This window comes from Agrobacterium sp. SORGH_AS_0745, from assembly GCF_030818995.1.
In the GTDB taxonomy this organism is placed as follows: Bacteria; Pseudomonadota; Alphaproteobacteria; order Rhizobiales; family Rhizobiaceae; genus Agrobacterium; species Agrobacterium tumefaciens.
Map to the genome: position 1 here is coordinate 772501 of NZ_JAUTBI010000003.1, position 228532 is coordinate 1001032.

At 58.4% G+C, this 228532-nt stretch carries 215 protein-coding genes, 3 tRNA genes, 2 rRNA genes, 1 other RNA gene, 8 pseudogenes and 1 riboswitch (1 of these 230 cut by a window edge); of the genes and pseudogenes, 103 read left to right on the top strand and 126 right to left on the bottom strand.

The features are described 5' to 3' along the window. Positions 1-31: 31 nt before the first annotated feature. The 4 genes from QE432_RS13460 (at position 32) to recQ (ending at position 5548) form a co-directional block, all read left to right on the top strand. A 23S ribosomal RNA gene (locus QE432_RS13460) occupies positions 32-2838 on the top strand. Positions 2839-3064: 226 nt separating this feature from the next. Then, a 5S ribosomal RNA gene (gene rrf / locus QE432_RS13465) occupies positions 3065-3179 on the top strand. 288 nt (positions 3180-3467) lie between these two features. Next, positions 3468-3544 (top strand) — tRNA-Met (locus QE432_RS13470). 195 nt (positions 3545-3739) lie between these two features. Beyond that, complete coding sequence (recQ, locus tag QE432_RS13475; RefSeq protein WP_306624589.1) at positions 3740-5548, top strand: DNA helicase RecQ; 1809 nt, start codon at positions 3740-3742, stop codon at positions 5546-5548. A gap of 54 nt (positions 5549-5602) precedes the next feature. Here recQ and QE432_RS13480 read toward each other — a convergent pair whose 3' ends face one another. Continuing rightward, entirely contained in the window at positions 5603-6835 is a 1233-nt protein-coding gene (locus QE432_RS13480; RefSeq protein ID WP_065661530.1) for an ROK family transcriptional regulator, read from the bottom strand. A 266-nt stretch (positions 6836-7101) separates the two neighbouring features. Here QE432_RS13480 and QE432_RS13485 point away from each other — a divergent pair, with 266 nt between their 5' ends. The 8 genes from QE432_RS13485 (at position 7102) to nrdF (ending at position 15250) form a co-directional block, all read left to right on the top strand. Continuing rightward, on the top strand, positions 7102-8124 hold the full coding sequence (locus tag QE432_RS13485) for a sugar ABC transporter substrate-binding protein (RefSeq protein WP_003514241.1): 1023 nt from the start codon (positions 7102-7104) through the stop codon (positions 8122-8124). A gap of 223 nt (positions 8125-8347) precedes the next feature. Further along, positions 8348-9430, top strand: a complete 1083-nt coding sequence (locus QE432_RS13490; protein ID WP_038489298.1) for an ABC transporter permease — start codon at positions 8348-8350, stop codon at positions 9428-9430. Beyond that, a complete protein-coding gene (locus tag QE432_RS13495) occupies positions 9430-10212 on the top strand; it encodes an ATP-binding cassette domain-containing protein (RefSeq protein WP_013635211.1) in 783 nt (260 codons plus the stop codon). The genes QE432_RS13490 and QE432_RS13495 overlap by 1 nt, the downstream gene beginning before the upstream one ends. Beyond that, entirely contained in the window at positions 10209-10838 is a 630-nt protein-coding gene (locus QE432_RS13500) for a nucleoside triphosphate hydrolase (protein WP_065659734.1), read from the top strand. Before QE432_RS13495 ends, QE432_RS13500 begins: the two co-directional genes overlap by 4 nt. A gap of 131 nt (positions 10839-10969) precedes the next feature. Then, positions 10970-11193: riboswitch (cobalamin riboswitch) on the top strand. Positions 11194-11449: 256 nt separating this feature from the next. Continuing rightward, positions 11450-11671 carry a glutaredoxin-like protein NrdH gene (gene nrdH / locus QE432_RS13505; RefSeq protein ID WP_013635213.1) on the top strand — a complete coding sequence of 74 codons (222 nt, stop codon included), beginning with the start codon at positions 11450-11452 and terminating at the stop codon, positions 11669-11671. Between the two features lie 12 nt (positions 11672-11683). Then, on the top strand, positions 11684-12082 hold the full coding sequence (gene nrdI / locus QE432_RS13510; RefSeq protein ID WP_003514252.1) for a class Ib ribonucleoside-diphosphate reductase assembly flavoprotein NrdI: 399 nt from the start codon (positions 11684-11686) through the stop codon (positions 12080-12082). Further along, positions 12070-14259 (top strand): class 1b ribonucleoside-diphosphate reductase subunit alpha, encoded by a 2190-nt coding sequence (gene nrdE, locus QE432_RS13515; RefSeq protein WP_075807520.1) that lies wholly within the window; start codon positions 12070-12072, stop codon positions 14257-14259. Before nrdI ends, nrdE begins: the two co-directional genes overlap by 13 nt. Before the next feature lie 16 nt (positions 14260-14275). Beyond that, positions 14276-15250 carry a class 1b ribonucleoside-diphosphate reductase subunit beta gene (gene nrdF / locus QE432_RS13520; RefSeq protein ID WP_003514262.1) on the top strand — a complete coding sequence of 325 codons (975 nt, stop codon included), beginning with the start codon at positions 14276-14278 and terminating at the stop codon, positions 15248-15250. 28 nt (positions 15251-15278) lie between these two features. On the opposite strand, the gene QE432_RS13525 is transcribed toward nrdF, so the two are convergent. Next, positions 15279-16391 (bottom strand): alpha/beta hydrolase, encoded by a 1113-nt coding sequence (locus tag QE432_RS13525; RefSeq protein ID WP_065661527.1) that lies wholly within the window; start codon positions 16389-16391, stop codon positions 15279-15281. A gap of 160 nt (positions 16392-16551) precedes the next feature. Between QE432_RS13525 and recF the strand changes: the two genes are divergently transcribed. The 3 genes from recF to QE432_RS13540 are packed head-to-tail and all read left to right on the top strand — an operon-like array spanning position 16552 to position 18942. Next, positions 16552-17679, top strand: a complete 1128-nt coding sequence (gene recF / locus QE432_RS13530; RefSeq protein ID WP_111782922.1) for a DNA replication/repair protein RecF — start codon at positions 16552-16554, stop codon at positions 17677-17679. A gap of 22 nt (positions 17680-17701) precedes the next feature. Next, entirely contained in the window at positions 17702-18469 is a 768-nt protein-coding gene (locus tag QE432_RS13535; RefSeq protein ID WP_038489312.1) for a molybdopterin-synthase adenylyltransferase MoeB, read from the top strand. Beyond that, entirely contained in the window at positions 18466-18942 is a 477-nt protein-coding gene (locus tag QE432_RS13540) for a GNAT family N-acetyltransferase (protein ID WP_306624599.1), read from the top strand. The genes QE432_RS13535 and QE432_RS13540 overlap by 4 nt, the downstream gene beginning before the upstream one ends. 79 nt (positions 18943-19021) lie before the next feature. Here the strand turns inward: QE432_RS13540 and QE432_RS13545 are convergent, their stop codons facing one another. Further along, positions 19022-20026 (bottom strand): 2-hydroxyacid dehydrogenase, encoded by a 1005-nt coding sequence (locus QE432_RS13545; protein ID WP_111804229.1) that lies wholly within the window; start codon positions 20024-20026, stop codon positions 19022-19024. Positions 20027-20206: 180 nt separating this feature from the next. Here QE432_RS13545 and QE432_RS13550 point away from each other — a divergent pair, with 180 nt between their 5' ends. Further along, positions 20207-20740 carry an SH3 domain-containing protein gene (locus QE432_RS13550; RefSeq protein ID WP_306625943.1) on the top strand — a complete coding sequence of 178 codons (534 nt, stop codon included), beginning with the start codon at positions 20207-20209 and terminating at the stop codon, positions 20738-20740. Here the strand turns inward: QE432_RS13550 and QE432_RS13555 are convergent. Continuing rightward, entirely contained in the window at positions 20733-21725 is a 993-nt protein-coding gene (locus QE432_RS13555) for an adenosine kinase (protein WP_003514270.1), read from the bottom strand. The genes QE432_RS13550 and QE432_RS13555 overlap by 8 nt on opposite strands. 536 nt (positions 21726-22261) lie before the next feature. Between QE432_RS13555 and QE432_RS13560 the strand changes: the two genes are divergently transcribed. Further along, positions 22262-23206 carry an AEC family transporter gene (locus tag QE432_RS13560; RefSeq protein ID WP_013635221.1) on the top strand — a complete coding sequence of 315 codons (945 nt, stop codon included), beginning with the start codon at positions 22262-22264 and terminating at the stop codon, positions 23204-23206. Between the two features lie 15 nt (positions 23207-23221). On the opposite strand, the gene QE432_RS13565 is transcribed toward QE432_RS13560, so the two are convergent. The 9 genes from QE432_RS13565 to rimP form a co-directional block, all read right to left on the bottom strand. After that, positions 23222-24238: a class I SAM-dependent methyltransferase gene (locus QE432_RS13565; RefSeq protein ID WP_003514275.1), complete on the bottom strand. Its 1017-nt coding sequence runs from the start codon at positions 24236-24238 to the stop codon at positions 23222-23224. A 75-nt stretch (positions 24239-24313) separates the two neighbouring features. Continuing rightward, positions 24314-26461: a polyribonucleotide nucleotidyltransferase gene (gene pnp, locus QE432_RS13570; protein ID WP_003514278.1), complete on the bottom strand. Its 2148-nt coding sequence runs from the start codon at positions 26459-26461 to the stop codon at positions 24314-24316. Between the two features lie 270 nt (positions 26462-26731). Continuing rightward, a complete protein-coding gene (gene rpsO / locus QE432_RS13575; RefSeq protein ID WP_003514294.1) occupies positions 26732-27001 on the bottom strand; it encodes a 30S ribosomal protein S15 in 270 nt (89 codons plus the stop codon). 163 nt (positions 27002-27164) lie between these two features. Continuing rightward, positions 27165-28112 carry a tRNA pseudouridine(55) synthase TruB gene (truB, locus tag QE432_RS13580; protein WP_003514295.1) on the bottom strand — a complete coding sequence of 316 codons (948 nt, stop codon included), beginning with the start codon at positions 28110-28112 and terminating at the stop codon, positions 27165-27167. Between the two features lie 3 nt (positions 28113-28115). After that, positions 28116-28532 (bottom strand): 30S ribosome-binding factor RbfA, encoded by a 417-nt coding sequence (gene rbfA, locus QE432_RS13585; RefSeq protein ID WP_003507167.1) that lies wholly within the window; start codon positions 28530-28532, stop codon positions 28116-28118. 75 nt (positions 28533-28607) lie between these two features. After that, entirely contained in the window at positions 28608-31355 is a 2748-nt protein-coding gene (gene infB / locus QE432_RS13590) for a translation initiation factor IF-2 (protein ID WP_013635224.1), read from the bottom strand. A gap of 102 nt (positions 31356-31457) precedes the next feature. Then, the gene (locus QE432_RS13595; protein ID WP_003514297.1) at positions 31458-32159 is read right to left on the bottom strand and encodes an RNA-binding protein; all 702 of its coding nucleotides are present in this window, start codon (positions 32157-32159) and stop codon (positions 31458-31460) included. Continuing rightward, positions 32156-33772: a transcription termination factor NusA gene (nusA, locus tag QE432_RS13600; protein WP_003514298.1), complete on the bottom strand. Its 1617-nt coding sequence runs from the start codon at positions 33770-33772 to the stop codon at positions 32156-32158. The genes QE432_RS13595 and nusA overlap by 4 nt, the downstream gene beginning before the upstream one ends. A 64-nt stretch (positions 33773-33836) precedes the next feature. Beyond that, positions 33837-34433 (bottom strand): ribosome maturation factor RimP, encoded by a 597-nt coding sequence (gene rimP, locus QE432_RS13605; RefSeq protein ID WP_003514299.1) that lies wholly within the window; start codon positions 34431-34433, stop codon positions 33837-33839. A 287-nt stretch (positions 34434-34720) separates the two neighbouring features. On the opposite strand from rimP, the gene QE432_RS13610 reads away from it, so the two are divergent. Further along, complete coding sequence (locus tag QE432_RS13610; RefSeq protein WP_076843882.1) at positions 34721-36349, top strand: MFS transporter; 1629 nt, start codon at positions 34721-34723, stop codon at positions 36347-36349. Between the two features lie 91 nt (positions 36350-36440). Here the strand turns inward: QE432_RS13610 and QE432_RS13615 are convergent, their stop codons facing one another. Then, entirely contained in the window at positions 36441-37679 is a 1239-nt protein-coding gene (locus QE432_RS13615) for a lytic murein transglycosylase (RefSeq protein WP_373465230.1), read from the bottom strand. Positions 37680-37802: 123 nt separating this feature from the next. Beyond that, complete coding sequence (gene recR / locus QE432_RS13620) at positions 37803-38408, bottom strand: recombination mediator RecR (RefSeq protein ID WP_003514308.1); 606 nt, start codon at positions 38406-38408, stop codon at positions 37803-37805. A 37-nt stretch (positions 38409-38445) separates the two neighbouring features. On the opposite strand from recR, the gene QE432_RS13625 reads away from it, so the two are divergent. Then, on the top strand, positions 38446-39081 hold the full coding sequence (locus tag QE432_RS13625; RefSeq protein ID WP_162690600.1) for an MOSC domain-containing protein: 636 nt from the start codon (positions 38446-38448) through the stop codon (positions 39079-39081). 13 nt (positions 39082-39094) lie between these two features. Here QE432_RS13625 and QE432_RS13630 read toward each other — a convergent pair whose 3' ends face one another. The 3 genes from QE432_RS13630 to ffs all read right to left on the bottom strand — a co-directional run bounded on the left by QE432_RS13630 (position 39095) and on the right by ffs (position 41582). After that, complete coding sequence (locus QE432_RS13630; RefSeq protein WP_003514318.1) at positions 39095-39418, bottom strand: YbaB/EbfC family nucleoid-associated protein; 324 nt, start codon at positions 39416-39418, stop codon at positions 39095-39097. Positions 39419-39445: 27 nt separating this feature from the next. Next, the gene (locus QE432_RS13635; protein ID WP_111795096.1) at positions 39446-41323 is read right to left on the bottom strand and encodes a DNA polymerase III subunit gamma/tau; all 1878 of its coding nucleotides are present in this window, start codon (positions 41321-41323) and stop codon (positions 39446-39448) included. A gap of 162 nt (positions 41324-41485) precedes the next feature. Next, positions 41486-41582, bottom strand: an RNA gene (gene ffs / locus QE432_RS13640) — signal recognition particle sRNA small type. A 65-nt stretch (positions 41583-41647) separates the two neighbouring features. Between ffs and QE432_RS13645 the strand changes: the two genes are divergently transcribed. Both QE432_RS13645 and nudC read left to right on the top strand, forming a co-directional pair. Beyond that, on the top strand, positions 41648-42076 hold the full coding sequence (locus QE432_RS13645) for an HIT domain-containing protein (protein WP_161986907.1): 429 nt from the start codon (positions 41648-41650) through the stop codon (positions 42074-42076). Continuing rightward, entirely contained in the window at positions 42076-43038 is a 963-nt protein-coding gene (gene nudC / locus QE432_RS13650) for an NAD(+) diphosphatase (protein ID WP_003514323.1), read from the top strand. The genes QE432_RS13645 and nudC overlap by 1 nt, the downstream gene beginning before the upstream one ends. A gap of 15 nt (positions 43039-43053) precedes the next feature. Here nudC and QE432_RS13655 read toward each other — a convergent pair whose 3' ends face one another. Both QE432_RS13655 and QE432_RS13660 read right to left on the bottom strand, forming a co-directional pair. Next, positions 43054-43929 carry a prephenate dehydratase gene (locus tag QE432_RS13655; RefSeq protein ID WP_113157596.1) on the bottom strand — a complete coding sequence of 292 codons (876 nt, stop codon included), beginning with the start codon at positions 43927-43929 and terminating at the stop codon, positions 43054-43056. An 11-nt stretch (positions 43930-43940) separates the two neighbouring features. After that, positions 43941-44696 carry a 3-deoxy-manno-octulosonate cytidylyltransferase gene (locus QE432_RS13660; RefSeq protein ID WP_003514327.1) on the bottom strand — a complete coding sequence of 252 codons (756 nt, stop codon included), beginning with the start codon at positions 44694-44696 and terminating at the stop codon, positions 43941-43943. A 150-nt stretch (positions 44697-44846) separates the two neighbouring features. Between QE432_RS13660 and QE432_RS13665 the strand changes: the two genes are divergently transcribed. Then, positions 44847-45419: a c-type cytochrome gene (locus QE432_RS13665; protein ID WP_003514328.1), complete on the top strand. Its 573-nt coding sequence runs from the start codon at positions 44847-44849 to the stop codon at positions 45417-45419. 78 nt (positions 45420-45497) lie between these two features. Here QE432_RS13665 and QE432_RS13670 read toward each other — a convergent pair whose 3' ends face one another. From QE432_RS13670 to QE432_RS13680, 3 genes are all read right to left on the bottom strand, one after another. Then, a complete protein-coding gene (locus QE432_RS13670; RefSeq protein ID WP_003514330.1) occupies positions 45498-46226 on the bottom strand; it encodes a sugar transferase in 729 nt (242 codons plus the stop codon). Between the two features lie 302 nt (positions 46227-46528). After that, positions 46529-48832, bottom strand: a complete 2304-nt coding sequence (locus QE432_RS13675; protein ID WP_113157582.1) for a transglycosylase domain-containing protein — start codon at positions 48830-48832, stop codon at positions 46529-46531. Between the two features lie 138 nt (positions 48833-48970). Then, positions 48971-49429 carry a YbaK/EbsC family protein gene (locus QE432_RS13680; RefSeq protein ID WP_019564557.1) on the bottom strand — a complete coding sequence of 153 codons (459 nt, stop codon included), beginning with the start codon at positions 49427-49429 and terminating at the stop codon, positions 48971-48973. 481 nt (positions 49430-49910) lie between these two features. On the opposite strand from QE432_RS13680, the gene QE432_RS13685 reads away from it, so the two are divergent. After that, complete coding sequence (locus QE432_RS13685) at positions 49911-50120, top strand: cold-shock protein (protein WP_003514335.1); 210 nt, start codon at positions 49911-49913, stop codon at positions 50118-50120. Positions 50121-50536: 416 nt separating this feature from the next. Here the strand turns inward: QE432_RS13685 and QE432_RS13690 are convergent, their stop codons facing one another. After that, a complete protein-coding gene (locus tag QE432_RS13690) occupies positions 50537-51928 on the bottom strand; it encodes a dipeptidase (RefSeq protein ID WP_003514337.1) in 1392 nt (463 codons plus the stop codon). A gap of 240 nt (positions 51929-52168) precedes the next feature. Beyond that, positions 52169-52603, bottom strand: coding sequence for a MarR family winged helix-turn-helix transcriptional regulator (locus QE432_RS13695; protein ID WP_111804233.1), 435 nt, complete (start codon positions 52601-52603; stop codon positions 52169-52171). Positions 52604-53017: 414 nt separating this feature from the next. Here QE432_RS13695 and polA point away from each other — a divergent pair, with 414 nt between their 5' ends. The 10 genes from polA (at position 53018) to QE432_RS13745 (ending at position 64711) form a co-directional block, all read left to right on the top strand. Next, the gene (gene polA, locus QE432_RS13700) at positions 53018-56005 is read left to right on the top strand and encodes a DNA polymerase I (protein WP_306624610.1); all 2988 of its coding nucleotides are present in this window, start codon (positions 53018-53020) and stop codon (positions 56003-56005) included. An 87-nt stretch (positions 56006-56092) separates the two neighbouring features. Further along, a complete protein-coding gene (locus QE432_RS13705) occupies positions 56093-56812 on the top strand; it encodes a DUF1868 domain-containing protein (protein ID WP_306624612.1) in 720 nt (239 codons plus the stop codon). Between the two features lie 193 nt (positions 56813-57005). Beyond that, a complete protein-coding gene (gene rpmF / locus QE432_RS13710; protein WP_003514347.1) occupies positions 57006-57191 on the top strand; it encodes a 50S ribosomal protein L32 in 186 nt (61 codons plus the stop codon). 161 nt (positions 57192-57352) lie between these two features. Continuing rightward, positions 57353-59179 (top strand): sensor histidine kinase, encoded by a 1827-nt coding sequence (locus QE432_RS13715; RefSeq protein WP_003514349.1) that lies wholly within the window; start codon positions 57353-57355, stop codon positions 59177-59179. Next, positions 59176-60522: a sigma-54-dependent transcriptional regulator gene (locus QE432_RS13720; protein WP_019564551.1), complete on the top strand. Its 1347-nt coding sequence runs from the start codon at positions 59176-59178 to the stop codon at positions 60520-60522. The genes QE432_RS13715 and QE432_RS13720 overlap by 4 nt, the downstream gene beginning before the upstream one ends. 197 nt (positions 60523-60719) lie before the next feature. Next, the gene (locus QE432_RS13725) at positions 60720-61703 is read left to right on the top strand and encodes a tripartite tricarboxylate transporter substrate-binding protein (protein WP_026330668.1); all 984 of its coding nucleotides are present in this window, start codon (positions 60720-60722) and stop codon (positions 61701-61703) included. 100 nt (positions 61704-61803) lie between these two features. Beyond that, complete coding sequence (locus QE432_RS13730) at positions 61804-62265, top strand: tripartite tricarboxylate transporter TctB family protein (RefSeq protein WP_003514354.1); 462 nt, start codon at positions 61804-61806, stop codon at positions 62263-62265. Between the two features lie 9 nt (positions 62266-62274). Continuing rightward, positions 62275-63780, top strand: a complete 1506-nt coding sequence (locus tag QE432_RS13735; protein ID WP_013635241.1) for a tripartite tricarboxylate transporter permease — start codon at positions 62275-62277, stop codon at positions 63778-63780. 153 nt (positions 63781-63933) lie between these two features. Next, on the top strand, positions 63934-64146 hold the full coding sequence (locus QE432_RS13740) for a SlyX family protein (RefSeq protein WP_013635242.1): 213 nt from the start codon (positions 63934-63936) through the stop codon (positions 64144-64146). A gap of 13 nt (positions 64147-64159) precedes the next feature. Then, positions 64160-64711 (top strand): DUF924 family protein, encoded by a 552-nt coding sequence (locus QE432_RS13745; RefSeq protein WP_306624621.1) that lies wholly within the window; start codon positions 64160-64162, stop codon positions 64709-64711. A 67-nt stretch (positions 64712-64778) separates the two neighbouring features. On the opposite strand, the gene dnaJ is transcribed toward QE432_RS13745, so the two are convergent. From dnaJ to QE432_RS13760, 3 genes are all read right to left on the bottom strand, one after another. Next, a complete protein-coding gene (dnaJ, locus tag QE432_RS13750; protein ID WP_003514371.1) occupies positions 64779-65912 on the bottom strand; it encodes a molecular chaperone DnaJ in 1134 nt (377 codons plus the stop codon). A gap of 90 nt (positions 65913-66002) precedes the next feature. Further along, complete coding sequence (dnaK, locus tag QE432_RS13755) at positions 66003-67904, bottom strand: molecular chaperone DnaK (protein WP_003514373.1); 1902 nt, start codon at positions 67902-67904, stop codon at positions 66003-66005. A gap of 287 nt (positions 67905-68191) precedes the next feature. After that, positions 68192-68281: transfer RNA gene (locus QE432_RS13760), tRNA-Ser, on the bottom strand. A gap of 220 nt (positions 68282-68501) precedes the next feature. Here QE432_RS13760 and QE432_RS13765 point away from each other — a divergent pair. From QE432_RS13765 to deoA, 10 genes and pseudogenes are all read left to right on the top strand, one after another. Then, a complete protein-coding gene (locus QE432_RS13765) occupies positions 68502-68819 on the top strand; it encodes a hypothetical protein (RefSeq protein ID WP_013635245.1) in 318 nt (105 codons plus the stop codon). Between the two features lie 77 nt (positions 68820-68896). Continuing rightward, the gene (gene msrA / locus QE432_RS13770; RefSeq protein ID WP_065659749.1) at positions 68897-69547 is read left to right on the top strand and encodes a peptide-methionine (S)-S-oxide reductase MsrA; all 651 of its coding nucleotides are present in this window, start codon (positions 68897-68899) and stop codon (positions 69545-69547) included. Between the two features lie 214 nt (positions 69548-69761). Further along, positions 69762-70754 (top strand): BMP family lipoprotein, encoded by a 993-nt coding sequence (locus QE432_RS13775; RefSeq protein WP_003514392.1) that lies wholly within the window; start codon positions 69762-69764, stop codon positions 70752-70754. 83 nt (positions 70755-70837) lie between these two features. Further along, positions 70838-72344: pseudogene (locus tag QE432_RS13780) on the top strand (ABC transporter ATP-binding protein). 7 nt (positions 72345-72351) lie between these two features. Continuing rightward, complete coding sequence (locus QE432_RS13785) at positions 72352-73455, top strand: ABC transporter permease (protein WP_003514397.1); 1104 nt, start codon at positions 72352-72354, stop codon at positions 73453-73455. A 6-nt stretch (positions 73456-73461) separates the two neighbouring features. Further along, positions 73462-74433, top strand: a complete 972-nt coding sequence (locus tag QE432_RS13790; RefSeq protein WP_306624626.1) for an ABC transporter permease — start codon at positions 73462-73464, stop codon at positions 74431-74433. 19 nt (positions 74434-74452) lie between these two features. Continuing rightward, on the top strand, positions 74453-74842 hold the full coding sequence (locus QE432_RS13795) for a cytidine deaminase (RefSeq protein WP_019564546.1): 390 nt from the start codon (positions 74453-74455) through the stop codon (positions 74840-74842). Continuing rightward, positions 74842-75642 (top strand): purine-nucleoside phosphorylase, encoded by an 801-nt coding sequence (locus QE432_RS13800; RefSeq protein WP_013635248.1) that lies wholly within the window; start codon positions 74842-74844, stop codon positions 75640-75642. Before QE432_RS13795 ends, QE432_RS13800 begins: the two co-directional genes overlap by 1 nt. 2 nt (positions 75643-75644) lie before the next feature. Beyond that, positions 75645-76418, top strand: coding sequence for a deoxyribose-phosphate aldolase (deoC, locus tag QE432_RS13805; protein WP_003514408.1), 774 nt, complete (start codon positions 75645-75647; stop codon positions 76416-76418). Continuing rightward, complete coding sequence (deoA, locus tag QE432_RS13810; protein WP_306624628.1) at positions 76415-77731, top strand: thymidine phosphorylase; 1317 nt, start codon at positions 76415-76417, stop codon at positions 77729-77731. The genes deoC and deoA overlap by 4 nt, the downstream gene beginning before the upstream one ends. On the opposite strand, the gene QE432_RS13815 is transcribed toward deoA, so the two are convergent. From QE432_RS13815 to QE432_RS13835, 5 genes are all read right to left on the bottom strand, one after another. Further along, positions 77724-78245 (bottom strand): TIGR02281 family clan AA aspartic protease, encoded by a 522-nt coding sequence (locus QE432_RS13815; RefSeq protein ID WP_111804238.1) that lies wholly within the window; start codon positions 78243-78245, stop codon positions 77724-77726. The two genes, deoA and QE432_RS13815, sit on opposite strands and share 8 nt — an antisense overlap. Before the next feature lie 135 nt (positions 78246-78380). Beyond that, positions 78381-79010 (bottom strand): uracil phosphoribosyltransferase, encoded by a 630-nt coding sequence (gene upp / locus QE432_RS13820; RefSeq protein ID WP_003493096.1) that lies wholly within the window; start codon positions 79008-79010, stop codon positions 78381-78383. Positions 79011-79106: 96 nt separating this feature from the next. Beyond that, complete coding sequence (locus tag QE432_RS13825) at positions 79107-80084, bottom strand: adenosine deaminase (RefSeq protein ID WP_306624632.1); 978 nt, start codon at positions 80082-80084, stop codon at positions 79107-79109. Further along, a complete protein-coding gene (locus QE432_RS13830) occupies positions 80081-81301 on the bottom strand; it encodes a phosphopentomutase (RefSeq protein ID WP_306624634.1) in 1221 nt (406 codons plus the stop codon). Before QE432_RS13830 ends, QE432_RS13825 begins: the two co-directional genes overlap by 4 nt. 114 nt (positions 81302-81415) lie before the next feature. After that, on the bottom strand, positions 81416-82186 hold the full coding sequence (locus QE432_RS13835; RefSeq protein ID WP_306624636.1) for an SURF1 family protein: 771 nt from the start codon (positions 82184-82186) through the stop codon (positions 81416-81418). 90 nt (positions 82187-82276) lie between these two features. Between QE432_RS13835 and QE432_RS26660 the strand changes: the two are divergent. Next, positions 82277-82363: pseudogene (locus tag QE432_RS26660) on the top strand (twin-arginine translocation signal domain-containing protein); the annotation flags it as partial. Positions 82364-82374: 11 nt separating this feature from the next. On the opposite strand, the gene cyoD reads toward QE432_RS26660, so the two are convergent. The 4 genes from cyoD to cyoA form a co-directional block, all read right to left on the bottom strand. Beyond that, positions 82375-82770, bottom strand: a complete 396-nt coding sequence (gene cyoD, locus QE432_RS13840; RefSeq protein WP_003514416.1) for a cytochrome o ubiquinol oxidase subunit IV — start codon at positions 82768-82770, stop codon at positions 82375-82377. Further along, on the bottom strand, positions 82770-83396 hold the full coding sequence (cyoC, locus tag QE432_RS13845) for a cytochrome o ubiquinol oxidase subunit III (protein WP_003514417.1): 627 nt from the start codon (positions 83394-83396) through the stop codon (positions 82770-82772). The genes cyoD and cyoC overlap by 1 nt, the downstream gene beginning before the upstream one ends. Before the next feature lie 5 nt (positions 83397-83401). After that, positions 83402-85405 carry a cytochrome o ubiquinol oxidase subunit I gene (gene cyoB / locus QE432_RS13850; protein WP_003514419.1) on the bottom strand — a complete coding sequence of 668 codons (2004 nt, stop codon included), beginning with the start codon at positions 85403-85405 and terminating at the stop codon, positions 83402-83404. 76 nt (positions 85406-85481) lie between these two features. Next, entirely contained in the window at positions 85482-86555 is a 1074-nt protein-coding gene (gene cyoA / locus QE432_RS13855) for a ubiquinol oxidase subunit II (protein ID WP_003514421.1), read from the bottom strand. 306 nt (positions 86556-86861) lie between these two features. Between cyoA and QE432_RS13860 the strand changes: the two genes are divergently transcribed. The 3 genes from QE432_RS13860 to QE432_RS13870 all read left to right on the top strand — a co-directional run bounded on the left by QE432_RS13860 (position 86862) and on the right by QE432_RS13870 (position 95865). Further along, entirely contained in the window at positions 86862-88190 is a 1329-nt protein-coding gene (locus QE432_RS13860; protein WP_003514422.1) for an MFS transporter, read from the top strand. Between the two features lie 407 nt (positions 88191-88597). Beyond that, positions 88598-94102: a glutamate synthase-related protein gene (locus QE432_RS13865; RefSeq protein ID WP_306624645.1), complete on the top strand. Its 5505-nt coding sequence runs from the start codon at positions 88598-88600 to the stop codon at positions 94100-94102. Beyond that, positions 94099-95865 carry a sulfite reductase subunit alpha gene (locus tag QE432_RS13870; protein WP_306624647.1) on the top strand — a complete coding sequence of 589 codons (1767 nt, stop codon included), beginning with the start codon at positions 94099-94101 and terminating at the stop codon, positions 95863-95865. The genes QE432_RS13865 and QE432_RS13870 overlap by 4 nt, the downstream gene beginning before the upstream one ends. 19 nt (positions 95866-95884) lie before the next feature. Here the strand turns inward: QE432_RS13870 and QE432_RS13875 are convergent, their stop codons facing one another. The 5 genes from QE432_RS13875 to fabA all read right to left on the bottom strand — a co-directional run bounded on the left by QE432_RS13875 (position 95885) and on the right by fabA (position 99884). Then, the gene (locus QE432_RS13875; protein ID WP_003514432.1) at positions 95885-96478 is read right to left on the bottom strand and encodes a TadE/TadG family type IV pilus assembly protein; all 594 of its coding nucleotides are present in this window, start codon (positions 96476-96478) and stop codon (positions 95885-95887) included. Then, positions 96475-97068: a TadE/TadG family type IV pilus assembly protein gene (locus tag QE432_RS13880; protein ID WP_025592078.1), complete on the bottom strand. Its 594-nt coding sequence runs from the start codon at positions 97066-97068 to the stop codon at positions 96475-96477. The genes QE432_RS13875 and QE432_RS13880 overlap by 4 nt, the downstream gene beginning before the upstream one ends. Before the next feature lie 189 nt (positions 97069-97257). Beyond that, entirely contained in the window at positions 97258-98064 is an 807-nt protein-coding gene (gene fabI / locus QE432_RS13885) for an enoyl-ACP reductase FabI (protein ID WP_003514436.1), read from the bottom strand. A 5-nt stretch (positions 98065-98069) separates the two neighbouring features. Next, positions 98070-99293: a beta-ketoacyl-ACP synthase I gene (gene fabB, locus QE432_RS13890; protein ID WP_003514438.1), complete on the bottom strand. Its 1224-nt coding sequence runs from the start codon at positions 99291-99293 to the stop codon at positions 98070-98072. A gap of 75 nt (positions 99294-99368) precedes the next feature. Next, positions 99369-99884, bottom strand: coding sequence for a 3-hydroxyacyl-[acyl-carrier-protein] dehydratase FabA (gene fabA, locus QE432_RS13895; RefSeq protein WP_003514441.1), 516 nt, complete (start codon positions 99882-99884; stop codon positions 99369-99371). Between the two features lie 195 nt (positions 99885-100079). Between fabA and QE432_RS13900 the strand changes: the two genes are divergently transcribed. Together QE432_RS13900 and irrA are read left to right on the top strand one after the other, a co-directional pair. Continuing rightward, positions 100080-100211 carry a hypothetical protein gene (locus QE432_RS13900; RefSeq protein WP_003514443.1) on the top strand — a complete coding sequence of 44 codons (132 nt, stop codon included), beginning with the start codon at positions 100080-100082 and terminating at the stop codon, positions 100209-100211. After that, positions 100201-100620, top strand: a complete 420-nt coding sequence (gene irrA, locus QE432_RS13905; protein WP_003507276.1) for an iron response transcriptional regulator IrrA — start codon at positions 100201-100203, stop codon at positions 100618-100620. The genes QE432_RS13900 and irrA overlap by 11 nt, the downstream gene beginning before the upstream one ends. A 72-nt stretch (positions 100621-100692) precedes the next feature. Here the strand turns inward: irrA and QE432_RS13910 are convergent, their stop codons facing one another. Then, positions 100693-101331 (bottom strand): trimeric intracellular cation channel family protein, encoded by a 639-nt coding sequence (locus QE432_RS13910; RefSeq protein WP_003514444.1) that lies wholly within the window; start codon positions 101329-101331, stop codon positions 100693-100695. Positions 101332-101408: 77 nt separating this feature from the next. Here QE432_RS13910 and QE432_RS13915 point away from each other — a divergent pair, with 77 nt between their 5' ends. Beyond that, positions 101409-101927: a hypothetical protein gene (locus QE432_RS13915; protein ID WP_019564536.1), complete on the top strand. Its 519-nt coding sequence runs from the start codon at positions 101409-101411 to the stop codon at positions 101925-101927. 12 nt (positions 101928-101939) lie between these two features. Here QE432_RS13915 and QE432_RS13920 read toward each other — a convergent pair. Continuing rightward, positions 101940-102627, bottom strand: a pseudogene (locus QE432_RS13920) (YoaK family protein). Between QE432_RS13920 and QE432_RS13925 the strand changes: the two are divergent. From QE432_RS13925 to QE432_RS13965, 9 genes are all read left to right on the top strand, one after another. Further along, positions 102578-102712, top strand: a complete 135-nt coding sequence (locus QE432_RS13925; protein ID WP_306627121.1) for a hypothetical protein — start codon at positions 102578-102580, stop codon at positions 102710-102712. The pseudogene QE432_RS13920 and the gene QE432_RS13925 sit on opposite strands and share 50 nt — an antisense overlap. Before the next feature lie 144 nt (positions 102713-102856). Then, positions 102857-103798, top strand: a complete 942-nt coding sequence (locus QE432_RS13930) for an ABC transporter substrate-binding protein (RefSeq protein WP_111790076.1) — start codon at positions 102857-102859, stop codon at positions 103796-103798. A gap of 141 nt (positions 103799-103939) precedes the next feature. Further along, entirely contained in the window at positions 103940-104713 is a 774-nt protein-coding gene (locus tag QE432_RS13935; protein WP_003514452.1) for an ABC transporter permease, read from the top strand. Then, positions 104713-105498, top strand: a complete 786-nt coding sequence (locus QE432_RS13940; RefSeq protein WP_111782901.1) for an ABC transporter ATP-binding protein — start codon at positions 104713-104715, stop codon at positions 105496-105498. The genes QE432_RS13935 and QE432_RS13940 overlap by 1 nt, the downstream gene beginning before the upstream one ends. A 35-nt stretch (positions 105499-105533) precedes the next feature. Further along, complete coding sequence (gene hutC / locus QE432_RS13945; RefSeq protein ID WP_080799834.1) at positions 105534-106271, top strand: histidine utilization repressor; 738 nt, start codon at positions 105534-105536, stop codon at positions 106269-106271. 193 nt (positions 106272-106464) lie between these two features. Further along, positions 106465-107625, top strand: a complete 1161-nt coding sequence (gene exbB, locus QE432_RS13950) for a tonB-system energizer ExbB (protein WP_065703610.1) — start codon at positions 106465-106467, stop codon at positions 107623-107625. 6 nt (positions 107626-107631) lie between these two features. Beyond that, complete coding sequence (exbD, locus tag QE432_RS13955) at positions 107632-108117, top strand: TonB system transport protein ExbD (RefSeq protein ID WP_013635265.1); 486 nt, start codon at positions 107632-107634, stop codon at positions 108115-108117. Continuing rightward, positions 108114-109040 (top strand): TonB family protein, encoded by a 927-nt coding sequence (locus tag QE432_RS13960; RefSeq protein ID WP_306624655.1) that lies wholly within the window; start codon positions 108114-108116, stop codon positions 109038-109040. The genes exbD and QE432_RS13960 overlap by 4 nt, the downstream gene beginning before the upstream one ends. 186 nt (positions 109041-109226) lie before the next feature. Beyond that, positions 109227-110216, top strand: a complete 990-nt coding sequence (locus tag QE432_RS13965) for an Ldh family oxidoreductase (RefSeq protein ID WP_019564530.1) — start codon at positions 109227-109229, stop codon at positions 110214-110216. Between the two features lie 223 nt (positions 110217-110439). Here the strand turns inward: QE432_RS13965 and QE432_RS13970 are convergent, their stop codons facing one another. The 16 genes from QE432_RS13970 to phnG form a co-directional block, all read right to left on the bottom strand. Further along, the gene (locus tag QE432_RS13970; protein ID WP_003514469.1) at positions 110440-110685 is read right to left on the bottom strand and encodes a LuxR C-terminal-related transcriptional regulator; all 246 of its coding nucleotides are present in this window, start codon (positions 110683-110685) and stop codon (positions 110440-110442) included. A gap of 383 nt (positions 110686-111068) precedes the next feature. Then, positions 111069-112109 carry an AraC family transcriptional regulator gene (locus QE432_RS13975; protein ID WP_013635267.1) on the bottom strand — a complete coding sequence of 347 codons (1041 nt, stop codon included), beginning with the start codon at positions 112107-112109 and terminating at the stop codon, positions 111069-111071. An 87-nt stretch (positions 112110-112196) separates the two neighbouring features. Further along, complete coding sequence (gene phnN, locus QE432_RS13980; RefSeq protein ID WP_306624657.1) at positions 112197-112811, bottom strand: phosphonate metabolism protein/1,5-bisphosphokinase (PRPP-forming) PhnN; 615 nt, start codon at positions 112809-112811, stop codon at positions 112197-112199. Beyond that, positions 112808-113944, bottom strand: a complete 1137-nt coding sequence (locus QE432_RS13985; RefSeq protein ID WP_306624659.1) for an alpha-D-ribose 1-methylphosphonate 5-triphosphate diphosphatase — start codon at positions 113942-113944, stop codon at positions 112808-112810. The genes phnN and QE432_RS13985 overlap by 4 nt, the downstream gene beginning before the upstream one ends. Further along, a complete protein-coding gene (locus QE432_RS13990) occupies positions 113941-114639 on the bottom strand; it encodes a DUF1045 domain-containing protein (protein ID WP_019564525.1) in 699 nt (232 codons plus the stop codon). The genes QE432_RS13985 and QE432_RS13990 overlap by 4 nt, the downstream gene beginning before the upstream one ends. A gap of 266 nt (positions 114640-114905) precedes the next feature. Beyond that, positions 114906-116255: a phosphonate ABC transporter, permease protein PhnE gene (gene phnE, locus QE432_RS13995; RefSeq protein WP_038489427.1), complete on the bottom strand. Its 1350-nt coding sequence runs from the start codon at positions 116253-116255 to the stop codon at positions 114906-114908. After that, complete coding sequence (phnE, locus tag QE432_RS14000; RefSeq protein WP_013635271.1) at positions 116255-117241, bottom strand: phosphonate ABC transporter, permease protein PhnE; 987 nt, start codon at positions 117239-117241, stop codon at positions 116255-116257. Before phnE (QE432_RS14000) ends, phnE (QE432_RS13995) begins: the two co-directional genes overlap by 1 nt. Positions 117242-117310: 69 nt before the next feature. Next, positions 117311-118216, bottom strand: coding sequence for a phosphonate ABC transporter substrate-binding protein (gene phnD, locus QE432_RS14005; RefSeq protein ID WP_003514479.1), 906 nt, complete (start codon positions 118214-118216; stop codon positions 117311-117313). 85 nt (positions 118217-118301) lie between these two features. Beyond that, positions 118302-119162, bottom strand: coding sequence for a phosphonate ABC transporter ATP-binding protein (gene phnC / locus QE432_RS14010; RefSeq protein WP_003514481.1), 861 nt, complete (start codon positions 119160-119162; stop codon positions 118302-118304). 237 nt (positions 119163-119399) lie between these two features. Further along, a complete protein-coding gene (locus QE432_RS14015) occupies positions 119400-120017 on the bottom strand; it encodes a transferase hexapeptide repeat family protein (protein ID WP_038489430.1) in 618 nt (205 codons plus the stop codon). Further along, entirely contained in the window at positions 120014-120721 is a 708-nt protein-coding gene (phnL, locus tag QE432_RS14020) for a phosphonate C-P lyase system protein PhnL (protein WP_003514486.1), read from the bottom strand. The genes QE432_RS14015 and phnL overlap by 4 nt, the downstream gene beginning before the upstream one ends. A 4-nt stretch (positions 120722-120725) precedes the next feature. After that, positions 120726-121502 carry a phosphonate C-P lyase system protein PhnK gene (gene phnK / locus QE432_RS14025; protein ID WP_003514488.1) on the bottom strand — a complete coding sequence of 259 codons (777 nt, stop codon included), beginning with the start codon at positions 121500-121502 and terminating at the stop codon, positions 120726-120728. Beyond that, on the bottom strand, positions 121499-122401 hold the full coding sequence (locus QE432_RS14030; protein ID WP_003514490.1) for an alpha-D-ribose 1-methylphosphonate 5-phosphate C-P-lyase PhnJ: 903 nt from the start codon (positions 122399-122401) through the stop codon (positions 121499-121501). The genes phnK and QE432_RS14030 overlap by 4 nt, the downstream gene beginning before the upstream one ends. Before the next feature lie 133 nt (positions 122402-122534). Beyond that, positions 122535-123644, bottom strand: a complete 1110-nt coding sequence (locus tag QE432_RS14035; RefSeq protein ID WP_065661500.1) for a carbon-phosphorus lyase complex subunit PhnI — start codon at positions 123642-123644, stop codon at positions 122535-122537. Between the two features lies 1 nt (position 123645). Then, complete coding sequence (phnH, locus tag QE432_RS14040) at positions 123646-124254, bottom strand: phosphonate C-P lyase system protein PhnH (protein ID WP_306624663.1); 609 nt, start codon at positions 124252-124254, stop codon at positions 123646-123648. Further along, positions 124254-124715 carry a phosphonate C-P lyase system protein PhnG gene (gene phnG, locus QE432_RS14045; protein ID WP_003514497.1) on the bottom strand — a complete coding sequence of 154 codons (462 nt, stop codon included), beginning with the start codon at positions 124713-124715 and terminating at the stop codon, positions 124254-124256. Before phnG ends, phnH begins: the two co-directional genes overlap by 1 nt. Positions 124716-124797: 82 nt before the next feature. Here phnG and phnF point away from each other — a divergent pair, with 82 nt between their 5' ends. Beyond that, complete coding sequence (gene phnF, locus QE432_RS14050; protein WP_003514498.1) at positions 124798-125535, top strand: phosphonate metabolism transcriptional regulator PhnF; 738 nt, start codon at positions 124798-124800, stop codon at positions 125533-125535. Positions 125536-125557: 22 nt separating this feature from the next. On the opposite strand, the gene dapB is transcribed toward phnF, so the two are convergent. The 4 genes from dapB to mepA form a co-directional block, all read right to left on the bottom strand. Further along, on the bottom strand, positions 125558-126385 hold the full coding sequence (dapB, locus tag QE432_RS14055) for a 4-hydroxy-tetrahydrodipicolinate reductase (RefSeq protein WP_306624665.1): 828 nt from the start codon (positions 126383-126385) through the stop codon (positions 125558-125560). A 115-nt stretch (positions 126386-126500) separates the two neighbouring features. Further along, on the bottom strand, positions 126501-127523 hold the full coding sequence (locus tag QE432_RS14060) for a glucokinase (protein WP_065703630.1): 1023 nt from the start codon (positions 127521-127523) through the stop codon (positions 126501-126503). A 21-nt stretch (positions 127524-127544) separates the two neighbouring features. Continuing rightward, positions 127545-127928 carry a methylglyoxal synthase gene (locus QE432_RS14065; RefSeq protein WP_065703632.1) on the bottom strand — a complete coding sequence of 128 codons (384 nt, stop codon included), beginning with the start codon at positions 127926-127928 and terminating at the stop codon, positions 127545-127547. A gap of 101 nt (positions 127929-128029) precedes the next feature. Continuing rightward, complete coding sequence (gene mepA / locus QE432_RS14070; protein WP_306624668.1) at positions 128030-129079, bottom strand: penicillin-insensitive murein endopeptidase; 1050 nt, start codon at positions 129077-129079, stop codon at positions 128030-128032. A 206-nt stretch (positions 129080-129285) separates the two neighbouring features. On the opposite strand from mepA, the gene QE432_RS14075 reads away from it, so the two are divergent. From QE432_RS14075 to QE432_RS14105, 7 genes and pseudogenes are all read left to right on the top strand, one after another. Next, the gene (locus QE432_RS14075) at positions 129286-131130 is read left to right on the top strand and encodes an extracellular solute-binding protein (RefSeq protein ID WP_306624670.1); all 1845 of its coding nucleotides are present in this window, start codon (positions 129286-129288) and stop codon (positions 131128-131130) included. 142 nt (positions 131131-131272) lie between these two features. Beyond that, a complete protein-coding gene (locus QE432_RS14080) occupies positions 131273-132367 on the top strand; it encodes a microcin C ABC transporter permease YejB (protein ID WP_111795078.1) in 1095 nt (364 codons plus the stop codon). Beyond that, entirely contained in the window at positions 132367-133512 is a 1146-nt protein-coding gene (locus QE432_RS14085) for an ABC transporter permease (protein WP_003514514.1), read from the top strand. The genes QE432_RS14080 and QE432_RS14085 overlap by 1 nt, the downstream gene beginning before the upstream one ends. Positions 133513-133517: 5 nt before the next feature. Next, a pseudogene (locus QE432_RS14090) lies at positions 133518-135159 on the top strand (ABC transporter ATP-binding protein). Between the two features lie 102 nt (positions 135160-135261). After that, on the top strand, positions 135262-136509 hold the full coding sequence (locus tag QE432_RS14095) for an NAD(P)/FAD-dependent oxidoreductase (protein WP_306624674.1): 1248 nt from the start codon (positions 135262-135264) through the stop codon (positions 136507-136509). 235 nt (positions 136510-136744) lie between these two features. Then, the gene (locus tag QE432_RS14100; RefSeq protein ID WP_306624677.1) at positions 136745-138106 is read left to right on the top strand and encodes a glutamine synthetase family protein; all 1362 of its coding nucleotides are present in this window, start codon (positions 136745-136747) and stop codon (positions 138104-138106) included. A 1-nt stretch (position 138107) separates the two neighbouring features. Next, positions 138108-139409, top strand: coding sequence for an NAD(P)/FAD-dependent oxidoreductase (locus tag QE432_RS14105; protein WP_019564508.1), 1302 nt, complete (start codon positions 138108-138110; stop codon positions 139407-139409). On the opposite strand, the gene QE432_RS14110 is transcribed toward QE432_RS14105, so the two are convergent. From QE432_RS14110 to rirA, 7 genes are all read right to left on the bottom strand, one after another. Then, positions 139406-139894 carry a gluconokinase gene (locus tag QE432_RS14110; RefSeq protein WP_003514519.1) on the bottom strand — a complete coding sequence of 163 codons (489 nt, stop codon included), beginning with the start codon at positions 139892-139894 and terminating at the stop codon, positions 139406-139408. The genes QE432_RS14105 and QE432_RS14110 overlap by 4 nt on opposite strands. A gap of 108 nt (positions 139895-140002) precedes the next feature. Then, positions 140003-140743 carry an ABC transporter permease gene (locus QE432_RS14115; protein ID WP_019564507.1) on the bottom strand — a complete coding sequence of 247 codons (741 nt, stop codon included), beginning with the start codon at positions 140741-140743 and terminating at the stop codon, positions 140003-140005. Beyond that, positions 140740-141678, bottom strand: a complete 939-nt coding sequence (locus QE432_RS14120) for an ABC transporter ATP-binding protein (protein WP_003514521.1) — start codon at positions 141676-141678, stop codon at positions 140740-140742. Before QE432_RS14120 ends, QE432_RS14115 begins: the two co-directional genes overlap by 4 nt. After that, the gene (locus QE432_RS14125) at positions 141675-142841 is read right to left on the bottom strand and encodes an ABC transporter permease (protein WP_306624681.1); all 1167 of its coding nucleotides are present in this window, start codon (positions 142839-142841) and stop codon (positions 141675-141677) included. The genes QE432_RS14120 and QE432_RS14125 overlap by 4 nt, the downstream gene beginning before the upstream one ends. 87 nt (positions 142842-142928) lie before the next feature. Then, complete coding sequence (gene osmF, locus QE432_RS14130; RefSeq protein ID WP_013635286.1) at positions 142929-143840, bottom strand: glycine betaine ABC transporter substrate-binding protein OsmF; 912 nt, start codon at positions 143838-143840, stop codon at positions 142929-142931. Positions 143841-143981: 141 nt separating this feature from the next. Continuing rightward, positions 143982-145028 (bottom strand): AbrB family transcriptional regulator, encoded by a 1047-nt coding sequence (locus tag QE432_RS14135; RefSeq protein ID WP_003514529.1) that lies wholly within the window; start codon positions 145026-145028, stop codon positions 143982-143984. Between the two features lie 170 nt (positions 145029-145198). Then, positions 145199-145669, bottom strand: coding sequence for an iron-responsive transcriptional regulator RirA (rirA, locus tag QE432_RS14140; RefSeq protein WP_003514531.1), 471 nt, complete (start codon positions 145667-145669; stop codon positions 145199-145201). A gap of 173 nt (positions 145670-145842) precedes the next feature. Between rirA and QE432_RS14145 the strand changes: the two genes are divergently transcribed. Continuing rightward, entirely contained in the window at positions 145843-146892 is a 1050-nt protein-coding gene (locus QE432_RS14145; RefSeq protein WP_306624684.1) for a Fe(3+) ABC transporter substrate-binding protein, read from the top strand. A gap of 78 nt (positions 146893-146970) precedes the next feature. Here QE432_RS14145 and QE432_RS14150 read toward each other — a convergent pair whose 3' ends face one another. Then, entirely contained in the window at positions 146971-148467 is a 1497-nt protein-coding gene (locus QE432_RS14150) for a CoA-acylating methylmalonate-semialdehyde dehydrogenase (RefSeq protein ID WP_003514535.1), read from the bottom strand. A 175-nt stretch (positions 148468-148642) separates the two neighbouring features. Between QE432_RS14150 and QE432_RS14155 the strand changes: the two genes are divergently transcribed. From QE432_RS14155 to pncB, 8 genes are all read left to right on the top strand, one after another. After that, a complete protein-coding gene (locus QE432_RS14155) occupies positions 148643-148957 on the top strand; it encodes a putative quinol monooxygenase (protein WP_013635289.1) in 315 nt (104 codons plus the stop codon). Continuing rightward, positions 148954-149835 carry a LysR family transcriptional regulator gene (locus QE432_RS14160; RefSeq protein WP_003514539.1) on the top strand — a complete coding sequence of 294 codons (882 nt, stop codon included), beginning with the start codon at positions 148954-148956 and terminating at the stop codon, positions 149833-149835. Before QE432_RS14155 ends, QE432_RS14160 begins: the two co-directional genes overlap by 4 nt. 116 nt (positions 149836-149951) lie before the next feature. Beyond that, positions 149952-150872: a DMT family transporter gene (locus QE432_RS14165; RefSeq protein ID WP_111795074.1), complete on the top strand. Its 921-nt coding sequence runs from the start codon at positions 149952-149954 to the stop codon at positions 150870-150872. A gap of 307 nt (positions 150873-151179) precedes the next feature. Then, complete coding sequence (locus QE432_RS14170; RefSeq protein WP_306624687.1) at positions 151180-152286, top strand: DUF475 domain-containing protein; 1107 nt, start codon at positions 151180-151182, stop codon at positions 152284-152286. 368 nt (positions 152287-152654) lie between these two features. Then, positions 152655-152999 (top strand): MarR family winged helix-turn-helix transcriptional regulator, encoded by a 345-nt coding sequence (locus tag QE432_RS14175; RefSeq protein WP_003514544.1) that lies wholly within the window; start codon positions 152655-152657, stop codon positions 152997-152999. 17 nt (positions 153000-153016) lie between these two features. Continuing rightward, positions 153017-153868, top strand: a complete 852-nt coding sequence (locus tag QE432_RS14180) for a C40 family peptidase (RefSeq protein ID WP_003514546.1) — start codon at positions 153017-153019, stop codon at positions 153866-153868. 94 nt (positions 153869-153962) lie between these two features. Beyond that, positions 153963-154322: a hypothetical protein gene (locus QE432_RS14185; protein WP_035251992.1), complete on the top strand. Its 360-nt coding sequence runs from the start codon at positions 153963-153965 to the stop codon at positions 154320-154322. Between the two features lie 158 nt (positions 154323-154480). Further along, positions 154481-155785, top strand: a complete 1305-nt coding sequence (gene pncB / locus QE432_RS14190; protein WP_003514549.1) for a nicotinate phosphoribosyltransferase — start codon at positions 154481-154483, stop codon at positions 155783-155785. 64 nt (positions 155786-155849) lie between these two features. Here the strand turns inward: pncB and QE432_RS14195 are convergent, their stop codons facing one another. Beyond that, positions 155850-157244 carry a leucyl aminopeptidase gene (locus QE432_RS14195; protein ID WP_013635292.1) on the bottom strand — a complete coding sequence of 465 codons (1395 nt, stop codon included), beginning with the start codon at positions 157242-157244 and terminating at the stop codon, positions 155850-155852. Positions 157245-157386: 142 nt separating this feature from the next. Here QE432_RS14195 and QE432_RS14200 point away from each other — a divergent pair, with 142 nt between their 5' ends. Then, on the top strand, positions 157387-158211 hold the full coding sequence (locus QE432_RS14200; RefSeq protein WP_306624689.1) for a tetratricopeptide repeat protein: 825 nt from the start codon (positions 157387-157389) through the stop codon (positions 158209-158211). A gap of 99 nt (positions 158212-158310) precedes the next feature. On the opposite strand, the gene QE432_RS14205 is transcribed toward QE432_RS14200, so the two are convergent. From QE432_RS14205 to QE432_RS14245, 9 genes are all read right to left on the bottom strand, one after another. Continuing rightward, positions 158311-159297 carry a type II secretion system F family protein gene (locus QE432_RS14205; RefSeq protein WP_013635294.1) on the bottom strand — a complete coding sequence of 329 codons (987 nt, stop codon included), beginning with the start codon at positions 159295-159297 and terminating at the stop codon, positions 158311-158313. A gap of 10 nt (positions 159298-159307) precedes the next feature. After that, positions 159308-160312, bottom strand: coding sequence for a type II secretion system F family protein (locus tag QE432_RS14210; RefSeq protein WP_013635295.1), 1005 nt, complete (start codon positions 160310-160312; stop codon positions 159308-159310). 118 nt (positions 160313-160430) lie between these two features. Further along, a complete protein-coding gene (locus QE432_RS14215; RefSeq protein WP_003514561.1) occupies positions 160431-161903 on the bottom strand; it encodes a CpaF family protein in 1473 nt (490 codons plus the stop codon). A 33-nt stretch (positions 161904-161936) separates the two neighbouring features. Continuing rightward, entirely contained in the window at positions 161937-163223 is a 1287-nt protein-coding gene (locus QE432_RS14220) for an AAA family ATPase (protein WP_113157189.1), read from the bottom strand. Positions 163224-163257: 34 nt separating this feature from the next. Continuing rightward, a complete protein-coding gene (locus QE432_RS14225) occupies positions 163258-163956 on the bottom strand; it encodes a CpaD family pilus assembly protein (RefSeq protein WP_041694292.1) in 699 nt (232 codons plus the stop codon). 56 nt (positions 163957-164012) lie between these two features. Further along, a complete protein-coding gene (locus QE432_RS14230; RefSeq protein ID WP_013635298.1) occupies positions 164013-165596 on the bottom strand; it encodes a type II and III secretion system protein family protein in 1584 nt (527 codons plus the stop codon). After that, the gene (cpaB, locus tag QE432_RS14235) at positions 165593-166399 is read right to left on the bottom strand and encodes a Flp pilus assembly protein CpaB (protein ID WP_003514566.1); all 807 of its coding nucleotides are present in this window, start codon (positions 166397-166399) and stop codon (positions 165593-165595) included. Before cpaB ends, QE432_RS14230 begins: the two co-directional genes overlap by 4 nt. A 127-nt stretch (positions 166400-166526) precedes the next feature. Further along, positions 166527-167039: an A24 family peptidase gene (locus tag QE432_RS14240; RefSeq protein WP_113157190.1), complete on the bottom strand. Its 513-nt coding sequence runs from the start codon at positions 167037-167039 to the stop codon at positions 166527-166529. 132 nt (positions 167040-167171) lie between these two features. Beyond that, entirely contained in the window at positions 167172-167360 is a 189-nt protein-coding gene (locus QE432_RS14245; RefSeq protein WP_013635300.1) for a Flp family type IVb pilin, read from the bottom strand. A gap of 443 nt (positions 167361-167803) precedes the next feature. Here QE432_RS14245 and QE432_RS14250 point away from each other — a divergent pair, with 443 nt between their 5' ends. Then, positions 167804-168187 (top strand): pilus assembly protein N-terminal domain-containing protein, encoded by a 384-nt coding sequence (locus tag QE432_RS14250; RefSeq protein ID WP_046205577.1) that lies wholly within the window; start codon positions 167804-167806, stop codon positions 168185-168187. Between the two features lie 240 nt (positions 168188-168427). Here QE432_RS14250 and QE432_RS14255 read toward each other — a convergent pair. Together QE432_RS14255 and QE432_RS14260 are read right to left on the bottom strand one after the other, a co-directional pair. Beyond that, positions 168428-168514 (bottom strand) — tRNA-Leu (locus QE432_RS14255). A gap of 120 nt (positions 168515-168634) precedes the next feature. Next, a complete protein-coding gene (locus QE432_RS14260) occupies positions 168635-168940 on the bottom strand; it encodes a SelT/SelW/SelH family protein (RefSeq protein WP_174049118.1) in 306 nt (101 codons plus the stop codon). A 145-nt stretch (positions 168941-169085) separates the two neighbouring features. On the opposite strand from QE432_RS14260, the gene QE432_RS14265 reads away from it, so the two are divergent. From QE432_RS14265 to QE432_RS14280, 4 genes are all read left to right on the top strand, one after another. Continuing rightward, entirely contained in the window at positions 169086-169535 is a 450-nt protein-coding gene (locus tag QE432_RS14265; RefSeq protein ID WP_003514571.1) for a DoxX family protein, read from the top strand. 138 nt (positions 169536-169673) lie between these two features. Next, entirely contained in the window at positions 169674-170372 is a 699-nt protein-coding gene (locus QE432_RS14270; RefSeq protein ID WP_306624697.1) for a type 1 glutamine amidotransferase, read from the top strand. Positions 170373-170458: 86 nt separating this feature from the next. Continuing rightward, positions 170459-170647 carry a YegP family protein gene (locus QE432_RS14275; protein ID WP_003514584.1) on the top strand — a complete coding sequence of 63 codons (189 nt, stop codon included), beginning with the start codon at positions 170459-170461 and terminating at the stop codon, positions 170645-170647. A 177-nt stretch (positions 170648-170824) separates the two neighbouring features. Then, positions 170825-171922 (top strand): glycoside hydrolase family 25 protein, encoded by a 1098-nt coding sequence (locus QE432_RS14280; RefSeq protein ID WP_306624699.1) that lies wholly within the window; start codon positions 170825-170827, stop codon positions 171920-171922. 11 nt (positions 171923-171933) lie between these two features. Here QE432_RS14280 and QE432_RS14285 read toward each other — a convergent pair whose 3' ends face one another. Beyond that, positions 171934-172809: a DMT family transporter gene (locus QE432_RS14285; protein WP_003514586.1), complete on the bottom strand. Its 876-nt coding sequence runs from the start codon at positions 172807-172809 to the stop codon at positions 171934-171936. A 116-nt stretch (positions 172810-172925) separates the two neighbouring features. Here QE432_RS14285 and QE432_RS14290 point away from each other — a divergent pair, with 116 nt between their 5' ends. Continuing rightward, a complete protein-coding gene (locus QE432_RS14290; protein ID WP_019564491.1) occupies positions 172926-174323 on the top strand; it encodes an aminotransferase-like domain-containing protein in 1398 nt (465 codons plus the stop codon). 88 nt (positions 174324-174411) lie between these two features. Further along, complete coding sequence (locus tag QE432_RS14295) at positions 174412-174729, top strand: hypothetical protein (RefSeq protein ID WP_003514590.1); 318 nt, start codon at positions 174412-174414, stop codon at positions 174727-174729. Positions 174730-174798: 69 nt separating this feature from the next. On the opposite strand, the gene QE432_RS14300 is transcribed toward QE432_RS14295, so the two are convergent. Next, entirely contained in the window at positions 174799-175257 is a 459-nt protein-coding gene (locus QE432_RS14300) for an Rrf2 family transcriptional regulator (protein ID WP_306624702.1), read from the bottom strand. Between the two features lie 150 nt (positions 175258-175407). Between QE432_RS14300 and QE432_RS14305 the strand changes: the two genes are divergently transcribed. After that, on the top strand, positions 175408-176295 hold the full coding sequence (locus QE432_RS14305) for an NAD(P)/FAD-dependent oxidoreductase (protein ID WP_111782888.1): 888 nt from the start codon (positions 175408-175410) through the stop codon (positions 176293-176295). Here the strand turns inward: QE432_RS14305 and QE432_RS14310 are convergent, their stop codons facing one another. Continuing rightward, complete coding sequence (locus QE432_RS14310) at positions 176296-177078, bottom strand: AraC family transcriptional regulator (RefSeq protein ID WP_162686726.1); 783 nt, start codon at positions 177076-177078, stop codon at positions 176296-176298. Between the two features lie 94 nt (positions 177079-177172). Between QE432_RS14310 and QE432_RS14315 the strand changes: the two genes are divergently transcribed. After that, positions 177173-177580, top strand: a complete 408-nt coding sequence (locus QE432_RS14315; RefSeq protein WP_003514594.1) for a DUF2000 family protein — start codon at positions 177173-177175, stop codon at positions 177578-177580. Positions 177581-177651: 71 nt separating this feature from the next. On the opposite strand, the gene lepA is transcribed toward QE432_RS14315, so the two are convergent. From lepA to QE432_RS14330, 3 genes are all read right to left on the bottom strand, one after another. Then, on the bottom strand, positions 177652-179490 hold the full coding sequence (lepA, locus tag QE432_RS14320) for a translation elongation factor 4 (protein WP_025592156.1): 1839 nt from the start codon (positions 179488-179490) through the stop codon (positions 177652-177654). 61 nt (positions 179491-179551) lie between these two features. Further along, complete coding sequence (locus QE432_RS14325; protein ID WP_003514598.1) at positions 179552-180421, bottom strand: carbon-nitrogen hydrolase family protein; 870 nt, start codon at positions 180419-180421, stop codon at positions 179552-179554. Then, positions 180418-181026 (bottom strand): N-acetyltransferase, encoded by a 609-nt coding sequence (locus tag QE432_RS14330; protein ID WP_035197703.1) that lies wholly within the window; start codon positions 181024-181026, stop codon positions 180418-180420. The genes QE432_RS14325 and QE432_RS14330 overlap by 4 nt, the downstream gene beginning before the upstream one ends. Positions 181027-181099: 73 nt before the next feature. On the opposite strand from QE432_RS14330, the gene QE432_RS14335 reads away from it, so the two are divergent. From QE432_RS14335 to QE432_RS14345, 3 genes are all read left to right on the top strand, one after another. Continuing rightward, positions 181100-181501 carry a ketosteroid isomerase-related protein gene (locus QE432_RS14335; RefSeq protein WP_112958897.1) on the top strand — a complete coding sequence of 134 codons (402 nt, stop codon included), beginning with the start codon at positions 181100-181102 and terminating at the stop codon, positions 181499-181501. Positions 181502-181596: 95 nt separating this feature from the next. Next, positions 181597-182178, top strand: coding sequence for a helix-turn-helix domain-containing protein (locus QE432_RS14340; RefSeq protein ID WP_003514603.1), 582 nt, complete (start codon positions 181597-181599; stop codon positions 182176-182178). 22 nt (positions 182179-182200) lie between these two features. Then, the gene (locus tag QE432_RS14345) at positions 182201-182719 is read left to right on the top strand and encodes a GNAT family N-acetyltransferase (protein WP_306624705.1); all 519 of its coding nucleotides are present in this window, start codon (positions 182201-182203) and stop codon (positions 182717-182719) included. A gap of 10 nt (positions 182720-182729) precedes the next feature. Here QE432_RS14345 and QE432_RS14350 read toward each other — a convergent pair whose 3' ends face one another. Next, positions 182730-183806 (bottom strand): alpha/beta hydrolase family protein, encoded by a 1077-nt coding sequence (locus QE432_RS14350; RefSeq protein WP_111782886.1) that lies wholly within the window; start codon positions 183804-183806, stop codon positions 182730-182732. Between the two features lie 143 nt (positions 183807-183949). Here QE432_RS14350 and QE432_RS14355 point away from each other — a divergent pair. Beyond that, positions 183950-185039, top strand: a pseudogene (locus tag QE432_RS14355) (helix-turn-helix transcriptional regulator). A 3-nt stretch (positions 185040-185042) separates the two neighbouring features. On the opposite strand, the gene QE432_RS14360 reads toward QE432_RS14355, so the two are convergent. Both QE432_RS14360 and QE432_RS14365 read right to left on the bottom strand, forming a co-directional pair. Then, positions 185043-186146: a TRAP transporter substrate-binding protein gene (locus QE432_RS14360; protein WP_003514611.1), complete on the bottom strand. Its 1104-nt coding sequence runs from the start codon at positions 186144-186146 to the stop codon at positions 185043-185045. 138 nt (positions 186147-186284) lie between these two features. Next, entirely contained in the window at positions 186285-186758 is a 474-nt protein-coding gene (locus QE432_RS14365) for a group III truncated hemoglobin (RefSeq protein ID WP_111782885.1), read from the bottom strand. 140 nt (positions 186759-186898) lie between these two features. Here QE432_RS14365 and mbfA point away from each other — a divergent pair, with 140 nt between their 5' ends. Further along, on the top strand, positions 186899-187882 hold the full coding sequence (gene mbfA, locus QE432_RS14370) for an iron exporter MbfA (protein WP_003514615.1): 984 nt from the start codon (positions 186899-186901) through the stop codon (positions 187880-187882). 63 nt (positions 187883-187945) lie between these two features. Here mbfA and QE432_RS14375 read toward each other — a convergent pair whose 3' ends face one another. Then, positions 187946-188560: a transglutaminase-like cysteine peptidase gene (locus tag QE432_RS14375; protein WP_003514617.1), complete on the bottom strand. Its 615-nt coding sequence runs from the start codon at positions 188558-188560 to the stop codon at positions 187946-187948. A 118-nt stretch (positions 188561-188678) separates the two neighbouring features. Then, entirely contained in the window at positions 188679-189467 is a 789-nt protein-coding gene (locus QE432_RS14380; RefSeq protein WP_111782884.1) for an alpha/beta hydrolase, read from the bottom strand. A gap of 187 nt (positions 189468-189654) precedes the next feature. On the opposite strand from QE432_RS14380, the gene infC reads away from it, so the two are divergent. The 6 genes from infC to pheT all read left to right on the top strand — a co-directional run bounded on the left by infC (position 189655) and on the right by pheT (position 195601). Then, positions 189655-190191 carry a translation initiation factor IF-3 gene (gene infC, locus QE432_RS14385; RefSeq protein ID WP_060641871.1) on the top strand — a complete coding sequence of 179 codons (537 nt, stop codon included), beginning with the start codon at positions 189655-189657 and terminating at the stop codon, positions 190189-190191. A 194-nt stretch (positions 190192-190385) separates the two neighbouring features. After that, positions 190386-190589: a 50S ribosomal protein L35 gene (gene rpmI / locus QE432_RS14390; RefSeq protein WP_003493355.1), complete on the top strand. Its 204-nt coding sequence runs from the start codon at positions 190386-190388 to the stop codon at positions 190587-190589. 40 nt (positions 190590-190629) lie between these two features. After that, entirely contained in the window at positions 190630-191034 is a 405-nt protein-coding gene (gene rplT, locus QE432_RS14395) for a 50S ribosomal protein L20 (RefSeq protein WP_003514622.1), read from the top strand. A gap of 165 nt (positions 191035-191199) precedes the next feature. Continuing rightward, positions 191200-192078 (top strand): lipopolysaccharide kinase InaA family protein, encoded by an 879-nt coding sequence (locus QE432_RS14400; RefSeq protein WP_111782883.1) that lies wholly within the window; start codon positions 191200-191202, stop codon positions 192076-192078. Then, positions 192071-193153 (top strand): phenylalanine--tRNA ligase subunit alpha, encoded by a 1083-nt coding sequence (gene pheS / locus QE432_RS14405; protein ID WP_003514626.1) that lies wholly within the window; start codon positions 192071-192073, stop codon positions 193151-193153. Before QE432_RS14400 ends, pheS begins: the two co-directional genes overlap by 8 nt. Positions 193154-193177: 24 nt before the next feature. After that, a complete protein-coding gene (gene pheT / locus QE432_RS14410; protein WP_111804267.1) occupies positions 193178-195601 on the top strand; it encodes a phenylalanine--tRNA ligase subunit beta in 2424 nt (807 codons plus the stop codon). Between the two features lie 55 nt (positions 195602-195656). Here the strand turns inward: pheT and QE432_RS14415 are convergent, their stop codons facing one another. Next, positions 195657-196658 (bottom strand): aldo/keto reductase, encoded by a 1002-nt coding sequence (locus QE432_RS14415; RefSeq protein ID WP_113555597.1) that lies wholly within the window; start codon positions 196656-196658, stop codon positions 195657-195659. Between the two features lie 117 nt (positions 196659-196775). Here QE432_RS14415 and QE432_RS14420 point away from each other — a divergent pair, with 117 nt between their 5' ends. After that, positions 196776-197666: a LysR family transcriptional regulator gene (locus QE432_RS14420; RefSeq protein WP_113555596.1), complete on the top strand. Its 891-nt coding sequence runs from the start codon at positions 196776-196778 to the stop codon at positions 197664-197666. Here QE432_RS14420 and QE432_RS14425 read toward each other — a convergent pair whose 3' ends face one another. From QE432_RS14425 to QE432_RS14440, 4 genes are all read right to left on the bottom strand, one after another. Further along, a complete protein-coding gene (locus tag QE432_RS14425) occupies positions 197667-198110 on the bottom strand; it encodes a GNAT family N-acetyltransferase (protein WP_003514632.1) in 444 nt (147 codons plus the stop codon). A gap of 1 nt (position 198111) precedes the next feature. Beyond that, positions 198112-199062: an aldo/keto reductase gene (locus QE432_RS14430; protein WP_038492642.1), complete on the bottom strand. Its 951-nt coding sequence runs from the start codon at positions 199060-199062 to the stop codon at positions 198112-198114. Between the two features lie 111 nt (positions 199063-199173). Continuing rightward, positions 199174-200157, bottom strand: coding sequence for a GlxA family transcriptional regulator (locus QE432_RS14435; RefSeq protein ID WP_113555595.1), 984 nt, complete (start codon positions 200155-200157; stop codon positions 199174-199176). Then, positions 200157-200717, bottom strand: coding sequence for an isochorismatase family protein (locus QE432_RS14440; protein WP_113555594.1), 561 nt, complete (start codon positions 200715-200717; stop codon positions 200157-200159). The genes QE432_RS14435 and QE432_RS14440 overlap by 1 nt, the downstream gene beginning before the upstream one ends. 180 nt (positions 200718-200897) lie before the next feature. On the opposite strand from QE432_RS14440, the gene QE432_RS14445 reads away from it, so the two are divergent. Next, positions 200898-201881 (top strand): Gfo/Idh/MocA family protein, encoded by a 984-nt coding sequence (locus tag QE432_RS14445; RefSeq protein ID WP_306624724.1) that lies wholly within the window; start codon positions 200898-200900, stop codon positions 201879-201881. Here QE432_RS14445 and QE432_RS14450 read toward each other — a convergent pair. Together QE432_RS14450 and QE432_RS14455 are read right to left on the bottom strand one after the other, a co-directional pair. Continuing rightward, a pseudogene (locus QE432_RS14450) lies at positions 201878-202250 on the bottom strand (hypothetical protein). The gene QE432_RS14445 and the pseudogene QE432_RS14450 sit on opposite strands and share 4 nt — an antisense overlap. Positions 202251-202261: 11 nt before the next feature. After that, positions 202262-202504 carry a hypothetical protein gene (locus QE432_RS14455; RefSeq protein ID WP_038489554.1) on the bottom strand — a complete coding sequence of 81 codons (243 nt, stop codon included), beginning with the start codon at positions 202502-202504 and terminating at the stop codon, positions 202262-202264. A 190-nt stretch (positions 202505-202694) separates the two neighbouring features. On the opposite strand from QE432_RS14455, the gene xseA reads away from it, so the two are divergent. Continuing rightward, positions 202695-204299: an exodeoxyribonuclease VII large subunit gene (gene xseA, locus QE432_RS14460; RefSeq protein WP_025592194.1), complete on the top strand. Its 1605-nt coding sequence runs from the start codon at positions 202695-202697 to the stop codon at positions 204297-204299. On the opposite strand, the gene QE432_RS14465 is transcribed toward xseA, so the two are convergent. The 3 genes from QE432_RS14465 to QE432_RS14475 all read right to left on the bottom strand — a co-directional run bounded on the left by QE432_RS14465 (position 204300) and on the right by QE432_RS14475 (position 206878). Further along, positions 204300-205502, bottom strand: a complete 1203-nt coding sequence (locus tag QE432_RS14465; protein WP_003514648.1) for a mandelate racemase/muconate lactonizing enzyme family protein — start codon at positions 205500-205502, stop codon at positions 204300-204302. It abuts the gene before it with no gap. 54 nt (positions 205503-205556) lie between these two features. Next, the gene (locus QE432_RS14470) at positions 205557-206264 is read right to left on the bottom strand and encodes a FadR/GntR family transcriptional regulator (protein ID WP_019564469.1); all 708 of its coding nucleotides are present in this window, start codon (positions 206262-206264) and stop codon (positions 205557-205559) included. Between the two features lie 113 nt (positions 206265-206377). After that, a complete protein-coding gene (locus tag QE432_RS14475; RefSeq protein ID WP_306624729.1) occupies positions 206378-206878 on the bottom strand; it encodes a MarR family winged helix-turn-helix transcriptional regulator in 501 nt (166 codons plus the stop codon). Positions 206879-206959: 81 nt separating this feature from the next. Between QE432_RS14475 and pecM the strand changes: the two genes are divergently transcribed. Then, positions 206960-207826 carry a 4-hydroxybenzaldehyde efflux transporter PecM gene (pecM, locus tag QE432_RS14480; protein ID WP_038489565.1) on the top strand — a complete coding sequence of 289 codons (867 nt, stop codon included), beginning with the start codon at positions 206960-206962 and terminating at the stop codon, positions 207824-207826. Position 207827: 1 nt separating this feature from the next. On the opposite strand, the gene QE432_RS14485 is transcribed toward pecM, so the two are convergent. The 3 genes from QE432_RS14485 to QE432_RS14495 all read right to left on the bottom strand — a co-directional run bounded on the left by QE432_RS14485 (position 207828) and on the right by QE432_RS14495 (position 209990). Continuing rightward, positions 207828-209066, bottom strand: a complete 1239-nt coding sequence (locus tag QE432_RS14485; RefSeq protein ID WP_003514657.1) for an aminopeptidase — start codon at positions 209064-209066, stop codon at positions 207828-207830. 87 nt (positions 209067-209153) lie between these two features. Further along, a complete protein-coding gene (gene ybaK, locus QE432_RS14490) occupies positions 209154-209630 on the bottom strand; it encodes a Cys-tRNA(Pro) deacylase (RefSeq protein ID WP_306624732.1) in 477 nt (158 codons plus the stop codon). Between the two features lie 12 nt (positions 209631-209642). Next, positions 209643-209990 carry an ArsC family reductase gene (locus tag QE432_RS14495; protein WP_026330659.1) on the bottom strand — a complete coding sequence of 116 codons (348 nt, stop codon included), beginning with the start codon at positions 209988-209990 and terminating at the stop codon, positions 209643-209645. Positions 209991-210201: 211 nt separating this feature from the next. Here QE432_RS14495 and QE432_RS14500 point away from each other — a divergent pair, with 211 nt between their 5' ends. Then, positions 210202-210369, top strand: a complete 168-nt coding sequence (locus QE432_RS14500; protein ID WP_003503889.1) for a hypothetical protein — start codon at positions 210202-210204, stop codon at positions 210367-210369. Between the two features lie 60 nt (positions 210370-210429). Here the strand turns inward: QE432_RS14500 and QE432_RS14505 are convergent, their stop codons facing one another. From QE432_RS14505 to QE432_RS14570, 14 genes and pseudogenes are all read right to left on the bottom strand, one after another. After that, positions 210430-211146 carry a 2'-5' RNA ligase family protein gene (locus QE432_RS14505; protein WP_065703704.1) on the bottom strand — a complete coding sequence of 239 codons (717 nt, stop codon included), beginning with the start codon at positions 211144-211146 and terminating at the stop codon, positions 210430-210432. 104 nt (positions 211147-211250) lie between these two features. After that, a pseudogene (guaA, locus tag QE432_RS14510) lies at positions 211251-212829 on the bottom strand (glutamine-hydrolyzing GMP synthase). A gap of 81 nt (positions 212830-212910) precedes the next feature. Further along, complete coding sequence (locus QE432_RS14515; protein ID WP_013635336.1) at positions 212911-213549, bottom strand: 5'-methylthioadenosine/S-adenosylhomocysteine nucleosidase; 639 nt, start codon at positions 213547-213549, stop codon at positions 212911-212913. Then, on the bottom strand, positions 213546-213995 hold the full coding sequence (locus QE432_RS14520) for a PaaI family thioesterase (RefSeq protein WP_003514669.1): 450 nt from the start codon (positions 213993-213995) through the stop codon (positions 213546-213548). The genes QE432_RS14515 and QE432_RS14520 overlap by 4 nt, the downstream gene beginning before the upstream one ends. A gap of 80 nt (positions 213996-214075) precedes the next feature. Further along, positions 214076-214528 (bottom strand): TspO/MBR family protein, encoded by a 453-nt coding sequence (locus tag QE432_RS14525; RefSeq protein ID WP_013635337.1) that lies wholly within the window; start codon positions 214526-214528, stop codon positions 214076-214078. 51 nt (positions 214529-214579) lie between these two features. Further along, positions 214580-215674 (bottom strand): DUF1513 domain-containing protein, encoded by a 1095-nt coding sequence (locus QE432_RS14530; protein WP_306624736.1) that lies wholly within the window; start codon positions 215672-215674, stop codon positions 214580-214582. Positions 215675-215678: 4 nt separating this feature from the next. Then, on the bottom strand, positions 215679-216800 hold the full coding sequence (locus tag QE432_RS14535; RefSeq protein WP_306624738.1) for an imelysin family protein: 1122 nt from the start codon (positions 216798-216800) through the stop codon (positions 215679-215681). Beyond that, entirely contained in the window at positions 216800-218332 is a 1533-nt protein-coding gene (locus tag QE432_RS14540; RefSeq protein ID WP_306624740.1) for a di-heme oxidoreductase family protein, read from the bottom strand. Before QE432_RS14540 ends, QE432_RS14535 begins: the two co-directional genes overlap by 1 nt. Positions 218333-218373: 41 nt before the next feature. Further along, a complete protein-coding gene (locus QE432_RS14545; protein WP_003514680.1) occupies positions 218374-219651 on the bottom strand; it encodes an imelysin family protein in 1278 nt (425 codons plus the stop codon). Positions 219652-219806: 155 nt separating this feature from the next. Continuing rightward, the gene (locus tag QE432_RS14550; RefSeq protein ID WP_306624742.1) at positions 219807-221096 is read right to left on the bottom strand and encodes an RsmB/NOP family class I SAM-dependent RNA methyltransferase; all 1290 of its coding nucleotides are present in this window, start codon (positions 221094-221096) and stop codon (positions 219807-219809) included. A 61-nt stretch (positions 221097-221157) separates the two neighbouring features. Next, complete coding sequence (locus tag QE432_RS14555) at positions 221158-221526, bottom strand: septal ring lytic transglycosylase RlpA family protein (protein ID WP_013635343.1); 369 nt, start codon at positions 221524-221526, stop codon at positions 221158-221160. 412 nt (positions 221527-221938) lie between these two features. Then, on the bottom strand, positions 221939-222826 hold the full coding sequence (locus QE432_RS14560) for an SDR family oxidoreductase (RefSeq protein ID WP_306624744.1): 888 nt from the start codon (positions 222824-222826) through the stop codon (positions 221939-221941). 3 nt (positions 222827-222829) lie between these two features. Next, complete coding sequence (queG, locus tag QE432_RS14565; protein WP_112752236.1) at positions 222830-223981, bottom strand: tRNA epoxyqueuosine(34) reductase QueG; 1152 nt, start codon at positions 223979-223981, stop codon at positions 222830-222832. Positions 223982-224060: 79 nt separating this feature from the next. Then, a complete protein-coding gene (locus QE432_RS14570; protein ID WP_003514689.1) occupies positions 224061-224753 on the bottom strand; it encodes a glutathione S-transferase family protein in 693 nt (230 codons plus the stop codon). A gap of 157 nt (positions 224754-224910) precedes the next feature. On the opposite strand from QE432_RS14570, the gene QE432_RS14575 reads away from it, so the two are divergent. Continuing rightward, on the top strand, positions 224911-225717 hold the full coding sequence (locus QE432_RS14575; RefSeq protein ID WP_306624746.1) for an undecaprenyl-diphosphate phosphatase: 807 nt from the start codon (positions 224911-224913) through the stop codon (positions 225715-225717). 608 nt (positions 225718-226325) lie between these two features. On the opposite strand, the gene QE432_RS14580 is transcribed toward QE432_RS14575, so the two are convergent. The 4 genes and pseudogenes from QE432_RS14580 to QE432_RS14595 all read right to left on the bottom strand — a co-directional run. After that, entirely contained in the window at positions 226326-227306 is a 981-nt protein-coding gene (locus tag QE432_RS14580; protein ID WP_003514695.1) for a complex I NDUFA9 subunit family protein, read from the bottom strand. A 121-nt stretch (positions 227307-227427) separates the two neighbouring features. Then, the gene (locus QE432_RS14585) at positions 227428-227715 is read right to left on the bottom strand and encodes a DUF1330 domain-containing protein (RefSeq protein ID WP_003514697.1); all 288 of its coding nucleotides are present in this window, start codon (positions 227713-227715) and stop codon (positions 227428-227430) included. 20 nt (positions 227716-227735) lie between these two features. After that, a complete protein-coding gene (gene pyrF / locus QE432_RS14590; protein WP_306624748.1) occupies positions 227736-228443 on the bottom strand; it encodes an orotidine-5'-phosphate decarboxylase in 708 nt (235 codons plus the stop codon). 4 nt (positions 228444-228447) lie between these two features. Then, positions 228448-228532: pseudogene (locus QE432_RS14595) on the bottom strand (histidine phosphatase family protein); it runs 513 nt beyond the window's last position.

Below are 228532 nucleotides of genomic sequence, written 5' to 3' on the forward strand. Positions count from 1 at the left end.
GCAAATATGGATGAGCATAGACAATGAGAACGAAGAAGTGAATTAAGGGCATTTGGTGGATGCCTTGGCATGCACAGGCGAAGAAGGACGTGATACGCTGCGAAAAGCCGTGGGGAGCTGCGAATAAGCTTTGATCCATGGATCTCCGAATGGGGCAACCCACCTTAAATGCTTGGAAAATCCAGTCTGTTTTATGAACGGCCTGGGTTTCCAAGCATTGTTATAAGGTATCTTACTTTCGAATACATAGGGGTAAGAAGCGAACGCAGGGAACTGAAACATCTAAGTACCTGCAGGAAAGGACATCAACCGAGACTCCGTAAGTAGTGGCGAGCGAACGCGGACCAGGCCAGTGGCAATGATGAATAAAGCGGAACGATTTGGAAAAGTCGGCCATAGAGGGTGATAGCCCCTTACGCGTAGAACAGTCATTGTCCTTGAGTAGGGCGGGGCACGTGAAATCCTGTCTGAACATGGGGAGACCACTCTCCAAGCCTAAGTACTCGTGCATGACCGATAGCGAACAAGTACCGTGAGGGAAAGGTGAAAAGCACCCCGACGAGGGGAGTGAAATAGAACCTGAAACCGGATGCCTACAAACAGTCGGAGCCCGCAAGGGTGACGGCGTACCTTTTGTATAATGGGTCAACGACTTAGTGTAACTAGCAAGCTTAAGCCGGTAGGTGTAGGCGCAGCGAAAGCGAGTCTGAATAGGGCGATTGAGTTAGTTGCATTAGACCCGAAACCGAGTGATCTAGCCATGAGCAGGCTGAAGGTTGGGTAACACCAACTGGAGGGCCGAACCCGTATCTGTTGCAATAGATTGGGATGACTTGTGGCTAGGGGTGAAAGGCCAATCAAACTCGGAAATAGCTGGTTCTCCGCGAAATCTATTTAGGTAGAGCGTCGACCGAATACCCTCGGGGGTAGAGCACTGGATGGGCTATGGGGACTCACCGTCTTACTGATCCTAACCAAACTCCGAATACCGAGGAGTACTAGTCGGCAGACACACGGCGGGTGCTAACGTCCGTCGTGAAAAGGGCAACAACCCTGACCTCCAGCTAAGGTCCCCAAGTCATGGCTAAGTGGGAAAGGATGTGAGGATCCCAAAACAACCAGGATGTTGGCTTAGAAGCAGCCATCATTTAAAGAAAGCGTAACAGCTCACTGGTCTAAATAAGGGTCTTTGCGCCGAAAATGTAACGGGGCTAAAGCCATGCACCGAAGCTGAGGATGTGACAGTTGTAGTGACTGTTGCGTGGTAGCGGAGCGTTCCGTAAGTCTGTGAAGGCGGACCCGTGAGGGCTGCTGGAGATATCGGAAGTGCGAATGTTGACATGAGTAACGATAAAGGGAGTGAGAGACTCCCTCGCCGAAAGACCAAGGGTTCCTGCTTAAAGTTAATCTGAGCAGGGTTAGCCGGCCCCTAAGACGAGGCGGACACGCGTAGTCGATGGGAACCACGTTAATATTCGTGGGCCTGGTGGTAGTGACGGATCTCGTGTGTTGTACATTCTTACTGGATTGAATGTGCGGCGAAGAGGTTCCAGGAAATAGCTCCACCGTATAGACCGTACCCGAAACCGACACAGGTGGTCAGGTAGAGTATACCAAGGCGCTTGAGAGAACTATGTTGAAGGAACTCGGCAAATTGCACGCGTAACTTCGGAAGAAGCGTGACCCCATTTTACGCAAGTATGATGGGGTGGCACAGACCAGGGGGTAGCGACTGTTTATCAAAAACACAGGGCTCTGCGAAGTAGCAATACGACGTATAGGGTCTGACGCCTGCCCGGTGCTGGAAGGTTAAAGGGAGGGGTGCAAGCTCTGAACTGAAGCCCCAGTAAACGGCGGCCGTAACTATAACGGTCCTAAGGTAGCGAAATTCCTTGTCGGGTAAGTTCCGACCTGCACGAATGGCGTAACGACTTCCCCGCTGTCTCCAACATAGACTCAGTGAAATTGAATTCCCCGTGAAGATGCGGGGTTCCTGCGGTCAGACGGAAAGACCCCGTGCACCTTTACTATAGCTTTACACTGGCATTCGCCAAGGCATGTGTAGGATAGGTGGTAGGCTTTGAAGCAGGGACGCCAGTTCTTGTGGAGCCATCCTTGAAATACCACCCTTATCTTCGTGGATGTCTAACCGCGGTCCGTTATCCGGATCCGGGACAGTGTATGGTGGGTAGTTTGACTGGGGCGGTCGCCTCCGAAAGAGTAACGGAGGCGCGCGATGGTGGGCTCAGACCGGTCGGAAATCGGTCGTCGAGTGCAATGGCATAAGCCCGCCTGACTGCGAGACTGACAAGTCGAGCAGAGACGAAAGTCGGTCATAGTGATCCGGTGGTCCCGTGTGGAAGGGCCATCGCTCAACGGATAAAAGGTACGCCGGGGATAACAGGCTGATGACCCCCAAGAGTCCATATCGACGGGGTTGTTTGGCACCTCGATGTCGACTCATCGCATCCTGGGGCTGGAGCAGGTCCCAAGGGTATGGCTGTTCGCCATTTAAAGCGGTACGTGAGTTGGGTTCAGAACGTCGTGAGACAGTTCGGTCCCTATCTGCCGTGGGTGTAGGAATATTGACAGGATCTGTCCCTAGTACGAGAGGACCGGGATGGACGTATCTCTGGTGGATCTGTTGTCCTGCCAAGGGCATAGCAGAGTAGCTATATACGGAATGGATAACCGCTGAAGGCATCTAAGCGGGAAACCAACCTGAAAACGAGTGTTCCCTATCAGAGCCGTGGAAGACGACCACGTTGATAGGACGGGTGTGGAAGCATGGCAACATGTGAAGCTTACCGTTACTAATAGCTCGATCGACTTCTTCGTTCCCATTGTTCATGCTCATCAAAGATGAACATCATCTGTTCTGTTCTGTCCTGACGCGCATAGCGCTCCGGACGGGCCGCGCCACAGGGCGCGACGACCTCTGGTCTGTATGGCAAACATACGGGAAAGGTCGCAGAAAGACGTGTTAAATTAAATGAAGCGCAAGCTTCCCAGCTTCTCGAAACAACACTCATGTGAAAACATGAACTGTGTTGCGTTTTGCCGACCTGGTGGTTATCGCGGGGCGGCTGCACCCGTTCCCATTCCGAACACGGCCGTGAAACGCCCCAGCGCCAATGGTACTCCGTCTCAAGACGCGGGAGAGTAGGTCGCTGCCAGGTCTGCAAAACGCAACAAATATCTTCTCAAGCAAACTCTTCGGCCCAGCCGATACAAAGGGCCGCTCAAAGCGGCCTTTTTGCATTGCGTAACATGAAAACATAAGGAAAACGCAACGTGCGTCCCTTAAAGGAGACAAATCGCCTTCGGCAATTTGCTCCGGAACTATACATCACAGCGTCCCTGTGATGCAGTCGCGATAAATCCAATACGGATTTACGCTGGTCGCGATAAATCCCATAGGGATTTACGCTGGTCGCGATAAATCCAATAGGGATTTACGCTGGTAACGCGGGGTGGAGCAGCCCGGTAGCTCGTCAGGCTCATAACCTGAAGGCCGCAGGTTCAAATCCTGCCCCCGCAACCATCTTCTCAAAAACCCCGTAGCTTAAGCTGCGGGGTTTTCTTTTGCGAAATACCTCAAATAACATCCAAACCTATATAAGTTCGCATCGTCCACAATTGGCGCTCTTTTCTCTGCGACTGATTCAGCTTTTCTGCGTTGCGATAGCCCCTGATTTTGCCATGATGCGTAAACCGTCCAGCTCATAAGAAAGCCAACGTGACCACCGATCCCTTGCAGATTCTCAAGACCGTCTATGGCTACGATACGTTTCGTGGACAGCAGGCCGAAATCATCCGGCATGTGATGGCAGGCAACAATGCTTTTGTATTGATGCCAACAGGGGGCGGGAAGTCGCTTTGTTACCAGATTCCGGCGCTCGCCCGTAAGGGAATGGGGCTGGTTGTTTCGCCCCTGATCGCGCTGATGGTTGATCAGGTCGCCGCCTTGCGTCAGGCAGGTGTGCGGGCAAAAGCTCTCAACTCCGATCTTTCTCCAGAAGAGCGGCGGATACTCTGGCAGGATATGTGGGCTGGCAAGGTTGATATTCTCTATGCCGCGCCGGAGACCCTTCTCAAGCCGGATGTTCTGGATGCGCTTCAACCTATCAGCCTGTCGCTGATCGCGATCGACGAAGCTCATTGTCTATCGCAGTGGGGGCACGATTTCCGTCCCCCTTACCGCCAGCTAGACACGTTGATCGAGCGCTTTCCGGATACGCCACGCATGGCGCTCACGGCGACTGCGGACGAGCCAACCCGCGCCGAAATTCTGGGTCATCTCGGGATCAACGGAAGCGACGCCTTCATAGCCGGATTCGATCGGCCAAATATCCGCTATGCGATCATGGAAAAGGATAATCCACGTACGCAGCTGAAGCGCTTCCTGACGGGTCGCGAAGACGAAAGCGGCATCGTCTATTGCCTTTCCAAACGGAAGGTCGATGAGACGGCAGCCTGGCTGCGTGAGGAGGGGCGCGATGCGCTGCCCTATCACGCCGGCATGGACAAGGGCGCCCGCGAGGCGAACCAGACCCACTTCCAGCATGGTGAAGCGGTCATCATGGTTGCAACCGTGGCTTTCGGCATGGGCATCGACAAACCGGATGTGCGCTTCGTCGTGCATATCGATCTGCCCAGCAGCATCGAAGCCTATTATCAGGAAACCGGCCGTGCTGGCCGTGATGGTCTGCCGTCCGACGTGCTTATGCTTTACGGTTATGAAGACATCGCATTGCGCAACCGCTTTATCGAAGAGTCGGATGCGGGCGACCAGCGCAAAAACATGGAGGGCCGGAAGCTCGATGCGTTGCTTGGTCTCGCGGAAACAGCCGGTTGCCGTCGGCGGGTGCTTTTGTCTTATTTTGGCGACCATTGCGAGCCCTGCGGCAATTGCGACACCTGTGCGGAACCGCCGGACCTGTTTGATGGTGCCATTGCCGCGCAAAAGTTGCTGTCCTGCATTTACCGCACGGGAGAACGTTTCGGCCAGGCCTATGTCATCCGCGTATTGCTGGGCATGGAAGATGAACGGATATCGAGCTTTGGTCACGATCGGATCACGACCTACGGCATCGGCAAAGAGCACGACAATCGCACCTGGCGGGCCATCCTGCGCCAGATGGTTGCGCTGCGGCTGATCGAGGTTGATCTGGCCGGTCACGGGGGATTGTCCATTTCCGAAGAAGGGAGGCGGTTCCTGCGCGAAAAGCCGTCCCTGATGTTGAGGATACCGTCCGCTCCCCGTTCGGCGCGACAACAGACGAATCGCAAGCCCACCGCCATTGTTCTACCGGATGCCGATCGCAGTCTCTTTGAGGCGCTGCGTGCGAAGCGCATGGAAATTGCCCGCGCGCAGAACGTTCCGCCCTATGTGATTTTCCACGACAAGACACTCATTGAGCTTGCGGCAGCAAGACCGGCCTCTGTGGGAGAAATGGCGCAGATACCTGGAGTGGGAGACACAAAGCTGGAACGATACGGCCCTGCTTTTCTGGCAGCGATCGTGGAACATGCCGCCAGCGAGTGACCATTTGAATCCGGCAAAGAGTCCCACCAGGAAATTTCGGCAGGGCCTGAAACCTCAGCCTGTGGTGTCCTTGAACAGAACATTCTGGTCGATGAGATAACGGGAAAACAGGGGCAGGCTCGCTCCCCCGATAGCCCGGGCCTGGCTGCCGACCGCTCCCTCGATGATCTCCGGCAGCGTAACACCCTGAAGATCGTGATGTTTGAGGGCAAGGCGGGTGGCGGAGACTATTCTTGCTCTGACCCAATCCGGAAAACCGCCATCGATGATGACGCTGGAAAAATCGATGATGGAGGCTGCAGCGATGACGGCTTGCGCAAGGGCCGCGGCCGTTTTTCCGATCCAGCTTTCCAGCGGCTCGCCGAAATCGATCCATTCATCCGGCGAGAACCACAGGGGACGTGGATCGATGCCGCGTTCGCGCAACATGTTTTCCAGAACGAAGATGGAGGCGATTTTCAGAAGCTGGACCGTGTTGCCGTCCTGCCCCTGAACCGGAAGGGGGCCGATTGCACCGGCGGTGCCCGTCTTTCCGGAAAACAGTGCGGAATTTAAAACGACACCGCCACCGATGAAGGATCCGATGAAGATATAGAGAAAATCGGGGTAGTTCTGGCCTGCACCAAAAACCAGTTCTGCACCGCAGGCACTGGTCGCATCGTTCTGCAGGAAAACCGGATAGCTGACGCCATCCGCAATTTCGGAACGGATATCGACGTCGCGCCAGCGCTCCATCTCATTCTGCGGGGCGCCCACCTCCTGCGCCCAGTTCCACAATTCGAACGGCGCGGCAATGCCGACACCGGCAATTTTTTGCCGTTCGGCCGGAGAGAGCTTGGATTCGAGTTCCGTGATACCCTCGATGACGAATGGCAAAATCCATTCCGGCATAGGATAGGGGTAAGTTCTGCGGAGCTTCAGCTTGATCCGGCCGACGAAATCCATCAGCACCAGATCGACGCTGCGACGGCCGATTTTCACGCCAAACGAGAAGACGGCATCGGGATTGAGGCGCATCGGCGTTGAAGGCTGCCCGACCTTGCCGCGCAGTCTTTCGCCACGAATAAGAAGACCGTCACTTTCGAGCGAGCGCATGATGACCGAGACGGTCTGCGCCGAGAGACCGCAAAGCCTGGATATTTCGGCTTTCGACAAGCCGCCGTGGCGGCGAACCAGCGACAGCACAAGCCGCTCGTTATAGGCACGCACCCCGATCTGGTTGGCGCCGCCGCTCATATCCATGTTGGTGGACGGCGCGGGCGGCGCCGTCTCGACAGATTGTCTCATAGTTTCATCCTCCCGCCCGCCATATCCGCCGCGACCGATACATGCAGGCTTTATGGCAATCTTGCTATCGCAACGTTAAACGACGCGGCGATATTCCTCCCTGCCGCTTGTTAGAATGCCATACGGAATTAATAATTCAATCGGATTTATTTATTGACAGCCGTTTCCTTTGGTGGTTCCATCTGTGTCAACGGTCGCTGTTCTCGGAGGAGACGAGATCGTCGGGTAACCGTCACGGTACTCAAACATTCAATGGGAGGATTACAATGAAGACGACTGTTTCCGCTCTTCTGGGCGCGCTTGCGCTCGGCGTTTCTTTCGCGTCCGTCGCGTCCGCCGCCGATACTTCGGTTTGCCTGATTACCAAAACCGACACCAATCCCTTTTTCGTCAAGATGAAGGAAGGCGCAACCGCCAAGGCTAAAGAACTTGGCGTGACGCTGAAGTCCTATGCCGGCAAGATCGATGGCGATTCCGAAAGCCAGGTTGCCGCGATCGAGACATGCATTGCCGATGGCTCCAAGGGTATCCTGATTACCGCATCTGACACCAAGGGCATCGTTCCGGCCGTGCAGAAGGCGCGCGATGCCGGTCTTCTTGTCATCGCCCTCGATACGCCTCTCGAACCCGTTGATGCCGCTGACTCCACTTTCGCTACCGACAATCTTCTGGCCGGCGAGCTGATCGGCAAATGGGCTGCTGGCACCCTCGGCGACAAGGCCAAGGATGCGAAAATCGCCTTCCTCAACCTCACGCCTTCCCAGCCAACCGTTGATGTTTTGCGCAACCAGGGCTTCATGAAGGGCTTCGGCATCGACGTGAAGGACATCAACAAGATTGGTGATGAAGACGACAAGCGTATCGTTGGTCATGATGTTACCAACGGTAACGAAGAAGGCGGCCGCTCTGCGATGGAAAATCTGCTGCAGAAGGATCCGACCATCAACGTCGTTCACACCATCAACGAACCTGCAGCTGCCGGTGCTTACGAAGCGCTGAAAGCCGTCGGCCGCGAAAAGGATGTTCTGATCGTTTCAGTCGATGGCGGTTGCCCTGGTGTCAAGAACGTTGCGGAAGGCGTGATCGGCGCAACGTCTCAGCAATACCCGCTGCTGATGGCGGCACTCGGCGTGGAAGCCGTCAAGAAGTTTGCCGACACCGGTGAAAAGCCGAAGCCGACGGCAGGCAAGAACTTCTTCGACACCGGCGTAACGCTGGTAACCGACAAGCCGGTCAAGGGTCTCGATTCGATCGACACCAAGGAAGGCCTGAAGAAGTGCTGGGGCTGATACTTCACCGTTGAAATCGGCGGGGGGCAATTTGCCCCCGCCCTTGAACCGGAATGGTTAAAAAGAACGATCTGGGTGATCGGACAGGAACAAACGAGCGCGCCCGGCGTCCGTGGACGCAACTGAGGCACGCTTCTCAACAGTTTGAATCTACGCATTGTCCCCTCTGGAAAATAATCCCGGGTTCGGGGCTGATGCGATGGAGCGATCGGGAGGAAAATCCATGAGCGATCAGCCAGTGCGGGCTCAACCGCATAATGAATTTGAAAAAGTGCTGTCGGGAAGTTCGACCCAGGTCGCTGCTTTCGATACGCACAACAAGAGTTTGCTTGAAAAATTCCAGCATTTTCTGCATTCCAGCCCGGCGGCCGTACCGCTGATCGTTCTGGTGTTGTCGCTGGCTGTCTTCGGCATGACCCTGGGCGGCAAGTTTTTCTCGGCCTTTTCGCTGACCCTTATCCTTCAGCAGGTGGCAATCGTCGGCATCGTCGGCGCGGCACAGTCGCTGGTCATTCTGACTGCGGGTATCGATCTTTCGGTCGGTGCGATCATGGTCCTGTCCTCCGTCGTCATGGGACAGTTTACGTTCCGCTATGGTTTGCCTGCCGAACTCTCGATTATCTGCGGTCTCGCAGTTGGCGCATTTTGTGGCTTTATCAATGGCGTGCTGGTTTCGCGCATGCGGCTGCCGCCCTTCATCGTTACACTGGGCATGTGGCAGATCGTGTTGGCCACCAATTTCCTCTATTCGGCCAACGAAACGATCCGCTCACAGGATATCGTCCAACAGGCGCCCATTCTCCAGTTTTTCGGCAACAATATCCGCATCGGCAGCGCCGTCTTCACCTATGGCGTCATTGCGATGGTTCTGCTGGTTGCCCTGCTCTGGTATGTGCTGAACCGCACCGCCTGGGGTCGACATCTCTATGCAGTGGGTGATGATCCCGACGCAGCCGAACTTGCCGGCGTTAACGTCAAGCGCATGCTGACGACCGTCTACACACTTTCCGGGCTTATCTGCGCCTTCGCGGGCTGGGCTCTCATCGGCCGCATCGGCTCGGTATCGCCGACCGCCGGTCAGTTTGCCAACATCGAATCCATCACCGCAGTGGTCATCGGCGGCATATCGCTGTTTGGCGGACGCGGCTCGATCATGGGCATGATCTTCGGCGCGCTGATCGTCGGTGTCTTCTCTCTCGGCTTGCGACTTATCGGAACAGACCCACAATGGACCTATCTGTTGATCGGCGTCCTTATCATCTTGGCTGTCGCAATCGACCAGTGGATCAGAAAGGTAGCAGGCTGATGGCAAAAGAACCTATCCTCACAGCACGCAATCTCGTTAAACGCTACGGTCGTGTGACTGCGCTCGACAATGCCGATTTTGACCTTTATCCGGGCGAAATCCTCGCCGTCATTGGTGATAACGGTGCTGGAAAATCCTCTCTCATCAAGGCGATTTCCGGTGCGGTGACACCCGATGAAGGGGAGATCAGGCTTGAAGGCAAGCCGGTACAGTTCCGCTCGCCGATCGAGGCACGCAAGGCTGGTATCGAAACCGTTTATCAGAACCTTGCCCTGTCTCCCGCATTGTCCATAGCCGACAATATGTTTCTCGGCCGTGAAATCCGCAAACCCGGTATTCAGGGAAGCCTGTTTAGGGCACTGGACCGTCCGGCGATGGAAAAGTTTGCCCGTGAGAAACTCTCTGAACTCGGCCTGATGACGATCCAGAACATCAATCAGGCGGTGGAAACCCTCTCCGGCGGCCAGCGCCAGGGTGTTGCGGTGGCGCGTGCAGCCGCCTTCGGCTCCAAGGTCGTCATCCTTGACGAACCGACAGCGGCGCTCGGCGTCAAGGAAAGCCGCCGCGTTCTCGAGCTTATTCTGGATGTGCGCGCGCGAGGGCTACCGATCGTTCTCATCTCGCACAACATGCCGCATGTTTTCGAGGTTGCTGACCGGATTCATATTCATCGGCTGGGCAAGCGTTTGTGCGTCATCAATCCGAAGGACTATACCATGTCCGACGCTGTCGCCTTCATGACGGGCGCCAAGGAAGCGCCAAAGGAAACGCTGGCCGCATGACGCTGAAGCTTGAAACGATCGTCGAAGACGTTCTTCGGCGGGCAGAGGATAAATCTCGTTTTATCATTGCCATTGCCGGTCCCCCTGGGGCCGGCAAATCCACGCTGGCGGATGCCCTGTGCGGTGCCCTCGTGGCGCGCGGCGAGGCTGCGGCTGTCCTGCCCATGGACGGCTTCCATATGGATAACGGTATTCTCGAAGAACGGGGGCTCTTGCCGCGAAAAGGCGCACCGGAGACCTTCGACGTGCGCGGCTTTCTTGATATCGTCTCCGCAGTTCGTCAGGGCGGGCAGGAAGTTCTTGTCCCGGTTTTTGACCGCTCCCGCGAAATTGCCATTGCCTCCGCTCGCGCCATCGCGCCAGAAACACGCTTCATCCTTGCCGAAGGCAACTATCTGCTGTTGAACGAGGCGCCGTGGACGAAGCTTTCCGGCAGCTTCGATCTTACCGTCTTCGTAGGCCCATCCGTTGCGGTGCTCGAGGAACGCCTGCGGGATAGATGGCAGGGCTATGGTCTCGATGCGACCGAGATTCACGCCAAACTGTTCGAAAATGATCTTCCCAACGGAAAGCGGGTGATTGAGAACTCCCGCCCCGCCGATATTCGCATCGATATTTGGGAATAACCCGCCGCTTCCGTCCGTAGGCGGCATCGAGCATTCACCGTTAAGCCTTTGTTGACCATGTGTTGAATCTTTTTGATCCACAGGGTGGGGCTTTCGCATGTCTAATTATTGACGAAAAAAATTCCTCATATACTATATGTGGTGTTCAAGGTTCTTTCGATTCGCAAGCGTCGGGAGCTAAGACGGGAATTCGGTGCGCAACACCATTATGGTGAAGCAATGCCGAAACTGCCCCCGCAACTGTAAGCGGTGAGCATCGTTCCGATTTGAGCCACTGGCGCTAAAAGCTCCGGGAAGGTGGGAATGGATGTTTTGACCCGCAAGTCAGGAGACCTGCCTTGAGCGAAAACGTCCACGGGCGGGGTGTCCGGAAGGAAGGTGTATGACGCAAATGAATTGCGTGCGCCCTTTTCTGCCCCCTCCAGAACAAGCTTCGGGGTGAAGTCATGCCAGTGCATTTTTATGAGTTTCTACGCTCGTCGGCGTAGACAGAGATCTTACGCGGCCTCACCCGCGCGCCTCGCCAGAATGACAGAACCATCGCCACCCGCTTGCGATTGCAGGCGGGCAATGTTGAGCCGTGCGTAAAAGCGGCTTCGAAAGAGGAAACAATGACCGTCACCGTTTACAGCAAACCCGCCTGCGTCCAGTGCACTGCCACCTATCGTGCGCTTGACCGCATCGGTGTCAGCTACGAGATCGTCGATATCTCCGAAGATGCGGATGCCCTCGATCGCGTTCGCGGCCTTGGTTACATGCAGGTTCCCGTGGTCGTTGCCGGCGAACGCCATTGGGCGGGTTTCCGTCCGGACATGATTGGCTCGATCAGCTGAGGAGGCGATGCGATGGGGCTGATCGTCTATTATTCCAGCCGGTCTGAGAACACTCATCGCTTCCTTCAAAAACTGGGGCGACGATTGCTTCGCCTGCCGCTCGGCGCCGAGGAAGACGTTCCTCACGTGTCGGAGCCCTATGTTCTCGTCACCCCCACCTATGGGGGCGGCGGCATGAAAGGAGCGGTACCGAAACCGGTTATCCGGTTTTTGAACGAGCCCTCAAACCGAAATCTCATTCGCGGCGTCATAGCGGCGGGAAATACGAATTTTGGCGCAGCTTTCGCATCCGCCGGAGATATCGTGTCGCGTAAATGCGCGGTGCCGTTTCTCTACCGCTTCGAGCTTCTCGGCACAGAGGAAGATGTCGCCAACGTCAATCATGGATTGGAACGATTTTGGACACGCTGACCTCGAGCGCGGTGCGCAACACGGATGCCAAACAACAAGTAACTGCCGCGCAGAAACACCTGGACGCGGGACTGGACTATCACGCGCTGAACGCGATGCTGAACCTCTACGATGAAAACGGGAAGATCCAGCTCGACAAGGACCGCCTTGCGGCACGGCAATATTTCCTTCAGCACGTCAATCAAAACACGGTGTTTTTCCATAATCTCAGGGAAAAGCTCGATTATCTCGTGACCGAGGGCTATTACGAACAGGAGGTGCTGGACCAGTATTCCTTCAATTTCGTCCGTGACCTCTACGACGAGGCCTATGCCAGAAAGTTCCGTTTTCCGACATTTCTCGGCGCCTTCAAATATTATACGTCCTATACGCTGAAGACTTTCGACGGAAAGCGTTACCTGGAGCGTTATGAGGACCGCGTCTGCATGGTGGCTTTGGCTCTGGCGCGTGGCGACGAGCAACTTGCCCGCGATCTGATGGATGAAATCATTTCCGGCCGCTTCCAGCCGGCAACCCCGACCTTTCTCAACGCTGGCAAGAAAAGCCGCGGTGAACTGGTTTCGTGTTTTCTGCTGCGTGTGGAAGACAATATGGAAAGCATCGGCCGGTCCATCAATTCAGCATTGCAGCTTTCCAAGCGTGGTGGTGGCGTAGCACTGTCCCTGACCAATATTCGCGAAGCCGGCGCGCCGATCAAACAGATCGAAAACCAGTCCTCTGGCGTGATTCCTGTCATGAAGCTGCTGGAAGATTCGTTCTCCTACGCCAACCAGCTTGGCGCGCGCCAGGGCGCTGGCGCGGTCTACCTGCATGCCCACCACCCCGACATCATGCGTTTCCTCGATACCAAGCGCGAAAACGCCGACGAAAAAATCCGCATCAAAACCCTTTCGCTCGGCGTGGTGATCCCTGATATCACCTTCGAACTCGCGAGAAACAACGAGGATATGTACCTGTTCTCACCCTATGATGTTGAGCGGGTTTATGGCGTGCCGTTTACCGAGATTTCCGTCAGCGAAAAATATCAGGAAATGGTCGCCGACAGCCGCATCCGCAAGAAGAAGATAAAGGCACGCGAGTTCTTCCAAGTCATCGCAGAAATCCAGTTCGAAAGCGGTTACCCCTATATCATGTTCGAGGATACGGTTAACCGCGCCAATCCGATCGCCGGCCGTATCAGCATGAGCAATCTCTGCTCGGAAATCCTACAGGTCAGCGAGGCGAGCGAGTTCAACGACGATCTCTCTTACAGCCATATGGGCAAGGATATTTCCTGCAATCTCGGCTCGCTCAACATTGCTTCAGCAATGGATTCGGCTGATTTCGGCAAGACGATCGAAACCTCCATCCGGGCGCTGACGGCCGTTTCTGACATGAGCCACATCTCGTCTGTCCCTTCCGTGGAAAAGGGCAATGATGCGAGCCACGCCATCGGGCTTGGTCAGATGAACCTGCATGGCTATCTGGCGCGCGAGCGCATCTTCTACGGCTCCGAAGAAGGCATCGATTTCACCAATATCTATTTCTACACGGTGACCTATCACGCCATCCGCGCCAGCAATCGCCTTGCCACTGAAAGGGGCCAGAGCTTCAAGGGCTTTGAAAACTCCAAATATGCCTCGGGCGACTACTTCGATAAATATACCGACCGGGAATGGTTGCCCGCGACGGAAAAGGTCCGCGACCTTTTTGAGAAAGCCGGCATTTCCATTCCGACACAGGAGGACTGGAAAGCGTTGAAGCAGGCCGTCATGGAGACCGGCCTCTATAACCAGAACCTTCAGGCCGTGCCGCCCACAGGCTCGATCTCCTATATCAACCACTCGACCTCCTCGATCCATCCGATCGTCTCGAAGATTGAAATTCGCAAGGAAGGCAAGATCGGCCGTGTTTATTATCCGGCTTCCTACCTTTCGAACGACAATCTCGAATATTATCAGGATGCCTACGAAATCGGTCCGGAAAAGATCATAGATACCTATGCGGCGGCCACCCAGCATGTCGATCAGGGCCTGTCGCTGACACTGTTCTTCCGCGATACGGCAACGACGCGCGATATCAACCGGGCGCAGATCTACGCCTGGAAAAAAGGCATCAAGACCATCTATTACATCCGTTTGCGCCAGATGGCGCTGGAAGGCACGCAGGTTCAGGGCTGCGTATCCTGCACGCTCTGAATTGAGGGACAAGACAATGAACATTGCCGTAAAACCCGCGTCCCGTATTCGCGCGGTCAACTGGAACCGCATCGAGGATGACAAGGATCTCGAAGTCTGGAATCGCCTGACATCGAATTTCTGGCTGCCGGAAAAGGTGCCGCTCTCCAACGATATCCCGTCCTGGGGAACGCTGAAGCCGGAAGAGCAGACCCTGACGATCCGCGTCTTCACCGGGCTGACATTGCTGGACACGATCCAGAACGGCGTCGGTTCCGTGCGCCTGATGGCGGATTCGGCGACGCCGCACGAGGAGGCGGTGCTTTCCAACATCTCCTTCATGGAGGCGGTCCACGCCCGCTCCTATTCCTCGATCTTCTCGACGCTCTGCTCCACGCCTGACGTCGATGACGCCTATCGCTGGTCGGAGGAGAACGAATTCCTGCAACGCAAATCCGCGCTCATCATGCGCGAATATGATAGCGGAAATCCGTTGAAAATGAAGGTCGCCAGCGTGTTTCTGGAGAGCTTCCTGTTCTATTCCGGCTTCTACCTGCCAATGTTCTGGTCAAGTCGCGCCAAGCTTACCAACACGGCCGATTTGATCCGTCTCATCATTCGCGATGAGGCCGTGCATGGCTATTACATCGGCTACAAGTTCCAGCGCGCGCTCGAACGTCTGGGCGAAGCGGAAAAACAGGAGATCAAGGATTTCGCCTTCGATCTTTTGCTCGAGCTTTACGACAACGAAGCCAAATATACCCAAGACCTCTATGACGGCGTTGGCCTGACGGAAGACGTCAAGCAGTTCCTGCATTACAACGCCAACAAGGCCTTGATGAATCTGGGTTACGAGGCGCTGTTTCCGCCCGAGGCTTGCCGGGTCAATCCTGCGATCCTCTCGGCGCTGTCTCCCAATGCCGACGAGAACCACGACTTCTTCTCCGGCTCCGGCTCTTCCTATGTCATCGGCAAGGCGGTCGCCACAGAAGACGAAGACTGGGATTTCTGAACCGGTTGTCGCCAAGAACCCGCAAAAGTTATTGCGGGTTCACGACCTGGCTCGCAAGCCGGAAGGGGCTGGATACTGTTGCCCCGATAGCATCGAACACAAAGGCACCCGCGCGGCCTATGCCGTTTTCGCCGTTGCCGTTCCGGCTCGCCTCCAGTTGTGGCACCAGCGACGCGAGTGCCGCATAGCGGTCGTGGTTGAGCGGATCCGATGCCTTGAGCTTGGAGATGTCAACGAACTGAACGCCCTCTTTCAGGGCGGCTTCCTGCACTTGGGGATCGGTCACATCCAGCGCGCCTATGCGGGTGACGTCGGCCCCCAGGATGGAGGAAGCCTTCAGGGCGCGGTCGTCCTTGGAGACGAGAATGGTGAGCGGCGGATTGAGCCTTCCCACCACCTCGATCTGCTTGCGGAAAACATCGGCGTCTATATCCGGCGCGGCCAGCACTACCTGTAGTTTGGAAAGCACATCGTTCCTGCCTTCGAAGCGCAATTGTCGCAGCGCTTCCATGACCAGCCAGCCGCCCATGCTGTGACCGAACACGACAATGCTTTTTTTCGGTGTTTGCCTGGTAAGGTCGGTCAGCACCATGGCCAGCGCGTCTCGCGAATAGGTCGCTGATTCCTTGTCGGCCACGTAACCGGTGACGCTCGCCTGGGACGGCCAGGAAAAGACCAGCGGCACACCATCCATATTGGCATCGGCTGCCATTTGTGCCGCACGGAACAAGGCTTCCTGATAGCTGTAATTATAGCCATGCACAAAAAGCGCGATCTGCTTGCCGGATCGGGTGACGTCGCCAAGATCGGAATTGAAACGCGTTTTCGTCAGCATATCGGCTTTGGTGACGACAAAATCCTTGCTCGGGTTCGGCTTGCCTTTGGACCATTCGATATTTCCGCTTTTATGGCTGGGAGGAATGGAAATGTCGAAGCGCGCATAATTCAGCTCAGCCGCCCGCCCAGCGCTAAAGCCCTTTTTGGCCTCGTTGTTTTTCTCCCGCGTGCTAGCCACATAGGCTGTCACGATTTTCGTATCGGTGGTCTTGGTGTTTATGGCCTGCAACACATCCGCCCCCGGCCTGCCCGCGCAGGATGAAAGAAGGCTGAAAGCGAGGAGGAGCGAAAAAATCAGGCGCATGGATGGGGTTACCGATAATGAGGGACCACGCATAAATAACCGGCCGCTCAAAAAGTTGCTACTGGAGACTGGATTGCGGTGTGGTGGCATTATGTTCAATGCGGGGGGACGACGCATTCCCCACCTTGCTATCCAGCTATGTTCGTTTTAGGCCGTACAGATGACGAATAAGGTGTCGCTTTTACGGCTGAAACTCACGGACTTCCGCAACTATGCGGCGGCGTCGCTTGTGCTGGATGACCGCCACGTGGTGCTGACGGGTGACAACGGTTCCGGCAAGACCAATCTCCTGGAGGCCGTTTCGTTTCTGTCGCCCGGAAGGGGCCTGCGCCGCGCCACCCTGTCCGATGTGACGCGAGTGGGGGCGGAGGCCGCCGGTTTTTCGATTTTTGCGGATGTCGACGGCATGGACGGCGAGGTCGCCATCGGAACCGGGATCGAGGGTGACGGCGAGGTAGTGTCGCGCCGCCTGAGGCTGAACGGGACATCGGTGAAGTCGGTCGATGAATTGACGGATCATCTGCGGGTGCTGTGGCTGACGCCTGCCATGGATGGGCTTTTTACCGGTTCATCCTCGGATCGCCGGCGTTTTCTCGATCGGTTGGTGCTCTCGCTCGATCCCGCGCATGGACGGCGGGCAAGCGACTTCGAAAAGGCCATGCGCGGCCGCAACCGTCTGCTTTCGGAAGGCCGTTTCGATCCGGTCTGGCTGGACGGTATCGAGAAGCAGATGGCGGAACTCGGCATTTCCATGGCGCTCGCGCGCTATGAAATGTTGGGTCTTTTGAAGAGCCTCATCGAAGGCCGTTCCGGCAATGCTGCCTTCCCCTCTGCAGCGCTGGCGCTCTCGGGTTTCATGGACGACACGCTCAACCGGCCGGCTGTCGATCTGGAAGACGAGTATAGGCTTATGCTGCGCGAAGGCCGGTATCGAGACGCGGCGGCAGGCCGCACGCTTGATGGGCCACACCGTGTCGATCTGTTCGTGCGCCATGCGGAAAAGAACATGGAGGCAGAGCGTTGCTCGACCGGAGAACAGAAGGCGCTGCTGGTGGGATTGGTGCTTGCGCATGCCCAGCTCACCGCCAACATGACCGGCCATGCGCCGGTTCTGCTGCTCGACGAAATTGCTGCGCATCTGGATGAGGGCAGGCGGGCGGCTCTGTTCGATCTCATTCACGCGCTCGGTGGTCAGAGTTTCATGACCGGAACGGATGCGGCAATGTTCTCCGCCCTTGGCGACAGGGCGCAATTCTTCAATGTTTCCCAAGGGGGCATCACGGCATGACGGCGAAAAAATGGAGTGCGACATGGACCCGCTGAGCCCGGACGAAATCGAACGCTACAAGCGCCATATTCTCTTGCCGGAAATCGGCGGTGCCGGGCAGCAGCGTCTGAAGGCCGCGCGGGTGCTGGTAATCGGGGCTGGTGGCCTCGGCGCGCCTGTCCTTCATTATCTTGCTGCAGCCGGTGTCGGCACGCTTGGCCTGATCGATGACGACGTGGTCTCCCTGTCCAATCTCCAGCGGCAGGTGATCCACGATACCGGCACGATCGGTGAGCTGAAAACGGCAAGCGCCCGCGCAGCCATCGCCCGGCTCAACCCGCATGTGCGTACCCTTGTTTTTGAGGAGCGTTTTTCGCAGGTCTGGGCGCACACCCATCTGCCATCCTTCGATCTCCTTATCGACGGTTCTGATAATTTCGACACACGTTATGCCGCTGCCGATGCCGCAGAGGCTGCTAAAAGGCCGCTGGTAACGGGCGCTGTCGGCCGTTTCGATGGTTCGGTAACGGTGCTGAAACCCTATGAGGCGGGTGCCGATGGTAATCTGCTGCCGGGGTATCGCGATCTGTTTCCCGAGCCACCGCCGCAGGGGCTTATTCCGAATTGCGCGGAAACGGGCATCGTCGGCGCTTTGACCGGCGTGATCGGCACGATCATGGCCATGGAGGCCATCAAGGTGATCACCGCTGCCGGCGAGCCATTGGTCGGCCGCCTGCTTCTCTATGACGCCCTGTCGGCCCGCTTCGAAACCGTGCGTTACAAGCGCCGCCATGCTGGAAAAAAAACATGACTGAGATCACAAGGATTAGCGAAGAATTCGAGCGCTGGCAGGAGCTGCTTGCGCTTATCATGTCGTCCTTCGCCTATATGGACGGCGTCATCGACCCACCATCGTCCGCTCACCGTTTGACGCTCGAAAATCTCGCGGAGAAGGCGAGGGCGGAGACCGCTTTCGTGGCGCTGGATGGTGATGAGATTGTTGGCTGCCTGTTTTGCCGGCAGGAACCACCGGCGTGCCTTTACGTCGGCAAGCTGTGCGTCTCCCTGAAAGCGCAGGGCAAAGGCATCGGCAAAATGCTTCTGGAACGGGCCGAAGCATTGGCCCGCGAATTGGCGTTACCGGCGCTGCGGCTGGAAACGCGTATCGAGCTTGTCGGCAATCACGCGAAATTCGCCGCCTGGGGTTTCATCAAAACCGCTGAAAACGCCCATCCGGGTTACGACCGCACGACCTCGATTGAAATGACGAAATTCCTCGGCTGAGACGGCTCAATTTTTGATCCGCTTAAAAGCCTGCTTCTCCCTTCCACGTCACGAGCAGACACGGCTTGTCTGAACCGGTTCAGTTCCGCCCCGGCAGCACCCGGTTCGGCGGTCGGTGTCCGTCGAAAAGCGTGCGGATGTTGATGATGACCTTGTCACCCATCTCGATGCGTCCCTCGATCGTTGCCGAGCCCATATGGGGAAGCAGCACGACCTTTCCTTCTCTCGCGAGCTTGATGAGCTTGGGATTGATTGCGGGTTCGTTTTCGTAGACATCGAGACCGGCTCCGGCGATCTTTCCGTCGCGCAGGCACTGGATCATTGCCGCCTCATCGATGATATCGCCGCGCGCCGTGTTGACGATGTAGCTTGTCGGCTGCATCAGCGCGAGCCGTCGTGCCGAGATCAGGTGATAGGTCGCAGGTGTGGAGGGGCAATTGACGGAAACAATATCCACCCGCGCCAGCATCTGGTCGAGGCTATCCCAATAGGTTGCCTCAAGCTCCGCTTCCGTCGCCGGGTTGACGCGCTTGCGGTTGTGATAGTGTATGGAGAGGCCGAAAGCCTTGGCGCGCCGCGCAACTGCCGTACCGATGCGGCCCATGCCGACAATGCCGATGCGTTTACCGGAAATGCGCCGTCCCAGCATCCAGGTCGGCGACCAGCCCAGCCATTCGTCGGCGCCATTGGCAAGCACGCGCGTGCCTTCGATCAGACGGCGCGGCACGGCCAGCACCAGCGCCATGGTGATATCGGCGCTGTCTTCGGTCAGCACGTTGGGCGTGTTGGTCACTGTGATGCCCTTTCGGGCAGCCGCGTCCACATCCACATGGTCTATGCCGTTGGAGAAGCTTGCGATCAGCTTCAGTTGCGGCCCTGCTTTCTCGATCATGCCGGCGGTGATGCGGTCCGTGACCGTCGGCACCAGAACGTCGACCCGCTGCATGGCGGCCACAAGCTCTTCCTCGCGGCGCTGCGTATCGTCGATATTCAGTTCGGCATCGAAGAGTTCTCGCATTCTGGTTTCGACGACGTCAGGCAATTTGCGGGTGATATAGACTGTCGGTCTCTTCTTGTGGGTCATCGTTTGCCGCTGCCTTGTTCAGAAGTCATTAACCAGAAAGAGCGATAATTTCTTTCAATCAGGGCGTTTCTACCAGACCCACCGGCGAAGACAAATAAAACTCGCCGAAGCTTGAGGCGTGTGGAAACGAGCCTCCTCGAATTTAATCCGGTTTGCAGAAGGCAGGAAACGGAAATGGGCATGCGCAGTGTGGTTTCTATGGTTTGCATTGCATCGTCTCTGGGCCTCTTTGGTGTGGCGAACGAGGCCATGGCGCAAGGCGCTGCCAAAGGCGCAAGCGGCCTGCCTTTGCCGCGTTTTGTCAGCCTGAAATCCAAGCGCGTCAACATGCGCATCGGACCCAGCACGGATTATGCCGTTTCCTGGATGTATATGAAATCGGGAATGCCGGTTGAAATCATTCAGGAATATGAGAACTGGCGGCGCATCCGCGATGCCGATGGCACGGAAGGCTGGGTTAACCAGGCGCTGCTTTCCGGTGAGCGCACGGCAGTCGCCGCGCCGTGGATGCGCGGCAAGGGCAAGGATGTCTACGTGAACATGCGCCGCGACGCACAGTCGGGCGCCTCCGTCATCGCCCGGCTGGAGCCGGGTGTCGTCTTCAGGATCGGTGAATGCAACGGCGACTGGTGCCGCGCCGAGGCCGGTCAGGCCTCAGGCTGGGTGTCGCAGGGTGAAATCTGGGGTGCTTATCCCGGCGAGGCCTTTAAATAAGGCCGTTTTTCTCGCCCAGCGCCTTGAGCGATGACATCGGACGCGGCCCGACCTGCTGAATGACGGCGGCAGCAGCAAGGCAGCCGAGTTTGCCGCAATCTTCCAGAGACCGATCCTGCGTGTAACCGAACAGGAAGCCGGCGGCGAAAAGATCGCCGGCACCCGTTGTGTCGACCACGTCATACACCGGATAGGCTTCTACCTTCACGCGTTCCGTGCCGCGCAGGATAACGGCACCTTCTTCGCTCATCGTCACCGCTGCGATCTTGCAATCGGCAGCGATTTTCGTCAGCGCCAGCTCGAAATCGTCGGTTTCATAAAGCGAGAGAGCTTCCTGCTTGTTGGCGAAAACGATGTCCACGGTGCCGGAACGCATCAGGTCGAGAAATTCTTCGCGGTATCGGCCAACGCAGAAACTGTCTGAAAGCGTCATGGAGACTTCACGGCCGTTCTCATGCGCAATGCGGGCGCAATCGCGAATGGCATCCTTGGCGCGCGGCGGATCCCACAAGTAACCTTCGAAATAGGTGACCTTCGTGTTCGCCACGACGTCTTCTTCTACATCTTCCGGACCGAGATCGACGCAGGCGCCGAGATAGGTGTTCATCGAGCGCTCACCGTCTTCCGTGACGAAGATCATCGAGCGGGCAGTCGGCGGAAACGTGCCTTCCGGCTTCGTTTCGAAATAGACGCCCTGCGCGCGGATATCGTGTTGGAAGATTTCGCCGAGCTGATCTTCTGCCACCTTGCCGAAATAAGCCGCCCTGCCACCGAAATTCGCCACGCCCGCCGCCGTGTTGCCCGCACTTCCGCCGGAGGCCTCGAGCGCGGGTCCCATCAGCGAATAGAGCAGTTCGGCCCGCTCCGCGTCGATGAGGTTCATCGCGCCCTTGGTGATGGCGTTATCATTGAGGAAGCGATCATCACAACGGGAAATGATGTCGACGATGGCATTGCCGACAGTCAGTACGTCGAATTTCGTCATAGGCCCTATCCGGTTTGCAGGGTGCACATTTTTGAACGGTCTTAAACAATTCTGGCGGCAAGAAAAGCCCAAAGGGAAAATATGCGGTTCTCCACCAGAGACAGAAACGCGTCATGTGCCTGTAATGTGGTTAAGCTATCACTCCGATCAGAGCAAACGGTGCGTGAATACGGACCAGAATAGAAGACATGAGGTCTTCTGGCTCACCCGTTATCTCCGTCACGGATGTACTGACGGCGTATAACGGATATGACAAAAGGCGGGGGAAACCCCGGCTTTTTCTTTTGGTCCACCTTTGGTGCGCCTCTTTCTAGAGTGCCGCAAGCGGGTTTTCATTATAGACGGTACTCGAAAAACCGACCGCAGCGCCACTTGATCCAGTGACCGGTTTTGAGGGGCTTTCTGCAAAAATACCTGACGGAGCTACGTCGCGTATTAAATGAAACATCCGGGTGCAGCGTTTTCGCGATTCCATTCCCTTGGAAAAGGCTCTAAAGCGGAGTATCTCCCGCAAAAGCCGCGAAAGCTCTCCCTCCATGTCTGCCGTTGCCGCGAACGTCGCTCCGATTTTCATTCTTATCCTGATCGGCTGGCTCACCGTCAAGGCCGGCTTGTTTAGGGCTGATGCCGGTGAGATTCTCAGCGATTTCGTGTTCAAGATCGCCGTGCCGACTTTGATCTTCCGCACTCTTGCGGAGGCGAATTTTCATGGCGCATCGCCCTTCCGGCTGTGGCTGACCTATTTCGCCGGCGTGGCCGTAACCTGGACGGTTGGGCATATCGTCACGCGGTACATCTTCAAGCAGGATAGTCGCATCGCCGTCATAGCCGGCATATCCTCGGCCTTTGCCAACAATATCTTCATCGGCCTGCCGCTCGTAGGGCGGTCCATCGGGGATGAGGGGCTGGTCGCCCTCTCCATTCTGCTGGCCATCCATCTGCCGGTCATGATGATTGCCGGTACCATCCTGATGGAGAACGCCACGCATAAGGCGGTGGGCGGCGAAAAGCGCAGCATGGCTTCTGTCTTCAGGCAGGTCGGCCGCAACCTCATCACAAATCCGCTGGTGATCGGACTTTTCATCGGGCTTTCGACCAATGTTTCAGGCGTGACGCTCACGCCCATCCTTAAGACCGTGGTTGATCAGATCGCGTCCATGGCGGGACCGGCAGCGCTCATCTCGCTCGGCATGGCGCTGACGAAATACACCATTCGCGGTAATCTTGGGATTGCCGTCACCATGACGGTTTTCAAACTGCTGCTTCTGCCCGCCTGCGTGTGGGCCATGGGCCATGCTCTCGGCCTCAGTCGGGAATGGACAGCTGCCCTCGTGCTCACCTCGTCGGTGCCGACAGGGGTGAATGCATGGCTGATCGCCAACCGCTTCGGCATCGGCCACAGCGTTGCGGCCTCCACCATCAGCATTTCCACGGCGACCGGTGTTCTTTCCGTGTCGCTGTGGGCATGGCTGTTGAGCTGATGATGCTCGAATTGCTTACTTCTGGGCGCTCAGGATCTTGAAGCGCGCGTTGCGGCATACCTCGGCGCTGGTGCGGAATTCCGCCGCCAGAACCGGCTCATAGGGCATGCCGCGATTGGCGACCATCAGCAGCTTTCCACCGTTGCGAAGCGCGCCGGCAGCCGTCTTGATAAAGGCCTGACCGAGAGCGGGTTCTGCCGCCTGTCCTGCCGCGTGGAAAGGCGGGTTCATGATGATGAGGTCGTATTTTTCTTTCGGCGGCTCGTTTGCAAGGTCCTGCCAGAAGAAGCGCGCCGTCAGTCGCGGATTGTTTTCAAGAAGATTGGTTTTGGCGAATTCGAGCGCGTTCCAGTCCGCTTCGAAAAGATCGATACGCGCCGTGCGCGGCGATTTTTCCGCCAGCATGACCGAGAGATAACCCCAGCCTGCGCCGAAATCGGCGGCGTTGCCGTCGAAGTCGGTCGGCAGGCGCGACGCGAGCAGCTCCGAGCCATCGTCCACGCGGTCATGCGAGAACATGCCGGGCATGGCGGTGAAACGGCCAGCAACCGTAACGGAATGTTGCGCGAGTTTCGACACGGCAGATGCAACGTCTTCCGGCCGTTTGAACCAGAGGGCGACGCCGTGGTACTTCGGCGTCGATTCCGCCTCGATGCCAAGCTTTGCCAGCGTCTTGCGCAGCGTCAGGATGCCGTCTTCCTTCGATCCCGCCGCCACGATCAACCCACCCGCCTTGACGCGAGAGAGCGCTTCAGCGACGCGGTTTTCGTTCTCGCCGCGATGTTTGCCGCAAAGCAGCAACGCCGCATCGTAGTCCTCGCCGGAAATATCCGGCGTGACCTCTGCGTTCTGCGCCTGAAGAGCCCGGTAAAGCGGTCGAAAATTCTGAACCGAGACGATGTCAGCGTTAAAACCGTCTAGCCGCGGGCCGGCTTCCGCTCCCAGAAACAGAACGCGCTCGCCCTCTTTCGGCAAGTCGAGCATCTCTGCGGCAAAGGGATGGAAAAGGGTTTTAACAGCATCACGGCTCATTGGAGCGTCCTCAAGATGGAATAGAAAAAAGGCGCGGGCAAAACCCGCGCCTCGATAGGGTCTGGCGAGGCTGCCTTATTCGGCAGCGGCTTCGCCATCTTCCTTCTTCTTGTCTGCGGCAACTTCCTTGCCGGTTGCCTGGTCGACAACCTTCATGGACAGGCGAACCTTGCCACGCTCGTCGAAGCCCATCAGCTTGACCCAGACCTTGTCGCCTTCCTTGACGACGTCGGAGGTCTTGGCGACACGCTCGGAAGCGAGCTGCGAGATGTGAACGAGGCCGTCGCGGGCGCCGAAGAAGTTGACGAAAGCGCCGAAGTCAGCGGTTTTGACGACCGTACCTTCGTAGATCTGGCCGACTTCCGGTTCTGCAACGATCGAATGGATCCACTTGCGGGCCGCTTCGATTTCCTTGCCGGAAGCAGAAGCGATCTTGACGGTGCCATCGTCTTCGATGTTGATCTTGGCGCCGGTCTTTTCGACGATTTCGCGGATGACCTTGCCGCCCGAACCGATGACTTCACGGATCTTGTCGACCGGAATGTTCATCACTTCGATGCGCGGTGCGAATTCGCCAAGCTGGCCGCGGCTCTCGGTGATGGCATTCGCCATCTCGCCGAGGATGTGCTTGCGGCCACCCTGTGCCTGCTCCAGAGCGATCTTCATGATCTCTTCGGTGATACCGGCGATCTTGATGTCCATCTGCAGCGAGGTGATGCCGTCGGCAGTACCTGCAACCTTGAAGTCCATATCGCCGAGGTGATCTTCGTCACCCAGGATGTCGGAGAGAACCGCAAAGCGCTCGCCTTCAAGGATAAGGCCCATGGCGATACCGGCAACTGGCTTGGCCAGCGGTACGCCAGCGTCCATCAGTGCAAGCGAGGTGCCGCAAACCGTTGCCATCGACGAAGAGCCGTTGGACTCGGTGATTTCGGAAACGACGCGCAGCGTGTAGGGGAACTGTTCCGCAGTCGGCAGCATCGGACGGATAGCGCGCCATGCGAGCTTGCCGTGACCGATTTCGCGACGGCCCGGGGAACCCATACGGCCCGTTTCACCGACCGAGTACGGCGGGAAGTTGTAATGCAGAAGGAAACGTTCCTTGTACATGCCGGTCAGGCTGTCGACATACTGTTCGTCTTCGCCGGTGCCGAGCGTCGCAACAACGATCGCCTGGGTTTCACCACGGGTGAACAGCGCCGAGCCGTGCGTACGCGGCAGGATGCCAACTTCCGAAACGATCGGACGAACGGTCGACAGGTCGCGGCCATCGATGCGGCTCTTGGTGTCGAGAACGTTCCAGCGAACGATCTTCGCCTGAAGGTGCTTGAAGACAGCGCCGATTTCTTCAGGGCTATACTTCGCTTCGCCTTCTTCCGGCAGGAAGTGAGCCTTGACCTTCGCCTTTACGGCGTCGACGGCGGCGTAACGGGCAGCCTTTTCGGTGATCTTGTAGGCGGTGCGCAGTTCGGTTTCGGCAAGGCCGAGCATTTCGTTTTCGAGTGCGGAGAAATCTTCCGGTTCGAATTCGCGCGGTTCCTTGGCGGCAACTTCAGCGAGCTTGATGATCGCGTCGATAACCGGCTGGAAGCCGCGATGGCCGAACATGACGGCGCCGAGCATGACGTCTTCGTTGAGTTCCTTGGCTTCCGACTCCACCATCAGGACGGCGTCCTGCGTGCCGGCAACAACCAGATCCAGAACCGATTCATCCATCTCATCAAGATGCGGGTTCAGAACATATTCGCCGTTGATGTAACCAACGCGCGCGCCGCCGACCGGGCCCATGAAAGGAATGCCAGACAGTGTGAGCGCAGCGGATGCGGCAACCATCGACAGAACGTCCGGGTCATTTTCGAGGTCGTGCTGAATGACCGTTACGACAACCTGCGTGTCGTTCTTGTAGCCTTCAGGAAACAGCGGGCGGATCGGACGGTCGATCAGGCGGGAAACCAGCGTTTCCTTTTCCGACGGACGGCCTTCGCGCTTGAAATAGCCGCCGGGGATCTTGCCGGCTGCGTAGGTCTTTTCCTGGTAGTTCACGGTGAGCGGGAAGAAGTCCTGTCCAGGCTTCGGAGACTTTGCGGAAACCACCGTCGCAAGAACCATCGTCTCGCCGTAGGTTGCGATGACGGCGCCGTCAGCCTGACGGGCAACCTTGCCTGTCTCGAGCTTCAGCGGGCGGCCAGCCCATTCGATTTCCACGGAGTGTTTATTGAACATATCTTGTCCTTGTTTGTGTATGCCCGCCTTGCGAGGGGGCAACGAACGACGCAATCACGGGCAAGACAGCCGGAGGCTTTCAAGGTGCAAGCATCCGGCAATCCTGCCCCATGACAGGTCTGCGGTTGAAAAGGCTGCACCGGCCCATCCGGGGCTGCCTTATCGTCCGGGGGCCACATCTATGGCGAACGCCCGGAAATTGAAGATGACCTTCAAAAGGCCAGATATAAAAACCGGCGGGTATCGTTGCGAAACCCGCCGGATAAGGTTTTAGCGGCGAATGCCGAGAGCACCGATCAGCTTGCTGTAACGGGCTTCGTCCTTCTTCTTCAGATAGTCGAGAAGCGAACGGCGGCTCGAAACCAGCGTCAGAAGGCCACGACGGGAGTGGTTGTCCTTCTTGTGGTCCTTGAAGTGACCGGTCAGGTTGTTGATCCGCTCGGTCAGAATAGCGACCTGAACTTCCGGAGAACCGGTGTCGCCTTCGTTCGTTGCATATTCCTTGATGAGGGCGGCTTTGCGCTCTGCAGTAATCGACATCGGACGATCCTTTCTATTTTAAGGAAAAATGGGACGCCTAGAGCCGGGATGTCGTCCAGCTCTGGCCATTCGGCAGCATAGGCAAAGCCCAAGCTGGCGCTGCCTATAAACTATTCCGGGTACAATTGAAAGAGGCGATTGACGGCGCCCCTCAAGGCTCGTCTCAACCGAAAACGCGCTTCGGCCGGAATTCGCCCTCGCCGATCTCTCCGATGGCAATGAGCTTGCCATGCGCAGTGGCATAGGCCTCCGGGTGATTGGCCGGCGCATCACGCCCGCGCAGCAGGATCGGATTGCCCATCTTCAGCCGGTGTGCCTGATCATCATTGATGATGAGGTGGGGAAGGGATGAAAGCGCTTCCGCCGTGTCGATCAGAAAAGCATCGAGCGCTTCAAGCCGCTCGTCGCGGTCTTCGATGGCTTCGAGCGCCGTCAAGGTTTCGAGCGGTACCATCATGTCCTCGCCGAATGGCGCGACCATGGTACGGCGCAATTGCGAAATATGACCGAAACAGCCGAGATCCCGGCCCATGTCGCGCGCAAGCGCCCGCACATAGGTACCCTTGCCGCATTCCACTTCGAAATGAGCGGTGTCAGCGTCGGGGCAGGCGAGCAGCGTCAGACGGTGAATTTCCACCTCGCGCGCGGGAATCTCCACCGTTTCGCCTTCACGCGCCAGATCATAGGCCCGCTCACCGGCAATCTTGATGGCGGAAAACTGCGGCGGCGTCTGCATGATCACGCCGGTATAATTGGGCAGAATATCGCGGATCGCCTGTTCGTCCGGGCGCTGGTCGGAGGAGTTGACAACCTCGCCTTCCAGATCGTCGGTTGCGCGTTCTTCACCCCAGGTGACGGTAAACTCGTAGATTTTCCGGCCGTCCATGACGTAAGGAACGGTCTTTGTGGCGTCACCGAGGGCAATCGGCAGCATGCCGGACGCCAAGGGGTCGAGTGTTCCGGCGTGACCTGCCTTCTGGGCGTTGAACAGCCATTTGATCTTGGAAACGGCTTCGGTTGAGCCGAAATCGAGCGGCTTGTCGAGAATGAGCCAGCCCGAAATCGGGCGGCCCTTGGGTTTGCGGTTCTGTTGTTTGCGTGGTTTGGACATGCTTCAGTTCTGTTCGTCGTCTTTTTCGTTCGAAGGTCCCAGATCGCGCTGCACCTCCGGTGACCGCAGGAGTGCGTCGATCTTCTGGTAATTGTCGAAACTCGTATCGTCGCGGAAACGCAGTTCCGGCATGTACTTCATCTGCCGCAGCTGCGGGCCGAGGCGGCCGCGCATGAACTTGGCATGGCGGTTGAGCGCCGTGATGATGTCGGTGTGATCGGCAACGCCAAGCGGCGTCACGTAAGCGGTCGCGATCTTGAGATCGGGTGACATGCGCACTTCCGAGATGGAAATGACGGTGCCTTCGATCAGATCGTCGCGGACTTCGCCGCGCTGGAGAATCTGGGTCAGTGCGGCGCGCACCTGTTCGCCAACACGCAGCATGCGTTGCGAAGGGGCCGATGATGTAGCTTTTGCCATGGGTAATGCCTCAAACGGAGCGAGCGCCGGTGAAGCCGGCGCCCGACAGAAAAGTCCTGTTTTGCGGCGAGACGCTTAGAGCGTTCTCGTGATGTGTTCGACGCGGAAGCACTCGATGGTGTCGCCGGCGCGAATGTCTTCGTAATTCTCGAAGGCCATACCGCACTCCTGACCAACAGGCACTTCGTTGACTTCGTCCTTGAAGCGCTTGAGGGTCTTGAGCTTGCCTTCGTGGATAACGACGTTGTCGCGCACCAGACGCACACCCGCACCACGTTCCACCTTGCCCTCGACGACGCGGCAACCCGCGACCTTACCGACCTTGGTGATGTTGAACACCTCGAGAATTTCGGCATTGCCGAGGAAGGTCTCGCGACGTTCCGGCGAAAGCAGACCCGACATCGCCGCCTTCACGTCATCCACCAGATCGTAGATGATGTTGTAGTAGCGGATTTCGATACCGGCGCGTTCGGACGCCGTACGTGCCTGTGCGTTGGCGCGAACGTTGAAGCCGATGATCGCGGCGTTCGATGCCTCGGCAAGCGAGATATCCGATTCCGTGATGGCACCAGCACCAGAGTGAACGACACGAGCGCGGACTTCGTCTGTGCCGAGCTTGTCGAGCGAAGCGATAATGGCTTCGACCGAACCTTGCACGTCCGCCTTGATGACCAGCGGGAATTCCTTCAATCCCGAAGTCTGCAACTGGCTCATCATCTGTTCCAGCGAGCCGCGCTGACCGGTCTGACGGGCAACAGCCTTGTCGCGAGCCAGACGCTGGCGGTATTCGGAGATCTCGCGAGCACGACCTTCGTTTTCGACAACCGCAAAACGGTCACCGGCCGACGGCGTACCGGAAAGGCCGAGGATTTCGACCGGCATGGCCGGACCGGCTTCCTTTACGTGGTCGCCCTTGTCGTTGACGAGCGCGCGCACACGGCCCCACTGATCGCCGGCAACGATGATCTGGCCGGGCTTCAGTGTACCCTTCTGCACGAGAACGGTCGCGACGGCACCACGTCCACGGTCCAGCTCGGCTTCGATGACCGTGCCTTCCGCAGTGCGGCTTGGATCCGCCTTGAGATCGAGGATTTCTGCCTGAAGCAGGATCGCTTCGAGCAGCTTGTCGAGGTTGAGCTTGTTCTTGGCCGACACTTCGACATCAAGAACTTCACCACCCATCGATTCCACGAACACTTCGTGCTGCAGCAGCTGCTGGCGAACCTTTTCAGGGTTTGCCTCGTGCTTGTCGATCTTGTTGATCGCAACGACGATCGGAACACCGGCCGCCTTCGCATGGTTAATCGACTCGATCGTCTGCGGCATCACGCTGTCGTCGGCTGCAACAACCAGCACGGCGATGTCGGTTGCCTGCGCACCACGGGCACGCATTGCCGTAAAGGCGGCGTGGCCGGGGGTGTCGATGAAGGTGATCTTCTGACCGTTCTTTTCGACCTGATAGGCGCCGATATGCTGGGTGATGCCACCGGCCTCGCCAGCAACGACATTCGCCTGACGGATAGCGTCGAGCAGCGAGGTCTTGCCGTGGTCGACGTGGCCCATGATGGTCACGACCGGCGGACGGGAAACCATCTCGCCTTCATCGTCAGCCTTGTTGAAGAGACCCTCTTCAACGTCGGATTCGGAAACGCGCTTGACCGTATGGCCGAATTCGACCGCGATCAGTTCCGCCAGATCGGCGTCGATCACGTCGCCCGGCTTCAGCATCTGGCCTTCCTTCATCAGGAACTTGATGACGTCAACGGCGCGCTCGGACATACGCTGCGACAGTTCCTGAATGGTGATGGTTTCCGGCAGGATGACTTCGCGCAGAACCTTTTCGCGGGTTTCCTGCATCTGGCTGCGACGGAATTTCTCCTGGCGGCGGCGCATGGATGCCATCGAGCGGCCACGCGGCGTACCATCTTCTTCGAGATTGGCGGCGGTCACGGTCAGCTTGCCACGACGGCGCTCTTCTTCGGTCTTCAGGCGGGCTGCGGGCTTGGCCGGAACCGGAGCCACGACCTTGCCACGAGCCGGAAGGCTGCTGCCACGACGGACTGCGCCGCGATCGTCCTCGTCGTCGCCACCGGTGCGGCGTCCGCGGGGAGCGGCGGCATCGGGCGTGGCGGGAGCGGAACGGGGAGCAACAGGCTGGGGACGGGCGTCAGCGCGTGGCGCTGGCGCAGCGGTCGCAGCCGGCTTTTCGCCGGACAGATCGGATTTCGCTTCCGTAACAGGCTGGCTCGCAGCGATCTTTGCCGCCGCAGCCTCTTCGGCAGCGCGGTTTTCGGCTTCGATTTTTTCAGCGGCGATGCGTTGTTCTTCTTCCACCTTGCGGCGAGCTTCGTCTTCGGCGCGCTGCTTGGCTTCGATAACATCGCGAGCCTGTGCTTCTATCAGCGCACGGCGGCGGGCTTCCATCTCGCCTGCGGACAGGTCGTGCAGAACGTTGCCGCGCGGACGGTCAGGCTGACGCTGCTGCGGTGCGGACGAGCCGGGGCGCTGCTGCGAATGGGAAGAACCCGGACGCTGCTGTTGGTTGCTCGGCTGTTGAATGCGTTGCTGTGGGGCCTGCGGACGCGGTGCCGAAGGGGCAGGCGCTGCCGGCTTCGGCGCCGGAGCTGCCGCCACGACAGGCTGAACCGGCTTCTCGTCTTCGGGACGCAGGGGGCGGCGCTTGCGTGTTTCCACGACAACCGCGTTGGTGCGACCTCGACCCATGTCCTGCCGCACGGTGCCCTGATTCATCCCGCCCGGTTTCAGGGTAAGAGTCTTCTTGGCCGGCGCATTGAGTGTCTTGTCGTCGTTGTTGTCGGTCATTCCGTTCCCGTTCCTACGGACGAGAACCGGATGACATCCATCAGGTCTCGTCGTTCAATTGCTGCATCGGAACGCGGCGGCCGTTCATGTTTGGCAACCGCGTCATTGTACTGTCCGGGCAGCGTCGCGTTCCGCCTCAGGCTGACCGCCAAGGCGGTACTGCTTAAGCATCTTTGCGCGCTTCACTACACCCTCACCCGCCTGCCCCGCAAGCGCGCAAGCATGGATAAAAGCATTCTGGCCCATCAACTCGTCCATTTCGGCTTCGCTAAAGAGCCGGAAGGACGGAATTTCATTGCCGGCATCGCTGCCGAGCTCCCAGGCCTTGCGGGCCTGGTCCAGTTTTCGCACGCCGTCTGCCGCGGCATCGGTTGCGTGGAACACGGCAATCGCATTCCCCGAACGGACGGCGGCATCGACTTTCGTCGCGCCGCTGATGAACTGACCCGCCTTGCGCGCCATGTTCATCATTCCGGCAAGCTGCTGCGACATAAGCCGGTCGAGAAGAGCGAGAAGCTCCGGCCCGGCCTTGACGTCGCGTTTGAGCGCCCGTGCGAAGATCTTCTTCGCGATGGCTTTCTCTATCAGGGCGCGCTCCGGTTTTACCCAGCATCCGCGCCCCGGCAATTGGCGTTTCAGGTCCGGAACGACGTTGCCGTCCGGCCCTGCGACGAAGCGGATCAACTCGTCTGGAGATCCGCTCTGCCTTGTCACAATGCACATACGTCCATTGACGTTGCCTTCCAGCCGCCCGTCCTCATCGGTTTCGGGCAGCTCGTCCGGCTCATGCACCTGCGATGTCATTCCTGTTCGGCGGTATCCGCCTCCTCAGTAGCTTCCGCATCGACTTCCTCTTCGGAAGCCAGATCCTCGGCCGTGATCCAGCCTGCCAGAAGACGGGCCTGCACAACCATGTTCTCAGCTTCGACGCGCGATACGTCGAGCTTGGAGAAGATGCCTTCGAACTTCTTCGTCTCGCCGTCCTTGCGTTCGCTCCAGCCGACCAGATCGTCTGCGGCGCAACCGGCAAAGTCCTCGATGGTCTTGATACCGTCTTCACCAAGGGCGACCATCATCTGCGAGGTCAGGCCTTCGATCTGGCGCAGCTCGTCGGCAACGCCGAGTTCCTTGCGCTTGGCGTCCATTTCGGCTTCCAGGCGTTCCAGATATTCGCGGGCGCGGGTCTGGATTTCATCGGCGGTGTCATCGTCGAAGCCGTCGATCGAGGAAATTTCGCCAAGATCGACATACGCAAGTTCTTCAACCTGCGCGAAGCCTTCGGAAGCCAGAACCTGACCAACCATCTCGTCAACGTCGAGGGCGTCCATGAAGAGTGCCGTGCGCTCGTTGAATTCCTTCTGGCGACGCTCGGATTCTTCCTGCTCCGTCATTATGTCGATATCCCAGCCGGTCAGCTGCGATGCCAGACGTACGTTCTGGCCGCGGCGGCCGATGGCGAGCGAAAGCTGCTCGTCGGGAACCACAACTTCGATGCGTTCGGATTCTTCGTCCAGAACGACCTTGGCCACTTCAGCGGGCTGCAGGGCGTTGACGATGAAGGATGCCGGCTCCTGGCTCCACGGAATGATGTCGATCTTTTCGCCCTGCAATTCGCCGACAACGGCCTGAACGCGCGAACCGCGCATACCGACGCAGGCGCCGACCGGATCGATCGACGAGTCGTTCGAGATGACGGCGATTTTGGCGCGGGAACCGGGGTCACGGGCAACCGACTTGATCTGGATGATGCCGTCGTAGATTTCAGGAACTTCCATGGTGAACAGCTTCACCATGAACTGCGGATGTGTACGCGACAGGAAAATCTGCGGGCCACGCTGCTCGCGGCGAACGTCGTAGACGTAAGCGCGTACACGGTCGCCATAACGCATGTTTTCCCGCGGAATCATCTCGTCGCGACGGATGATGCCTTCGCCACGGCCCAGATCGACGATCACATTGCCGTATTCGACGCGCTTGACGGTGCCGTTGACGATTTCGCCGATGCGATCCTTGAACTCGTCATACTGACGGTCGCGTTCTGCTTCGCGCACCTTCTGAACGATGACCTGCTTGGCGGACTGTGCGGCGATACGGCCGAAATCCATCGGCGGCAGCGGATCGGCGATGAAATCGCCGAGCTTGGCGTCCGGGTTGCGGTCGCGGGCAAGTTCGAGCGGAATCTGGGTCGAATAGTCTTCGGCCGTCTCTACCACTTCCAGAAGACGCTGCAGGCGGATTTCGCCGGTCTTGGAGTTGATGTCGGCGCGAATGTTGGTTTCCGAACCATAGCGCGAGCGGGCGGCTTTCTGGATAGCGTCGGCCATTGCGGCAAGCACGATTTCGCGGTCGATGACCTTTTCGCGCGCCACAGCATCGGCGATCTGCAGAAGCTCAAGCCGGTTAGCACTCACTGCCATTTTTTTGTCTCCGTAAGTCGCATAATTGCGGGGATCACCCGTTTTCCGGGCTTTTACGTTGGAATTAGTCTTCGTCTGCTTCGTTTTCGTCGTTCTGGTTTGCGGCGGCGGCCTTTGCCGCCTTGTCTGCCCGCAGCGCATCACGAATAAGGTCGTCCGTCAGAATGAGCTTCGCATCGGAAAGCGCGCTGAACGGAATGGTGACTGTCGGTTCGTCGCCATAGGCGATCTGGTCGCGTTCCAGCTTGAAGCCGTCCGCATCCACCTCGACGATCTTGCCGCGAAACCGCTTGCGGTTTTCGACCAGAATGGAGGTTTCGGCCTTCACCAGATGGCCCTGCCAACGGGTGAAATCCGACTTGCGAACCATCGGCCGGTCGATGCCGGGCGAGGAAACTTCGAGATGATACGCCTTATCGACCGGATCTTCCACATCAAGAACCGGTGAAATCGCCATTGACACGGCTTCGCAGCCCTCGACGGTCATGGTGCCGTCTTCCCGCTCGGCCATCACCTGCAGGGTCATGCCGTTCTGGTTGGAGAGCCGCACGCGCACCAGAAGATATCCCATACCCGTCAAAACAGGCTCGATGATTTCGGCGATGCGCTGGTCGATTCCCGTTTCGGTTATCAGTCGCGGTTCATGTACGGTGTCTGCCATCTGGCCTTCCGGTCTTTAGATTTTCACCGGGCGCTCAGCCCGTGGTTTCCGGTTCGCCTAACGAAAAAGAGCGGAGCCTTGCGGCCCCACTCTTCATCAAGCGATCAAGAATTTCAAAGGTCATATAGACCCATCAGGGCAGGATTGCAAGGTTTTCGCGGGCAGGGCGCGTCAGCCACGGCTGCGGCCACATTTTCACCTTCACCGTGTCGGAAAGGGTGGCATGATTTCCGGCACTGTCTATAGTTGCCGTTTGACAAATCGCAGTTGCATCAAGTGGACTGATCGTGCCTGACCGTAAATCGCCACTCGCGCCTTTAAGGCATTTGACTTACAGACGAATCTGGATCGCGAGCCTTGCCTCGAATTTCGGCGGTCTGATCCAGGCGGTTGGCGCCGCGTGGATGATGACCTCGCTGTCGAGTTCCGAAAACATGATCGCGCTGGTACAGGCCTCCACCTCGCTGCCGATCATGATGTTTTCGCTGATTTCAGGCGCACTGGCCGATAGTTTCGACCGCCGCCGCATCATGATTTCCGCTCAGATCCTGATGCTGACGGCTTCCGTGCTGCTGACGGTTTTTGCCTGGTCCGGCTGGCTCACTCCGTGGTTGCTGCTCTTCTTCACCTTCATGATCGGCTGTGGCACGGCGCTCAACAATCCGTCCTGGCAGGCGTCCGTCGGCGAAATGGTGCCGCGTGAGGATCTGCCCGCCGCCGTGACACTGAACAGCGTGGGCTTCAACATCACCCGCAGCGTCGGTCCTGCGATCGGTGGCATCATCGTCGCTGCCGCTGGCGCCGCGGCTGCGTTTTTCGTGAACGCGCTCAGCTATTTCGCCCTCATCTACGCGCTGGTTCGCTGGCAGCCGCCCAAATATGCCTCGACCTTGCCGCGCGAGCAGCTTCTTGCCGCCATATCGGCCGGGATGCGTTATGTGGCGATGTCGCCGAATATCGGCAAGGTTCTGGTGCGTGGCTTTCTCTTCGGCCTTTCCGCCAGCGCCATCCTGGCGCTGATGCCGATCGTTGCCCGCGATCTGGTCGAGGGTGGCCCGCTGACCTACGGCGTCATGCTGGGTGCGTTCGGCGTCGGCGCCATCGGCGGCGCGCTCGTCAGCGCCAGACTTCGCGAGGTTCTGTCCAGCGAATGGATCGTGCGTGTCGCCTTTTTGGGCTTCGCCTTCAGTTCCGGCGTGACGGCGGTCAGCACGAACGCGATCGTAACCTCGCTTGTTTTGACTATTGCCGGTGCCTGCTGGGTTCTGGCGCTTTCCCTGTTCAATACCATCGTCCAGCTTTCTGCCCCGCGCTGGGTGGTGGGCCGGGCGCTGTCGCTTTACCAGACGCTGACCTTCGGCGGCATTGCCGTCGGCAGTTGGCTGTGGGGCGAGCTGGCGGAAGATTACGGTATTTCCTATTCGCTTCTCGGTTCGTGCGTGCTGATGCTGCTGGGCGTCGTCGTCGGCCTCAAACTCGCCATGCCCGCTTTTGCTTCACTCAATCTCGATCCGCTCAACCGTTTCGTCGAACCGCCGCTAAGGCTCGATATCAAGCCGCGCAGCGGGCCGATTGCCATTCTTATAGACTATGAAATTCATGACGAGGATCTCGGCGAATTCCTGCCTTTGATGGCCGAGCGTCGCCGCATCCGTCTGCGCGACGGCGCGCGCAACTGGAACCTGATGCGTGATCTGGAAAATCCTGATATCTGGACGGAAAGCTACCATGTACTGACATGGGTGGAATATGTCCGCCACAACCACCGCCGCACCCAGGCGGATGCGGAAGCCTGGGACCGGCTGCTGGCCCTTCATCGAGGCAAGACACGGCCGCGCGTGCACCGGATGATCGAGCGGCAGACCATTCCGCCGACAGATGACATCTTCCACAAGCCGCATACGGACCAGCATTGAGAGACGATAGGGCTAAGTAGTGGCGATGTCATGCTCGGGACAAGCCCGCGCATGACGGGAGGAGAGGTTTTCACACGCCGCCAGTAAGCTGCTATTTCAGCTTCGCTTTCAGCGTAGCATCGGGAAAGCAGGTCGGTGACAGTCCGTTTTTCGCCTGCCAGTCGCCCAGTGACCGGCGTGTCTTGAAGCCGGCCAGCCCGTCCGCCTTGCCGACATCATAGCCCTTGGCGACCAGTGCCTTCTGCATGGCAAGAACGTCGGAGCGCAACATCGATCCGACATTGCCCCATTCGCCCTTGAACGGCCCCGCCCCATGGGAGATGCGGTCGGCGAGATTGCCGATGAACAGCGCGTAGAGATCGGAATTATTGTATTCCTTGATGACGTAGAAATTCGGCGTCACCACGAATTCCGGCCCGTGCCGCCCGGCCGGCACAAGCATCATGCCGTCGGCGGAGAGGTCATTGGATGGAAAGGCCTTTCCGGAAATGCGGGTGATCCCCATCTTCGCCCACGCACTCACCGGCCGGGCAAGATCCGGGCCTTCCTGGGCGCAGGAGACGTTGCCGGGTATAGACACTTCGAAGCCCCAGTCGCGATCCCTCTGCCAGCCGCGCTGCGAAAGATAGTTCGCTATGGATGCCAATGCGTCCGGCACGGAGTTCCAGATATCGCGGTGGCCGTCGCCATCGAAATCAACGGCATATTTGAGATAGCTCGACGGCATGAATTGCGGCTGACCGAGCGCGCCCGCCCAGGACCCCATCATGCGCGAGGCCGCAATATCGCCGCTTTCGACGATCGTCAGCGCATCGATCAGCTCGGTGCGGAACATCTCCTTGCGGGTCGACATATAGGCTTTCGTCGCCAGCACATCGACAACCGAATGCGGCAGTTTCGCACGGCCGAAACCGGATTCGCGGCCCCAGATCGCCACGACGACATCGCCGGGCACGCCATATTTGGCTTCGATCCGGCGAAGGGTGGCGGCATGCGTCGCGGCCAGAGAGCGGCCGGTGGCGGCAAGCCCCTGCAATCGTTTTTCGGAGAAATAAGCGCCGGGCGATGAAAATTCGGCCTGGCTCTGGCTCTGTTCCTTCGGCGGCTTCTGGCCGGGGATGACGAGATCAGGCAGACTCCAGTTGATGGAAAGGCCGCTCAGCGCAGCCTCCAGCGTCTTTTGCGAAATTCCCGCCTTGCGCGCTTCCGGCCAGATTTCCTTTTTCAGCCATGCATTGAAATCGGCATCGTACCGGGCAGCAGCGGCACCTGTCGGCGCGGATTGCGCCAGAGCGTCCGTTGCTGAAAAAACGGAAAGAATGGCGGCCAATGCCTTGAGGCTTTTACAGGAAAAGTGGAGGCCGGTTTTCCGTCTGGAAATGCGCCAAAACAAAGAATCAAATCGGTTTCGCATTCGGTCTCCTCTTCGAGTGACGGACAGGGAAAGAAGGCGTCAGATCGTTGTGCGAGCGCGCAGCGCCGCCGTCAATGTGCCCTCATCGAGATAGTCCAGCTCGCCGCCAACAGGCACGCCATGCGCAAGCCGGGTGATCTTGATGCCGAGATCGGCCAGGCGGTCGGTGATGTAATGGGCTGTTGCCTGTCCCTCCACCGTCGCATTGACGGCGATGATGAGCTCGCGAATACCGCCGGCGCTGACGCGATCGATCAGTCCCTTGATGTTCAGATCTTCCGGCCCGACGCCATCGAGCGGCGACAGCGTGCCACCAAGCACATGATAGGCGGTATTCATGGCGCCTGCTCGCTCCAGCGCCCACAGATCCGACACGTCTTCCACTACGATGATGACCGACTGGTCACGTCTATCATCGGCGCAGACCGTGCAGGGATCGATGGTATCGACATTGCCGCAGCACGAGCAGATCTTCACCTTGTCATAGGCTTCACCCATCGCGTGGCCCAGCGGTCCAAGAAGCTGTTCCTTCTTCTTGATGAGATGCAGCGCCGCCCGCCGCGCCGAGCGGGGCCCAAGCCCCGGCACTTTTGCAAGCAGCTGGATCAGTTTTTCGATTTCGGGACCGGTGACTCGTTTTGCCATGAGCGCTTTCTACTGCATAAATCGGGAAACGGGAATCATGAAGCGCGAAGGGCAGTCCATGAAAATACGGGCAGTGTGCCGGGGCGAGGCGAAGGCCTTGCCGGGAAAGACGGCGAAGACGGGTATTTTCAAACATGCCGTGCAGGGCGCGGTGATGGTCGATGCGCAAGGCATCGTCAGCGACGCTGTCTGCAATCGTAAACATCACGGCGGGCCGGATCAGGCGATCTACGCCATGGGCTCCGCCGATCTCGATTTCTGGTCGCGTACGCTGGGTTTTGTGGTTGAGCCCGGATTTTTTGGGGAAAATCTGGTTCTGGAAGGTGTCGATAGTGCAAGACTGCATGTCGGCGACAGGTTTTCAGCCGAGGAAGTGGTGCTGGAAGTGACCGCCGCCCGCATTCCCTGCGCCACCCTGTCAGCCCGACTCGGCGATCCCGGCTTCGCGCCGCGTTTTCGGCAGGCGGGTCAGCCGGGCTTTTATTGCCGGGTTCTGAAAGGTGGAATGCTCAGCGCCGGTGAAGGCATCGCTTTCCAACCCTATCAGGGAACGAAACTGCCCATACCGGTCATTCTCCAGCGCTTCCGCCCCATGCAGCTCACCAGGGACGAACGTGCCGCATATCTCGGCACCCCGCTTGCGAGCCGGTTCCGCGCCATGCTGGAAGTCTGAATTCGTAAGAATATCAGAACGGCAGCTTCATGCCGGGCGGGATCGGCAGGCCAGCCGTGATTTCCTTGGTCTTTTCAGCGGTGATGGCCTCGGCGCGCTCCTTGGCGTCATTGTGGGCGGCGACGATCAGGTCTTCGAGAATTTCGACGTCGTCTTCCTTGAAGAGAGACGGATCGATCTTCAGGCCCAGCAGGCTGCCCTTGCCATTCAGCTTCACGGTGACGAGACCGCCACCGGACTTGCCTTCGACTTCAAGCGCGGCGATATCCGCCTGCATCTTTTCCATCTTGGCCTGCATTTCCTTGACCTTGCCCATCATGCCCATGATGTCGCGCATGTGCCAAACTCCTGTTTTTGTTATGTATTAAAATTCGATATCGTCGCCGGGAAGGATGTCGCCCTCGCTCGATTCGGCAACCGAAGGCGGCGGGGCGATCTCGTCCGGCTCGTCCTGCTGGGTGACGCGAATGCGCACGTCGGTGATTTTTGCACCTGGAAACTGTTGAAGAATGGCTGCCACGTCAGGATCCTGCCTCGCATCCACGAGGCGGGCGTCGCGCGCACTGCCCTCGGCTTCAACCAGCGTCGGCTGACCCTGTTCCTTGCTAAGGCTGACGATCCAGTGGATACCGGTCCACTCTTTCAGCTTCACACCAAGCTCGCCGGGGAGCGATCCGGGTGCGCCATCGCCGAGGCGCATGTCGAGCCGGCCCGGCTCCAGCCGCACCAGCCGCACGAAGTTGCGAACCTTCGCCCGCATGACGGGATCGCGATTTTTCTGGCACAGGTCGGCAATGTCCTGAAGAGAGTTGACGGGAACCTTCGGCTCCGGCCGTTCTTCGGTTTTCGGTGCCGCGACCTGCATTTCCTGCGGGCGGCTGTCAGGCACGGCGCGCAGCATGGTCGAAGGCTGCGAGCTTGCCGGCCTCTGGGCGGAAAGCTCCACAGGTCTTCCTGCGGCCACTGTCTGTCCTGAGGAATAGGCGCGAGTGCCGCCGCCATTGCCGCCACCCGAAGGCGCGCCATTGGAATAGCCGCCATCGCTGTTGGAAAGTTCGAGCAGGCGTCGCGCCGCGTCTTCCGGTGCCGGAAGATTGGCGGCGTGCGAAAGGCGGATCAACACCATTTCGGCCGCACCCGCAGGACGTGAGGCATTTTCAGTTTCCGGAATACCCTTGAGCAGCATCTGCCAGATACGCGACAGCGCAGTCACGGCGATTGTCTCGGCAAATTCCGCGCCACGCACGCGTTCGATCTCGGACAGCGAGGGATCTTCCGCCGCATCCGGCACATATTTCATGCGGGTGACGAGGTGAGTGAAATCGGCAAGGTCGTTCAGCACGACGACGGGGTTGGCGCCTGCCTCGTATTGACCGTTGAATTCCGAAAGTGCCGCCGCGACATCGCCTTTGATGATGTGCTGGAAAAGATCGACGATGCGCGCCCGGTCGGCAAGACCCAGCATGCCGCGCACCGCCTCGGCTTCCACGCGTCCGCCGCCATGGGCGATCGCCTGATCGAGCAGGGAAAGACCGTCACGGGCGGAACCCTCAGCCGCGCGGGCAATCATTGAGAGCGCCTGCGGTTCGGCCTCGAAACCTTCCTTGCCGGCAATTGCAGTGAACAGGCCGACGAGATCGGCGGCGCTGATGCGGCGCAGGTCGAAGCGCTGGCACCGCGACAGCACGGTGATCGGAACCTTGCGGATTTCAGTGGTTGCGAAGATGAATTTCACATGCTCCGGCGGCTCTTCCAACGTCTTCAGAAGACCGTTGAAGGCCTGCGTCGAGAGCATGTGCACTTCGTCGATGATATAGACTTTATAGCGCGCCGAAACCGGGCGGTAACGCACCTGCTCGATGATCTCGCGAATGTCGTCAATACCGGTATGGGAGGCGGCGTCCATCTCGATCACGTCGACATGACGGCCTTCCATGATCGCCTGACAATGTTCGCCGGGGATACGCAGGTCGATGGTCGGTTTGTCGATGGTGTCGGTCTTGTAGTTCAGCGCACGGGCAAGAATACGCGCGGTGGTCGTCTTGCCCACACCGCGAACGCCGGTCAGCATATAGGCCTGCGCGATGCGGCCGGTCTCGAACGCATTCGTCAGCGTGCGGACCATCGGCTCCTGGCCGACCATCAGATCGGAAAAATCCTTCGGACGATATTTGCGTGCCAGTACCCGGTAGCCGGTCCCGCCCTGGGATTCGCTTGATGTGGTGGGTAAGGTGTCGCTCATCGCCTCGCCAGTTTATTTTGCCAGTTTGTCCTAGAGCGCCGTGCGTCCCATTGGACGCATCAGGCACGCTCTATTCCTCTAAAGTCTGCACATCATGCCGATACGCAGGGGCCGCTTTCAGGCTGAACCGGCCCGGCGAAAGCTGAGCGGAATTTAAAAAGGGTGGGAGGCTGGCACGGCGACCCGTGCCTGGCTCGTTAGGGCTGCTTCCTTCCGGACCTGACCCGGTTGGCGAGTGGCTCGTCCACCACCAACCTCCCGGGGCCACATATCGGCAATATCGAAAGCAAATGCAAGCCAAGCCTTCAAAAAACTGCTATCACAATGAAAACAAACATGGAGGACGCCTTGGAGACATTCCGGCTGGACGACAGGCTGGCGCGCGACAGTGCGCTTGTAATGCGTTTGGGACTATGCGAGCTGCGTTTGCAGAACGACAGCCGCTGGCCCTGGCTGGTGCTGGTGCCACAGAGAGGCGGCGCCAGCGAGTTGTTCGATCTTACTCCGCTCGATCAGGCCGTGCTGACGTTCGAGACCAATCTCGTCGCCTCCGCGCTGAAGGACGTTACCGGGGCCACCAAGATCAATGTCGGCGCGCTGGGCAATATCGTCCGGCAACTTCACGTCCATATTATCGCCCGCAATGAAGGCGACACCTGCTGGCCCGGCCCAATCTGGGGTCACGGGACGCCAGTGCCCTATGGCCCGGGCGAAAAGGAATCCTTGATGAAAAAAATATCCGGCGCGCTCTGATGATATCAATGACTATTTTCGAAACCACTGCTCCCCATCCCGAAGCAAGCCTGCTGACAGCCTTTTCCAAGAACGCCCTCAACCGATTCGCCGAGAAGCGGACGGAAGACTGCGTTGCCGATGCGCTGAAAGTCGATGGCACCCATATTTTTGCCTTCTCCGGCAACCGGCTTGTCCTGAAACATGACGAACAGGTCATAGATCCCCTGTTTTCGGCCTATGAGCTGGCCGAATTGCAGCCGGATTTCGACAATGCCGTTCTGCTTGGATACCGCGAAACCGGCGAACCGAGAATTGCGGTGCCGGTCGCCGTCACGGAAGACACGCTGGCGAGCCACTACAAGCTGGCCGATGCCCGCACCCTTTATCGCGATCATCTTCTCGATGAGGAGTTGCTGAGCGAGGTTGCCCAGGCCGTCAGCCTTACGCACTGGAATGCCGACAACCGCTTCTGCGGACGGTGCGGCGGCACGATGGAATTGCGTATCGGCGGCTACAAGCGCATCTGCGCCGCCTGCAATCACACTATTTTTCCCCGAACCGATCCCGTTGTCATCATGATGACGATCGATATCGAGCGCGATCTTTGCCTGCTCGGACGCGGCGCGCATTTTGCGCCGGGCATGTATTCCTGCCTCGCCGGTTTCGTGGAGCCGGGCGAAACCATCGAGCAGGCCGTGCGCCGCGAGACGCATGAAGAATCCGGCGTCGAAATCGGCCGCGTGCGCTATCACGCTTCCCAGCCCTGGCCGATGCCGCACACGCTGATGATCGGCTGTTATGCCGAGGCTCTCTCGTTCGATATTTCCCGCGATGAGATCGAGCTGGAGGATTGCCGCTGGTTCACGCGGGCGGAGGTGGCCACGATGCTGGAGGCTGCTGCGGGCGAGGGCTTTTCCGCGCCTCCGGGCGGTGCCATCGCGCACCGGCTGATGCGCGACTGGGTGGAATGGACGAAATGAAGATTTGCGGCAGGCTCAGCTCTGGTTGAGCTTGCCGCGCATCGCATGACCCTTGTAGACGCCGAGAATTCGGACCTTCTCGGAAAAGAAGCGCAGCTCGTCCAGCGCGTGCCGCACCGGCTCGTCATCCGGATGGCCTTCGATATCGGCATAGAACTGCGTTGCCACGAACCTTCCGCCGAGCTGGTAGCTTTCCAGCTTCGTCATGTTGATGCCATTCGTCGCGAAACCGCCCATTGCCTTATAAAGCGCCGCCGGAATGTTGCGGACATTGAACACGAAGGTCGTGACGATGGTTTCATCTGGTGCTTCGCCTTGGGACTGGCGTTTGGCCCAGTTCTCATCACGCGAAAGAATCACGAAACGGGTGATGTTGTTTTCTGAATCCTCGACATTTTCAGCCATGATATCAAGGCCGTAGAGACCGGCGGCAAGACGCGGTGCAAGCGCTGCCATGCTGCGATCACCCTTTTCAGAAACCAGTCTCGCCGCTCCAGCCGTATCGCCGGCAACGACTGGCTTCCAGCCGTTGGAACGGATGATCTTGCGGCACTGGCCAAGCGCGTGGATGTGGCTGTGAACGGTGCGGATCTCGTCTTTCTTCACGCCCGGTATAACCATCAGCTGGAAGCGGATCGGCATGAAATATTCACCGATGATGTGAAGGCGCGATTCCGGCAGCAGATGATGGATATCGGCAACGCGACCGGCCAGCGTGTTCTCGATCGGGATCATGCCGAGATCGGCTTCGCCGTTTTCGACAGCGTTGAAAGCATCCTCGAATGTCGGGCACGGCAACGGCTCCATATGCGGGAACATGTCGCGGCATGCCATGTCGGAATTCGCGCCAAATTCGCCCTGGAAGGCAATGCGGTTTGTGCTCAATGTCATGGAATTATCCATCAGAGGGTTCGGTTTGCGAGAATAGTGCGGGCTTTTTCGAGATCGTGCGGCGTATCAACGCCAAGCGGCACGGAGTGAACGATTTCGGCATCAATACGCATGCCCGCTTCCAGCGCGCGCAATTGTTCCAGCCTTTCGCGCTTCTCGAGTGGCGAAGGCTGAAGCCTCACGAACGTTTCGAGGGCGGCGCGGCGATAGGTATAAAGGCCGATGTGATGATAAAGCGGTCCGTCGCCATAGGGCGCAGTCGCGCGGGTAAAATAAAGCGCGCGCAATCGCGTCTCGGAAAGCGGGCTGCCAACCACTTTCACCACGTTCGGATTGGTCTTTTCTTCCTCGTCGGTGATCTCCACCGTCAGTGTGGCAATGTCGACGGCGGCATTTTCCAACGGGCGCAACGAGGCGCGGATCGTTTCCGCTTCGATGGTCGGAAGGTCGCCCTGAACATTGATGACATATTCGGCGTTGCCATAGGGGTCGGCCTTCTGCAGCGCCTCGAAAATGCGGTCCGAACCGGATTGGTGATCATCTCGCGTCATCATTACGTCGAAACCGGCATTTTTTACGGCTGAAAATACCTGTTCGTCATCGACTGCAACGACGATGCGCGTCGCGCCAGCTTCACGCGCCCTGAGTGCAACCTGCACAATCATCGGTTTGCCGCCAATATCCGCGAGAGGCTTGCCCGGAAGCCGTGTCGATGCCATCCGCGCCGGTATAAGGACGACAGCTTTCTCGAATTCCCGATTCTTCATCCGACACCCTTCAAATCCCAACCGAAAAGTGTCAAAACGTCACGGAGTGGGGAATATTATTCAAGTTGCGCAGGCTGTGCAAAAGCCATAGCTTTTGAATAATTTCAAGATGCCCGGTTATATGGAGCGGATGCGAGGGAGCGCATATAGATGAATTCTTATGTAAATATGGGCGTTGGGGCGTTGCTGGGCACGGTTTTCGTTCTGATGTCGGTGTCAATTGCGTCTGAGGGCATTTTTCATGCGCCCACCCCGGAAAAGGAAGGTTACGCCATCGTCGCGGAAGCGAGCGGCGGCGAGGCTGCAGGCGAACCCGCTGCAGCGGCAACCCCGATCGCGAAATTGCTCGCCAGCGCGGATGCTGCCAAGGGTGAGGCGGTCTTCAAGAAGTGTACGAGCTGTCATACCGGAGAGAGTGGTGGTGCAAACAAGGTCGGCCCCAATCTCTTCGATATCGTCAACCGGCCGATCGCCAGCCATGCGGGTTTCAGCTACTCCGCAGCAATGAAGGATTTCTCCAAGGGCGGTTCCGTGCACTGGGATTACGATCATCTCAGCTACTTCATCGAAGCTCCCAAGAAACACGTTCCCGGCACGGCCATGGGCTTTGCGGGTGTGAAGAAGGAGACGGAACGCGCCGATCTCATCGCTTATCTGCGCACGCTGTCGGCAAACCCGGCGCCGCTGCCGGATCCGGCTGCGGCTCCCGTGCCGATAAACTGACGGAAATGGTGATTTCATAAGAAAAGCCCGGCATCGCTGCCGGGCTTTTTTGATTCTATCTGTCTGATTTCTGAAAGATCAGAAACCCTTGCCGCCGCGCAATTCGGAAATGACCGTTCCGATCATGATCTTGATATCCAGCCAGACGGAAAAATTGTCGACGTAATAAAGATCGGAGACGATGCGGGCACGCGCCTTGTCACTGCGATCCGTCGGGCCGCGCAAACCCCGCATCTGGGCAAGACCGGTAATGCCTGGCCGCATCCGGTGCCGCAGGTGGTAGTGGGGAACAAGTTCCTCATAAAGACGGCCGGCGGCCAGCATGCCGATCGCATGGCAGCGCGGACCCACCAGCGACATGTCGCCTTTCAAGACGTTGATAAGCTGTGGCAGCTCGTCGACATTTGTGCGGCGAAGCACGGCGCCGATCCGGGTTATCCTCGGATCGTTCTTTACCGTTTGCGCCACGCCGGTGGCATCGCCCAGTTCGGTCCGCATCGAGCGAAATTTATAGACCCTGATCTTTCGCCCGTTCATGCCCCAACGGACTTGTGAGAACAGGACCGGCCCTTTGCTGTCGAGTTTGACCAGCGCCGCGACGGTCAGCAATACGGGCGCGAGTGCGACAAGGGCGATGGACGCCCCTGCAATGTCGATCGTTCTCTTGAGCACAAACTGGCTGCGCAGGAACACCGACGTGTTGGTTTCTGAAATGGAAGGTTGTGTTTCCGCCGCGTCGAAAGTGACAGCCGCAGGATAAGGGGCGCCGTAAAACACGGCATGCGATGAGCTTTTAGTACCCAGCATAATATGAAGCCCTGAAAAGTTATTTTGAAACAAGAAAATTAATTTATATGAACGATTAATAATTCATTTACCGTAAAAAGTCATCCGAAATGTAATCGTTTTTGCGCAAATAGCAATCTACGGTTAACGTGGATGCACGCATATGTTGCAAACACAAGCGCGGTCTCTGCTTTTGGCTGCGTTGGTTGCCCATTCGGTGTAATCAAGTCTTTGGAAAATTGAGTATTTGCGGGAAAGGCGACAGGATCGTTGCCTGCCCATCGCTTGCCGGGTAACCGGCGAGCCGATTACCCAAAAGGCAATTAATTTCCCATCAGAATATCAAGAAGGGTCGTCTGCTTCGGCCCGGAAGTTGCCGGCGCCCGGCCGCCGATATCGGCTGGCGGCACAGGTCCATTGTTGGCTGAATAGCCGGGTTCGATATCGCGGGAAGGGATGTTTCCAGGCGGCATGGGGACGCCCGGCTGACCAGCGTTTGGCGAGACGGGCGCTTCGGGATAGGCTCGAGTGTTTGTCGTTCCGCCGCCGCCGAGAGCATTGGAAATGATGTCGCCGATGGAGGAAGGCGGGCTCTCGGGCGCCGGTTGCTGTATTTCCCCAAGCGGCGGCACGCCGCCTGCGCCGAGACCAAAGAGCGGCGAGGGCGAGAGCCCGGAATGGGCGGCGGTCATGAAATCTTTCCAGGCCTTCGCAGGCAAGCCGCCGCCGGTGACCTTTTTCATCGATGTGCCGTCGTCATTGCCGAACCAGACGCCCGTTGTCAGGTTGCTTGTGTAGCCGACAAAAAGCGCGTCGCGGAAAGACTGTGTCGTGCCGGATTTTCCCGCTGCCTGCCAACCCTGGAGGCGGGCGGCTTTTCCTGTTCCTTCGGTGATGACGCGCGACAACATGCCGTTCATCGTCGCGGCGATCTCCTCGCTCAGCACGCGCGGCGGGTTGTCGTATCTGTTTTCGTAAAGCACCTTGCCGTCGGCATCGGAGATGCGTTTGACGATATGCGGCGTCGCCTTGTAGCCGCCATTCATGAAGGGAGCGTAGGAGGCGGTCAGCTCCATCAGTGACACTTCCGAGGTGCCGAGTGCGATGGAGGCGTTGTTCTGAAGCTCCGATTCGATACCCATGCGATGCGCCACCTGCGTCACCCGCTCAGGACCGACTTCCATCACCAGTTGCGCGGCGATCGTGTTCAGAGAATTGGCAAGCGCAGTGGCAAGCGTCACTTCGCCACGATATTTCTTCTCATAATTTTCCGGTGTCCAGTTTCCGATACGGACCGGCCCGTCATTGCGAATGGTACTGGGGGTCAGACCCGATTCGAGCGCGGCGACGTATACGAAGGGTTTGAACGCCGATCCGGGTTGCCGTTTCGCCTTGGCGGCCCGGTTGAACTGGCTTTCGGCATAATCCGCCCCGCCGACCACGGCCCGGATTGCGCCTGTGCCATCGATGGAAACGAGAGCCGCTTGCGAAGCGCCCTGCTTTTTACCATCACCCTGGAGAACATGGGTCAGTGCTTTTTCGGCGTCGCGTTCAAGATTGGGGTCGATGGTCGTATCGACGACGATGTCCTGCTTGACGTCGCCAATCAGGCCACGAACTTCCTCCATCACCATATCGGCAGCGTAATGTTCGGCACCGGACCAAAAACGTTTGGCCTTGGTCGGAGGCTGCGACATCGCGGTCTTGATCTCGTCATCGGTGATGAACCCGACATCGCGCATGGATCTCAGAACGACCTGCGCCCGCTCCTCCGCCGCCTGCGGGTCGCGCGCCGGTGAAAGGCGCGAGGGGGCCTTGAGAAGTCCGGCAAGCGTTGCCGCCTCGCCAAGATTGACGTCGCGCGCGGACTTGTTGAAGTAGCGTCTGGAAGCGGCTTCGACGCCAAAGGCGTTGGAACCGAAATAAACGCGGTTGAGATACATCGCGAGGATCTGGTCCTTGGTGTATTTATGCTCCAGCCAGAAGGCCAGCAGCACTTCCTGTACCTTGCGCTCCAGCGTCCGGTCCTGTGAGAGGAACAGGTTTTTTGCCAGCTGCTGCGTCAGCGTCGAGCCGCCCTGCACTGTTCGTCCCGTCATCACATTGGTCACGATGGCGCGGGCCAGGCCGAGCGGATCCACACCGAAATGCGAATAGAACCGCCGGTCTTCGATCGCCATGACCGCTTGTGGAAGGTAGGGCGACATGTCTTCAAGCGCGAGAGCCTCGCCACCCGTGGTGCCGCGATTGGCAAGCACGCTGCCGTTCACCGAAACGATCTTCACATTCGGAGGGCGTTCGGGAATGGTCCAACTGCTGGCACTCGGCATACGCGCGCCGTAATAAAGGACAAGACCGGCAACGCCGATACCGCCCCAGATGCCGAGCACGATGCACCAGTAAACGAGGGACCGGATAAAGCCTGTTGCGCCACCGCCGGAACTGCGTGTGCGCTTTTCCTTTTTTTGCGGTTTGGCGCGGCCGGATGTGGACTTCGGTTTTCTGGCGGGCTGCTTTGCGGTTCCGCCAATGCGCTCGCTGGCATCAAGACGCAGATCGTCACCGGATTCGTGGAAATCCCCGAAGGAAGGCTCTACCCGATCGCGTGATTTACCCTTGCCTGCCATCCAGCCGAAGTCGCTCCTTATATTCGCGAAACCGTTCGCACTTCAGGCTTCTATGCCTGCGCGATCCTTAATCCAGGATGAAGAGTTTAAATGCGGCAATTTAAGGCGGGGTTAAGTCCTCGCCGGATCAAATCGGCGTCATTGGCAGACGTCGACCCATTCCGCTCCCGTCAGTCGCGCCATCATGTCAGGCGAAATCCTTACCGCCGCATTGGTGGCACCCGCTGCCGGAACCACCTCGGGATAGTTTTTCAGTGATATGTCGCAAAACACCGGAAGGGGAGAAGGCAATCCGAAAGGACACACGCCGCCGACGGGATGGCTGGTCACCGCAACGACTTCTTCCGCCCCCAGCATGCGCGGCTTGGCGCCGAAGTGATCGCGGAATTTACGATTGTCTAGCCGCTTCGTGCCGGCGGCAACGACGAGAAGAATTGTGTCGCCCGCCTTTAGGCAGATCGTTTTGGCAATCTGGTCGGGATCGACGCCGTGCGCTTCGGCAGCCAAAGCGACTGTCGCCGAACTCGTTTCCGTTTCGATAACGGTCACTTCGGGGGAATTCTCGGTAAAAAAGGCTCTGACGGATTCGATGGTCATGCGTATTTATTAGGCGGTATGCCAAGAGGCTTCAAGGTGTCGCGAAATAGCTATGCATTTTATGCAATGCTGCGCTGCGATGAAACGTCTGTTTTTTGAGCGGAGATCCTGTATCTTCAAATCATGGAAGCGACGCACTCCTCCTCCCAGCGTCGCCCGATTGGACTGACAATACTCCTCCTCCCAATTGTCAGTCAGTTTCAAGAACCCGGCGCACCTCCTCCCGCGCCGGGTTTTTGCTGTTTAAGGCCTTGTTTCCGGCGACTTTCATTTGCCGACGCTTCACAAAAATCGCCGGGCTTTTTCAAAGAAACTTGACTTTCAGGCCCTTCCAACCTAGGTGTTCGCGCATCGATATTTGTTTGACGACCAGAGCTTCGGCGCCTTTTCTAAGGTGCACACGACGATCTTTCCTTCAAATTCGACCCAAGACCGCACTGCGCGCAGTGCAAATACAATTTGCCAACGGAAGGAAATCGTTATGGCGACTGGTACAGTAAAGTGGTTCAACGCAACCAAGGGCTACGGCTTCATTCAGCCTGACGACGGTTCGCAGGACGTATTCGTTCACATCTCCGCCGTTGAGCGCGCTGGTATGACCTCCCTCAACGACGGTCAGAAGCTCTCCTACGAGCTGACGCAGGACCGCCGCTCGGGCAAGATGTCCGCAGGCGAGCTCGTCGCTTCCTGATAAGCGGCTTGGCCTGAACGGGTCATTCGTATGAATATGAAAGGCCGGATTTTTCCGGCCTTTTTTCTTTTGGAAGGTGTACCGGGTCCGGCCGCTCTTGAAAAAGCTGCAGTGCATACCAATATAGGGTTCAACAGTGCTCCGCACGGAATTGTCAGGCTAGTGCTTTTAAAGTGCCGCTGTTGTTGCGTTAACCAAAGATTAACCAAAGCAGCCGATCCTGATCGTGAAAAGCAGCGTCGACTTTGTCGGCGCGCTCTGGAGCATCGGACCGTTTGAACGCTTTGACCACGGATGTACTGGCACTGACGAAAAACGGATGGAAAGGTCGGGCTTGCCCGGCCTTTTTGTTTTGAACCACCAAAATATAAGAGAACGGGGAGGCATCGGGTAACCGGCGCCTCCTTTCTTTTTGACTACTTCGCGGCCAGGGCGTCTAGAATGCGGATCCAGGAGCGGATGCCCTTGTGGAACGACTGCAGGTCATATTTTTCATTCGGCGAATGAATGCGGTCATCGGTAAGGCCGAAACCGACGAGCAGCGAATCCATGCCCAGCATCTTCTGGAAATCGCCGACGATGGGGATCGAGCCCCCCATGCCGATCACGACGGCAGGTTTGGGCCACTCTTCCGAAAGCGCGTTTTTCGCCTTCGTCAGCACTGGCGAATCATAGGAAAGCTGGATAGCCGGCGATGCACCATGCTCGTGAAATTCCACCGAGCAATCGGCTGGAATTTTGGAGCGGACATAGTTCCGGAAGCTCTCGCGAACCGCTTTCGGGTCTTGCTCTCCGACGAGACGGAAGGACACTTTAGCCGAGGCCTTTGCGGCGATAACCGTCTTGAAGCCGTCGCCGGTATAGCCGCCGATGATGCCGTTGACTTCCGCCGTTGGCCGCGCCCAGGTCTGCTCCAGCACGGAGCGGCCCTTTTCGCCCGATGGAATCGAGAGGCCGACTTCGCCGAGGAAGGCTTCGGCGGTGCGGCCCAACGTTTCCCAGGAAGCCTTGATGTTGGCGGGGGTTTCTTCCACGCCGTCATAGAAGCCGGCAAGTGTCACGCGGCCGGTCTCGTCATGCAGGCCGGCGAGAATATCGGTCAGGATGTGAATGGGATTTGCGGCCGCACCACCGAAAAGGCCCGAATGCAGGTCGCGGTCGGCCGCCGTGATTGTGATTTCCTCGCCGACCAGGCCGCGAAGGGCGGCGGCGATGGCGGGCGTATCGCGGTCCCACATGCTGGTATCGCATACCAGTGCATAATCGGCTTTCAGCTCATCGGCATTGGCGTCGAGGAACGGCTTCAGCGAGGGCGAACCGGATTCTTCCTCGCCCTCGAAAAGAATGGTGACGCGCACGGGCAGACTGCCATTGACCGCCTTGTAGGCCCGGCAGGCTTCCACGAAGGTCATCAGCTGACCCTTGTCATCAGCCGTTCCACGCCCGGTGATCACCTGCCGACCGCCGCCGATATCTTTCACGGCCGGTTCGAACGGATCGTTTTCCCAAAGATTGAGCGGATCGACCGGCTGCACGTCGTAATGGCCGTAGAAAAGCACATGCGGCGCATCTTTTGTCGCGGCGTCGTGATGCGCCACCACCATTGGATGACCGGCCGTATCGCGAACGGAAGCCGCAAAGCCCAGTGATTCAAGCGTTCTGACCAGCCATTCCGCCGCCTTGCGGCACTCCGCCTTGTAGGCGGGGTCCGTGGAAATGGACGGGATGCGCACCAGTTCGAACAATCGCTCCAGGCTGGAGGTGAGGTTGTCGTCGGCCGTGGAAAGAATGGGGGAAACGTCTGTCATCGCTGATCCTGTCATGTCTGTCGTAACCCGGCGATGGACGAAACATCCTGGTATCGCGCATCGCGTAGGAACAAGGGGCTGACGTGTCGTTGAATCGGCAAGCGCGCAGCCGCCGGAACGATAGAGCAGTTCAGGAAAAGTGCGAAGTGGTTTTCCGTCCTAAACTGCGCGGAAACAAAACCTTGGAGGCTGCAGGCGATAGAAGGCCAGGAGCAAAGAAAGCGTTTCGAGTTGTAAATGCTATTTCGCTTTTTTGGCGCGGTCGATCGCCCGGCGCATATATTCCAGCAGAAGCTGCTTTTCGAACCGGCGGAAATCCGCCAGCAGCGTATCTTCCGTGGCTTCGGAAGCGGCAATGGCGTTCGCCTCGAGATCCCTGCCGCGCTCGGTCAGTTCGATGATCTGCGCGCGGCGGTCGCTTGGGTGGGATTTGCGCACGATCAGCCCGTCGCGCTCCATGCGGGACAGCGTATTGGCAAGCGTCGCCTGCTCCACGTCGATTCTATCCAGCAATTGCCGTTGCGTCAGTCCCTCCTCATGCCACAGTTCGATGAGGATGGGGAATTGTCCAGGAGAAAACCCCAGCGCGGCGGCTCTCTTCTGGAGCGCCATGGTGAATTCCCTCGCCATTTTTGCGGCGAGATAGATCGCCGATTCGTCCCGGGAAAAACCCATTCATCAATCCGTCTGGCATCTGGTCGGCGCAATCGCGCAATTTCGATAGTGGGATATATATCGCATGATATGTTTATGCCAGTCAGAAGCCCGGCACAAATAAAAACCGCCATGGCCGGGAGGGGACGGCCATGGCGGTCATATAAGAGGACAAAGGCCCGGAGAGGGGGGAAAGGCCTTTGTCCGGTCTGATGCGGCGGGGGACGAGCCTACAATCAGACTACGGCGTGATCAGGCGCCGTCCCCTAAGAAATGTGTGTGCAAATGCGGCTTTTCAAGGGAAAATCTATTACAAATTCGTAAGGTTCACGCGAATTTCGCCGGTGCCTCCAGCGGCTTAGCCCCGTGCGCTTTGCGGTGCGTTGTTTGAACTTTCTGTGGACGTCAAAACGGCCCCGCGCTATCCATATCGCCATGAAAAAAGGCGATCATCTCTTCCTCGTTGACGGCTCCGGTTTCATTTTCCGGGCGTTCCATGCCATTCCCCCGCTGAACCGCAAGTCGGATGGGCTGCCGGTCAACGCCGTTTCCGGCTTCTGCAACATGTTGTGGAAGCTCCTGAAGGATGCGCGCAATACCGATGTCGGCGTCACGCCCACGCATTTTGCCGTGATTTTCGACTATTCGTCGAAAACCTTCCGCAACGAGCTGTACGATCTATACAAGGCCAACCGCACCGCACCGCCGGAAGATCTGGTGCCGCAGTTTGGCCTGATCCGCGAGGCGACACGGGCCTTCAACCTTCCCTGCATTGAGACGGAAGGCTTCGAGGCGGATGACATCATCGCCACTTACGCCCGTCAGGCGGAGGCGATTGGCGCCGATGTCACCATCATTTCTTCCGACAAGGATCTGATGCAGCTCGTCACGGCCAATGTGCATATGTACGACGCCATGAAGGACAAGCAGATCGGCGTTCCCGATGTCGTCGAAAAATGGGGTGTAGCCCCGGAAAAGATGATCGACCTTCAGGCGATGACCGGCGATTCCACCGATAATGTTCCTGGTATTCCTGGTATCGGGCCGAAGACGGCCGCGCAATTGCTGGAAGAATACGGCGATCTCGACACGCTGCTGGCGCGGGCAGGAGAAATCAAGCAGCAGAAACGCCGCGAGAATATCATCGCCAATGCCGATCTTGCCCGCCTTTCCAGACAGCTCGTGGCGCTCAGAACCGATGTGCCGCTGGAGCAGTCTCTGGAAGAACTGGTGCTCGAACCGCAGAACGGCCCGAAACTCATCGCTTTCCTGAAGGCGATGGAGTTCACGACGCTGACGCGCCGGGTAGCTGAAGCCACCGATAGCGATGCCTCGGCCATCGAAGCCGCCAATGTGCCGGTGCAATGGGGCGCTGATGCCCATGGACCAGACCTCGACGCCGCGCCTGCAGTTGCCGCAGCTGATGACAAGACCGCTGCGCCAGCGTCAACCACCGCTCCGGCACGGAAGGTGACAGGGGAGGGCAGTGCGCCCACCGATCTCGCCACGGCACGGCAGACGGTTTTCTCCGCCGCCAAGATCGACACGACCGCCTATACGACGATCAGGGATCTGGCGGAGCTGGATCGTTGGGTTGCCGCTGCCCGCGAAACAGGTGTCGTCGCCTTCGACACGGAAACGACCTCGCTCGACCCCATGCGGGCGGAACTCGTCGGTTTTTCGCTGGCGATTGCCGATAACGGCAAGGATGCCTCAGGCACCGATATCCGCGCTGCCTATGTGCCATTGACGCACAAGACCGGCTCCGGTGGCGATCTTTTCAGCGATGGCATCAGGCTTGCTGAAGGACAGGTGCCGTTTGCCGAGGCGCTGGCACGTTTAAAGGATCTTCTTGAGGACGAAGCCGTTCTGAAAATCGCGCAGAACCTCAAATATGACTACCTGCTGATGAAGCGCCACGGCGTCGTCATGCAGAGTTTCGACGATACCATGCTGATTTCCTACGTTCTTGAGGCGGGAAAAACCACGCATGGCATGGATACGCTTTCCGAACGCTGGCTCGGCCACACGCCGATCGCCTACAAGGACGTGGCGGGATCGGGCAAGTCGAGCATCACCTTCGATTTCGTCGATATTGACAAGGCGACCGCTTACGCCGCCGAAGACGCGGATGTCACCCTGCGGCTGTGGATGGTGCTGAAGCCCCGGCTTGCCGCAGAGCGGCTGACCAGTGTGTATGAGCGGCTGGAGCGCCCTCTGGTGCCTGTACTGGCACATATGGAGGAGCGTGGCATCACCGTGGACCGACAGATCCTGTCGCGTCTCTCCGGTGAACTCGCCCAGAAGGCGGCTGCTTTCGAAGAGGAAGTCTACCAACTGGCAGGCGAGCGTTTCAACATCGGATCGCCGAAGCAGCTCGGCGATATCCTGTTCGGCCGGATGGGCCTGCCTGGCGGCTCCAAGACCAAGACGGGCCAATGGTCCACATCGGCGCAGGTTCTCGAAGATTTGGCGGCGGAAGGTGCCGAATTACCGCGCAAGATCGTCGACTGGCGGCAGCTGACTAAGCTGAAATCGACCTATACGGATGCGCTTCCCGGATATGTCCATCCGCAGACGAAACGGGTGCACACGTCCTACGCGCTGGCCTCCACCACCACGGGGCGCCTGTCGTCCTCGGAGCCGAACCTTCAGAACATTCCGGTGCGCACGGCGGAAGGCCGCAAGATCCGCACGGCCTTCATCTCCACACCCGGACACAAGCTTCTTTCCGCCGATTACAGCCAGATCGAGCTACGTGTGCTTGCCCATGTCGCCGACATTCCGCAGCTTCGCAGCGCATTCGAAAACGGCATCGACATTCATGCGATGACCGCATCGGAAATGTTCGGGGTGCCGGTGGAAGGCATGCCGTCTGAAGTGCGCCGACGTGCCAAGGCTATCAACTTCGGCATCATCTACGGTATTTCCGCTTTCGGCCTTGCCAACCAGCTCAGCATCGCGCGCTCCGAAGCGGGCGAATATATCAAGAAATATTTCGAGCGTTTTCCTGGCATTCGCGATTACATGGAAGCGACCAAGGCTTTCGCCCGCGAGAACGGCTATGTCGAGACGATTTTCGGCCGCCGTGCGCATTATCCGGAAATCCGCTCCTCCAACCCTTCCATGAAGGCCTTCAACGAGCGTGCAGCCATCAACGCACCAATCCAGGGGTCTGCAGCCGATATCATTCGTCGTGCGATGGTCCGTATCGAGCCGGTGCTGGAGGCGGAAAAGCTTTCTGCCCGCATGCTGCTGCAGGTACATGACGAACTCATCTTCGAAGTCGAGGAAGGGGAAATCGAAAAGACCCTGCCCATCGTCGTCTCGGTGATGGAAAATGCAGCCATGCCGGCTATTTCCATGAGGGTTCCGCTCAAGGTGGATGCCCGCGCGGCCGATAACTGGGACGAGGCGCATTGACGGGAATTGACCGGCCATTGAGCGATTGGTGTCATTGATTTGTTGCGTGCGCAGATTAGGGGAAACGTCTCAAAAGGAGTTCCCCCAATGCACGCCCCGCTCATTTCAAAAGACCTGGAATCTTTTTCCGCTGCCAGCCACGATCAGCCGCCGCGCCATTTGGGTCGCCGCTATAATACGGATGGTGAATTCCTGCTCGAGCCGGGCAATACCGTGGTCTGCCATCTCGTTGAAGGGTCGAAAGCCGAAAGCGCAATCATCGGGACACGCCAGCGTCTTCTGGATATGCCCGAGGCATCGCAGCTCGCCTTCACGCCGGTTTCCAGCCTGCATATGACGGTATTTCAGGGCATTATCGAATATCGCCGTGCATTTCCCTACTGGCCGGAAGATATGCCACTCGATACTCCGATCGACACGATGACGGATTATTATTGCGATCGTCTGGCGGATTTTCCGGGCCTGCCTGGTTTCAATATGCAGGTGACTGGTCTCAAGCCGACGGGGCTGGTGCTGAAGGGTGCCAGCGCCGAAGACGACCGGATCATTGCGCTGTGGCGGGATACATTTGCCGAAGCTTTCGGTTATCGGCATCCCGATCACGACACCTACCAATTCCATATTACGCTGGCTTATGTCACGCGCTGGTTCGATCCGGAGTGCCTGCCGCGATGGCAGGCGATGCTGGATGAAGAGCTGGAAAAACTGCGTGCGGCAGCGCCGATAATCGAGATGCGCGCGCCAGCTTTCTGTGAATTCAGGGACATGAACCACTTTAGGGAACTCGTGGTTTTTGATAGGAAGTGAAGCATGATTTGCAAAGGCCTGCCGCCCGCCCGTCGCAGCAAACCGGCTTAATCGGAAAAAATGCGCGTCAGGGCTGGTCAAAGCCCGTTTGGGCATGTATAAGCGCGCCAAATTTCCGATATCGAGACACCCGACATTCGGCCTTTGGTTATGGCCGGTTACGTTGTTTCGCCGCTAAAGTGGAGTAACAAAAATGGCTGTACCAAAAAGAAAAACAAGCCCGTCCAAGCGCGGCATGCGCCGCTCGGCTGACGGTCTCAAGGCTTCGACCTACGTTGAAGACAAGAACTCCGGCGAACTGCGCCGTCCGCACCATATCGATCTGAAGACCGGTATGTATCGCGGTCGTCAGGTTCTGACGCCGAAGGAAAGCGCATAAGATTTCTGAAATAATCTTTACGGAAAACCGGCCCTCGTGGCCGGTTTTTTGTTTTTGGGCCGTTTAGCTGCTTTTTTCGGTTACTTGGAAAATCCGATCACTCCTCCTACACTCTGTTCGGGAGAGCAGGTCTGGTGCCTGCAACGGGGAGAGGCGCTTCGGTGAAATATCGCTGGATTTTATTGACGCTGCTCAGCCTCGGCCTCGGTTACGGCGCCGTGACCAAGGGCAGCGGCATCATTGCGGAAAGCTATTTCGGCGAAGTCTCCGATCAGGGCCGCACCACCCTCAGGCTGGCCGTCTCGGCTCTTGGCGGGCTTTTGAGCCGTTTCGAGCCGCTGCCCGCCCTGATCGCCGATCACGACGACATTGAGGAGCTTGTCGCGCATCCGCAGGATGAGGCGATGCGCCAGCGCGCCAATATCTATCTCAAATCCATCAATACATTGCTGGAATCCTCCGACATCTACATCATCACGCTGGACGGAGTGACCATCGCCGCCAGTAACTATGATGGACCCACGAGCTTCGTCGGTGAGAATTTCAGCTACCGTCCCTATTTTCAGGATGCCGCCAAGGGCTTCCCGTCGCGTTTCTTTGCGCTAGGCACCACCTCCCACAAGCGCGGTTATTATTTTTCCGCGCCTATTCTCTTCAACGAGGAGATCAAGGGCGTCATCGTCTTCAAGGTCGATATTGAAGGCATAGAGGCGTCGTTCGGCGATGGTGAAAACCGCATTCTCGTATCGGACCCGGAAGGCATCATCTTCATGACCGGAACGCCGCAGTGGCTTTATTCCGGCCTGATGCCGCTGACACCGGAAAGGCTTGCGCGCACGGCGGCATCCCGGCGTTACGCCAATGCCGACCTGAAGGAACTGCCGCTGAAAAACGGCAATTTCGGCTCTCATCAGTTGATGACGATCAGTCAGAACGACGGTGACAGGGAATATCTCGTCCTGTCGCAGCCGATGCCCGACGCGGGTTGGACGGTCAGCGTGCTGATGGATACCGGCTCACTCAGGACGCAGGTCAAGACGGCGATGATCGCGATCATCCTCTGCCTGTGTCTTGCCGCTGCCGTGGTCGCCGCCATGCTGCAAAGACGGCGGCGCCTGCGTGAACGCCTGACCCACCAGGCCGAAGCTCAGGCGGAGCTGGAGCGGCGTGTGGAGGAGCGCACAGCCGATCTGGCGCGGGTGAACCGTGAAATCGAACACGAAATCGCCGAGCGCCGCCAGACAGAGAAACAATTGCGCAAGATGCAGAATGACCTGGTTCAGGCGGGCAAGCTTGCAGCGCTCGGACAAATGTCGGCAGCACTTTCGCACGAGTTCAACCAGCCGCTCGCAGCCGCCAAGAATTATGCGGAAAACGCCTCTCTTCTCGTGGAACGTGGACGTCTAGAAGAGGTGACGGAAAACCTCAGGCGTATTTCGGGCCTTATCGATCGCATGGCTTCTATCAGCAGGCATCTGAGAAATTTTGCCCGCAAACCCAATGAGAAAATGGCTGCGGTCGCGCTCGATGCTGTCCTTCGCGATACGCTGGAAATTGTTGGAGCACGGCTGAAGGTCGCCAATGCGGTGTTGGATGTTGATCTTGGTCCGGTGCCGCTTGCGGTGAAGGCCGGGCCGGTGCGGCTGCAGCAGGTGCTGGTCAACATCATCTCCAATGCCGCCGATGCGGTGGAAGGGCGCGAGGATCGTCGCATCGCTTTGAAAGCCGTGCTGCACGGTCAGACGGTGTCGATTTTCATTCGTGACCGAGGTCCGGGCGTTCCTCCGGCGATTTCGGAGCGCATCTTCGATCCCTTCTTCACCACCAAGGGCGTGGGCCGTGGCCTGGGTCTCGGCCTTTCCATCACCTACAACATCATCAAGGATTTTGGCGGCCAGCTGCGTGTCAGAAACCATGAAGACGGCGGCGCGGAATTCGAGATCGAATTACCGGCAGCAGCCTATCGTGTGGAGGTGGCGGCGGAATGACCATGTCGCGGGTTCTGTTGATTGATGACGAGGAGGAACTGCGCTTTTCCACCGCGCAGGCGCTGGAACTTTCCGGTTTTGCGGTCACCATGCTGGCAAGCGCCGAACATGCGCTTGAACTCATCGGCTACAGCTTCGATGGCGTCGTGGTCAGCGATATCAGGATGCCCGGCATGGATGGCATGACGCTGCTGCAGAAGGTGCGGGAGCTTGACCCGGAAATACCTGTCATCCTGATGACGGGCCATGGCGATGTGCAGCTTGCCGTCAATGCCATGCGCAACGGTGCTTATGACTTCATCGAAAAGCCCTTCACCCCGCAATATCTCGCCGGCATCATAAAAAGAGCCAACGACCGGCGGGCACTGGTGCTGGAAAACCGCCGCCTGAAGGCGGTGGCGGGCAAGCATGACGATCTCGAAACGCGTCTGCCCGGCAGAACCCAGGTCATGGTCGATCTGCGCTACCGCATTCGCGCCATCGGCGCGACGGATGCCGATACGCTCATTGTCGGCGATACCGGTGCGGGCAAGGAAGTGGTGGCGCGCGCACTTCACGACATCAGCGCCAGAGCCAACCGGCCCTTTGTCGCCATCAATTGTGCCGCCCTTCCGCAAACGCTGATCGAAAGCGAGCTGTTCGGCCACGAGGCTGGCGCTTTTCCCGGCGCGCTGCGCCCGCGCTACGGCAAGTTCGAGCATGCCCGCGGCGGCACCATATTGCTGGACGAGATCGGCTCCATGCCCTTTGAATTGCAGGGCCGGTTCCTGCGCGTGTTGCAGGAACGGGTGATCACCCGTCTTGGCTCCAATGAAACAGTCGAGCTCGACGTCCGCTTCATCGCCACCAGCAAGGTCGATCTGGAGCAGGAAGTCGCGGCAGGGCGGTTCCGTGCCGATCTTCTTTACCGCCTGAACGTGGCGACGATTCTCGTGCCGTCCCTCTCGCAGCGCAGTGCCGACATACCGCTGCTTTTCCTCCATCTGGTGCGGGAGGCTGCTGCCCGTTACGGTCGGGAAGATACGGACGTTCCGCAGCATCTGCTCTCAGTCATTTCCCTGCGTGAGTGGCCGGGCAATGTCCGGGAATTGCGCAATGCGGCGGACCGTTTCGTTCTCGGTCTGGAAAGCGATGTCTCCGAAACCTCGCTGCCATTTGAGGGCGATGGCAAGGCGGCGCTTGCCGCAAGGGTCGCGGCATATGAAAAAAGCCTTATTGCGCGCGCGATCGCCGCCCACGGCGGAAATCTGAAATCCGTCTATGAGAGCCTCGGCATTTCACGCAAAACGCTCTACGAAAAAATGCAGAAATACGAGCTGCACCGGCACATGACCGAGGTGTGATGGGTGGATTTCCACCCATGGATGAGCCCGTATGGGTAGAAATCCACCCATTGCTGCCCATGATGGCGATAAAAGCGCGCCTTGCCGCAAGACCGCCGTTGCTGAACGGCAATCCCGGATCGCAAATGGCTCACCCCGGTCGCCATGGAGGAGCATGCGCGGCTGAAGTGGCGAACATTTTCATCCGGGAGGAATCGATGAAAATACTGAAGACAGTTACCGGCCTTGCTGCCGCCGCTGCCGTTTCCCTTTTTGCGCTTTCTGCATCCGCTCAGAACTACCCCGAGCGCAACATCACCATGGTCGTGCCCTTTGCCGCCGGTGGCCCGACAGATACGGTCGCGCGTCTTGTCGCTGAATCCATGTCGAAGGATCTCGGCCAGCAGATCATCGTCGAAAATGTCGGCGGCGCTGGTGGCACGCTGGGCGCCGGCCGCGTGGCGGCGTCGGATCCGGACGGTTACACCGTTCTGCTGCATCACATCGGCATGGCGACGAGCGCCACGCTTTATCGCAAGCTCGCCTATGACACCCTGAACGCTTTCGAATATGTCGGTCTGGTCACGGAAGTGCCGATGACCATTCTGTCGCGCAAGACGCTCGAAACCAAGGATCTCAAGGGTCTGATCGACTACGCCAAGGCGAACAAGGACAAGGTCACCGTTGCCAATGCCGGCATCGGTGCTGCTTCGCATCTGTGCGGCATGTTGTTCATGAGCGCTATCGAGACACCGCTGGTCACTGTTCCCTACAAGGGCACAGGCCCGGCCATGACCGACCTGCTCGGCGGACAGGTCGATATCATGTGCGACCAGACCACCAACACCACCAAGCAAATCCAGGGCGGGACCGTTAAAGCCTATGCCGTAACCTCTGCCAAGCGGCTCGACGTGCTGCCGGACGTACCGACAGTTGCCGAATCGGGCCTGCCGAAGCTTGAGGTGGGTATCTGGCACGGTATCTACACGCCGAAGGGTACACCGGCCGAGATCAACGAAAAGCTCTCCAAGTCGCTGCAGGTCGCGCTGAAGGACAAGAACGTGGCGGCCCGTTTTGCCGAACTCGGCACCACGCCTTCCCCGGAAGCCGATGCGACGCCCGCAGCGCTCAAGACCAAGCTTGAAAGCGAAATCGCCCGCTGGAAGCCTGTGATCGAGGGCGCCGGCCAATATGCCGACTGATGGTTGAAGCAATTGCCGGCGGCACCCTGCCGCCGGCTTCTTGCCGTCAATTTAACGCGCGGAACGGTGTGTGACCGGCCGCAGTGGAGGGGCATCTTTCATGAAGTCGTTTTTCATTGACCCTGCCGAGGCAGCCTGTGGGGCAATTTTCATCGGTTTTGGCGCTTTTTTCGCGTTGCAGTCTTTCGGGCTGGATATCGGAACCGCCTTCCGCATGGGGCCGGGTTATTTTCCGCTTGTTCTGGCAATCGTGCTGATCCTGCTTGGCGGGGTAATATTCATTCGCGCCACCCGTGTGCAGGGCGATGCCCTCGGTGCAATCGCCTGGCGGGGGATTTTTTTCATCCTGCCCGCGCCGATCTTTTTCGGTTTCACGGTCCGGGGGCTTGGTTTCGTACCGGCGCTTTTTTTCAGCGCCCTTATCGCAGCCTTCGCCTCGCACAAGATGAGCCCGCTCATGGCCGTCATTATTTCCGCCGCCATCACGGTCTTTTCCGTTGCTGTGTTCAATTATGGTCTCGGCCTGCCATTCCAGCGCTTCGGCCCCTGGCTTAAATTTTGAGGTGCCGCAATGGAATTGCTTGATAATCTTGCTCTCGGTTTCGTCACGGCCACGTCGCTGGCAAACCTGTTTTTCTGCCTGATTGGCGTGCTGCTCGGCACGCTGATTGGCGTGCTGCCGGGCATCGGCGCAACCGCAACCATCGCCATGCTGTTGCCGATCACCTTTCAGCTTGAGCCCGTCTCATCGCTCATCATGCTCGCAGGCATCTATTACGGCGCGCAATATGGCGGCTCCACCACGGCGATCCTCATCAACATGCCGGGGGAATCCTCATCCGCCGTGACCGCCATTGACGGCTACCAGATGGCGCGCAAGGGCAAGGCGGGTGCCGCACTTGCAATTGCCGCCATCGGCTCGTTTTTCGCCGGCACGGTTTCCACCTTTCTCGTGGCAGTCTTTGCACCGCCGTTGACGGCGATTGCGCTGGAATTCGGCGCGGCGGAATATTTCTCGCTGATGGTCGTCGGCCTTGTCTCATCCATCGCGCTTGCCCATGGTTCCATCGTCAAGGCGCTGGCCATGGTCGTGCTTGGCCTGCTGCTCGGTCTGGTCGGTACGGATATCTACAGCGGTGCGCCACGCTTCACTCTCGGCATCCGTGAATATGCCGATGGGCTGAATTTCGTTGCGGTGGCGGTGGGCGTATTCGGTATCGCCGAAATCCTGCGCAATCTCGAAAACGAGCGCACGCGCTCGGTGCTGATCGCCAAGGTCAGCAGCCTGATGCCGTCGAAGGAAGACTTCAAGGCCATGGTCGGCCCGGTGCTGCGCGGTACGGTCATCGGTTCGGCACTGGGTATCCTGCCCGGCGGCGGTGCAATTCTCGCTGCCTTCGCATCCTACACCGTCGAGAAACGCGTCTCCAAGCATCCTGAGGAGTTTGGACACGGTGCGGTCGCCGGTGTTGCCGGTCCGGAATCCGCCAATAATGCCGGTGCCCAGACATCGTTCATCCCGCTTCTGACGCTCGGTATTCCCGCAAACCCGGTGATGGCGCTGATGATCGGTGCTATGATCATTCAGGGCATCGTGCCCGGCCCGAACGTTGCGACCGAGCAGCCGGCGCTGTTCTGGGGCATCATCGCCTCGATGTGGATTGGCAATCTGATGCTCGTCATCCTCAACCTGCCCCTGATCGGGCTTTGGGTGAAGCTGCTGACGGTGCCTTATTACGTGCTTTTCCCCATCATCATGGCCTTCTGCGCCATCGGGGTTTACAGCGTCAATTCCAACGTCTTCGATCTCTACGCCGTCGCCTTCTTCGGCTTCATTGGTTATGTGCTCGTGAAGCTGCGCTGCGAGCCGGCGCCGCTGCTGCTGGGCTTCGTGCTTGGGCCACTGCTGGAGGAAAACCTGCGACGCGCCATGATCCTGTCACGTGGCGATCCGACGACCTTCGTCACCCGACCGATCAGCGCTACCCTGCTGTTTATTGCTCTGGCCGTGCTGATCATCGTCTTCCTGCCCAGCGTGAAGAAAAAGCGCGAAGAGGTTTTCGTAGAAGAAGACTGAGCAGGTCTCGAAATATTCGGAACGCCGGTGATGGAAATCTCGCCGGCGTTTCTGCGTTGATGGGATCGCTGTGAGGAATCCGGTTCACCGAAGCGGCATATGGTTGACTTGAAGCTTTTTAGGGCCAAGGAAGGGCGGGAAAGAGAGGTCGATATGACGTCGGAAACCGAAAAACGGATCATTGCGCTTGAGGAAACGATCGCGCATCAGGCCAAGACTATAGAGGAACTGTCCGACCAGCTGACGGAACAGTGGAAGGTGGTGGAACAGACCCGCGCCAAGCTCGACCGGTTGACGGAAAGGTTCCTGAGCCTCGAGGAGCAGTCGCTGGACGCGCCCGCAATCACCCGGCCGCCGCATTATTGATGAGGGAGACCCCATGACGAGCGACACAGCCGCACTTGCCGCCGAAATTGTGGATTTCTGGAAGAAGGCAGGACCGGACAAGTGGTTCGACAAGGACGCCGCCTTCGACGATCACTTTCATGACCGTTTCCGCGATGCCCATTTTGCTGCTGCAAGGCGCGAATTGGATGGCTGGCTGGACGGTGCGGAAAGCAGCCTCGCGCTGATGCTTCTGCTGGATCAGTTCCCGCGTAACTGCTTTCGCGAGACAGCGCATATGTATGCGACCGATCCGCTGGCACGCATGTTCGCCAGCGAGGCCATCCGTCGCGGCCACGATCAGGCGGTGACCGAGGATTTGCGGGTCTTTTTCTATCTGCCCTTTTCCCATTCGGAAAGCATCGAGGATCAGGAGCGTGCCTGCACGCTCAACCGGCCGCTTGGCGGGCTTTATCTCCACCATGCCGAAGAGCATCACGATATCGTCGCGCGTTTTGGCCGCTTTCCGCATCGCAACGACATATTGCTGCGGGAAACGACGCCGGAGGAACGGCAATATCTTGATGCGGGCGGTTTTACTGGCTGATTTCAACGAAAAACGCCGCCAGTCCCGAAAGACGGCGGCGCTTTTTTTGGTGGGTAACGGCCGCAGATCAGCCGTCGAAGAATTCCTTCATCCGGGCAAAGAAGCCGGTCGATTCCGGATTATTCTCCTGGGACGAGAGTTGCTCGAACTCCTGCAACAGCTCGCGCTGGCGCTTGCTGAGCTTCTGCGGTGTCTCGATCTGGATCTGGATGTAGAGATCGCCAGTCTGCGCCGAACGCAGCACCGGCATGCCCTTGCCCTTCAGGCGGAACTGCTTGCCTGGCTGGGTGCCTTCCGGAACCGTCACGCGAGACTTCGTGCCGTCGAGCGTCGTCACATCGAAGGTGCCGCCAAGAGCGGCCGTCGTCATGGAGATCGGCACGGTGCAATAGAGATCGGCACCGTCGCGCTGGAAGAACTCATGCGGACGCACGGACAGGAAGATGTAGAGATCGCCCGCCGGGCCTCCACGCATGCCGGCTTCGCCTTCGCCCTGCAGGCGAATGCGGGTGCCATCCTCGATACCCGAGGGAATGTTGACCGAAAGCGAACGCTCTTCCGTCACGCGGCCCTGGCCGTGGCACTTGCTGCACGGATCGGAAATCGTCTGTCCACGCCCGTGGCAGGTGGGGCAGGTGCGTTCTACCGAGAAGAAGCCCTGGGCTGCGCGCACGCGGCCGGAACCCTGACAGGTGCCGCAGGTTTTGGGTTGCGTGCCGGGTTTTGCGCCGGAACCGGAACAGACATCGCAGGTTATCGAGGTTGGAACCCTGATCTGCGCCGTCTTGCCGGCAAAGGCTTCTTCCAGCGTGATTTCCATGTTGTAGCGAAGGTCGGCGCCGCGCTCGCGACCGCCGGAAGAGCGGCGTGCGCGTCCGCCGCCCATCATCTCGCCGAAGATGTCTTCGAAGATATCCGAGAAGCCGCCATTGGCGAAACCGCCGCCGCCCATACCACCGCCGCCCATGCCGCCATTTTCAAAGGCGGCGTGGCCAAAACGGTCATAGGCCGCGCGTTTTTGCGGGTCCTTCAGCGTTTCATAGGCTTCGTTGATTTCCTTGAACTTCCGTTCGGAATCAGCATCATCCGGGTTCTTGTCCGGATGGTATTTCATCGCGAGTTTGCGGAAGGCGCTTTTCAGCTCTTTTTCGTCCGCGGTCTTGCTGACGCCGAGTGTTTCGTAAAAGTCTGCTTTCGCCATTAAGATAACAAGCCTCGCAAATGGATTTCCGGCTGCACTTCGGCAGCCGGATGTCTTGCATGTATCGACAGGAGACGGGAAGTCACGCGATTATGCGGACTTCTTGTCGTCCTTGATTTCCTCATAGTCGGCGTCGACGACGTCGTCCTTGCCGCCTTCTCCGTTAGCGCCGGCTTCAGCCTGCTGCGCTTCGTAGATGGCCTGACCGAGCTTCATGGAAACCTCCATGAGGGTCTGGGTCTTTGCCTGAATGTCGTCGGCATCCGGTTCGGAAGCCTCAACGGCCGTCTTCAGGCTGGCAATGGCGTCTTCGATGGCCTTGCGGTCGGTTTCGGAAACCTTGTCGCCATATTCCTTCACCGATTTCTCGGTGGAGTGAACGAGGCTTTCGGCTTGGTTCTTGGCTTCCACACCCGCACGACGCTTCTTGTCGGCTTCGGCGTTGGCTTCAGCGTCCTTGACCATCTTCTCGATGTCGGCGTCGGAAAGACCACCGGAAGCCTGGATACGGATCTGCTGTTCCTTGCCGGTGCCCTTGTCTTTCGCCGAAACCTGCACGATGCCGTTGGCGTCGATATCGAAGGTCACTTCGATCTGCGGAACGCCGCGGGGTGCCGGCGGCAGGCCGACGAGGTCGAACTGGCCGAGCAGCTTGTTATCCTGTGCCATTTCGCGCTCGCCCTGCGAGACACGGATCGTCACAGCCGACTGGCTGTCTTCGGCGGTCGAGAAGGTCTGGCTCTTCTTCGTCGGGATCGTCGTGTTGCGATCGATCAGACGGGTGAAGACGCCACCCAGCGTTTCGATGCCGAGCGACAGCGGCGTCACGTCGAGAAGCAGAACGTCCTTGACGTCGCCCTGCAGAACGCCGGCCTGAATGGCGGCGCCCATGGCAACCACTTCATCAGGGTTCACGCCCTTGTGCGGCTCCTTGCCGAACAGCTGCTTGACGACTTCCTGCACCTTCGGCATGCGGCTCATGCCACCAACGAGAACGACTTCGTCGATCTCGGCAGCGGTAACGCCGGCATCCTTGAGGGCAGCCTTGCAAGGGGCGACGGTGCGCTGCACCAGATCGTCCACCAGGCTTTCGAACTTGGCGCGGGTCAGCTTCAGCGTCAGGTGCTTCGGACCGGAAGCATCAGCCGTGATGAACGGCAGGTTGATTTCGGTCTGCTGCGAGGACGAAAGTTCGATCTTGGCCTTTTCGGCAGCTTCCTTGAGGCGCTGCAGAGCGAGCTTGTCGTTCTTCAGGTCGATGCCCTGATCCTTCTTGAACTCGCCGGCCAGATATTCGACCAGACGCATGTCGAAGTCTTCACCGCCGAGGAAGGTATCGCCGTTGGTGGACTTCACTTCGAAAACGCCGTCGCCGATTTCCAGAACGGAAATATCGAAGGTGCCGCCGCCAAGGTCGTAAACGGCGATGGTCTTGCCGTCCTTCTTGTCGAGGCCGTAAGCGAGGGCTGCTGCCGTCGGCTCGTTTATGATGCGCAGGACGTCCAGACCGGCGATGCGGCCGGCATCCTTGGTGGCCTGGCGCTGGGCGTCGTTAAAGTATGCCGGAACGGTGATGACGGCCTTCTCGACCTTTTCGCCGAGATAGGATTCAGCCGTTTCCTTCATCTTCTGAAGGATCATCGCGGAAATCTGCGAAGGGGAATAGTTCTTGTCCTGAGCCTTCACCCATGCGTCGCCATTGTCGCCCTTGACGATTTCAAAGGGAACGAGAGCCTTGTCCTTTTCGACGGTCGGGTCTTCATAACGGCGACCGATGAGGCGCTTGACCGCAAACAGGGTGTTGGTCGGGTTGGTGACCGCCTGGCGCTTGGCCGGCTGGCCGACAAGGCGTTCGCCATCGTCGGAAAATGCCACCATGGATGGCGTAGTGCGCGCGCCTTCCGCGTTTTCAATAACTTTCGTGTCCTTGCCGTCCATCACTGCAACGCAGGAATTGGTTGTGCCAAGGTCGATACCGATTACTTTTGCCATGCTCTTCTCTCCTTGAAGCGAGCTGTCGGAACCCCGTGAGGCATTCCATGGACAACTCCTTGACTTGGATTTGCAGTATTCGCTGCTGTTATGCGGCGTATATAAGGAGCGATTTTTCCTGCTGCAAGGCGCAAGAGAGGGTGAAGCGCTGCAAAAAAGCGGATGAAACCCCTGTCTGTGTAGAAGCATAGCCATCAAGGCTTGCAGAAGGGCAAAAACGTGACTTTGACTGCCACGGTCATGGCGATGCGGAGGCGCGTTTATAAAGTCATTGAGGTGAGGTGAAATGGCGGACAGGGTGGGATTCGAACCCACGGTACGCTTTCACGCACACACGCGTTCCAGGCGTGCGCCTTAAACCACTCGGCCACCTGTCCTTTTTTCAAATCTGCATGTTTTGAGGAATGCAAATCACTGGAACGGCGCGATATATACCGATGAATTCGCTGGGATCAACACGAATCTGACAGTTTTTTGAATTGTCGGCAATTTCCTGCCTTCCGATGCGATTGCAAACCGGTTTTCCCGCCTTTATCGATGCAATATATCTTTCAAAACATGGCTGTCGAAACGACGGGCCGCAACCGAGGTATCCTGATGAAAGCTTTTTTGCGGTTTTTGAGCTTTCTTCTTCTCATTGCAGCTGTTTTTCTTGGCGTACTCGATTCGATCCGCTCGGTTTCCACATCCTCGGTCAATATCACCGGCATCCTGTCCGTCTGGAACTATCTTCTTCCTGCCTCGCGCACCATGGTGGAAACGGCCTTGGCTCACTATATTCACCCTGAAGCGTGGCGCTTCATTGAAAATGCCCTGTCGGGACTGCCGGCATTTGCTTTTTTCCTCGCGCTATCCCTGCTTTGCTGGATGGCCGGTTACAGGAAGCGCAAAGTGATGAGGCGTTCGTCAGTATGAATTTATCAACTGACAGCGCGCGCGCCCCGCAGATGTGAACCCTGAGAAGCGGCATAATCGGCCGCACGGAGGACCGAATGTTCCTGTTCGATACGCTTTCAAAAAAGACGACGATGCCGACCGAAGAGACGGCTTTGCCCGGCCGTGAAGAGGCGCTTGCCGTGCCCGAGACCCATTTCGTCAATGGCCGGCCCTTGAAGGGGCCTTATCCCGATGGTTTGGAAATCATCTATCTGGGTATGGGTTGCTTCTGGGGTGCGGAGCGCCTGTTCTGGCAGACGCCGGGTGTGTGGGTGACGGCGGTGGGTTATGCCGGCGGTTTTACCCGCAATCCCACCTATCAGGAGACGACGACGGGCCAGACGGGCCACGCCGAAGTGGTCAAGGTCGTCTACGATCCGGCCGTCATCTCGCTGTCAGGCCTGCTTAAGATATTCTTCGAGGAGCATGATCCGACGCAAGGGATGCGGCAGGGCAACGACGTCGGCACGACCTATCGTTCCGCCATCTATGCCAATACCGAAGGCCAGTTGCAGCAGGCGCAGAAGGCGCGCGACACTTTTCAGCAGGCTTTGGACGAGGCGGGGCATGGCCGCGCCATCACCACCGAAATTGGACCGCTTGAAACATTTTATTACGCGGAAGACTATCACCAGCAATATCTTGCCAAGAATCCGGGCGGCTACTGCGGCCTCAGGGGAACCGGCGTAAGCTGCAATATCGGCTAGATTTTTTGCACGTTGCCCAGGTGGAAAGACCAAAAAAACGCCAGAATAAAGTTTTTCCACCGGGTCAAAAAAACCGGATGAATTTTTCATTGAGCCATGCAAGGATATGAGCCAAGCACAGCCGGGATAATGGCTGGCGGTTCCGCAGACATTCCCGGTTAACGGGTTTGCGGGAGGACCCTTAAAATATCAATTGCAACAACAGGGCTGCACAATGAAAAAATCCCTTCTGACGCTTTTTGCGCTCGCCGCCATGTCGGCTTCCGCGCTTGCTGCCGATATCAAGCCGGCATTGGTTTATGGTACGGGCGGCAAGTTCGACAAGTCGTTCAACGAAGCCGCCGCGGCTGGCGCTGAGAAGTTCAAGGCAGAAACGGGCATCGAGTTCCGCGATTTTGAACCGACCAGCGATACGCAGGGCGAGCAGGCTATCCGCAACTTCGCCAGCAAGGGCTTTAACCCGGTTGTTGCCGTGTCCTTCGCCTGGACGTCGGCCATGGAAAAGGTTGCAGCCGAATTCCCTGACACCAAGTTCGTCATCGTCGATTCCGTCGTCGAGCTGCCGAATGTCCGCTCGGTCGTCTACAAGGAGCACGAAGGCTCTTATCTCGTCGGTCTTCTGGCAGGCATGGCCTCCAAGACCGGTAAGGTCGGCTTCATCGGCGGCATGGATATTCCGCTGATCCGTAAATTCGCCTGTGGTTATGCGCAGGGCGCCAAGGCTGCCAACGACAAGATCGAAGTCTTCCAGAACATGACCGGCACCACGGGTGCGGCCTGGAATGATCCGGTGCGCGGTGGCGAACTGACCAAGAACCAGATCGACCAGGGCGCTGACGTGATCTACGCGGCAGCCGGTGCGACCGGTATCGGCGTGTTGCAGACCGCTGCCGACAACAAGAAATTCTCGATCGGCGTCGATTCCAACCAGAACCACCTGCACCCCGGCTCGGTTCTGACCTCGATGGTCAAGCGCGTCGATCTGGCTGTCTACAACGCCTACAAGGATGCCAAGGACGACAAGTTCACCCCCGGCATCGTTGCTCTCGGCGTCAAGGAAGACGGCGTTGCCTATGCTCTCGACGACAACAACAAGGCCCTGATCACGCCGGAAATGACCGCCGCCGTGGACAAGGCGAAGGCCGACATCATTGCCGGCACCATCAAGGTTCATGACTACATGGCGGACAATTCCTGCCCGAAATGATATGATATGTGTCTGGGGCGCATGGTGATTTTTCACCTTGCGCCCTTTTCATATCCAGCCTTCGGAGAGGTTTCGGTTTGAGTATGGACCCAGCAATCGAACTCGTGGGCATCGATAAAAAATTCGGTGCCGTTCACGCCAATAAGAATATCAACCTGACCGTTGCCAAGGGTACGATCCACGGCATCATCGGGGAAAACGGTGCCGGAAAATCGACCCTGATGTCGATCCTCTACGGTTTTTACCAGGCTGATGCCGGTGAAATCCGGGTAAACGGCGCGCCGGTATCGATCCGCGATAGCCAGGCTGCGATCAGTGCTGGCATCGGCATGGTCCATCAGCATTTCATGCTGGTGGAAAATTTCACCGTGCTGGAAAACGTCATGCTGGGCGCGGAAGGCGGCGCATCGCTTGCCAAGGGCAGGGCGGCTGCGCGCAAGGAGTTGAAGCGCCTTGAAGACGACTACGGGCTGGAAGTCGATCCGGATGCTGTGATCGAAGAACTGCCGGTCGGCCTGCAACAGCGCGTCGAAATCCTGAAAGCCATGTATCGTGGCGCCGAAATCCTGATCCTCGATGAGCCGACCGGCGTTCTCACGCCTGCGGAAGCCGATCATCTTTTCAAGATCCTCGGTGTCCTGCGTGAGCAGGGCAAAACCGTCATCCTCATCACCCACAAGCTGCGCGAGATCATGGCGATCACGGATTCCGTCTCCGTCATGCGCCGCGGCGAAATGGTGGCGGACCCGCAAAACCTCCGAAACCAGCGTTGAGGAACTGGCCGAACTGATGGTCGGCCGTCGCGTGCTGCTACGGGTGGAAAAAGGCGAGACGACGCCGGGCGAGGTTCTCCTTTCCATCCGTAATCTGACCGTCAAGGACAGCCGCGGCGTCACCATGGTGGACGATGTCTCGCTGGATGTCCGCGCCGGCGAAATCGTCGGCATCGCCGGTGTGGCCGGCAATGGCCAGTCCGAACTTCTCGAAGCGATCGCGGGCATCCGCAAGCCTTACTCGGGAGAGATATGGGTGGCCGGGCAGAAGGTTGATCGACCCGATCCGTCCATTCTGCGCGAACTCGGTCTCGCACATATTCCGGAAGACCGGCACCATATGGGGCTGGTGCTGAAATTCGAGGAATATGAAAATTCCATCCTCGGCTATCACCATGACGAGCGATACGGCAAAGGCCCTTTCCTCAACCCCGAGGCCATCCGCAAGGATGCGGTCGAAAAGATCGAGAAATACGATATCCGCCCGCCGAACCCGCAGCTGAAGACCGCCAATTTTTCCGGCGGCAACCAGCAGAAGATCGTCGTTGCCCGCGAAATCGAGCGTGACCCCAAGATGCTGATCATCGGCCAGCCGACCCGCGGTGTGGATATCGGCGCCATCGAATTCATCCATCGCCGCATCATCGAAATGCGCGATGCCGGCAAGGCGATCTTGCTGGTTTCGGTCGAACTCGATGAAATCCGTTCCCTTTCGGACCGGATCATGGTCATGTTCGCCGGGCGTGTCGTTGGAGAAAAAACGGCGGAAGCCGAAGAACAGACGCTGGGCCTGATGATGGCCGGCATCGCCGCATGAGGCATGAATGAGCACCGCTTCCGTACCCCTGCCAAACTGGATCACCTACGGCCTCCTGCCGTTTTTAAATGTAGTTACCGCATTTCTGATTTCCGGCCTCGTCGTCTGGTCGATCGGTGAAAATCCGCTCGCGGCGCTTCGCCTGCTCATCGAAGGTGCGTTAGGTCGTGGCGATGCCATCGGCTTCACGCTGTTTTATACGACGAGTTTCATCTTCACCGGCCTCTCTGTGGCGGTCGCCTTCCATGCCGGTCTGTTCAACATCGGTTCTGAAGGCCAGGCCTATATTGGCGGACTGGGCGCGGCGCTGGTGGCGCTGGCGCTCGACCGTTATGTGCCGTGGTATGTGACGATGCCCTTCGCCATCATCGGCGCTGCGGTTTTCGGCGCGGCCTGGGCGTTTATTCCGGCATGGCTGCAGGCAAAACGCGGTAGCCACGTCGTCATAACCACCATCATGTTCAACTTCATCGCTGCGGCGTTGATGGTCTATCTGCTGGTGAACGTGCTGATCGTGCCGGGCAAGATGGCGCCGGAAACGCGCACCTTTCTGCCAGGTGGGCAATTGCCGAAGCTCGACTGGCTGATGGCGCTGTTTGGCCTGAAGCTCGGGCCGGCGCCGTTCAACGTCTCCTTCATCATCGCACTGGTTATGTGTTTTCTCGTCTGGGTGCTGATCTGGCGCACCAAGCTCGGTTATGAGATGCGCACGCTCGGCGTCAGCCCCTCGGCCGCCGTCTATGCCGGCATTCCCTATGCGCGCACCGTCATCATCGCCATGCTCATTTCCGGCGGTCTGGCAGGTATGATGGCGCTGAACCCGGTCATGGGCGCGTCCGCCCGTTTGCAGGTGGAATTTGTCGGCGGTGCGGGTTTCGTCGGCATCGCCGTGTCGCTGATGGGGCGAAGCCACCCGCTCGGCATCCTGTTTTCGGCGCTGCTGTTCGGCATTCTCTATCAGGGTGGTGCAGACCTCTCTTTCGAGATGCCGAATATTACCCGTGAGATGATCGTCGTCATCCAGGGTCTGGTTATCCTGTTTGCCGGCGCGCTTGAATATATGTACCGGCCGGCGATCGTCCGCATCTACCAGCGCTTGGCAAAGGGGTGAGCTGATATGGATTTCTTCGATATGCTGGTCAGCATTCTCGGCTCGACCGTCCGTCTCACTATCCCGCTTCTGTTCACGGCGCTTGCCGGGCTGTTTTCCGAACGCGCGGGCGTGTTCGATATCGGCCTTGAAGGCAAGATGCTGGCGGCAGCCTTTGCTTCGGCTTGTGTCGCCTATCTCACCGCAAATCCCTGGGCCGGCCTGCTTGCGGGCATTGCCGTCTCCATCCTGTTTTCGCTGATCCACGGCTTTGCCGTCATCACAAATCGCGGCAACCAGATCGTCTCGGGCGTGGCGCTCAACTTCATTGCCGCCGGTCTGACGGTGGTTCTGGGGCAGGCGTGGTTCGGGCAGGGCGGGCGCACGCCGCAATTGCCGGGCGAAGGCCGTTTCGCACCGATCATCCTGCCCGGTGCGGATGCGATGCGCGACGTGCCTTTCATCGGCCCGCTCTACGCCAATGTCATTTCCGGTAACAATATCCTGACCTATCTCGCCTTTCTGGCGGTGCCGCTGTCCTGGTGGGTGCTTTACCGCACCCGTTTCGGCCTTCGCCTGCGCGCGGTGGGTGAAAATCCGGGCGCGGTCGATACGGCGGGCATTTCGGTGACATGGATGCGTTACCGCGCCGTCATCGTTGCCGGCTTCCTCTGCGGTTTTTCGGGCGCCTATCTCGCCGTTGCGCAATCGGCGGCCTTCATCGCCAACATGTCGGCCGGCAAGGGCTATATCGCACTCGCCGCGCTGATCTTCGCGAAATGGAAGCCGGTGCCGGTCATGTTCGCATGCCTGCTCTTTGGTTTCCTGGATGCTTTCGCCAACTTCATGCAGGGCAAATCCGTGCCGGGTATCGGTGAAGTGCCGGTGCAGATTTTCCAGGCCATGCCCTATATTCTGACCTGCATCCTGCTTGCCGGTTTCATCGGCGTCGCCAAGCCCCCCAAGGCCGGTGGCGTTGCCTATGCGAAGGAGCGTTAAATCCATGTCCCGTGAACCAATGTCCCATCAGTTGTTCGAGGCAGCGGTGGAGGCCATGGCCTTTGCCCATGCGCCCTATTCGAAATTCCCTGTCGGTGCGGCAATCCGCGCTGAAGACGGTAAGATCTACAAGGGCGCCAATATCGAGAACCTCTCCTTCCCTCAAGGCTGGTGCGCCGAGCCTTCGGCCATCAGCGCCATGATCATGGGTGGAGCAAAGAAGATAAGCGAGATCGCCGTCATCGCGGAAAAGCTTGCTCTTTGCCCGCCCTGCGGCGGCTGCCGGCAGAAGATCGCCGAATTCGCCTCGCCAGACACCAAGGTCTATCTCTGTGACGAAACCGGTGTTCAGAAGGTCATGACCATGGATGAACTTTTGCCCTTCAGCTTCAAGACCGAGCTGCCCTGATGCCGGATACGCTGATCGATATTCTGGTGGAGCGTCTGAATGGCCTGATGCCGCGCATCGCCATCGTGCTGGGCTCAGGCCTGGGGTCGCTTGTGGACGAGGTCAGCGATGCGATCCGCGTGCCCTACACCGAACTTCCCGGTTTCCCTGCAAGCGGCGTTTCTGGCCATGCGGGCGAGTTGGTGGCCGGATATCTCGGTGGCGAGCCGGTAATGATGCTGTCCGGCCGGGTGCACTATTACGAAAAAGGCGATCCGGCCGCCATGCGCGCGGTCATTGAGGCGCTCGCCGGTCTTGGCGTGCAGTCGCTCATCCTCACCAATTCTGCAGGCTCGGTCAGGCAGGACATACCGCCCGGCTCGGTCATGCAGATCACCGATCATATCAATTATTCCGGCATGAACCCGCTGATTGGCGAAGAGAGCGACAACCGCTTCGTCGGCATGACCACGGCTTATGATCCGGACCTGATGCTCGCGATGCGTAATGCCGCGATCCGCGCGACGGTGCCCTTGTTCGGCGGCGTCTATATGTGGTTTTCCGGCCCGAGCTTCGAAACGCCGGCGGAAATCCGCATGGCGCGGCTGCTGGGTGCGGATGCCGTCGGCATGTCCACCGTGCCGGAAGTCATCCTCGCCCGCTTTTTCGGGATGCGCGTTGCCGCCGCATCGGTTATTACCAATTACGGTGCCGGCATGACTGGCGCTGAACTGAGCCATGAGGAAACCAAGGACATGGCTCCGGTAGGCGGCAAGAGGCTTGCCGCCATCTTGAAAGAAATGATCGCAGGAGGAGCGTGACCATGGAACTCCAGCGTCCGCGCGAAGCGGCTGCCCTGACACTATCCTTGCTGGACCTGACCAACCTCAAGGAAGACTGCACGCCCGAGCAGATTGCTGCTTTGTGCCAGAGGGCTCATACCGAATACGGCAATACCGCCGCGATCTGCATCTGGCCGCGTTTCGTCGCGCAGGCGCGTGCCGCTTTCGGAAAAGACCATGCGATCCGTATCGCCACGGTCGTCAATTTTCCTTCGGGCGATCTGGATGTTGCGACCGTGGTGGCGGAGACCGAGGCAGCTATCCGCGACGGTGCCGACGAAATCGATCTGGTCATCCCCTATCGTAAGTTCATAGCAGGCGATGAAACGGCTGTTTCCGAGATGGTGGCTGCCGTACGCAAGGTCTGCGTCGCACCCGTTCTTCTCAAGGTCATTCTCGAAACCGGCGAGCTGAAGGACAAGGCTCTCATTCGTCGTGCTTCCGAACTCGCCATTGCCGAAGGGGCCGATTTCATCAAGACCTCAACAGGTAAGGTCGCCATCAACGCCACGCTGGAAGCCGCCGATATCATGTTGCAGGCGATCCGCGACAGCAGGCAGAAGGTGGGCTTCAAGCCTGCCGGCGGTGTCGGCACGGTGGAAGACGCCACGCTTTATCTGCGGCTGGCGGAAACAATCATGGCGCCCGACTGGGCCATGCCGTCCACGTTCCGCTTCGGCGCTTCCGGCGTTCTCGATGATGTCCTGAACGTGCTGGCCGGTGGCGAACCGGCCAAGGCCGCCAGCGGGTATTGAGCTTGATCCCGCAGGAAATCATCCGCCGCAAACGTGATGGCCTGTCTCTTGCGCCGCAGGACATTGCCGCTTTTATCGAGGCGCTGTCCAAGGACGGCATATCGGAAGGCCAGGCCGCTGCTTTTGCCATGGCGGTGTTTTTCCGGGGTATGAACCGCGACGAGATGGTGGCGCTGACACTCGCCATGCGCGACAGCGGTGATGTCCTGTCCTGGAACGATATTGGCAGGCCGGTGGCGGACAAGCACTCGACCGGCGGCGTCGGCGACAACGTCTCCCTGATGCTCGCCCCGATCGTTGCCGCCTGCGGTCTTGCCGTGCCGATGATTTCCGGCAGGGGCCTTGGCCATACCGGCGGCACGCTCGACAAGCTGGAAGCGATCCCCGGTTACGATGTGATGCCGGACGAAGCCCTGTTCCGCCGGACGGTCAAGACGGTCGGCTGTGCCATCATCGGCCAGACGGGCGATCTCGCCCCCGCAGACAAGCGCCTCTATGCTATCAGGGACGTGACTGCGACGGTGGATTCCATCCCGTTGATCACCGCCTCCATTCTGTCTAAGAAGCTTGCGGCCGGACTTCAGACGCTGGTTCTGGATGTGAAGGTCGGCAACGGCGCTTTCATGCAGAGTGTGGAGGATGCCCGTAATCTCGCCGTCGCGCTGGTCGATGTGGCAAATGGCGCAGGCCTGCCGACGACGGCTCTTATAACCGACATGAACCAGCCGCTTGGCGATGCCGCAGGCAATGCGGTCGAAATCGTCAATTGCCTGGACTTTCTGGCTGGCCGCAAGGCGGGAACGCGTCTCGAAAAGGTGGTTCTTGCCTTTGCTGCGGAAATGCTGGTGCAAGCGGGCAGCGCGGCCACTCTGGATGAAGGCGAGGCGCTGGCTGAGGCCGCCCTTTCCTCCGGGCGTGCCATGGAAGTCTTTGCGAAAATGGTCGCAGCACTTGGCGGGCCTGCGGACTTTGTCGATCATCCATCGCGTTACCTGCCATCGGCGCCGGTCATTCTCCCGGTTTCGGCTGAGCGCAGCGGCTGGCTGGCATCCTGTGCGACGCGCGATCTCGGCATGGTCGTTGTCGAGCTTGGCGGCGGCAGAAGAATGCCGTCAGACAAGATTGACCCTTCGGTCGGGATCTCCGATATCCTGCCGCTCGGCACAAAAGTGGAAAAAGGCGAACCAATCGCCTGCGTCCATGCGGCCTCTAAGCAAGAAGCGGAACTTGCCGTCAAAAGGATTACGGCCTGCTATGGGGTTGCTGACACTGCGATGGAAACCAGCACTGTGGTCCTCGAGCGAATTACCTGACCAGCCTCATTTCGCCACCCGATACCTTGAATGACGATAGTTGTTTCAGGAAGCTCATGCCAACAAGCATGTTGCTCAACGCATTATCTTTCAGCACCATGGCGTCGACATTCTGAACGCGGATCGTGCCGATTTCCACCCGGTCGAGCTTCAGATAGGCCGCCATGGTCTGGCCGTTGGCGGTTGAGATCGGATATTTGAAATCGAGGCTGTTGACGCCGAAACCGAGCCGCCGGGCGATCGTCTCATTGATGGCAACCATGGAGGCGCCGGTATCGACAAGCCCGTCGAAAGATTTACCGTTGATACGGAAGGCGGCGTTGAAGTGGCCGCGTGCGTCCGCTTTCAGATTGACGCCACCAAGCGAAACGGGCTCCGGTTTGACGGCTTCCGATTTGACTTCGGCTTTTTCCACCGTGGCTTCCGGGCGCGGCTGAAATTTTTCCACCAGCGCCGGAATCTGCGTGGCGCTGACCGAAAGACCGATAAGCAGAAAAATCGTACGCGCCAGCAAGTCGTCGCTCCTGAGAAGGCAGGGTTATCCCTATGCAGAATAGACGCAAAACGTGCTGAAATCTTAAAAGAAAAAAGCCATTCGCCGCTTGTTGGTCGGCGAATGGCTCAAACGGTTAAGCGATGATGAACGGTGTTATTTCGTGCCGTACATGCGGTCGCCCGCATCGCCGAGGCCGGGAACGATATAACCCTTTTCATTCAGCTGCTTGTCGATTGCGGCAGTATAGATCGGCACATCGGGATGCGCTTCACGGAAATTCTTGATGCCTTCGGGTGCAGCCAGCAGACACAGGAAGCGGATGTTCTTCGCGCCCCGCTCTTTCAGCTTTTCAACCGCAGCGATGGAGGAATTGCCGGTCGCCAGCATTGGATCGACGACGATGATAAGGCGGGCATCGAGGCTTTCGGGAGCCTTGAAGTAATATTCGACCGCCTCCAGCGTATCGTGATCGCGATACACACCGATATGCGCAACACGCGCCGAAGGCACGAGTTCGAGCATGCCTTCCAGAAGGCCGTTGCCGGCACGCAGGATGGAGGCGAAAACCAGCTTCTTGCCCTCCAGCACCGGAGCCTCGATGGTTTCGAGTGGCGTATCGATGGTTTCCATCGTCATTTCAAGGTCGCGCGTCACTTCATAGCAGAGCAGCGTCGAGATTTCCCTGAGCAGGCGGCGGAAGCCGGCTGTCGAGGTTTCCTTCTTGCGCATGATGGTAAGTTTGTGCCGCACCAGCGGATGTTCGATGACTGTGACGCCGTCCATGAAACTGGCCTTCCTTTTTTATCCTGTGCCCCTGTAATTCACCGAAAGCAGGCTTTTCGCAAGCCTTCTTCGCGGTTTTACCCCGCCAACCGATGCCTAGTGGCTATCGAGTTTCGCAAGCAGCCGGGCGCGTGTGACTTCATCCACAAAGGCGCTTTCCAGTGCGGTTCGGGTCATACGGTTGATCTCGGCATCGCTGAAACCGAAAGCATCCGCAGCCAGCGCATATTCCCGGGCAAGCGAGGTAAAGAAGAATGGCGGATCGTCGGAACTGATGCAGACGCGCACCCCGGCATCGCGCAACGCCCTCAGCGGATGGCTGCCGAAATCGGGATAAACGTTGAGCGCGATATTTGATCCGGGGCAGACCTCAAGCACTGTTCCCGCCTCAACCAGCCGATCGACGAGAGCGACGTCTTCGATGGCGCGCACGCCATGCCCGATGCGCGACGGCTTTACGAGATCGAGCGCATCGACGACGCTTTCCGGTCCGCAGACCTCACCCGCATGGATGGTCAGTCCCAGGCCGGCATCGCGGGCAATGTCGAAGGCGCGTGCATAATCGGCGACGCGGCCCATGCGCTCCTCGCCCGCCATGTTGAAACCGGTCACTAGCGGGTGTTTCGTCCGTGCTGCATATTCAGCCGCCGCGATGACCCGTTCAGGACCGAAATGCCGCTCGCCGGTCACGATGATGCGGGTTTCGATACCGGTCTTTTCTTTCGCGATCCGGATGCCCTCGGCGATACCGGAGAGATAGGCGTCAGCGCCGAGCCCGATGCGGTCGCCATGATCGGGCGAGATGATGAGCTCGCTATAGATCGTATTGGCCTCGGCAAGTTCGGTCAGATAGGTTTGCGTCAGAACCGCATAGTCCTCATCGGTCTTGAACACCTGCGCCACCGCATCGTAGCACTGGATGAATTGCGCAAAATCCGACCAGACGTACTGGCCGTCGCGCAGAAAGCTACTGGTGTCTATGCCGTATTTCTCAGCCTGTTTTGCGACGAGGGCAGGGGGTGCCGCACCTTCCAGGTGGCAGTGAATTTCCGCTTTCAGCAAATGCGATGTCAAATGAAGCTCCTGCCGTGCGAACCGGCCTCGATACCTAGATGGTGGGCGATGCTTTCGCCAATGTCGGCGTAGCTTGAACGAATGCCGACATCGCGGGAGCGGATGCCCGGCCCGAATGCCATGATCGGCACTCTTTCCCGTGTATGGTCCGTGCCCCGCCATGTGGGATCGCAACCATGGTCAGCGGTAAGAATGGCGATGTCGCCCGGCGCCATTTTGCGATGGATTTCCGGAATGCGCGCATCGAAGGCTTCAAGCGCCGCCGCATAACCGGCAACATCGCGTCGATGGCCGTAGAGCATGTCGAAATCCACGAAATTGGTGAAGACAAGATCGCCGTTTTCGGCTTCGTCAATAGCGTGCAGCGTTGCATCCATCAGGGCGCTGTTGCCATTTGCCTTGATGATGCGCGAGACACCCTTGTGGGCATAGATATCGCCGATCTTGCCGATCGCGTGCACTTTCCTGCCAGCCTCCACAAGGCGGTCGAGCAATGTCTGTTCGGGCGGCGGAACGGAGAAATCGCGGCGGTTGCCGGTGCGTTCGAAGGTTGCGACCGTCTCGCCGATGAAGGGACGGGCAATGACACGGCCGATATTCAGCGGATCGAGCAGCTTGCGCACCGTCTCGCAGAGCGTGACGAGCCGCTGCAATCCGAAATGGGTCTCGTGCGCGGCGATCTGGAACACGGAATCGGATGAGGTGTAGCAGATCGGCTTGCCGCTCCTGATATGCTCTTCGCCAAACTTCGCGATGATCTCGGTGCCGGAAGCGTGGCAATTGCCGAGAATGCCTGGAATATCCGCTTGCGTGCAGATGGCTTCCACCAGTTCGGGAGAAAAGGCGTCGCCTTCTGTCGGGAAGTAGCCCCAGTCGAAGGTGACGGGCGTGCCCGCGATCTCCCAATGGCCTGAGGGCGTATCCTTGCCCCTCGATATTTCGCTGGCAGAGCCATGCAGGCCGAAAATACGCTCCGGCGGCTCCATGCCGGCGGGAATGTCGCCGCTTGCTTGTCGTGCAATCTCCAGAAGACCAAGCGAAGACATGTTGGGCAGCTTCAGCGGACCCGCCCGAAGGCCCGGCCTGTCGGCAGCACCTGCCGCGCAGAATTCGGCGATATGACCGAGCGTATTGGCGCCGAGGTCGCCATAATGCTCCGCGTCAGGCGCACCGCCGACACCGAAGGAATCCAGAACGAGAAGAAATGCTCTTGCCATAACTCACCGAAACGAAAATGCGCCGACGGGCAATGTCAGGCCGAACTGTCGTTATAGATCAGCAAAACGTGAAGAAGGAAGTGATTTTATGAACCATCCGGTAAAACCGGCTGTTCAATCCTCTTCCCGTTTCGATTTCGGCGCGTTGAGATTGCGCAGCACGTACCATCCAGCGGCAATTACCATGGCCGCCAGAATATACCATGTGATGGCGTAGGACAGGTGGTTGTTGGGGAAGGTGAGTATGGTCTTGCCGCCGACCGGTAGGCCACCCGGATTGGGCGTCGCATCGGCATCGACATAAAAGGGCGCCACGCCGGAAAGGCCGGATGCCTGCGATATCTGCGGGATATTGCGGGAGTACCAGCGCCGATTTGCCGGATCGTTGGTTCGAAGGAAAAGCCCGCCGGTTTCTGACGCGCGCATAAGCCCGACGATCTCGACCTGCCCGGTTGGCTCGCCTTCCCGGCGCGAGGATGGATCGCGTTTGTCGGAAGGCACGAAGCCGCGATTGACGATGATATTCGATCCGTCATCGCGTCTCAGCGGCGTCATCACCCAGTAGCCGGGGCCGAGATCGCTGACCGTATAGACCTGGACCTCCTTGTCGTTGAGGAAGGTGCCGGACAGTTTCACGCGGCGATATTCATAGTGCGCGGGGTCTGCAAGGGCCGGCCATTCGCTGGCTGCCGGTGCATCCACAGGTGCGGCATGAGCGCGAGCTTCGACGCGTTCGATGAGATCGAGCTTCCAGAAGAGGCGTTGAACCTGCCATGTTCCAAGCGCCAGCAGGAAGCCTGTCAGTACAATAGTCAGAAGCAGGACGACGATTGCTGCGGGGCGGACGCGTCGCGTGTGCGGGGCGGTTGTCGACGGATCGGTCATGGTTTCACAGTCCTTGCAAGGCCATGCGGTTTGCTGCGGCAACACTGTCGGCTGTCGGCATCCGGGTCTTCCAGCAAATAACCCCATAAATCGCGCCGACGATTCATGGGGTTATGCGCTGCGGGGGGCGTGTGCTGGCGCAGAAAGCGGCCCGCCGGAAATCCGGCAGGCCGTTGATCTATGGCTGCTCAGGGCAGGTTTTTCACATCCTCGATGTGCAGCGGCATCATGTTCTTGTTCATGTTGTACATGACCCAGAGTGAGCCGGAGAGTGTGATCAGCAGCACCACGACGGTGAAGATCAGCGCCATGAAGGTCCAGCCGCCTTCGGACTTGGTGTCCATGTGCAGGAAATAGATCATGTGCACGAAGATCTGGATGACGCCGAGACCCATGATCGCGATGACCAGCAGCGTCTTGTTTTCAAGAACGTCGCCCATGACCAGCCAGAACGGGATCGCCGTCAGGATGACCGACAGGACGAAGCCGATCATGTAGCTTTTGAACGTGCCGTGGCTGGCGCCATCATGGTGGTGATGGTCGTCGCCATGCGCGTCGTGGTGTGCGTGTGCTTCGGAACTCATCAAAGAACTCCCATGAGATAAACGAAGGAGAAGACGCCGATCCAGATGACGTCAAGGAAGTGCCAGAACATCGACAGGCACATCAGGCGACGCTTGTTTGCGGCGATCAGACCATGTTTTGCGACCTGGAACATCAGTGTGACGAGCCAGATCACGCCGAAGGTGACGTGCAGACCGTGCGTACCAACCAGCGCGAAGAAGGCGGAAAGGAACGCTGAACGCTGTGGACCTGCACCTTCTTCGATCAGGTGATGGAACTCGTAAAGTTCCACGGCGAGGAAGGCGAGACCGAAGAGACCGGTGATGCCGAGCCAGATCAGCGTCGTCTTCACCTTCTGCTTCTCCATTTCCAGCATGGCGAAGCCATAGGTGATGGAAGAGAAAAGCAGGAAGGCGGTGTTGATCGCCACAAGCTTCAGATCGAACAGATCTGCGCCCGAAGGGCCGGCCGCGTAGTTGCGGCCGACAACGGCATAGGTGGCAAACAGCGTTGCGAAGATGAGGCAGTCGCTCATCAGATAGAGCCAGAAGCCCAGCGAGGTGCCGTTCTCCGGATGGTGGTCTTCCTTGAGGTAGAAGACCGGTGTTTCCGCGCCCGCGGCGCTTTGTGCAGGTGTATGAGCCATATTCGTTACGCCTGTTCCGCAAGCAGCTTCGTACGTTCCGCCTCGACTGTCGAAACATCGGAGGCAGGAATGTAGTATTCGCGGTTGTAGTTGAAGGTATGGGCGATCGAGACCGCGATGATGGCGAGCATGGACAGAGCCGCCAGCCACCAGATGTGCCACACCAAGGCAAAGCCAAGCACGACGCTGATGGCGCTGATGATTACGCCCGCACCGGTGTTCTTCGGCATATGGATCGGTATGAAGCCTTCCTTGGGACGGTCGTAACCGCGCTTCTTCATATCCGCCCAGGCGTCGACGTCATGCACAACCGGCGTGAAAGCGAAGTTGTAGGCAGGCGGAGGCGACGAGGTCGACCACTCCAGCGTACGCCCATGATAGGGATCGCCGGTCACGTCACGGAGCTGATCGCGCTTCAAGAAGCTGACGATGAGCTGGATGACGAAGGAAGCGATGCCGAGCGCGATCAGGAAGGCGCCGAAGGCTGCGATCAGGAACCAGATCTGGAGCGAATTGTCTTCGAACTGGCTGATACGGCGGGTCACACCCATCAGGCCGAGAATGTAGAGCGGCATGAAGGCGAAGTAGAAGCCGATGAACCAGAACCAGAAGGACAGCTTGCCCCAGAACGGATCCAGGCGGTAGCCGAAGGCCTTCGGGAACCAGTAAACGATACCCGCAAGCACACCGAACACCACGCCACCGATGATGGTGTTGTGGAAGTGGGCGATGAGGAACAGCGAGTTGTGGAGCACGAAGTCCGCCGGCGGAACAGCGAGAAGAACGCCGGTCATGCCGCCGATGACGAAGGTGATCATGAAACCGATCGTCCACAGCATCGGAACGTCGAACTTGATGCGGCCCTTGTACATGGTGAAGAGCCAGTTGAAGATCTTCGCACCGGTCGGGATCGATATGATCATCGTGGTGATGCCGAAGAAAGCGTTGACGCTTGCACCGGAACCCATGGTGAAGAAGTGGTGCAGCCAAACGATGTAGGCGAGGATGGTGATGACACCCGTCGCATAGACCATCGAGGCATAACCGAAAAGACGCTTGTTGGAGAAGGTCGAGACGATTTCCGAGAAGACGCCGAAGGCCGGCAGCACCAGGATGTAAACTTCGGGATGGCCCCAGATCCAGATGAGGTTGACATACATCATCGGGTTGCCGCCGAGATCGTTGGTGAAGAAATTCGTGCCAACGTAACGGTCAAGGGTCAGAAGGGCGAGCGTGCCGGTCAGGATCGGGAAGGATGCCACGATCAGGATGTTCGAACACAGCGACGTCCAGACGAAGATCGGCAGCCGCATCATGGTCATGCCAGGTGCGCGCATCTTGATGATCGTGACGATCAGGTTGATACCAGAGAGCGTCGTGCCCACACCGGCGATCTGCAGACCCCAGATGTAATAATCCACACCCACGCCCGGACTTCCATCAATGCCGGAAAGCGGCGGATAGGCAAGCCAGCCAGTCTGCGCATATTCACCGATGAACAGCGAGATCATGGTGATGACGGCACCGGCCGTGGTCATCCAGAACGAGAAGTTGTTGAGGAAGGGGAACGAAACGTCGCGGGCGCCGATTTGCAGCGGCACGACGAAGTTCATGAGACCGGTGATCATCGGCATGGCCATGAAGAAGATCATGATGACGCCATGGGCCGTGAAAATCTGGTCGTAATGGTGCGGCGGAAGATAGCCTTCCGATCCGCCGGAGGCGATCGCCTGCTGGACGCGCATCATGATGGCATCTGCGAAACCGCGCAGCAGCATGACGAGTGCCAGAATGATGTACATGATACCGATCTTCTTGTGATCGATGCTCGTGAACCATTCATTCCAGAGATAACCCCACAGCCGGAAATAGGTGAGGGCGCCGACGACGGCGATGCCGCCCAGAGCCACTGCCGCGAAGGTCGCGACGAGAATGGGCTCGTGAAGCGGGATGGACTCCCATGTCAGCTTCCCGAACAGGAATGACGTTTGATCGGAATTGACGATCATTTTTAGCCTCTTGCGATTCTAAGACATAAGATCGGCGCAGCCATTGGCCGCGCCGCATAATGCCGGGACTTATCCGTCAGCCAGCGACTTGTTTCGTTTCCGGCAGCGCCGCGGGTTCGAAAGTCTGTCCTTCGATCGCAGCCGGAGTGGATTGGGGTCCGCTGGCGACACCGTAAGGTGAAAGCGGTGTACAGACGACGGAGTTCAGCGCCTTGGCGATATCGATGCCTTCCTTGCCGCCGCCGCCCTTGGCGTCGATATGCATCATGTCACGCATGCAGAGCTTGTTGGGCTCGACACAGCGGTTGAGGATGGCATCGTAAAGCTGCGGATCGACGGAGGCGAAATATTGCACCGGCTCACGTTCCGAAGGCTTGGCAAAGTCGAGATATTCCTGGCGACCGAAGCCTTTGCCGCCATCCTTGATCTTCGCAACCCACTGATCGAAGCCCTGTTGGCTGAGACCATGGAACTTGAAGCGCATATGCGAGAAGCCAGGGCCGGAGAAGTTGGCCGAGAAGCCGTCATAAACGCCTTCCTTGTTGATGACCGCGTGCAGCTTGGTCTGCATGCCACCCATGGCGTAGATCTGGCCGGCGAGTGCCGGAACGAAGAACGAATTCATCGCGGTCGTGCCGGTGATCTTGAAGTTGATCGGAACATCGACCGGAGCTGCAAATTCATTGACGCTGCCAATGCCGAGCTCGGGGTAGAAGAACAGCCACTTCCAGTCCATGGCCACCACTTCCACCGTAAGCGGCTTGGTCTCGGCGGTAACCTGACGGTTTTCGTCGATACGCTCCAGCGGGCGGTAGGGGTCGAGACGGTGGGTGGAAATCCAGGTCACCGTGCCTAGCATCAGGATGATGGCGACCGGGGCGGACCAGATCACCATTTCAAGGCGCGTCGAGTGATGCCACTCGGGATCGTAGTCCTCGGCCTTCGCCGATTCGCGATACTTCCACGCGAAGAACAGCGTCAGGGCGATAACCGGGACGATGATGAGCAGCATCAGAACCGTGGACGTGATGATGAGGTCGCGCTGCTGGATGGCGACGTCGCCCGAAGGGTTCATCACCACGAGGTTACAGCCGCTAAGCAGCAGCAGTGCGGGGATTGCCAGAAGGGCAGATGTGATTTTCTTGATCATGCGCACGTTCTTTGAACTCGTACAGTTTGGATTATGCCGCGATTAATTGCCGAACATCATTTTTGAAATGAGGTATATTGTCGCGGTGCAGCGAAACCTTCGCGATGCACCATAGGCTTAGCGGAGCCGCGTTTGAAGGCGGAGCGGCTGCATTATCGCATAGGGAGCTTGCGGGGCAAGCCTTTCTTATCAAACTTCAATTGACGTTACGTAGGGTGCGTGTGACAATCCGTCGCATCGTAACGCTAAGGAAGAGGAGCCGGCGCGTTACAGGAAATGGTTCGTCCATGACGCAGGAGGGATATTATGAGTTATACTGATGCTGCTCCATCTTTTGGGCAGGCGCCGGAAGCGAAGGGACATGGGACCGATCCGGTCAAGGTCGATCCGGATCGCATTACAATTGCTGTCATTCTTGCGAGAATGACGGAGTTTTTCGACTTTTTCATCTACGCCATCGCCTCCGCGCTCGTTTTTCCGCATGTCTTCTTTTCCTTCGTCGATCCGCTGACGGCGACGCTTTATTCCTTCGCGGTCTTCTCGCTGGCCTTCATCGCAAGGCCGATCGGTTCATTGATCTTCCTCCAGATCGACCGAAAGTTCGGCCGTGCCGTCAAGCTGATGGCGGCCCTGTTCACGCTTTGCGGTTCCACCATGGCGATCAGCTTTCTTCCGTCCTATGCGGAAGCCGGCATGCTTGCCCCCTGTCTTCTGGCGGTATTCCGTATCGGTCAGGGACTTGGTCTTGGCGGTGCCTGGGATGGTCTTGTCTCGCTCCTCGCCATGAACGCACCGCCGAAGCAGCGCGGCTGGTACGCCATGATGCCGCAAATTGGTGCGGCGATGGGCTTTGGTCTTGCCAGCGCATTCTTCATCGTGTTCGTGACGCAGCTCTCCAGCGCGGAATTCCTGGCCTGGGGCTGGCGTTTCCCGTTCTTCGTTGCACTGGCGCTCAATGTTCTCGCGCTCTTTGCCCGCCTGCGCATGATTGTCACGCCGGAATTCCAGTCCATGCTGGCACAGCATGAGCTGGAGCCGCGCCCCGTGTTCAAGATGCTGCGCTCGCAGTTTCCGGTCGTGCTGACGGGCGCTTTCGTGCCGCTGGCAAGCTTCGCGCTCTTCCATCTTGTCACGGTCTTCCCGCTTAGCTGGGTTTCCCTCAATACCACCCAGCGGGTTTCGGACTTTCTGTTCGTGCAATTCGTCAGCGCCATCATCGCCGGCGGCATGATCGTCGTGTCTGGTATTCTCGCCGACAAAATCGGCCGGCGGAAGCTGCTGGCTTTCGCCGCAGTGCTGATCGGTCTTTTCAGCCTCGTGGCACCGCTCCTGCTGAGTTCGGGCGATATAGGGCGTTATCTTTTCGTCTTGGTCGGCTTTGCATTGCTTGGCCTGTCCTTCGGCCAGGCGGGCGGTGCGCTCGCCTCCCGCTTCAGCCGCGAATACCGTTATACCGGCGCTTCGCTCACCTCGGATATTTCCTGGCTGATCGGCGCTGGTTTTGCACCGCTCGTGGCGCTCGGATTTTCGTCCAAATTCGGACTGTTTGCGGTCGGCATTTACCTGATGTCGGGTGCAGTCTGTACACTGGTCGCACTGTGGTTCAGCCGAACGCTGGACATGCCCTCGGAGTGAGCAGGGCAATATAAACATCTCTGCAGCCATCGCGCCGCGGAATCCTGTCGGATTTCGCGGCGTTTTTGTTTTTTTATTGCGTGGGACCGATTTTAATCTTGACTCGGCCCATCATGAAATATTATGTAAGCAATACTGACGTAATTCAATGTGTCTCACTGCCGGAAATGCCGGCCATCAGGGAACGCAATGCGAACGATGACGATCATTATTTGCGAGAAAGCGGCCAATGCCGCCACGCCGTTTGGCGGCCGCAAAACGACCGTTCGCGCCATTAAACGCCGATAAGCAGAAAAGAAGAGGAGCAGCCAGGTCGCCTGCGGCTCCGCCCGCAGAGTGCCGGCTGACGCGCCGGGTTTCGGGAAAAGGGCGATGCCGCGCGGAATGCGCAACGAGAGGAGAGAACCTTGAGCGTGACGGAGCAAAAATTCGGCCTTTACGATGCGGCTTTTGAGAAAAGCAGCTGTGGCGTCGGTTTCATCACCCGCAAGGACGGCGTGCAGACGCATGATGTGCTGAAGCGCGGTCACGAGGCGCTCTGTGCCGTGCCGCATCGCGGCGGCATGTCGGCGGAGGGCGTGGGTGATGGTGCTGGCGTGTCGCTCGATCTTTCACTCTCATTTTTCCGGAAGCTGACTGACAACGATTCCTTGCAAGCCGGCCGGTTCGGCGTCGGCAATTTTTTCCTGCCGCAGAACCCTGCTTTTCATGACCAGGCGATCGGCATCATCGGCAGTGCTCTCGAGGAACAGGGCTTCTCGATCCTGCTCGTCCGCAATGTACCGGTGAATGACGCGGCCATCCGCGCGGCCGCCATTTCCTATCAATTGCCGATCCGGCAATGGGTCTTTTCGGCCCCAGCGGAATGCGCAACCCTTGCCGAGTTCGACTGGCGTATTCACAAGGCATTGCTCGCTATCGAGGCGCTTGCCTATACTGCGCCGGAACTTGCCGGTTTTTATCCGCTGTCGCTCAGCGCACGCACGCAGGTTCTGAAAGGGCGTTTGAACTCGCATGAGGTCATGCCCTATTTCTGCGACCTGACCGATCCGCGCCATGAAGTGCATACGATGTATTTCCACACGCGGTTTTCCACCAATACAGATCCGCACCCCTCCATGGCGCAGCCCTTTCGGCTGATGGCGCATAATGGCGAACTCAACACTGACAAGAAGAACCGGCTGTCGGAAGCGGCCGTGGCGCTGGCGAAAAATGCAAGCATCATCCGGCCGAAGGGCCAGTCTGATAGCTGCCGTCTGGACCAGACATTGCAGGCGCGGGTGATGGAAGACGGTCTCGACCTCGTCACCGCCGTCGTCTCGATGATGCCGCCCGCCTGGGAAAACGACGACACGCTCTCGCCCGGCGTCAAGGCGATGCTGGAATATTTCTCGCTCTACGAGGAGAAGAATGACGGCCCGGCTGCGCTGATTTTCGGCGACGGCACCGTCATCGGCGCACGGCTTGATCGCCTCGGCCTGCGCCCGCTGCGGACCGTCGAGACAGACGATTATCTCTGCGTCATGTCGGAGGCGGGGCAGATCGCCTTTCCGGCCGAAAGCGTCATTCGTCGCGGCCGCATCGAGGCCGGCGGCATGCTTTATTACGACCACGCCGAACGGCGCGCCTTTTCCACCGTCGAGGCGCTGGAGCTTCTGGCGGCGCGGCGGGACTACCCGTCGCTATTGTCTGAAGCGCGCGTCATGCTTGCGGATTTGCCGGAGGTGCCCGCCGAAAAGCAGGGATCGCCGCTTCGATACAATGGCGATCTGGAACGGCATCAGCGTTATGTCGCCTATTCGCACAATCAGGAAAGCTTCAAGTTCCTGATGGATCCGATGCTGGCGTCGGGTGCTGAAAAAATCTCGGCCATGGGTTATGGCAATGCCATCAACGCGCTCTCCGATCAGGAAGGCGGGGTCGCCAAATATTTCTCGCAACGCTTTGCGCAGGTCACCAACCCCCCGCTCGACAGCATTCGTGAAGCCGATGGCATGACGCTGCGCGTGGCGCTCGGCGCAAAGCCGAATAGCGGTGCGAAAGCGGCCCGCCAGATTGTCGTGCGCTCCCCGATCCTGACCCATCTCGACATGCTGCGCATTCGCGAGCAGTCGGAGACGCCAGTTCGTCGTTTCGAGATGCTTTATACGCCGATCTTTGATGCTGCGAGTGCCAACGAAGCGGCCTTGCGTCAGGCGATAGATGGCCTCTGCGGTGAGGTTGTGGCTTTCGCGGCCGGGGAGGGCGGTATTGCCGTCGTCACTGACCGGCACGTTTCGGCAGGTCGTGCGGCCTTGCCTATGATCATGGTCCTCTCCGCCATCAACCAGCGGCTGATCGAGGAGGGTCTGCGGCTACGCGTGTCCCTGATCGTTGAAAGTGGGCAATTTTCCTCCTCGCATCACATCGCAGCGGGTCTTGGTTTCGGGGCTTCGGCTGTCTACCCACTCGGCGTGCAGTTCCGTGCCGAGGAGAAATTTGGTGCCGATGCTGACAAGGCCTTCAAGCGTTTTGCCAAGGCGGCTGAAAAGTCGCTGATGAAGACCATGGGCAAGGTCGGGCTGTGCACGGCGGAAAGCTATATTGGCGGCGAGTTCTTCGAACCGAACTTCCTCGACACCAACGATCCTGTGCTGAAGCGTTATTTCCCCAATGTTAAGACCCCGGTCGGTGGCGTTACCTTCGCTGTCATCGCGCAGGCGGTAGTGGACTGGCATCGCAAGGCGCTGTCGGTAAAGGGTGAAAACGACATTCCGCTGCTCGGTCTCTTCAAGGAGCGCGCCGAAGGTGCTGGCCATTCCTATGGCACGACGGCGGTTCGCGGTTTCGTCGATATGACGGAGGAAAAGATCGGTTTCGACAAGGGAACCGACAACGAAGAGGCGCTACGTCTCCTGCCGCTCAACCGGCTGGAGGATGCTTTCGGCCTCAACGATGCGGCCTATTATCACAACAGCTTCGACCGGCTGACGCCCGAAGCAATCGACGCTTTCGAGGTAACGCCGGGTTACCGCGCCTTCGCACGCATGATGGCCGAAGAAAGGGCCCGCCGTCCGGCAGCCCTGCGTGATGTTCTGGAATTGCCGGCTGATGTGACCTTTGCCGGTTCGGCCGAAGAATTCCGCCGCGAGATGGGGCGCTTTTCCAGACGTGGCAACAACAGCTTCATGGTGCGCGGATTGCTCTGCGAAAGTGGCGGGGAAGGCGCGTTCCGGCTGCAATTGACCGGCCCGCACGGTCATGAGCTTTCCCGGCTTGCCGCACTCGGACAGTCGCTGCTCGATCGTTTCGGTGAGGATATTGCCGGCCATTGGCTGGAGGGCGGCGCGCTTCTGGTTCAGGCGAAGGGTGAAGCATTCACCTATCTGTCGCTGATCCGCACCGCACCTGACAGCATTGCGCTCGACGCTGTGCAAAAGGCGAGTGAGATCACCAAGACCCTCGCTTCGGGTGCGATGAGCCATGGCGCGCTGGTCGCAGCCGCCCATGAGGCGGTGGCGCATGGCACCAATATGGTTGGCGGCATGTCGAATTCTGGGGAGGGCGGCGAGCATATTTCCCGTTACGGCACCATCCGCGCCTCGCGCATCAAGCAGTTCGCCTCTGGCCGTTTTGGTGTCTGGGCGGGTTATCTTGCCGACCCGATGCTGGAGGAAATAGAGATCAAGATCGGCCAGGGTGCAAAGCCCGGCGAGGGCGGGCAATTGCCGTCTCCCAAGGTAACGGTGGAAATAGCCGCGGCCCGTGGCGGCACCCCAGGCGTCGAGCTGGTTTCGCCGCCGCCGCACCATGATACCTATTCGATCGAGGATCTGGCCCAGCTTATCCACGACGCCAAGGCGGCGCGCGTGCGCGTCATCGTCAAGCTCGTTTCGTCGGAAGGCATCGGCACGATTGCAGTCGGTGTTGCGAAAGCGGGTGCGGATGTCATCAACGTTGCCGGCAATACCGGTGGCACGGGTGCGGCCGCTGTCACCAGCCTCAAATATACCGGCCGCGCGGCGGAAATCGGCATCGCCGAGGTGCATCAGGCGCTTTGCGCCACGGGCCTTCGTGCCAAGGTGCTGCTGCGCTGCTCCGGCGCGCACCAGACGGCGAGCGACGTGGTGAAATCGGCCCTTCTCGGCGGCGACAGCTTCGAATTCGGCACCACGGCGCTGATGATGCTGAAATGCGTCATGGCGAAGAACTGCAACATCAAGTGCCCCGCCGGTCTCACCACCAATCAGGAAGCCTTCAACGGCGATCCGCGCGCGCTGGCGCAATATCTCATGAACATCGCCCATGAAACCCGCGAGATATTGGCCGCACTGGGGCTGCGCTCGCTGCGCGAAGCTCGGGGCCGTTCCGATCTTCTTCACCTCCTCGATCATCCGGCTAGCGTCGGCCAGCTTGACCTGCGGGCGATGCTTACGGTGGTGGAGGAAGTGAAGATCGACAGCCCGGTCTATATGGAAAAGGACTTCGCGCTGGACGATGCCTTCATTGAACTCGTGCGCTCGGCTCTGATCGACAGCAGACGGGAAAACATCGAGCTTGGCGGCAACCGCTTCCTCAACAATTGCAACAAGAGTGTTGGCGGCCAGCTCGCCGTCGATATCGAGCGCATGCTGAACCACGAACTTTCCGACGAAGAGGCGGATGCGCTTCCGGCTGTGAAGCGGGATAGCCGTGGCCGCCGTTTTCTGGAGGCGGGTTCGGTGCGCATCGAAACATCAGGTTCAGCAGGGCAGTCCTTCGGCGCTTTCTGCAATGACGGCATGGTCATGGTCCATACCGGTACCTGCAATGATGGCGTCGGCAAAAGCGCCTGCGGCGGCACCATTGTAGTGCGCTCCCCCGGTGGCGGTTCGCAAGATGCTGATGGCAATGTGCTCGTCGGCAATTTTGCATTGTTCGGCGCCACCGGCGGTCGCACTTTCGTGGAAGGGCAGGCGGGCGACCGTTTCGCGGTGCGCAATTCGGGTGCGACAGCCGTTGTCGAAGGTGTGGGCGACTTCGCCTGCGAATATATGACCAATGGCGCTGTGCTTAACCTCGGCAGTTTCGGCAAGGGTTTCGGCAACGGCATGAGCGGCGGCTTCGTCTATCAATATGACCCTTACGGCGATCTGCCGAAGAAGGTGAGCCATGATTCCATCCTGCTCGGCTCCATCACCGGCGAGGACGAACAGGCATCTATCCACAATCAGGCCGTTCACCAGCTTTTGACCTGGCATGTCGACGAAACAGGGTCGGCCAAGGCCGCATGGATTCTGGAAAACTGGGAAAGCGAACAGCACAATTTCGTCTACGGCATGCCGCGCGCCCTGCTGCTTTATCAGGACAGCGACGAAATTCTGAAAGCCAAGCCCCGCAAGGAGCTGCTGGAGGAACTGGCGTCCGCGCTTGCCGCCCATCAGGTGCGGAAGTTCAAGCTGGCCTATCGCGACCGCAAGGCCGTGTTGAACGGAACCGTGCCTGGTTATGGTGAGACGGATACGGAAGACATGTATGCGCTCATCAACAACTACACGGTTTTGAGCATGGCGCAGGCCATTGCTCTCCAACGGTTGCCGATGGCATCCGGTCCTTCCGATCCCGCCATCGAAAAAGCCGTGCGCAATCTCGTCCTCACGGAGGACTATGCGCTGATGCAGCGGCTGCTGAAATATGCGCGCGAGGCGCTTTCCGATCATGATGACGAGCAGCTTGCGGTGATGATCGCCGCCAAGCGGCTCGACGATTACAAGCAGGCGCTCGCGCGCCGCAACATCTGGTCGGTGGATAGTCCCGGCACCTATGGCTGGATCATTCAGCAGGACCGCAAAAACATCGAGAAGATCGGTCGTCTGCCGGGCTTTGAGGAGCTTTTCGCGGCGCGTGCCATTCCCGACCTTGCCACCGCATCCAGCCAGAACAGGGCAGCATGATGAAGATACCTTACATTCCTCAAGATGCCCCTTTCAATGGCGACCAGCGCGCCTGGCTATCCGGCTTCCTGGCCGGGCTTCATTCCCGCGCAGCAATGGGTATGGACACATCGGTTGCCGCTGCCGCTCCCAAGGCGGCGGCCAGCGTGCTGAACATTCTCTTTGGCACCCAGACCGGCAATGCCGAGGCGCTGGCGATGGATATAGCCGACGCCGCCCGTGCCCAGGGCATGCAGCCTGTGGTAACTGCCTTGGATGATGTGTCCATGGATAGTCTGGGCGCCATGAAGCGCGTCATTGTCGTCACCTCCACCTACGGCGAAGGTGAAATGCCTGACAATGCCCAGCTTTTCTGGGAGGCACTTTCCAAGGAGGCCGCACCCCGGCTGGATGAGATGAACTTTGCCGTGCTTGCGCTTGGCGACACCGGTTACGATGGCTTCTGCCAGGCGGGTAAGCTCATCGATACCCGCTTCGAGCAGCTTGGCGGCAAACGGATGAAGACGCGTATCGATTGCGATATCGATTTCGAAGATGTCGCCGCCAACTGGATCGGCGAGACCCTGCCACTCGCGCTCGCCATCGATGGTGGCAATAAGGTGGCGGTTGTGCCGGCGATCGCCGAGGCGCCCGCGCGGGCAAAACAGGGCTGGAGCCGCAAGAACCCCTATGCCGCGCAGGTGAGCGTCAATCGCCTTCTTTCCGGGCCTGCTTCGTCCAAGGAAATTCGCCACTACGAATTTGATCTCGGCGAAAGTGGTCTCGACTATGAGGCGGGGGATGCTCTGGGCGTCGTTCCCCTAAACGACCCGAAACTAGTGGGCGCGCTGCTCGAACGCTTCGGAGTGAGCGCGGATGGCGAAGTCGTCGGACTCGACCGTCCGGTCGGCGATGCGCTTCTCAATATGTTCGAGATATCGACACCGTCGCGTGAACTGGTCGCCGAGATCGGCAAGCGCGCAGGGCACGATGAACTCAGCCACATCCTTGCGAATGGAGACAGGGAACAGCTTGCCGCCTTTCTCTGGAGCAAGGATATTCTCGACCTGCTTAGTCTCGGTGAAAAACCCGTATTCGAGCTTGCTGAATTCGTGACGTTCCTGAAGCCGTTACAGCACCGCGCCTATTCGATCTCTTCCAGCCCTTTGGCCGCGCACAACAGCGTGCATCTGACAGTCGCCAGCGTGCGTTATCGCGCCGAAGGTCGCGAGCGTGGCGGCGTGTGCTCCACCTATCTCGCGGACCGGGTAGAAGCGGGGCAGAGTGCCGGGATTTTCGTCTCTCCGAACAAGGCGTTTCGCGTGCCTCAGGACAATGACGCACCTGTTATCATGGTGGGACCCGGCACGGGCATTGCGCCATTCCGGGCATTTTTGCAGGAACGGCAGGCGCGGGGCGCAAAGGGCCGGAACTGGCTGTTTTTCGGCGATCAGCACCGGCAGTCGGATTTCATCTACGAAGACGAACTTGGAAAGATGAGTCGCGATGGCGTGCTAACCCGTCTCGATCTCGCTTTCTCGAGGGATCAGGCCGAAAAGATCTATGTTCAGACCCGTATGCGCCAAAACGGCAAGGCACTCTATCAATGGCTCGAAGAGGGCGGCCATTTCTATGTTTGCGGCGATGCGACCCGCATGGCGAAGGATGTTGACGATGCCCTGCACCGGATCGTTATTGACGAGGCGGGCATCTCTGCGGAAGCGGCAAGCGACTATGTAAACGGGCTGAAGCGCGAAAAACGTTATCTGCGCGATGTTTATTAGAGCAACGCGCTGAGGCGCATCAGCAATTGGAGCAGGTTATCTCAGCGTCGCGCTGCTTGAAGAAATAATCGCGTGCGATCGTGATCGATCTTACGCCGGACGAAGAAATATCTGGCATGAACATCAACAACTCATGCGGCACGGAAAGCTCGACGTGGATGAGGAAACTGTCCGCTACAAGCAAACGTGTGGGAACGGAGACTGGCGATCCCACCACATAGGGCCTCGCGTTTTTCTCGTTCCAGGACCAGGCGATAGTCGCCTGTTTCTGCTTGTCGATCTTGATGCCGCTGATCTTCAGCTGCAGACCCTTGGTGCTGTAAGGCGCAAAGACGGCAGCCGTTACGTCCTGCATGCTTGTCAGATAAGCCTTGTCGACGGAATTTGTTTTGGAGATCAGGTCGTTGATCGTTGCGGAGGCGCTGCTTGCCCGCTTGTAGGTATTATAGCCGATTGTGAGTTCGAAGGACGTCAGATAAAGCGCAAGCAATATCGGGAAGACGATTGCAAATTCTACCGCACCCACGCCACGGCGATCCCTTGCGAAGCGTGCAACGAGCGCGATAAAACGAAGTCGGCCGTTCGTGATGGTGGAAACAAGCCCTGCCATCATGAGCCCCCGCTCGTGGTGTACTTCTCATTCATGAAAGCGTCGGTCGCGACAATGAGGAAATGCGACGGCATTGACCCGTCGGCTGGGCGTATTTTGGTAAGATATGGTCGGATGATATCTGCGACTACACGCCAGCGATAATAGACGCGCAGCATATTGATCGTGTCAGGTCCACCCGGCTTGAAGCCGAATTGCGCCGTGTCGAGATCGTAATATTCGCCGTTAGCTTTCAAGGGTATCGTAGTTGGAATATCCTTGAAGGCGGTGAAGGAGCGAAGGTCTATATAAAGCTTCTGTTCTTTTTTGATCTCATCATCGCAGGTGATAATCACCGAAACTTCGTTGCAGAAACTCTTGCGAAAATCCTCTTTGGAAATCGAACTGCTGATCTGCCCGGTGCGCAGACGCCTCGCCATCGTGTCGGTAGCATTGACGACCACTTGCTCCGCCATCAAGGCGATGAAAGTTTCGATGATCGCAAAGACGACGAGGAAATAGGGAAGCGCCAGGATCGCGAATTCGATGGCTGCTGTCCCGTCACGCGAGAGCCCGAATTTTTCCAGCAATGGCTTCAATTTGGCCAGTCGCATATGTGGGTGTCGATCTTTAGAATATGCGGCAAGCGCAACCGTTGAATTTGTTGCGGACCATAACCAGCCGGTGTTTAAATTCAGTTACCCCGAAGAGTTATACTTTATCAGTTCGCAAAAATGGCACAGGCTATAAAAGCAAAAAGCCCGGCATATCCCCGGGCTTTTACTTACTGGAAAAACGATAGCTTATTCCGCATCCGCTTTTGAGAGAACCTCAAGGGTGGGTGTGGAGGTGATATTGTAGCCGCAATCCACGTAGTGGCACTCGCCGGTAACGCCGCGCGACATGTTGGACAGCAGATAAAGAGCCGATCCGCCGATATCGTCGATATCCGCTGTCCGCCGCAGCGGTGCGTTTTTCTGGTTCCACGCATAGATTGCGCGCGCATCGGAAATGCCGGCGCCCGCCAGTGTGCGGACCGGTCCGGCCGAGATGGCGTTGACGCGAATATCGCGCGGGCCATAGTCGGCAGCGAGATAACGCACGGACGCTTCTAGAGCTGCCTTGGCAACGCCCATGACGTTGTAGTTGGGGATGACCCGCTGCGAACCGTTATAGGTCAGCGTCAGCATGGATCCGCCATTCGTCATCAGTTCGGCGGCACGCTTGGCGATTTCCGTGAACGAGAAACAGGAGATGACCATAGTGCGGCTGAAATTCTCGCGGGTCGTATCCGCGTAAAGACCCTTCAGCTCGTTCTTGTCGGAAAAGCCGATCGCGTGCACGACGAAATCCAGCGTACCCCATTTTTCGCGGATTGCCGCAAAAAGCGCGTCAACCGAGGCGATATCCTCGACATCGCAAGGCACGATAAAGTCGGATCCGAGCTCGGCGGCGAGCGGCTTTACCCGCTTGCCGAGCGCCTCACCCTGATAGGTGAAGGCGAGCTCTGCGCCCTGCGCCGCAAGAGCCTTGGAGATACCCCAGGCGATAGAGTGATTGTTTGCGACGCCCATGATGAGGCCGCGCTTACCCTGCATGATGCCGTTCATGGCAATTATCCGTTATGACGCTGAAAGACCAGCGTGGCGTTGGTGCCGCCGAAGCCGAAGGAATTGGAAAGGATCGTGTCGATCTTGGCATTGTCGATGCGGCTGCGAACAATCGGGACGCCCGCAAATTCCGGATCGAGTTCGGAAATATGCGCGCTCTCGCCGATGAAGCGTTCCTGCATCATCAACAGGCCGTAGATCGATTCCTGAACGCCTGCTGCGCCCAGCGAGTGGCCGGTGAGGGACTTGGTCGACTGGATATGCGGGATCTTGTCGCCGAAGACTTCCCGGATCGCGCCGATTTCCTTGCTGTCGCCAACCGGCGTCGAGGTGCCGTGGGTGTTGATGTAGTCGATATCGCCCTTGACGGTGGAAAGGGCCTGACGCATGCAGCGGATCGCGCCCTCGCCGGAAGGAGCCACCATGTCGTAACCATCCGAGGTTGCGCCATAACCGACGATCTCGGCGTAAATCTTGGCGCCGCGCGCCTTTGCATGTTCCAGCTCTTCAAGAACCAGTACGCCAGCACCGCCGGCGATCACGAAACCGTCGCGGTTGACGTCATAGGCGCGGGAAGCGAGGTTTGGCGTCTCATTATATTTGGACGACATCGCGCCCATGGCGTCGAAGAGGTTGGACATGGACCAATCGAGGTCTTCATGGCCGCCAGCAAACATCACGTCCTGCTTGCCCCACTGGATCATCTCGGCGGCGTTGCCGATGCAATGCGCCGATGTGGAGCAGGCCGAAGAGATCGAATAGTTGACGCCGTGGATCTTGAACCAGGTCGCAAGTGTGGCCGATGCGGTCGAGGACATGGCCTTCGGCACGGCAAACGGGCCAATACGCTTCGGGCTGTTGTTCTTCAGCGTGATATCGGCGGCTTCGACGATGGTGCGGGTGGAAGGACCGCCCGAACCCATGATGATGCCGGTGCGCTCGTTGCCGCTGATGTCGCTTTCCTCGAGGCCGGAATCGGCAATCGCCTGCTTCATGGCAACGTGGTTCCATGCGCCGCCCTGCGAAAGGAATCGCATGGCGCGACGGTCGACCAGCTCGGTCGGATCGAGAGACGGCTTGCCCCATACCTGGCACTTGAAACCGTGTTCAGCAAAATCCGGTGAAAATGAAATGCCGGATTTGGCGTCGCGCAGTGATGCGGTGACTTCGGCGGCATCACCACCGATGGAAGAAACAATGCCGAGGCCGGTGACAACAACTCGTCTCATGAAATGGACCTTTTCTTAAGATTTCGGCTGGACGACCGAAGCCGCCCGGCGTTTGCCAGGACTATTCCGTCCGCTTCAGGCGGTCTTTTCCTTCGACAGCCCCACACGAAGGTCCGTCGCTTGATAAATGGTTTCGCCGTCTGCCTTCAGCCATCCGTCTGCGGTACCCAGAACGAGACGTCCGCGCATCACACGCTTGAAGTCTATGCCGTACTGGAGGAGCTTCGTCTCCGGGCGAACCATGCCCTTGAACTTGACTTCGCCGGTGGAGAGCGCCATGCCGCGGCCTTCTTCGCCCAGCCAGCCGAGGAAGAAGCCGGTCAGCTGCCACATGCCGTCAAGGCCGAGGCAACCCGGCATGATCGGGTTGCCCTGGAAATGGCAGGGGAAATACCAGTCGTCTGGGCTGACATCGTATTCAGCGCGGATGAAACCCTTGTCGAACGCGCCGCCGGTTTCGGAAATTTCGGTGATGCGGTGAACCATGAGCATGGGAGGCAACGGAAGCTGGGCATTTCCCGGACCGAACAATTCGCCGCGTCCGCAGGAAAGGATCTCCTCGTAATTGTAACTTGATTGCCTCGTTGCCATACCGCTTTCACTTCCTCAATCACTGGTGTTTATCGACTTCACTAGAGCAAGTTAGGTTCAAAATGAAGCGCTGCAAGGGCAGAGGCCATTATGCCCCCATTCTTTGTCTTCGAACCTTCTTTAGAGAAGTCATTACCTCAATATGCCGTCCGCATACAGGAACCATCCGGCAGGAACCAGAGGAAATTTGCAAGAATGGCCGGTTTGCAGCCATTTGCGACACTCGGCGACGCTGAAACTATTGAAAGCATTCACCGCAAAAGATATATGCTATTGCAATTGATGGGTTTCACCCCTGTGTTTGGAATGGGATTGCATGGCATTTGACGCCACATTGGATATCGGGACGAGGCTGCGGCGCTCGGGGCTGCGGCCCACGCGCCAACGCGTTGCTTTGGGCGATCTTCTTTTCGCAAAGGGTGATCGCCACCTGACAGTCGAGGAGCTGCATGACGAGGCGGTGACCGCCGGCGTGCCCGTTTCTCTTGCGACGGTATACAACACGCTGCATCAGTTTACCGAAGCCGGCCTGATCCGCGTTCTGGCCGTCGAAGGTGCGCGCACCTATTTCGACACCAACGTGTCCGACCACCATCACTTCTTCGTGGAAGGAGAGAACGAGGTTCTCGACATCCCCGTCAACAATCTCCAGATCGACAATCTGCCAGAGGCGCCCGAAGGCATGGAAATCGCCCATGTGGACGTGGTCATTCGCCTGCGTCGCAAGCGCGGTTGAAGCTTCGGCTTGATAAACAAAAAAACATGGCGCCTGTGGGCGCCATTTTTGTTTCAGGCAGCCTTCGCCGCCTCACTTCAATATATCTTCAGGCCGTCTGCCGGGCTTGCCCTTATAGGGCGGAAAGGTCCATCCGAAGATCAACGCTCCGGACCGGACACCGAAAGCCGTCAATACGCCGATGCCCGACGCGACATAAAGCGGCGCGCCGAGGAAATAAGCGCCGGTGAAGATGGAGGCCCCCAAAAGCGCGCAAGTGATGTAGATTTCCGGGCGCAGCAGCACGGAGGGTTCTCCCGCGAGAACATCGCGCAATACGCCGCCGAACGTCGCTGTCAAAACGCCTGTCACGATCGCCACGGTTGCGGAGCCGCTTGCAGCCAGACCCTTGGCGGCTCCCATGACGCAATAGGCTGAGAGGCCGACGGCATCGAGCCAGATGAGCACCCGATACCGGGATTCGAACAGGTAGGCGGTGAAGAAAAGCAGGACCGCAACCGATACGCAGACCAGAATATAGGTCGGGTTCAACACCCAGAAGACGGGTGCCCTGCCCAGCACGAGATCGCGTACCGTGCCGCCGCCGATCCCGGTCGCGGCGGCGAAAAACAGGAAGCCGATCAGGTCGAGCTGCTTGCGTGAGGCGGCCAATGCGCCGGTTGCGGCAAACACGGCAACGCCGGCATAATCGAGAAAACCCAGCAGTGTCATGGAAAAGGTCCCCCCGGAAATTTGGATGCGTTTGCGTCAGTGTCGCGCAAGCACGGAACTCTAGGCTGGCCGCCCGGATGATCGCAACATCCATAAACGAAACGGATGCAAAGGAAAATGCCGTGCGAATCGCTATCGTTGCCGCTCTTCAGGCGCTGGTCCTCTTGATGTTTCCGGTCGCGCTGGCGGCACAGCAGCAGCTGGTGAACGATCCTGAGATCTATGAGAAGGATCATTTTCGCAAGGAGTGCAAGACGGCTGGCTTCGGCGATGATTTCATCACCAGACTGGATATCAACAATGATGGCCTGATGGATGCCGTCGTCAATCACGGCGTGCTGGATTGCGATGGCGAAAAAGGCCGCAGCTGCGATGACGAAGGTTGCCCTTACAATTTTTACGTCCAGGTCAAAGAGGGCGGATATCTGATGATCGCGACGGCCCGGATTTACGGCTACGATTTCATCAAACGTTTCGGCAACATGGTCTTCGTACTGAAGATGCACCCGCGTTATTGCGATCGAACCGACAAGGAAGCCTGCCTGATGACGGTGCGGGTGCGCGGCACAAAATTCGTCACCATCTCACGCAAGTGACAACGCAGTCCGTCAGGGCGCGATGCGCCTGATCCGGACCCTTTGGTTATAGCGGTGGCGAAGCGAACGCGGAATGACGAGTGTGGCGATGGCGACCGCAAAAACGGTTGCCGCAACCACCCACAGGGCATCGTACTGCAGCGTGGCGCCCAACACCGCCCCGCAGATTGCGCCGCTTATCATACCGAGCCAGGGCACGATCTGGATGCCCCAATCGAGGCTTCGCTCCCCCAGAAGATAGCGACCGATGCCACGGCCAAAACGGGAAAGGGCGCCGGTCACGTAGGTGAGGCCAATAGGCAGCCCCTCAATATGTTCGACGGCAGCGTTGACCATCCCCATGGCGAAAACGACAAGATAAAACTGCGCCAGGGCGGAAGCATCGCCGCGCAGCAATGCGGCAATCGCCACCAGCGACCCGACAGCCACGAGAACGGCAAAGATGCTCCGGTCGAATTTATGCGCGACCACGATACCGCCAGCATTGCCCGCCACGAAAGCGATGATCGCGAAGAGTAGTTTGGCCGCATGGGAATAAACGCCAGCTTCCACCGAAATGGCCGCGCGGGGTGGTGTTGCCGGTCATGAAGGAAACGAAATCGCCGGAAAGATGAAGACCCACCGCATCTGTCATTCCGGCGATGAATGAAATGGCGGCGACGACCGCAATGCCGGTGCCGGTGCGCCTTGCCCTGATGATGTTACGGCGTCTCTGTCTGGTCATGGAAAAGCTCGATATGGAAAACAGCGGGCCGATGCGCCGGGCTGTGCTATCCTATGTCTAGAATGCCGGGCGGCTTGTTTGCAATCTTTCTGGAAGCGTTTGAGCGCCTCTATTTTGTCTAGACAAATGTAAAATCCCTGCCTAGCATGCCTCAAATAAAGCGAAAAAAATATCGCACAAAAATAAATCAAAAGGGGTTCCGATCATGAAAAAGACATGGGTTATCGCCGCAATCGCGACGCTTGCTTCATCTGCTTCCGCCTATGCCGAAACATCGGTTACAATAGGCATGTCCGGCTGGACCGGCTTTGCGCCACTGACGCTTGCCAAGCAGGCTGGCATTTTCGAAAAGAATGGCCTCAAGGTCGATATCAAGAAGATTCCGCAGGCAAGCCGGCATCTGGCGCTTGCTTCCGGTGACATCCAGTGCGCCGCCACCACGGTCGAAACGTGGATCGCGTGGAATGCCAATGGCGTGAAGTCCACCCAGATTTTCCAGATGGACAAGTCGCACGGAGCCGACGGCATTGCGGTGCGCAGTGATGTTGCAAAGGTGTCGGACCTCAAAGGCAAGACGGTTGCCGCTTCTGCACCGGGCACATCCCCCTATTTCTTCCTTGCCTGGATACTGAAGGAAAACGGCCTGACCCTGAAGGACGTGAAGGTCGTCAACCTTGAGCCGGGACCGGCCGCGCAGGCATTCGTCGCCGGCCAGAATGAAGCCGCCATGACCTATGAGCCTTATCTGTCCACAGTGCGCGCCGCGCCGGACAAGGGGAAAATCCTTGCGACGACGCTGGATTATCCCGCCGTCATGGACACGTTCGGCTGCACGCCGGATTTCTTGAAGGCCAATCCGCAGGCGGCAAAAGCCCTTGCGGACAGCTATTTCCAGGCGCTCGAGCTCATCAAGACGGACCCTGCAAAATCCTATGAGACCATGGGAGCGGACGTAAAACAGACGGGCGAGGCATTCGCAGCTTCGGCGAAATTCCTGGAATGGCAGGACAAGGCCGCCAACCAGAAGTTCTTCGACGGTGAATTCAAGACATTCTCCGAAAAATCGGCTGATCTGCTTCTGGAAATCGGCGTGATAAAATCGAAACCCGATCTTTCGACACTCGCGGACACGTCCTTCATCAAGTAACAGAAGCAAACTGCTGCTTTTCCTTCGGGGATTATTGCAGCCAGTGAGAAGCCTTACAGCGCCTGTGCGTCATGGACGACGCACGGCGCCTAGATGGTGCGGCGATAGAGTGCCGCGCCCGTTTTCCGGACAGGCGACAGAATGCAACCTCTTCAACCCATAAAGAACAGCACGCGGATTTTTCTCGGCATTCTGTTCTTCGTGCTTTTTTTCTCCGCCTGGGGCTTTGCCACGCTCGGCGGTTTCGTATCGCCGACCTTTCTGGCTGACCCGATCACCATGCTGAAGGACGGCATCTATCTGCTAACCGATCAGGGATTTGCCAGCGATATCGGAATGACGATCTGGCGTGTTGTCGGCGGCTTCGTGCTGGCCTCGCTCGTTGCCGTACCGGTCGGCATCGCCATGGGCGCTTACAAGCCGGTCGAGGCGCTGCTTGAGCCCTTCGTCTCCTTCGCACGCTATCTTCCGGCTTCTGCCTTCGTGCCGCTGCTTATTCTCTGGGCCGGCATCGGCGAGATGCAGAAGCTGCTGGTGATCTTCATCGGCGCAGTTTTCCAGATCATTCTCATGGTTGCCGTGGCGGTTGCCGGCACAAGACGCGATCTGGTGGAGGCTGCCTATACACTTGGCGCAAAAGACCGGGGCGTGGTCCGCCGCGTTCTCATTCCCGCCAATGCGCCCGATATTGCGGAAATTCTCCGTCTCGTCCTCGGCTGGGCCTGGACCTATGTGATTGTTGCCGAGTTGATCGGCGCGTCGTCGGGCATCGGCTATATGATAATCAACAGCCAGGCGCTGATGGCGACCGGGCAGATCATCTTCGGCATCATCGTCATCGGTGTCATCGGACTTATTTCTGACTTCGCGTTCAAATCGCTGAACCGGAAGCTTTTCGCCTGGAGGCTTGCCTGATGAGCGAACTCGTTATCAAGGGCGTCAGCCGCACTTTCCCCGGCGTTCAGGGCGGCCAGCCAACGCTGGCCTTGCAGCCCACGGATCTGGAAATCTCCCGCAACGATTTCGTCACCATTCTCGGCCCGTCCGGATGCGGAAAGTCGACCTTGCTGCGCATCATCGCCGGTCTTGACCGTCCAACGACGGGTGAAGTCCGTTTGTCCGGCCGGGCAGTGACAGGGCCGGGGGCGGATCGCGGCATGGTGTTCCAGTCCTACACGCTGTTTCCGTGGCTAACGATCCGGGAAAACGTCGCCTTCGGTCTGCGCGAGCGTGGTGTGGCCGAGAAGGAAAAATGGGAGATCGTCGACAGCTATATCGACAAGGTTGGCCTGCGCGGTTTCGAGAACCATTGGCCGAAACAGCTGTCCGGCGGCATGCAGCAGAGAACAGCCATCGCTCGCGCTCTGGCAAACGGCCCGAAAATCCTGCTGCTGGACGAGCCTTTCGGCGCACTCGACAACCAGACGCGCGGACTGATGCAGGAATTGCTGCTCGGCATATGGGAGCGCGAGCAGAAGACCGTCATTTTTGTGACGCATGACATCGAGGAGGCGGTATTCATGGCGTCGCGGGTTGTGACGATGTCAGCGCGGCCGGGGCGCATCAAGTCGATCATGCCGGTCGACCTGCCGCATCCGCGTCACTACACCGTCAAGGCCAGCCCGGAGTTTTCGCAGCTACGCGCCAAGTTGACGGAGGAAATTCGCAGCGAGGCGATTGCCGCCGCTGCCCATGGATAGTTGATCCATAGAACCGGGAGGAAGGAAGCATCGGTATGAGGAGTATAGGCGCCGATCTTCAGGAAAAATCACTGCACGAGCGCATCCGCAACGATGTCGAGCGCCACATCATGTCGGGCGAGTGGCCGCCGGGGTACCGTATTCCCTACGAACACGAGATGACCCGGCAATATGCCTGCTCGCGCATGACGGTGAACAAGGCGCTCGGCGAACTGGTGCAGCGTGGCCTGATTGAAAGACGCCGTCGTCTTGGCACTTTCGTTCGCCAGCCCCATGCGCAATCGGCCGTGCTGGAAATCCACGATATCGAGCGGGAGGTGCAGGCCCTCGGCCTCGTTTACGGTTACCGTCTCGACAGACGGCGACTGCGCCCTGCGGGGGAAGAAGACGGCGCGGCCATGGCGCTTGCCGCGGATGCCCCGGTTCTGGAACTCACCTGCACGCATTTTGCCGGCGGCGTTCCCTTTTGCCTCGAGGAACGCATCATCAATGTCACCGCCGTTCCGGAGGCTGAGGCAGCGGATTTTTCACAGATCGGGCCGGGCACTTGGCTGCTGAAAATGGTTCCCTGGAGTGCCGCGGAACATCGCATCAGCGCAGTTTCCGCTGATCGCAAAAATGCGACCGCGCTCGGCATTGCTTCCGGTGCGGCGTGTCTGGTCATCCACCGCCGCACCTGGCACGGAGCGGATTATGTCACCAGTGTTCGGGTCACCTATCCCGGCGACCGACACGCGCTGGTGGCGCAGTTTTCGCCTTCGCAAAACACCTGAAGACCGCAGGTCGGTCAATTTTTTGTAAAGAAGAGTTTACGGGTCGTCTTTTGGCAATATAATAGTTGTCAAAAGAACTCAGGTTTATTATCGGAACGTCAAGCTTTCACGACGGCATCCGTTCATGGCCCCGGTTTTAATGAACCGGTCAATCTGCGGATGAGTTCATCGACGGAAATCCGGGATAAAAATTATGTCAGCTGAGACCTCAACTTCTTCCGCGTGCTTCACCAGAGCAAACAAAACACGGCATATCTCACTTGCCATGACGGTCACTTTGCTGGCCGGCTTGAGTGCCGGAGCGGTTTTTGCTCAGTCGGCATCCGAAACCCAGATCCAACCAGCACCTGCACCGGCAACGGAAACGATGCAGCCCGCGCAGTCGCCGGCTGAGACGCCGAGCGCTCCGGCAGTCCAGCCTGTGCCGCCTTCCGCTGCCGCGCCCACACAGCCCGCGCCGGCCCAGCCTGCGCCCGCCGCAAGTAATCCCACGCCGGCAGCCGAAGGTGTTTCACCGCAGCCGACACAGACGGAGCAACCCGCTCCGACGAACGGTACGGCAGCGCCGAACGAGGTCTCCACCCCGGTTGAACCGGTAGTCGCCGAACCCGCAAGTGCCGGACATCGTGCGGACATTCCGCACAACCTGTCTCCCTGGGGCATGTTCATGGCGGCGGACTGGGTCGTGAAGGGCGTGATGATCGGTCTCGCTTTCGCATCGCTCGTCACCTGGACGGTCTGGGTGGCGAAGTCTATCGAGCTGGCCGGTGCACGGGTGCGCGCCGGTGCGACGCTCAAGGTTATTCGCAGGGCGAAAACCCTGAACGAGGCGACTGAGGCCGTCGAAAAGAAGGGCGGGCCGGCAGCGCTGATGTTGCGCATGGCAACTCACGAAATGCAGCTTTCCGACGCGGTGGTCGAACACACCGACGGCGGCGGCATCAAGGAGCGTGTATCCTCGGCCCTGTCACGCATTGAAACCCACGCCGGTCGCCGCATGTCGCGCGGAACGGGCGCCTTGGCGACCATCGGCTCCACCGCTCCCTTTGTCGGTCTGTTCGGTACCGTCTGGGGCATCATGAATTCCTTCATCAGCATCTCGGAATCGCAGACCACCAATCTTGCCGTCGTGGCACCCGGCATTGCCGAGGCGCTGCTTGCCACGGCAATCGGCCTTGTTGCTGCTATTCCAGCGGTGGTGATCTACAACGTCTTCGCCCGCTCGATCACGGGATACCGGCATTTGCTGGCGGATGCCGCAGCCGGCGTGGAACGCCTCGTCAGCCGCGACCTCGATTTCCGCCGCATTCCGCCGGGCAGCAGCAAGCCCGCTGTGTCGTTGGTTGGGCGGTGATCGGTCATGGCTGGCGGTATTCGCGAAAATAGCGGAGACGATCTCTCCGAAAACCACGAAATCAATGTCACGCCTTTCATCGACGTGATGCTGGTTCTGCTCATCATCTTCATGGTTGCCGCACCGCTGGCGACCGTGGATGTGAATGTCGATCTGCCCGCATCCACCGCCAAGCCGGCGGAGCGCCCGGAAGAGCCGCTTTATCTGACCGTCAAGGATGATCTGTCGCTCAATCTCGGCAATGATGCGGTTGCCCGCGAAGCCCTGGCAGCGGCGATCGACCGGCAGACGGGCGGCAAGAAAGATACGCGAATTTTCCTGCGCGCCGACAAAGCCGTCGACTATGGCCACTTCATGGAAATCATGAACCTGCTTCGCGATGCCGGATATCTGAAAATCGCTCTGGTAGGGCTGGAAAATGCCGCTGCGGCAACGCAGCCAGCCGGTGCCGTTCCGCCCGCCGCGCCCGCAGTGCCAGGAACCGCGCCATGACTGAAAACGGCTACCCGCAGTCCCGACATTCCCGCCTCGGGGAAGCGGCGTTGTGGTCCGCCGCAGCACTGCTCATGCTGGGCGTTCATGCGGGTTTTGCCTATTACCTGATGCAGGAACCAGAGGAACTGGATGCCGGCGGGCCGCCGCCTGCCGCGATCATGATCGAAATGGCAGCCATACCGGAAGCCGTCAACACCGAGGAAACGACGCCTGCGCAGGACGTTGAAGATGCCGAAGAGGTAAAGAGCGACAACAGCCAGCCGGTAGAGGAAGTCACCCCGGAGGAGCCGCCGCCGCCTGAGCCGGTTGTGGAAACGCCGCCGCCGGAACCCGTGCAGCCGCCGGAACCGCCGGTCGAGGATATCGTCGAGCCGCAGGAAATTCCCGAACCGGTGGAGCCGATCGATCCCGTGCAGGAACAGATGATGGCGGAACTCGAAAATGTCGAGGTTCCCTTGCCCGTCATCCGGCCGCCGCCGCCGCCGGTCGAAAAGAAGGTGGAGAAGAAAGAACCGGACGACAAGAAGAAGGTCGAGCGCCAGCGCCCCAAACCGCAACAGGCATCGGAACTGCGCGAAACGGCCAAGGCCGAGACACAGCAATCCGACCGGACGGCGGCATCGCGCAACAATGCCGGTTTCTTCTCTTCATCCTCCGCCTCGCCGGCAAAATGGGGATCGAAGGTTCGCTCGCATATCCAGAGGCGTAAGCCCCGCTCGCTTCGCAGCGATGCGATGACAGCGACCGTGCGGTTCCGGGTTAACGATACAGGCGCCATCAGCGGTGTCAGTGTGGTGCAGTCCACTGGTGATTCCTCCATCGACCAGCAGATTGCGGCCTGGATCCAGAGCGCGTCACCCGTGCCCGCGCCGCCACCGGATGCAAATAAGACAATCACCTTGCCGATCAGCATCCGCTAGATCGATTCCAAGGCCACGTCGCGGTTCTGCTGGAATAAGCTCTTGCCTGGTATGACGCCCTGCCAAAGGGCGAATGCGTGCCCGACCGTTATTCTCGATAAGATATCCATTCGGGCCTGAATTGCATTTCGCGAATGTTTTCGATGGTGTAGGTCTTGTCGACTTAACACGCAGAGGCATTCCGGAATGAAATTCTCAATCGCAGAGGCGGAGGATCTCGTATCCTCTATCTTTGAGCGTAACGGCGTTCTGCCGCAAAACGCCCGCTCCGTGGCGAAGGCGCTCGTGGCATCCGAGGCTGCAGGCCAGGGCGGCCACGGTTTTCGGCGTATCCCCGTTTATGTCCGTCAGGCGCGGGTTGGCAAGGTCAATGGCAATGCGCGGCCGGTGGCAAGTCGTGTCAAACCGGGTGTGCTGTCAATCGACGCTAACAACGGTTACGCCTATCCCGCGATCGACTGCGCCGTAGACGAGTTGCCGGACATGGCCCGGCAGCAGGGCATCGCGCTCGCCGCGATCCATCGCTCCCATCATGCAGGCGTCATGGCACTTACAGTCGAGCGTTTCGCGGAAATGGGCCTCGTGGCGCTGATGTTCGCCAATGCGCCTGCATCCATGGCGCCTTGGGGTGGCACCAAACCGCTCTATGGCACCAATCCGATTGCTTTCGCCAGCCCTGTTGGCGAGGCAGATCCGCTGGTGATCGATCTGGCGCTTTCCAAGGTTGCGCGCGGAAAGATCATGGCGGCCCGCCAGAAGGGCGAAACCATTCCGGGCGACTGGGCGCTTGATACGAATGGCCGGCCCACGACCGATCCCGAAGAAGCCCTAGCCGGAACGATGGTGCCTGCGGGCGAGGCCAAGGGTGCTGCCCTGGCGCTGATGGTGGAGATCATGGCCGCCGCGCTCACCGGTGGAAGCTTCGCCTTCGAGGCCTCTTCCCTTCTGGACGACAAGGGTGCGCCACCCTCTCTCGGCCACACGATCATCGCCATAGACCCCGTATCGTCGGGCGGTGCGGCCTTTACCGAGCGACTGGCGCTTATCGCCGGAGAGATAGAGAAGCAGGAAAACGTGCGTTTGCCCGGTCGGCGAAGCCAAGGCATTCGAAGGCAGGCGCTGGAAAGCGGTATCATCGTCGAAAGCGATATTCTTGCCGAGATTCAGTCGCTGTGAGGAACTGAAAATGAAAACCCAGCGGACCGGAAAGTCCGCCGGGTAAACCGTGTATGGCTGCCTTGCAGTTGCGCCGATAGGCCGGAAATCATTTCCGACCCGCCTTTTGGTCCGCCGTCCCGCCATCGAAATGGTGGGTTTTTGGCGCAGAAAGCAACACATCCGGTTTTGGCTTACGGGAAGGGGACGATTTCGCGTAAGCTTTTGGAGCGAGAGGGAAGCTCTAAATATCCTGTTCGATCAGTCCACGCAGCAGGGCGATGCTGACGGCATTCAGCAGATTGGCCGCACCTAGCCTTAGGCGGACCCGTTCCAGAGTATCTTTAACATCCGCTTCGTCCGCTCCCGTTATCAAGGCAATGTGAGAAGGATGTCGGCCTCGCGCAACGAGCCCCAGATATTGCCGCTCACGATCCGAAAGGACGATTTCACGCGCCTGATGACGTTCATGCTGCGTTTTTGACGACATAGTCTTTCAGCCTCAAAAGAGATTGACCTTCCCAAAGCCGGATGTGGCCTCAGGAACCAGGCAGTAAGCAGCTGATCTCGCAGCCAGCCGGTCCCGGCATGGGCATATCCTCGGCGATGAAAGAATGACTGCATCGTCCTTCCCAAAAACCTGAAATCGGTTCTTGTCCAGAACAATGTAAAATTCAAAGCTTTGGAATGTTTTCCGTCATGCCCGAAGGCATATTGCGGCGTTCTATTAGGCGGTCTGCCATCTCAAGAGAATAACATCTCACGCCAAGTTTTGCGTTTTTATTGTTATGTTTCGATACATAATCCAATGAACGCCGACATATTTCCCAATTTTATTTTGGATATATGGAATATTGATGCTGGGAATGCGTCCTATACGGCGGAATGATGCGCGTGTTTCTTGCGAATATCCGTGGGCGTTGCCCCGAACCAGCGGGAAACGGAACGCGAAAACGCACCCGGCGTAGAATAGCCGAGCCTGTAGCTGATATCGGAAACCGGAAGATCGCTTTCCACGAGGAGCTTGAAGCCGGCATTCTTGCGAATGGCGTCCTTTATCTCGTTGAGATTAGTCCCAAGCTCGGCAAGCCGTCTTTGAAAACTGCGTTCCGACAGGTTGAAATAGGGGGCGATCTCGCTCAGCGAAAGCTCGGCATCCGACAGCCGCACCTGCATGTAACGCTTCACCTGATCGATGAAATGCGTGGCGTCTGCCGATGTCTCCGGCCGCAGCATCCGGCATTGCAAGTTCATCAGCTCGAACAGCCGCTCATCTGCATTTGGGTTGACCACGTCCAGAAGTGATGTGGGAAGACGCATGGTATGGATGGGTTGCGAAAAGCTGACGCGCTTGGTCATTCTTTCTTTAAATAGCTGAATATTAACCGGTTTCGGCCGTTCCAGACCGATCTCGATCAGGTTCACGCGCTCCCCCAGAATATCGCGAAGGCGCTGGATCAGAGCTGTCAGCGACAAATCCACATATTGATCGCGTTTGGCGATGACAGGCGCAAAGGACCACGACAGGGTTACGTGCGCGGCATCCGTGACCATGGTGAAATTGCTGTTATTGGTCGCGTAATAAACGTGATCCTGAAGAAAACGCAGGAAAGCCCGCACTGTCGGCGCGCTCATCAGGCCATATCCGAACGCGCCGGATGCGCCGGCGGGAAAGGTGGACGCGCATTGCAGACCAAAGGCGTCGTCGCCGGAAATCAACGCACATGTCTCGAGCAGGCGGCAAAATCGGTCGAGGCTGATGCGCTCCGTCACGCTGCCGAATGTGGCGGGATCGATATCGAGAGCCTTGCAGATGGGGGCAATGTCGATGCCCCGCGACCGTGCATAATTGGCGACGCCGGCGGCCAGACCGGCCACCACTGTTATCTCGTCGCTGACCCTCTTTTCAGGCATCCCTCGCCTTGGCGTACCATGTTTGGAAATTGTCGCCTGATGGTAAGCGTTGCGAAGCCATTTGTCGAGCAGTTCGGCCTGTGGAGTTTAAATGTGGCGACGGCAGGCGCTCTGCTCCAGCACCTGCATGATGGTTTTGCCCGCATCTTCCATTGCACCGCTATTGTCCACGGTCGTCACGTCAAAATCCCCGACGACCGTGAGCGAACTGCGTTCCAGCCGCCGGAGAATATCCTCCCGGCTTTCCCGCCCGCGCTGCTCCAGCCGCTTCGCCAGCACGTCCGGCCGTGCAACGATGTTCACGACCTTGAGGCGCGCAAAGGCGGTGCCGAACTGGGGCAGAGCCGAGCGGGAGCCGTTGGCGATGACCACGTCTCCCGCATTAAGATGACGATAGACGGCGGCCGGAATGCCATATTTCAGCCCGTGCGCCTGCCAGGAAATGGCAAAAGCACCTTCGTCTTCCAGCCGGTTGAACTCGTGCATGGAAACCGCATCGTGATTTTCGCCGCCGGCATCGCCGCTGCGGGTAATGACCCGGCGGGTGAAATGAAAGCCCGGCCGCCCGGACAGCTGCGCTGCCGCATAATCCATCAGCGTGTCCTTGCCGGCCCCACTCGGGCCGACAATTACGATCATGGTTCCGGGCACCGTACCCAGCGTCTGGCCGTCAAGCCGGCTATCCTGTCCGTTGCCGGTCATGCCACACGTTTGCCCTGACGCCAGACCGACCGGGCGACGGGAACGCCGTCCTCGCGGTGAACTCGGACCAGATCGGCCCGCAATCCCGTTGCGATGCTGCCGCGATCGCGAAGGCTCACCGTTCGTGCCGGCGTGGAGGTGACCATGCGCAACGCTTCCGGCAGAGTGATGGCTTCCACCTGGTCGGCGAGCAGGAACGGTGCGTAAAGCAGGCTGAACGGCACATAGTCGGAAGAGAGAACATCCAGCACGCCAAGTTCGGCAAGATCACGCGCGGCGATGTTGCCGGAATGGGACTTGCCGCGAACGATGTTCGGTGCGCCCATCAGCACGCTCATGCCGGCGCTGTGCGAAGCCTTTGCCGCCTCGACGCTGGTGGGGAACTCCGCGAGTTTCACGCCGTGTCCGATCGCTTCGCCCACATGCGCTTCTGTAGCGTCGTCATGGCTTGCAACGGTTATGCCGCGCTCGGCGCAGCGGGCCGCCAGGTAATCCCGGTGCTTGGCGGAAAACTCCGCCGATGCCGTCTGCCGGCGTCTGACGAACTCGGCGAAAGCCTCGTCGCTCAGTCCGCGCTTCTTCTGGTAATAGAAGATATATTGGTCCATCGACTGGAACTGGCGCTGTCCCGGGGAGTGATCCATCATCGAAATCAGCCGTACACGCGGATCGGTCTCAAAATCTTCGAAATGCTCGAGCACATCGGCGGAGGCGACTTCACAGCGCAGGTGCAGCAGGTGATCTGCCCGCAGGCGGTTCTGATCGGCAGCGGTTTCAATGGCATCCGCCATTTCCCGCATCTCGCCCTTCTTGAACCCGCCATCTTCGTCGGAGCCCAGCCGCAGGCAGTCGAAAACAGTGGTAATGCCTGATGACGCGACCTGCGCATCGTGAGCCTGAATGGCGGCGATCTTATCCCAGATAACCCCGGGACGCGGCGAATAGTGCTGTTCCAGATGGTCGGTGTGCAGTTCCACCAGACCCGGGATGAGGAAATCGCCTTCGAGATCCTCACCGGTTTTGGAGGCGCCTTCGCTGATATCGGCGATCTTGCCGTCACGGATCAGAACGGATCCCAGAATAATATCGTCTTCCAGAACGATACGGGCGTTGGAAAGGGCATGCTCGGTCATGGGTCAGCATCTTTCTTTGGCGGCTGGCCAAGCGGGTGCCAGCGATGAACGGTAAATGGTGCGCCGCGCGTTTCCTCAACGAACAAAGCGAGGCCGGAAATGGTGAGAGGCCGGTCGACGAACTCGGAAAACTTGGTCGAAAGCACATCCTGGATAGCGGGCGCGTCGCTTTCGTCGATGCGGCCCGTCAGCGTCATATGAAAGCGGAAGTCGTCCATGACATGCGGATAACCCCAGAGCGACAGATTTTGCCGCTGGCTTTCGGTCAGGTTTTGCGGGCGCCGGCGGGCAATGTCGGTCTCGGACAAGGGCGCGCGAAACCGGTCGAAATGGTCAACGATCTCAGCGGCAAAATCCTGCAGCGGCTGGTAGGTGCGATCCGGAACGAGCGCGAAAAACGGCCCGAGTGCACCGATGACAACACGCGGAATATCGAAGACGGACTGGCTGGCCGCAAACTGTTCGAGGGCGGCGACGAGATCCGCTTCGCTGTATTTTTCGGAAAGCTCGAAGGGGGCTTTCAGCGTCGCGTGGAAACCGTAACGGCGCGGCTCCTCGGTCATCTCCGCATAAGCGGCATGGTCATCATGTTGCGCGCCGGAAAAGGCATTGCGTCCCAGCCAGCGCGACGCCGCTTCAGTCAGTGGATGATCTTTAGCCGGAGAAAAATAGATGGCGTAGCGCACGGCAAGCACTCTTCGGTGTCATGGAAAACCTGGATGAAAAGCTATTTGGCGTGACTCGCCCGCTTCCCGCAAGGTCAGGAGTGCGAGGTAATCGCTTTCCGTGACAGAATGATGATGCCCCAGGAAAAAAAGCGCTTGAAACGCCGCGTGTCTCTCGAATGTCCGCAAGACGGATGCTGGCGCATTGAGGGGATGTATCTGACTTTGCAAAGAGGTTCCGGTTTTGCGCACGTCTCGGGAAGCGGGATAGCGAAATCCCGCTCCTGCTTTATGAATTAATGCTGGGTTTTCCCGATCAGGCGCGACCGCAGGGAATTCGAGATGTGGTCGAACAGGAAAACCACGAAGAGAATGAGCAGCACCATATAAGCGACCTTGTCCCAGTCGGCATTGGTACCCATCGCTTCCAGCAGTTTCAAACCGATGCCGCCAGCACCAACCGCACCGATGATCGTGGCGGAACGGGTGTTGCTTTCCCAGAAATAAAGCGACTGGGAAATGAAGACCGGCAGGACCTGCGGAAGCACGCCGAAACGATTGACGGCAATGGGGGAAGCGCCAACCGATTTGACGCCCTCGCGCTGCTTGTCGTCAACATTCTCCAGCGCCTCGGCATAGACCTTGCCGAGCGCGCCGGTATCGGTGAAAAAGATCGCGGCAATGCCGGGGATCGGCCCCGGACCGAAGCTGCGGGTAAAGAACAGCGCCCAGATCAGCATGTCGATCGAGCGCAGGAAGTCGAATAGACGCTTCATGCCCCAGTTGGCGGCCCTGTTAGCGGTGATATTGCGTGCGGCTAGAAAGGCGAGCGGCAGGGCAACGAGCGTGCCGAACAGCGTGCCCACAAAGGCCATCACCAGCGTCTGCATCAGCTTGGAAAGAATATCGGCGTGCTGCCAGACACCATTGTCGAGGAAATCATCGACCATGTGGCTGATGTTTGAGCGCGTGGGATCGAGCCTTTCCCCCCACAGCGCCAGTGCGGCAAGGTCGCCGTAGCTCTTGCCCCAGAATTCCGATTTGGTATCGAACAGGAAGTTCGCCCACCCGAGGAACCGCCGCTGCACGTAAACCTGGCTGGTGCGGATTTCCGCCTGTCCGGCAAAACCGTAATGCACGAGAACCTTGTTGCCGTCCTGCGTGATCTCTTGCGGCAGGACCTCAGGCGCCAGAGCCTTGTCGCCATTGATGATGACGGGATAGTTCTTGCCGTCCACATAGACGTCCACCCGGGTCGGCGTTACGTCGAGACGGTTTTGCGTGCCCGCGTAAACGACGCTGTAGCCGCCATCCGGCAAGGGTTGCAGCCAGTCGATCGGCGCATCGGCGGGATATTGCATCCGGCTTGACCACTGCGGGTTCACCTTCCCGTCTTCGAAACGAAGGCGTGGCTGGGCCCGCCAGGAATACCAGTCCTGAATGTAGCTCGAAGCGCGATCCCATCGACCCTGCATGAAAGCGGGGCCGACATTGAAGAAGAAAAAGCAGGCGGTGAGATAGACGAGGACGGCGACAATACCGGTCAGCAAGCCGTATCGCTGCATGAAGCCGCGATTGAAAATTGCGGGATGTGCGGCCGTCAGCCTCTCGCGGTCTGCGGTATTGAGAATGAAGCTGGACGACATCAGGCCGCTCCCCGTCCGAATTCGAAGGATTGATGGCCGATCAGCCTGCGGCGCAACCAGCTTGAAAACTGGTCTACGGCGATGATGGTGATCAGCAGCAGGATGATGATGGCATAGGTCTTGGAAGCGTGATCGTTACCGATCGACAGCCGGAAGACCTCGCCAATGCCGCCACCACCAACGGCGCCGATGATGGTCGAGGCGCGTACGTTGATTTCGGCACGCAGCAATGCATAGGACACGAAATTGGGCAGGACCTGCGGCACGATGGCAAAGCGAACCCGCTCCAGCCAGTTGGCACCCGCGGCACGCAGGCCTTCATCCGCCTTCATGTCGGCATTTTCCACGACTTCGAAGAATAGCTTCCCCAGAGCCCCGATGGTGTGCACGGAAATCGCGATGATCGCCGCGATCGGCCCGATCGATAAGATGGCAGTCAGCAATCCCGCGACGACGATCTCCGGAAAAGCGCGCAGGATCTCCATTACCCGGCGTACAACCCAGCGCACGAGGCCGGCACCGATAAGGTTGGTGGAGGCAAAGAAGCACAGCACAAATGCGAAGGTCGTGCCTATTATCGTCGAGACCAGCGCGATGTTGAGCGTGATGATCAGCTGATAGATGAAGTGCGGTATGTAGAAACCGTTGGTGATGTAAACGCGATCCGCGACATAGTTGTATTTCAGCGAACCGTTGTCATAGGGCGACGGCAGGTCGAACATCGCCCGGAAGACCTCGAGCGGACTATCCGGCACGAATGTTTTCATGAAGTCGAAAAAATATGGCAGGCGCTCGAAGAACTTGCCCGAATTGGCCTCATTGGCGAAATTCAGTGAGGCGGCAAGGACGATGAGGAAGATAACGAGCGACATAACGGTATAAATCCGCCGTGTCCTAAGCTGCTGTTGATAATGACGCATCACCGTTCGGGACGATGCGCTCAATCCCTCGGGCGTGAGGGTACCATGTTGCAGTGTGGTCGCCATGCCGCTTTCCTTTATTGGCAAAAGCGGCGATGCCGCAAGGCACCGCCGCTTCAGGATATGATCTGAGGATCAGCCGCCGATAACGGACTTACGGGCGTCGATGATCGTCTGGTAGAAAGCCGGGTCGACCTTGATGTAGGCAGTGTTCTTGCCCTGGGTGTAACCCTGGAAGCAGGCGAGATCCTTCTTCGGCAGTTCCATGAAGAAGTCTTCGACCTTCTGCTTCATGCTGTCACCGATCTTGTTGGCAACGAGAAGCGGACCGTTCGGGATCAGCGGGGACTTCCAGACCTGAACGATATCGTCCATGTCGAGGTTGCCCTTCTTGACCATCTGGTGAAGGTTGCCGCCGGAGTAGCCTTCTTCCCACTTGCCGACGCCCGAACCGAATGTCGTGCCGACGTCGAACTTTTTGTCGAGAACGGCGAGAACGAGGTTCTCATGGCCGCCGCCGAAGCCGGTTTCGGAGAAATATTCCTTGACCGGAACGCCGGTTTCCTTCGGGATCGATACGTTCGGGACGAGGAAGCCCGAGGTGGAGTCAGGGTCGGCGAAGCCGATCTTCTTGCCCTTGGCGTCAGCCAGAGACTTGATGCCGCTGTCCTTGCGGGCAACCATGATCGTGTAGTAGCCGCTGGAACCGTCAGAGCCGGTATAGGTCAGGATCGGATCGACGGCCTTGGGATCGGCAATGGCGATCTTGGCGTAGGAAGAAGCGCCCATGGATGCAATGTCGATGGTGCCGCCGAGCAGGCCCTGGATAACGCCGTTATAGTCCGGCGACGGGAAAACCTGAACTTCGGAAACGCCGGTTGCAGCCTTGAGGCCATCCGCAACGCACTTCGTGTTGCGGATCTGGTCGGCTTCATTTTCCGAACCGTCGAGACCGATACGCAGGACCTTGACGTCCTGAGCCATGGCCGAACCGGCCAGAACGCCAAGGGCGACTGCCGAAAGAAGGATTTTCTTCAACATGGACTTTCTCCTGTTTCCCGGCGAGCCGGAGTTTGTTGTGAAGTATCGGCCCTTGACGCGGGCGCAAACGATGCTGAGCGGTTCCTCAGAGCCCGGCGAGAGCCAGCGGTTCGGGACCGGCAGATTGCTGAACCGGACGCGCGGCAAGCTGCGCGCCGGGAATATTGATGCTGGTCGAGGTCATGGTCTCGTCGATGCCGGCGCCGTGTGAATCCGTGCCGTAAATCTCCGTGACCGCCGCAGCCGTTAGTTCGGCGGGTGTTCCGTCGAAAACGACTCGACCCTGCGACATGCCGATGATGCGTTCGCAATAATTGCGCGCCGTATCCAGCGTATGCAGATTGGTGATGACGGTGATGCCTTCACGCTCGTTGATGTCGCGCAGGGCGTCCATGACGATCTTGGCGTTCAGGGGATCGAGAGAGGCGATCGGCTCGTCGGCGAGAACCATCTTCGGAGACTGCATTAGTGCCCGGGCGATAGCGACGCGCTGCTGCTGGCCGCCGGAAAGCGTGCCCGCCGCCTGCATGGCTACGTGCTCGATGCCGAGCCGCTCGAGGGCGGCAATCGCCATCAGGCGCTCTTCATCCGTGAAAATGTTGAACAGGCTGAGCACGGTCGAACGGTGGTTCAGGCGGCCGAGCATGACATTGGTGAGCACGTCGAGACGCGGCACCAGATTGAACTGCTGGAAGATCATCGCGCAGTCGCGCTGCCAGTTGCGCAGGGCGGCACCCTTCAGCGAAGAGACTTCCGTGTCGTTGAAATGAATGGAACCCGAGGAGGGATCGACGAGGCGGTTGATCATGCGCAGCAGCGTTGACTTTCCTGCGCCAGAACGTCCAATCACGCCAACCATCTGGCCTTGCGGAATTTCCACATTCACGGAATCGACCGCAGTGTGGTTGCCGAAACGGCGCGTGACTTGCTTCAGGTGAAAGCTCATTTCCCCGTCCAATCTTCTTCTGATGGGGTTCGACCTAACAGCGGTGCGTGAAGCGTGAATGTCAGTTTGATGAAGAAAATATTACAGAATGCGCAGATAAGGCGTGCGCGTGGTCGCCTGCGAACCTTTTAGTAGTCGTGCCACCGGATTGAGGCCGGCGGGTGTCTCGCAGACATGGTTAGGGAGACCCCGGAGCACGACCCCCGGAATCTGCAGTTTCTTCGGTGTGGGGCGATTTTACCCGGCGTATTTCGCCACGAAATCCTCGGCGGCGAGGGTGCGGAAATCGTCCAGTGCGCCGCGCAGCGTTGCGTGGTCCCAGTCCCACCATTTGAGATCGTCCATGCGCTGGCCAAGGTCCGCCGGGAAGCGGTTCCTGATCAGCCGGGCGGGTACGCCGCCGACGATGGTATAGGGCGCAACGTCTTTCGACACGACCGCACCGGCCCCGATTACAGCACCGTTTCCGATTGTGACGCCAGGCAGGATGGTCGCGCCATGGCCGATCCAGACATCGTGGCCGATCACCACGCGCTTGGCGCGGCGGGCGGCGAAGAAGTCATTTTCATCTTCGGCGTCGTCCCAATAATTGCGGGCGCGGTAGGTGAAATGGTGAAGTGTGGCGCGCGACATCGGATGATTGGTCGCGTTGATGCGGACGGATGCGGCGATGTTGACGAATTTGCCGATGGTGGCGCACCAGATCGCACCGTCCTGCATGACATAGGAATAGTCGCCCATCTCCACTTCCTCGATGCGGCAGCGTTCCGAAATTTCGGTATAGCGGCCGATCGATGAATTGGTGACGCGGGCACTTTCGTGGACAACAGGTTCGAGACCGACCTTCACACTCATGCCGCTGCCTTCCGGGGGGAGAATTGCGAGACATCCAGAACGCGATCGGCCACGGCTTCCCGCACTTCCTCGTCATGGAAAATACCGAGCAAGGCGGTCCCTTTGCGCTTCTTTTCCGCGATCATCTCCACGACCACCCGTCGGTTGGCGGCATCCAGGGATGCGGTCGGTTCATCGAGAAGCAGGATCGCGTGATCGGTGATGAAACCGCGTGCGATGTTGACGCGCTGCTGCTCGCCGCCGGAAAAGGTTGCTGGCGGCAGCGACCACAATTCCCGCGGCAGGTTGAGTTTCGAAAGCAGAACGGCTGCCTGCTCGCGGGCCTCTTCCGCGGCAACCTTGCGCGCAAAAAGCGGCTCGGCGACGACGTCGATCGCCGGAACGCGCGGCACGGTGCGCAGAAACTGGCTGACATACCCGATGGTGCGATGGCGAATCTCGAGGATGGTGCGCGGCGAGGCGCTGCCCATGTCGATGACCTGATCCTCGTGGCGGATGAGAATCTGGCCGCTGTCGATGGCATAATTGCCATAGAGCATTTTCAGGATCGAGCTTTTGCCGATGCCGGACGGGCCGCCGAGCACGACACATTCTCCGCCGGACACGGAGAAACTGACATCGCGGACAACAGGCAGTTCGATGCCATCGCGAAGATGCATGGTGAAGCTTTTGAAGACTTCCGAAACGATAAGGGGTGTCGGCATGGCGTCAAACCTGCAAAATGGAGGAAACAAGCAATTGCGTGTAGGGTTCGCGCGGATCATCCAGCACCCGGTCTGTCAGACCGTGTTCGATGACGTCACCACCCTTCATCACCATCATGCGATGGGAAAGCAGCCGCGCGACCGCCAGATCATGGGTGACGACGATAACGGCGAGGCCGAGATCGTTGACGAGACCACGCACGAGATCGAGCAGGCGTGCCTGCACCGAGACATCGAGGCCGCCGGTCGGTTCGTCCATGAAGACGAGGCGCGGTGAGGTCACCAGGTTACGGGCAATCTGCAGACGCTGACGCATGCCGCCGGAAAAGGCGCGTGGCTGGTCGTCAATGCGGTCTGTGCCGATTTCCACCCGTTCCAGCCACTCGCTGGCCGATTGCCGGATATTGCCGTAATGCCGGTTACCGACAGCCATAAGCCGCTCGCCGACATTGGCGCCTGCCGAAACCGCCATGCGCAGTCCATCCGCTGGGTTCTGGTGCACGAAACCCCAGTCTGTCCGCATCAGGAAACGCCGTTCGGCCTCGCCCATATGATAGAGGTCTCGCACCGAGCCATCGCGCATGCGATATTCCACGCTGCCAGCCGTCGGCACGAGCCGTGTGGAAATGCAGTTGAGAAGCGTGGTCTTGCCGGAGCCGGATTCACCGACGATTGCCAGAACTTCGCCCGGATAAAGCTCGAAGGAGACGTTGCGGCAACCGGCGCGGTCGCCGTAATATTTCGAAACGTCCCTGACTTTCAGAAGCGGTGCGTCGCTCATTCTGCGGCCTCCTTCACATCCGCCAGCAAATGGCCCTTGTGGCCATGGGCGCGGCGGTCTTCGCAATGGTCGGTGTCGGAGCAGACGAACATCCGCCCGCCCTTGTCGTCCAGCACCACCTCGTCCAGATAGACATTCTCCCCGCCGCACAGCGCGCAGGGCTTGTCGAAGCTCTGGATTTCAAACGGATGGTCCTCGAAATCCAGGCTGACGACATCCGTGTAGGGTGGCACGGCATAGATGCGCTTTTCGCGCCCGGCCCCGAACAATTGCAGGGCGTCCGACAGGTGCATTTTCGGATTGTCGAACTTCGGGGTTGGCGAGGGGTCCATCACATAGCGCCCCGCAACCTTCACCGGATAGGCATAGGTGGTGGAGATACGGCCGTTGCGGGCGATATCCTCATAAAGCTTGACGTGCATCAGGCCGTATTCCTCCAGCGCATGCATGACGCGGGTTTCGGTCTCACGCGGCTCGAGGAACCGCAAGGGTTCAGGAATGGGAACCTGATAGACAAGGACCTGCCCCGAATGCAGTTCTTCTTCGGGAATGCGGTGCCGCGTCTGGATGATGGTTGCATCCTTGGTGCGGGTGGTGACGGCGACATCAGCGACTTTCTGGAAGAAGGCGCGGATGGAAACGGCGTTGGTGGTATCGTCGGCGCCCTGGTCGATAACCTTCAGGACATCGTCTGGACCGAGGATGGCGGCGGTCACCTGCACGCCGCCGGTGCCCCAGCCGTAAGGCATGGGCATTTCACGGGAAGCGAAGGGAACCTGATAACCGGGAATGGCAATTGCCTTCAGGATCGCCCGGCGGATCATCCGCTTCGTCTGTTCGTCCAGATAGGCGAAGTTGTAGGCAGCCAGCCCGTCGTCGAATGAAACTTCTTTAAGCATTGCGCGTTAACCTTGCGAAAAAAGGAGTACAAGCTCATGGAGATTGGAATTCTTGCAGCCGTGTTTTTTGCCGCTTTCGCAGCATTGACCGTCTTTTGCGCCTATTGGTTCGGCGAGCAGCACAGTCGCTGATTTATTCGGCGGCATCGCTCATCCATTCCCCGGCATCGGTGTCGGTCGCGTCGAAATCTGCGCGCATTTTGCGCACCAGGCCCAGTTCGGCCTGAAAATCCACGTAGTGCGGCAATTTCAGATGTTCGACAAAGCCCGTCGCCTGCACATTGTCGGCGTGCGAGATGACGAATTCCTCGTCCTGCGCCGGGGCAACCACATCCTCACCGAATTCAGCGGCGCGTAGCGCACGGTCGACCAGTGACATGGCCATCGCCTTGCGCTCGCTCTGGCCGAACACCAGACCGTAACCGCGGGTGAATTGCGGAGGTGCCTTGGCAGAACCCTTGAACTGGTTGACCATCTGGCATTCGGTGACCTTGATGTCGCCGAGCGAGACAGCAAAACCGAGCTCCGGCACATCCAGTTCGACCTCCACCTCGCCGATGCGGATTTCACCGACGAAGGGGTGTGTGCGTCCGTAACCGCGCTGCGTCGAATAGGCGAGCGCCAGAAGAAAGCCCTCGTCGCCGCGTGCAAGCGATTGCAGGCGCAGGTCACGCGCCATCGGAAACTCTATCGGTTCGCGTGTCAGATCGCCGGCAACGTGGTCGTCCGGCATGTCGCCGTCACTTTCGATCAAGCCTTCTTCGGCGAGAATGTCGGATACGCGCATGACGTATTCTGTCTCGCCTTCACGGATGGCAGGGATCTCGACAGCTCCGTCCTCCAGCAGCGAGGGATCGAGCAGGCGGTGGGTGTAATCGAAGGTCGGTCCCAGCAATTGCCCGCCCGGCAAATCCTTGTAGGTCGCCGAAACGCGCCGTTGGACCGTCATCTTCGCAGTATCCACGGGAACAGAGTAGCCGAAACGGGGCAGGGTCGTGCGGTAGGCGCGCAGCAGGAAAATCGCTTCTATCATGTCGCCGCGAGACTGCTTGACGGCAAGGGCGGCCAGCGACTGGTCGTAAAGCGAAGCCTCCGCCATGACCCGGTCAACGGCGAGCGAAAGCTGCGAAACGATCTGCGCCACCGTCATGGCGGGCAGGGCGCGGTCTCCGCGCCGCTTGTCTGCCAGAAGCCGGTGGGCGTTGGCGATGGCGGTTTCCCCGCCTTTGACAGCAACATACATCTTATGCCTCCACGGGTTGAATGCGCGTCGTGCGTGGCAGGCAGACGAATTTGTCGCCAGCCGTCAGGATGATGTCGATGCCGCGCGGGAAGATGGCGTTGTTTTCCGCCCATAGCCTCGGGAATATGTCCGGCAGGCCGGATGGGCTAATGATGTTGATATGGCGGATGCCGGGGCCGGACAGCAACAGTTCCCGTCCGCCGTCAAGATCGGGCAATTCGATGATGACCGTCGTGGAACGGTCGGGGTATTCCTGACTGCCCTGGGCAAAGAGACCGAAGGAGGCAATTGCGCTTCCCGCCTCAATGACGGCGAAATGCGCCGCGCTTTTTTCCTCTGTTGTAACCGCCCCGGTGTGAAACCCGATCCATCCCGGCACCGTGGTTTTGCGTAGCGCGCCGCTCAGCCAGACCAGCGTGTCATGGTCGCAAAGTGCAAGAAGAACGGCGCCGCTGGCCGCACCAAGCGGCAGCGGCGGGGCAACTGTTGTTTCGATCGTTTGCGCTGTCCCTGGCCGGGCCATGCCGTCCATGAGCTTCTTGAAGATTCGCTGTGAATCGAAAACGGCGTCGGAAAAACCGCCCGTCAATGCTTCCGCTTTCACGCCCATCAATCCTCTCCTCGAACCATGGTGAAGAAATCTACACGAGTTGCGGCTGTTTCTTTCGTTTTCCGATCTTTCTCCTCGGCCAGTCTTTTTTCGACCGGTGAAAGAAGCTCGGTCTCGATGAAGCCGCGTGTCGGGTTTTCCTGCCAGAGCGCATCGAAAACCGCAGCGTACCAGGCCTTCTTGCGACCGGTGCCGAGCACATGCGCATGGCCGACGGTGCCGGATGCGAGCTTCACGGTTGCCCGGGTCACGGTGGTTTCGCCGAGATTAAAGGGCGCACCGCCGCCGCCGATACGGCCCTTGACCATCACGAGGCCGGTTTCAGGCCCCCGCACGTTTTCCGTCTGCGGGCTGGCATCCTGCCGGCTCCAGACGGCCTCAAGTTCCTGAACGGTGGCGCGGGCAAGAAGTGCTGCCACCCGTTTCCTTTCCGCATGTGAATTCGCAGCTTCGTTATTCATCGCTTGACCTCTAATGTCTATTGATATAGACAACTATACAATATAAGTTACAATTAACGTCGATGAATGACAAGCGTGTGACATGAGCCCTTCGGCAGCGATGAAAAGAAAGAACGGCGTGGCGCTCTGGCGACAGATCGCCGACAGGATCAGGGGCGAGATCGCAGCGGGCGATCACGACGAAACCGGCATGTTGCCGCCAGAAATGACGCTGGCCGAAAAATTCGGTGTCAACCGCCATACCGTCAGGAGCGCCATTGCCGCGCTGGCAAGCGAAGGCATTCTCGAGGCGAGGCAGGGGCGCGGCACGATGATTGCGCGCAAGGAACGACTGAGCTTTCCGATTTCACTGCGCACACGGTTCACGGCCGGTATCAGCGATCAGGTGAAGGATATGCAGGCGCTGCTTCTTTCCCACACCACCGAGCCGGCAAATGCCGACTTGGCGGCACGGCTGCAATTACAGCCGGGTGCACCGCTTGTGCGTCTGGAAACCCTGCGAAAGGCCGACAGCCGGCCGGTTTCCCGCTCGACCACGTGGTTTCCGGCGGACCGTTTTTCAGGGATAGGGGAAGCCTATCAAAAAAGTGGGTCGATCACCGCCGCCTTCGAAATGCTGGGCGTCGCGGATTATGTGCGCATCTCTACCGTCATTTCCGCGAGCCACGCTGATACGCAGGATCTGGCCGATCTCGAATTGTCGCCGGGCGCAATACTGCTCGTCACTCAGGCGCTGAACGCGGATATGGACGGCATTCCCGTGCAATATGCCATCAGCCGGTTCTCGGCCGATACGGTTGAGTTTACCGTGGAAAATTAAGGCGCAGACATAGACTGAAGCGTTATTCTGCCTGCGAAAGGCCGAGAACATCCAGCATCGAATAGAAGCCCGGCTTCTTGTCGAAGGCCCAGACCGCCGCCGCAATCGCGCCGCGTGCGAAGATGGAGCGGTCGCCGGCGTAGTGGGAAAGCTCGACGCGCTCTCCCTCGCCAGCGAAGATCACCGAATGTTCGCCGATCACCGAGCCGCCGCGCAGCGTCGCAAAACCGATTGTGCCCGCTTCGCGCGCACCCGTATGCCCGTCACGCACACGAACGGAGGAGGTGGCGAGATCGACCTTGCGGCCCGCTGCCGCCGCTTCGCCGAGCAGCAGCGCTGTTCCGGAGGGCGCGTCCACCTTGTGTTTGTGGTGCATTTCCAGGATTTCGATATCCCAGTTCTGCGCATCCAGTGCCTTGGCGGCCTGCTGCGTCAAAACGCTGAGCAGATTGACGCCGAGGCTCATATTGCCCGATTTGACGATGCGGGCATGGCGTGACGCTGCCTTGAATTTTTCCTCGTCGCCCAGTGAGCAACCGGTGCTGCCAATGACGTGCACGATGCGGGCCTGCGCGGCGAGACCGGCGAAAGTGACGCTGGTTGCAGGCGAGGTGAAGTCGATCACCCCTTCCGCATGCAGGAATGCCTGCAAGGGATCGCTGGTGATCTCGATGCCGATTGGTCCGAGACCGGCAATCTCGCCGGCATCGCGGCCAACAAAAGCAGACCCTTCGCGCGCCACGGCGGCATGCAGCGTTACACCCGGTGTCTGGTGAATAAGGCGGATCAGCGCCTGTCCCATGCGGCCCGCCGCACCAACCACCACCAGTTTCATATCGCTGCCGCTCATGCCTTCACTCACTTTTCACGTCCTGCCGTTCAAGGTCGCCATTCAATTGACTGACCCATACCTCACCGACGTTAATGACCGCCCGCCCGCTTCGCAAGCCTGTCCCAAGCGCAGATCAGGCTCTCCAGCGCCGCCCGTCGAGTGAAAGGCCGAAATCCGAAGGGGTGCGCGCGTAGGTGGCGAGACCGGAAAGGGCCGCCTGTGGATGCGTAACGACGAAGGTGGGAATGCTGCGCATCAGGGCACTGTGCGGCGCCTTGTCTTCGAACGCCGCCCGGAATTCAGGGCTTTTCAGCGCCGGAACGATTTTCTGCGAAATGCCACCTGCGAGATAGACACCGCCCTTGGCCATGAAGATCAGGGCAAGGTCACCCGCCACACGGCCGAGATAGGTGCTGAAAAGCGAAAGCGTCTCTTTCGCCTGCGGGTTCTGGCCCGAAAGCCCCTGCGAGGTTATGTCGGCCGGATCGGAAAAGATCGGCTCGATGCCATCGGCGGTGCAGATGGCCCGGTAAAGATTGACCAGCCCGCGCCCGCAAAGGATCTGTTCGCCGGCGACACGGCCCTCGATGGTCTCGATATGCGGAAAGACCGCATAGTCACGCGCGCTTCTGGGGCCGATATCGATGTGGCCGCCTTCGCCAGGCACTGGAAACCACATATGCCGGGCGTAAACCAGACCGGCAACGCCAAGGCCTGTGCCTGGTCCGAGAACGACGCGCGATGCCAGCATGTCTTTTTTGCCGGAGCCGATAGAATCGCGGTTGTCGTCGTCGAGCGCGGCAATAGCCAGTGCCTGCGCCTCGAAATCGTTGATGACGATGACGTCTTTCAGGCCGAGTTTGGCCAGCATATCTTTCGGCTTCACAACCCAATGGCAGTTGGTCAGCGGAATTTCGTCGCCTTCGATGGGGCCGGCGATCGCAAGGATGGTCGACACGGGCTGAAGCGAGGTCTTGTCCAGAACCGCCTGCTGGATGGCGTCGTCAATTGTCGGATATTCCGCTGTTTTCACGGTGGTGAGGTGCACCGGTTCCGCAAAGGAATCGATCAGAATGGAAAAGCGGGCATTGGTGCCGCCGATGTCGCCAAGAAGGATCGGAAAGGAAAGATATTCGGTATCGGACGTCTTCGGCATTACCTGTTCCATGTTGGCGCGTCATTTGGCGAGGTTGAAGTCGATCAGGTTTTCTGCGGTGGCGCGATTGAGCGCCATGGGAATGTCGTAAACCGTGGCAAGCCGCGTCAGCGCCTTCACATCCACATCATGCGGCATCGCCGTCAGCGGGTCGGTGAAGAAGATAAGCATATCGACCTCACCGGTGGCGATCATCGCACCGATCTGCTGGTCACCGCCAAGCGGGCCGCTTTTGAGGCGAATGACGCTGAGGTCGGGGCAGGCTTCCTGAACGCGCCCGCCGGTGGTGCCGGTGGCGACGATCTTGAAGCCGGAAAGCACCTTTTGGTGATGACGCGCAAAATCCGCCATATCGTCTTTTTTCTCGTCGTGAGCGATGAGTGCGATACAGCGTTGTCCTGCCATGTCCCCAGCCTGTTCCCATAAAGAATTAAATCGATTTGAAGCCTTCTATAACAGCTTGTCCCCATTTGAAAAGGGAAGCTGTTTAATGCCGCATTTCTGTTTCAGTTCAATGTCGGGCGCTGGGTCGGAAGCGGAATATCCGCAGGTGGCTGAATGGCCGGAGCGTTCTGGATGATCTGTTCCACGCCTTGCTGGCGCACGGCCTGCGCCGGGGAATATGCCTGGGCAGCAAAACCTTCCGTATTGGCGGATGGGGCGGCGGCCACGGCGGCACAGGCTGCGGGCAGATCGGAGACCATGACCTGACGGGGTTTCACCGGCTTGGCATTGGGGTCTTTCTTCGGCGGCGCCCATGGTTCCTTGGTGAACCACCAGGCCAGCGACTTGTCGCAACCGTCACCTTTGCCAACTTCGGCCTGAGGTTTGCAGTTGGGCGCGCCGGGCGGGCATTCCAGCCGGATGTGGAAATGTTCGTCGTGACCGTAGATTGGCCTGATCTTGCCCATGAAGGTGCGGTCGCCGGTCCATGTCTGGCAGAGTTTCTGCTTGATTGCCGGGTTCACGAAGACCCGCTCCACCTGCGGATAGCTCGCTGCCATCATTACCAGCCGTGCATTGAGCGGCGACCATTTGCGGTCATCGACCGTCAGGAACTTGGACTTATCAAGCATGGAAATGAAAGGCAGCGTCTCGCGCTGCTGCACCGTCAGCCTTGGGTTCGGCATGGGCCGCCACCACACATCGACATCGAGGCCGATCTGGTGCGAGGCATGGCCTGTCAGCATCGGTCCACCGCGCGGCTGCGAGATATCTCCGAGCAACAGGCCCGGCCAGCCGATTTTCTGTGCATCCTGCGAAAACCGCTCGAGGAAGGAAATCAGCTGCGGTTGGCCCCAGTTGCGATTGCGGGAAAGGCGCATGGCTTGCCACGTCGGGCCATCTGCGGGCATGGCGATGGCGCCGGACTGACATCCCTTTGCATAGGAGCCGATCGGCTGGGGGCTATTCGCAGATGGCAGGTCGATGTGGCCGAATACTTCTTTCGCGGGCCTGTCCTCGGCCGATGCGATTTGCGTCTGCACTTGGAGCGCCGAAACGACCGAAATCGCCAGCATGGCCGCCTTGAAAACTCTGGATGATCCCGCCGTCATATATTCGTGCCCGTTCCGACTAAATGATTCTCTCGCCCCTCAGGATAAACTGGATCGGGATTTTGTTGAAACCATGTTTCAAGCCGTCCGCACCAAGGCATGCGAATAAAGGCCTCAATAAAGAGCTTGTGAGCCGGAGCATCTGTTTTTTGCCAATGTTTGTTTTATGCTCTCTTCAACAAACACGAAAACAGGGAACGTCCCGAATGAAATTGGCACCGCTGAAATCCCGGCTCCTCGTCGCTCTTGCGGCCTCCGCCATGCTGATGCCGGCGGCCGCCTCCGCACAGTCTGCGGATGTGTGGCGAAAGGGAATCTCGACGGTCGGCGAATTGAAGCATCCCGATGGTTTTGATCATTTTGACTATGTGAACACCAAGGCGCCGAAAGGCGGCACGCTACGCCTGTCGACGTCTGGAACCTTCGACACGCTCAATCCGCTGCTCGCCAAGGGTGAGGCGGCCACAGGTCTTTCACTGGTTTTCGATACTCTGATGAAATCGACTGAAGAGGAACTCTCGGCCTCCTACGGTCTCCTGGCAGAGGGCGTGAGCTATCCCGACGATATCTCCAAAGCCACCTTCCGGCTGCGCGCGGAAGCGAAATGGGCCGACGGCAAGCCGGTGACGCCGGAAGATGTCGTCTTCAGTTTTGAAAAAGCCAAAGATCTCAGCCCGCAGCTTGCGACCTATTACACCCATGTCACCAAGGCAGAGGTGACGGGTGAAAGGGACATCACCTTTACCTTCGATGAAAAAAACAATCGCGAATTGCCGCAGATCGTCGGGCAGTTGCTGATTGTTCCCAAACACTGGTGGGAGGGCGTTGGTCCGGATGGCAAGCCGCGCGACATATCGCGTGGCACGCTGGAGCCGGTGATGGGTTCTGGCCCCTATAAAATAGCGTCGCTGTCTCCCGGATCGACGATGACCTATGAGCGACGTGACGACTATTGGGGCAAGGACATCAATGTGAATGTCGGCCAGCACAATTTCAAAACAATCACCTATACCTTCTTTGCCGATCAGGACGTCGAGTTCCAGGCTTTCAAATCAGGCACAGTCGATTTCCGGCAGGAGGCTTCTTCCAGCCGCTGGGTCACTGGTTATGATTTTCCGGCCGTCAAGGAAGGCCGCGTCACAAAGGAGGAATTGCCGAACATCTATCGCGCCGTCGGCATCATGCAGGCCTTCGTGCCGAACATGCGGCGGGAGAAGTTCCAGAACCCGAAACTGCGCAAGGCGCTTAACTATGCTTTCGACTTCGAAGAGCTGAACAGGACGCTGGCTTACGGTCAGTTTCAGCGCATCAACAGCTTTTTCATGGGCAGCGAGCTCGCCTCTTCCGGCCTGCCGACCGGTCGTGAACTCGAAATTCTTCAGGAGTTGAAGGATCAGGTGCCGCCGGAGGTCTTCACCACCGAATATAGCAATCCCGTCGCCGGTGAACCCGCCAAACAGCGTGACAATCTGCGCGAGGCGGTCAAGCTGATGAAGGAGGCCGGTTATGAGCTTCGCGGCAACCGCATGGTCAACGCGGCGAGCGGGCAGCCGCTGGATATGGAGTTTCTGATCGATTCCTCCGGCATGGAAAGAACCATCCTGCCCTATGTCCAGAACCTGAAGAAGATCGGCGTCAATGCGACCATCCGCACCGTCGATGCCTCGCAATATACCAACCGTACCCGCAGCTTCGATTTCGACGTTGCGGTCAAGCTCTGGGCGACGTCGGCAAATCCCGGAAACGAACAGGCGGATTTCTGGGGTTCGGCGGCGGCCGACCGGCAGGGCTCCAACAATCTCGCCGGCATCAAGAACCCTGCCGTCGACGCTTTGGTCAGGAAGGTCATATTTGCGCCCAACCGGGATGAGCAGGTGGCCGCCGCGCGGGCGCTTGACCGGGTGCTTCTGGCAAACAGCTACGTCATACCGCAATTTTATCGCGGCGAGATGTTCGTCGCTTACTGGAACACGCTCATCCGTCCGGAAAACCTGCCGCAATATGGCATCGGTTTTCCGGACGGATGGTGGTCCAGCCAGGCCGCGAACTGACGCCGCGCTTGCTTTCGCGCCGAAGGCTTGATTCACATAGGGCGAGACGAATCGCTTGGATCGCGCAAGGCAGCGCTTTCAGGAAAGGACCGGGTTTGACAGAAACGAAAACCGCTGACGTATCAGCCGGGAGCAAAGGCTGATGGGCGCCTATATTCTCAGACGTCTGGCGCTGATGATCCCGACCATTATCGGCATTATGGGCATTTCGTTTCTTGTCATCCAGTTCGCGCCAGGCGGGCCGGTGGAACAGGTCGTCGCGCAACTGACTGGGCAGGGCGACAGCGCCTCCGACCGCCTCTCCGGCGGCGGCGATCTTACGGGCCAGTCCGGCGGTTTCGATGAAAGCGGCTCGAAATATCGCGGTGCGCAGGGCCTTGATCCGGAGCTGATCGCCAAGCTCGAGAAACAGTTCGGTTTCGACAAGCCGCCGCTCACCCGTTTTCTCGAAATGATGTGGAATTACATACGCTTCGATTTCGGCGACAGCTTCTTTCGCAATTCCTCGGTCATCGATCTCATCATCGACAAGCTGCCGGTCTCGATGTCGCTCGGCTTCTGGATCCTGATCATCTCCTACATGATCTCCATTCCACTCGGCATCAAGAAAGCCGTTTCCGACGGCTCGACCTTTGATATCTGGACATCGGGCATCATCATCATCGGTTATGCCGTTCCAAGCTTCCTGTTCGGCATTCTTCTCATCGTGCTTTTCGCCGGCGGATCGTTCTTCGACTGGTTCCCGCTGCGCGGTCTGGTATCGGACAATTTTGACCAGCTGAACTGGTGGCAGAAGATTATCGACTATTTCTGGCACCTGACCCTGCCGCTGATCGCGCTATCGCTTTCGGCTTTCGCGACGACGACGCTTCTGACGAAAAATTCCTTCATCGACGAGATCAAGAAGCAATATGTCGTGACCGCCCGCGCCAAGGGGCTCAGCGAACGTAAGGTTCTTTATGGCCACGTCTTCCGCAATGCTATGCTGATCGTGATCGCCGGTTTTCCGGGCGCCTTCATCTCGGCATTCTTCACCGGTTCGCTGCTGATCGAGAACATCTTCTCGCTGGATGGCCTAGGCCGCCTCGGTTATCTCTCGGTCGTCAATCGCGACTACCCGATCGTGTTCGGCACGCTCTTCATCTTTTCGCTGATGGGCCTCGTGGTCAGCCTCCTATCCGACCTTATCTACACATGGATCGATCCGCGAATCGATTTCGAGCGGAGGGACGTGTGATGACGCTTGCCCATACCGCCGCAACGGAAACATTGGTAAAGCCGAAGCGCCCGTGGTTTTCACCAACCACCAAGCGCCGCTGGCAGAATTTCAAGGCAAACCGGCGCGGTTACTGGTCCTTCTGGCTGTTCCTGATTCTGTTTTTCCTGAGCCTGATTGCGGAATTCATCGCCAATGACAAACCCATTTTCGCTTCCTACAAGGGCGAATTTCTGGTGCCGGTCATGGTCGATTATCCGGAGGAAAAGTTTGGCGGGTTCCTTGCCCAGACTGACTACAAATCCTCCTTCATTCAGGACGAGATCAACGCCAATGGCTGGATGATCTGGCCGCCGATCCGCTATTCCTATCAGACGGTCAATTCCAACATTCCGCATTCCGCGCCCACGGCACCCTTCTGGCTGATGGATGAAAAGGACCGCTGCTCGGCCTATCCGCAGGGTAATGCCGATCCCGGCTGTACGCTCGGCAATCTCAATTGGCTCGGAACCGACAATCAAGCGCGCGACGTCACGGCGCGGATGATCTATGGCTTCCGTATTTCCGTGCTTTTCGGCCTGACGCTGACGATCGCTTCCGCCCTCGTTGGGGTGACTGCCGGCGCCATCCAGGGTTATTTCGGCGGCTGGACGGACCTGCTGTTGCAGCGTTTCATTGAAATCTGGTCATCCATGCCGGTGCTTTACATCCTGCTGATCATCGCGGCTATTCTGCCGCCGGGTTTCTTCGTGCTGCTTGGCATCATGCTGCTGTTTTCATGGGTCGGCTTCGTCGGCATCGTGCGGGCGGAATTCCTGCGTGCCAGAAACTTCGAATATGTCCGCGCCGCCCGCGCCCTTGGCGTCGGCAACTGGACAATCATGTTCCGGCATCTTCTGCCAAACGCCATGGTGGCAACACTGACCTTCCTGCCGTTCATCCTCTCCGGCTCGATCACCACTTTGACCTCGCTCGATTTCCTCGGCTTCGGCATGCCGCCGGGATCGCCATCGCTGGGCGAGATGATCGCGCAGGGCAAGAACAATCTTCAGGCGCCCTGGCTTGGCCTCACGGCCTTCTTCACCATGTCCATCATGCTGTCGCTGCTGATCTTCGTCGGCGAGGCGGTGCGAGACGCCTTCGACCCACGCAAGACGTTCCGGTGATCGCCATGATGGAAACAAAGACCCAGCCGCTTCTCTCCGTCCGTGATCTCTCCGTTGCCTTTCATCAGGGTGGAGCGACCAGCGTCGCCGTAGATCATGTCTCCTTCGACCTGATGCCGGGCGAAGTTGTCGCCCTAGTCGGGGAATCCGGCTCGGGAAAATCGGTCACGGCGAACTCCATTCTCAAATTGCTGCCCTATCCGGCGGCGAGCCATCCTTCGGGCAAAATCCTGTTCGACGGCAAGGATATGCTGACCCTGCCGGAACGCGCGTTGCGCGCTGTTCGCGGCAACGACATCACCATGATTTTCCAGGAGCCGATGACCTCGCTCAACCCGCTCCACACCATCGAGCGGCAGATCGGCGAGATTCTGGAACTGCATCAGGCAATCACCGGCGCTGAAGCGCGGGCGCGCACGCTGGAACTGTTATTGCAGGTGGGCATCCGCGAGCCGGAAAAGCGCCTGAAGGCCTATCCGCATAGAATTGTCCGGCGGCCAGCGGCAGCGCGTGATGATCGCCATGGCGCTTGCCAACCGGCCGAAACTGCTGATAGCAGATGAACCCACGACCGCACTCGATGTAACGGTTCAGGCGCAAATCCTTGAACTGTTGAGCGACCTCAAAAACCGGCACGGCATGTCCATGCTGTTCATCACCCACGATCTCGGCATTGTCCGTAAGTTTGCCGATCGTGTCTGCGTGATGACCAAGGGAAAGATCGTCGAGACCGGCACGGTGGAGCAGGTGTTTACCGATCCGCAGCATGCCTATACCCGCCATCTTCTGGCTGCCGAACCCAAGGGCGAGCCGCCGCTTTCCGATGCCAGCAAACCTGTCGTCATGCAGGGCGACGACATAAAAGTCTGGTTCCCGATAAAGGCGGGGCTGATGCGCAAGGTGGTCGACCACGTGAAGGCGGTTGACGGTATCGATATTACCCTGCGCGCAGGACAGACGGTTGGCGTCGTGGGCGAATCCGGCTCCGGCAAAACGACACTCGGTCTCGCCCTATCGCGTCTTATAGCGTCTGAGGGGCGTATCAGTTTCATCGGTCAGTCGATCGACAGCTATTCCTATGAAATGATGAAGCCCCTCAGAAATCGGCTTCAGGTGGTGTTTCAGGATCCTTACGGTTCGCTCAGCCCACGCATGTCGGTGGGCGAAATCGTTGCCGAGGGTCTGAAGGTGCACGAGCGACAGCTTTCCGCCGATGAGCGGGATACCCGTGTCGCCCAGGCGCTGGAAGAAGTCGGGCTCGACCCGGCGACGCGCTGGCGCTATCCGCATGAATTTTCCGGTGGCCAGCGTCAGCGTATCGCCATTGCCCGCGCCATGGTGTTGAAACCCCGCTTCGTCATGTTGGACGAGCCCACATCGGCGCTCGACATGAGCGTGCAGGCACAGGTGGTCGATCTCTTGCGCGATCTTCAGGCCCGCCACGAACTCGCCTATCTCTTCATCAGTCATGACCTGAAGGTAGTTAAAGCGCTTGCCAACGACGTAATCGTCATGCGCAACGGCAAGGTGGTGGAGAGCGGCCCGGCAGCGGAGATATTCGCCGATCCGCAACAGGAATATACCAAGGCCCTGCTGGCTGCTGCTTTCAATATCGAGGCAGTCGAAACTAAAGCGGTGAGCCAGTAGCAGGCGCATTGCTGTTTCTATTAAGACGATGATTTTTCTGTTGCTTTGCGCAAAATGCCGACCCATGTTGCGGGGACGAGATACGCAAACGGATTGAATGCCATGGCAGCGGATGTGATCGTTTTGGGGGCGGGGATCATCGGGGTCTCCGTCGCTTTGCAACTGGCCCGCAGGGGCAAATCGGTGGTGCTGGTGGACCGGCGGGGACCGGGTGAGGAAACCTCCTTCGGCAATGCCGGACTGATCCAGAGAGAGGGTGTCGTTCCCTACGCCTTCCCGCAGGAAGTTAGCCGGCTTCTCCGCTATTCCCTGAACAACAGTATCGATGCCCGTTATCATCTCTCTGCCCTGCCCAGGATCGCGCCTTTTCTTGGCCGCTACTGGTATAATTCCGCAGCCACGCGCCACGCAGCAATTGCCCGCGCCTACGCGCCGCTGATCGAGCACTCGGTCTCCGAACACAGCATCCTGATCGATGAAGCCAAGGCTGGCGATCTAATCGTGAAAAACGGTTGGATGGAGGCCTACAGGACCGCCGAAAGGCGGGATGCAGACTTTGCTTTCGCCGAACGTCTGGCACGCGACCACGGCATCTCCCACACGAAACTCGATGGGGCGGAACTCGCCGCGGCGGAGCCGCATCTCAGTCGCGATTTCGTCGGCGGTTTGAAATGGAATGATCCATGGTCGGTGCGCGATCCACATGCGCTGACGCTCGCTTATGTCAAACTGTTCGAGAGCCTTGGCGGAACCTTTGTCCGGGGTGATGCATCCACGCTCAGCCAGACGACAAGTGGTTGGACGGTACGCACCGAAACCGGGGCGGTGGAGGCTGAACATGCCGTTGTCGCACTAGGCCCCTGGGCGGATACGGTGACGGAACGGCTCGGTTACCGCTTTCCGCTCGGCGTGAAACGCGGCTATCACATGCACTATGCGCCGCAGGAGGGAACCAAGCTCAACAACTGGTTGATCGACGCCGAGCGCGGTTATTTCCTCGCGCCAATGCGCAAAGGCATCCGCCTGACGACCGGCGCGGAATTTGCCGAACGCGATGCGCCGAGATCCCCCGTGCAGATCGAGCGGGCGGAACGGGTGGCCCGCACCATCTTTCCTCTGGGCGGCAGGCTGGATGCGGAACCCTGGATGGGCGCGCGTCCCTGCACACCGGATATGATGCCGATCATCGGCAAGGCGCCGCGCCACAGGACATTGTGGTTCTCGTTCGGTCACGCCCATCACGGCCTCACACTCGGGCCCATCACTGGCCGTGTGCTGGCGGAAACCATGCTGGGAGAAACGCCGGTCATCGCCATCGATGCCTATCGACCCGAAAGGTTCAATCCCTAGATCCTGATGAACTAAAGTCATCTCTGGCGAAAACCGTGTACACTTTTCGCCATCCCGCTCGGATGGCCGAATCCGCTGGCCTTCCCGCGGCGGGCCACGTAACATGGGCTTATAAAAAGGGAAAAGGGGCAAGCGTCATCATGACGGCGAGATTTCTCATCTATCAACAGCAGGACGATTTTCGTTAGCGAAGCGCTTCTGCGCGCGAAACAGAAGAGAAACAGCCTGCTGGTGCATGATGGATGATATTGAAAAAGCAAAGAAATTTTTCGACGATAACCCCGATATCGAAATTCTCGAAGCCTTCGTCATAGATGCAAATGGCGTGCCGCGCGGCAAATGGATTCCGCGCGAAAGGGCGATCGATGTCCTTGAAAAGGGAATGGCGATCCCACGCTCGGTCTATGCGCTGGATATCTGGGGCCGCGATGTGCATGCCGCAGGCCTCGCGGAAGGGACGGGCGATCCGGACGGGTTCTGCTTTCCTGTTCCCGGCACGCTGTCTCGGGTGACATGGCTCGGCCGGCCGACCGCGCAAGTCCTGCTCGCGATGAAAAATCCTGATGGAACCGGGTTTTATGGCGATCCGCGCAATGTTCTGGCAAGGGTGCTGGAAGCCTACAAAAAGGCCGGCCTCACGCCGGTCGTGGCGACCGAACTTGAATTTTACCTGATCGACCCGGTTCGCTCTGCGCTCGATCCGGTGCGTCCGCCGCACAGCCGCGAAGGCCGGTGGCACACGGGCCAGACACAGGTTCTGTCGATTTCCGAATTGCAGGATTTCGAGGATGTCTTCCATGATATCGCCACCGCATGCAGGGCGCAGGGTGTTCTTGCCGATACGACGCTGCGGGAAAACGGCCCCGGCCAATATGAAATCAACCTCAATCATGTGCCGGACGCGTTGCGGGCCGCCGATTTCGCTGTCTTCCTGAAACGTATCGTCAAGGGTGTGGCGCGGCGGCACGATCTCGACGCCACCTTCATGGCGAAGCCGTACGGGTTACAGGCCGGCAATGGCATGCATGTGCATTTTTCTGTTCTTGATGGTGACGGCAGGAATATCTACGCCGGCGAAAACGGCCCATCGGACGCGCTGATGCATTCGGTCGGCGGCCTTCTGGAAAACATGGGGGAGAGCATGGCGATCTTCGCTCCCCATGCCAATTCCTATCGCCGCCTGACGCCCAGCGAACATGCGCCCACCTATGCCTCCTGGGGCATAGACAACCGCTCGGCGGCGGTGCGCGTTATCACTGCCAGCAAGGCCGCAACCCGCATCGAACATCGTGTCGCCGGCGCCGATACCAATCCCTATCTTGTTGTTGCGATGATCCTGAGTGCTGCCCTTGCCGGCATGAAGGAAAAACGCCAGCCGGGCGGCGCGATTTCCGGCGACAGCCACGCCATCAATCACGAACCTTTGCCCACCAACTGGGATTATGCATTGCAGCGTTTCACGCGTTCGAGTTTCGCCTATGCGACGCTTGGCCAGCGTTATCGCACGCTGTTTTCCGCCTGCAAACAGCAGGAACTTTCCGAATTTTCCCTGCGTGTAACCGACGTCGAATATGACGCCTATATCAGGACGGTGTGAGATGGCTGAGGTGACGACTATTCCCAATCCCGGCCACACATCCTCCTGGTATGCGGCCTCCGCCAATGTCAAATCAGTGCGGCCAACGCTTGAAGGCGCAATGGAAGCGGATGTCTGCGTCATCGGTGGCGGGTTTACCGGGATTTCCGCAGCACTCGAACTTTCCGAACGCGGCTATTCCGTTATCGTGCTGGAAGGCGTGCGGGTCGGCTTCGGCGCCTCGGGGCGCAATGGCGGCCAGATCGTCAATGGCTATAGCCGCGACCTCGAAACAATCGCCAGTCGTTACGGCCACGACAAGGCGGTGAAACTCGGCGAAATGTCGCTGGAAGGCGGGGAGATCATCCGCAGCCGCATTTCGAAATACGCTATCGATTGCGATCTCGTCGATGGCGGTTTCTTTGCGGCCTTTACGACGAAACAGATTCGCGAGATGGAGGCCCACAAGGCCCATTGGGAAAAACATGGCCATGGCGGGCTTGAGATGGTCTCCAAAGCCGATGTCGGAAAATACGTGCGGACCGATCGTTATGCCGGCGGCATGATCGACCGTTTCGGCGGCCACATCCATCCGCTCAATCTGGTGCAGGGAGAAGCCGCGGCGGCCGAAAGTCTCGGTGCGCGCATATTCGAAAATTCGAGGGTCATTTCGCTGGAGCAGGGCGTAAACCCTGTCGTGCGCACGGCGACGGGCAGCGTGAAGGCGAAATATGTTCTCGTCTGCGGCAATGCCTATCTCGGCAAGCTGCTGCCGGAAATCGGCGACCGGATGATGCCGGTCTCAAGCCAGGTCATGGCGACAGAGCCGCTTGATGCCGATCTGATCGAGGAACTCCTGCCAGCCAATTATTGCGTCGAGGATGCCAATTATATTCTCGATTATTATCGCCGCACCTCCGACAACCGCCTGCTTTATGGCGGTGGTATCGGTTATGGCGGCAGCGATCCGGCGGATCTGACCGGGGTGATCCGTCCGAATATGCTGAAGACTTTCCCGCAACTGGAAAAGACGAAGATCGATTTTGCCTGGAGCGGCAATTTCGCGCTGACGCTGACGCGCATCCCGCATATGGGCAAACTGTCGGACAATGTCTATTTTTCGCATGGCGACAGCGGCCACGGTGTCACCACCACGCATCTGCTCGGCAAGATATTGGGCGAGGCCGTTGCAGGCCACGCCGAGCGTTTCGATGTCTGGAGTTCCCTGCCGAATTATCCGTTCCCAGGCGGTAAGACGTTCCGCGTGCCGCTGACCGTGCTTGGTGCATGGTGGTACGGCCTGCGCGACAGGCTCGGATTTTAAAAAATCACCGCTTTCAGGCCCGAAAGTGCGTTTGCGGTAATTTCCTCCGGCGTGGCGTCGATGCTGACGGTTACGACGCCGGGTTCGCCGGTCGGCACTTCCAGCGTGGCAAGCTGGGTCTGGAGCAGCGAGAGCGGCATGAAGTGCCCCTTGCGTTCGCCCATACGCCTGCTGAGAAGTTCCAGGCTGCCGTCCAGATAGACGAAAGCGAGCGGGCCACCGGTAGCCTCGCGAAGGCGGTCGCGATAGATTTTCTTCAGCGCCGAGCAGGAAACGACGACACCGTTATTTTCGTTTCCCTTGCGCAGTTCTGCGCCAATCAGATCGAGCCAGGGCCAGCGATCTTCGTCGGTCAGCGGAATGCCCTCTGACATTTTATCGACATTGGATTTCGGGTGAAGCTTGTCGCCCTCAATAAAGGCAATGCCCAGTTTTTCCGCCAGTTCCTCTGCGACCGTGGACTTGCCAGAGCCGCTCACTCCCATCACGACGATTGCCTTTGTCACCCGAACCTCGAATGTTTCTGTTTCGACGGTCAGCCCCTAACATGCGCGGCGGATGTCGGGAACATAAAAATGAGGAGCTTGCATTTGTCAGTGCCCGGTTTTGCGGGCCGCTGCCTTTTCCAGTGCAGAAAAGCTGGCGTGGATCAGGATTGCCAGCACAGCGACGATCAATCCGCCCTGAAGGATGAAGGCGAGATTGTTGGATTGCAGGCCGGCGATGATCACCTCTCCGAGCGTGCGGGCCGCGACCGTGGAACCGATGGTTGCTGTCGAAAGGCTGATCACCGCCGAAAGCCTGATGCCTGCGAGGATCGCCGGAAGGGCAAGTGGCAGCTCCACTTTGACAAGTCTTTGCCAGCCGGTCATGCCGGCGCCCTTTGCGGCATCCATGACGGTTGGCGGCAGCGTGGTCAGCCCTGTCAGCGTATTTTCGAAAACCGGTAGAAGCGCATAGAGAAACAGCGCAATGAGCGTCGGTTTCTCGCCAAAACCGATCATCGGCACGGCAAGCGCCAGCACCGCCACCGGCGGAAAGGTCTGGCCGATATTGACGATGCTGCGCGATAGCGGCAGAAAATCCGCGCCGAAAGGGCGGGTGACGAGAACCGCAAGGGCTCCCGCCACCAGCGTGGCCAGCCCCGTTGCGATTGCGACAATGGTCAGATGCGACAGTGTCAGGGAAAGCAGATTGGCCTGCGTGTAGATCGCCGGCGCGTTGGTCTGCACAAGAGGGCGGAATATCGGTGCGAAAACCTGCGGCGCCGCGAGGAAGGCGATCAGCGCCAGCACCAGAAGCCCGGGGGCGAAAAACGAAGCGGCATTTTTCATGGGGTTCCGGCAGCCCGCTGGAGGAGAACATCGCGCCGCACGATACCTGCGGGTTTGCCATCGTCTTTCAGCACCGGCAAGGTATCGCAGCCCGCCCACAACATTGCAGACAGGGCGTCGCGCTGGCTGGTATGTTCATTCAAAGGTTCGCCTTCGGCGCTTCCCGGCTCCACGACGTCTGCAACCGACAGGACGGATAGCAGTTTCAGGGCGCGCTCGTTTTCGCCGATCATGGTGCGGACGAAATTCGTTGCCGGTTTTAGCACCAGCTCGGCCGGCGGGCAGTCCTGAACGATACGGCCCTTGTCCATGACGGCAATACGATCTGCCAGGTGAAAGGCCTCGTCCATATCATGCGTGACAAGAACGATGGTGACACCGAGCTTCTTCTGGATATCGAGAAGATCGTTCTGGGCCTTGGCGCGGATAACCGGGTCCAGTGCACCGAAAGGTTCGTCCATCAGAAGAATGTTCGGTTCTGCTGCAAGCGCGCGCGCCACGCCGACACGCTGTTGCTGGCCGCCTGAAAGCTCATGCGGAAAGCGGTTGGCATAAAGCGCCGGATCCAGCTGGAAGAGCTGCATCAGCGCGTCTATTTTCGCATCGATTCGCTTGCGGTCCCAGCCGATGAGCTGCGGAACCGTCGCGATATTCTCCGCCACGGTGCGATGCGGAAACAACCCATGGCCCTGAATGGCATAGCCGATCTGACGGCGCAGCTTGTAGCCCGGCATGGTGCTCACATCGTCTCCGTCGATGCGGATAGTGCCGGAGGTCGGCTCCACCAGCCGGTTTATCATGCGCAGCAGCGTGGTTTTTCCCGACCCGGAAGTGCCGACGATGACGGTGACGGTGCGCGGCGCCACAGTCAGGGAGACCTGGTCGACCACGACCGTATCGCCATATCGTTTCGTGATGGTGTCGATCTCGATCATGTCTTTTGCCTTCCGCCTGCGCTGAAGAGATTGCTGTCGATAAGGGCGTCGAGCGTAATCGCGGCGGCGAAGCCGAGCAGAACGGTCGGCACGGTGCCGAGCAGTACGAGGTCCATCGCGGTCTGCCCTATGCCCTGAAACACGAAAACGCCAAATCCACCGCCGCCGATCAGCGCTGCGATGGTCGCAAGACCGATATTCTGCACCAGCACGATACGGATGCCGGTGAGGATGACGGGCATGCCGAGTGGAAACTCCACCCGCAGCAGCCTTTGCAGTGGCGTCATGCCAAGCCCGCGCGCGGCTTCCCGCACTGCCTGCGAAACGCCGGACAGGCCGACCACCGTATTGGAGACAACGGGCAGCAGCGAATAGAGAAATAGCGCCACGAAGGCCGGCGCCATGCCGATGCCGGCGATGCCGATCTTCGCCGCACCCGGCACATTGGCTGCCATCCATCCGAGCGGCGCGATCAAAAGGCCGAAAAGCGCGATGGAGGGAATGGTCTGGACGATATTGAGAGCGTTCAGTAGACCGGAGCGCAAACGCTCGACCTTGTAACAGAGAATGCCGAGCGGGATACCGGCGAGGGTGGCTGCAACCAGCGACCCGATGGCAAGTTCCACATGCCGCAGTGCTTCGGTCCAGAAGATATCTGCCCGGCCGGTATATTCCTTGATGATGGAGAGATCGTCCCAGAGGCCGCTTGTCAGGACCGCCGCAAGCGTCCCGGTTGCCACCAGCAACAGCAAAATCCGCAAAGTGGGTTTCGGCTGGAGACGTGCAATGCAATCGGCGGCAAGCAATGCAAGCCCTGCAAACATCAACCAGAAACCGCTGGCGGGCGAAACGCGGGCAAAACTGTTGCCCTCAGGTGTCAGCGCAGACGCCGCCTGCCCGACGAAGATCGCCAATGCCGCGAGACCGACCAGCGCAGCGGCGAGTTTCAGGCGCGCCGGAAACCGGAAAAAGGCGATGAAGGCGGCGACAACAATGATGGCGACAAGGAGGGTAGCAGCAGCAACCGGAAGCGCTTCGAAGATCGTTCGCGTTTCACCCTGAATGATCCGGTTAGCTCGGAATGTCATGAAGGGGGACGCTGCAAGCGCGTAGAGAAGCAGGCACGAAATCAGCACGCCTACCTTGTCAGGCCATTTCGTCAAATTCCGCTCCCCCGGATCATAGGTTCGGACGGGATGGTGAAAACCTCACATGGTTTCCGATATCCCGCCCCAACGGTTCTCTGGCAATTACTTGAGGAAACCGTTCTTCGTCAGGAAGTCGGTCGCAACTGCCTTGGCCTGTTCGCCCCCCACCTGCACGCGGGCGTTCAGCTCCTGCAAGGTTGCCAGATCCAGCTTTTCGAAAACAGGTTTCAGCAATGTCTCGATATTGGGGTTCTTTTTCAGAACTTCCTCGCGAATGATCGGCGCGGGCTGGTAGACGGGCTGCACATGCTTGTCGTCCTCAAGCACGACAAGGCCGGACGGCGCTATGCCACCATCGGTGCCATAGACCATGGCAGCATTGGCATTGTTCGTCTGGTTTGCGGCGGCAGCGATAGTGGCAGCCGTGTCGCCACCGGAAAGCGTGATCAACTGATCCGGCTTCATGGTAAAGCCGTAGGTGGTCTGAAATGCCGGCAGGGCGGCTGCGGAATTGACGAATTCCGAGGAGGCGGCAAGAACCACCTCACCGCCACCGGCAATGTATTTGCCGAAATCTGAAAGCGTCTTCAGATTGTTCTTGTCGGCAACATCCTTGCGCAGCGCGATCGCCCAGGTGTTGTTTGCGGGCGATGGTGTCAGCCAGACGATCTTGTTGGCGTCATAGTCGAGTGTCTTGGCTTCCTGGTAAGCCTTGGCGGCATCTTTCCAGAGCGGGTCGTCCGCCTTGGAGAAGAAGAAGGCGGCGTTGCCTGTGTATTCCGGATAAATGTCGATCTCGCCAGCCGTGATCGCTTTTCTGACGACCGGGGTAGCGCCGAGCTGGATGCGATCCGTCGTCTCGATATTGTTCTTGTTCAGCACGGCAAGGATGATGTTGCCGAGAACGCCACCCTCCGTGTCGATCTTAGACGACACCACCACCTGCGCCTGAGCGAAGGAAACAGAAAGGGCAAGCGCAAATCCGGCGCCTGTCAACATCATCAAGCGGTTCATGAATAGTCCTCCGGTGGGTCAGCCTGTCGAACACGCGAAAAATCGCCGCCGCAATTGCGGAGAAACATGAACGGCCAGAGGAACAAATGGTTGCAACGCCATTGGCGTTTTTTACCTGAATGGCGAGGGCGCTGGCCCGGCTTAGATTTCGCCGTCCCGCTTGCGTGCATCCTTGCCCATGACCAGCGGCATGAGAACCGACAGGAACAGGAGCCGTAAGACGTGATGTGACCCGACATAGGCGGTATCGGCATGCATCATCACGGCCATCGCCGCCATGGTTTCAAGCCCGCCCGGCGAATAGGCGATCATCACCGCATTGAGCGGAACGCCTGTAATGTTGGAAATCATCCAGGCGATACTTCCGGCGATCACCATCACGGCGATGGTGACGACGAAACCTGCCAGAAAGCCTTTTCGCACATCCATCAGCGACACATTCGAAAAGCGCGTGCCGATGAGACAGCCGATCAGCACATAGACCGGCAGGCTGAGCCAGCTCGGAACGCCGCCCTCGGTAAGGCCGGTAATATGGGTGCCGATGGAAACCGCGACGCCGCCCAGCAGCAGGGCTGCGGGAAATCTCCAGCGAAGGAACAGCCATCCCATCGCAAGCGACGCGCCAATGGTCAGGGCCAGTGTGAACAGGCCCATCGGTGGATTGGCGATGAGCGGTTCCGTGCTGACGAGATCGAAATATTCAACAATCAGCGGCACGGAAAGCGTCAGCGCCAGCACCCGCACGCTTTGCACGATGCTGACGGTCGCAAGGTCGCTTTTCGTCTCGGCGCCGAGGCTGATGATATAGCTGAGGTGCCCGGGCGAAGCGCCCAGCATTGCCGTCGTCCTGTCGTATCCGAAGCCGTAATGCAGGATCCAATAGGCGACATACAGCATGATGACGACTGCAACGAGCACGATGACGAAGCTCAGTGGCCATGTCTTCGCGGCATCGATCACCGACGGCGTTACGCTCGTTCCCATCGAAATGCCGACCACAACGAAACAGGCATTGCGGATGAAGGCGGGAATCCCAAGCTTCACGCCCGCCAGTCCCGTAATCGTCACGGCGAGCGCCGGACCGGACAGAAACGGCGCTGGAACGTTAAGGAGACTGGCAAGCAGCGCACCCATGCTGCCGACGAGCGCGGTAAGTGCAAATGTATGGAATTCAGGCTTGATGATCATTGCGACGCTGGCTGATTGCTTCAAAAAAGCTCGCGACCAAATGCGCCGCTTCGTCTCCTGGCGTCAACACGCTCGACCAAAAATATTGCATTTCCGAAGTATTCTATAAAAGAAAAGCCCGTGACCGGCGGACACGGGCTAGCGCAATTGTTGCTTGGGCAATGGGATGATCAGGCGGCCGGCAAGGCGGCGATCTTCGGCATTTCCGTGTCGATGCCGAGCAGGAAGTTGATCTGCGGCCGCGCCTTGACGAGATCGTCGATGGAATATTCCGCCAGCACATCGAAGAATGCATTGAGCGCCTTGCGAAGCGCCGAGTTGAGGCCGCAGCTATCCACAAGCGGACATTCGACAGCACCATCCTCGAAGCATTCCGCCATGGCAAAACTGTCTTCGGTCACCTTCACCACGTCAAACAGGCTGATTTTCTCAGCGGGTTTACCAAGACGCACGCCGCCGTTACGGCCGCGCACGGTTTCCACCAGACCGGCCTTGTTGAGCGGCTGCAGAATTTTGAAAAGGAACAGCTCAGATACGCCATAAGCCCTGGCGATCTCCGGAATGCGGCTCAACTTGCCTTCATTTGCGGCGCAATACATCAACATGCGAACGGCATAGTTGGTCTGTTTGGTCAAACGCATGCTGGTCTCCTAACTCTCAATGTGGAGTTATATAGTCTCTTTTTCAGTTTAGAACAATTCCAGAAACTGAAAAAACTGGCAGCCATCCGATATTTCTCGGACAGCCTTGTTGACCGCTTTGATGATTCATGAACAAACAAGTCAAGAATCTGAATGTAATGGAGGCATTCTTAATGGCAAGCTTGAAATCGTGTTTTTCCGCTGCCGTTTTTTCGGGTCTGACGATCCTCTGGGCCGCGCCCGCTGCTTTTGCGGACGGCGAGGTGAACGTCTATTCCTACCGGCAGCCCGAGTTGATCCAGCCGCTGCTCGATGCCTTCACGAAAGAAACGGGCATAGAGGCCAACGTTCTCTTCCTCGACAAGGGTCTGGTGGAGCGCATTCAGGCAGAAGGCGTCAATTCGCCGGCCGACGTGCTGTTGACGGTCGATATCGCCCGGCTTGTCGAGGCAAAAGAAGGCGGTGTCACACAGCCGGTGCTGAACGATCCCGTCATTGAAAAGGATATCCCGGCCAATCTGCGCGATCCGCAAGGCGAATGGTTCGGCCTGACGACGCGTGGCCGCGTGGTATATGCCTCAAAGGAGCGGGTCACCCAGAAAGACATCACCTATGAAGAGCTTGCCGATCCGAAATGGAAGGGCAAGGTCTGCATTCGCGACGGCCAGCATTCCTACAATATCGCGCTGATCGCCTCGATGATCGCCCATCATGGCGTCGATTATACCCGGACATGGCTGACCGGCCTTAAGAACAATCTTGCCCGCAAGCCTGATGGAACAGACCGCAGCCAGGCCAAATCGATCTTTTCCGGCGAATGCGATATCGCGCTCGGCAATACCTATTATGTCGGCCTGATGCTGACCAACGACCGCGAGCCGGAGGAAAAGGTCTGGGCGGGATCGGTGCGGGTGATCTTTCCCAATGCGGGCGATCGCGGAACGCATGTGAATATTTCCGGCATGGCGCTGACCAAATACGCACCCAACAAGGACAATGCGCTGAAGCTGATGGAATTCCTGGCATCGCGCGAGGCGCAGGAAATCTATGCCAAGCAGGTCTTCGAATACCCGGTGCTGCCCGGCGCGGAGCCTTCCGATGTCGTGAAGGGCTTCGGCCCCATCAATCCGGACAAGCTGCCACTGACGGATATTGCCGCCCACCGCAAACAGGCATCCGAGCTGGTGGACGAAGTGGGTTTCAACGACGGCCCGACCAATTGACGCCGTTTGCACACCTGTGACCGGTTAGGATACCGGCGGGTCAATCGCCCGCCGGTTGATTGTTTAGAGACGCATTGCTTACTTCATCGTCGGCATGACGAATTCGGCACCCGATTTGATGCCGGACGGCCAGCGCGAGGTGATCGTCTTGGTCTTCGTCCAGAACTTGATCGAATCCGTTCCGTGCTGGTTGAGATCGCCGAAGCTCGAGGCCTTCCAGCCGCCGAAGGAGTGGTAGGCGAGCGGAACAGGGATCGGAACGTTGATGCCGATCATGCCGATATTGATGCGGCTGGCGAAGTCACGCGCAGCATCGCCGTCACGGGTGTAGATCGCAACACCGTTGCCATATTCATGCTTCATCGGCAGTTCCAGCGCGTCTTCGTAGTTCTTGGCGCGAACGACGGAGAGAACAGGTCCGAAGATTTCCGTCTTGTAGATGTCCATGTCAGGGGTGACGTGGTCGAACAGGCAGCCACCGACGAAATAGCCGTCTTCATAACCCTGGAGCTTGAAGTCGCGGCCATCGACCAGCAGTTTCGCGCCCTGCTCGACACCGCTGTCGATCAGACCCTTGACGCGCGTTTGCGCTTCCTTGGTAACGAGCGGGCCCATATCGGCCTTGTCGTCGGTGTAGGGGCCGATCTTTAGTGCTTCGATCTGCGGGATGAGCTTTTCAACGAGACGGTTGGCCGTTTCTTCGCCAACCGGAACCGCAACCGACACCGCCATGCAGCGCTCGCCGGCCGAACCGTAACCGGCGCCCATCAAGGCGTTCACGGCCTGATCGAGATCGGCATCAGGCATGATGATCATGTGGTTCTTCGCGCCGCCGAAGCACTGTGCGCGCTTGCCGTTCATGGCGGCAGTACCGTAGACGTAGCGGGCAATCGGCGTCGAGCCGACGAAGGAAACCGCGCCGATATCCGGATCCGTCAGGATGGCGTCGACAGCGCCCTTGTCACCATTGACGACGTTGAGGATGCCGGCCGGAAGACCTGCCTCGATCATCAGTTCGGCAAGGCGGATCGGCAGGGACGGATCGCGCTCGGAAGGCTTGAGGATAAAGGCGTTGCCGCAGGCGATTGCCGGCGCAAACATCCACATTGGGATCATGCCGGGAAAGTTGAACGGCGTGATGCCCGCACCGATGCCGACCGGCTGGCGGATTGAATACATGTCAATGGCGGGACCTGCGCCCTCGGTGAACTCACCCTTCTGCAGATGCGGAATGCCGCAGACGAATTCGCAGACTTCGAGGCCGCGCACGATATCGCCCTTGGAATCTTCGACGGTCTTTCCGTGCTCGCTGGAGAGCAGCACCGCCAGCTCATTCATGTCGCGGTTCAGAAGTTCGACGAACTTGAAGAAAACGCGGGCGCGGCGCTGCGGGTTGGTGGCGGCCCACTTCGGCTGTGCCGCTTTTGCGCTTTCCACGGCAGCGCGCAGCTCGGCGTCGCTGGCAAGCGCGACAGTCGCCTGCACTTCGCCGGTTGCCGGGTTGTAGACGTTAGATGTGCGGCCACTTGTGCCGGACACATGCTTGCCGTTGATGAAATGACCGATTTCCCTCATGGGGCTTTCCTCCGCGATTTTTTGATGGGTGCAGCATTGCACTTGAATTTGTACAAATCAATGAACTCAGATAAGAAACCGTTGTGCGTAAATTGAAGCAAGGCGAGCATTTTGAGGGTAGCGTCGGATTTCCGACACCCACACGTTCGCCGGTCAACAGAAGGTCAGAAGCTTGATGAGCGATGAACCGGTCGTGCGGATGGCTGAAATCGAAATCGATCCAACCCAGCTGGATGCCTATCGCAGACTGCTTGCAGAAGAGATCGAAGCTTCGGTTAGCCTGGAAATTGGTGTGCTTGCATTAAATGCGGTGGCAATTAAAGGCAGCCCGGAAAAGATTCGCATCCTCGAAGTCTACGCGGACCGGGCGGCATATGAAGCGCATCTGCAAACGCCGCATTTTCTGAAATACAAAGAGGGTGTGGCAGGAATGGTGACGTCGCTGACCTTGCTTGACGTCGAACCCATAATGCTGCGCAGCAAACCATGAATTGGGATGACGTCCGCATCTTCCTCGCCGTTGCCCGCTCCGGGCAGATCCTTGCCGCATCGAAACGGCTCGGCCTCAACCACGCAACGCTTTCGCGACGATTGACGTCGCTGGAGCAGGCACTGAAGACCCAATTATTTATCCGCCGGACGAACGGTTGCGAACTGACCGAAGAAGGTCAGCTGTTTTTGGGCGCCGCCGAGCGCATGGAAACCGAAATGCTGAATGCGCAGGCAAATCTCGGTCGTGTCGATACGGCAGTGGCGGGAACGGTGCGCATCGGCGCGCCCGATGGTCTCGGGGTTTCTTTTCTTGCGCCACGGCTTGGCCGGCTGACCGCGCGTTATCCCGACCTGAAAATCCAGCTCGTGCCGGTGCCGCGCTCCTTTTCCCTGTCGCAGCGAGAGGCCGATATCGCCATCACCATCGAGCGGCCGGAACAGGGTAGGCTGATGTTTTCCAAGCTCACCGACTATTCGCTGGGGCTCTACGCATCGAAGTCCTATCTCTCCGAATATGGAACGCCGGCGGATGTGGAAACACTCAAGCGCCATCGGCGCATCGGCTACGTCGAGGATCTGATCTTCTCGCCTTCTCTGAACTATACCGGCGAGATCATGCGCGACTGGGACGCCGCCTTTGAAATATCCAGCGCCACCGGTCAGACCGAGGCGGTGCGCTCGGGCGCCGGTATCGGCATCCTGCACAATTACATTGCCGGACAATATCCCGAACTTCTGCGGATCATGCCGCATATGAGCATAAGTCGGTCCTATTGGACGGCCTATCACGAATCCGCCCGTCAGTTGGTCCGCGTGCGCACGGTGGTCGATTTTCTCCAGGAACTCGTTGCCGAAGAGAAGCGCATGTTCGCGTGACATCGAAATTGCCGATTTATTAGTACTATTAATACGCGACTCCTCCCGCTTCGGGCTTGACAAACGAGGGCTGGCTGAACGACCAATGCAGCCATTGGGAGAGAACGGAACCTGACATGCCGAATATATTACGAAAGCTTTCGCCGACTGGCCTCGGCGTGGCCGTCATGCTGCTTGGAATGCTGCTTTTCGCGTTGAACGACGCTATGGGAAAATGGCTGGTTTCGACCTACAGCCAGGGGCAGGTGATCCTCATCCGCAGCGTCGCTGCCCTTGTCATCCTGGTTCCGATCGTGTGGAAAGGCGGTCTTTCCGGCCTCATGAAAATCGAGCGACCGTCTCTTCAGGTGGCGCGCGTATTCTTCTCCACCGCCGAGCTTTTCTGTTTCTATTTCGCAGTCGCTGCCCTGCCGCTGGCAGACGTGATGACCTACTGGCTCGCCGCCCCCATTTATGTGGCGGCTCTATCGCCGTTTCTCCTGGGAGAAAAGGTCGGCTGGCGTCGCTGGACGGCCATCGCCATTGGTTTCGTCGGTGTTCTCATTGCCTTGCAGCCAAGCTCGGCAAGCCTCACCTCGGCCGCACTGTTTTCCATCCTCGGCAGCGCCGCCTTCGCCTTCATGATGTTGTCCGGACGCCAGCTGCGCAACACGCCCGATACGGTGCTCGCTTTCTGGCAGATCATCGGTGCGGGGCTTGCGGGCCTCGTTGCGGTGTTCGTCACGCCGTCTGGCTGGTTGCCGGTCCAGTCCGGTTTCGATCTCGCTTTCCTCGGCCTGCTCGGCGTGGTCGCCATGGCAGCGCATGTGCTGGTCAACCGCGCTCTGAAGCTCGCGGATGCCGCGACCGTCGCGCCGCTGCAATACACATTGCTGCTCTGGGCGGTGGTCTTTGGCTGGCTGTTCTTTGGTGATGTGCCGCAGACCAGTATCGTCGTCGGTGCGGGCCTGATCGTTCTTTCCGGCCTTTATATTTTCTTCCGTGAAAATACGCTCAAACGCGGTCGCGAAAAGCTGGATATACTGGCTGCGGACTAGACATTTCCTCTGTTTACCCGTGATGTTGCCGCCGAAATCATCACGGGACTTGACGAAGAGGTGATCTTCGAGGAGTAAGAGAAGGTCCTGCGATCATATGTCTCGCAAGGGCAGAGGAAACAAAGGTGCCGGGCCCCTCTGGCGAGAGTTTTACGGCGCTCTCGTGATGTCGGTACCGCCTGCAAAAATTGGCCGGCGGATTAAAAACTATGAAAAACCTGAATGTGCTTCGCGCGCGTGCTTTCTGCGTGCGGCCCGACGTCCTGCGTCGTTCCGCAATCGCTCTCGTTACCGGAGGTAACCGGACATGAGCGCCGCCCAGAAAACCACACTTTCCTACTTCAAGTGGGCTTTTATCGTCACCATCGTCGGTCTGATCCTTGGCGGCTATCTCGGCTGGGAAATGACCGGAACTGTCAGTGGAACAGCGACGATCTTCTTCATTTGTGCGGTGCTTGCCGTGCTGGAAATTTCGCTTTCCTTCGACAACGCCATCGTCAACGCCAACAAGCTGAAAGAGATGACGCCAGTCTGGCAGCATCGCTTCCTGACCTGGGGTATTCTGATAGCCGTTTTCGGCATGCGTATCGTCTTCCCGCTGCTGATCGTGGTCGTTGCCGCCAATGTCGGCCCCTGGACGGCGCTCGTCATGGCGGCCACGCAGCCGGAACGTTATGCAGAAATCATGCGTGACGCCCATCTGCCAATCGCTGCTTTCGGCGGTACCTTCCTGATGATGGTCGGTCTCAACTTCTTCTTCAACCACGAAAAGGACGTGCACTGGGTGCGCTGGATCGAGGAAAAGGCTGCGGTCTATTCCTCCGTCAAGGGTATCGAGATCGCCTTCGTGCTGGTCGTCATGCTGGCCTTCTCTCGTATCATCGGCGCCAGCGACAATCCGGAGCTTGGTCCGGTTGCGGCCAACACCTTTTTCCATGCGGCAATCTGGGGTCTTTTGACCTTCCTGCTGGTGGAAGTCGTCGGCGGTATTCTCGATCGTAGCCAGGAAGTGCTCGAAGGCGCTGCAAAAGGCGGCTTCGGTGCGTTTCTCTATCTCGAGGTGCTCGATGCAAGCTTCTCCTTCGATGGCGTCATCGGTGCTTTTGCGCTGACGCAGAACCTGTTCATCATCGCCATCGGCCTCGGTATCGGCGCCATGTACGTGCGCTCGATGACGATCATGCTGGTGGAAAAGGGAACGCTCGCCGAATACCGCTATCTGGAACACGGCGCTTTCTACGCGATCCTCATCCTGTCCGTCATCATGTACGTGCAGACGATGTTCCACATTCCGGAGGTCATCACCGGCCTTGGTGGCGCGACCCTGATCGGCATTTCGCTCTGGTCGTCGATCCGACATAACCGGCGGCACAATGCAGATGCGACCGATGCCGCACGTGGTGCGGAAATCTGATCCATCCCGATCCCAGCCTTCCGCTATTACGGCGGAAGGCAGTTTTTAAGCACTGAATTGCTGATTGCCTGTTTTTGTTGCTATTTCCGCCTTGCGGAAAATTTGAACATAACATCGAAGTTATACCCCAAGCACCTGTTTTTGCTCGTATTTGTGCGCTGCAGTAAAACTGGCACGCTTCCTGCATCTCATCTTGCAAGTCCAGAGGGGACATTAGAGGCCCGAAAAACGGGTTTAAACAACACCGCCGCGCCGCGCGATCTTTTATGATCTGCGAAGGCGCGGCGGTTCTGTTTGTGCGGTATGCTTCTTGAGTTTTCCGCTCCGTTGAATGAAAACGGTGGGATAACGACTGGAAGGTTACCGGTTTGCCTGCAGAACTTTCGCCTACGGAGGCCTTGGGGCTTTGGCATCGCGTATCTGCTGCGCAGGTCACGGCCGATGCGCCGGATTTGACCTTGCGCCAGACTACAATCCTGCTGCAGATATACCTCGTGCCGCCGCCACATACCGTCCGGGGCCTCGCCGCCTTGCTGGGCGTGACCAAACCGGTCATCACCCGCGCACTCGACAGTCTGGGGGCGCTCGGGCTGGTTGACAGGGTGCGGGACGAACGGGACAAGCGCAATGTCGTGATAAAACGCACCGTGGCAGGTGCGCTCTATCTGGAAAAATTCGGCGATCTGATTATTGATCAGGCACGCAAGATCTAACCTCTGGATGTGAAACCATGATGCTCGACCGCCGCCTGAATGTCTTCCGCTCCGATCTGGCCGATGAGAAACTGCAAGGCGTGGTTCAGGCCGAGCGTTTCGTCAGCGGTTCGCCCGCCCAGATCGCGGTGCCGGTTATTGGCCTGCGGCCAACGCCTGACCTTGCCGCCGGCATCGATACGGAGCTGCTGTTTGGTGAAACCGTGCGCATTTTCGACCGGGCGAATGGCTGGGCCTGGGTGCAGGCGGATGCGGATGGTTATGCCGGTTACGTGCCGGAGACGGCAATCGGCGATGTCGTTGCCGTTACCCACCAGGTGGTTGCGCCACGCACCTTCCTCTATCCTTCCGCCGAATTGCGCAAACCGCCGGTCGCAGCCATTTCCATGGGCAGCATGGTCCGGATCGTTGGTGAGGCCGAGACACGCGGCACCCGCTATCTGCTGACCGAAAGAGGCGAGGGCATAATCGCCGCCCATTGCCGACCAGTCGATGCCGCTCTCGAAGAGGACTATGTTGCGGTGGCCTTGCGCTTTATCGAGACACCTTATCTCTGGGGCGGCCGCTCCGGCTTTGGCATCGATTGCTCGGGCCTCGTGCAATTGTCCATGGCGATGACGGGCCGACGGGTTCTGCGCGATACCGACATGCAGGTTAAATCGCTCGGCGTGGAAATAGAACGCGATGAATTGCGCCGCGGCGATCTGGTTTTCTGGAAGGGCCATGTCGGGCTAATGGAAAACGAAGAGACGCTGCTGCATGCCAATGGCCACACGATGAATGTTGCACGCGAAAATCTCAATGAGGCCATCGAGCGCATCGGCTGGCTTTACGAAAAGCCGACGGCTTTCCGGCGTCTGGAAGGCTGAGGCGGCGGCTTCACGAAATTGTGCCTGCCTCGCCCTTTGTGCGACCACAGCCGAAAGCCTACATCGGTTGAATGATGGTACGGGACCGGCATCGATGAACACAAAAATGGCAACACGATTGGCAGCGATCCTGGCAGCGGTGTTAATGAGCGCTTCCGCGCAGGCGCAGACCGTTTTTCAGAATGGTTTTGCTCCGGCTCCAGATGCCTATGCGAACCTGCCGGGTGTCAAAGACCCGCGAACGCTACAGCCCAAGGTGCGTTACAATTGCCATAGCGAACTTGGTGTAACTGGATATGCCCGCGGCCCATACCGGGATGTTTTCGGTAGTCGCGGTCTGCCGGTTCAAGGCTATCGCTGCACCGATGAGAACGGCATCTCCAGCTTCGGTGGCAGAAATCCCATCTCCAAGGACTGGTATCCCGGCATCAATCCTGTCGACCCGACCTTCTGAAGTAATATGACTTAAAGCGGCGTTTGCGCCGCCCGCACTCTGGACTTGTTGTTGCTTTTTCAGATAAATCTTTGACATGACAGGTTGATAATACCTGCCGAGGTGCGGGGTGACGTCGGCCCTGCCGATGTTCTGGGCCGATGCTGGGGAATGCAAGCATGACGAAGACCGATATAGCAACCCGTGTCCACAATCACACCTGGAAACTCGATCCGATCGTCCGCAGCCTGATCGATACGGATTTCTACAAGCTGCTGATGTTGCAGATGATCTGGAAACTCTATCCGGAAGTCGACGCGACGTTTTCGCTCATCAACCGCACGAAGACGGTGCGGCTGGCGGAAGAGATCGACGAGATGGAACTGCGCGAGCAGCTCGATCACGCGCGTACCCTGCGCCTCTCCAAGAAGGAAAACATCTGGCTTGCGGGTAACACCTTCTACGGCCGCTCGCAAATCTTCGAGCCTGAATTCCTCTCCTGGCTTTCGAGCTACCAACTGCCCGAATACGAGCTTTTCAAGCGCGACGGGCAATATGAGCTGAATTTCCACGGCCGCTGGATGGATACGACACTCTGGGAAATCCCGGCACTGGCGATCATCAATGAGCTACGCTCGCGCAGCGCAATGCGCTCGCTTGGTTATTTCACGCTGGATGTTCTCTACGCCCGCGCAAAGGCCAAGATGTGGGAAAAGGTCGAACGGTTGCGGGAACTGCCGGGCCTGCGAATTTCCGATTTCGGCACCCGTCGCCGCCACAGTTTTCTGTGGCAGCGCTGGTGCGTCGAGGCGTTGAAGGAAGGCATCGGCCCTGCCTTCACCGGCACGAGCAATGTCCTTCTCGCCATGGATTCCGACCTTGAGGCGGTCGGCACCAATGCGCATGAATTGCCGATGGTGGTTGCGGCGCTGGCGCAGACCAACGAGGAATTGGCCGCAGCACCCTATCAGGTTCTGAAGGACTGGAACCGGCTTTACGGCGGCAACCTGCTGATCGTGCTGCCCGATGCTTTTGGCACGGCGGCCTTTCTGCGCAACGCGCCGGAATGGGTGGCGGACTGGACGGGCTTCCGTCCCGACAGCGCGCCGCCGATCGAAGGCGGGGAAAAGATCATCGAGTGGTGGCAGAAGATGGGCCGTGACCCCCGCAAGAAGATGCTGATTTTCTCAGATGGTCTCGATGTCGATGCCATCGTCGATACATACAGGCATTTCGAAGGCCGGGTGCGCATGAGCTTCGGCTGGGGCACCAATCTGACCAATGATTTCGCCGGTTGCGCGCCGAAGACCATCGCCAGCTTGAAGCCGATTTCCATTGTCTGCAAGGTCAGCGACGCCAATGGTCGGCCAGCCGTGAAACTCTCCGATAATCCGCAAAAAGCGACAGGCGAACGATCCGAGGTGGAGCGTTATCTGAAGTTCTTTGGTGAGGAAGATCTCAAGGAACAGAAGGTTCTGGTTTGATTAAGGCCGGGCGCTCCTCTTAACGAAGCGCCCGTGGGCCAGTCAGATCAACCGTGGTACCGACTTACTTCGCAAACTGGTGTGTGATGTAATGGAAGAGTGCTCTGATACCTTGAGCCTCGCCGCCGATCGATGAATGGTGCCTTTCGCTCAAGGACCAGCCGTAAATATCGAAATGTGCCCATTTTTTCGTATTGGTGACGAAACGCTTCAGGAACAGGGCGGCGGTGATCGATCCTGCCATGCCGCCTGATGGCGCGTTGGTGATATCGGCCGCGCGTGAGCGGATATCCTTGTCGTACCCCATGTAGAGTGGCATGCGCCAAAGGGGATCGTCGGTATCGATGCTGGCTTCCGCAATATCGTGGGCCAGATCGTCGTCATCGGTATAGAAGGGCGGCAGATCCGGGCCGAGAGCAACGCGGGCGGCACCCGTGAGCGTTGCCATGTCAATCATCAGGTCCGGCGCATCCTCGTCTGCATAGGCCAGCGCATCGGCCAGAACGAGACGGCCTTCCGCATCCGTATTGTCGATCTGTACCGTCAGGCCCTTGCGGCTCCTGTAGATGTCACCGGGACGGAAGGCGTTGGCGGAAATGGAGTTTTCGACGGCGGGCACGAGGACGCGAAGATTGACCGGCAGTTTCGCGTCCATGATCATCAGCGCGAGACCGAGAACATTGGCCGCACCACCCATGTCCTTCTTCATCAGCGCCATGGAGGCGGCTGGCTTGATATCGAGACCACCAGTATCGAAGCAGACACCCTTGCCAACGAGGGTCAGGCGGGGATTTCCCTTCTTGCCCCAGTTCATTTCCAGAAGGCGCGGTGCGCTTTCGCTGGCGCGGCCGACGGCGTGGATGAGTGGGAAGTTTTCCTTCAGCAGATCGTCGCCGGTAATGACGCCCACCTTTGCCTTGTAGTGTGCGGCAAGGCTGCGGAAGGCGATCTCAAGCTCGTCCGGTCCCATATCGTTGGCCGGAACATTGATGAGATCGCGGGCGAGGAAGACGCCGGCCAGAACGCGCTTGATCTCGCCATCTTCGGCATCCTGCGGAATGAGAAGCTTGGCCCCGCTGGTTTTGGTTGTCTTGTATTTGTCGAAGCGGTAGCTGCCGAGGCCGAAACCGAGAGCCAGCCGATTGGCCGTCAATGGCGCGGTTTCAATATGCCACTCGCCTTCGGGCAGCTCGCGGGCCAGTTTTCCGGTTATGAACGGGATTTCGGAGGGATTGCCGCCAAGGCCGAGAAGAACGCCACCCAGCGAACCATCGGAAGAGGGAACAAGCAATACGGCGCCTGCTTCGGCCTTGAAACCCGCTTTTTTCGCCCAGTCCAGAGCAACAGGATCGATGGCACCCTGTTCGATATGGGCTGGCGTCACGGCGAAAACCGGCAGGGTGCTGCCAGCCTTGGAGCTGAAAGGTGTCGGGCGTTCGATGAACTGATAGGGCGCCATGGTCTGCTTTCGTAACTGTCGAGAATCGGTGCGATTAACGCTCTGTTAGGGTTAACAGATTATTGCTTAAGCGAAAGTTGCGTCATGTGAGTCTGTCGTATGTCGGGCGCAAGATCGATAATTCTTGGGCTGGAGCACTGCCATGACTGCTTTTTCTTTGAGCGAGACAGGTCGGACAGGCTTACTGCGGGGAGCATGTCTCGCAGCGCTGGTTTTCGCCGTTTCCGGATGCGCGAGCACCAACAAGCCGGATCGCATGTCCACCGGCTCCATTCCTGCGACCACACGCTCCTATGACCACATGAACATGGACCAGCTCCGGCAGGCGGAAGAGACGGCCGGCAAGGCCTATGAACGCAGCCCCAAGGACAGGTCCGTCGGCATGAATTATGCCAACGTGCTGATGATGACCGGCAAGAACACGCAGGCGCTCGCGGTCATGCAGCAGATCGCCATCGCCAATCCGGCCGACCGCGAGGTGCTTGCCGCCTATGGCAAGGCGCAGGCAGCATCAGGCCAGCTCGAACAGGCCCTTTCAACCATCCAGAGAGCACAGACGCCTGATCGTCCAGACTGGCGGCTGTATTCTGCCGAAGGTGCCGTGCTCGACCAGCTTGGCAGGTCGAACGAGGCCCGCACCAAATACAGGCAGGCACTCGATCTCAAACCGAACGATCCAAGTGTGCTCTCGAACCTTGGCATGTCCTATGTCCTGTCGAGCGATCCCCGTACCGCCGAGACGTATCTGCAATCGGCCATAGCCCAGCAGGGCGCCGACAGCCGCGTTCGCCAAAACCTCGCGCTCGTGGTGGGTCTTCAGGGACGGTTTGCCGAGGCTGAGCGCATCGCGGTTCAGGAACTTTCGCCACAGCAGGCACAGGCAAATCTCGGTTATCTGCGTGCAATGCTGTCGCAGCAGAATTCCTGGCAGCAACTGGCGAAGAAGGACAACAAGCCAGCAGGCTGATGCGGGTTCAGGCACGTCCATCAACACCAGATCGCAGATAATATTCACAGCTCCGTCCCATCACTCGCTACCGCCTATAGTGCGGTCGCGTTTATCGTGTCAGAACGTATCGGCGACGCGAATGCCGGCTGGTCCGAGAATGACTGCGATGAGCACCGGCAGGAAAAATATGATCATCGGCACGGTCAGCTTTGGCGGCAGGGCGGCGGCCTTCTTTTCGGCTTCGTTCATCCGCTCGTCGCGGCCTTCCTGGGCCAGAACGCGCAACGCCTGAGCCAATGGCGTGCCGTATCGTTCCGCCTGGATAAGCGCTTGCACCACGCTTTTGACGCCGTCCAGCTGCGTGCGCATGCCAAAATTCTCAAGTGCGATGCGCCGGTCCTGAAGGAAGGAAAGCTCCGCTGTCGTCAGCATCATTTCCTCCGCCAGTTCGGGCGACTGCTCACCCATTTCTTCCGCAACACGACGCATGGCGGCCTCCATGGACACACCGGATTCGATGCAGATCAGCATCAGATCCAGCGCATCCGGCCAAGCGCGCCTGATCGAGGCCTGCCGCTTGTTCATGGCGTTGGAAACATAGATATTGGGTGCGTAAAAACCCAGATAACCGAAAATGAGCACTGCCATCAGCCGGACGACGAAAGCCTTATCGGCGAGGTTTCCGAGAACGAAAACCCAGGTAAAGGCAAGGGCCAGAAAAACGAATGGCAGCACGAACCGGGCGGCAAGAAATGTGTTGAGCGCATTCTGTGAACGAAAACCCGCAGCGCGCAGCTTGTTCATCGTGTTCTTGTCGGCAAGCGCTTCCTGAAGGTTGAATTTTTCGACGATGCGGCGCGCCGATTTATTATTATTGCCACGCAGGGAGGCCTTCCCGTCCCTGGTGGCGGCGGCCAGGCGCTCACGCTCGCGGCTGCGAATGAGATCGCGCTCCGATGACACGGCTTTCATGCGCTTGGCGAAGTCTTTTCGCTCGAAGAGCGGCATGATGAGCGTATAGAGGGTCGCGAAAACCGCAAGGGTGACGAGAATGGCAATAATCGTTTGCGGGTCCGTCAGGCTGGAAAAGAGGCTTCCTGTCATGGTCGTGCCCTCATATGTCGAAATTGATCATTTGGCGCATGATGAAAATCCCGATCAGCATCCACAATCCCGACACCCCCAGAATGATGTGCCCACGCATGTCGGTGAAGAGCACCGACAGATAGTCGGGCGAGGTGAAATGCACCAGCAGCATGACGATGAAAGGCAGCGCGCCAATAATAACTGCCGAGGCCTTCGCCTCCATCGATAACGCGTTGACTTTGGCACGCATTTTCCTGCGTTCGCGCAGAACTTTCGACAGGTTGGAAAGAGCCTCCGAAAGGTTACCGCCCGCCTGTGCCTGAATGTTGATCACGGTGCTGAAGAAGCTCACTTCGAAAAGCGGCACGGTCAGCATCATGCGCTCGATCCCCTGCGGAATGCCGATGCCGACCTGCTGCGCATCGACGACGCGCTGGAACTCCGTCTTCACCGGTTCCTGTCCGTCCGACGCGATCAGTCGCACGGCGTCGTTGAGCGGCAATCCGGATTTGATCGACCGGCACATGACATCCAGCGCATTTGGGAATTCCTCGAGGAATTTTTTCTGCCGGCGCTTGAGTATAAATCCCAATACCCATCTCGGCAGTCCCAAGGCCACGACGGCTCCTATGAGCAGAGCGATAAGCAACGACAGGCCATAAAGAAGCGCAATGACGACGGAGAAAGCAGCCGCGCCTGCGCTCAGAAGGTGGAACTGCCGGACAGAGAGTTGCAGTCCCGCCTGAACCAGCTTTTCGCGCAAACCAACATTCTTTGCTTTCTTCGCCTTTTCGCTTTGTTTCTTTTCCATTTCCCGCAGGCTGTCCTGCATGGACTTGCGGCGTTTGCCAAGTTCCTGGACCCGGTCCCGCGCGGCCTTGATGTTTGCGTGATCCGTTTCGGCGGCCTTGACCCGCTTGACGCGACTAGTGGTCTTTTTCTCGACCTCGATCTGCTGGAAGAGGAAGGCATAAGCAAGCGCCCCTGCCGAAATAGCGACAAGTGCGGCCAGTAACAGGATTGTGGGGTCCATGGCAGTCGCCTTCCTTAGAGCATTTCCAGTAAAATTGCGTCGTGGTTTTCCGTCCGGAAAATGCGTAGAAACAAAGAGTTAGAGCACGTCAGACGATTCCGTTTAAACAAGACTTGCTCTAGGATGTCTTTTCCATCTCGTCGAGCGCGGTGGCCAGGCGTTTTTCCTCGCCATAGTAGCGCGCGCGATCCCAGAAATGAGGTTTGCTGATGCCCGTGGAGACATGCTTGCCGATCAGCTTGCCATGCGCGTCTTCGCCGTCAATTTCGTATCGCATTAGATCCTGGGTCACGATGACGTCGCCTTCCATGCCGATCACTTCGGTGATCTGCGTTATCCGGCGCGAGCCGTCGCGAAGGCGCTGGGCCTGAATGACGATATCGATAGAGCCCGAGATGATTTCGCGTACCGTCTTTGCCGGCAGGGTAAACCCGCCCATGGCGATCATCGATTCGATACGGCTGAGGCATTCCCGCGGCGTATTGGCGTGGAGCGTTCCCATCGATCCGTCGTGGCCGGTGTTCATCGCCTGAAGAAGGTCGAAAACCTCCGGTCCACGCACTTCGCCGACGATGATACGTTCAGGCCGCATACGAAGGCAGTTCTTGATCAGATCACGCATAGTGATCTCACCTTCACCTTCGATATTCGGCGGGCGCGTTTCCAGCCTCACCACATGCGGTTGCTGCAGTTGCAGTTCGGCGGTGTCCTCACAGGTAATGACACGTTCATCCTTGTCGATAAAGCTCGTCAGGCAATTGAGAAGCGTGGTCTTGCCCGAGCCGGTACCACCAGAGATGACGACATTGCAGCGGACGCGGCCGATGATCTTGAGCAGGGTCGCGCCTTCAGGCGTGATCGCGCCGAAACGCACCAGCTGGTCTAGCGTAAGCTTGTCCTTCTTGAATTTTCGGATCGTAAGCGCCGGACCATCGATGGCGAGCGGTGGTGCGATGACGTTGACACGCGATCCATCGGGTAAGCGGGCGTCGCATATCGGGCTCGATTCGTCCACGCGTCGGCCCACCTGGCTGACGATGCGCTGGCAGATGGAAAGCAATTGACCATTGTCACGGAACCGAATGTCGGATTCGATGGTCTTGCCGCCGACTTCGATGAAGGTCTGGCCGGAACCGTTGACCATGATATCGGCAATATCATCGCGTGCGAGAAGCGGCTCCAGCGGCCCATAACCAAGAACGTCGTTGCAAATGTCTTCGAGCAGCTCTTCCTGCTCGGCGATGGACATGGCGAAATTCTTGATCGTGATGATGTCGTTGACGATATCACGAATTTCCTCGCGTGCGCTCTCCGCGTCGAGCTTGGCGAGCTGCGAAAGGTCGATCGTATCGATGAGCGCGGAAAAGACCTGGCCCTTGGTATTGTAATAATCTTCCGTGCGGGCACGCTTTTTCTGCGGCGATTGCATGGGAGATTGTGCCTGCCGCGTTGCAGGCGATTGGCCGGGCTCCAAAGTGTCGATCGCCAGAGATCGCGGCTCAGGTGTTGCCTTCACCTGCTGTATGGCAGGCGCGACAAAATCCGGCTTTATGGTTCTGGCTGGGCCTTCTGGCCCGCGTTTTCCGAACATCGGCGTTTCCGTCTAAAGGCCCAGAAAGGGAGCCTATTTGCGCTTGAGAATATTCTTGAGCTTGTCCAGACCGCCGCGCTTGTTTTTGCGCAGAATGGTACGGCCTGTAATGGTATGGGCAATTTGCGAGAACGTTTCCGCGATCTGGGATTTTTCGTCCATCTCGCTGATCATGCGTCCGCTGTTGGCTGCATTTCCGAACAGCTGGGTGTCGAACGGAATGATGGCGACCGGCTCGATTTCCAGTGGGTCGAGAAAATCCGCAGGGGCGATCTCCGGGCGTTTCGGCATGCCGACCTGATTGAGAACGAGATGCGGTAACTTGTCGTTGGGTCTCAGTTTTATCAGCGCGTCGAACAGGTTCTTCGTATTGCGCAGGTTTGCGAGATCCGGAACCGCCGTAATGACCACCTCGTCGGCTTCCGCAAGCACCGCCCGCGTCCAGTCACACCATTGATGGGGAAGGTCGAGAACGGCGACGGGCGCACTGCGCTGCAGGACCTCAAGAATCGGCAGAAACGCCTGACGATCGAAATCATAGGTCCTGTCGAGGAGAGAGGGTGCGGCCAAAAGTGAGAGGTGGTCGGAACATTTCGTCAGCAGACGGTCGAGGAACACCTCGTCCAGCCGTTCCGGCGAAAACACCGCTTCCGCCATGCCCTGAGCGGGATCCTGATCGAAATCGATGTTGGCCGTGCCATAGGCAAGATCCATATCCGCCAGAATGGTTTCGGTGGAGAAGAGGGTAGAGATGCCGAAGGCGCAATTATGCGCGATCGTCGACGAGCCCACCCCGCCTTTGGCACCGATAAAGGCGATGTTGCGACCGAGCGGCTCCGCTTCCGGATCAACGAAGATCGTCGCGATCGAGGCCAATAGATCGGCCATGTTGATCGGTGCGACGAGATATTCGGAAATGCCGTTGCGGATGAGATCGCGATAAAGCGTTATGTCGTTGTGCCGGCCAACGATGATGACACGGGTGGTGGGGTCGCAGACCTCCGCCAGAGGAGCGAGATCATCCAGCAGAGAAGACGGTGAGCTTGCTGTTTCAAGAACGATGAGGTTGGGCGTTGGTGAGGCGGAAAACATCGTCGCCGCCGCGTTGATGTCGCCCTTGGTTACCCGCAGGCTGACCTTGCTCATCCGCCTGTCACTGGACAAGGCATCCATCACGCGCTGCATGTTTTCGCTGACGCAGAAGGCATGGACGGATATGCGGGGCAGGGGCCGCAGGCGATCCATATCCGAGGCACGCGGCGCCGACTGTTCGGCTTCCGCGTCGCCGCTTGACTTGATATGGTATTCTACAGCGCTCATCATCTTTCCTGCCCTGACAATTGTTGGAACCGCGTCAATTTGGCGTCGCCGTGTTTTTGCCGCTGCGATAGGCGTCAATCACCACTGCTCGGCGCTCCGCGTCGATCGGACTCATGCCACGCGGGCCAACCAGATCCATGGGGTTGGCAACCTGTGCCGCGAGATTGCTCTGGGAGGCACATCCGAAATTGTACCAGTTCTTGTTGGCAAAGGTATTGTCGGAAAGGTCTTCGGGCCATTGGCCGCATTGCCCGGTCATGGCGGTAACGGCCACATAGCTCAGGCGGATGGGGGCAGCGTCGCCATTCGGGGATGCAGCGTAACGTGTTTCCATGATCTTGCCAGAGGGCACACCAGCGCCGGAAAGCGCTGAGCGGATTTGTCTCGCCATTTTTGAAGCCGCTGCCGAGTTGGCTGATCCCGATGGCATCTGGATATTGACGATTCCCGTCGACATCGAGGCGTAATTCTGGGCGAAACCACGGACATTATCCGCCATTGCCGTGGTCAGCCGGCTATCGCCTGCTGATACCGGAATATCCAGCGAATGCTCGGCTTCCGACAGGGTGATCGGATGGCGCGTGCGGTAGTCGTCAGGAATGGCGTTGGTCGTCATCGGGTCGCGTGCGCAACCCTGCAACAGGCCGGCGGCAAGCGTCACCGTCACCATGGCGACGAGACCTGCCCGTCTGCCCGGCAGGCTTGAGGAAAAGGAGGAAGGGTTTTCCTGCATGGCGTTTCCTGCCCGGACCGGGCTTGCTGTGAAAAGGGGATTTCGTGCGCGTGTCGTCATTTGTAGATGAACCCCACTGATCCCTGATAGGGAGCCGCCTGAACCTGGTCCTTGCGGCCATAGACCTTGTTGACACGGTTCATGAAATACATGGCGGCATCGTTTTCCGGGTTGAAGTTGTCATCCGGCCGGGCGATCTGGTTGCGCGCAACAGGACGTACCAGATAGGGCGTTGCTATGATGACAAGCTCCGTCTCGTTGCGGATGAAATCCTTGCTGCGGAAAAGCGTGCCGAAGATCGGGACTTTGGAAATGCCTGGAAGTCCAGACATGGCCTGGCGAATATTGTCCTGGACAAGACCTGCGATCACAATCGAGCCGCCGGACGGAAGTTCGACTGTTGTCGAGGTTTCACGTTTGCGGATAGACATGTAGGTTGAGCCTGGGATGGTGCGGCCCGCATTTCCGGTTACAACGTTGCCTTCATATGTCGGCTCGGAAACATTGGTCTCGATTTTAAGGCTGATCCGTCCCGGTGAAAGCACGACGGGCCTGAAGTTCAACGTGATGCCGTAGTCGACCGTGTTGGTGGTACGCGTTATGGTTGGCTGGCCCGTATCCTTGTCGATGGTAACTTCCTGCTCTGCAGGCAGACGGAAATCGCCCCCCACGTAGAACTTGGCCTGTTCGCCGGAGATGGCGGTAAGACTCGGTTCGGCCAGAGTGCGCACGACACCCGCCTGTTCCATGGCGTTGAGATAGGAAGCAAAGTTGAGCGAGCCGGAGCCAATCGCGCCACTGGCTATTCGCGACGCACCGCTAATTGCATTTCCGAGATTGGACGGATTTGAAAATTCGAAACCGTTATTGCTTGTCGAGCTGCTGATGGAACCATTGAAGCCAAGCTGTTTCAGCACCTGCCGGCTAACTTCAGCAACGGTGACTTTCAGCGTCACCTGATCTTCGCCCTCAATCGTCAGCATATTGACAATCTGCGATGTCTGCCGGTTTTCGGCAAAAATCGCCGCGTCACCGCCATTGTTGCCGCCCGTGAGAGATATGTTGCGCGTGGTGGCCTCGCCGCCTTTCAGAAATGCTTCGGCAAGCTGGACAGCGCGTGCCGAATCCTGAGGTGTGCGCACTGATCCCGTGAGAACGATGTTGTCGGAAACGATCTCTACCTTGATGTCCGATTCGGGAATGAAACGGCGGATATTGGCCTCAAGCCCGGAGATATCGCGCTCGACCTCAAGATCAAGACTGACGATTTCGCGCCCGCCATCTCCGAAAATGAAGATATTGGTCTGGCCCACCGTTTTTCCGAACAGATAGATGCGCTTGGACGTACGGGTTACGGCATCGGCAAGGCTCGGATCGGCGACGAGAATATCATGGGCATCCTCCGGCAGATCGATGACCAGTGCCTTGTTGAGACCGAGCTTCAGGCGCTTGCGAATGCCACTACCGCTTTCGGTGATCCGCACGATGCTCGCGCTTTGAGCCTCGGCTTCGCTGATACGCAAAAACGCGGGTGAGTGCTGACCCGGAATACCTGAAAAAGCCAGGCAAAATGCAAGGCTGCCCGCCATTGAGGAATGCAGGTGTTGTTTAATGCGCTTTGCCATGGAACCCCCGGTCATTGCGATGCTCCCTGTCCGGCTTTGACGATCGAACCGGATTTGATCACCTGAATCTCCGGCTGCCCGGAGCCGCCGTTGAGAAGGTAACCTGCTGAAAGCGTGTCGTTTTCCTGCGCATCGGCGACTGAGCGCAAAGCAAGCGTAAGGCGATCCGCCATCTGTTGCGCCACGGTGATGATTTTGGCCTGTTCGGGTGTGAGTTCGAGCGTTGCGGTTGCACCCACGACGGCTGAGGTGCCGTCCTCGCCTTCCTTGATCTGCTGGTCGATCGCCAGAACACGGACATTGTTCAAAACATTTTCAGTTAAAAAATGACCTGAATCGCCCTTGCGGACCATGATGACATCGACCCGGTCATTCGGCAGCACGAAACCGCCAGCACCTGTCGAGACGGAAATTTCCGTGGCGACGGCGCGTTTGCCGGCCGGCAAAAGCGAGGACATGATGCGGGTGCTGGAATCGACCACTTTTTCAGGCCTTACAGGCTCGCCCTGAAACAAAGGCAGCCGCACGACAGCGCCGGATAGTTCGGTTATGGCGTTCGGGTTTTTCGCTTCCGTTATGAAGCTGTCGATGACGTTACCAGTGGGCCAGGGCGTCCAGTGTACTGAACTATCGTTCAGGCGGCTGCCAACGGGTAGGTTGACCGAGGAAACGAGAACGTTAACCGTCGGTTCCTTCTCTATGATCGTTTCCGCTTTTTCGATGACCTGCTTCGCGCCGGAAATCTGCATGGCAACGATGCCGGCAAGACCGGCGGCGACCAGGGCAACGGACAGAATGACGATACGCGACGGTTTCATGCTCGATCCTTGAGGGAATCAGATTCTTCTCCCGTCAGGATGGCGCGTGATTGGTATAATTATGGTTAATATTATGCTTGAATCTGTAGTTAACCAGCCTTTAATTTTTGCCCGCAAAGTAGTTTGCTTAGGTAAGACTGGCGATGGCAGCTTTCACAAGAGGTGTTTCGCCATAAGTCAAAAGACCGGCAATGGCTATGCCAATACCATAGGGGATTTTTTTTGCCACCATCAGGGAATCAGGAATCGGAATACCGATCGCCAATATTTCTTGCGAGCGTGATCGCAATAGCAGGATACCAAGCGTCAACACTCCGCCGATGAAAGTTACTGCGAGCAGAAATTCTATGAGGGAGATGTTGAAGCCGTACCACACCGTTACGGAGGTCAGCAGCTTGGCATCGCCTCCGCCCATGGCGTTGGCGGCGAAGAGTATAAAGCAGGCAAAAAATACAGCAGCAGCGGCAGCAATGCTCATCGCAAAAGTCTGTAAGTCCATACCGGAAAAAGGGGCAACGACAATAAAGGATAGCAGTAGGAAAAGTGTTATCCTGTTGGGTATCGTCATGCTGAAAAGATCGTTCAGAGCGGCAAAAGCGAGGCAAAAAGGCAATATCAGAAAAATTGCAGCAATTACCACGGCCGTCTCCTATGGAATTTTCGTTTATAAAGTGGAGGCTTTACTTACATTTACTGCGGTTGCTTTGCCGAAGGTCTTTATAAAAAGACACGCCGCCTAACGGCGGCATGTCCTCTTTTGGTCCAGCAACGCTTAGTTCGTTGCGGCAGGCGCATTGGCATTGATACGCTGCGAAAGCGCGGTGAAGAAAGCGTTAAGCCGCGTGCCAACCGCGGTCGCGCCGCCGATAATAGCGACAGAAATAAGCGCTGCGATCAGGCCATATTCGATTGCGGTGGCACCGGATTCGTCTTTAAGGAAACGAGTGAAAATCTTGGTCATGGGGTCTCTCCTAACTCTATGTTTGGTTCAGCACGCCGACAACTTGTTTTCCGTTGTTCGGTTGCGTTCAAACTACAGCTGAGCGATTTCCAAGCGCTTAAAAAATAGGATTAACTCAAAGTAAACGGCAGGTTGAGTTTCGTTTGGTAAATAAACACAAAAAGTATTTTATAAGCTTATATATTTGCTGATAAACAAATATATTCCGGCGTTGGCCATTTCTCTTTTTTGATCAAGTGTTCTCTCCATAAGACAAGGATGTTCAGTTTTGGCGCGGGCAGTAAAATGAAAAAAACTTTGAAATGTAGCCAATGGTTACTATTCGCATTATGGATTTCCGCCATTTAACGCTTCATTCACTAAAAACACGCATTCTGCTGCACAGTAAGTGCGGGTAGTGAGCAGGGGCGAAACGCGTGTCATCCGGAAAACTGGCGAAAATCGTGGTCGGCTTGTCCGTCATCCTATCGGGTTCGTTACAGCCTGTTTTTGCTCAGGAAGATATATTGCGCGTTTCGATGAACCACGCCCGTGTCCTTCGCCTCGACCGCCCGGTAAGCAAGGTTATTGTCGGAAACTCGAAAGTCGCCGATGCGACGGTTGCCGATGCCACCACGATCGTGTTGACCGGGCGCAGTTTCGGTACGACGAATCTTGTTCTTCTCGATGCCGAGGGCAATCCAATCGTCGATGAGCGCATTCTCGTCTCCATCGATGAGGGCAATACGGTTCGCGTTTTTCGACAAACGGAACGGACCGTGCTTTCCTGTACGCCGAATTGCGAACAGCATTCGCAAAACAGTGGCGACAAAGACGCCCAGCCTTAAGCGAACTGCAACCCAATACCAGGTCTGAATATATCAGAATTCCGCGCGCGGGAATGGCTGGCATTTTGTCAAAGTGACAAAGGCTTAGCGCTCGTCCTGGGTAGCGTTTTTACGGGAAAGGTCGGGGTTGATCGCCAGCAAAACGAAAAACCGCAACATGTTCCCCTGCGTTTTGCAGGAGGACTGAATGTTGCTGTTTTTTCGTCTAAGTGTTTGATCTGGCTAAGATCAAAAATGGAATGGTGCCCAGAAGAGGACTCGAACCTCCACACCCTTGCGAGTACCAGCACCTGAAGCTGGCGCGTCTACCAATTCCGCCATCTGGGCGACGGAGAGCGATGTACGAGGGCAGCCGCCCGGTGTCAACAGACTTTTTGAACTTTTATGACGATCATTGATTTTAAAGGGAAAAAACTTGGTTAGACGCTGTTGAAACATGTTGCCGCGTTAATTGTCGAGCCCTTCATGCGTCGTCCTGTCGACGTGACCTAGGTCCCGTTCCGGGTCGATGACATCGCGGATTCTCTGTTTGAGCTCTTTTGGACCGGGGAAACCGCCATCGCGCTTGCGCTCCCATATGGTTTCACCATCAACAGTGATCTCGAACAGGCCACCCGTTGAGGGAATGAGGCTGACTTCGCCGATATCAGAAGCGAAGGTTTGCAAAATCTCCTGCGCCATCCATCCCGCACGAAGCAGCCAGTTGCATTGTGTGCAGTAGCGGATGGTTATGCGGGGCTTGGTCTCGGCCATGATCACGTCTCCTTCAGCGCCCGATGACAATAATCCTCACGATAATGTCAACTATGACACTCATGTTTTTACCTGCGGCATGCTTGTTCTTATCATGCTGCTTTGCGAACAGATAAGCCATCGAAGGCTAAAACGCGGAGATCCCATGGCCCAGTTCGACAATAATCGTCAGCGTCTTTTCGTTCCGGCGGTCGCACCTCTTTATAATTCGACACATGATCTGGTGGAGACCGTTCTGCGCGTCGTGGCCGGGCTTCTTCTTGTCACCCACGGCTTCGGCAAGATCGCCAATCCGTTCGGGGCTGTCGGCATGGTGGAGAGCCTCGGCTTTTATCCGGGTGTATTCTGGTCACCTCTCCTGGCCGCTACCGAATTTTTCGGTGGAATTCTCGTGGCCATTGGGCTGTTCACGCGGCCGGCATCCTTTGCCGCAATGATCGTGCTTTTAGTAACCGTCTATTTTCACGGTATCGTAAAGGCGGAAGGTCTGGGTGGCGCGGAAAAATCAGTTCTCTGGGCAGCCATTTTCCTGTTCTTCGCTGTCCGCGGCGGCAACCGGCATTCCGTCGACGCGAAGCTGTCGCGGGAATTTTAAGGTACCACAGGCCGGCTTGTCCGCTTATTGCCTTGCTGACGATATTGCGCCTCTTGAAAATCCGTTTTTCTCGTGGTGAAGCTGAATTCGATCGGCGATACCGGCCGATCGAATTTCCCGTTGTCGGCAAGAGGCCCCATGCGCGTTGCAATTATCGAAAACATGGCGGACACGCCGCATGGACAGATCGGCGTCGCTCTGGAAGAGGCAGGGGCTGACGTGCATGTCATCCGCGCCTATGCGGGTGAGCCTCTTCCTCCCGATGCAGCTGCACACGATGCGCTCGTCGTTTTGGGCGGGGAGCAGAACGCTCTTGACGACGTACTTTATCCCTATCTTCCAGACCTCGCACTTTTGATGAAAGCGTTTGGCGATGCGGACAAGGCCGTGATGGGCGTCTGTCTCGGCAGCCAGTTGCTGGCGCGCGCCTATGGCGGAGAGAATATTCTGGCCGGCCCGCCCGAATTCGGCTGGGAAGACGTATCCCTCACGGAAGAGGGCGCGTCCGATCCGCTATTGGCGGGGCTCGACAAGACATTTCCCATTTTTCAGTGGCATTGCGACACATTCACGCTTCCTCCCGAGGCGACGAGACTTGCGACCAATGGTGCAACGCGAAATCAGGCTTTTCGCGTTGGCCGCGCTGGCTATGGCACGCAATTTCATTTTGAGGCATCCACGGCCGTGGTCGACGGATGGTGTGAGGCATTCCCTGCTTCCGTCGAAAAAATGGCGCCCGGCTGGATGAACAATTACCGCGATCACCGTGGCGGGCGTGCCGATGTGGCCGATGCGACCGGTCTGGAAATTGCCCGTGCCTGGGTACGGCTTGTGTGATCTGGCAATTATCGGTTGCGAATATGGCCAAGGCCGCTCAGAATTGAGTGTGTTTCACCGACGTTTGCCAAGGAGGCACCAAGATCATGTATAAATTCGAAATCTATCAGGACAGGGCCGGGGAATATCGCTTCCGCTTCAAAGCATCCAATGGGGAAACGATGTTTTCGTCCGAAGGATACAAGGCCAAGGCATCGGCCATCCATGCCATCGAATCGATCAAGAAAAATTCCCCCGGCGCCGATACGGTCGATCTGAGCACGATGACCGCCTGAAGCTCTCCGTTTCGCGAAACCTCGAGGCATTCTCCTGCCAGAAATGACGGGCGCGTTGGAAGGTGTCGGCGTAAAGATAAGATTCAGTCTTTTTTGATAATCTTCCGTTAGCAATTGTATTTCGAGGTTCCCGGGCGGCGTCAGAGTGCCCCTGGATTGTTTTGCGTACGGGTTCTCATGCGTTCATCGGCTGTGCCAACACTTCTCTTCGGTTGCCTTCTGCTTGGTGGCTGTACGTCCAGTTCCGGGCCGGAAAGCCTGATGGCCGGCCTGCCGTCGAAGGAAACCACGAGCTCGGTTACGCCATCCGCGCCGGTGCCGCAGGCAAGCGTGGGCAGCCAACCCATCACGGCCCAGCCGCGACAGGAAGTTCTGGCATGGGGCGGGCCGGTGCCCGAAGAGCCAAAGGCCTTTTCAGCCGTTACCCCACGAGCGCCCGTGCCGCAGAACGCGCTTGAAACCCGTTTGCCCTCACCGTCACAGGCTGGAATGGTACGACCGGTAGAGCGTCCGATGGAGCGTCCGGTGCAATTGGCCATGGCTGCAGCCCCGGCGGCCAGTGCCGGTGCGCAGATCCGTTCGCGTATTTTCCGCTCCAGCTTCAGCGATGCAAAACCCATCAATTTCGGCAGGGTCCAGCCGCGCCATTTTCAGGTCCACGGGGTGGATGTCTCGCGCTGGCAGGCCAATATAGACTGGCCGCAGCTGCGCACACGCGGTGCCAACTTCGCCTTCATCAAGGCGACGGATGGCGGCGATCATCTTGACCCGATGTTCCGCACCAACTGGCAGCGTGCAAAGGAAGCGGGCATCCGTCGTGGCGCCTACCATTTCTTCTACTGGTGCCGGTCGGCCGGCGAGCAGGCGGATTGGTTCATTCGTAACGTACCGCGCGATCCGGATGCGCTGCCGCCGGTGATCGACGTGGAATATAACGGCGAATCGAGCTGCAAGATGCGCCATTCCCGTGAGCGTATTCTGGAAAAGATGCGCGTGTTCATGGACAAGCTGGAGCGCCATTACGGCCAGCGTCCGATTATCTATACGGCGCCCGATTTTTATAAGGACAATCTGACGGGCGAGTTCCAGGACTATCCCTTCTGGCTGCGCGCCGTTGCCCAGCATCCGTCCGTGGTCTATCCCGGCCGCAAGTGGTTGTTCTGGCAATATTCCGGCTCCGGCCTGTCGCATGGTGTCGATGGCCGCATCGATCTCAATGTCTTCAACGGCAGCGAGGATGCCTGGCATCGCTGGGTAGACCGCCGCTCGAGTTGACGGGGCGGGCGTCAGCGCGAAAATTTTCGCGCGCCGGCAACGCAGAGCACCACCACGAGCGTGATGGCGATCATCGCAGGGCTGACCTCCTCGTGAAGCAGGGTTGCTGCAAGCACCAGCCCGAAGAACGGCTGCAGCAATTGCAGCTGGCCCACTGCGGCAATGCCGCCAAGCGCCAGCCCGCGATACCAGAAGATGAAGCCGATCAGCATGCTGAACAGCGAGACATAGGCAAGGCCGCCCCAGGCCTGCGGGTCGATGCCTGCGAGGGTTTGCGGCCCTGTGAAAAAGGCAAGCGGCAGCATCAGAGGCAGGGAGAGGACCAATGCCCATGAGATGACCTGCCAGCCCCCCAGTTTGCGGGAAAGGGCAGCACCCTCAGCATATCCCAGCCCACAGACGATAATCGCGCCCAGCATCAAGAGATCGCCGGCAAGTGAGGCTCCGAGCCCGGAGGCCAGCGAATTCGACAATGAAAAGCCGGCAACGAGGACGCTGCCCAGGCAGGAAAAGAACCAGAAGGCGGGCCGCGGGCGTTCTCCACCACGCAGTACGGCAAAAACCGCGGTTGCGAGCGGCAAAAGCCCGACAAAGACGATGGAGTGGGCCGAGGTGATGTGCCGCAAGGCGAGGGCAGTCAACAGCGGGAAGCCAACCACCACGCCGAAGGACACGATGAAAAGGGATGCCATATCATCGCGCGCCGGGCGTTTTTGCCGGAACACAAAAAGCAAAGCGAGCGCCAGAAGGCCGGCTATGCTGGCGCGGGCGAGGGTCAGGAACACCGGATCGAAACCCGTTACCGCAACCCGCGTGGCGGGCAGCGAGCCGCTGAATATCACCACGCCGATAAGGCCGCTCAGCCAACCGCTTGTCGTCTTGTCCATGACCGTCTCCTGCAATTTCCCTTTCTTGATCCGGAACGGCTGGTGAAAACAGCGACAATCATATACAATTTCAAGAAACTGTTATGGTTATTTGGACGGTACGGTTGGAGAGAAATGTGGACGGACAACTCGCGACTGGAACGCGCATAGAACAGGTGATGACCAGCATGCGGCAACGCATCGCTTCGCGAAGCCTCGTTCCCGGCGCCAGATTGCCATCCGTTCGAGCGCTTGCAAAAGCCATGCAGGTCTCCACTTCAACCGTCGTCGAGGCCTATGACCGGCTGGTTGCCGATGGCACCATAAGCTCGCGACCGGGTTCGGGATTTTATGTGGCGGGTCCGCTAGCGCCCCTGTCTCTGGCCGATATCGAGCCTCGGCTGGACAGGGCGGTGGATCCGCTCTGGGTGTCGCGCCAGGCGCTGGACGAGGGGGCGGCGCTTGCCAAGCCCGGCTGCGGCTGGCTTCCAGCGTCATGGATGCCGGAGCAAGCGCTAAGGCGGGCGATGAGGGCGCTTGCCCGTGCGGATGCTTCCTTGCTGACGGATTATGCGAGCCCGATGGGGCTGTTGCCGCTACGCCAGCTTTTGTCCCGCAGACTTGCCGAACATGGCGTACAGGCGGGCGCCAGCCAGATCATGCTCACCGATTCCGGTACGCAGGCGATCGATCTCCTGTGTCGTTTCCTGCTGCAGCCAGGGGATACGGTGATTGTCGATGATCCCTGCTATTTTAACTTCCGCGCTCTCTTGCGGGCGCATCGGGTGAAAATCGTTGGTGTGCCCTATACGCCGGCTGGACCGGACCTGCCGCTTTTCGAGCAGGCAGTGAAAGAGCATCAGCCGCGCCTTTATATCACCAATTCCGCGATCCATAATCCGACAGGCGCAAGGCTTTCCGCCGTTTCCGCCCATCGCCTGCTGATGCTGGCCGAACAGGCGGGCCTCACCATCATCGAGGATGATATTTTTGCCGATTTTGAAACGCAGGCGGCACCACGGCTGGCTGCTTTCGATGGTCTGAACCGGGTCGTCCAGATCGGCAGTTTTTCAAAAACCCTGTCTGCTTCCGTGCGGTGCGGTTTCATCGCAGCGCCTCCGGCATGGGTGGAAGCCCTGACCGATCTCAAGATTGCCACTGCTTTTGGTGGAGCCAATTTTTCGGCTGCATTGATCCTGTCGCTTTTGACTGACGGTAGTTATCGCAAGCATGTCGAGGCTCTTCGACAGCGTCTCGCGGCGGCGGTGCCTGAGGCGGCGGCGCGTTTGAAAGCGCTTGGATGTGTGCCGTGGATCGAACCGCAGGCGGGCATGTTCTTATGGTGCCGCCTGCCGGAGGGGGTCGACGCCGCCGATGTGGCACGCCGCGCACTGGCGCAACAGGTGGTGCTGGCACCCGGCAATGTTTTCAGCTCCGCGCAGAACGCATCCGCTTTCATGCGTTTCAATGTGTCGCAAATGGCCGCTCCTCAGGTCATGGCGGTGCTGGCAGATGCCCTCAGGCAGAGCGCGTAATTGTCGCCCATATCGTGCTGGCCGAGGAGAATCGGAACAAAATCCCGTGAACGCCGTTTTCTTCTCAGAATGAAGAGGAGGAAATACCATGACATTCGATCCAAACAATCCGCGCCCGGACCGTGATCTTCGTCCGGAACTGAATATCAGCAATGAACCGCTTGCCCGCAAGTCTCCGTCTTGGATGCCATGGCTGGCGATTCTCGTTGTCGCATTGGTAGGCGTTTTCGCCTGGTCGCAGATGAGCGGCCCGAACACCGATCCGGCCACGACATCCTCGACCATGCCGCCTGCGGCAACGCAACAGGCACCTGCGCCCGTGACTCCGACCGTCCCGGCAACACCGCCTGCCAACAATGCAGCACCGGCAAGCCCGAATACCGGCGGCACGCAGACGCAGCCGTAATGGGTTAGATCATCTGATAAAACCGCCTGCCTTCCGGCAGGCGGTTTTTATTGCGCCAACTCTGCGGCGTTAGAGCTGATCCATCGCGGAGGGGTGGTTGGACAATCTGGACCAGCGGCTCATCGATTCTTCCGCCAGCGCCGAAAGCGTAATGTTTCCGAAGCGGGACAGGAGAATGGTCGCCGCCTCTTTCATGGCGTCGAAAAGGGCCGCATTGACGGCCTGCTCTATGACGCAGTTAGGATTATCTCCTGCCAGCCCAATCGAGAACAATTCCGGCGCGCCAAGCGCCCGGTAAATATCGAGCAGCGTGATTTCGCTGAGCGGTCGTGCCAGAACCCAGCCACCGCCATGGCCTTTTTCCGACGACACGTAACCGTGCTCCCGCAAGCCCGCCATGGTTCTGCGCACCACCACCGGGTTCGTCTGCAACATCGCCGCGATGCTTTCAGAGGTCGCCGCACCCTCGTGTTTCTCCATATGGATCAGAATATGCAGCACCCGTGAAAGGCGCGTGTCGTGTCTCATCGGTGAAATCCGCCTGTTTTTCGCGACATTACCAGTTAGCATATGACGTAACAATATAAGTTGCGTGACTGTTGACTCTAAAATTCATGTAACAATATAAGTATCGTGAAACGAACGGGCGCTTCCGGCTCGGTGAACGATAGGTGCATCATGAAATACGACGTCATCATTATCGGCGGCAGCTATGCGGGCCTGTCCGCCGCCTTGCAGCTCGGGCGCGCGAGAAAAAACATCCTGGTGGTGGATGCGGGTGAGCGGAGAAACCGCTTCGCCAGCCATTCCCACGGTTTTCTCGGACAGGACGGCAAGGCGCCGGGCGACATCATCGCCGAGGCACGCCGCCAGATCGAGCGCTACCCGACGATACACTGGGCAAAGGGCAGGGTAACGAATGCCGAAGGATCATTCGATGACTTCGTCATCGAGATCGATGGCAATCGCCGCGAAAGGGCGGCCAGACTAATCCTTGCCACAGGCGTTACGGATGAACTGCCTGATATAGCCGGGCTGAAGGAACGCTGGGGCAGCGCCGTCTTCCATTGCCCCTATTGCCACGGATACGAACTGGATCAGCGCAGGATCGGCGTCATCGCGGCCTCACCGCTGGCCATCCACCATGCACTGATGCTTCCGGACTGGGGTGAAACGACCTTTTTTACCAACGGTATATTCGTGCCGGATGCTGAACAGAATGCGCTTTTGTCAGCCCGGGGCGTTCGGGTGGAAAAAGAGCGTATCAGAGAGATCGCAGGGCATGCGGATGTCGTTCTTGCGGATGGGCGCAGCATTGCTTTGGCCGGTCTTTTCACGCAACCGAAATTGCGGATTGCCTCGGATTGGATCGAAAAGCTCGGCTGCACCGTGGAAGAAGGGCCGATGGGGTCAAGCATCGTGACGGATGCCATGAAACAGACGACAGTGCGCGGAATCTTCGCATGCGGTGATGTGGCAAGGCCCGCTGGCTCGGTCGCTCTTTCCGTGGGCGATGGCGCCATGGCAGGGACTGCGGCTCACAGGTCGATCATGTTTCCGGAATGATCAGTGCGAAACAAGGCTTAGCCAGCGCCCCGGAGGCATTCCGAAGGCATTCTTGAAGTGGCGGGTAAAATGCGCCTGATCTGCAAAGCCGCAGGCAAACGCCGTTTCCGCAAGACCCGCACCCGCCCGCATCATGTCCTTGCATTTTTGCAGACGTCGCATGATGAGATAACGGTGCGGGCTCGTGCCAAACAGGGAGCGGAAGTGCCGAAAGAGCGTGAAGCGATCTAACCCGCTTATTTGCTCCAGCTTCTCTGAGCTGACGGCAAGCGCGCTGTTCTCCAGCAGGTAATCCCGGCAACGGAAAACGGCGATCCGGTCAAGCCGCTTGATTGTTCTCTTGCTTCCGTTCGAATGCTTCCAGAGCAGATCCGACAGTCTCGATTGCCAGTCGGTCAGGAGCAGATTGTCCGGCTCGCCTTCGAGATTGCCGAGAGCCTCTATCAGGCATTGCCGGAACTCATCGTCTTCGATGACGGGATTTTTTGCAAATGGCAGCGCGTGAAATCCGGTCGCCACCTCCATGGTTTTTTCCGGCGGAAGGTAGAGCATACGGTAGCGCAGACCTTCGTCGGTGCCGGCACCACCATCGTGAACTTCGTCCGGATGCAGCACGATAACCTTTCCGGGCGTGCTGAAATGCGATGTGCCACGATAGGAAAAGGTCTGGACGCCGGAAAGCGTCACACCGAGCGCATAGGTGTCATGGCGATGGGGGGCATAGGCGTTGCCGTGAAAGCGCGCTTCGATGCGCTCGATCCCTTCGCTGGAAGGGGCCTGCACGATCCCCTCGAATTTGCACGAACGTTCAAGATCGCTCGTACCCTGAGGGACTAGGGTCGCTTCTCTTTCGTAACCACAGCCAGATTGAGTTTGCATGTTTGATACCAAGATCGCCGTCATCCTTCGTGATGACCTTGCCGTGTGGCAAAAACTGAACGTCACCGCATTTCTCATGTCCGGCATCGTCGCCCAGACCAGAGAGATCATCGGGGAACCATACCGCGACGGGGCGGGTAACGTCTACAATCCCCTGTCCGTCCAGCCGATAGTCGTCATGGCCACGGATCAGGAGGCGCTGCGCAAAATCCATCAGCGATCCCTGGAACGCGAGGTCACGACATCGCTCTATATCGAGGAAATGTTCGCAACCGGTCATGATGTTGCCAACCGCCAGGTGTTTTCGGAATTTTCTCCCGACAATGCAAAGGTCGTCGGCATGGCGCTTAGGGCGGACAAGAAAATCGTCGACAAGATTACCAAGGGCGCGAAGCTGCATGCCTGAGCAGCTGCCGTGAATGTAAAAAGGGAGGCCGTAAGCCTCCCTTGTCAAATCAGCGACGATTTAGCGGCCGCTTATTCGTCGTTCATCTTCAGCGCAGCGATGAAAGCTTCCTGCGGAATCTCCACCTTGCCGAACTGGCGCATGCGCTTTTTGCCTTCCTTCTGCTTGTCCAGAAGTTTGCGTTTACGCGTCGCATCGCCACCGTAGCACTTCGCCGTCACGTCCTTGCGCAGCGCGCGCACGGTTTCGCGGGCGATGACCTTGCCGCCAATGGCCGCCTGGATCGGGATCTGGAACATGTGCGGCGGAATGAGTTCCTTCAGCTTTTCGCACATGCCGCGTCCGCGCCGGTCAGCCGCCGAGCGGTGGACCAGCATGGAGAGTGCGTCCACCGGGTCGCCGTTCACGAGGATCGACATCTTGACGAGATCGCCTTCGCGATAGTCGATGATGTTGTAGTCGAACGAGGCGTAACCCTTCGAGATGGATTTCAGGCGGTCGTAGAAATCGAACACCACTTCGTTGAGCGGCAATTCATAGGTGATCATCGCGCGGTTGCCGACATAGGTCAGCTCCGTCTGCAGGCCGCGCCGGTCCTGACAGAGTTTCAGGATACCACCGAGATATTCGTCGGGCGTCAGGATCGTCGCCTTGATCCACGGTTCGCGGATTTCCTTGATCTTCACGACATCAGGCATATCAGCCGGGTTGTGCAGCTCTTTCTCGGTGCCATCCGTCAGCGTCATTTCATAGACGACCGAAGGTGCTGTGGCGACGAGATCGAGATTGAACTCACGCTCGAGGCGTTCCTGAATGATTTCAAGATGCAGCAGACCGAGGAAGCCGCAACGGAAACCAAAGCCGAGAGCGGCAGACGATTCCATTTCGAAGGAGAAGGAGGCGTCGTTGAGGCGAAGCTTGCCCACCGCCGCGCGCAGATCTTCGAAGTCGGCTGCATCAACAGGGAAGAGGCCGCAGAAAACCACGGGCTGCGCTGGCTTGAAGCCGGGCAGGGCCTGCGCCGTCGGGCGCTTGTCGTCGGTAATGGTATCGCCAACACGCGTATCGGCGACTTCCTTGATCGAGGCGGTGATGAAACCGATCTCGCCGGGGCCGAGGCTGTCGACATTGACCATCTTCGGGGTAAGTACGCCAACGCGCTCGACGCCGTATTTCGCGCCGGAACCCATCATGCGGATCTGCTGGCCCTTGGTCAGCACGCCGTCGATGACGCGCACCAGAACCATGACGCCCAAATAGGTGTCGTACCAGCTGTCGACGAGCAGCGCCTTGAGCGGCCCGTTCTCGCCGACTTCGCTCTTGGGCGGTGGCAGGCGGTTGACGATGGCTTCGAGAACATCGGGGATGCCAAGCCCGGTCTTGGCCGAAATCAACACAGCTTCGGAAGCATCGATGCCGATTACTTCCTCAATCTGTTCCTTGATGCGGTCGGGTTCGGCGGCCGGCAGGTCGATCTTGTTCAAGACCGTCACCAGCTCGTGATTATTGTCGATCGCCTGATAAACGTTGGCCAGCGTCTGGGCTTCCACACCCTGAGATGCGTCCACCACCAGTAGCGAACCTTCGCAGGCCGAAAGCGAGCGGGACACTTCGTAGGCAAAGTCGACGTGACCGGGCGTGTCGATGAGGTTCAGCACATAGGTTTCGCCGTTATTCGCCTTGTAGTGCAGGCGCACGGTCTGGGCCTTGATGGTGATGCCGCGCTCGCGTTCGATATCCATCGAATCGAGAACCTGTTCCGACATATCGCGCTCGGCAAGGCCGCCTGTCGACTGGATCAACCGGTCGGCCAGCGTCGATTTGCCGTGATCGATGTGGGCAACGATCGAGAAGTTGCGGATATGGTCCAGGGGCGTGCGGGTCGAATTTGTGCTCATGCCCCGCGCTATAGCAGGGGCTTCTCATGCCGCAAAGCGGGAATTTGGTTAAAAGCCCTTTAAAATGGGCTTTTCAGATCGCAAACTGCTCCGGCCAGTCGCGGCGGGTGGCCACTTGTCCTTCGGTTCTAAGCTTGGCCACGGCAGCAAGGTCGATATCGGCGATCAGCAACGTGCTGTGTGTCACCGCATCGCTTTCGCTTTCCGCGACGATACCCGATGCCGGCATGCCATAGTCGGATGGCACGTAAAGTGCTGCGCGGCCACGATTTTCATCGACGGCGGGAGACCATGGAGCCTCACCCGCCGTGGGGGAGGAGAGAACGGCATATTGGTTTTCCAACGCCCGCGCCTGCGCGCCGATGCGCACCCGGTAGGCGCCGGCCAGCGTATCGGTGCAGCTGGGAGCGAGAACCAGTTCGACGCCAAGCTCGGCCAGCTTCCGGCCAAGCATCGGGAACTCGTTGTCGTAACAGATGAGGATGCCGAGCCTGCCGATCGGCGTCTCGAAGGCTTTCAGGCCCTCGATGCCGGCATGGATGTTCCATTGCTCCCGCTCGAAGCGCGTCATGATCTGCTTGTCCTGATACCCGATCAGTCCGTTGGGGCCGAACAGCCATGCGCGGTTGCGGAACTTGCCGTCCTTGTCTTTCACTGGCGCGCTGCCCGGCTGAAACAGGATTTGATGTTGCCGCGCCAGCTCTTCGCAAAGCTCGACCCATGAGGGGATGAGCGGCTGTATCTCTTCGATGGAGCGGTGCAGGTCCGAGCGCGCATCCGGCGGCAACTGCCCGGTCAGCGTCATGGCCGAATATTCCGGCAACAGCAGCAGCTCGGCGCCTTTTTCTTTCGCCTCGCGCACGATGGCGGAAAGATGGGCGGCATAGCCTTCCCATGTCTCGATGAGTTCGATGGCATATTGGCTGGCGGCGAGTTTCGTCATCTGTTTTCCTCTCCGGCAGCAATGGTCTTCATCCAGAACGACAGGGGCTTTGGGCTTTCGGTGCTCTCGTCTAGATCCCGCCAGGTGAAGCTGGTGTGCAATTCCGGGTGATGGCGATAGCCGCGTTTTTCCCAGAAGGTATTCAGCGGCACGTAATCCAACGGCCGGCGCGGGTGGTCGGCGGGGCGCTCGACCGCGCAGAAGGTGCAGCAGTTGAAGCCGAGCTTGCTCGCATGCGCCTCCCGCTCCGCAAAGAACCGCACCCCGATGCCATGCCCGCGATAGCTGGGCAGAAGCACGCTTTCGCCGAAGTAAAATATCCGGTCCGGATCGTAGCCCGCCTTCAGGAAGGGCGCCTTCACCTCGTCGGTCTCGGCCGCCATCGGCATGCCGGTGGACATGCCCACCACGTGTGCGCCATCCAGCGCCAGCACGAAAACCGCGCCTTTCGTGTCGGCATAGGTAGCGAGATATTTGCGCTCGTAATCCAGCGATCCGTCATAGAGATAGGGAAAGGCGCGAAACACTTCGATCCGCAGGCGCGCAAGGTCATCGAAATAGGGCGCGGCCTCGATGCCGGAAAGAGACTTGATTTCGACGGTCATGGGCATTTTCACTTTCGGTTGCACTGGTTATACCGTCATGGAAAACCCGCGCAAGCATTGAACGGAGAAGACAATGACCGCCACTGAGACCATCCGCGCCTATTATGATGCCTTCAACCGTCAGGACATGGATGCCTTTCTGGCGCTTCTTCACGACGAGGTGGTACATGACATCAATCAGGGCGAGCGTCAGACCGGAAAGCCGGCTTTTGCGTCCTTCATGCAGCACATGAACCGCTGCTATAAGGAAAACCTCACCGACATGGTCATCATGGCGAGCGAGGACGGTAAGCGCGCCTCTGCGGAATTCATCGTGAACGGCGAATATCTCGCAACCGATGAAGGCCTGCCGGAAGCCAATGGCCAGACATACGTCCTGCCGGCTGGTGCATTCTTTGACCTGAAGGATGGAAAAGTTAGTCGTGTAACGAACTACTATAACCTGAACGATTGGATCGCCCAGGTCGGTGCCTGATGCATCTTTGCCGCGCGCAGAACCCGCGGTAAAAAAGCGATCGCAATTTCCATTATGGTAGATATTGACTCCATCATGTGAGAATGTATTCTCGCATGATGGAAAACGAAGATCATATTCTCGAACGCTCTATCGGCGACCGCATCAAGACGTTGCGCGCCGAAAATGGTTTGACCCTGGACCGGCTCGCCGCCGAATCCGGCGTCAGCCGCGCCATGATTTCCCGCATCGAACGTGGCGAGGCGAGCCCCACGGCCTCGCTTCTTGCCCGCATCTGCGCAGCGCTAGGCCTGTCGCTCTCCGGCTTTTTCGCCGAAGACGAAGAGGCTGTTTCACCGCTGGTGAAAAAGCGTGACCAGCAGCTCTGGAAAGACCCGGAGACCGGTTATGTGCGCCGTGCCATCTCCCCGCCACGCGTCGGTTCCGATGTCGATATTGTCGAGGTCGAGTTCCCGGCGGGCGCACGTGTCGGTTTCCCGCCGCATGCGGCAAGCCGCGGAATGACGCAATATGTCTGGCTTTTTGACGGTGTGCTGGAGATGACGAGTGGTGGAGACGTGCACCTGCTGGAACCCGGCGATTGCCTTTTCATGCCGGTGGGTGAGGGACATGTCTTCCACAATCCCTCAGAAAAACCTGCCCGTTATGCCGTCGTGCTGGATCAAAGACAGCGCTGATTTTCCCCGACAGGAGTTATTAATGGCCACCATCCGCGTATTGAACCGGGCAGAGACGATCAATGCCTTGCCCGAACTTTGTGACATTATCGCCGACTGCGTTAATGGCGGCGCGTCTGTCGGTTTTATGCTGCCTTTCTCCCCAAAAGATGCCGAGCCGTTCTGGCAGGATGTAGCCGGTGCCGTGGAAGCAGGCGGCACCATTCATGTGGTGGCGGAAGTAAACGATAAAGTGGTGGGCACGGTGCAGGTCGGTCTGGCCTCCAAGCCCAACCAGCCACATCGCGGTGATCTGATGAAGCTTCTTGTGCATCGGTCGGCACGCGGGCTGGGACTTGCACGAAAGCTCATGGAAAAGGTGGAGCAGGAAGCGGCAAAACGTGGCCGTACCCTTTTGGTGCTGGATACGGCCACGGGTAGCGATGCGGAGGCAATTTATCCCCGTCTTGGCTGGGAACGCGTCGGCGTCATCCCCGACTATGCGCTTTTTCCCGACGGGCGTTATTGCGGCACGACGCTGTTTTACAAAAGGATCGGCTAGGTTCTTATTGTTATTGACCCGGCTTCAGCGTGCGGTTGAAGGCGTTGACGATCATCGTTTCCAGCTGTGCATGAATATCCTTACGGTCGCGGGGCCCGGCCGGTTCGCAGATCGGATCGCGCTCGCCAACGGATTTGAGAAACGCGTCGGCATCCGGCTTGCAAAGGGGCAGGAAGCTAAAATGGTTGGCCTCGTCAACCTGTTGGTAAGTAGAGGCAGGCACTTGTGCTGCAAGCTCGTCGGCAAGGACAGCGGGCGGTATTTTACCTTCGCTGCCAAGATTGATGAAGGTCAGCGGAATATCGATTTGTCTAAGGCTGTCCGGCTGGAACGCCAGCGCCAGACCCGGATCGACCAACACGGCGGAACGGATGCGTGGATCGCGGTTCTGCTGCTCGAAACGGGTCTTGTCGATGGTTCTGAGATCGACCTTCGGTACGCTGACCGGCTCGTTATTGACATAGGCCCGGCCGCCGGCAAACCACTGGCAATCCATCATTGCTGCATTCTCTTCACAATAGCGCACATAGGCGTCAAGATCGGCGCGTGCACCTGCAATCTCCATCGCCGCGCTACCGCCCAGCGAAAAGCCGAGAACACCGATGCGTTGCGCATCGATCGCACCCGACCACGTGGCGTCCGTCGTCAAGGCCGTGACGATTGTGGATAGATCGTTGGTCCGCTCCCAGATTTTCGGCGTGTCGGCAGGCGTCGAGTCACCACTGGTCGTGCCGGGATGATTGGTTCCGGCGACGATGAAACCTTCGCTGGCGAGTTTCGCGGCGATCCAGGCCATGCCTTCAGCGCGCGAGCCGGACCCGTGCGAAATCAACACGAGGGGGAAATGGCCGTCCTTGATGGTCGCGTCCTTCCGAACCGCCGTTCCCTGAAAGATACGGTTCTCGGAGGAAAGCGCCGGTATGCCGTCTCCGCCTTTGGCCGGATACCAGATCGTAACGTCAAGGTTTGTGTCGCGAGCCTTGGAAGAAACTGGGATGCTGGTAAGCCCGACATCCTCTGCGGCAAATGCCTGCGGGGAAAAAGCCGCGCACATCAGAAGTGCGACAAGGGTGTTTTTCAGTGTCATGAGAGCCTCTCCGTTTGACAAGGTGGATGCTCCCGTTTTCCTTCTAGGGTGAATAAATGCGTCCTTGATCGCGTTAAAGGTCGTGCCGAAACGCGATCTGGTCCATGAATGGGTGGTAATTCATCGCTTCGGGATCGTTATCCGTGCTTTTCATTCCATTGCCTTTTGTCGTCGCACTTCTGCTGGTCGTCATGTTCATCGTCTTCTTTCGAGGCGCAGAGGATATGCGAACCAACCGGGCGTTTCTGGCGCTCATCGCGCTTTGCGCCGTGCAGTCCGTTCTTGTCGGCTTGCGCTGGGGATATGGTGTGAGCGAAGCGCGTTATGTTTTGCCTGTTCTGGCTGCCTGCCTGCCGCCTCTCGTCTACATCGCCTTTCGCGGACTGATGGGCGTTGGAGTTGAAAGCAGGAGGGCGATGTTTGCCAGTCTTGTGCTTTCACCTTTCTTCGTCGTCTTTCTGGAGTTCGTCCTTCCTGTTGCGATCGATTTTGCGCTGATCGTGATTTTTGTCGGGCACGCCATTGCCTTGCTTCTCTTGGCAAGAAAAGGGCCGGATGGGCTGGACGAAGCGCAATTTGCCAGCGTCGCATCTGCGCATAAGGCGCTCATTGTCGCCGCGGTCGCTCTCTGCGTTTCCGCGTTCTTCGATCTTCTGGTGTTTTTCGATTTCGAGTGGGCGCATGGAGAAAATGTCGCCGCACTTGTTAGCAATGCCAATCTTCTCGGGCTTCTGCTGATCGGTCTCATGGCTGCACTTGCCGGCAAAAGCAAAGCGCCGCAAACGGCTGCCCAGCCTGCTGCGGAGTTGTCTTCACCGGCGCCTTCACAACAGGACCGGGACGTTGTCGAAAGGCTTGATCGCTTGATGGAGACCCACACGCTCTACCGCGATGAGAACCTAAACCTGTCACGGCTCGCAAAACGTCTCGGTCTGCCGAGCCGGCAAATCTCGGGCGCGATCAATCGCTCGCTCGGCGTTAACGTCTCGCAATATGTCAACCAGCTGCGCATCCGCGAAGCCTGCCGGCTGCTGGAGGAGACGGATCAGTCGGTCACTGCGATCATGCTGTCTTCCGGCTTTCAGACCAAATCCAACTTCAACCGGGAATTTCGCCGCGTCACCGGCATGAGCCCGATGGACTGGCGTGAACGCGAGGTGTGGAAGCTGGTGTCGAATACAAAAACGGGCCACCCGGCAGATGCCGGATGGCCGTTTGAAGATCCTGAAATGAGGATCAGAGCGTGCCGTTGCGCTGCTGGATCATCATATAGGTGTCATAGGTATATTCGGCGATCTGTGCCCAGAGATAGGCGTCCTTCTTGAACGCCTGCTGGCTTTCGTAGATCTTCTTGAAGCTCTCGTTCTTGGCCGAAATCTCGGCATAGGTGTCCTGCGCCGCCTTGTGGCAGACATCGAGGATTTCCTGGCTGAACGGCCGCAGGATGGCGCCCTGCGCCACGAGTTCCTTCAGAGCCTTCGGATTGCGCGCGTCATAACGCTCCAGCATGCTGGCGCTGCCGGCGGCGCAGGCGTCTTTCAGAATACGCTTGTAGTTCTCCGGCAACTCGTTGAACTTCTGCAGGTTCACGAAAGCATGAACGGCTGGGCCACCTTCCCACCATGCGGGGTAGTAGTAATATTTCGCAACCTTGTAGAAGCCGAGCTTCTGGTCGTCATAGGGACCGACGAATTCGGTTGCATCGATGGTGCCCTTTTCCAGTGCAGCGTAAACATCGCCGCCGGCGATCTGCTGCGGTGTCACGCCAACCTTCTGCATCACCTGGCCGGTCAGGCCCGCAATGCGCATTTTCAAGCCCTTCAGGTCATCGATGGTGTTGATTTCCTTGCGGAACCAGCCGCCCATCTGGGCGCCGGTATTGCCGAGCAGGATCGAGTAGATATTGTGCTGGGCAAGAAACTCATTGAGCAACTCGTTGCCGCCCGCCTGGTTGAACCATGCATTCGTCTGGCGTGCATTGAGACCGAAGGGAACCGAGGTCCCGAGCGCGAAGGTCGGGTCCTTGCCAACATAGTAGTATGAGCAGGTATGCGCCATTTCGACGGTTCCGGCCGTCACCGCATCCGCTGCCTGCAGCGCCGGCACGATTTCGCCACCGGCGAAATGCTGGATGACGAAGTTGCCGCCGGATGCTTCCTTGACATGATCGGCGACGATCTGGCCGGCACCGAATAGAATGTCGAGGCCCTTGGTGAATGACGACGTCATGCGCCAGGTGATTTTGGGGTTTTCCTGCGCAATGGCCGGAGCGGCCAGCACGGTTGCGGTAACACCGGCACCAACAGCGCCCGCCTTGCGAATAAATGATCTGCGATCCATGTCGATAAGCCCTGATATGTCTGCATATTACAGGCGAACCGTACGGTACGCCTCCCACTGGCTACTAAACATTTATCCTCGCGGCCATCAAGGGGAATATTTGAACTTGCCGGGCCTGCTATCATCGCCCGGATGGGGCTACGGATGCATGCGTTTTAACGCCGGATCATCCATTGCAGGATTATAAAACAGCGAAAGCGTCAGGCTTTTTGCGATACGTTCCGCAGTTTCCATGAAGCAGCTATGGGCTTGTGGGCTCGGCGCGATATCGTCAAGGGTGGCCGAAAAAAGCGCCAGCCATTGCGGGAACAGTTCCGCCGACATGCCTTTTACGCCAAGATGCGCCTGCACCGGCTTGCCGCCGTAGCCGCCATTCTTGAAGGCGACGGCGGCCCAGAACTGTTTCATCCTGGCCATATGCTCCGGCCAGCGCCCGGAAAGCCGCGCATCGAAGACAGGGCCCAGCGTGGGATGTTCCAGAACGCGGGCGTAAAATGTCTCGACCAGCAGGTCGACGAAACCGGCGTCGATGCCGATAGCCGCCATGGCCTTTTCCGCCCTGTTCTGAATTTCCGCGTTGTGGGCGGCCTTTGCCGCGATCTGGTCCTGCATTGTGCTTCCTTTTGCGGCAGAACCTACGTGGCTCTTCGACACTCCGCAATGCGACCCTTTGGCATATTAGAATAATTCTAAAAGGCTTGATTGTGACGTGATCAGGATGTATTTAGAATTATTCTAAAGAGGTTCCAGTCATGTTCCGCAGTCTTTTTTCCCTGTCCAAACGCCCGTTCTCCTCGCTTGGCGAACAGGAAATCCTCGCACTTGCCATCTCGTCCGAAGAAGACGATTCCCGCATCTACCGCTCCTATGCCGATCATCTGCGCGCGCAATATCCGCAATCCGCAAAAATCTTCGATGATATGGCCGAGGTGGAGCAGCAGCATCGAAACGTGCTGATCGACATGCACCGCAGGCGATTTGGGGAAACGATCCCCCTGATCCGCCGTGAGCATGTGCGTGGCTTTTACGAGCGCACGCCGGACTGGCTGGTGAAGAACCTGTCGCTTGACAAAATTCGTGCGCAGGCGGAATTGATGGAGGCCCAGGCGATCCGTTTTTACGATGAGGCTGTCAAGCGCACCAGCGATGCCTCGACCCGCAAGCTGCTCGGCGATCTGGCCGAGGCGGAGCGTGGTCACGAAGACATCGCGCAGATGCTGGAAGAGAAACATCTCGACGAAAACGGCAAGACAGAAGAGGCGGAAACCGCAAAGCGGCAATTTCTTCTGACCTTCGTGCAGCCGGGTCTTGCGGGACTGATGGATGGTTCCGTATCGACGCTGGCGCCGATCTTCGCAGCCGCCTTCGCCACGCAGGATACGTGGCAAACCTTCCTGATCGGTCTTTCGGCCTCCGTTGGCGCGGGTATTTCCATGGGCTTCACCGAGGCGGCCCATGATGATGGCAAGCTTTCCGGTCGTGGCTCTCCGGTAAAGCGCGGTCTCGCCTCAGGCATCATGACGGCCGTTGGTGGCCTTGGCCATGCGCTGCCCTATCTCATTCCGCATTTCTGGACAGCAACGGCCATCGCCGCGGTCGTCGTCTTCGTGGAACTCTGGGCCATCGCCTTTATTCAGAACCGCTTCATGGAAACGCCGTTCCTGCGGGCAGTGTTTCAGGTAGTGCTCGGCGGTTCGCTGGTGCTGGCCGCCGGTATCATCATCGGCAACGCCTAGTGAATAATAAAGCCCGCAGCGTTTGCTGCGGGCTTTCTGCATTGAGCCTATAATATCTGCCGATCAGCGCAATGCGCCGACCAGAACGTCGCGGCCATCCTCGATGGAAACCCAGCGGCCCGAATTGAAGGACGCCTGCCGCTTCAGATAAGTGTAGTTGGTGTCGGTCCAGAGCTTCACGTCGTCGGTGAGATTGTCGAGAATATAATCGCCATCGGTGGTGCGGAGCGTCAGCACGGCGTGGCCCTCGCCATCAGGCTTGCGCACGACAGTAATTAGCAGGTCAGCAACGGAAAACCCACGCTCGATCAGCTTCTTGCGCTTCAGCAGCACGAAGTCCTCACAATCGCCAGCGGTCGTGGGATATTCCCAGACTTCTTCCTTGCCGTAGATTTCCATGTCGGTCATGGCGACGATCGAGGTGTTGACGGATGTGTTGATCTCGCGAACCACACCCCAGCCATACTCGGTGACGCGTGGCGGCGGCGTCAGCTTGCTTCGAATGTTGCACTCGCTCGCGTATTTCTGACAGAACTCATAATGGCCGATCGGCTGGGATGTGATCCCACCCGTCACCATGGAAGGGCTTCCCTTGGTTTCCGCCACGGCGGAGGCAGCAGTCAATAGCCCGGCGGCAACTGCAAACAGCAGCGCACGCGCCAGCGGTGCGTTCATCATGAAACCCGTCCCTTAATTCTTAACGAAAAGTTAAGAGGGTTGGGGGTCAGGAGTCAATCACTAGCCATCGGCGGCGCGCAAGACTCGTTAAATATGGTTAAGATCGTTGCGCAAATGCCTATGTTGCAAGGGCTTTGACGGCAGCCAGCATCCTGTCGATATCCTGCGGCCGGGACAGCCGGTGGTCGCCATCGCGGATCAGCGTCAAGACGACGTCGTCGGCAGGAAGATGTTCGAGGAGCTTCAGCGCATGCTGATAGGGAACATCGGGATCGCGCATTCCCTGCAGGATGTGAACCGGGCAGCCCGTGGTAATGATGCCGGTGAGGACGCGGTTCTGCTGCCCGTCTTCCATCAGCGCGCGCGTAAAGATGTTTGGCTCGGGGCTGTATTCCGAATGTTCCTCGAAATAACCTTTTTCTTCAAGCGACCGTTTTTCCGCATCCGTGAGGCTCGGCTCTATCAGGTCCGCCGTGAAATCGGGGGCTGGCGCAATGAGGACCAGACCAGCGACGGACGGCGTGCCGCCGGCCTTGCGCAGTTCCTCAACCATGCGCAGCGCAATCCATCCACCCATCGACGAACCAATAAGGACGACGCGCGATGGCGCCTTTTCGCGCACGACGGCAAGTGCCTCTTCCCGCCATCTTGAAATCGTGCCCTTTTTGAAGTCACCGCCGGAAGCGCCGTGCCCGGAATAATCGAGCCGCAGGCACGCAATGCCGTTTTCCGCCGCAAAGCGGTCGAGTTCCACCGCCTTGGTTCCCGTCATGTCGGAACGGTAACCGCCGAGCCAGACAAGCGTGGGTGCATCTTCTCGTGAAGTTGACGGGCGGTGAAGGACGGCGATGTCGCGGGCGTCGTCGCCCATGCCTACACGCAGGAATTCAGCGGCTTGTTCAGTCATGTATATGCAATTCTCCTGAATTTCGCGCAACAAAGGCGACGTATTTGCAAAAACCGTGACAACAGGTGATCTTTTCGGGCAGATATGCTATTGACTTCGCCACGGCAATAACGACATTTCCGCCGCTTGTACCAAACAAGCTGTTTTTTGCCGATGTGATCCAGAAACAGATCAGGAGAATACGACCATTCGCAGACCTTTCAAAGCCGATGCCCCCGTCAAGGAGGGCCCGCGCTCCAACCGGGAAATCCGGGTTCCCAGAGTTCAGCTTATTGATGAAGAGGGCCAGAACCTCGGTAGCATGCCGACGGACCAGGCTTTGAAAATGGCGGAGGATGCCGGTCTCGATCTCGTTGAGATTTCGCCGAACGCTGAACCGCCGGTATGCAAGATCCTCGATCTCGGCAAGCTTAAATACTCGACCCAGAAAAAAGCCGCTGAAGCGCGCAAGAAACAGAAGATCGTCGAGGTCAAGGAAATCAAGATGCGCCCCAACATCGACACGCATGACTATGACGTGAAGATGAAGGCGATGAACCGTTTCTTTGACGAAGGTGACAAGGTGAAGGTGACGCTGAAGTTCCGCGGCCGCGAAATGGCCCACCAGGAACTCGGCATGAAGCTTCTCCTCCAGGTGAAGGAAGATACCCAGGCGATTGCCAAGGTTGAAGCCGAGCCGAAGCTGGAAGGCCGTCAGATGATGATGGTTCTCGCGCCGAAATAACTCTTTCGCGCACGCCGCCCGGGCGGCATGAAGCACCACCGCAAGGGGAAGTTCGTATTCCCCGTTGCGCTTTTAACCGACTGCGGTTATAAGCGCGCGTCCGAACGGTCCGGCAGGGCATGCCGAGGCCGTTCCTGAATAGCTTGAAATAGGCCTCGTCTGCCTGTTTCGATACAAAAACACGGAGTAGCAAAATGCCCAAGATGAAGACGAAGTCCGCTGCAAAAAAGCGGTTCAAGATCACCGCCACCGGCAAGGTTGTTGCAGCCGCCGCCGGTAAGCGCCACGGCATGATCAAGCGTACCAACAAGTTCATTCGCGACGCGCGTGGAACCATGGTTCTCGCCGAAGCTGACGGCAAAAAAGTCGTCAAGAACTACCTGCCGAACGGTCTCTGAGACTTTTCCGCACTTTTGGACACTTTAAGGAGATCATGACATGGCACGCGTAAAACGTGGCGTAACTTCCCGCGCCAAGCACACCAAGACACTCAAGGCAGCCAAGGGCTTCTACGGCCGCCGCAAGAACACCATCCGCGCAGCTAAGGCTGCCGTGGATCGTTCCAAGCAGTACGCTTACCGCGACCGCAAGGTCAACAAGCGCAACTTCCGCGCTCTGTGGATCCAGCGTATCAACGCTGCTGTTCGCGAATTCGGCCTGACCTACGGCCGCTTCATCGACGGCCTGAACAAGGCTGGCATCGAAGTTGACCGCAAGGTTCTGTCCGACATGGCTATCCATGAGCCGGCAGCATTCGGCGTGCTCGTCGAGACCGCGAAGAAGGCTCTTGAGTACCTCAAGGAAGCTGGTACGACCAACGAGTTTGAAACCGCTGTAAAGTAATTACGGCGCGGACAATCTGTTGTTCATTTGAAACCCGCGCCGGTCCTCCGGCGCGGGTTTTTCGTTTTCAGTTTCTGATACAGCTCTATCGGCGTTTTTTAATTTAGAAATTTAGAAGAGTTGGAGTATTCACGCCGTTTGAAGCGAAATCCTTGGTGGACGGAAATGCTGGTCAATAAAATTCAGGTTGTGGAAGCAGAAGGCTTTCGCGTTCATCTCGACGATGACGACATCGCAACCCTGATGCGCGTCCTCCTGAAAAGTGACCGGCGCATTCAAAAGGTCGAGCTCTCGCAATTGACGGTTTGGATCAAACGGCAGGGCACGGAACGTGTGACCTGGTGGATGAAAATGCAGAAGCTGCTGTCAAAACTTCTGCCTTATGCTTTTCTTCGCCCTTCTGAACCGCTGGACGGCGCGGGCCTCATGCAGCGAGAGCTGGAAACGTTGCAGCAGTTCCAGCAAGGCGGTTTCCCGGTTCCGCCGCTGATCTACTCGTCGCGCACAGCAATGGTGCTGGGAGATGTCGGTCCGACGCTCATGGAGCGGATGGATGCGCTAAAGGCGTCCGATCCGGTGCGACATGACGCCTTGCTTGTGAAATCCGCAGAAGCGCTTGGCGAGCTGCATGCGGCGGGCCTCTGCCACGGCCGCCCGCATGTGCGTGACTTCTTTTTAAAAGACGACCGTATCGGTTTCATGGATTTCGAGGAGCGCCCTCAGGAGGTCATGCCGCTGGAGACGGCGCAGGCGCGCGATATCTGGCTGCTGTTTTTGCAGGTCGCGACCCGCGCCTGCGATGCGCCTAAAACCTGCGACGCCGCCTTTGCCCGCTGGCGTGAAAACGCCCCGCCGCGGGCGCTTGAAGAATTGTGCCGTCTGATCGGCATTCTGGGGCGATTTTTACCGCTTGCCCGGTTGATCGGGCGCGTGCGGATGGGTAGTGATCTGCGACGCTTTATCATGGCGACCGACTATCTGATGAATGCTGTGAACCCCGAAGCCGCTGTTAAAAATACCGGCAAGGCAGGAAAAGATGACTGAACTTGATACCTTGAAATCGCAACTGATGTCGGAGATCGCCGCCGCCGCCGATGAGCCGGCCATCGAAGCCGTGCGCGTCTCCGCGCTTGGCAAGAAGGGCTCGGTTTCGGAGCTTCTGAAGACGCTGGGGTCGATGACGCCGGAAGAGCGCCAGACCCGAGGCGCTGCCATCAACCAGCTCAAGACTGAAATCACCGACCTGATCGGTGAACGCAAGAGTGGCCTGAAAGATGCCGCGATTGCCGCCCGCCTGAAGGCGGAAACGCTTGATGTCAGCCTGCCGGTCCGCCAATCTCCGACCGAGCGCGGCCGCATTCATCCGATCAGCCAGATCGTCGATGAAATCACCGCGATCTTTGCGGATATGGGCTTCTCGATCGCCGAAGGTCCGGATATCGAAACGGACTATTACAACTTCACGGCGCTGAATTTCCCTGAAGGCCATCCGGCCCGCGAAATGCATGACACCTTCTTCTTCCAGCCGGATGAAAACGGCGAGCGCAAGGTGCTGCGCACGCACACCTCGCCGGTGCAGATCCGCACCATGGAAAGCCAGAAGCCGCCGATCCGCATCGTCATTCCGGGCAAGACCTATCGTCAGGATTCCGATGCCACCCATTCGCCGATGTTCCATCAGGTCGAAGGTCTGGTGATCGACAAGAAGGCGCATGTTGGCAATCTGCGCTGGGTACTTGAAGAGTTCTGCAAGACCTTCTTTGAGGTGGATAGCGTTGTCATGCGCTTCCGCCCGTCGTTCTTCCCCTTCACGGAGCCGAGCTTCGAGGTGGATATTCAGTGCGACCGCTCCGGCCCGATCGTCAAGTTCGGCGAAGGCAACGACTGGATGGAAATCCTTGGCTGCGGCATGGTGCACCCGAATGTGCTGCGCGCCGGCGGTCTGGACCCCGATGAATATCAGGGCTTTGCCTGGGGCATGGGCCTCGACCGCATCGCCATGCTGAAATACGGCATGCCGGACCTGCGTGATTTCTTCAACGCCGATGTCCGCTGGATGAACCACTACGGCTTCCGCCCGCTCGACATGCCGACGCTGTTCGGCGGTTTGAGCGTTTAATCCGGTTAGCCAAGGAGCAAAGACATGAAATTCACTCTTTCCTGGCTGAAAGAGCATCTCGAAACGGATGCGACGCTGGACGAGATTTGCGAACGGTTGACGGCGATCGGGCTTGAGGTCGAGGACGTCGACGACAAGGCGGCCTATAAGCCTTTCGTCATTGCCAAGGTCGTCTCCGCCGAAAAACATCCCGAGGCCGACCGCCTCAAGGTGTTGATGGTGGATGCCGGTGACGGCAAGCCGGTGCAGATCGTCTGCGGCGCACCGAATGCGCGCGCCGGCCTTGTCGGTGCGCTGGCGCGTCCTGGCGTTTACGTTCCGGGCATCGATGTCACGCTTGCCGTCGGCAAGATACGCGGTGTTGAAAGCCACGGCATGATGTGCTCCGAAAAAGAGCTGAACATTTCCGACGATCACGACGGCATCATCGATCTGCCGGAAGACGCGCCGGTCGGCACTTCTTTCGCGACCTATGCCGGACTTGACGATCCGGTCATCGAGATCAATCTGACGCCAAACCGCCCGGATTGCACCTCGATCTATGGCATCGCCCGCGATCTCGCCGCTTCCGGTCTCGGCAAGCTCAAGACCAAGCCAGCGCCGTCCTTCAAGGTCGAAGGCTCAACCCCGGTCGACGTGAAGCTGGAGCTGGACGACGCGGCGCTCTGCCCCGGCTTTTCGCTGCGCATCGTGCGCGGTGTGAAGAACGGCCCGAGCCCGAAGTGGATGCAGCAGCGTCTGATGGCGATCGGCCTGCGTCCCATCAATGCGCTCGTGGACATCACCAACTACATGACCTTCGATCAGGGCCGGCCGATGCACGTCTTCGATGCCGCCAAGGTCAAAGGCGATCTGACGGTCCGCCGTGCGAAAGAGGGTGAGACGATCCTCGCGCTTGATCAGCGCGAATACAAGCTCGGCCCGAACAATGTCGTCATCGCCGACGAAAAGGGCCTCGAGTCCATCGGCGGCGTCATGGGCGGTGAACACTCTGGCTGTGATGAAAACACCGTTGACGTGTTGATCGAGTCCGCTCTCTGGGATCCGATCAACATCGCCAAGACCGGCCGTTCGCTCGGCATCATCACCGATGCCCGTTATCGCTTCGAGCGCGGCGTCGATCCGGAATATATGGTTCCGGGTCTGGAACGCACCACCGAACTGGTTCTGGAACTCTGCGGCGGCGTTGCCGGCGAAGCCAAGGTCGTCGGTTACAAGGGGCATCAGCCCAAGGTCGTGGATTTTCCGCTCTCGGAAGTGAAGCGTCTGACCGGCCTAGAAGTTTCGGCGGAAGAAAGCCTGGCCATTCTCAAGGGTCTCGGTTTCGGCATCGAGGGAACGGGCGAGCGTGTTTCCGTCACCGTGCCGTCCTGGCGCCCGGATGTCGACGGCAAGGCCGATCTGGTGGAAGAGGTCATGCGCATTCATGGCGTCGACAACATCAAGCCGGAACCGCTGGAGAGCTTCGGTGCCGTCAACCGCCGCATCTTGACGACGCTGCAGGTGCGCACCCGCACCGCGCGCCGTGCGCTTGCCAGCCGTGGCATGCTGGAGGCCGTCACGTGGTCCTTCATCCCGGAAGCTCACGCGAAGCTTTTCGGTGGCGGTTCGCCCGCTCTGAAACTGGCCAACCCCATCGCGGCCGATATGTCGGATATGCGTCCTTCGCTTCTGCCGGGCCTTCTGACCGCAGCACAGCGCAATGCCGACAAGGGCCATGGCGATGTGGCAATCTTCGAGGTCTCCGGCACCTATGAGGGTGACACGCCAGACACCCAGCGCCGTGTTGCCGGCGGTGTACGCCGTGGCACGGCCTCGCTCGCAGGCAGCGGCCGCATGTGGTCCAATGCCACAAAGGGCGGCGGCAAGCCGGTGGATGTCTATGACGCCAAGGCCGATGCGCTTTCGGTGCTCGAAGCCTGCGGCCTGCCGATGGCCAATGTGCAGATCGAGGCCGGCGCTCCCGGCTGGTATCACCCTGGCCGCTCCGGCACCATCAAGATGGGTCCGAAGGTCGTGCTCGGCTATTTCGGTGAATTCCACCCGAAGACTCTGTCAGAGCTGGATGTTTCCGGTGTCTATAGCGGTTTCGAGATCTATCTCGACGCCATGCCGGAGCCGAAGAAGAAGGCGACCCGCACAAAGCCGGCCCTTGAGCTTTCGCCCTTCCAGGCGGTCAAGCGCGACTTCGCCTTCGTGGTCGATAAGTCGGTCGAGGCAGGTGCCATCATCAAGGCTGCAACAAGCGCTGATCGCAAGCTGATCACCGGCGTCAATGTCTTTGACGTCTTCGAAGGTGCATCGCTTGGCGAAAGCCGAAAGTCCATCGCCATTGAAGTTCAGATCCAGCCGGTCGACAAGACGCTGACGGACGAGGATTTCGAGGCGCTGACCGCAAAGATCGTCGGTAATGTCGAGAAATCGACGGGCGGCGTGCTGAGAGCGTAAAGCTCTGTTTCCATGAATTGAAAAAGCCGAGGCAGTCGCCTCGGCTTTTTTGTTTTTAGCGGTTCGCCATCTGGGACATACGCTCGGGATATCGTTGGCCGGCAACCTTTGCTGGAGAAAGCAACGCGCCAAGGCTGGCGACTTCTTCTGCCGTCAGCGATACATCCGCTGCCGCCACGTTTGTCTCAAGATTGGCGATTTTCGTCGTACCGGGGATCGGAACGATAAAGTCACCCTGCGCCAGCACCCAGGCCAGCGCCAGTTGCCCGGCGGTAACACCCTTTTCGGCAGCCATATCTTCCAGAAGCTTGATGAGCGCCAGATTGGCATCGAAGTTTTCACTTTGGAAGCGCGGCAGGCCGCGGCGGAAATCGTCGGATGCAAGTCCGTCGAGCGACTTCAGCGCGCCCGTCAGGGCACCACGCCCGAGCGGGCTGAAGGGGACGAAACCGATACCGAGTTCCCGGCAGGTTTCCAGCACGCCGTTTTCCTCCACATCGCGGGTCCACAACGAATATTCGCTCTGTATGGCAGCGATCGGGTGAGTGGAATGCGCCTTGCGAAGTGTTTCGGCACTCGCTTCCGAAAGGCCTAAATGTTTCACCTTGCCCTGCCGGACCAGTTCCGCCATGGCGCCGACCGTATCTTCGATTGGGACATCCGGATCGACGCGATGCTGATAGAACAAGTCGATGGTGTCGAGGCCTAGGCGTTTGAGAGAGGCTTCGGCGACGGCGCGCACATTTTCCGGGCGGCTGTCGGTACCCACCATCATCTGGCCTGCGGGTTTGCTGGCGTCGATTTTGAAACCGAACTTGGTAGCTATGACCACATTGTCGCGATAGGGCTTCAAACCTTTGCCGACGAGGATTTCGTTGTTGTAAGGCCCATAGACCTCTGCCGTGTCAAAAAAAGTGACACCGAGTTCGACGGCGCGGTGCAGCGTCGCTATTGCACTATTTTCGTCGCCGGTCGGGCTATAGGCATGGGTCATGCCCATGCAGCCGAGGCCAAGCGCCGAAACGGAAAGGTTGTTTCCGAGAGTTCTTTTTTTCATCTGTTCGTCCTTCCATGAGGAACCGCCCGTTGTCAGGGGCGTGGTGAGAAGATAGCGCCCTAAGACGGCAAAAATAATCGCTGCAAATCGTTGCGGGTTGTTCTATTATTTAGAACAATGAACCGTGTGCAACTCTCTCAACTCGCTGTCCTCGCTGCCGTTGCCGAAGGCCGCAGCTTTCGTAAAGCTGCCGCCGAACTTGCAATTGCGCCTTCCGCCGTCAGCCATGCAGTATCGTCGCTCGAAGCGAGCCTTGGCCTGCGCCTGCTGCATCGTACCACCCGCAGCGTTTCGCCGACAGAGGAGGGCAGGCGGCTTCTCGAGACGCTTGGGCCGGCCCTTGCTGAAATCGATGCCGTCATCGATACGCTTGCCGAGCATGGCGGAAGGCCGGCCGGACCGTTGCGGATAACCCTGCCAAGACTTGCGGCGGAGGACCTGATCATGCCCCGGCTTGGCGAGTTCCTGCGGCTATATCCAGATATCTCGCTGGAGATTTCGACCGATGACCGCTTCGAGGATATTGTCGCGAAAGGTTTCGATGCCGGCCTGCGGCTCGGCGAGAATCTTGAAGCGGATATGATTGCCGTGAAGGCGAGCGGCCCATGGCGTGGCGCGATTGTCGGCGCGTCCACCTATTTCGCAGAAAATCCCCCGCCCCGTGAGCCGAGGGATTTGATGCGGCATCGCTGTATTCTCCGTCGCTTCTCCAGTGGTCTGCTCTACCGCTGGGAGCTGGAAAAGGACGGCAGACCTTTGGTGGTCGATGTGCAGGGGCCGCTCATCCTGTCGGACCAGAGCCTTATTCGCCGGGCGGCGATTGACGGCGCGGGTCTGGCTTTCGTTTTCGAACAGCGCGTAGAAGACGACATCAAGGAAGGCAGGCTGGTCCGGGTGCTGGAGGACTGGTGCGCGCCCTTTGATGGTTTTTATATCTATTACCCCTCGCGCCGGCAGATGCGCCCGGCGCTAAGGGCTTTCGTGGATTTCTTCCGCTTCAGAGGGTGATCAGAACTTGATTCGATAGCGGATATGGCCGTCGCTTTTGACGTAGCTGTCGTAAAGCTTCTGGGCACGGTGATTGTGCTCGTCCGTGTTCCAGTAAAGCCGGGACCAGCCCTTTTCCTTGCATATGGCAATGAGGTCATCCATCAGCGCCCGGCCTGTTCCCTTGCCGCGGATCGCGCCGTCAACGAACAGGTCTTCCAGATAGCAGTCGGGCGTTTTCACCCAGGTGGAATCATGGAAGTGATGGATGGCGAAACCGGCCATCCTGTCGCCCAGAAGAGCCACGCGCATGGAAACGCGTGACGCCGGATCGAGGATACGCGCCCATGTATGGTCCGTAACTTCCTCGGCAAGGTGTACGTTATAGAAGGCGAGATAGTCGTTCCACAGGCGCAGCCATTCTGCCCGGTCTTCCGGCTCCGCGTCGCGAATTACAAGATCCATGTCACGCGCCCGCCTTGTCGAGCAGCGTCATCATCTCATCCGTCAGCTTGAGATTGACGGCGCGTTTGAAGCTTTCGAGTTGCGACAGGCTGGTGGCGCTGGCAATCGGTGCCGTCACGGCCTTCTTCCGCAATAGCCACGCCAGCGCGATATCGGCAAGCTTGGCTCCGGTTTCCACGGCAACCGCATCCATGGCGCCCAGAACGGCAAGGCCGCGGGCGTTGACATATTCACCCACCCGGTAGCTGCGGGCGACGCCCTCGGTATCCGCCTTGGCGCGATATTTCCCGGTGAGGAACCCGGCCGCGAGGCTATAATAATTGATGACACCAATTTCCTGGGCGACGCAAAGATCGGCAAGCGGGCCTTCGAAATCCGCACGGTTGTAGAGATTATATTCGGGCTGCAGCACATCGTAACGGGGCAGATCGTTCTTCGCGGCCGTGTCCAGCGCTTCCTGAAGCTGGCTCACCGAATAGTTGGAGCACCCGATGGCGCGTATCTTTCCCTGTTCCTTCAGCTTTGCAAAGGCTGCAAGCGTTTCCTCCAGCGGCACATCCGCGTCCGGCTTATGGGCGAGGTAGAGATCGATATAGTCGGTTTGCAGCCGCTTCAACGAGGCGTCGACAGCCTCTGCGATCCATTTGGCGCTGAGGCCTGTCTTCTGACCGCGATTGTCGAAACCGACCTTGGTAACGATCACCGCGTCCTCACGCTTGACGCTCGACTGTTTCAGCCATTTTCCGATGATTGCTTCCGACTCGCCGCCCTCATGCCCGTCCACCCAGGCGGAATAGACGTCTGCCGTGTCGATGGCGTTGAACCCGGCGTCGAAAAATGCATCGAGCAGGGCAAAGGAAGTCTTCTCGTCCGCTGTCCAGCCGAACACGTTGCCGCCGAAGACGATCGGGGCGATGGAGAGGCCGGTGCGGCCAAGGCTTCGTTTTTCCACGGGGAATGCTCCTGTTGCTGTCTTTGGCGACAAGGTTATCAACTGCTTGCCGGCATAACCATTCAATTCCTTTGATGGCATTCATCAGGCAACGGGCAAAAGCGGGTGAGATCAGGCCTGAAAGCCGCGATAATGGCTGGGCGGGAGGTGATTGTGCTGTTGCCACACGCGCCGCAAATGCCGGGCGGAGGCAAAGCCCGCCCGCTCCGCAATTGTCTCCATATCCAGACGGCTGTTTGCAAGGATGTCGCGGGCGAGATTGACCCGCATCAGGTTGACGTAGTCGATGACGCTGATGCCGGTATGCTCGCGAAACAGGCGGGACAGGTGCCTCTCGCTGAGTGCGGCAATATCGGCCAGCCGTTCTAAAGACCAGTCCTGAGCCGGCTCAGTCATCACCCGGTCCTGCACCCGGTGAATGGCGGGGTGAATGTGGTTGCGGCCGGTAAGCCAGGGGGAGATTTGCGGATCATTGCCGCTGCGCCTGAGATAAACGACCATATTTTTGGCAATGCGCGCCGCGACCGCAGGCGATGTCAGTCGGGAAACGACATGCAGCATGAGGTCGGTGCCGGTGGAAATACCGGCGCTGGAGAAGCGGTTGCCATCCTCCACGAAAAGACGGTTTTCGGCCACCTGCGACAGCGGTGCGGTGCGGCGCAGCGCTTCGATGCAATCCGCATGTGTCGTACAGCTCCGCCCGTCGAAAAGTCCTGCTTCGCCCGCCAGCAGTGCGCCGGAGCAAATGGAAATGACTGTGGTGTCCGCGCGCACTGCGCGGCGCAACCATGCCACCAGCGCCTGCCGCTCCCGTCTCATCTCGGGCGCGTTGTCGAATCGGGAGATGCTGCCGGAAATCAGCAGGAAAGCATTGTCCGGCAGGCTCTCGGGCAAGGCCTCCAGCCCGCAAAGCCCAAGGCCGATGGAGGATTGCTGCTGGTCATGTTCCGCGATGTAACGGCAGTCGAAATGGATGTCCCGCTGTTCCGCGTTGGCATAACGGATCACCTCCAGCGGGCCGGCAATATCGAGCAACAGCGTGTGTGGCGGCACAAGCGTATAAAAGGGAATGGTCCGCGTGCCGCCATTGTCCATCAGGCGGCCTTTCGTACCGTTTCGAGAACGTCGCGGACGGTTGCGATGCGCGCAAAGCGACCGGCCAGCACCAGCTCGGTTCGGGTGCGAATATCATCAGGGCTGAACACGGTGCCCGAGGCGTGCGTCATTGGAAAGGTAAGCGTCGCCTCGGTGACGTAATCGACTGTGTAACCGAGGTCCGATGCATGCCGTGTGGTCGTTTCGCAGCACTGTTCGGTGCGGATGCCGGATACGATCAGCCGGTTGATACCCTTTTGCGTCAGCCAGATATCGAGGCCGGTGCCCGCGAAAGCAGAGTGGCGGTTCTTGCGAAAGGTGACGTCAGGGGTAATGCGCACACCTTCCAGCGCGCGAATATAGCCGCTCTCCTCTGCAAAGGCCCGGTCGCCATCGACATGAAAGATTTGCACGACTGGAATGCCCGACGCCTTGGCGCCGTCGATCAGTGCCTGCTGTTTTTCCAGATAGGCGGGAAGTTCGCTTTCCTCGAAATAGGGGGTGTGCCGAAAGGATTCCTGAACGTCGATGACAAGGAGTGCTGTGTGAGAAGAGGACATTTCATGATTCTCCATTGGGTTCATGCATAGCATAATTCACCTTTGAAAGGCTGGATAAAAGCATGGAAACCGACAAAGGAAGGACGAATCCGGCCATAGTGATTGCAGTCACGTCTCGTGCGACTTGCCAGGCGTCGCGACAATGGTAAGTTTCCCGGAATTACAGAGTGGGAGAATGAGATGCTGCGCTTCGGAATAATTTCAACGGCGAAAATCGCTCAGGATCACGTCATTCCGGCGATACAGGATGCGCGGAACTGTGTGGTCAGCGCCATCGCCAGCCGCGATCATGCCAAGGCGCGCGCGGTTGCAGATCGTTTTTCCGTCCCGCATGCCTTCGGCTCCTATGAGGAAATGCTTGCGTCCGATGTGATCGATGCCGTCTATATTCCGCTTCCAACCTCGCAACATGTGGAATGGACCATAAAAGCTGCCAATGCCGGCAAACACGTGCTGTGTGAAAAGCCGATCGCACTCAAGGCTGAAGAGATCGACGCCATCATCGCGGCGCGGGACGACAATGGCGTTGTCGTGTCGGAGGCTTTCATGGTCACCTATTCTCCTGTTTGGGCCAAGGTGAAGGAATTGCTGGCATCAGGTGCAATCGGAACGCTGAAGCATGTGCAGGGCGCTTTCAGCTACTTCAACCGCGATCCCGGCAATATGCGCAATATTCCCGAACTGGGCGGCGGGGCCTTGCCGGATATCGGCGTCTACCCGACCATCGTCACCCGTTTTGCCACGGGTGCCGAGCCGAAGCGCGTACAGGCGAGCGTCGAGCGTGATAAAGAATTCGGTACCGATATCTATTCCAGCGTCAGGGCCGATTTCGGCGGCTTCGAACTGAGCTTTTATCTGGCGACGCAGCTTGCCGCCCGCCAGCTGATGGTTTTCCATGGCACGGACGGGTACATCGAGATCAAATCTCCCTTCAATGCAAATCGCTGGGGTGCTGAAGAAATCGAGTTGACCAACCAGGGCCATAACCAGTCGCAAGTCTTCCGGTTTCAGGATAGTCGCCAGTACAAGCTGGAGGCGGACGCCTTTGCCCGCGCGGTGAAAGGTGAGGGCGAGGTCGTCACCCTGGAAAGCTCGAGGAAGAACCAGCTTTTCATCGATGCCATCTACCGTGCGGCGGAAAAGGACGGTTGGGAGACGGTTTAATCCTGATCCGCACGCTGCTTTTGAAGCCGCCTATAGCCGTAAAGCGCCAGCACCAGTGCCGCGAGTGCCGAAAAGGCGAGCGGGACCAGCGGCTGCACCAGTGGATTGCGCCAATTGCAGCAGGGCGAACAGCCCGACGCCAACCATGCGGGAGATAAGCGTAACGGCGTTAAACAGAAAGCCGTTCAGCTCATTGGGGCCATCGCCATTCGAATGGTTTAGCCTCCAACTCGTCGCAAGCCCTGCCAAAGCGCCCGGAAGACGGGCGGCAAGCGGGTCGACGCCGATATAAAAAATCAGCAGAAAAGAGATGGAAAGGTCTACAGCCAGTCCGTAAACCTCGGTCAGGGCGAAGTGGCGAAGCCGCAAGGCCGTGTGCTTTAAAGCGTCGGCTGGGTGGAGCGCGGACGTTGCAGCACGAGAAGGCCGATGACCACACTCACAACGCCGAAATTATAACCCGCAAGCGCCAGGAGCAGCGACATCAGCGGCACGGCGGTTGCAGAAATCGCCAGTGCGACACCATAGGCGCCGATAACCATCAGGCAGATGAAAATGATGCTGAATACCGAACGCAACGCAACTGCGGTTACGCCGAGCAATGTGGCGGTAAGAAAAATCATGAATGCCGCCTCCTCTTTGGTTGCCGGGTCTGGGATAAGACGTAGCGTCCTCTTCCCTAACGAACCCTTGTTTTCTCCTCCCTCACCCATTTTCCTAACTCGTTAGTTGAGGATATGGTTTCACCGCCGTTAAAATAGACCCGGCCAGTACCGGCATTTCCGAATCGACGGGTTTTGGTTACAAACGGGCATGAGCGATATTTTCTCCAATGCCGCATTGAGCAATCTTGCCGAGTTCTCGGTTTCCGAACTGTCGGGTTCCATCAAGCGAACGGTGGAGACGGCTTTCGATCAGGTGAGGGTGCGCGGCGAGATTTCCGGCTACCGGGGTCCGCATTCTTCGGGTCACGCCTATTTCTCCCTGAAGGACGATCGCGCCCGCATCGATGCGGTTATCTGGAAGGGTACTTTCTCGCGGCTGAAGTTCCGCCCGGAAGAGGGCATGGAGGTCATCGCCACCGGCAAGGTCACCACCTTTCCCGGCTCCTCGAAATATCAGATCGTCATAGAAAGCCTGGAACCGGCCGGAGCGGGCGCGCTGATGGCTTTGCTGGAGGACCGCCGCCGGCGTCTGGCGGCGGAAGGGCTGTTCGATGCGGAACGCAAACGCCGCCTGCCGTTCATGCCGCGTGTCATCGGCGTTGTCACATCGCCCACGGGCGCAGTCATTCGCGATATCCTCCACCGGATTTCGGATCGCTTTCCGGTCCATGTCGTCGTCTGGCCGGTCAAGGTGCAGGGGGAAGGCTCGGGTGAGGAAGTGGCGAACGCCATTCGCGGTTTCAATGCGCTTCAGCCCGGTGGTGAGATTGCACGCCCCGACGTGCTGATCGTCGCCCGTGGTGGCGGCAGTCTGGAAGATCTCTGGAGCTTCAACGACGAAATCGTCGTGCGCGCCGCTGCCGAGAGCGAAATCCCGCTGATTTCCGCTGTGGGGCATGAGACGGATACGACCCTGATCGACTACGCCGCCGACGTGCGCGCACCGACACCGACGGGTGCCGCCGAAATGGCCGTGCCGGTGCGTGCGGAACTGGAGGCGCAGCTCTCCGGCCTTGCGGCGCGCCTTTCCGGCTCGGTGTCACGCCAAATGGACAATCGCCGACAGGGCGTGCGTGCTCTGGTGCGTGCGCTGCCATCGCTTGACCAGCTTCTGGCTCTGCCGCGCCGTCGTTTCGACGAGGCCGCAAGCGGTTTGGGTCGCGGGCTTGAAATGACGACGCTGAACAAGCGCCGCGCGTTCGAACGCTCTGCTTCGGGTCTGAGGCCGGAAATCCTGCTGAATGGCCTGCGGCAGCATCGCCAGCGTGTTACGGAACGCATGCAGAGGGCCGAGGCGCTTGTGGAGCGCCGCCTGTTGCAGGCGCAGTCGAGAATTTCCTCGACCGATTCCGCGCTGCGTTCGCTGCCCGCCCGCTTGCTCGGCCAGTTGGAGCGGCAGAAGGAACGGGTCGTCACCGCAACGCGACGTGCCGATACCGCCGTGCTTCACCGCATGGCGCAGAACCGCTCGGGCCTTGCTGCCCATGACCGCATCCTGCAGTCGCTGTCCTACAAGAATGTGTTGAACCGCGGTTATGCTGTCATTCGCGACGAGGAGAACCGGCCCCTGACCCGGGCTGCTGCCATCGCGTCCGGTGCTGTGGTGTCTATGGAGTTCGCCGACGGTCGAGTGGCCGCCCTGACGACAGGCGAGGCTACTCCATCATCTGACGTTCCCACGCCTGCCGCTCCCAAAAAGAAGCCGGTGAAACCGGCCTCTTCCGACCCGGGAAATCAGGGCAGTCTGTTCTGATCAGATAGACGCCGCATCTGAAAAACGACGGCTGACGGTGAAGGTCTTTTCAATATCGGGATGCAGCTCCATGCCAAGGCCGGCACCCGGCGGCACGGTGATCATGCCGTTTTTAACTTCCGGCAATGCGGTAACGAGATCGCGGTACCACGTCTTGTAGAAGGCGCGCACGCTTTCCTGCACCAGCGCATTCGGTGCGTTGAGCGACAGATGCGTGGAGGCGCAGAGTACCACCGGGCCGGTGCAATCATGCGGCGCAACGGGCAGATGCCAGGCTTCGGCCATGGAAGCGATCTTGCGCGCTTCGGAAAGTCCACCACACCAGCTGATGTCAAGCATCACCACGCCGGCGGCGCCAGTTTCCAGGAGATCTCGGAAAGCCCATCGTGAGCCGAGCGTCTCCGATGCGGAAATCGGCGCGGGTGAAACGGCGGCATAACGCGTCAGGCTGGAAAGGCTGTCCATCTTGATCGGATCTTCGTGCCAGAAGGTCTGGTAAGGGGTGAGCGCCTTGGCGATCTGCATGGCGGGCAGCAGCTGCCACATGGAGTGAAACTCCACCATGATATCCATCTTGTCGCCCACCGCCTTGCGAATTTTCTCGAACGGCTCGAGCGCGCTTTTCAGGTCAGGCATCGAGATATATTGGCCGCGCGTCTTTTCCGCCGCCGCATCGAAAGGCCAGATCTTCATGGCCGTGATGCCGTCTTCCAGCAGCGAATGGGCAAGCTCGTCGGCCCGGTGCAGGAAGCCGTTGAGGTCGTCATAATCCTTGCCGCCGGACAGGCCGTAATTGGCCGTCTGCTGGCCGGTCGCCTTCTTGATATATTCCGTGCCCGCGCAGGTATTGTAGGTGCGGATTTCCCTGCGGCTGAAGCCGCCAAGCAATTGCGCAATAGGCTGGTTGGTGGCCTTGCCGAAAATATCCCAAAGCGCGATATCGAAGGCCGAATTGCCGCGTACTTCCGCCCCCGATGAACGGAAGCCGAGATAACCGACGAGGTCCTGTGCTAGAAGGTCGATCTGCAGCGGATCGCGGCCGATCACGCGGGGTGCGATATATTCATGCACATAGGTTTCAACCGTCTCGGCGCCGTAGAAGGTTTCACCAAGTCCGGTAATGCCCTCATCCGTGTGGACCAGAACCCAGAGCAGGTTTGCCCGTTCCGCCACGCGGACGGTTTCGAGTTTCGTAATTTTCATGAAGTGTCTCCTCCAGAGGCAGGCAGTTTTCGGTCTGGAACTGCGTTTGAAAAATCAGGCGATGCCGGCGGCCAGAAGCGCATGCACGCTTTCATCGAAATGCCGCGCCATAAGTGTTGAGGCCGTTTGCGGGTCGCCCGCGGCAATGGCCTGTCCTATGGCGATATGAAGTTCAGTCGCGGCATGACGCTGCGCGTCGGATTTGCGGCTCTTCCAGCCGATCGGCCATGTCTGGCGCGTCACATTCTGAAAGGCGCCGAGAATGAGTTCGAAAACCGGGTTCTTGGAGGCTCTGGCAACGGCAAGGTGAAAGGCAAGGTCGTGTTCCATGACTCTGTCACTATTACCGAAGTCCCGCTCCATATTGTTGGCGTGGTCGAGAATGGTGAGCGCCTCCGCATCCGTTCGCCGCAACGCCGCCAACGTCACGGTTCTGACTTCGATGGTGCGGCGCACGTCGTAAATCTGCTGGATGTTGATCTGCTCGGTGTGAATGCCATGTTCGAACATCAGCGACATCGCGCCATGATCCAGCGTCGCCACCGTGGCGCGCTTGCCGACGCTGACATCGATCAGCCGCATGGCCGACAAGGACCGGAAAGCCTCGCGAACCACGGTGCGCGAGACACCGAGCTGCTGCGAGAGCGAAAGCTCGCTGGGCAGCTTCGCTCCGGGGGCAAGTTCGTTTTCGCGAATGTGGCGCGTGATTGCGCCAATCGCGCTGCTGACGAGATCGGTTTCCTGCGAAATGGGCTTATACAATCGTTCCTCCAACCTGTAGGACAGGTTAACGGAAAATTGCTTATAGGATTTTTAACGCTGAAACAAGCGGCATCTCCTGCGCGATTGCTGGTTCCTGTCCGCTTTTTAGGGAACTAAGCTTCAAACCCCTGTAGAAACCGCTTCACAAGCTTGTTCAACGCCGTCCGCTCTTCTTCGCTGAGCTGTGCGACCAGCCGTTGCTGGTTCTCGACATGGGCGCTGACCGCGTCCTCGACAATGGCAAATCCCCGCTCCGTCAATGATATCAATACGCTGCGCCGATCCTGCGGGTGGTGGATGCGCTCCACCAGACCCGCTTTTTCCAGCTGGTCGATCCGGTTGGTCATTGTGCCGGAGCTTACCATTGTCATGGCCAGCAGATCACCGGGCGAAAGCCGGTAGGGCGCGCCCGCGCGCCGTAGTGTCGCCAGCACATCAAAAGCGGAAGAGGAGAGGCCGTGTTTCAGCAGCACCGCCTCCACCTCGCGACCGAGATGCGTGGTTAGCCGTTTCAAGCGCCCAAGCAGCCCCATTGGCTCGACATCAAGATCGGGCCTCTCCTTGCGCCATTGCGCCAGAATGTGATCGACGTGATCAATCGGTTCTTTGCTCATCACCAAGGTATAACAACTGATATCTTGACGTCAAGATAAAATTGGCTAAGTTGTATTTATCTTGATGTAGAGATTCTTGAAATGAAGAAAAACACCACCTATGCCGCCGATGTGCTGGTGACGGCACTTGCCCCCGCCATCTGGGGGACGACCTACTTCGTCACCACCGAATTCCTGCCGCATGGATATCCATTCCATGTTGCGATGCTGCGCGCCTTGCCGGCCGGCATATTGCTGTTGCTTCTCGTCAGAAAACTACCGGAGGGCATCTGGTGGCCACGCAGCCTTATTCTAGGTGCGCTGAATTTCTCGTTCTTCTGGGCGATGCTTTTCGTTTCGGCCTATCGGCTGCCGGGTGGAGTGGCCGCGACTGTGGGTGCGATCCAACCCCTGATCGTCATCGGCCTTTCGCGGCTGTTTCTCGCCGCGCCGGTCCGGCCGCTGGCCATTGTCGCTGGTCTTCTGGGTATTTTAGGCGTCGCACTTCTGGTTTTGGCGCCGGGCGCTGCCGCGTTGGATGCCGTCGGCGTGGCTGCGGGTCTTGCAGGCGCCGTATCCATGGCCTTTGGAACCGTGCTCACCCGCAAATGGCGACCGCCGGTGTCGAACCTCACCTTTACGGCCTGGCAATTGACGGCTGGAGGCATTCTGCTTCTGCCGGTCGCATATTTCCTGGAACCGGCCCTGCCTGCACCTACCGCGGCCAATATTCTCGGCATGGCCTATCTCGGCATTATTGGCGCCGCCTTGACCTATTTTCTGTGGTTCCGGGGTCTCGCCCGCATCGAACCCTCGGCTGCAGCCTCGCTCGGTTTCCTAAGCCCTGTCGTTGCGACCCTGCTCGGCTGGCTGGCGCTCGGCCAAAGCCTCACGCCAGCGCAAATCGTCGGCTTCGTTGCAGTGCTTTTCAGCATCTGGCTCAGTCAGCGGAGCCAGCTGCCGAAATAGCTCAGGCCCATTCGCCCTTGCGCATCACCGGAACTGTGGAGCCATCCGGCTTCACGCCATCGATATCCACCTTATCGGAACCGATCATCCAGTCGATGTGGATCAGGCTGGAATTGCCGCCTTGCGCCTTGATCTGATCCTGCGACAACGAAGCACCATCAACGAAGCATTTCGAATAGCATTGGCCGAGCGCAATGTGGCAGGAGGCGTTTTCGTCGAACAGCGTGTTGTAGAACAGGATGCCACTTGCCGAAATCGGCGAGGAATGCGGCACCAGTGCCACTTCACCCAGACGCCGCGCACCCTCGTCGGTATCGAGCACCTTGTTCAGCACGGCTTCGCCCTTCGAAGCCTTGGCTTCCACGATGCGGCCGCCTTCGAACTTCACCTGGATATCGTCGATCAGCGTTCCCTGATGTGAAAGCGGCTTGGTGCTGGACACGTAACCATCCACGCGCAGCGCATGCGGTGTGGTGAACACTTCTTCCGTCGGAATGTTCGGGTTGCAGGTGACACCGTTCTTGGCGGTGGAAGCGCCCCCATGCCATTCGTGGCCGTCCGCCAGGCCGATTTTCACGTCCGTGCCGGGACCGGTGAAATGCAGCGACGAGAAACGTTCACCGTTCAGCCATGCCGAACGCTTGGCGAGATTGGCGTTATGCTCCGCCCATGCCGCGACCGGATCGGCGAGATCTACCCGCGAAGCGGCGAAGATGGCGTCCGCGAGCTTGCGAACCGCTTCGTCTTCCGTCACACCGGGAAAGACCTGTTTTGCCCAGGACGGGTTTGGATAGGAGATGATGTTCCAGTTGATATCGAAGTTGGAAATCTTCTCAAGCGCCGGCTTATAGGCCGTGGAATTGGCCTTGTTGGCGCGCGCCACTTTGGCGGGATCCTGTTCGGCCAGCAGCATGGGGTTGTCGCCGGCAATCGCAAGCCGCGCCGCGCCATTGGCATAGGCCTTGGCCATGCCGTCATAGAGCCAGCCGGAAGCCCGGTCGAAATTGGCGTCGCTGGCGTGGCGGTAGCGGGAAAGCGTGGTTTCTTCGTCGGAGTAGAAGGTGGTGACCAGCCCGCCGCCGGCAAGATAGGCGTGTTTGGTCAAAAACCGCACCAGCGGCAACGCCGCCAGCGGAGCGGTGATCACCAGATCCTGATCCTTCTGCAATTGCAGGCCGACCTTGACGGCGACTTCAGCCAGTTTCTCGAGTTTGACGGGATCGATGGGGGAAACAGTCATGATCTGCCTTCGTATATTTCAATCGGAGGCGCCGACCATAGCCCATTCGCTTCGAAAGCCAAATGCTTTCAAAGCTGTGTCGAGACGTCAATCGGCCACCAAAGGTGCGACAACGGCTTTCAGCGCCGCCTGCGCGTCGCCGGGGGAAAGCCTTACCTGCAAACCGCGCTGGCCACCATTCATGTAGACATGGGAATGGGTCATGGCCCCAGTCTCTATGGCGGTCGGAACCTGTTTTTTCTGTCCAAAAGGGCTGATGCCGCCCACATGATAACCGGTTGCCCGCTCCGCATCGGCGGGCTTCATCATGCTGGCAGATTTCCCCCCGAAGGCGGCGGCGAGCTTCTTCATGCTCACTTCCCGGTCGGACGGGACGACGACGCAGACCGGCTTGCCATCCAGCTCAGCCATCAGTGTTTTCAGAACCAGATGTGGCGGTTCACCGATAGCTTCGGCCGCCTGCAGGCCGATCCGGTCGGCATTCGGGTCGTAGTCATAGGTAACTGTGGTGAAGTTCACACCGGCCTTGGTCAGCATCTGGGTAGCGCGGGTTGTCTTGGACATGGTGGCCTGCGCTCACGCAAAGAGGGACTGATAGGTTTCCGGCTTGAAACCGACGGTTATCGCCTCCTTTACCTCCAGCACCGGTCGCTTGATCATGGAGGGCTGCTCCAGCATCAGGCCAATGGCCTTTTCGCGGGTAAGATCGGCTTTCTGGCTATCGTCCAGTTTTTTGAAGGTGGTGCCGGCCCGGTTCAGAACCGTTTCCCAGCCCGCGGCATCGCACCATGTTTCGAGATGGGCCTGGTCGATGCCGGCCGTCTTGTAGTCATGGAAAGAATAGTCGACACCGTTGGCTTCCAGCCAGCTTCTGGCCTTTTTCATCGTGTCGCAGTTCTTGATGCCGTAAATGGTGACCGTCATGTTGCCTGCCTCTTTGTCTTGAACTTCCGGCATAACAAATAATGCGCCGTATTCAACCCGCAGCCTGAAGCACGGAATTCTAGCCATGCAAAAATGCAGTGTCTGACATTCAAACGAGCGCGAGCAAAGCTGCATGGCTTCCCTGCTACATCATGAGTTGTAGCAGCGGCCAAAAATGCCCATTATCTGGGCATCAAAGATGGAGAGAAAAATGCGTCAGGTTGCAAAGACATCGCGTAACTTCTTTGGCGAAACTTTCGCCGTTCTTGGTGCCGCACTTTCGGTTTCGGCCGCTGTTCGCGCGCATCGCAAGCCGGCCCGCGCCGACCTCGAAGCGCTTGGCATCGACGGCAAGGCTTTCGACAAGGTTCAGCTCTAAGCTGATTATCGTTTGCAGCGAGGCGACATCGCCTCGCTCGTGTGCATATGTTGGCGGGCCTTAGCGTTCCGCCTGCTTTCGGTTCGGCCGTTTTCTCGGACCGATCAGTTTATCCGGTAAATGCAGCTGGCTTTCGAGCGGCTCATAACGATCTGCTTTTGCGGAGAGTGCGAAGCGTCCAAGGGATTCATGTCGCGTTTCGCCATTATGGCTGAAAACAAGCTCGAAATTACCCGCAAGCCAGCTATAGGGTTTTCCTGCCGGCATCGGCTCTATCTTCCCGCAGCCATAAATCATCGTGATATGCGGCGTGTAAGATGGTGCCGCGATATAGGGAAGGTTTGCCTGTCGAAGCGCGCGTTGCAGCAGCTTCACCAGAGCGTTGATCTCCGGCAGATCACCACCGTTTCGCAGCACCAGACTATTGCGACTGCCGAAAAGCGCGCTTGCGTCCAGGGTGACCGGAACAGGCCGCGCGTTTACAGCACCCATTGCTGCCTTCAGCCTGCTTGTCAGTCCGTGAGGGATTGTCTCGAAACATCCCAAACACAGCAGGGTTATGTGCAGAAGCTCGGCGGGATATGCCTCGCGGGTTGTCCGCCCCTTGGCATGATGCGACGCATCGACAAAAATTCTTTCCGCCAATTGCCGTGGTGGCTTCAGCAGTAGCAGGAGCTTGTTTCGAAAGCGCGGATTAATGCGCCGTATTTTCTGCGGCTCCAGCCCATCAAAACAAAGCTGCCTTAAGGCTCTTTCGTCCGCCAACTCGCACTCCATGACGATGCTCCACAGCCTTATGCCAAGGCAGGAAACCTATCATTGCGCGGTGATAAAATAAAGAACAAAAGAGGAACAAAAGGCGGAATTGCTCCGCCTTCGTTTTACTCCCATTCGATCGTGCCGGGCGGCTTGCTCGTCACGTCATAGACGACACGGTTGATACCGCGGACTTCGTTGATGATGCGGGTCGCGGCGCGGCCGAGGAAATTCATGTCGTAGGGGTAGAAATCCGCCGTCATGCCATCCACGGAGGTCACGGCGCGGAGCGCACAGACGAAGTCATAGGTGCGGTAGTCACCCATGACGCCCACGGTCTGCACCGGCAGCAGCACTGCGAAGGCCTGCCATATGGTGTCGTAAAGACCCGCCTTGCGGATTTCGTCGAGATAGATCGCATCTGCCTTGCGCAGAATATCGAGCTTCTCGCGGGTGACCGCACCGGGGCAACGGATCGCCAGACCCGGGCCGGGGAAGGGATGGCGCCCGATGAAGCTTTCCGGCAGGCCAAGTTCACGGCCAAGCGCACGCACCTCGTCCTTGAAGAGCTCGCGCAGCGGCTCCACCAGCTGCATGTTCATGCGCTCGGGAAGGCCACCGACATTGTGGTGGCTCTTGATGGTGACGGAAGGACCGCCGGAGAAGGAAACGCTCTCGATGACGTCAGGGTAAAGCGTGCCCTGCGCGAGGAAATTCGGAGCACCCTTGCCGTCTGCTGCGATCTTGGCAGCTTCCGCCTCGAAGACCTCGATGAACAAACGGCCGATAGTCTTGCGCTTCACTTCCGGGTCGGAGACGCCAGAAAGCTGGCCCAGGAACATGTCTGCGGCATCCACATGTACCAGCGGGAATATTGTAATGGTCGCGGAACATGCCGACGACCTGCTCGCTTTCGCCAAGCCGCATCAGACCGTGGTCGACGTAAACGCAGGTCAGCTGGTCACCGATCGCCTCATGGATGAGGATCGCCGCAACCGAGGAATCGACGCCGCCGGAGAGTGCGCAGAGCACGCGCCCGGTGCCGACCTGATCGCGGATCTTGCGGATCATCTCGGCGCGATAGGCTGCCATCGTCCAATCGGATTTGAGACCGACGATCTTGTGCACGAAGTTGGAGAGCAGCTTGCCGCCATCTGGCGTATGCACCACTTCCGGGTGGAACATGGTGGTGTAATAGTGGCGTGTCTCGTCGGCAGCTATGGCGAAGGGTGCGTTCTCGGAGGTTGCGATAACCTCGAAACCTTCCGGCAGTTTCGTCACGCGGTCGCCGTGGCTCATCCAGACGGGATAGCTCTTGCCCTGTTCCCAGAAACCGTCGAACAGAGGGCTTGCCTTTTTGATGTCGATATCGGCGCGCCCGAATTCCGCCGCGTGACCGCCCTCGACAATGCCGCCAAGCTGGGTGCAGAGCGTCTGCTGGCCGTAGCAGATGCCGAGGATCGGAACCTTGCTGTCGAACACCGCCTGCGGCGCACGCGGGCTGCCTTCCGCCGTGACAGATGCGGGGCCGCCGGAGAAGATCACGCCCTTGGGCTGGAGCTTCTCAAACGCCTCTGCGGCATTTTGAAACGGGTGGATTTCGCAATAGACCCCGGCTTCGCGGATGCGGCGCGCAATCAGCTGCGTCACCTGGCTGCCGAAATCGATGATGAGAATGCTGTCGGGATGGGCTATCTGGGTCATGGCGAGCCTTTAAAGAAAATGGCGGCTTTAGGCAACCCGGAAGCGGGCGTCTAAAAGCGGAAATTTACTAAATCGCGAGGTTCAAAGGGTGATCGCACCATCTTCGATAGCGCGGCAAAGCCTGTCGACGGCGTCTGCGAGCTTTTCATCGATGATATGCAGGTATTCCGTCCAGTCGTCCACATGGTTCACATCTTCCCTGCCATCGGAAATACCGCGCAGGCCGATGAGCGGCACGCCGAAGCGCTGGCAGGCCCGGAGCACGGCATAGGTTTCCATTTCCACCATATCGGCATCGATCGACCCATAGGCGGCACCAGAGACGACGTTGGCGCCCGTGGAAAGCCGCGCCTCGGCAATATCGGGTATGCGCAGGGGCAAGGCCACCTCGGCCGGCAGATCGAGAAACGGCGTGCGACCCTTTTCAAAACCGAAGGCTGAGGCATCCATGTCGCGATAGGCGACAGAAATCGCCTGATAGATGCCAGTCTGGTCGAGCGTCCGCGAGCCGGCGGAGCCGAGCGAAACGACAAGGTCAGGCAGATGGTCCGCCGCATCGAGACCGGCAAGAATTGCCGTGACCGAAATCGCTGCCTCGACCGGGCCGACGCCGGTCATCAAGGGCGCGATGCGCGCCTGCAGGTGGGGGCCGTATTCGGCGGAAGCCGCCATGACGAAAAGTATGGATTTGTCTGCAACATGCAAAAGCCGGTAGCTCATCCGGTAATATCCTCGCGGCCCTTCACCACCATCATCGTGCCTGTCATGGAGGCGATGAGCTTCGCCGGCCCGTCGGAAAGGGCGTAAGCGCGGCCATCGGCAACGATCAGGTTGTTGCCCGGCTTGATGATTTCGCCACGAAACAGAAACCGCTCGCCGCGCCCGGGCGACATGAGGTTGACCTTGAACTCGATTGTCAGCAGCGAGGCTTCCGGCTCTATGATCGTATAGGCGGCATAGGTGCAGGCGGTATCCAGGCCGGCGGCAATGACACCGGCATGCAATATGCCGTGCTGCTGTGTCAGCTTTTCATGAAACGGCAGCTCGATTTCCACCAGACGGTGTTCGATGCGGCTTATCTGCGCACCGATTGCCTGCACCACACCCTGCCGCGCAAAGCTTCTTTCTATCCGCTGACGAAAATCGCCGGGATCCGTGATCTCCATTGGCTTACCTGCCTGCTTTTGTCCTCACCGCAAACTGACATGGCGTGTGGCGGCGGGCAAGGCAAGTGCCGCAGGAGCAATTAGTTCAGCACGGCGATGCTGGCATTCAGCAGCGTGGCAAAGGCGACCCAAAGGGCGTAGGGCACGAAAAGCCACATGGAGATGCGGTCGCGACTATAGGTGAGCGCAATGAAAGCCAGAATGCAGATCAGCATAGGCACGATGATGACGAGCGCGCCTGTCGGGCTTTGCATGCCGAAAAAGATGGGCGACCACAGGAAATTCAGCACCAGCTGCGTGAACCACAGACGCATGCGCGTGCCCGCCGGTCTCACGATCCATGTTCGCGCGCCTGTAATGCCGATCATCACGTAGAGCGTTGTCCAAACGGGGCCGAATATCCAGTTGGGCGGGTTGAAGGGCGGCTTCTGAAGCGACTGGTACCATTCGCCCGGCACGTTGTTGATGCCGATGAGCGCACCCAGCGCAACAACCACAACCACGAAAATGATATACACGGACAGGTTTTTCATGACGCCTCAAATGCTCTTTGGTCTTTTTTGTTCCGGTGCATTTTCAGTATTTTAGCCTGAAATACGCACGATATGCTGGTCCCACGCCACGTCGCTGCGAATAGCCTCGAAAAATCCGTCATAGGAAGAAACCGCAATGCCCTTTATGGCGGGGGCAACGCCCGCAGCCTCCCGCACGGTCGTCTCGGATACAACACGCCCGGTTTTCGCATCCAGCGTCACGGCCGCGTTGCCATTGGGTGAGGTCAGGCCCACCAGGCCATCGCGCCGGTTGACGGCGATGGCACCGACATAATTGGCAAGGCGCACCGTCGTTTGCTCTGGTAGATCGACGAAGGCAAGGTCCTCGCCCTTCGAGAAATGGCCAACAAGCGGCGGAAGATCGTTGCGTGGTCCCTCATATTGGCAGGCGAACCAGACACGCCCGTCATCGCCGAGATCGACATGGCGGGTGGAAAGCTGTCGCAACTGGTCTGGCATCGTATGTTTCTGGATCAAATGGCCGCTGGCGGCGTCCAGAAGCACGAGCGACGGCTGCATGCTGTCGACATTGAGTTTGGTTCGGCCGAAATCCGGGTGGGTCTCGATGCCGCCATTGGCGATCACGATCAGCCTGCCATCGTCGCTCACGGTCATGTCATGGGTGCCAATGCCGTGGGCGTCGTATTCACCGATGCGAGCAAATCCGTTGCGGGCATCGTAAAGCCCGATAACACCGCGATTGCCATCGAAGTCGTTTTCGCTGGCGTAGAGGATCGCACCGTCGGGAGAAAATTGTCCGTGGCCGTAGAAGTGGCGGTTTTCCGGTGTGTGCATCACGACAGGTTCGCGGCGTCGCGCGGGATCAAAGGCCATGAAGAAGGTGCCGGGCCGGCGCGCAAAGGCCACTGTCATGCCGGTCGCATGGCTCGTTGCCATTCCATGGGCGCGGGCTGGGAGCGCAACGCGGTCGATGATCTCGCCGCGTTCGCTCACAGTCGCAATGCCGTAGGAACCGTCATGGGCGCGAAAAGCGGAAGCGAAGACAGCGTCGGCGCGTTCAAGCGCATGCAGCGAGCCGGTAGCGAGCGTCGCAAGGAACGGAATGCCCGCTGCCTTGATAAAGCTGCGCCTGTCTATCAGCGTCGGCTTTTTGCCTGATATCACCGCCTCAGTCTCCGTCGGCGAAGGAAAAGCCGGAGCTGAGACCGATTGCGCCGCCATACTGGTCGTTGAGGCGGTAGATCAGGTCTTTGCCGTTCAGCAGCAGGTAATCCACCTTGGCGCGTTGCTGGTCGTCATCAAGCGCCTGTTCCACGTTGGTATCAATCGTTCCGGCAATGCGAATCATCGATTTGGCGATGAAATCGATGGAGTTGACGAGGGAGCGCTGGTCGGATGGCACGAGTTCGACCATATCGGCCGTGTGCAGGAGGGTCTGAACGGCCTTGATGTTTGCGGCAATGCTTTTCCACGTCAGGCCGGACCGCCAGTAGATCGCCGTGCGGGGAAACTTCGCCTTGTCCGGCCCTTTGTAGAACGTCTCTATGCGCTGGTCGCGGATTGCTTCAGCGCCGTGCACGAGAATGCCAAGCAGGGCAACCAGCGCCTCACGCTCATCGCGAAAGACGGGATTATCCGCGCCGGGCCGCGTCCAGTTTTTCTGCGCGCCGTCAGGTGCGTTCCAGCTGTCGGAAAGCTCCGCCGCCACATTGGCAACGTTGCCGGCAATCGCCGCGCCATAACGGCAACGGAAATCGCCCTTCTTGTCGAACAGGTCACCCGCTCCGGCGCCATAGAGCACGAATTCCAGCGCGCCGAGGCCCTGCGCTGCGACACTCTTGCCCTTCAGGCTCTCGGCGCTGGTGACGCTTTCGTCCTTTTCCGAAAGGTAACGCTGTACCTGTTTCAGGCCAAGACCCTTCTTGTCTGGGTAATAGAGCACACGTTCGAAGCGGTTGTGCTCGATCACCGGACCGACCCGAACGATCTCGATGGTTGACCAGCTGGAGACCGTATCGGCAAAGGCCGCTTTGGCCGCCTCATCCGTCGTCTTGGAAGGGGCGGCGCAGAACGCCTTCATGCTGCCTTCCAGCTTCTCTGCCGATTGCCGGAAGTGGTCATAGCCGGGACGGATGAAACCGTTCACCGCTTTTTCCATCACGCCCCGCACCTGTACGGGGTCGAGCGGTGGCGGCGGCATCAGCTCCACATCCTGCGCCATTGCGGGCCGCATGCCCAAAAGCAGCAGCACGGAGATGAGACCGGGTATTTTTCGCATGGCATTTTTCATCAAAGGGACTCCAGAAAAGCCAGCAAAGCCTGCCGGTCGGATTTTTGCAAGTCGGCAAAGGCATCGCGCGCTTTTTGCGCTTCGCCGCCGTGCCATAGTATCGCTTCTGTCAGGCTGCGCGCCCGCCCGTCATGCAGGTAAAAGCCGTTGCCATTCACGCTTCGCGTCAGACCGATACCCCAGAGCGGCTGGGTTCGCCATTCCTGCCCGCTTGCTTCGCCCACCTGCTGGCCATCGGCAAGCTCCTCTCCCATGTCGTGCAGCAGAAAATCCGAATAGGGCCAGATCAGCTGGAAAGACTGCATGGGGTCGGCAGCGTCACGGCGGGTGACGAATTTCGGTGTATGGCAGGATGTGCAGCCAGATGCGTAAAAAAGCTGCTTTCCCCGCAACACGGTGGGATCACCCACATCGCGGCGCTGCGGCACTGCAAGGTTCTCGGTGTAAAAGGTCACGAGATCGAGAATGGGGTCCGGCGCCTCCACTGGCCCAAGCCGGGGCTGCACGCCGGTCGGCATGGCAAGACAGTCTTTTTGAACGTCGGTGCAATCACCATAGGCGTTTTGCGCATCCGGCGTGGAAATGCCGATATCGTGGGAGAAGGCGCTGGCGCTCTGGTCGCGGACGCTGGCGTTCTGGGCTTTCCAGCCAAATCGGCCGAGCTTCACTTCGCCGGTCCGGTGATCCCGTACAAAAGCAGGGCGCCCGGAAATGCCGTCGCTATTTTTGTCATCCGGATCGGCGCCGGCCAGAATATCGGCATCGGCAATGGCCTCGATCAGCCCAAGCCCAAGGGTTGGCATTGCAATCCGCGCCGACAAAGTCGTATCGACGCCCAGGGGGCCATAGTGCAGGCCTGCCACGGCATAGTCTGGCTTGCGCAGCATCACCACCTCGCCGTCGGCCAGCCGCACGGGTTTCTCGATATAGGTGACGACAGGTTTGCCCTCTGCGGCGAGGCCGGGAATGGCAACGTTCTGAAGCTGCCGGCCATAGGTCTCGTCGGGAAAATTCAACACCTCGTGGCGCGCAATCGCTGCCCGTTCCGCCTCGTTGCGGGCAGACCGGGCCAGCCGCAGAAACAGGGAGACGGCATCTTCGCCGGCAAGTGGCGGTCGGCCTCTGCCGTCCTTCACATGGCAGGCCTGGCAGGATCGGGCGTTATAGAGCGGCCCCAACCCGTCCGAGGCTTGCGTGGAGGAGGGGGAAGACACCCAGAGCTTCTGGAACAGCGCATTGCCGAGCTTGAAATCCTGTTTTCGCTCAAACGGCATTGTTGCGGATGGATGCGAAAACGCGCCGCTATCGGCTTTATTGGTACTGGTCGTTGCCCCGCCGGACATGGCCTCGAAGGGCTCCGGCATGGTAAAATCCATCGTCGGCGCGGTGACAGCCTGAACGCGGCTTTGGTCTTTTTCCGTCAGATCGTCACGAAGCGGCGCGGCAAGCACTATCGATGCCACAAGGCAGGCTGCCCCGGCGAAGAAGAACGGCTTGCGGATCCGCGGCAGCGATGAGTTCATGGAAAGCATGGGAATGGCGGGCCGCAGCGATCTGCGGCCCGCATTGGCTCTTATTTGAAGACGGCGTTCGGATTATCGAGGCTGGCGGAACCCTCAAGTTCGATCTTGCCGAGATCGAGTGCCGCAATCACGCGTTCGACGGTTTTCGTCTGGTCGAGAAGGCCGTCGATGGCCGCCTGAACCACGGCGTTGCCTTCCTTGTTGCCTTCGCCGATCATCTGGTCGTAGGCCTCGACCGTCTGGGCACGCTTTTCCATGGCATGCATGGCGTCGAGCGTCTTGTTCAGCTTCGCCGTCATCTCGTCGTTCAGCGCCTTGTCCTTGGCGCCGACCAGCTCCGACAGCGAGGCGCCGGTCATCTTCGTTCCATCCACACGGGTATATTCGCCGGTATAGGCAGATGCGATGCCGATGGCGTCGTTAAGATGCGAATTATAGGTATTGTCTGAGAAGCAATCATGCTCCTCTTCCGGATCGTGCAGCAGAAGGCCGAGCTTCATGCGCTCCCCTGCCAGCTCGCCATAGGAAAGAGAGCCCATGCCGGTGAGAATGGCGGTCAGGCCGGCTTTCGGGTCGGCTTCCACTGTCTTGGTGGCTTCGCCTTCCGGCGCCCAGGCGTCCACCATTTCCTGAAGATCCTTGATCAGCAGGGTAGAGGCGGACTTCAGGTAATCGGCGCGGCGGTCGCAATTGCCGTTCGTGCAATTCTTCTTGTCGTAGTCGGTATAGGGGCGGTTGCCCGCACCCGGTCCGGTGCCGTTCAGGTCCTGGCCCCAGAGCAGGAATTCGATGGCGTGGTAACCGGTCGTCACATTGGCTTCGACATCGCCCGCCTCGTGCAGGCTTTCGATCAGTTCGGGGGTGATCTTCGAGGTATCGACATCTTCGCCACTGATCTTGATCTTCGGATTGGCGATGATGTTTGCGACGTAAAGCTCGTTCTCGTCGCTCTCGGTGCCGTAGGAACCGTCGACATAGTCGATCAGGCCTTCATCCAGCGGCCAGGCGTTTACCTTGCCTTCCCAGGCGTCGACCACAGGGTTGCCGAAACGATAGACCTCCGATTGCTGGTAGGGAACGCGCGCCTTGATCCACGCTTCACGTGCAGCTTTCAGCGTTCCTTCGCTCGGTGTTGCGATCAGCGCGTCGATTGCCTTGTCCAGCGCCTTCGCCGTGGTCAGCGAATCCTCGTATTTCGCATGCGCGACGTCGGCGTAATGCTTGACGACAGCGGCGGCGTCGGTCGCAGCGCGGGCGGGAAGCGCGGTGAAGGTCGCGGATGCGGCCAGAAGCGCGAAAGACGCGCTGAGAATGGTTTTGCGGATCATGATCCCTCTCCTTGGGCAGGCGTGAAATAACTTCACGCTGCGGCAAGCGAGTTCTGACCCAATCGCAAACTTGTGTCAAATATTCTAGTTTAGAATGCTTTGAAACAAGCTACTCGGTATTTTTCGAAGTAAAATCAGCGCGTGCAAAACCTGTTTCACGCTTTGCGTTTCATTACGCAGAAGAAGAAACCATCCGTATCTGTAGTTGCAGGCGTCAGCGTCACTGTCTTGCCGTCAGAGGAATGCGGTTTGTTTGCATTGCCGCCAAAAGTCGTCTGCCAGCGATCCAGTGCCGAACCGATATAGAATTGCGGATTTTCTTCGCAGAAGCGCGTGACCTGCTGCTCGTTTTCCTCGGGCAGAACCGAGCAGGTGACATAAAGCAGCTCGCCGCCGGGGCGTACAAAACCCTTGGCCTGCGAAAGGGCCTCGCCCTGCTGCTGTACCCGTTCTTCCAGATTGCGTGTCGTCAGCCGCCATTTGGTGTCGGGCCGCCGGCGCCATGTTCCGGTGCCAGTGCAGGGGGCGTCCACCAGAACGCGATCGAATTTTTCATGAAACGGGACAAGTCCGGCTGCGCGGTCATGAACCTGCACATTGCGCGTGCCGGCTCGTTTCAGCCGCTCGATGATCGGCGCGAGCCGCTTGCGATCGGCGTCGAAGGCGTGAACCTGACCCTTGTTGTTCATGCTGGCGGCCATGGCCAGCGTCTTGCCGCCGCCACCGGCGCAATAATCGAGGATCTGTTCGCCTTCATGCGCGCCGGCAAGATCGGCAACGATCTGCGATCCCTCGTCCTGAACTTCGAACCAGCCTTTCTGGAAGGACAGTTCTGCGGTCACATTCGGCAGGCGGGAAGGGCCTTCGCCGGCGGGGATGCGGACACCCTGACGGGCGATGTGCGTGGCTTCCGCACCGCTCTCTTCCACCGCCTTCAGCACCTTGTCGCGAGTGGCCTTCAGCGTGTTGGCCCGCAGATCAAGTGTCGGGCGCTGGTTCAGCGCCTGCGCCTCGGCAAGCCAGCCCTCTCCGAACGCCGTCTCGAAGGATGCTTGAACCCATTCGGGAATGTCGCCCTGAATATGGGCTGGTGCATCGGCGAGAGAACGGGAGAGAAAGGCTTTCTGCTTTTCTTCATCAGGCGCGGCAGGGGCAAATTTGTCGCCGTCGAATTCCGCCGCAAGTTCCGAAAAGCTCTTGCCCCATTGGCGCAGCAGAACTGCATAACCAAGCGAGGCGGCGCTGTCGTCATCCATCAGCCAGGCGTGTGACAGTTTCATGCGCAGCGCGTCATAGACGATGTTGCCGATCGCGGCCCTGTCACCCGAACCTGCGAAACGATGGGCAAGTCCCCAGTCCTTCAGAGCATCGGCAACGGGACGCCTGCGTCCCTCAATATCCGCCAATACTTCGATTGCTCCGGCCAAACGCCCGCCCAAACGCATTGTCTACCTCATTTTGCTGATTAGCCCGGTTGGTAGACGCGAATGGCGGCAAGGGCAAGGCTCAATCGGCGCTGACGACCTCGTAGCAGACCTTGGCGGTGCCGGAACTGATCATGCCGATGTTTTTGGCAGCGGCCTTGGAAAGATCGAGAACGCGACCCTTGATGAACGGACCGCGGTCATTGATGCGTACCACAACGGCCTTGCCGTTACGGGCATTGGTAACCTTGACCTTGGTGCCGAACCGCAGCGAGCGGTGAGCGGCGGTCATGTTGGCGGCGTTCATACGCTCGCCCGAAGCAGTCTTGGAGCTCAACGCATACCACGATGCCCCTCCACAACCATTTGCCGCATTCGCCTGAAGAGGCGCAATGATGGAACAGGCGGCTATAGTTGCGACGGTGAAAGTTATACGACGGATATTCAACAAACTGTGCTTCCCTGAAAATCGGCCCCGCGCCGATTGATTGTGCCCTTGCTAAACGGCCATTGTCTGGCCTGAACGCGTTTGAATGCGAGATTGTAGGGCGAGGGAAAAATGGCGAAAAAAAGCTGATCTCAAATCACGAAGTGTTACAGACCGTAACATTCGTGATCGTTAGCCGGAAAGGTGTCGTCGGTGCCTTATTGTTGAAAAGTGGAAAAAATGACGCAGAATCAATGCTTAATGGAAATGCTGTTACAAGTCACGCCTTCGTGAATCCAGTTCACGAAATGTGAGTGAAATATTTTTCTAATGGCTACGATTTTAGCGATTTTTGCATGGTTAATAAAAGCCTAATTGACTGAAAAACCACCAAAACCATCCTCAAAAACGGGTTTGGAAGGATTTTTCATCGCTTTTAAATGGGGGATTTTTGGCCCCGCCAGAGGCCGCTTTCCCACAATTGTGTCAGGGAGATTTTGTACTCCGGGAAGCTGAAATCGAAACCGAGGCCACGTATCCTGGCGTTGGAAACGCGCTTGTTCTCGCCGTAGAAGGAGCGTGCCATCGGCGTCAGATCGGCGGTCTCGAATGCCTGTTCGGGAGGCGGCTCAACGCCCATCAACGTGGCGGCGAAGCTCACCACATCCTGCGGCGGGGCGGGTTCATCATCCGTCACATTGAAGAGGCCGCGTTCATTTCTCCGCGCCAGAAAGGCGTGGGCCGCACCAATATCCTCAACCCGGATGCGGTTGAACACCTGGTCTTTCTTCACCAGCCTGCGCGCCGTTCCCTTTTCGAAATTCATGAAACTATTGCGTCCGGGGCCGTAAATTCCCGAAAGGCGCAAGATGGCAAGCGGCACGCCCGCTTTTTCAGCAGCCGCAGCCCACGCGGTTTCGGCAGCAACGCGTTCCACGGACCGGGCGGACACCGGGCGGCACGGGGTTTCCTCATCCACCCATGCGCCGTCATGGTCGCCATAGACGCCAACGGTGGAAAGATAAGCGATCCATTCAAGCTTGGGCAGAAGCCGTTTCAGGTCGTCGCCCAAAAGCGCAAGCAGTGGATCTCCATCCTTGCCCGGCGCGATGGACTGCACGAGATGGGTGACATTGGTCATTGTGGCGATGAGATCGTCATTAAGATGGGCACCGTCGAACAGGAAGGGTGTCATGCCAGTTGCAGCAAGGCTTGCGAACTTGTCCGTGCTGCGCGTGGTGCCCGATATCGTTGCAGCTTCGGTTTTCAGCGCGTTTGCGATGGCCTTGCCCGAATATCCTGCGCCGAAAATCATCACATGCATGGGTCACGCCTCTGCCAGTTGCCATTCCATTTCAGCCTCCGGATCAGGCTCCGGGGCGCGGCCGGCAGAGTATGCACGGAACTCCTCGCTGTCCATAAGCTGCGACAAAGCCCATGCGGCCATGCCGCGCACCTCCGGTGCCGGGTCTTTTTCGGCGAGAGACTTGCATTGCTGCACGAATTGCCGGTCGCGCGAGTTTCCAGCAGCTATCAGAACGTTGCGGATGAAGCGGTTACGCCCGATGCGCTTGACCGGTGAGCCGCTGAAGAAGCTGCGGAAGGCAGCGTCATCCAGCGTCAGCAGGAAGGCGATGGAAGGTTCCTTCAAATCCTCGCGCGCCTGCAGCTTCATCTCGGAGGCGCTGGCCGCGAATTTGTTCCAGGGACAGGCGGCAAGGCAATCGTCGCAGCCATAGATGCGGTTGCCTATCATCGGCCGGAACTCGTGCGGGATGACGCCTTTGTGCTCAATGGTGAGGTAGGAGATGCAGCGGCGGGCGTCCAGCTGGTAGGGGGCGGGGAAGGCGGCCGTCGGACAGGCATCGAGACAGGCGCGACAGGAGCCGCAATGGTCCTTCTCGGCCTCATCAAGAAAAAGCTCGGCGGTGGTGAACATGCTGCCGAGAAACAGCCAGGAACCATGGGTGCGGCTGACCAGATTGGTGTGTTTGCCCTGCCAGCCGAGACCCGCGGCTGCGGCAAGCGGTTTTTCCATCACCGGCGCAGTGTCAACGAAGACCTTCACGTCCTCGCCGGCGCGCGCGGCAAAACGGGTGGCGATTTCTTTCAGTCGCCCTTTTATGACGTCGTGATAGTCGCGGTTGCGGGCATAGACCGAAATGGCTGCCTTGTCGGATTTCGAAAGAACGCCGCGAGGATCTTCCTCAGGCCCGTAATTCAGCCCGAACATGACAATGGAGCGCACGTCACCCCACAGCGTTTTCGGCTCGGCGCGACGGGCTTCGGTCTCCTCCATCCACGCCATCGTGCCATGATAGCCCTTATCGAGAAACTGCCTCAACCGTCCCGGTGCCAGCGGAATGCTGTCCGGCGCGGTGATACGACAGAGATCGAAGCCGAGCGAAAGCGCCTCCTGACGAACGAAGTCCGTCAGTTTGCGAGCGCGTATCCGCTGCTTGTCGCTGGCAACGTCGATGGTCGTTTCTCCTGCGGGTTACTCTGCGACATATATATGCGTAGCTACACGCCGCAGCAAATAACCGGGAGGCCGGAACCTAGAAATCCAGATCGGCGTAGTGGGAGGAGGGGGCAAGGCGCGGAATGCGCTCGCTGAGGAACGGCCGGAAGGACGGGCGCGATTTCAGCCGCTGATACCATTCTTTGGCAATTGGCGCTTCGAGCCAGTTGATTTCGCCGAGATAATCCAGCACCGAGACAGAGGCGGCGGCGGCAAGGTCGGCATAACTCAACCGGTCGCCCGCCAGCCACGTCCGCGAACCCGCCAGCCATTCCAGATATTTGATGTGCTGACGAACATTGTTACGCGCGGTGCGCAGAAGCTTGGAATCCGGGGGGCCACCACCCTGCGCCGCCGTCATCTGCAATTTATAAACCCGCTCCCGCACCAGCGGTCGGGTCACATCGTTTTCCATCTTCTGCAGGAACCACTCGGTCAAGCGGCGGATTTCCGCCCGCTGAAACGGGTCTTCCGCCAGCAATCGCCGGTCACGCTTCAAAACCCCGTGCGTTTCGTCGAGAAACTCGGCGAGCACGTAGGGACCGCTGAGAGAGCGCATATTATCATCGAGATAGACCGGCAGGGTGCCCGCCGGATTCAGCGCCAGAAACTCCCGCCTTCTTTCCCACGGCTGCTCCTCCACGAGATCGGTCTGGAACCCGTATTCCGAAAGGATCAGACGAACGAACCGCGATGCGGTCGACATGGGAGAGTGATAGAGAGTTGGCATCGGTACTCAATTTTTACGATTGGTTGTCATGATCGACAATTGCCGGAAAACTTTTTCAGTTTCGCTTCATCAAGACGCTATAAGAGCTTGGCTACTTTAAAACAAGTTTAACGCAATTGCTTTCCATTCCCGCTTCCCCCTGAAAAAAGGATACCTCATGGGTGACCAATCGATCATCAGCGCGCTTTTGCTGGGCATTATCGAGGGTCTTACGGAGTTCATTCCCGTTTCCTCAACGGCGCATGTGCTGCTGTCCGGGCATTTTCTCGGCTTCAAATCGCCGGGCAACACCTTTGCCGTTCTCATTCAGCTCGGCGCGATCATTGCTATCCTTCTTGTTTATTTTCAGAAGCTTGTGTCGATCGCCATGGCGATGCCAACAAGTGCCAAGGCGCGCCGCTTCGTGCTGGCCGTCGCTGTCGCCTTCCTGCCAGCGGCGGTGATCGGCGCTCTGGCGCATGACTTCATCAAGACGGTGCTGTTCGAAACACCCATCCTCATCTGTATCGTGCTGGTTATCGGCGGCGTCATATTGCTGGCCGTCGACCGAATGCCGCTGAAGCCCAGATATACCGACATTATGGATTATCCGCCGTCGCTTGCCTTCAAGATCGGTCTGTTCCAGTGCCTTGCGATGGTTCCGGGCACCTCCCGGTCCGGCGCTACCATTGTTGGCGCGCTGTTGATGGGCACGGACAAGCGCTCCGCCGCCGAATTCTCGTTTTTCCTGGCGATGCCGACCATGCTCGGCGCGTTTGTGCTCGATCTCTACAAGAACCGCGATGCGCTGAGCTTCGATGACAGTGCGCTGATTGCCGTAGGCTTCATCGCCGCTTTCGTCTCCGGCCTGTTCGTCGTGCGCTCGCTGCTGGACTTCGTCTCGCGACGCGGTTTTGCACCCTTTGCCTGGTGGCGCATCGTCATCGGCTCGCTGGGTCTGGCGGCACTTCTGCTCTACCGTTGAGCCGAGCTTTAAAATAGCCGTTCGTTTCCAATGCACGGACAAAATAAAAAAGCGCCCCGGAGAATCCGGAGGCGCTTTTTTTATTTGAGACTTGTGAAAGCTGATCAGTTCGTGCTGATCGAAGCCGTTGCGCAAGGGTCAACACCGTAGGCGGGAGCGCAACCGCTCTTGCCCGCTGCAACCGTGCCCGGCGCCATGAAAGAACCCGCCAGAACCACCAAAGCCGCACACGCAAAAAAGAGTGCGATAGATCTGCCCATTTTATTATTGCCTTTCAGACGTTCGTTCGCGCGGATTACGCCGCCGTGTGTGAAGTGAGGGTTCTGGATATGTTAGGAATGTGGCCATTATCAATAAAGCGGCTTGCTGAATACCGGGTTAATGCGAAGTCTTTTCCACAGTTGCGCTTGTGCCACGCTTGGCTGTGGAGGCCACTTTGCCGTTAACTTTTACCCGGCTGTTCAAAACAGCTTCAGTCGATGGTGCACCTCCCCTGCAGTTGAGGGGGAAATGCGCCAATAGCGGTTTGGTTGCGATTGAATTGCGCAAAAACAAAAAGCGGGAATGGTTCCCGCTTTCGTTCAGATCGTTAATGCGCGACGGTAGGCTTATGCTGCTTTTCCGGCGTTCGAGAACTGTCCGTGCGGGCGATAGTGCACCATGTAGGACGGCAGGACGGAAGCAACGCGAACGGGCGTAATGCCGATGCCTTCCAGGGTCAGGCCGTTCTTTTCCGCGTCAGCGGAAACGACATTATCCTTTTTCAGCATGGTCACCTGATCGACAGTCAGCGGCGGCGTAATCAGCGGCACCAGCGAAGCGATTTTTCCGATCATTGAGGCGACGCCGAAAGGCAGGTTGACGAAAGGACGCTGACGGTAGGTTGCGGCAAGAACCGCCTCAAGACAGTCGCGGAACGTCATGACGTCCTGGCCACCCAGTTCATAGATGGCGCCGGGCTTCAGCTTGCCATCCACGCTGCGGGCAACGGCCTCCGCTACATCTTCGACATAGACCGGCTGAAACTTGGTTTTTCCGCCGCCGATCAGCGGCAGGAACGGCAGGCTGCGGGCCATCTTGGCGAATTTATTGAAGAAGTCGTCTTCCGGTCCAAAGATGATCGAAGGACGCAGGATCACGGCGCCGGGCAGAACGGAATGGATTGCTGCCTCGGCGCGGCCCTTTGTGCGGCCGTAGCCGGTCGACGAATTGGCATCGGCACCGATGGCGGAGATGTGCGTCAGCGTTGCACCGGCGTTGCGGGCTGCCTCGGCAATGGCTTTCGCGCCGAATTCCTGCACGGCGTCAAAGGTGTTGCGGCCGCTTTCGGCCAGAATGCCAACGCAATTGACCACGTGGTCGGCGTCTTCGATGGCTTTGACGATGGAGTCGCGATACCGCAGGTTCGCCTGGGCAAACGAGATCTGGCCGACATTGCCGAGCGGCTGCAGGAAACCAGCAAGATCGGGACGGCGCACGGCAACGCGGATGCGATAACCGCGCTTGGCGAGCATCCGCACGACATGCCGCCCGACGAAACCCGAACCGCCGAAAACGGTGACGAGGGGTGGAAGGTTGGCCAAGGTCATGGGAGGCTCCTCAGAAGCTGTCGATAAAGCGTTTTTCAGTCTCTTAGCCCAAAGCCGTGCGCGCGTGAAGAGACGTTGTCACAAGGCCCGGGACTAGTTTTGGAAATGCGGTTGAGGACCGTCAAATTCCTTCGACGATCATCATCTCCGCGTCGGCGACTTCCTGACGGATTTTGGCCGCCGCCTGGTATTCGGGCGAGTTGTAGCAATCGATCGCGTGCTGCACAGAGGGGAATTCGATGATGACGTTGCGTGCGCGTGCCTTGCCCTCAAGTTCGGTCAACGCACCGCCGCGGGCGAGAAAGTTGGCGCCGAACCGCTCGAAAGCGGGCTTCGCAGTCGACACGTAGTCCTTGTAGCGTTCGTTGTCGCGTACATCCACGCGCGCTATCCAGTAACCCTTTGCCATTTCGTCTCCTCCGATGGTCCTTATTGATTTGCCGGAAAGCTGGCGCGCAGCATGTCGTCAAGAATGGCGCGGGCCGCTGCTTTCGGATCTTCTGCTCTGACGATGGGGCGGCCGACAACCAGATGGCTCGAACCGGCCTTCATGGCGTCAAAAGGCGTCATCACGCGCTTCTGGTCTCCCGCCTCCGCACCGGCCGGGCGAATACCAGGGGTGACGACGGCAAGGTCGGGGCCCAAGATTTCACGCACCGCCGTCGATTCCTCTGCCGAACAGACGATGCCGCCCATGCCCGCCTCGCGCGCCTGTTCCGCACGGCGCAGCACCAGCGAACGGGCATCCGATGCATAGCCGGCTTCCGCAAGATCGGCATCATCCATAGAGGTTAGCACGGTGACACCAAGCAAGCAGAGGCCAGAGCCTTCGGCTGCCTTGACTGCGGCGCGCATGGCTTTCGGGTAGGCATGCAGGGTCAGCATCGACATGCCCATGCGGGCGATGTTTTCGACGCCGGAGCCGACGGTGTTGTCGATGTCGAGCAGTTTCATGTCGAGAAAGACTTTCTTGCCGCTCTGGGCAAGGTCGCGGGCGAATTCGAGACCACCGGCAAAAACCAGCTGATAGCCGATCTTGTAGAACAGAACCTCATCGCCAATCTTCGACACGATGTCTTCAGCTTGTTGCACAGTCGGAACATCGAGCCCGACGATCAGTTTTTCGCGCGCGGTCATTGTCTTATCCCTGCCATGTTTCCATTGCCGTCCAGTCGCATGTGGGGCGCTGAGCTGCAAGTGAAAATTCGGCGATTGGGAACCGGAAA

Bases quoted from the DNA above. Each gene is read 5' to 3' on its own strand.
- QE432_RS14550 (WP_306624742.1), bottom strand. From the start codon at position 221,096: ATGCGTTTGGGCGGGCGTTTGGCCGGAGCAATCGAAGTATTGGCGGAT.
- QE432_RS14155 (WP_013635289.1), top strand. From the start codon at position 148,643: ATGAGCGATGAACCGGTCGTGCGGATGGCTGAAATCGAAATCGATCCA.
- dapB (WP_306624665.1), bottom strand. From the start codon at position 126,385: ATGAGCGGCAGCGATATGAAACTGGTGGTGGTTGGTGCGGCGGGCCGC.
- QE432_RS14285 (WP_003514586.1), bottom strand. From the start codon at position 172,809: ATGGACAAGACGACAAGCGGTTGGCTGAGCGGCCTTATCGGCGTGGTG.
- QE432_RS14505 (WP_065703704.1), bottom strand. From the start codon at position 211,146: ATGGAGTGCGAGTTGGCGGACGAAAGAGCCTTAAGGCAGCTTTGTTTT.
- pheT (WP_111804267.1), top strand. From the start codon at position 193,178: ATGAAATTCACTCTTTCCTGGCTGAAAGAGCATCTCGAAACGGATGCG.
- QE432_RS14195 (WP_013635292.1), bottom strand. From the start codon at position 157,244: ATGGCGCCCTATCAGTTCATCGAACGCCCGACACCTTTCAGCTCCAAG.
- pecM (WP_038489565.1), top strand. From the start codon at position 206,960: ATGAAGAAAAACACCACCTATGCCGCCGATGTGCTGGTGACGGCACTT.
- QE432_RS13860 (WP_003514422.1), top strand. From the start codon at position 86,862: ATGAGTTATACTGATGCTGCTCCATCTTTTGGGCAGGCGCCGGAAGCG.
- fabA (WP_003514441.1), bottom strand. From the start codon at position 99,884: ATGGCAACGAGGCAATCAAGTTACAATTACGAGGAGATCCTTTCCTGC.
- infB (WP_013635224.1), bottom strand. From the start codon at position 31,355: ATGACCGACAACAACGACGACAAGACACTCAATGCGCCGGCCAAGAAG.
- QE432_RS13925 (WP_306627121.1), top strand. From the start codon at position 102,578: ATGGCGGCGACGACCGCAATGCCGGTGCCGGTGCGCCTTGCCCTGATG.
- QE432_RS13830 (WP_306624634.1), bottom strand. From the start codon at position 81,301: ATGGCAAGAGCATTTCTTCTCGTTCTGGATTCCTTCGGTGTCGGCGGT.
- QE432_RS14275 (WP_003514584.1), top strand. From the start codon at position 170,459: ATGTATAAATTCGAAATCTATCAGGACAGGGCCGGGGAATATCGCTTC.
- QE432_RS13690 (WP_003514337.1), bottom strand. From the start codon at position 51,928: ATGACAGACGTTTCCCCCATTCTTTCCACGGCCGACGACAACCTCACC.
- cpaB (WP_003514566.1), bottom strand. From the start codon at position 166,399: ATGAAACCGTCGCGTATCGTCATTCTGTCCGTTGCCCTGGTCGCCGCC.
- QE432_RS14095 (WP_306624674.1), top strand. From the start codon at position 135,262: ATGGCAGCGGATGTGATCGTTTTGGGGGCGGGGATCATCGGGGTCTCC.
- QE432_RS14170 (WP_306624687.1), top strand. From the start codon at position 151,180: ATGAGCGCCGCCCAGAAAACCACACTTTCCTACTTCAAGTGGGCTTTT.
- QE432_RS13500 (WP_065659734.1), top strand. From the start codon at position 10,209: ATGACGCTGAAGCTTGAAACGATCGTCGAAGACGTTCTTCGGCGGGCA.
- QE432_RS13495 (WP_013635211.1), top strand. From the start codon at position 9,430: ATGGCAAAAGAACCTATCCTCACAGCACGCAATCTCGTTAAACGCTAC.
- QE432_RS14180 (WP_003514546.1), top strand. From the start codon at position 153,017: ATGATGCTCGACCGCCGCCTGAATGTCTTCCGCTCCGATCTGGCCGAT.
- cyoA (WP_003514421.1), bottom strand. From the start codon at position 86,555: ATGATCAAGAAAATCACATCTGCCCTTCTGGCAATCCCCGCACTGCTG.
- phnC (WP_003514481.1), bottom strand. From the start codon at position 119,162: ATGAGCTTTCACCTGAAGCAAGTCACGCGCCGTTTCGGCAACCACACT.
- QE432_RS13910 (WP_003514444.1), bottom strand. From the start codon at position 101,331: ATGACACTGCTGGGTTTTCTCGATTATGCCGGCGTTGCCGTGTTTGCC.
- QE432_RS14435 (WP_113555595.1), bottom strand. From the start codon at position 200,157: ATGGACAATGGCGGCACGCGGACCATTCCCTTTTATACGCTTGTGCCG.
- QE432_RS13790 (WP_306624626.1), top strand. From the start codon at position 73,462: ATGGATTTCTTCGATATGCTGGTCAGCATTCTCGGCTCGACCGTCCGT.
- deoC (WP_003514408.1), top strand. From the start codon at position 75,645: ATGGAACTCCAGCGTCCGCGCGAAGCGGCTGCCCTGACACTATCCTTG.
- QE432_RS14215 (WP_003514561.1), bottom strand. From the start codon at position 161,903: ATGTTCGGAAAACGCGGGCCAGAAGGCCCAGCCAGAACCATAAAGCCG.
- QE432_RS13735 (WP_013635241.1), top strand. From the start codon at position 62,275: ATGGAATTGCTTGATAATCTTGCTCTCGGTTTCGTCACGGCCACGTCG.
- QE432_RS14030 (WP_003514490.1), bottom strand. From the start codon at position 122,401: ATGCTTAAAGAAGTTTCATTCGACGACGGGCTGGCTGCCTACAACTTC.
- irrA (WP_003507276.1), top strand. From the start codon at position 100,201: ATGGCATTTGACGCCACATTGGATATCGGGACGAGGCTGCGGCGCTCG.
- phnN (WP_306624657.1), bottom strand. From the start codon at position 112,811: ATGACCGGCAACGGACAGGATAGCCGGCTTGACGGCCAGACGCTGGGT.
- QE432_RS14295 (WP_003514590.1), top strand. From the start codon at position 174,412: ATGACATTCGATCCAAACAATCCGCGCCCGGACCGTGATCTTCGTCCG.
- pnp (WP_003514278.1), bottom strand. From the start codon at position 26,461: ATGTTCAATAAACACTCCGTGGAAATCGAATGGGCTGGCCGCCCGCTG.
- phnG (WP_003514497.1), bottom strand. From the start codon at position 124,715: ATGAATAACGAAGCTGCGAATTCACATGCGGAAAGGAAACGGGTGGCA.
- QE432_RS13480 (WP_065661530.1), bottom strand. From the start codon at position 6,835: ATGAGACAATCTGTCGAGACGGCGCCGCCCGCGCCGTCCACCAACATG.
- QE432_RS13565 (WP_003514275.1), bottom strand. From the start codon at position 24,238: ATGAGCCGTGATGCTGTTAAAACCCTTTTCCATCCCTTTGCCGCAGAG.
- QE432_RS14160 (WP_003514539.1), top strand. From the start codon at position 148,954: ATGAATTGGGATGACGTCCGCATCTTCCTCGCCGTTGCCCGCTCCGGG.
- QE432_RS14380 (WP_111782884.1), bottom strand. From the start codon at position 189,467: ATGACTGAACAAGCCGCTGAATTCCTGCGTGTAGGCATGGGCGACGAC.
- osmF (WP_013635286.1), bottom strand. From the start codon at position 143,840: ATGAACCGCTTGATGATGTTGACAGGCGCCGGATTTGCGCTTGCCCTT.
- QE432_RS14220 (WP_113157189.1), bottom strand. From the start codon at position 163,223: ATGAGCGCTGTAGAATACCATATCAAGTCAAGCGGCGACGCGGAAGCC.
- QE432_RS14575 (WP_306624746.1), top strand. From the start codon at position 224,911: ATGGGTGACCAATCGATCATCAGCGCGCTTTTGCTGGGCATTATCGAG.
- QE432_RS14365 (WP_111782885.1), bottom strand. From the start codon at position 186,758: ATGCAGGACCAGATCGCGGCAAAGGCCGCCCACAACGCGGAAATTCAG.
- xseA (WP_025592194.1), top strand. From the start codon at position 202,695: ATGAGCGATATTTTCTCCAATGCCGCATTGAGCAATCTTGCCGAGTTC.
- rbfA (WP_003507167.1), bottom strand. From the start codon at position 28,532: ATGGCAAAAGCTACATCATCGGCCCCTTCGCAACGCATGCTGCGTGTT.
- QE432_RS14545 (WP_003514680.1), bottom strand. From the start codon at position 219,651: ATGATCCGCAAAACCATTCTCAGCGCGTCTTTCGCGCTTCTGGCCGCA.
- QE432_RS14375 (WP_003514617.1), bottom strand. From the start codon at position 188,560: ATGATGAACGCACCGCTGGCGCGTGCGCTGCTGTTTGCAGTTGCCGCC.
- QE432_RS14065 (WP_065703632.1), bottom strand. From the start codon at position 127,928: ATGGCAGGACAACGCTGTATCGCACTCATCGCTCACGACGAGAAAAAA.
- QE432_RS14560 (WP_306624744.1), bottom strand. From the start codon at position 222,826: ATGCATGTGATGATTTTCGGCGCAGGATATTCGGGCAAGGCCATCGCA.
- QE432_RS14350 (WP_111782886.1), bottom strand. From the start codon at position 183,806: ATGACACTGAAAAACACCCTTGTCGCACTTCTGATGTGCGCGGCTTTT.
- QE432_RS14110 (WP_003514519.1), bottom strand. From the start codon at position 139,894: ATGGGAGTGAGCGGCTCTGGCAAGTCCACGGTCGCAGAGGAACTGGCG.
- QE432_RS14100 (WP_306624677.1), top strand. From the start codon at position 136,745: ATGATGGATGATATTGAAAAAGCAAAGAAATTTTTCGACGATAACCCC.
- QE432_RS13555 (WP_003514270.1), bottom strand. From the start codon at position 21,725: ATGACGAAATTCGACGTACTGACTGTCGGCAATGCCATCGTCGACATC.
- QE432_RS14280 (WP_306624699.1), top strand. From the start codon at position 170,825: ATGCGTTCATCGGCTGTGCCAACACTTCTCTTCGGTTGCCTTCTGCTT.
- QE432_RS14485 (WP_003514657.1), bottom strand. From the start codon at position 209,066: ATGACTGTTTCCCCCATCGATCCCGTCAAACTCGAGAAACTGGCTGAA.
- QE432_RS14360 (WP_003514611.1), bottom strand. From the start codon at position 186,146: ATGGATCGCAGATCATTTATTCGCAAGGCGGGCGCTGTTGGTGCCGGT.
- QE432_RS14165 (WP_111795074.1), top strand. From the start codon at position 149,952: ATGCCGAATATATTACGAAAGCTTTCGCCGACTGGCCTCGGCGTGGCC.
- exbD (WP_013635265.1), top strand. From the start codon at position 107,632: ATGGCTGGCGGTATTCGCGAAAATAGCGGAGACGATCTCTCCGAAAAC.
- QE432_RS14465 (WP_003514648.1), bottom strand. From the start codon at position 205,502: ATGAAAATTACGAAACTCGAAACCGTCCGCGTGGCGGAACGGGCAAAC.
- QE432_RS13630 (WP_003514318.1), bottom strand. From the start codon at position 39,418: ATGCGCGACATCATGGGCATGATGGGCAAGGTCAAGGAAATGCAGGCC.
- QE432_RS13705 (WP_306624612.1), top strand. From the start codon at position 56,093: ATGCACGCCCCGCTCATTTCAAAAGACCTGGAATCTTTTTCCGCTGCC.
- QE432_RS13595 (WP_003514297.1), bottom strand. From the start codon at position 32,159: ATGACATCGCAGGTGCATGAGCCGGACGAGCTGCCCGAAACCGATGAG.
- QE432_RS14080 (WP_111795078.1), top strand. From the start codon at position 131,273: ATGGGCGCCTATATTCTCAGACGTCTGGCGCTGATGATCCCGACCATT.
- QE432_RS13800 (WP_013635248.1), top strand. From the start codon at position 74,842: ATGCCGGATACGCTGATCGATATTCTGGTGGAGCGTCTGAATGGCCTG.
- QE432_RS13660 (WP_003514327.1), bottom strand. From the start codon at position 44,696: ATGAAGAATCGGGAATTCGAGAAAGCTGTCGTCCTTATACCGGCGCGG.
- rpmI (WP_003493355.1), top strand. From the start codon at position 190,386: ATGCCCAAGATGAAGACGAAGTCCGCTGCAAAAAAGCGGTTCAAGATC.
- rimP (WP_003514299.1), bottom strand. From the start codon at position 34,433: ATGGCAGACACCGTACATGAACCGCGACTGATAACCGAAACGGGAATC.
- fabI (WP_003514436.1), bottom strand. From the start codon at position 98,064: ATGAACGGCATCATGCAGGGTAAGCGCGGCCTCATCATGGGCGTCGCA.
- phnF (WP_003514498.1), top strand. From the start codon at position 124,798: ATGAGCCCTTCGGCAGCGATGAAAAGAAAGAACGGCGTGGCGCTCTGG.
- QE432_RS14145 (WP_306624684.1), top strand. From the start codon at position 145,843: ATGGCAAGCTTGAAATCGTGTTTTTCCGCTGCCGTTTTTTCGGGTCTG.
- QE432_RS14540 (WP_306624740.1), bottom strand. From the start codon at position 218,332: ATGCTTTCCATGAACTCATCGCTGCCGCGGATCCGCAAGCCGTTCTTC.
- QE432_RS13485 (WP_003514241.1), top strand. From the start codon at position 7,102: ATGAAGACGACTGTTTCCGCTCTTCTGGGCGCGCTTGCGCTCGGCGTT.
- phnL (WP_003514486.1), bottom strand. From the start codon at position 120,721: ATGCCGACACCCCTTATCGTTTCGGAAGTCTTCAAAAGCTTCACCATG.
- QE432_RS13870 (WP_306624647.1), top strand. From the start codon at position 94,099: ATGATGAAGATACCTTACATTCCTCAAGATGCCCCTTTCAATGGCGAC.
- QE432_RS13560 (WP_013635221.1), top strand. From the start codon at position 22,262: ATGTCTGCCGTTGCCGCGAACGTCGCTCCGATTTTCATTCTTATCCTG.
- QE432_RS13740 (WP_013635242.1), top strand. From the start codon at position 63,934: ATGACGTCGGAAACCGAAAAACGGATCATTGCGCTTGAGGAAACGATC.
- QE432_RS14075 (WP_306624670.1), top strand. From the start codon at position 129,286: ATGAAATTGGCACCGCTGAAATCCCGGCTCCTCGTCGCTCTTGCGGCC.
- QE432_RS14580 (WP_003514695.1), bottom strand. From the start codon at position 227,306: ATGACCTTGGCCAACCTTCCACCCCTCGTCACCGTTTTCGGCGGTTCG.
- QE432_RS14340 (WP_003514603.1), top strand. From the start codon at position 181,597: ATGATGGAAAACGAAGATCATATTCTCGAACGCTCTATCGGCGACCGC.
- QE432_RS14570 (WP_003514689.1), bottom strand. From the start codon at position 224,753: ATGCCAACTCTCTATCACTCTCCCATGTCGACCGCATCGCGGTTCGTT.
- QE432_RS13685 (WP_003514335.1), top strand. From the start codon at position 49,911: ATGGCGACTGGTACAGTAAAGTGGTTCAACGCAACCAAGGGCTACGGC.
- QE432_RS13745 (WP_306624621.1), top strand. From the start codon at position 64,160: ATGACGAGCGACACAGCCGCACTTGCCGCCGAAATTGTGGATTTCTGG.
- nudC (WP_003514323.1), top strand. From the start codon at position 42,076: ATGATATCAATGACTATTTTCGAAACCACTGCTCCCCATCCCGAAGCA.
- ybaK (WP_306624732.1), bottom strand. From the start codon at position 209,630: ATGTCCAAGACAACCCGCGCTACCCAGATGCTGACCAAGGCCGGTGTG.
- cyoB (WP_003514419.1), bottom strand. From the start codon at position 85,405: ATGATCGTCAATTCCGATCAAACGTCATTCCTGTTCGGGAAGCTGACA.
- dnaJ (WP_003514371.1), bottom strand. From the start codon at position 65,912: ATGGCGAAAGCAGACTTTTACGAAACACTCGGCGTCAGCAAGACCGCG.
- QE432_RS14425 (WP_003514632.1), bottom strand. From the start codon at position 198,110: ATGGATCTTGTAATTCGCGACGCGGAGCCGGAAGACCGGGCAGAATGG.
- QE432_RS13975 (WP_013635267.1), bottom strand. From the start codon at position 112,109: ATGCCTGAAAAGAGGGTCAGCGACGAGATAACAGTGGTGGCCGGTCTG.
- QE432_RS14445 (WP_306624724.1), top strand. From the start codon at position 200,898: ATGCTGCGCTTCGGAATAATTTCAACGGCGAAAATCGCTCAGGATCAC.
- QE432_RS14035 (WP_065661500.1), bottom strand. From the start codon at position 123,644: ATGTATGTTGCTGTCAAAGGCGGGGAAACCGCCATCGCCAACGCCCAC.
- nrdI (WP_003514252.1), top strand. From the start codon at position 11,684: ATGGGGCTGATCGTCTATTATTCCAGCCGGTCTGAGAACACTCATCGC.
- QE432_RS13785 (WP_003514397.1), top strand. From the start codon at position 72,352: ATGAGCACCGCTTCCGTACCCCTGCCAAACTGGATCACCTACGGCCTC.
- QE432_RS13835 (WP_306624636.1), bottom strand. From the start codon at position 82,186: ATGACCGATCCGTCGACAACCGCCCCGCACACGCGACGCGTCCGCCCC.
- QE432_RS14515 (WP_013635336.1), bottom strand. From the start codon at position 213,549: ATGAGCTACCGGCTTTTGCATGTTGCAGACAAATCCATACTTTTCGTC.
- QE432_RS14210 (WP_013635295.1), bottom strand. From the start codon at position 160,312: ATGGACCCCACAATCCTGTTACTGGCCGCACTTGTCGCTATTTCGGCA.
- QE432_RS13900 (WP_003514443.1), top strand. From the start codon at position 100,080: ATGGCCGGTTTGCAGCCATTTGCGACACTCGGCGACGCTGAAACTATT.
- QE432_RS14475 (WP_306624729.1), bottom strand. From the start codon at position 206,878: ATGAGCAAAGAACCGATTGATCACGTCGATCACATTCTGGCGCAATGG.
- pheS (WP_003514626.1), top strand. From the start codon at position 192,071: ATGACTGAACTTGATACCTTGAAATCGCAACTGATGTCGGAGATCGCC.
- QE432_RS14105 (WP_019564508.1), top strand. From the start codon at position 138,108: ATGGCTGAGGTGACGACTATTCCCAATCCCGGCCACACATCCTCCTGG.
- QE432_RS13545 (WP_111804229.1), bottom strand. From the start codon at position 20,026: ATGACCCACAAGAAGAGACCGACAGTCTATATCACCCGCAAATTGCCT.
- QE432_RS14335 (WP_112958897.1), top strand. From the start codon at position 181,100: ATGACCGCCACTGAGACCATCCGCGCCTATTATGATGCCTTCAACCGT.
- QE432_RS13550 (WP_306625943.1), top strand. From the start codon at position 20,207: ATGCGCAGTGTGGTTTCTATGGTTTGCATTGCATCGTCTCTGGGCCTC.
- QE432_RS13875 (WP_003514432.1), bottom strand. From the start codon at position 96,478: ATGATGGCAGGGCTTGTTTCCACCATCACGAACGGCCGACTTCGTTTT.
- QE432_RS14230 (WP_013635298.1), bottom strand. From the start codon at position 165,596: ATGACCGGGGGTTCCATGGCAAAGCGCATTAAACAACACCTGCATTCC.
- QE432_RS14535 (WP_306624738.1), bottom strand. From the start codon at position 216,800: ATGAAAAATGCCATGCGAAAAATACCCGGTCTCATCTCCGTGCTGCTG.
- QE432_RS13935 (WP_003514452.1), top strand. From the start codon at position 103,940: ATGCAACCTCTTCAACCCATAAAGAACAGCACGCGGATTTTTCTCGGC.
- QE432_RS13795 (WP_019564546.1), top strand. From the start codon at position 74,453: ATGTCCCATCAGTTGTTCGAGGCAGCGGTGGAGGCCATGGCCTTTGCC.
- QE432_RS14330 (WP_035197703.1), bottom strand. From the start codon at position 181,026: ATGACCGTCGAAATCAAGTCTCTTTCCGGCATCGAGGCCGCGCCCTAT.
- QE432_RS14135 (WP_003514529.1), bottom strand. From the start codon at position 145,028: ATGATCATCAAGCCTGAATTCCATACATTTGCACTTACCGCGCTCGTC.
- QE432_RS14420 (WP_113555596.1), top strand. From the start codon at position 196,776: ATGAACCGTGTGCAACTCTCTCAACTCGCTGTCCTCGCTGCCGTTGCC.
- QE432_RS14205 (WP_013635294.1), bottom strand. From the start codon at position 159,297: ATGACAGGAAGCCTCTTTTCCAGCCTGACGGACCCGCAAACGATTATT.
- QE432_RS13675 (WP_113157582.1), bottom strand. From the start codon at position 48,832: ATGGCAGGCAAGGGTAAATCACGCGATCGGGTAGAGCCTTCCTTCGGG.
- cyoC (WP_003514417.1), bottom strand. From the start codon at position 83,396: ATGGCTCATACACCTGCACAAAGCGCCGCGGGCGCGGAAACACCGGTC.
- recF (WP_111782922.1), top strand. From the start codon at position 16,552: ATGACGAATAAGGTGTCGCTTTTACGGCTGAAACTCACGGACTTCCGC.
- QE432_RS13725 (WP_026330668.1), top strand. From the start codon at position 60,720: ATGAAAATACTGAAGACAGTTACCGGCCTTGCTGCCGCCGCTGCCGTT.
- QE432_RS13720 (WP_019564551.1), top strand. From the start codon at position 59,176: ATGACCATGTCGCGGGTTCTGTTGATTGATGACGAGGAGGAACTGCGC.
- polA (WP_306624610.1), top strand. From the start codon at position 53,018: ATGAAAAAAGGCGATCATCTCTTCCTCGTTGACGGCTCCGGTTTCATT.
- upp (WP_003493096.1), bottom strand. From the start codon at position 79,010: ATGGACGGCGTCACAGTCATCGAACATCCGCTGGTGCGGCACAAACTT.
- phnE (WP_038489427.1), bottom strand. From the start codon at position 116,255: ATGTCGTCCAGCTTCATTCTCAATACCGCAGACCGCGAGAGGCTGACG.
- phnK (WP_003514488.1), bottom strand. From the start codon at position 121,502: ATGAGCGACGCACCGCTTCTGAAAGTCAGGGACGTTTCGAAATATTAC.
- rplT (WP_003514622.1), top strand. From the start codon at position 190,630: ATGGCACGCGTAAAACGTGGCGTAACTTCCCGCGCCAAGCACACCAAG.
- QE432_RS13540 (WP_306624599.1), top strand. From the start codon at position 18,466: ATGACTGAGATCACAAGGATTAGCGAAGAATTCGAGCGCTGGCAGGAG.
- QE432_RS13970 (WP_003514469.1), bottom strand. From the start codon at position 110,685: ATGTCGTCAAAAACGCAGCATGAACGTCATCAGGCGCGTGAAATCGTC.
- QE432_RS14120 (WP_003514521.1), bottom strand. From the start codon at position 141,678: ATGATCGAGATCGACACCATCACGAAACGATATGGCGATACGGTCGTG.
- QE432_RS13695 (WP_111804233.1), bottom strand. From the start codon at position 52,603: ATGGGTTTTTCCCGGGACGAATCGGCGATCTATCTCGCCGCAAAAATG.
- QE432_RS14525 (WP_013635337.1), bottom strand. From the start codon at position 214,528: ATGAAAAACCTGTCCGTGTATATCATTTTCGTGGTTGTGGTTGTTGCG.
- QE432_RS14415 (WP_113555597.1), bottom strand. From the start codon at position 196,658: ATGAAAAAAAGAACTCTCGGAAACAACCTTTCCGTTTCGGCGCTTGGC.
- QE432_RS14520 (WP_003514669.1), bottom strand. From the start codon at position 213,995: ATGGAGATCACGGATCCCGGCGATTTTCGTCAGCGGATAGAAAGAAGC.
- QE432_RS14455 (WP_038489554.1), bottom strand. From the start codon at position 202,504: ATGATTTTTCTTACCGCCACATTGCTCGGCGTAACCGCAGTTGCGTTG.
- hutC (WP_080799834.1), top strand. From the start codon at position 105,534: ATGAGGAGTATAGGCGCCGATCTTCAGGAAAAATCACTGCACGAGCGC.
- recR (WP_003514308.1), bottom strand. From the start codon at position 38,408: ATGGCAAAACGAGTCACCGGTCCCGAAATCGAAAAACTGATCCAGCTG.
- mepA (WP_306624668.1), bottom strand. From the start codon at position 129,079: ATGACGGCGGGATCATCCAGAGTTTTCAAGGCGGCCATGCTGGCGATT.
- QE432_RS14260 (WP_174049118.1), bottom strand. From the start codon at position 168,940: ATGGCCGAGACCAAGCCCCGCATAACCATCCGCTACTGCACACAATGC.
- QE432_RS14495 (WP_026330659.1), bottom strand. From the start codon at position 209,990: ATGACGGTCACCATTTACGGCATCAAGAACTGCGACACGATGAAAAAG.
- nusA (WP_003514298.1), bottom strand. From the start codon at position 33,772: ATGGCAGTGAGTGCTAACCGGCTTGAGCTTCTGCAGATCGCCGATGCT.
- fabB (WP_003514438.1), bottom strand. From the start codon at position 99,293: ATGAGACGAGTTGTTGTCACCGGCCTCGGCATTGTTTCTTCCATCGGT.
- dnaK (WP_003514373.1), bottom strand. From the start codon at position 67,904: ATGGCAAAAGTAATCGGTATCGACCTTGGCACAACCAATTCCTGCGTT.
- QE432_RS13525 (WP_065661527.1), bottom strand. From the start codon at position 16,391: ATGCGCCTGATTTTTTCGCTCCTCCTCGCTTTCAGCCTTCTTTCATCC.
- QE432_RS14305 (WP_111782888.1), top strand. From the start codon at position 175,408: ATGAAATACGACGTCATCATTATCGGCGGCAGCTATGCGGGCCTGTCC.
- QE432_RS13915 (WP_019564536.1), top strand. From the start codon at position 101,409: ATGATCGCAACATCCATAAACGAAACGGATGCAAAGGAAAATGCCGTG.
- truB (WP_003514295.1), bottom strand. From the start codon at position 28,112: ATGTCCAAACCACGCAAACAACAGAACCGCAAACCCAAGGGCCGCCCG.
- QE432_RS13655 (WP_113157596.1), bottom strand. From the start codon at position 43,929: ATGACATTGAGCACAAACCGCATTGCCTTCCAGGGCGAATTTGGCGCG.
- nrdF (WP_003514262.1), top strand. From the start codon at position 14,276: ATGAACATTGCCGTAAAACCCGCGTCCCGTATTCGCGCGGTCAACTGG.
- rpmF (WP_003514347.1), top strand. From the start codon at position 57,006: ATGGCTGTACCAAAAAGAAAAACAAGCCCGTCCAAGCGCGGCATGCGC.
- QE432_RS13625 (WP_162690600.1), top strand. From the start codon at position 38,446: ATGAAGCGCGAAGGGCAGTCCATGAAAATACGGGCAGTGTGCCGGGGC.
- pyrF (WP_306624748.1), bottom strand. From the start codon at position 228,443: ATGACCGCGCGCGAAAAACTGATCGTCGGGCTCGATGTTCCGACTGTG.
- QE432_RS14085 (WP_003514514.1), top strand. From the start codon at position 132,367: ATGACGCTTGCCCATACCGCCGCAACGGAAACATTGGTAAAGCCGAAG.
- phnD (WP_003514479.1), bottom strand. From the start codon at position 118,216: ATGTTGAAGAAAATCCTTCTTTCGGCAGTCGCCCTTGGCGTTCTGGCC.
- QE432_RS13985 (WP_306624659.1), bottom strand. From the start codon at position 113,944: ATGACCGAGCATGCCCTTTCCAACGCCCGTATCGTTCTGGAAGACGAT.
- QE432_RS14200 (WP_306624689.1), top strand. From the start codon at position 157,387: ATGACTGCTTTTTCTTTGAGCGAGACAGGTCGGACAGGCTTACTGCGG.
- QE432_RS13965 (WP_019564530.1), top strand. From the start codon at position 109,227: ATGAAATTCTCAATCGCAGAGGCGGAGGATCTCGTATCCTCTATCTTT.
- QE432_RS13775 (WP_003514392.1), top strand. From the start codon at position 69,762: ATGAAAAAATCCCTTCTGACGCTTTTTGCGCTCGCCGCCATGTCGGCT.
- exbB (WP_065703610.1), top strand. From the start codon at position 106,465: ATGTCAGCTGAGACCTCAACTTCTTCCGCGTGCTTCACCAGAGCAAAC.
- QE432_RS14150 (WP_003514535.1), bottom strand. From the start codon at position 148,467: ATGAGGGAAATCGGTCATTTCATCAACGGCAAGCATGTGTCCGGCACA.
- QE432_RS14265 (WP_003514571.1), top strand. From the start codon at position 169,086: ATGGCCCAGTTCGACAATAATCGTCAGCGTCTTTTCGTTCCGGCGGTC.
- QE432_RS14015 (WP_038489430.1), bottom strand. From the start codon at position 120,017: ATGAGTGTGAAGGTCGGTCTCGAACCTGTTGTCCACGAAAGTGCCCGC.
- QE432_RS13645 (WP_161986907.1), top strand. From the start codon at position 41,648: ATGAAAACAAACATGGAGGACGCCTTGGAGACATTCCGGCTGGACGAC.
- pncB (WP_003514549.1), top strand. From the start codon at position 154,481: ATGACGAAGACCGATATAGCAACCCGTGTCCACAATCACACCTGGAAA.
- QE432_RS13940 (WP_111782901.1), top strand. From the start codon at position 104,713: ATGAGCGAACTCGTTATCAAGGGCGTCAGCCGCACTTTCCCCGGCGTT.
- QE432_RS14315 (WP_003514594.1), top strand. From the start codon at position 177,173: ATGTTTGATACCAAGATCGCCGTCATCCTTCGTGATGACCTTGCCGTG.
- rirA (WP_003514531.1), bottom strand. From the start codon at position 145,669: ATGCGTTTGACCAAACAGACCAACTATGCCGTTCGCATGTTGATGTAT.
- QE432_RS14115 (WP_019564507.1), bottom strand. From the start codon at position 140,743: ATGAAAAATGCCGCTTCGTTTTTCGCCCCCGGGCTTCTGGTGCTGGCG.
- msrA (WP_065659749.1), top strand. From the start codon at position 68,897: ATGTTCCTGTTCGATACGCTTTCAAAAAAGACGACGATGCCGACCGAA.
- QE432_RS14270 (WP_306624697.1), top strand. From the start codon at position 169,674: ATGCGCGTTGCAATTATCGAAAACATGGCGGACACGCCGCATGGACAG.
- QE432_RS14325 (WP_003514598.1), bottom strand. From the start codon at position 180,421: ATGACGAAACTCGCCGCCAGCCAATATGCCATCGAACTCATCGAGACA.
- QE432_RS13665 (WP_003514328.1), top strand. From the start codon at position 44,847: ATGAATTCTTATGTAAATATGGGCGTTGGGGCGTTGCTGGGCACGGTT.
- QE432_RS14585 (WP_003514697.1), bottom strand. From the start codon at position 227,715: ATGGCAAAGGGTTACTGGATAGCGCGCGTGGATGTACGCGACAACGAA.
- mbfA (WP_003514615.1), top strand. From the start codon at position 186,899: ATGTTCCGCAGTCTTTTTTCCCTGTCCAAACGCCCGTTCTCCTCGCTT.
- QE432_RS14500 (WP_003503889.1), top strand. From the start codon at position 210,202: ATGCGTCAGGTTGCAAAGACATCGCGTAACTTCTTTGGCGAAACTTTC.
- QE432_RS14400 (WP_111782883.1), top strand. From the start codon at position 191,200: ATGCTGGTCAATAAAATTCAGGTTGTGGAAGCAGAAGGCTTTCGCGTT.
- QE432_RS13670 (WP_003514330.1), bottom strand. From the start codon at position 46,226: ATGCTGGGTACTAAAAGCTCATCGCATGCCGTGTTTTACGGCGCCCCT.
- QE432_RS14245 (WP_013635300.1), bottom strand. From the start codon at position 167,360: ATGACCAAGATTTTCACTCGTTTCCTTAAAGACGAATCCGGTGCCACC.
- QE432_RS13680 (WP_019564557.1), bottom strand. From the start codon at position 49,429: ATGACCATCGAATCCGTCAGAGCCTTTTTTACCGAGAATTCCCCCGAA.
- QE432_RS13535 (WP_038489312.1), top strand. From the start codon at position 17,702: ATGGACCCGCTGAGCCCGGACGAAATCGAACGCTACAAGCGCCATATT.
- QE432_RS13635 (WP_111795096.1), bottom strand. From the start codon at position 41,323: ATGAGCGACACCTTACCCACCACATCAAGCGAATCCCAGGGCGGGACC.
- QE432_RS13880 (WP_025592078.1), bottom strand. From the start codon at position 97,068: ATGCGACTGGCCAAATTGAAGCCATTGCTGGAAAAATTCGGGCTCTCG.
- QE432_RS13930 (WP_111790076.1), top strand. From the start codon at position 102,857: ATGAAAAAGACATGGGTTATCGCCGCAATCGCGACGCTTGCTTCATCT.
- QE432_RS14345 (WP_306624705.1), top strand. From the start codon at position 182,201: ATGGCCACCATCCGCGTATTGAACCGGGCAGAGACGATCAATGCCTTG.
- QE432_RS13490 (WP_038489298.1), top strand. From the start codon at position 8,348: ATGAGCGATCAGCCAGTGCGGGCTCAACCGCATAATGAATTTGAAAAA.
- nrdH (WP_013635213.1), top strand. From the start codon at position 11,450: ATGACCGTCACCGTTTACAGCAAACCCGCCTGCGTCCAGTGCACTGCC.
- rpsO (WP_003514294.1), bottom strand. From the start codon at position 27,001: ATGTCGATTACTGCAGAGCGCAAAGCCGCCCTCATCAAGGAATATGCA.
- QE432_RS14060 (WP_065703630.1), bottom strand. From the start codon at position 127,523: ATGCCGAAGACGTCCGATACCGAATATCTTTCCTTTCCGATCCTTCTT.
- QE432_RS13960 (WP_306624655.1), top strand. From the start codon at position 108,114: ATGACTGAAAACGGCTACCCGCAGTCCCGACATTCCCGCCTCGGGGAA.
- QE432_RS13730 (WP_003514354.1), top strand. From the start codon at position 61,804: ATGAAGTCGTTTTTCATTGACCCTGCCGAGGCAGCCTGTGGGGCAATT.
- QE432_RS14440 (WP_113555594.1), bottom strand. From the start codon at position 200,717: ATGTCCTCTTCTCACACAGCACTCCTTGTCATCGACGTTCAGGAATCC.
- phnH (WP_306624663.1), bottom strand. From the start codon at position 124,254: ATGGGCGTGAAAGCGGAAGCATTGACGGGCGGTTTTTCCGACGCCGTT.
- QE432_RS13765 (WP_013635245.1), top strand. From the start codon at position 68,502: ATGAAAGCTTTTTTGCGGTTTTTGAGCTTTCTTCTTCTCATTGCAGCT.
- QE432_RS14185 (WP_035251992.1), top strand. From the start codon at position 153,963: ATGAACACAAAAATGGCAACACGATTGGCAGCGATCCTGGCAGCGGTG.
- phnE (WP_013635271.1), bottom strand. From the start codon at position 117,241: ATGGCGACCACACTGCAACATGGTACCCTCACGCCCGAGGGATTGAGC.
- cyoD (WP_003514416.1), bottom strand. From the start codon at position 82,770: ATGAGTTCCGAAGCACACGCACACCACGACGCGCATGGCGACGACCAT.
- QE432_RS14300 (WP_306624702.1), bottom strand. From the start codon at position 175,257: ATGAGACACGACACGCGCCTTTCACGGGTGCTGCATATTCTGATCCAT.
- QE432_RS14225 (WP_041694292.1), bottom strand. From the start codon at position 163,956: ATGCAGGAAAACCCTTCCTCCTTTTCCTCAAGCCTGCCGGGCAGACGG.